Genomic DNA, 227,973 nt, shown 5'->3' on the forward strand with positions numbered 1-227,973 from the left:
ATTAGTTCTCCCTGGACTTCGGTCCCTGAAGATCCCTTGTAGACTACGAGGTTGATAGGCCGGATGTGTAAGCGCAGCGATGTGTTCAGCAGACCGGTACTAATAGATCGTGCGGCTTATCTAACTTACTTAATATCCTCTCTCCCCCTATTGAACTATATATTTTCCTGGTGGCCAGGGAGGAGGGGTTATACCCGATCCCATTCCGAACTCGGAAGTCAAGCCCTCCATCGCCGATGATACTGCGGTTCTAGTCGTGGGAAAGTAGGTCGCTGCCAGGATATTCTTCCTGAAAGGCCCGGTCAAAATGACCGGGCCTTTTTGCGTGGTACCGACAAACGCCCCACAGGAAAACCAAACAGAATCGAGCCGACCCGAGACTATGGCCCCCCGCAATACTGTATTGTTCCAGTACGTTCAGCAAAAGAAGGGGCACAGATGGCGAAGGCTAAACTTATGCTGCCACCGAACAGACAATGTCTACGGCCGACGCGGAAAGCATGATGCCTGAACATAGAGGACGACTGTGAAAATTTCGAATGTAAGAAAAGCCTATGTGGCTCCAGTCCACTACTTGGATATGCTTTTGGCCGAACTGGGCGATGAGCAGGATTTGCTGTGCATGGAACGGTTGGTTCTTGACTGCCACTCAGATAGATTACCAGTTTGGGCCGAGAATGTTTGGCTTGAGCCGCAGGTCGTCAGTATTGATTCCATCAAGGATGGGGCCAGAAAGTTGCGCAGTATACAGCGCAACTGGGTTTTATATTCAGTCGGTAACCATCGTCGAGCCAACCTGATCCAGGAACAGCTGCCGTATGTCTCGGCAAAACCACTCGTGTTCGGGGAGCCTCTTCCCAAAAGTCCGTTAGGATCATGGACGCTGATTGATAAGAATACGATTCTTGCCTCGGCCAAATGTTCAAGCCCGGTACCCAACGGGGCGTTTCGTTTTGTTGAAAACAAGATTGATCCTCCAAATCGTGCGTATCTTAAACTATGGGAAGCGTTCACTCGGCTGGAAATGTTTCCGCGGTCTGGTCAATTATGTCTCGATCTTGGCAGCTCTCCCGGAGGTTGGAGCTGGGTGGCGGCTCAATGCGGAGCACATGTTTACAGCATAGATAAAGCCCCTCTTGATGAACGTATCAGTCGTCACCCTAACATTGAGCACTGCCTTGGGAGCGGTTTCGCTCTCGATCCGCGACACTGCGGTCAGGTAGATTGGCTTTTTTCCGACATGGCATGCTATCCGGAAAGGCTTTTCAAGTTGTTGACCAGGTGGTTGGAGCAGGGGGAGTGCAGGAACTATATTTGTACTGTCAAACTGCAGGGTGAGGATGATTGGAAGTCGATACGGGATCTTCAGTCCATTCCTGGTTCGCAAATAGTACATCTTTCACACAACAAGCACGAGCTTACTTGGATTCTAACGGGTAACGAATAAAGTATGCATGGTGCGAAAGGTCGTGCTTGCGATCGCGACCGATTATAGCTATCCAACGTCAGGCAGTTCACGATCTGTTTTTTAAAGACCATTGAGGTGCAACGTGCTGGATAGTGAATTCAATGTTTCCGCAACAGCTTATCTTCCGGCTGAGGTTGCCTCATCGGATGAATTGCAGGACCAGATTCGTGCAATCCGCGATTCGGGAGCCTTTCACGTCGCCCAGCTCGTCCCCTATGGTCTGATGGTGCTCAACCCGCAGCGTCAGGCTGTCTTCGTAAACGATAGCGTGCTGGAGATGGCCAAGGCCGAAATTGATTCCGATATTCTGGGAAAGCGGCCGGGAGAGATTTTCAACTGCATTCATCTCAAAGACGGGAAAAGCCTTTGCGGGACCACTGAATTTTGCCGTGAGTGTGGGGCGGCAAAGGCTGTTGTGGATGGGTTGAGCGGCCTTGAAGCAGATGCTGTTTGCAGGATGCTTTGTGACCTTGGAAACGGCCCCGAGGCGATGGATCTTCGAGTGACTGCTGCCCCTTATAATGACGCAGAGGGGAGAAAATACACCGTCTTCACCCTCCTTGATGTTTCCAGTGAAAAGAGGCGCCGCTCCCTTGAGCGGATTTTTTTCCACGACATCCTCAATCTTGCAGGCGGGCTTCGCGGCTTTATGCAACACGTTTGCTCTAATCCCACCAGCCTTGATACTGATTCAGCTCATGTGCTTTCTCTCTCATTCGAAAGGTTACTTGAGGAAATCTGTGCCCAACGGGATTTGGCCGCTGCAGAAAGTGGTGAACTCAAGGTCAAGTCCAGCCAGCTCAATTCGTTAACACAGCTGGAAAGCGTCATTAAGGTCTACCGAAGGCACGGAATCGCCGAGAATAAGCAGGTGCTCATGTCGGAAGATTCTGAGGATTTCGAGTTTGAATCTGATGCAGTTCTTCTCGGGCGTGTTCTCGGCAATATGGTCAAGAACTCGCTGGAGGCCAGCAAGTCCGGCGAGTCGGTCACGATAGGCTGCTCAAGAACAAGCGGCGCTTTTCGCTTTAGTGTTCACAACAATGGTTGTATGCCTCGCAAAGTGAGAAACCAGATATTCAAGCGCTCCTTCTCCACGAAAGGAGAGGACCGCGGTCTTGGTACCTACAGCATCCTTTTGCTTACTGAGCGCTACCTCGGCGGTACTGTCGCTTTTACCTCCACGGTTGAGGACGGTACCCGATTCTGGATAGATATCCCCGCCTGACTCTTTCCTCCACCTGTCTTCGGATGACCATGTGCATCCCCTCTACAGAGTTATGATAGGCTGATTGTTGATCAGTCTTAGCTCTGACCCCCGTCCGTTCTCTAATATCTCTTAAGTTGCAGCAGGATAGGTTCTTACATTTATGGCCGTGGTTGAATGTTGTGATGATCATCGTTGATCATTATCTGGGTTCCATTGGTTGTCGGCTGGTTTGTTTGGCTGTCTCTGGAGTTTTTTGTGGCAAGGATTTTCTTGAATTGCATAGTTGACCTGCTCTCTGTTTTGTGTCTAATTGATGAGTAAATGATTAGTGAGTTTGTGCAATGAGTGTTGCCGAGGAATATATAAGTCTCAGGGAAGTCGGCCGTCGGTTGGGGATACCTCCTTCCACGGTAGTGTATTATAAGGATAAATTTGAACGGTTTATTCCCGCGTCAGGCCCCGAAGGGCGGCGCAGGAAGTATCCTGTGGAAGTGGTGGAAATTTTCGGGAGGATCAGGGAAATGTTTAGCAAGAACTACTCGGTTGAGCAGATCGAGCGTGAGTTGGCGCTGAAGTTCGGATCAATGATCAATGTTGAACAGCAGGGCGAAAGTGTGACCGCGGAGTTTGGCAGGGTGTTGGACAAGATGTCGGAAGCTTTGCAGGACCAGTCGCTTTTCCGAAGCGAAATCCGTTCGCTGCGTGACGAGGTGGCAGAGCTCAGGCGTGAGCACCGTGACCTTGTGCGAGGATATCAGGAGCGCGTCGAGTTGCTTGAAGAAGGTTTCAAGGTGCTCAAGGACAAAAATATCGAGTTGGAGAGGAAGGTTGCCGCCGGCCCTGGTGGGGGAATTGATTTTCCGCCGGACGTCTACCTCGGCAGGCCGCTGGTCATTCGGTCTGAAGGAGAATTCCTTGGCGTGCAGGGGCGTGACAAGAAGCACTTCTCCCTCAAGGATTTCGTTGTCCTTATTGAGCGCCGTATGTCCGAGTCCATGAAGGTGGAGACATCCTGGAGCAAAAAGGATGGCGCATGGGTGCTGCTGGTTCGCACCGAGTCCAACGGTGGGATGTCGGATCAGAATATCGTCCTCGTGACGCACGAAACCGTTACTCCCAGCGGCAACACCGTCGTCGAGATTATTCGTCTCAACATTAATGGCGAAGATGCTCCGGACGCTCTTCTGCTGAGCCTGTTCCGTCAGGTCCGGTCTGTTTTCGGAGGGTAGCTTTTTTTTAATGAAATCAAGTCTAGAAAATCTCTTGATCTGTCCACGCTTTTTGACTATAGAGATGTAGTCGTGATTTGATGGACATCTATCGGAGCCGCAGGAGGGAGTCTCATGCCCCAGGTCGCAGCCAGGATTACCCATGATCAGGAGAAATGGCTCAAGGAGTTTTTCAAAACGAAAAGCGCCGGAGCCGAGTTTATTCTCCCGTGGGCGGTCGACGTCTTTTTCAAGTCCATCCGCAGCGTGTCCTGCGAGTTTTCCGTTGCCGAACTCAAGACCATTCTCGAAGCGCACAAGGACGTGAAGCTCCTGCCCAACCAGTCAAAGCAGGCGTACCTCATGCTTCGTGTGCAGGAGGCGTGCGACGAGAAGAACGTTCATATCCAGCACGGCGCGAGCAAGAGCAATCTTGAAGTGAAGCTTCGCCGCCTCACCGACCTTCAGGCCACCTCCCTCATGATATGGGCCTGCGCGTTCTGGGTCAGCAAGACTTGGAACGGTGTCGCCATCGACGATTACGTCAAGCTTTCCTGCGGCTAGACCTTCTTGCCAGCATAGAATATTTCCAGTATTGATCCCTGAGCCGAATGAAGTGAATGCGGAGGGTGCTCCCAGCATCCTCCGTTCTCGTATATCCTGTAAAGGAGCAACCCATGCAACCGATCCCCTGCATCCTCACCATTGCCGGGTCAGATTCCGGCGGCGGCGCAGGGATTCAGGCCGACCTGAAGACCATCTCAATGCTCGGAGGGTACGGCGCCAGTGTCATCACTGCGCTTACGGCACAGAATACCACTGCCGTGACGGGTATTCACGCCCCTGATCCCGCTTTTGTGGCCGAGCAGCTTAAAACGGTTACCTCGGATATCCCGGTTCGGGCCGCCAAGACCGGCATGTTGTTCTCGGCTCCGATCATCAAGGCACTGGGGCCGCATCTGGCTGCCAAGGATTTTCCGCTCGTGGTTGATCCCGTTTGCGTGGCGCAAAGCGGTGCCAAGCTTCTTGAGGACGACGCTGTTGACGCCATGGTGGAGCATGTGTTTCCCCACGCGGATCTGCTTACCCCGAATATTCCCGAAGCGGAACTGTTTACAGGAATCTCGATTCACACTTCCGAAGATATGGTGGCCGCTGCCGAAAAGCTCCTGACCATGGGGCCAAAGGCCGTGCTGATCAAGGGCGGTCACATGGATTCGGTTACCGCCACTGACTGGCTGGCCCAGCCCGGTGTGAAGCCCATGCCGCTGATCATGCGCCGCGTGAAAACCGAGAACAACCATGGCACCGGGTGTACGCTTTCGGCTGCAATCGCCACCGGGCTCGGCTTCGGACTGGATCTGTGCACGGCGGTTCGCAATGCCCAGCAGTACCTGAATCTGGCGCTGCGGGCCTCGTTCTCCCTCGGAGCCGGCAATGGGCCGCCCAACCACCTTGCCCCGTGGCTTCGTGAGCTTTCGCGTCCTGCACTCATCTCCGAACTGGATGGAATAGGGCGGCGTGTGACCACCATGTCCGGGTTTGAGGATATCATTCCCGAGTGTCGCATGAACGTGACCTGCGCGGTGCCGCATGCGGATTGTTCCGAGGACATGGCGGCCTTTACCGGCGGCGTGGTCGCATCAAGGCAGGGAGCCGTGATGGTTGCGGGGTACCCTTCTTTCGGTGCATCTGTCCGGGTGTCCTCCGCGCTTTGCGAGGCGCGTCGTCGTAATGGGGATTTGCATTGGGCAATGAATCTGCGTGGCGGTGCGGATATTCTTTCCGCTTTGAAAAAAGCGGGCATCCGCTGCCTTGGCGCCCGTGCGGATGTTGCATGGTTCGATGGTCGTCCCGGCGATCTGGAGTCCCGTGTTGTAGAGGCGGCCTGGCCGGAAGAAGGCCTGGCCGAGGGTGAGGAAGTGGGGGCCGTGGCCTGCGAAAGCGGTGCCGGCCACCCGCCGATGGTTTGGCTCTTTGCCCCGGATTCTTCGACCTTTTTGAGTCGAATTTGCGGGGTTATTGACTGTTTGAAAAGCGCTGAAAGCCTTTGATAGAGGGGCGGTTGCGGTCCGGAAAGGTTGACAGCGCTTCAAATGCTTGCTTAATAAGCACGTCTTTTGCGGGCGTGGCGGAATTGGTAAACGCGCCAGATTTAGGTTCTGGTGCCTCGCGGCTTGGGGGTTCGAGTCCCTCCGCCCGCACCAGCTTTTGCAAATTATTGCGCTTAATTGCGCTCTCAGGAGGATACGATGGAGTATAAGGTTGAAGAAATTTCCCCGGTGGAACGGAAAGTAAGCGTCACCGTTCCCGCCGAAGAGGCAAACGCGGCCATCTCCGCTGCCACCGCCCTCTACAAGATGCGCACCGACATCCCGGGCTTCCGCAAGGGCAAGGCTCCGGCCACCGTGATCGAAGGCCGCTTTGGCAAGCAGATCTACGGCGAAGCCACCACCGACCTGATCAACTACCACATCAACCAGATCATGGGCGAGCTCGGCCTGCAGCCGCTTTCCCGCATCGACGTTGACCACGAGCTGATCAAGCGCGACCAGGACTACGAATACACCCTGACGTTCGAAGTCGCTCCCAAGGTCGATCTGCCCGAATACAAGGGCCTCAAGGTTGAAGAGGAAAAGGCCGAGGTCAAGCCCGAGGAACTGGAGCAGGTCGAGAAGCGCATTCTCGACAACGCCGCCGAAGTCAAGGTCCTTGAAGACGTCCGCAATCCGAAGGACGGCGAGATCGCCAGCGTCAGCTTTGCCGCCTACCGCGACGGCCAGCCCGTTGACGGCATCAAGGCCGAGAACTTCGACCTTCCGCTGGGCGAAGGCCAGGCTCTTCCCGAATTCGAGGAGCTGGTCAAGACCCTGACAGTGGGCGAAGACGGCGAGAAGGACGTGACCTTCCCCGAAGATTTCATCAATGAAGAGCTGGCCGGCAAGACCGTCACCATGAAGGTCAAGCTGCACGCCCTCAAGGAGCGCGTGTTGCCGGAAATGAGCGACGAAGTCGCCAAGAAGGCCGGTTTCGAATCCGTGGAAAAGATGCGTGAAGTCATCGAGAAATCCTATCTCGACAGCCGCAAGCAGCTTTCCCGTTCCAACGCGCAGCAGGATCTGCTGGCGCAGATCATGGAAAAGGTCGATTTCCCGCTGCCTCCTTCCATGGTCGAAGACCGCATCGACCGTCTGGTCAAGGACACCGAGTACAAGCTCGACCGTCAGGGCCGCAGCCTGTCCTCCCTCGGCAAGACCATGGAGCAGATCCGCGCGGACCTGCGCCCCGATGCGGAAAAGACCGTGCGCAGCGAGATTCTGCTGCTGGCCGTGGCAGCCGAGGAAGGTCTCGAAGCCACCCGCGAGGAAGTGGAATCCACTCTCGGCCAGCTCGCCATGCAGAACCAGATGCCGCTGCACGAGCTCAAGAAGTACTATGAGGACAACAACCTCATCCACCCGCTCAAGGATCGTATCCTTTGCGATAAGGCCATGGAAGTGATCTACGACAATTCCGAGGTCACCGAAGTCGAGCCCAAGGTCGAAGGCGAGGAAGAAAAGCCCGCAAAGAAGGCCCCGGCGAAGAAGACTGCCGCCAAGAAGACGACCACCAAAAAGACTGCCGCCAAGAAGTCCGAAGAGGGCGAAGAAGGCGAAAAGAAGGCTCCTGCCAAGAAGCCCGCAGCCAAGAAGACGACTACCAAGAAGACCGCCGCCAAGAAGTCCGAAGAGGGCGAGGAAGGCGAAAAGAAGGCTCCTGCCAAGAAGCCCGCAGCCAAGAAGACGACCACCAAGAAGGCCGCTTCCAAAAAGGCTGACGAGAAGAAGGAAGGCGAAGAGTAGTCTTCTCCCAGTCCATTCAAGCGGCGGTCCGTGCATCGGATCGCCGCTTTTTCTTTATCCGCTGTTGACTTGCCACGGATCATGAATAGTTTGTGAAATCAAGCCTCTCCTCCCGGCTCTTGTTTTGCGGGAGGAAATGCTCCATAATGAACGGAAAGCGAAGGCTGACGGATGCCTTTGCACGTACTCCGGCCCGGCGGGCCGGACAACCGGGACAATAAGGAGAGTGGAATGACCGCCATACCGATGGTCATCGAAACCACGGGCCGCAGCGAACGGGCCTACGACATTTATTCCCGCCTGCTCAAAGACCGTATCGTGCTTCTGAGCAGCACCATAGACGACCATGTGGCCAGCCTGATCTGCGCCCAGTTGCTTTTTCTGGAGTCCGAGGACCCGGAAAAGGATATCTACATGTATATCAATTCTCCCGGCGGCCTGGTCACCGCCGGACTGGCCATCTACGACACCATGCAGTTCATCTCGGCCCCCGTGGCCACTCTCTGCATGGGACAGGCGGCCAGCATGGGAGCGGTTCTTCTGGCCGCGGGAGCAGAAGGCAAGCGTTACGCCCTGCCGCACAGCCGCATCATGATGCATCAGCCGCTCGGCGGAGCACAGGGACAGGCCACTGACATCAACATTCACGCCCGCGAGATTCTGCGTTTGCGCGAGGGCCTCAACAATATACTGGTCCGTCATACCGGTCAGAATGTAGAGACCATAGAAAAGGACACCGAACGGGACTTCTTCATGTCCGCGGACGAAGCCGCCGAATACGGCGTCATCGACAAGGTCATGTCCTCCCGCGAAGACATCGTGGAGTCCGAGGAAGGATAGCGAATCAATATGTCCGATACCATGAATGAAACCGAACTCACGTGTTCGTTCTGCGGCAAGCGCCAGAGCGAAGTACAGCGTCTCATCGCAGGCCCCGACGTCTACATCTGCGACGAGTGCGTGCAGCTGTGCAACGACATCATGGCGCAGGAGACGGTGCACGAGGAGTTCGAGCAGGGGAGACTGCTTCCCCCGCAGGAAATCAAGGAACTGCTCGACGAGTATGTCATCGGTCAGGAGCACCCCAAGAAAATCCTGTCCGTTGCGGTGCACAATCATTATAAGCGCGTGCACTACTCGCAGGGCCGAGGCAACGAGGACATCGAACTGGACAAGAGCAACATCCTGCTGATCGGGCCCACCGGCTCCGGCAAGACGCTGCTCGCCCAGACTCTGGCCCGCATCCTGCGCGTGCCGTTCGCCATTGCCGACGCCACCACGCTGACCGAGGCCGGTTACGTAGGCGAGGATGTGGAAAACATCCTTGTACAACTGCTGCAGAACGCCGACTACGACATCGACGCTGCCAGCCGCGGCATCATCTACATCGACGAGATCGACAAGGTGGCGCGCAAGGGTGACAGTCCGTCCATTACCCGCGACGTCTCGGGCGAGGGTGTGCAGCAGGCGCTTCTCAAGATCATCGAGGGCACCGAGGCCAATATCCCGCCCAAGGGTGGCCGCAAGCACCCGCAGCAGGAATACATCCGCATGGACACGTCCAATGTGCTGTTCATCCTCGGCGGTGCCTTCATCGGACTTGAATCCATCGTGCAGCAGCGTATGCAGGGATCCGGCATGGGCTTCGCCGCCAAGGTGGAGGCCAAGCGGGAACGTCCCATCGGGGAAGTGTTCTCCGAAGCCGAGCCCAACGACCTCATCAAGTTCGGTCTGATTCCGGAGTTCATCGGCCGTATCCCGGTCATGACCGCGCTTCAGGAACTTTCCGAGGATGATCTGGTCAAGATTCTCACCGAGCCCAAGAACGCTTTGGTCAAGCAGTACCACACCCTGTTCGACCTCGACGGCGTCAAGCTCACTTTTACCCCCAACGCGCTCAAGGCCATCGCCAAGAAGGCCGTCGAACGCAAGACCGGCGCACGCGGTCTCCGCAACGTGCTGGAATCCGTGATGCTCGACATCATGTACAAACTCCCCGGCCTGACCGGCGTCAAGGAATGCGTGGTCAACAAGGCCGTGGTGGAAAAGGGCATAGAGCCGCTTCTTTTCTACAGACAGGAAAAGAAGAGCGCATAAGCTTGCACCGGCCCGTTCCGCACGGTGGAGCGGGCCGTTTTTCCATCCAGTGGGTTTGACATTCCCCTCAGCGGTATTAGGTTGAGAGCATCCCCGCGCTTCGCGCCCGCGAAGCGTAACATTGTCAACCGGAGGAGCACATGCCGACTTTTTCCTTTGACGGCAGGAAATCCCCTGAAGATACCCGTCTTCCCATGATGTCCCTTAGGGAAGTGGTGATGTTTCCGAGATCCATCGCGCCCCTGTTCGTGGGACGCGAGGCTTCCATAAAGGCCATCGAGACGGCCATCGCCGATTATGAAAAGAAGATTTTTCTTGTAACCCAGAAAAACCCCGAGAAAGAGCACCCCGAGCAGGATGATCTCTATGAGATCGGCACGGTCAGCAAGATATTGCAAATGCTCAGGCTGCCCGACGGCACCATCAAGGTGCTTTTCGAGGGACTCTATCGCGCACGCTGGAATCGCGAGACCGGCAATTTCAGTCACGATCTCGGTGAAGACGAGTACCCGTGGACCACGGTGGATCGCATCGACGAACTGACCGTCGAGGATCCCGAGGCCACCGCCCTCGTGCGCTCCGTTCAGGAAACGCTGGACGAGTACGCCAAGGTCAACAAAAAGCTCGCGCCCGAGGCCGTGTCCGCCATGACCTCCCTGCGCGATCCGGGGCAGCTCGCCGACTCCGTCATGCCCCATCTGAAGCTGGATTTCGCCCGCAAGCAGGAAGTGCTTGAGGAGTTCGATCCGCTCAAGCGACTGGAAACCGTTTACGAGATGCTCCTTGGCGAAGTCGAAATCGCCAGCATCGAGAAGCGAGTGAAAGGACGCGTTAAGGACCAGATGGAGAAGAACCAGCGCGAGTACTATCTCAACGAGCAGATCAAGGCCATCAACAAGGAGATGGGACGCGAAGACGATCCCGCCTCCGAGGCCGCCGAGCTGGAAAAGCAGCTCGAAGCCAAGGAAATGCCCGAAGAGAACAAGGAGCGCGTCCGCAAGGAACTCAAGAAGATGCGCCAGACTCCGCCCAGCAGCGCGGAGTACACCGTCGTTCGCAACTACATCGACTGGATTCTGGACCTGCCCTGGGGCGCCCAGAAGGCTACCGACACCAGCATCGACAAGGCGCGCACCATTCTTGACGAGGACCACTACGGGCTGGAAAAGCCCAAGGAGCGCATCCTCGAATACATGGCCGTCCAGAATCTCGTGGACAAGCTGCGTGGCCCCATTCTCTGCCTCGTGGGCCCTCCGGGTGTGGGCAAGACGTCCATCGCCAAGTCCATCGCCAGAGCCATGGACCGCGAATTCGTCCGCCTGAGCCTCGGCGGCGTTCGTGACGAAGCGGAAATCCGCGGTCATCGCCGTACCTACGTCGGTGCCATGCCGGGCAAGATTATCCAGTCGCTCAAGCGCTGCGATTACAACAATCCGGTCATGTGCCTTGATGAAGTGGACAAGATGAGCGCCGACTTCCGCGGCGATCCGTCCTCCGCGCTGCTCGAAGTGCTGGACCCGGAGCAGAACTACGCGTTCGCCGACCACTATCTGGATCTGGATTACGACCTGTCCAAAATATTCTTCATCACCACGGCCAACACGCTGGACTCCATTCCCCTGCCGTTGCAGGACCGCATGGAAATCATCCGGCTGCCCGGTTATCTCGAAAACGAGAAGGTGGAGATCGCCAGCAACTTCCTGCTGCCCAAGCAGCTCGACATGCACGGCCTTGACGAAAAGAATCTCAACCTCTCGGACAACGCCACGCTTGAAGTGGTGCGGCGCTACACCCGCGAGGCCGGTGTGCGAAATCTCGAGAGGGAGCTCGCCAATATCTGCCGCAAGGCAGCCATGCAGATCGTGGAAGCCGGAGACCGCGAAAAGACCGTGAACGTCACGGTACAGAACATCTCCAAATTCCTCGGCGTGCCCAAGCATCGTTACGGCGAGCGCGAGGACGAAGCCAGAGTCGGTCTCAGCACCGGACTGGCCTACACCCAGATGGGCGGTGAACTGCTCATGGTGGAAGTGGCACTCATGCCGGGCAAGGGCAAGGTGGAGATCACCGGCAAGCTCGGAGACGTGATGCAGGAGTCCGCCAGAGCCGCTGTTTCCTACCTGCGCTCCCGTTCCGACCTGTTCGGCCTCAAGTCCGACTTCTACAAGGAAGTTGACATGCACGTTCACGTCCCCGACGGCGCAACCCCCAAGGACGGCCCCAGCGCGGGTATCACGCTGGCGACCGCCATCATTTCCGCGCTGATCAACGTCCCCGTGCGCCACGATCTGGCCATGACCGGCGAGATAACCCTGCGCGGACGCGTGCTGCCCATCGGCGGCCTGCGCGAGAAGCTCCTTGCCGCCCACCGCGGACTGGTCAAGACCGTGCTCATTCCCGAGGACAACGAAAAGGACCTCAAGGAAGTCCCGGCCGCCATCCTCAAGGAACTGGAGATCATCCCGGTCAAGAACATGGATCAGGTGTTGGAGCAGGCGCTTATCTGCCCCGATGAAGCTCCGCTTTTCCGCAAGGCCGACGAAGTCGTGCCGCTGACCAGCAGGCTCATGAAGGATGAATCCCGCGAGCCCGCCCACTAGCTAGACGCAATGAAAGTCAAAAGGCCCGGAACCTCGGTTCCGGGCCTTTTTTATTTGGATCCTGAAATCGCTGGATGATCAGTCTTTAGGCAGTTCTTCGTAGTCCTTGGTTTCGGGATTGTAGCAGTAGTAGCAGCGGTCCTTTCGCTGGAAAAAACGAATGAGCACCATCCCGGCGAAGAAACCGCCGATGTGCGCCCACCATGCCACGCTCTGCGTTTTGCCCGCGGCCTCTACCACGCCGGAAACGAGCTGCACCAGCAGCCACGCGGCCAAAAAAAGAATGGCCGGGAATCGGAAGAAGAGGGGGATGATGAAAACCGGGACCAGCGTCAGCACCTGTCCGTGGGGGTAGAGCACCATATAGGCTCCCATGATGCCCGCCACCGCGCCCGATGCGCCGATGATGGACGTGGTGGAGCCCGGCTCCGTAAGAATCTGCACGGACACGGCGGTGAGTCCGCAGATAACGTAGAAGGCCAGCAGCCCCACGTGTCCGGTCACGTCCTCGATGTTGTCCCCGAAAATCCAGAGCATCCACATGTTCATGATGACGTGCAGCCAGCCGCTGTGCAGGAACATGTAGGAGAGCATGGGCAGGGTGCTGTCCGGGTAGCCCGCCCAGGTGGCCCATTCCGGCGAAAGGAACCGTGCGGGAACCACCCCGAACAGGTGCATGAAGTTGAAAAACTCATTCCCCTGCAGGCTGCGCGTGTAGAGAAAGGCGATGGCGTTCAGCGCAATGATCACCAGCACGCTGATGGGCGGATGCACCCTTGGCACGTTGTCCCGGATGGGGATCATCGGTCCTCCTCACCGAACCGGTGGGCCAGCTCGGGCCAGAGGGAAGCCAGTCGCTCACCGACAGCAGCGAGTGTTTCGCGTCGTCGTCGGGTCAGGTCGTTCAGGAACGATTCCACGCTCTGCTGCATTCCTTCCGGCGTACCGGGGTTGTTTACCACCATGTCGCATGCTTCAAGCTTGTCCTGTTCCGGCCACTGCCACGAGTCGAACGTGGCGAGCATCTCGGATGAGAGCCCGCGTTCCTTGCGAAATCGGCCCGTTCGCACGGATTGGTCGCAGTGAACGCACACGCTGAGGTCAACGAGCCCGTTGCGGTGCCAGCCGGACTCCAGCAGAAGCGGAATTTCCGCAAAAGCAAAGGCCGCGTCGGCGTGCCTGCGGAAAAACTCGCGGCAGTCGTGACGAACCATGGGGTGTACCATTTCCATTACTTCCCGGCGTAGGGCATCGGATTCCAGCATGGCTCGAAACAGCGTCTGCTTGTCAACGGAACCATCGGGGGCGGTGTAGCGTCCGCCGAAGCGGCCCCTGATCATTTCCGCGCCGTCGCCGCCGGATGCATAGAGCTTCGCCACGCTTTCGTCGGCGGAGAAGACTGGATGTCCCGCTTCGTGGAGCAGACGGGAGAAATATGATTTGCCGCTGCCGGGCATGCCTGTGATTCCCACTTTGGTGGCGCGGTCGTTGAGGGTTGTGAGCAGAGTGATGAAATCTTTGTGCGGCGGAATGGAAAAGCGCATCCGCTCGCCCGTGTCCGGGTGGTCGATGCAGAGGTGAAAGGCGTGGAGCATCTGCCGTCCGGCTTCCGGATAACCTCGCGCGTCCCAGTCGGCCTGATGCCGTGAACCGTAAGTGCGGTCACCCACCAGCGGATGCCCGATGTGTGCCATGTGAACGCGGATCTGGTGGGTGCGTCCGGTGTGGATGCGCACCAGAACCAGTGAGGCGGAACCGTCCGGGCTCGTTTCCAGAACCTCGTAGTCGCTTCTGGCGTCGCGACCGCCCTTGTCCACCACGGCCATCTTCGTCTTCTGTGACGGATGTCGACCCATGGGCGCGTCGATTTCACCGGTAGAAGGGGAGGGTACTCCGTGCACGATTGCCAGATAGTGCTTGGCAGTGCGGCGTTCGGCAAAATCCTCGGCAAGTTTCAGGCGAGCGGCCTCGTTTCTGGCCACGGCCATGACGCCGGAGGTGTCCTTGTCCAGCCGGTGCACGATGCCCGGGCGCAGGCCATCCATGCCCGAGATGTCCGGTTTCATGTCGGGAAAGCGGGCGAGCAGCCGGTTGACGAGGGTGTCGTCCGGCTCGCCGGGGGCAGGGTGCACTGTGAGTCCGGCAGGTTTGTCCACCACCACGAGGTGAGGGTCTTCATGTATAATATCGAGCGGTCCTGCCTGCGGTTCGGCGCGTTCGGCGTCCTCGGCGGTTTCCGGCGGGGTGAGGCAAAGAAGCTCATCGCCTTCGAGTTTGAGTTTGCCCTTGGTGACGGTACGGCCATCCACGGTGGCACAGCCGGATTCGATCCAGCCGCGTACCCGGCCGCGGGAAACGCCCTGTTTTTCAAGCTCTCTTGCCCAGAACCGGTCCAACCGGGTGCCTTTATCGGCAATGGTGGCGCGGCGTTGGTGGCTGTTTTCGTTCTTTTCCATTATTCCGGGTATATACGTTTGTGTCCGCGAAGTAAACGGACTTTGTTCTTGACATGTCCGGGGGGAATCACTAACCCCTTGACCCGGCCGTTTTCTTCCGCTTACAACAAGAAAATTTGGTTGATGACGAGCCCTTCTTTTTTATCAACCCAAAGCCTCAAGGAGGAGGACCTTGGCGGTACATGTCGTCGAGCATCCGCTCATCAAGCACAAGATCGGCCTGCTTCGCAAGGACGAGATCAGCACCAGCCGCTTTCGCGCGCTGGCTACCGAGATTTCCCGTCTGTTGACCTACGAAGCCACCAAGGACCTTGAGACGGAGAAAGTCACCGTCAAGGGTTGGGCCGGAGACGTCGAGGTTGATTCCATCAAAGGCAAGAAGGTCACCGTTGTCCCCATCCTGCGTGCGGGATTGGGCATGATGGACGGCGTTCTGGACATGGTTCCCGGAGCCAAGGTTTCCGTCGTCGGTTTTTACCGTAACGAGGAAACCCTGCAGCCGGTCGAATACTACGTCAAGCTCGCCAACAAGATGGAAGAGCGTATCGCGCTGATTCTCGATCCGATGCTCGCCACCGGCGGCACGCTCGAGGCTACCATCCAGACCCTCAAGGACAAGGGGTGTACCCGTATCCGCGGCCTGTTCCTTGTCTGCGCTCCCGAAGGGATCAAGCGCATTGAGGAGAAGCATCCCGACGTGGACATATACACGGCGGCCATCGATGACCGACTCAACGACGTCGGTTACATCCTTCCCGGCCTCGGTGATGCCGGGGACAAGATATTCGGCACCAAATAGCCAATTCAAGGGTTCGCAACCGCGGGCCCTTTTTTTTGGGGGAGTGTTTAACCGTTTTCCATTCTGAGGAGGAAATCCTACAATGAGTGTTCATTCCACGCAGTACACATTCAGGCTCAAAGACGCGTTCCTCGGGGCGCAGATGCTCTTTGTGGCCTTCGGCGCGCTGGTTCTCGTGCCGCTGCTCACCGGCCTGAATCCCAACGTGGCCCTGTTCACGGCCGGGCTGGGAACCCTGGCCTTCCAGATCATCACCAGAGGTCGCATCCCGGTGTTTCTGGCTTCGTCCTTCGCCTTCATCGCGCCTATCATCTATGGCGTGGAGACCTGGGGCATCCCCGCGACCCTGTCCGGCCTCGCCGCAGCGGGCGTGTTCTACATCATCCTGAGTTTTCTCATTCGCATCTTCGGCGTCGAGGCGTTGCGTCGGGTGCTGCCGCCCGTGGTCACCGGCCCGGTGATCATGGTTATCGGACTCGTGCTGGCTCCTGTTGCCGTGTCCATGGCGCTCGGCAAGACCGGCGACGGTTCCGCGGTGCTCGTGGTCGAATGGAAGGCGCTCATCATCTCCCTCAGCGCCCTGTGCACGACCATCCTCGTCTCCCTTCTCGGACGCGGCTGGTTCAAGCTCATACCCATTCTCTGCGGCATCACCGTCGGATATCTGTCCTCCCTCTTTCTCGGAGTGGTTGACTTCTCCCCCATTTCCGAAGCCGCATGGTTCGCGGTTCCCAGCTTCGTGATGCCCGAGTTCAGCTGGAAGGCCATCATGTTCATCGTGCCCGTGGCCATCGCGCCCGCCATCGAACACTTTGGCGACGTGCTTGCCATCGGCTGCGTCACCGGCCGCGATTACGTGAAGGATCCGGGCGTGCACCGTACCATGCTGGGCGACGGCGTGGCCACCTCCATCGCTTCCGTACTCGGCGGACCGCCGAACACTACGTACTCCGAAGTCTCCGGCGCCGTGGCGCTGACCAAGGTCTTCAACCCGGCCATCATGACCTGGGCCGCCATCGCGGCCATCCTGCTGGCCTTCGTGTCCAAGCTCGGCGCATTCCTGTCCACCATTCCGGTCCCGGTCATGGGCGGCATCATGGTGCTGCTGTTCGGCGCCATCATGGTCGTGGGCATGAACACGCTGGTCAAGGCGGGGCACGACCTGCTCGAACCGCGCAACCTTGCCATCGTGGCGGTCATTGTCATCTTCGGCGTGGGCGGCATGTCCCTGCCGTTCGGCGGTGAGTTCCGTCTCGGCGGCATCGGCCTTGCCGGTGTGGTCGGCGTGATCCTGAACCTTGTCCTGCCGTGCAAGGACTGCAGCGAGCCTCTTCCCGCAGAAAAGGAAGAATGCAAGACCGAATAATTCGGCCTGCCATTGACGACATTCATACCGCCGGAGCGTAGGTTCCGGCGGTATTTTTATTGGTTTGTCCTGCTGCCTCTGGTATGGATGCCTTTGGAAACGGACCACGGCCACAGTGTAGGTCGTGATCCATAATTGCTCGTAATACTGACTGAAACGACTCTGCTCAAATATATCGACATGGAGGACTTCATGCCCCAAGCTTCTGCGAACGCCACTGGAGAGAACCTGGAAGTGGTCGGCGATTTCACTCGTTGGATCATAGATGTCTGGCACAACGGGTTCGAGGGACTTTCGGCGCAGGATTCGCTGATGGCGCTCGGCATATTTCTGTTCTCGGTTCTGTTTCGCGGCCCGCTCTCCAGACTGCTGCTCGGCAGAATCCAGAACATTCTGGCACGTCTTTTCAAAGCCAATCCGGAGACCATCAACCGCGGATTGAGCGGCCCCATGTCACTGCTGCCGGTTATTCTCGGCTTTTTCATCGCGGTGCAGATCGTGGACTTCAGCGACCGGGCCACGTTTTTTCTGGACAAGCTGACGCGCACGCTGCTGGTCATTTTTGTTTTTTCTTCGCTTTCGGGCATGTCCTCGCAGATTCCGAGGCTGCTGACTCGCCGCAGAGGAACACAGGTGTCGGAATTGGTCTCCGAGTGGGGGACCAAGGGGCTGCGCGTTTCCGTCTGGATCGTGGCCGGAGCGGCCGTCATGCAGATGTGGGGCATCGCCGTTGGTCCGGTCATTGCCGGTCTCGGACTGTTCTCCGTGGCGGTCGGTCTCGGTGCGCAGGACCTGTTCAAGAATCTCATAGCCGGCATGACCGTCGTCACCGAGCGTCGCTACAACATCGGCGACTGGGTCAAGGTCGAGGGCGTGGTCGAAGGCACCGTGGAGCAGATGGGTTTTCGTTCCACCATGGTCCGTCGGTTCGACCTCTGTCCGGTGCATGTGCCCAATACGTACTTCTCGGAAAAACCCATGATCAACTTTTCCAAGATGAAGTACCGTCGCATTTACTGGGTCATCGGCGTTACCTACGATACAACCGTGGACCAGCTCCGCCAGGTGCGCAAGGGCATCGAAGATTACATCCTTGGCAGCGATGACTTCGCCAGCCCATCCGATGCTTCCACGTTCGTACGCATCAACGAATTCTCCGATTCCTCCATAGACATTCTTGTTTACTGTTTCACCCGCACCACGAACTGGGGCGAATGGCTTCGGATCAAGGAAGAACTGGCCTGTCACGTCAAGAAGATGGTTGAGGAAGCGGGGACTTCGTTCGCCTTCCCGAGCACCTCGGTCTATCTCGAAAGCGTCCCGGACGGGCAGCCCGAACGCTTCGTGCAGCCTGCGGACGAGGAATCCGTCTGACCTGTTCAAGGCTTTCCGCTGGCATGATTCATGTCCGGTGCGGCATGGGGGATTTTTGCAGCTGGAAAAACTGAATGCTTTCTGCCGGGTAACCGTTGACAAGTTTTCAGCGGTGCTTAGTTGTCCTTCTGATGCCGCCCGAAGCGGCTGGTATTGAAATCACACCGAGGAACTGACTGATATGGCTAAAAAGGATAACGGACACGACATTCCCGTGAACGGTCACGAAGCCGAAGAGGCCGAAGAAGCCGTGAAAAATGCGGAAACGACCGAGGAACAGGGCGAGGCTCAGGAGCTTTCCCTTTCCGAGGAAGAGCTCAAGCAGCTTTGCAGAGAGCACGTTTGTTCGTGCTGCGACGTGATGAAGGAGGCCGAGAACGAGCGGCTTCGCGCTCTGGCTGATACGGAAAACGTCAAGAAGCGTCTGCAGCGCGAAGCCGAAGACATGAAGCGCTACGCCGCGGACTCCGTGCTGAACGACATGCTCCCCGTGCTGGACAATCTTGATCTGGCGCTGGCCCACACCGACGGGCTGGATGACGCCTGCAAGAATTTCGTCATGGGCGTGGACATGACGCGAAAAAGTTTTCTGGACGCCCTGAAGAATCATGGTGTCGAGCGTCTTGATGCCGCGCAGGGGCAGGAGTTCGATCCCGAATTCATGGAGGCCGTCGGCATGGCCGAAAACCCCGAACTGCCCGATGGCGGCGTGGTTCAGGTGGTGCAGGCCGGATACCGTCTCAAGGGTCGCCTGCTGCGTCCGACCAAGGTAATGGTCAACAAGCTGTAGGAAAAAATCACCGCCGGGGACTTTACAAGCTCTTCGGCGTGCTTAGATGTACAGCAACGTCTCGTTCAAGACACTTAGCGAAATTAAAATAGATTTTTGAGGAGGACACGCGATGGGTAAGATCATCGGAATCGACCTGGGTACCACCAACTCCTGCGTCTACGTCATGGAAGGCAAGGACCCGAAATGCATCAGCAACCCCGAAGGCGGACGGACCACCCCGTCCATTGTAGCCTTTACCGACAAGGAACGTCTGGTGGGCGAAATCGCCAAGCGCCAGGCGGTTACCAACCCCGAGAAAACCGTCTACGCCATCAAGCGCCTCATGGGCCGCGACATGGAAGCCGGCGAGGTTGCCAAGTGGAAGGATCATTGCCCCTACGCCATCGTTCCGGGCAACAACAATGACGCCTGGGTGGAAGTCGGCGGCAAGAAGTACTCTCCGCCGGAAGTCTCCGCCATGATCCTTCAGAAGCTCAAGAAGGACGCCGAGTCCTACCTCGGTGAAGAAGTGACCGAAGCGGTCATCACCGTCCCGGCATATTTCAACGACTCGCAGCGTCAGGCCACCAAGGACGCGGGCAAGATCGCCGGGCTTGAAGTCAAGCGTATCATCAACGAGCCCACCGCAGCGTCTCTGGCCTACGGCTTCGACAAGAAGGCCAACGAAAAGATCGCGGTCTTCGACCTCGGCGGCGGTACCTTCGACGTTTCCATCCTCGAAGTCGGCGACAACGTCGTGGAAGTTCGCTCCACCAACGGCGACACCTTCCTCGGCGGCGAAGACTTTGACCAGCGCGTCATTGAGTACCTTGTCGAAGAATTCAAGAAGGAAAACGGCATCGACCTTTCTCAGGACCGCATGGCCCTGCAGCGTCTCAAGGAAGCTGGCGAGAAGGCCAAGAAGGAACTGAGTTCCTCCATGGAAACCGAGGTCAACCTGCCGTTCATCACCGCCGACCAGAACGGTCCGAAGCACATGATGATCAAGATCGGCCGCGGCAAGCTCGAAGCGCTGGTTTCCGACCTTGTGGACCGCACCGTGGCACCGTGCAAGAAGGCTCTTGAAGACGCCGAACTCAAGGCTTCCGATATCGACGAAGTCATTCTTGTCGGCGGCATGACCCGTATGCCTCTGGTGCAGGAAAAGGTTAAGGAATTCTTCGGCAAGGAGCCCAACCGTTCCGTGAACCCGGACGAAGTGGTTGCCATGGGCGCAGCCATTCAGGGCGGCATCTTCGCGGGCGACGTCAAGGACGTGCTTCTGCTCGACGTCACCCCGCTGTCCCTCGGCATCGAAACCATGGGCGGCGTGATGACCAAGCTCATTGAGCGCAACACCACGATTCCGGCCAAGAAATCTCAGGTGTTCACCACCGCGGCCGATAACCAGCCGTCCGTGTCCATCCGCGTCTTCCAGGGCGAACGCCCCATGACGCAGGACAACATGCTGCTGGGTAACTTCGAACTGACCGGACTGCCCCCGGCACCGCGCGGCGTGCCCCAGATCGAGGTCGCATTCGACATCGACGCCAACGGCATCGTGAACGTGTCCGCCAAGGACATGGGCACCGGCAAGGAACAGTCCATCCAGATCACCGCTTCCTCCGGACTGAGCGAAGACGAGATCGACCGCATGGTCAAGGATGCCGAGTCCCACGCCGAAGACGATAAGAAGAAGCAGGAACTGATCGAGACCCGCAACCAGGCGGACACGCTGATCTACACCACCGAGAAGTCCCTGCGCGACCTTGGAGACAAGGTTGACGCCGAACTCAAGGCCGACATTGAATCCAAGGTCGAGGCCCTGAAGAAGGCCGTGGAGGGCGACGACGTGGAAGCCATCAAGTCTGCCACCGAAGACCTGTCTGCCTCTTCTCACAAGCTCGCCGAGCAGCTGTACGCTCACCAGAACGAACAGCAGGCCGGTGACGCCGGAGCCGCAGGAGCCGCAGGTGCGGCCGGTGCCGACGCCGAAGCGTCTTCCTCCAACGATGACGACGACGTGGTTGACGCCGACTACACTGAAGTCAAGTAGGGCACCTCTTGCCTTACGGCTTCAAGCACAGTATGACATTACCCGGCCCGCATCAGCGGGCCGGGTTTTTTCTTTGCAAGAATCAAACGGGAAGTCCGTCATGATACGTCTACGTGCTACATCCTTTTCGAGACTCGCTGTCTTCGGAATCCTCGCCCTGATGCTCACCGCAATGGGTTGCTCCACCGCAATGTCCCCGAGACCGGACGCCAGGAGCGTGGGCATGATGTCCACGCCGTCACTGCTGGCCGAGGCAGACAAGGTCTGGAATCAGGATGACTACCCCGCCGCGGAGCTGTATTATTCCAAGGCGCTTGAGCGATCCGATCTTTCACAGGCCGTTCGGGCCGAAGCCCTCAGCCGTCTCGGCCAGGCCGCCTATCATAACGGGCATTACCGGCAGGCACGGGAAGCTTTGGAAAAGGCCGCCAACCTCGACCTCGGCGCGCTCTCCGACAGCGGCTGGGAGTTGGCCTACCTCGGCACCCTCAAGGAAACCGGCAACACCGAGCGGCTCAAGAATCACCTCAAGTGGACCCTAGAACAGAAGGCCCTTCCATGGCCGGTGCGGCAGGATGTGGCCGTCTGGTATTCCGGATACTTTGCGGACAAGGGCGACGACCAGCGCGCTCTGGAAGTACTGGCTGGTTTCTACAAGCAGGCCCAGTCCGACGCCGACAGGGCGGCCTTTGAGCGCACTCTGCGCAACGCCACCAAGAATTGGGAAGAGGGCCGGCTCGACGATCTCGCCAAGGTCGCCACGCCCGCCGATCAGCTGCGTTTCCCTTACGCCCTCGTGGCGTTCGAACGAGCCCGCCGCATGGCGGACGACCAGAACCTCTGGCCGCATGCGTGGCGCACCATGCGCGCCGTGGCCAACTCCCCGGAGCTGGTGGACCGCACGTCCCTCGGCGAACTGCTCGCCTCCTATGAAAAGGATTTCGGCATTCCGCGCGTCGGGCTGGTCATCGCGGTTCCACTTACCGGTCCCTACGGACAGGTGGGAGCCTCCATCGTCCGTGGCGTGGGTGTCGCTCAGTGGCAGCTTGCCAACACCGGCGACGATGTGGACGTGCGCGTGCTGAACACCGCCAATCCCGGCTGGGTCAAACGTCTTGAACAGCTTCCGGAAAGCTACTCCGTTGTAGGTGGCCCCCTCCGGGGATCCGAGTTCAAACGTCTTGAAGAAGGCCTGCCCGGACGCCGAATCATCGATACCCGCGCCGTCTTCGGCTTCATGCCCGGCCTCGGCGAAGCGGAAGAGGGCGATGACGCGTGGCGCTTCTTCGCCAGCCGTGAGGACGAGGTGAAAAGCCTTGTCCAGATGGCGGCGGGTGAGCTCGGCATCAAAGACTTTGCCGTCCTTTATCCGCGCGAAGACTTCGGGCGGGCTATGGCCAAGATTTTCTACAAGGAAGCCACGCCGCTTGGCGTACATATCCGCGGCATGGAGTCTTACGACCCGAAGGATCTGCCGAGCTGGAACAACAGCATAGCCGAGCTGCTCGACGTCCCTGACGACTTCAGCGAAAACAAGGAAGCGCCGCTTCCGCTGCCGGATTTCGGGGCCGTCTTCGTTCCCGACGGCTGGCGACAGGCCCAGAACCTGCTCCCGAACTTCTTCTTCTATGAAGGCGAGCAGCTGATCTACCTCGGCCCCAGCCTCTGGAGCCGCGCACTCGATCGCGCCAAGAACATCGACGAGCATTACTACCGACTCGCCGTCTGTCCCGGCGCGTGGTGGAAGGGCAGTTCCGGAGCCAGGAATCTTCAGGACGCCCTGCGTCACGAAGGGCTTGGGCGCGCCGATTACTGGGTGGCCCTCGGATACGACTTCACCCGTTTTGCCGCCCGCATGGGCGTGCTTCCGGCGGGTTTCGATGCCGAAGACGTGAACGAACGCCTCGCTTCGGCGGCCGCCATGGATTTCAGCATGGCTCCCATCAGCTGGAACGAGGAAGGCGTGGCCTCGCAGGAACTGTATCTCTTCAGTCCGCGCTCCCATGGCAAGAATCTTGCCGATCCGCAGAAGCTCAAGGCAGGCGTCAAGCGCGCCACCGAACGCCGCCTGCACCGCGCGGAAGTCTACAAGGAACGCATGAAAGAAAAGGCAGAGGGCGAACAGTAGCCCCGTTGCAATCGCAAGGAGACCTCAAGATATGAAGATTAGCCCGGAAGAAGTCGCAAAGGTCGCCTCTCTGGCGCGGCTGGAACTCGGCCCGGAAAAGATAGAGGAATTTACCAGCCAGCTCGGCGATATCCTCGAACATATGGACAAGCTCGGCGAACTGGATACCGAAGGCGTGGAGCCCATGTTTTCCCCGGTGGAGCAGGTGAGCGTCACCCGCGAAGACAAGGTCCGTAAGGAACACACCCGCGAAGAGGTGCTCTCCAACGCCCCCGAGACCGACGGCAAGTTCTTCATCGTCCCCCGCATCGTCTAGCACAGGAATCAGCACAACCATGTCCGAACTTCATTACAAGACGCTGAGCGAAACCGCCGCCATGCTTCAGGCGGGAGAAATCACTGCCGAACAGGCTGTTCAGGCCTGCCTCGACCGCATCGAAGCCACCGAGCCCTCGGTCAAGGCGCTCATCTCCGTGCAGGGCGAGCAGGCCCTTGCCAAAGCCCGCGAACTCGACGGTCAGGGGCCGGATCCGGCAAAGCCGCTCTGGGGCGTGCCCATGGTCCTCAAGGATCTGCTCACCACCAAGGGCGTCACCACCACCTGCGCCTCGAAGTTCCTCGAAAACTTCGTGCCCTTCTACGACGCAACCGTGGTCGAAAAGCTCGACGCGGCGGGAGCCATCTGCATTGCCAAGGCGAACATGGACGAATTCGCTATGGGCTCCTCCACCGAGAACTCCGCATATTTCAAGACCGCCAACCCATGGGACCTCGAACGCGTCCCCGGTGGTTCCTCCGGCGGATCCGGCGCTACCGTGGCAGCGGGGCAGTGCGCCGCCGCCCTCGGCACCGACACAGGCGGCTCCATCCGCCTGCCCGCCAGCTTCTGCGGCGTGACCGGCCTCAAGCCTACCTACGGCCGAGTCTCGCGCTATGGCATGGTAGCCTTTGGTTCATCCCTCGATCAGATCGGCCCCATGGCTCGCAGTGTCGAAGACTGTGCCCGCGTCCTGCAGGTCATCGCCGGACATGATCCCAAGGACTCCACCAGCGTGGACTGCGAAGTGCCCGACTATCTCGCAGGACTTGACCGCAAAGACCTCTCCGGTCTGACCATCGGCCTGCCCGAACAGTATTGGCCCGACCCGGACAAGGAAGGCGGCCTGTCCCCCGAAGTTGAACAGGCCTGCCGCAACGCCGTCGCCAAGATGGAAGAACTCGGCGCCAAGACAGTCCCCGTACAACTCGGCCTGACCGATTACGCCATCGCGACCTACTACATCATCGCCATGGCAGAAGCGTCCTCCAACCTCTCGCGCTTTGACGGCATCCGCTACGGCAAGCGCGCCGAAAACGCCGAAGAGCTCATTGATCTTTATACCAAAAGCCGCACCCAAGGCTTCGGCGACGAAGTGCAGCGCCGCATCATCATAGGATCCTACGTCCTCTCCGCAGGCTACTACGACGCCTACTACGGAAAGGCCGCCAAGGTCCGCCGCCTCATCCGCCGCAACTTCGACAAGGCCTTCGAATCCTGCGATCTCATCGCCGGCCCCGTCTGCCCGACCACGGCTTTCAAATCCGGCGAAAAAGCCGATCCGCTGCAGATGTATCTCATCGACATCTTCACCATCTCCTGCAACCTCGCAGGACTGCCCGGCATGAGCATGCCCGTCGGACTCGGTGCCGACACCAACATGCCCATCGGACTTCAGCTGCTCGGCCCGTCCTTCAGCGAAGACCTTATGCTTTCGGCGGCGAACACCCTTGAAAAGAACCTCCCGCCGATGCCCATCCCGGGGCTGTAGGCGAGAGAGCTATGCATGTTCAAAGGGCGTCCCTGATGGGGCGCTCTTTTTTTGTGGGAAGGGCCTCCGGCGGCTCTCCGAGGGTGCCTTCGGCAGGACCAAAGGGGCGGGCCCCCTTTGGAAACCCTGGCTTGTTTTTGCTCTTGCCGGGAGTACGGTCGCGCTTCGCGACGCCCGCACTCCCGGCAAGAGCAAAAACGGAGTGGGAAACGGCAGGGTAGTGCTGTGGGAATGATGTTTGTTCAGGGTATGTTTTCCGTCCTCCATATTCAGGCCCCCGGCCGGATGTCGCGTTAGCGCATCCGGCCGGGGGCCTGAATATGGAGGACCGCCAAGGGTCCAGGGGGATTATCCCCCTGGCGGGTGCAGGGCAGCGCCCTGCCCGCCGGAGGCAATGCGCGTCAGCGCATCACATTACAATTTGAGGTTCCAGTCCGCCCAGACCTGTTTGCGCCAGTTCTGGAAGGCCTCGGCGAAATTCTCAAGGGGCAGTTCGCCTTTTTCGCCGGTCTTGCGGTTCTTGCATTCGACCACGCCGTTCTTGAGTCCTTTTCCGCCGAGCGTCAGCTGGATGGGGTAGCCGATGAGGTCGGCGTCGGCGAACTTGACTCCGGGGCGGTCCTTGCGGTCGTCGAGGGCGGCGTCCACGCCGAGGGACTTGAGTTCGGCATAGAGTTCCTCGGCCTTGGCGTTGACGGCTTCGTCCTTGCCGCCGAGGGAGATGATCGCGGCTTCGAAGGGCGCGATGGTCGGGGGAAAGACGCAGCCGCTTTCGTCGTGGTTCTGCTCGATGGCGGAGGCGACGATTCGGGAAACGCCGATTCCGTAGCAGCCCATGACGAGGTGCTTTTCCTTGCCGTTCTCGTCGAGGAACTTGGCGTCCATTTTTTCGGAATATTTGAGTCCGAGCTTGAAGACGTGTCCGACTTCGATGCCCTTGGTGAACTCGATGGCCTGTCCGCATTCGGGGCAGGGGTCGGTTTCTTCGATCATGCGCAGATCAACGAATTCGGTGACGTTGCAGTCGCGGCCGAGGGACAGGTGCTTGACGTGGGTGTCGGCGTCATTGCCGCCGGCGATCCAGTCGGTGTCCTGACAGAGTTCGAGGTCTGCGTAGACGGGCACGTCTTCGGGGAGTGAGTGCGGGCCTGCGAAGCCGACGGGTGCGCCGGTGAGTTTGCGCACGAGCTTTTCGTCGGCGAAATCCACGTCGTTGCCGCCGGTGGCGTTGCGCAGTTTGACGTCGTTGAGTTCGCGGTCGCCGCGTACGAGGGCGGCCACAGGTTTTTCGTCCACCACGAGCAGCAGCGTCTTGACCACCTTGGAAGCGTCGGTGCCGAGGAATTCACAGACTTCGACCACGGTGTGCTTGCCGGGGGTGGCGACCTTTTCGAGCGCGGGAATGTCCTCGTCGCAGCGGCAGGTGCCGTTGGGGGCGTTGACCTTGGCTTTTTCAAGGTTGGCGGCAAAGTCGCAGGACTTGCAGGATGCGATGGTGTCCTCGCCGGTCTCTGCCAGCACCATGAATTCGTGGGAGAAGTCGCCGCCGATGGCGCCGGAGTCTGCCTGTACCGGCTTGAAGCGCAGGCCGATGCGGGCAAATGCCTTCTTGTATGCCTCGAACATGTTCCAGTAGGAGGCTTCGGCGCCGGCTTCGTCCTTGTCGAATGAGTAGGCGTCCTTCATCATGAACTCGCGCCCGCGCATGAGGCCGAAGCGCGGACGAATTTCATCACGGAATTTGGTCTGTATCTGATACAGGTTGATCGGCAGCTGCTTGTAGGAGCGGATTTCGCCGCGCACGAGGTCGGTGATGACTTCCTCGTGGGTCGGGCCGAGGCAGTAATCGCGGCCGTGGCGGTCGTTGAAGCGCAGCAGTTCCTTGCCGTAGTAGTCCCAGCGGCCGGTCTCCTGCCAGAGGTCGGCGGGCTGGACCATGGGCAGGAGCACTTCCATGGCTCCGGCGTTGTCCATTTCCTCGCGAACGATGGCGGCGACCTTGTTCAGGGCGCGAAGGCCCAGCGGCAGATAGTTGTAGATGCCGCTGGTGAGCTTGCGGATCATTCCGGCGCGGATGAGCAGCTTGTGGGAGACCACCTCGGCTTCCGAGGGGGCTTCCTTGAGGGTCGGGATATAATAGTTGGAAAGCTTCATTTAGCCTTTTCTCCTTTCTTCCAGGAATGATTCGATTTCTTTCATGAATTCGGGCAGCAGGTTCTCGTCGCCCCTGACCTTGCGCACCACCTCGCCCTTGCGGAAGATGATGCCGAGGCCACGTCCGCCGGCGATACCGATGTCGGCTTCGCGCGCTTCGCCCGGCCCGTTGACCACGCAGCCCATGACGGCGACGGTGAAATCTTCCTCGACGGTCTTCAGGGCGTCTTCCACTTTTTCGGCCAGTCCGATGAGGTCGATGTTGGTCCGTCCGCAGGTGGGGCAGGAGATGATCTCGGGACCGCGTCTGCGGAGTTCGAGGGAGCGCAGTATCTCCCATGCCACGCCTACTTCGGCCACGGGGTCGTGGGTCAGGCTGACGCGCAGGGTGTCGCCGAGCCCCTGCCAGAGCAGGATGCCCAGTCCCACCGAGGACTTGACCGCGCCCCGCACGAGGGTTCCGGCTTCGGTGATGCCGATGTGCAGGGGGTAGTCGGTCTTTTCTGCCAGCAGGGAGTATGCAGCGATGGTGTTGAGTACGGACGAGGATTTCAGGGAAATCTTGGTGTCGTGAAAGCCGCGTTTTTCAAGCAGGGCCACGTGTTCCAGTGCGCTTTCGACCATGGCCTCGGGCGTGGGGCCGCCGTACTTGGCGAGTAGTTTCTTGTCCACGGAGCCACTGTTGACGCCGATGCGAATCGGCGCGCTGCGGTCCTTGGCGGCGTCCACCACCGCATCCACCTTGTCGGCGCTGCCGATGTTTCCGGGGTTGATGCGAAGCGCGTCTATCCCGGCATCCAGCGCCGCAAGGGCCAGACGATGGTCGAAATGGATGTCCGCAACCAGCGGCACGGGCGACTGCGACTTGATCTGCGCAAGCACCGCCGCGGCCTTGTCATCCGGCACGGCGAGCCGGACGATTTCACACCCGGCGTCCGCCAGTGCGAGAATCTGGCTCACCGTGGCGATCGCGTCGCGCGTGTCGGTGTTGGTCATGCTCTGCACGCGTACGGGATTGTCCCCGCCGATGCCCACGCCGCCGATATCTATGGCTCTCGTCCTGTTACGCTTCATAAGGACGGGGACAATACCCCAAAACGCCCCGCAAGCCAAGAGCGGGAAGCGGTTCCGGGATTTTCAGGGTGCGGCGGAAAGGGGCGTTGCAGCGAGCTGGCAAAGGGGTTGTCGATAATCACGAAAAGCGGACTCCCTTTCGCTTGCCTCACCGTGGCGGGAACCTGTATTCAGGGGATTGAATCAATCGGGAGAAACACGCTTTGTCAGCCATATTATCCGTTTCCGAACTCACCCGCGCGGTCAAGGACCTGCTTGAGGCCGAATTCCCCTTCGTCTGGGTGCGCGGCCAGATCACCAATCTCGGGCGGCCCGCCAGCGGGCATCTCTACTTTTCCCTCACCGATGGCGACTCATTGGTTAACGTGGTCTGGTTCAAGGGCGCCCAGCGCAGCGCGGAACCGGTCAGCAGAGGAGGCGAGGCCGTGAATCCCCTCACCGGCGAGGTGGAGGAGGAAAAGCCGCAAAGCCTGGCCGATGCGTTGGAGGACGGCATGGAGGTGCTCTGTGCCGGACGGCTCAACGTGTACGAGCCGCGCGGCCAGTATCAGCTGGTGGCCGAACTGGTGCAGGAGCAGGGCGTTGGCGATTTGCGCATGGCCTTTGAAGCCATGAAGCGCAAGCTGGCGGCCAAGGGATATTTCGAGGAAGACCGCAAAATGCAGATTCCGCGGGAGCCTGCTCGGGTTGCCGTGGTCACCTCGCCCACTGGTGCGGCAATTCGCGATTTTCTGCGCATTGCATCCACACGCGGAGTGGGCAGTGAAATTCGAATTCAGCCCACTGCTGTGCAGGGCGAGGCCGCGCCGGAGCAGATAGCGGCGGCGCTGGACGCCGTGGGCGACGAGGGTTGGGCGGACGTGGTGGTGCTCATCCGTGGCGGCGGTTCGCTGGAAGACCTGTGGGCCTTCAACACCGAGGTGGTGGGCGAGGCCATCTACCGTTCGCGCATTCCGGTTGTATGCGGGGTGGGGCACGAGCCGGACGTGAGCATCGCGGATTACGTTGCCGATCTGCGGGTGGCGACGCCGTCCCATGCCGCTCAGGTCATCTGGAAGGATCGTGACACCATGCTTCAGGAGGTGGACCGGCTTGAAATGGACCTGACGCGCGCCTACCTCAAGACACTGGACGGGCACGAGCACGAATTGAAGCAGCTCCGGCGTGCGTTGGCGTGGCTGTCTCCCGTGCGACGCCTGGATCGCAGCACCGAGCAGGTCCGTTCGCTGGCTCTGCGGCTTGAGCGACTGGGCCGGGCGCACTATGAGTCCCGCCGGGAGCAGGCCGCACGCTGGACCGGACGGTTGACAAGGGCGTTCGGCACCGCCGACGTGGAGCGCGCCGTCGGGACGCTTCAGGACTATGCCGAGCGTATGCGCGACGCATCCCTGAGGCGCGTGGAGGACCGGGGTCGCGAGCTGGAGCTTGCCAAGGCCAATCTGGCGGGGCTGGATCCGGAGGCGCCCTTGCAGCGTGGCTACAGCCTGATCCGCATCGGTGACGACGGGCCGTTTTTGCGCAGCCCGGACGAAGTTGCCGACGGCGACCGTCTGAGCATCCGCGTGCGTGACGGAAACCTTGCCGCAAGGGTTGAGAAGGAAGGCCCGGAAGGGTAAGGTCTGCGCATGCAAGGATATAAACGATTTTTCATAATTGCGGCTATGTTGCTCCTGCCCGTGCTCGCGCATGCGCAGAGCGTGGGGCTTCAGGACGGAGACGAGGCCGGTTTCGAAAACGCCACGGCCTCTGAGCCCGAAGCGGAACTCGTGCTGGCTCATCCGGAAACCGTGGCACTGGGCGATCCGTTCGCGGTGCGCCTGACCTCGACCGTCCCGCTGGAGGATGTGTCGATTCACTGGGACGGCCGCAACATCGCGCCATCCATTTCCGTATGGAACGACAAGCACGTTGCGCTGGTCATGCTCGGAACCGACGTGCTCAACGCCAAACCGGGCGAGAAGAGTCTCGTGGTCACGGCTTCGGCTGGCGACGCGTCTCGGGAATTCAAGGAAACGGTCACTATCAAGGACCGCAAGTTTCCTAGACAGGACCTGAAACTGCCGCCCAAGATGGTCACCCCGCCCAAGGAAGTGCTGGATCGCATCGCCCGGGAACGCAAGGTCATCGCCAAGGCCCGCGACCATTACAGCGCCGAGCGTCACTGGACACTGCCGTTCTACCGCCCGGTGCGCGGCGAGGTCTCCAGCGATTACGGTCTCCAGCGGTTCCTCAACGGCAAACCGCGCAATCCACATCGCGGAATGGATTTCCGTTCGCCCATGAAGAATCCCATCAAGAGCGTGGCCGACGGCGTGGTCACCCTTGTGGATGATCATTACTATGCGGGAAAATCCGTCTATGTGGATCACGGCAACGGGGTGGTGAGCATGTATTTCCACCTTTCCGAGCCCACCGTGAAGGAAGGTGACAGCGTCGAACGCGGGCAGACCGTGGGCCTTACCGGCGCCACCGGACGCGTTACGGGGCCGCATCTGCACATGTCCATCGCCGTGCAGGGACGGCTGGTGAATCCGGCTCCGCTGTTCAAGACGAGCGCGGACGATCTGCTCAAACAATAGGTTTTGCCACGGGCCGTTTCCTCATGTGGAGGCGGCCCGCATCATGTCAAATATACCGGCCCGGACCGGCGACAAGGCGACGCGCGTCGCTGGAGGCGCACAGTATGTCTGAACCGACTTTTGAAAAGAAACTGGAACGGCTTCGCGAGATCGTGGAGCGCCTTGAGCGCGGCGAACTGCCCCTTGAAGAGGGCGTCTCCCTTTACAAGGAAGGCCTTGAACTCGCCAAGGGATGCGGCGGCCACCTGGAAAAGGCGCGTCATGAGGTCAAGATCGTCAGCGAGGGGCTGGTCAAGGAATTCGAGGCGCTGGATGCGCCACTGGAGGAGGAAGACTAGTGTCCGTCAAAGACGAACTCATGCGGCGTGCCGCCGAAGTGGAAACCTTTCTTGAAGGCTGCCTGAAGGACCGGGATATCCCGGATTCGCTGCGCGAAGCCATGGAATACAGTCTGCTTGCGGGCGGCAAGCGTCTGCGGCCGGTGCTGGTCCTTTCGTGGTGCGGGATGCTCGGCGGCGAGCCGGACAGGGCCATGCCGTTTGCCGCGAGTCTCGAATGCATCCATACCTACTCGCTGGTGCACGACGATCTGCCCGCCATGGATGATGACGATCTCCGGCGCGGCAAGCCCTCGAATCACAAGAAATTCGGCGAGGCCGAGGCCATCCTCGCGGGTGACGGATTGCTTACCGAAGCCTTCACGCTCATGACCGAAAGCGCGCTGGAGAAAGGGCTTCCCGCCTGTGACGTGCTGCGGGCCGTGAACGTGCTGGCGCGTTCCGCCGGAGCCGGTGGCATGGTCGGCGGCCAGTCGGTGGACATGGCCCAGACCGGCCGGGCGGGGCAGGTCCCGCTGGAAGAGCTTCAGGCCATGCATGCCATGAAGACCGGCGCGCTCATCACGGCCGCGTGCGAATGCGGCGCGATTCTCTCCGGCAGGGGCGAAACGCACGAGCTGGCCGCGCGGGCCTTCGGCAAGGCCGTGGGCGTGGCTTTTCAGATCGTGGATGACGTGTTGGACGTGGTGGGCGACGAGAAGACCCTCGGCAAGCCCGTGGGCAGCGATGAAGGGGCCGGAAAGAGTACCTATCCGTCGCTTGTGGGGCTGGAGCGGAGCATGGAGCTGGCCCGGGCCCACGTGGACGGCGCGCTGAAGCATCTTGAGCCGTATGAGGGCGCTGATGCGGAATTCCTCGGGGAACTGGCTCGTTACATTGTGGACAGAGTTCAATGATTGGACTATGGTCTCTGCGCTCATGACCAAGGAAGAAAAGACCAAACCCGCACTATTGCCCAGCATCGAAGGGCCCCGCGATGTCCAGAGGCTGGAGCCGGACGAACTCAAGATTCTGGCAGAAGAGCTTCGGCAGACCATCATTGGACAGGTCTCCGGTGGCGGCGGTCATCTGGCCCCGTCGCTCGGCGTGATCGAGCTGACGCTTGCCCTGTTCCGCGCCTTCGACTTCGAGCGTGACCGCATCGTCTGGGACGTGGGGCATCAGGCCTACGCCCACAAACTGCTTACCGGACGCTATTCGCGCTTCGATACCCTTCGCCGCAAGGATGGACTCAGCGGCTTCCCCCGCATGGAGGAAAGCCCTTACGACCATTTCGGTGTCGGGCATTCGTCCACGTCCATATCCGCCGCGCTCGGCATGGCCATGGCCCGTGACCTGAAGGGCGAGAACCACGAGGTGGTCTCGGTCATCGGCGACGGCTCCATGACAGCAGGGCTGGCCTATGAGGGACTCAATCAGGCTGGCGGAATGGGCCGCAAGATGGTCGTGGTGCTCAACGACAACGAGATGTCCATCTCCAGAAACGTGGGCGCCCTGTCCTCCTTCCTGAGCAGGAAACTGAGCACGCCGCTGCTGCAGCGCTTCAAGGACGAAGTGGAGCAGTGGGTGAGCGGTGTTCCCAAGTTCGGCGACGAGCTGGCCATGTACGTCAAACGCTCCGGCGACTCCCTCAAGACGTTCTTCACTCCGGGGATGCTCTTCGAGGCGTTTCGTTTCACTTATGTCGGCCCCATCAACGGGCACGACATGGGCGAGATGGTCAAGGTCTTCGAACAGGTCAAACGCATCGACAAGCCGGTGTTGGTCCACGTCCTCACCAAGAAGGGCAAGGGCTACGAACCAGCCGAGAACAATCCGACATATTTCCATGGCGTGGGGCGCTTCGAGCCGGAAACCGGCTTGGCGCGCAAGTTCTCCGGCCCCGGTCTGCCGTCCTACACGGAAATTTTCGGCGACATGCTGTGCCGTCTGGCAGACAAGGACGAGCGCATCATGGCCATCACCGCCGCCATGCCCGAGGGCACCGGCACGGACTGCTTCCGCAAGAAGCATCCCGAGCGGTTCGTGGATGTGGGCATCTGCGAACAGCACGCCGTTACCTTTGCCGCGGGACTCGCCACGCAGGGCTATCGCCCGGCAGTGGCCATCTATTCGACCTTCATGCAACGCTCTTATGATCAGATCGTGCACGACGTCTGCCTGCAGAATCTGGATGTGAAATTCTTCCTTGATCGCGGTGGACTCGTGGGCGAGGACGGGGCCACGCATCATGGCACCTTCGACATGAGCTTTCTGCGGCACATCCCGAACCTCACGCTCATGGCTCCCAAGGACGAAGCGGAACTGGCGCGCATGATGGTCACCGCATTCTCCACCCAGGGTCCGGTTGCGGTCCGTTATCCGCGTGGAACCGGCGTGGGGGCGGAAGTGGAAGACGATCCCAAACCGTTCGAACTCGGCGAAGGCGAAGTGGTTCACGAGGGCGAAGACGCGCTTGTGGTGGCCGTCGGTTCGCGGGTGTATCCAGCCATGGAAGCCGCGATGGAGCTGGAAACCGAGGGACGCGGCGTCACGGTTTTCAACGCACGCTTCATCAAGCCCCTGCCGGAAAAGCAGATCCTTGAGCTGGTCAATCGCTTTGACCGCGTGCTCGTTGTCGAGGAAAACGCCAAGGCCGGCGGGTTCGGTTCCGCCGTGTTGGAACTGATTGCCGACAACGGTCTGCTCGCGGGCAAGAACGTACAGCGTCTGGGCATTCCCGATGAGTTCGTGGAGCACGGCACCCAGAAGGAACTGCGCGCCATGCTCGGCATCGACAAGGTGGGCATCCGAAACGCCGTCAGCGCGCTGTTCGACTAGTCCCCCGGGCCTTTTTCAAACGCCTCCCGTATCTTTTCGACGCGTCTGCGGTTCGCGCCGAGGTCCCAGTATCCCACACGGGACGCTGAACGGACATGTATCGCCTTGTCCTCTTCCTGCAGCAGAAACGACACGTCGTCTACGAAACCGAAAAGTTTCGTTGTAAATTCGGCCTGAAAACCTTCGGGGTTCGATGAGACGATTGTAGCCCCTTCCAATTTTTCCACGATGCGTTTGAGTCGGTTAAGCGCCTCTTCGCCCGACCCTTCGAAGGTCAAGGGGGCGATATGATGGTCCGGATCGCTTTCCAGACTGTTCACGCAGTTGGGTGTATTCGGACACGGATCCAGCGGCGTCTGCTTCACGGGCGATTCTCCGGGGGCGGCCTCGCAACCTGCAAGGGTCAGGACCAAAATGAGGGGAATGATTTTTCGAATGTTCATTTCTCCCCTGTACCATGCCTAGACGGCGAGTTCCATGTTGACACCGCCGATGATTCGTCTACCTTCCGGTTCCACAGGAGGATGTAAAAATGAATCAGTGCCCTTGCGGTTCCGAAAGGAAATACGACGAATGTTGCGGACCCATCATCAGCGGCGAAGCGGCGGCTCCCACTGCCGAAGCCCTGATGCGTTCGCGTTACAGCGCTTATGTTGTCGGCGCCATTGACTATCTCAAGGACAGCCTGGCTCCGGAAAGCCACGGCGATCATGATGAGGAATCGGTCCGCGAGTGGTCCGAATCCGCCGAATGGCTCGGCCTGAGCATCGATGCCACCAGCCTCGGGCTGGAGAGCGATGAGACCGGCGTTGTGGACTTCACTGCCCGTTATCGCCAGAAGGGGCAGAACGTGGAATACCGCGAGCGCAGCACCTTCGAAAAGCGTGACGGAAAATGGCTCTACGTGGACGGCCATGCGCTGCCGCCCGAGACCTATGTGCGCGAGACCCCCAAGGTGGGACGCAACGAGCCGTGCCCCTGCGGGTCCGGCAAGAAGTTCAAGAAGTGCTGCGCCTGATTGGCTTTTGAAACAATGAAAGGCCCGGAATGCTTGTGCGTTCCGGGCCTTTTCCTTTTCAGCTTTGACCGGGATCAGATGATGCTGCCGAAAGGGTTCTCCCCTTTTATGCGGACCTCGGAGGCCTTGGGGGCCGGGCCAGAGTCGTTCAGGGTGAACTCCACTTCCTCACCCGGATGCAGGGTCTGAAAGCCGTTGCGGAATATCTCGGTGTAATGGACGAAAATATCCTCGCCGTCCTCGGCGGTGATGAACCCGAACCCTTCCCGCTCGTTGAACCAGCTGACCTTTCCGGTGCTCCGCATCGCATGACTCCCGTGTGAATTCTTTTTATCCGTTCATAGCACCGTGGCCTGTTCCCGGCAACGTGGTCCCTAACCGGGAGCTTCGGTTATTTCGATGCAGCCGTTCGCCATGTGAAGACGGCGGTTCACGCTCTGCGGAAAGTCTCCTTCATGATGCGAAATAAGGATAACGGGCATCCCGCAACGGATGAGTTGGTCAAGGGTATGCCGCATGGACTGTCGTGATTCCGCGTCCAGCCCGGAGAGCGGTTCGTCCAGAAGCAGCAGCCACGGTTCGCCGGCTATGGCCCGAGTCAGCAGCACGCGCCTGCGCTGGCCGTGGGAGAGTGTCTCCATGCGCCGCTCGGCAAGCTCCGGCAGTCCGGTAAAGGCAAGCAGTTCCCGCGCACGCTCCTGTTGGACCGCGCTTGGGGTTTCGTAAAGCCCGACGGTCCCGAACATACCGGAAAGCACGGTCTCCAGCACCGTGTCGCGGCAGTGCGGCAGGCGGGCGAACAGTCCGTGCATCTCGGGTGAGACAACGGCCATGCGTCTGCGATGCGTCTCCCCTGTGCCGGTGCCGCCGAACCGTTCCACAGTGCCTTCGTCCGCAAAGGGGGCCACGTCGCCGAGTATCAGTTTGAGAAAAGTACTTTTGCCCGCGCCGTTGTCGCCCGATACGGCCCACGCCTCGCCGGGGAGCATGGTGAAGTCGATGGCGTGAAGAATCTTTTGTCCGTGCATGACCACGTCGGCATCCCGGATGCGTACGATGAAGTCCATGAGGGCGGGTTTCGGCAGCAAAGGACAGTGAAGTGTCTCGCCGGAGGCACCCGGTTCAGCGTGCTTGCCGAGATGAACGGTCTGTCGGATGCAGCCGGGGAGGTCCTTCCTGCGGTGTGCCGTGACTACGAGGGTGGCTCTTTCCGCCAGTGTTTCCAGTAGCTCCATCGCAGTTTTCCGGGATGGCGCGTCCAGTCCGTCCATGCACTCATCCAGAAGGATGACGTCTGGTTCCGGCGCACAGGCGCGGGCCATCAGCACACGACGCAACTGACCGGTGGACATGGCGCGGGCAGGGATGTCCGCAAGCTCGGCCGCCCGCATTCTCCTCAAGGCCGTGTCCGCCTTTGCCAGCATTTTCGCGTCGGGCTGCTCGTAAAGCAGCGGCGTATCGAAAAAGCCCGCGAGCACGATTTCCCGGCCAGTGGCCTTGCCCCCGGAGTCTTCGTAAAAGTCCTGCATGTCGCCTGAAACCATGCCGATGCGGTGGCGCAATCCGAGCGGATCATTCTGTACGCCGTTTTCCGTCTCGAAGGTGCGACTGAATTCGTTGTCGGGCGGCATGTCGCCGCGAATGACACGGAGCAGGGTCGTCTTTCCGGCCCCGTTGGGGCCGAGCACAGCGGTATGACTTCCCGGTGTGATGGCGACCGAGGCGTCTTCAAGCAACTTTCTACCTTCGCGGGTGACACTGGCGTTGGATATCGTGATGCGCAACATGCCCGGATGGTTGCGCGAAACGTCCGAGGATGCAAGCAGAATGCGCTTTGCAAAAACCGATCGCGCCCTGTACCTTCGGCTCATGACCGAAACAGTGGCCCTTGCCCGCATCATGGAATACGAATCGCAACTGCTGGACGCGGCGGTTGAACTGCTCATGGACGAAGCCGGATTCCGGCCATCGCGCGGCGAGCGCGTGCTGGTCAAGCCGAATCTGGTCAACTCCACCAACGCGGCCGTGTCCTGCACGCATCCGCTGGTGGTGCGCGCAGCCTGCCGTTTCCTGCTGGATAGGGGCGTGCGCGTCACCGTTGCCGACTCCCCGGCCTTCGGCTCCGCGGCGCAGGTGGCGAAGGCGTCAGGGCTTGTCGAAGCGCTGAAAGCGCTTGGCCTTGAGGTTCGGGGGCTTGCCGCTGCGCAGAAGACCACGCTGCCGTGCGGTGTGGAAATAGGTGTCTCCAGACATGCCTTGGAGGCCGAGGCCATTCTGAACGTGCCGAGACTCAAGGCACACTGCCAGATGCGGGTGACCGGGGCGGTCAAGAACCTGTTCGGCTGCGTGAGCGGCGCGCGAAAGGCGTTGGCGCACAACCGGCTGGGCAATCGTCCGGATCTGTTCGCCGCCATGGTGGTGGACATCTGCGAGCTGGTGCCGCACAGCGTCTCCCTCATGGATGCAGTGCGCCCCATGCATCGAAACGGCCCCGTAAAAGGGGAGGCCTACGAGCTGGGAATGCTCGGAGCTTCCGCATCACCGCACGCCGTGGACGCCATGGTCTATGAAATGCTGAATCTTTCCCCTTCGCAGGTGCCGCTGTGGGCCGAGGCCCTGCGCCGCGATTTGCCCGGTGCGCAGCCCGGCGAGCTGCGGTATCCCCTTGAGCGGCCGCAGAGCTTCGATGTGTCGGGCATGGTCATCCCCGGGAAACTGGAGCCCGTTCGCTTTGATCCGTTCAGGGTTTTCAAGGGCCGTATCAAGAGCCTGAAAAAACGTCTTTGCGGGGATTGAGTTCCCTTGCTTCGGATGCCTGTCGGCGGTAGTGTCTGCTCATGAATTCGGGCGAAACGGACATGATACGGCGCAGGTACGCCGTGAGTGGGCAGGTACAGGGCGTCGGCTTTCGGCCTTTCGTCTATCGTATCGCCTCGGAGAACGGGGTGACGGGGACCGTGCTCAACGGTTCGCAGGGTGTGCTCGCGGAGGTGCAGGGCAGCCGTGCGCAGGTGGACGGCTTCGGCCGTGATCTGGCAGAAAAGGTGCCGCCGCTGGCCCGCATCGTCTCGCTTGCGTCCGAGGATCTGACCCCGGTGACAGGTGAGGATTCCTTCGAGATCATCGCCAGCGAGGGAGGAGAAGGGCACGATGTGCTCATCAGCCCGGACACCGCCACCTGCCCGGATTGTCTTGCGGATATGCGTGATCCGGAGAATCCACGCTACCGCTATCCGTTCACCAACTGCACCAATTGCGGCCCGCGCTACACCATCACACGCTCCATTCCCTACGACAGGCCGTTCACCTCCATGAGCTGTTTCCCGCTCTGCGAACGGTGCGATTCGGAATACACCAACCCGTTGGACCGTCGCTTTCATGCACAGCCCAATGCTTGCCCGGACTGCGGGCCACAGGTCTGGCTAGCTGACGCCGAGGGCGGCGAAATCGCCAGAGGCGACGAAGCCATGCGCCTGCTGGCCGAGAAGCTGAAGGGCGGGAAAGTTGCCGCGGTGAAGGGGCTGGGCGGCTATCATCTGGCCTGCGACGCCACCAACGCCGAGGCCGTGGACCGATTGCGCGAGCGCAAGAACCGCCCTGACAAGCCTCTGGCGGTGATGGTCCCGGATATGGACTGTGTGCGGCGGCTGGCCGAGGTTATGCCCGAGGACGAAGCATGGCTGACGGGCATTGCGCGGCCCATCGTGCTCATGGCCAAGCACGCTGAGCATCCACTGCCGGAAACCGTTGCCCCGGATACGAATTTCATAGGTCTCATGCTACCGTACACGCCGCTGCATCACGTGCTTTTCGAGCATCTTTCGGAAGGCGGTGGCGGGCTTTCGGCCCTTATCATGACCTCGGGCAACATGAGCAGCGAACCCATCAGCCTCGGTAATCGCGAGGCTCTTTCAAGGCTCTCCGGCATCGCGGACGTCTTTCTTTTTCATGACCGGGACATCCTCATCCGCTGTGATGATTCGGTTCTGCGCATGAACCCGTATTCCGGCAAGCCGATCATCCTGCGCCGGGCGCGCGGCTTCACGCCTTCCCCTGTCACGCTGGACGGCGACGGGCCATGCGTTCTGGGCACAGGCCCGGAACTCAAGTGCGCGCTGACCCTGACCAAGGGGGGCATGGCTTTTCCGAGCCAGCACATCGGCAACATGGAGAACCTCGAAACCTACGGGTTCTACAAGGAAATACTGGCCCACATGCAGGATATCCTTCAGGTGCGGCCCGAGCTTGTAGTGCGTGACCTGCATCCGGACTACATGACCAGCATCCTCGCTGACGAGGTGGGAGCCCAGCTGCATGTTCCGGTGCTGGCCCTGCAGCATCACTACGCCCACATTCATGCCGTCATGGCCGAGAACGCGCTGCAAGGGCCGGTGCTCGGACTGGCGCTCGACGGCACCGGATACGGCGAGGACGGCACCATCTGGGGCGGAGAATGTTTGTTCGTCAATGGCGAGACGCTGGAGCACGAGCGGCTGGCCCGTTTCGCGCATCTGCGGCTGCCCGGCGGGGAGGCTGCGGTTCGCGAGCCGTGGCGCATCGCGCGGGGAGCGCTGTGGGAGCTGGGATATCGCGAACCTGAGTTCTGGTGGCCGTGGCTGGCGGAACATGAAGCCGCCGACAAATTTCTTTCGCAGGTTCTGGAGAAGGACATCAACTCGCCCCGCACCAGCAGTTGCGGACGGCTGTTCGATGCGGCCTCGGCCATGATCGGACTTTGCTCGTCCATCAGCTACGAGGGGCAGGCCGCGATTCTGCTGGAAAAGGCGCAGGACATGGAGGAGCGTTCGGCCTATCCGTGCCCGCTGCTCACGGACGATCAGCCCGCCGTGCTCGACACGCTGACCCTGCTGGATGCCGTGCGCGAGGACGCGGCCAACGGCGTGGCTCCCGGCGTCATTGCGCGTCGGTTCCATTTAGGGTTGATCAATGGCCTTGCCGAACTGGCGGCGACCGTTGCGGAAAACCTCGGTGTGAACAGGATCTCGCTCTCCGGCGGGGTGATGCAGAATCTCACCATTGCCGTGGAGTTGCCCATGGCGCTTGAGATGATAGGGCTGGAAGTGTTCATGCACACGCAGGTACCGCCCAACGATGGCTGCATTTCTTTGGGGCAGGCCGTGTGGGGGCGCAGAAAGCTGCTTCTGGACGAGTGAATTTTGATCAAGACAAGACCATGAAAAAGGCCCGCCGTTTCCGGCGGGCCTTTTGTCATTATGGGACAGCGCCTACTTGAAGGCTGCTGCGACAACCTCGGTGGCGTCGCGTCCGTCCGGCGTCTTCACGCCTTCGAGCCACTTGGCAACGATGTCCTGATTGTCGGTGATCCAGCGACGCGCGACGTCGGCCGGATCTTCTTCCTTGTAGCCGTAATCGTGAATCCACATGCTCTGGGTTTCAGCGGTGACGTAGAGCTGGGAAAGAAACTTGGCCAGCTGCGGATAACGGGTGTCGAAATCGGCGTTGGCGATGGTGTGCACCTTGCTCTGGCTGACGAGCTTGGTGGTGTTTTCGGTGCCTTCAAGGAACTTGATGTCCATGAGGACGTCCATCCAGTGGGGCTTCCAGCAACCGAAGACCACGGCTTCATTCTGGCGCATCTTGTCGCGGGCCTGACCGAGCATGATGGGCGTGGTGCTTGCGACCTGTTCCCAGTCGCCAAGGCCGTCGGCGTTGGCCTTGATCATTTCGTCCACGGCGGTGTGCATGCCGGATCCGGCTTCGATGTTGTAGATGGTGTGGTCGAATTTATCGGCGTACTTGTCGAGGTCCGCGACGCTGCGCACGCCTTCTTCCCATGTCTTGGTCGGCACGCACAGGCTGATGATGGCTTCATCGAGGTTGGTGCCGAGTATTTCCACGTTGCCCTCTTCGAGCACCGGGTTGAGCATATCGTTCTGGGCCGGGACCCAAGCGGCGAGGTACACGTCCACGTCGCCTTGGGGCATGCCCTTGTAGATGATGGGCGGTCCCACCTGAAGTTGCTCGGTTTCATAACCGAGGCTTTCCGAAATCTGGCAGACGACTTCCGTCTTGACGGTGACGCCGGGCCACGGCGGAGTGGCGAAGCGGATTGCGTCTTTGGCGAATGCTGTGGAACTGATGGCGAGTACGAGGCAAAAGGTCAGAAAGAAAACAATGTTTTTTTTCTGCAAGAGATCCTCCTGATCTAAATGTAGATGAAAAAGAAAAATAAAAATGAAGTTCGTCCCAACATCCCCTGTGGATGTTGCCGACACGTTCTTCAATATATGGGTTTGCTGTTTAGCACGGAAATCCAATATTGACAAATCCGTGTTTTCGAGTCTTGGAAAAGTCGCAAATCTTTTCCATTTCCTTTCTCGGTGAGGTTCAGGTTCAACGACGCAGAAAGGCTGTTTCCTTCCCGCATCGGCGTTGCAAAAAAATCCCCGTATTCCAAAGGAACACGGGGATTTTCCAGGGTCATGTGCGATGGCATCACGACATGTCGTGGGCCAGCCTGCCAAGGGTGCGAATGCCGCCTGCTATTTCGTCTGTCCAGACACCGCCGCAGCTCAGGCGGATGTTGCTGGTGAACCGGTCGCGCGTGGTGAAGATGCCGCCGGGTGCAAGGCCGATGCCCCGTTCGCGGGCCTCGAAAAAGAATTCCACGCCGTCCACGCCGCCGGGGAGCGTCACCCAGAGCACGCTGCCGCCCTGAGGATGCGTGACGCGGGTGCCTTCGGGGAAGTGGCGTTTGAGTTCGAGCTGCATGGTGTCCATGCTGCGGCGGATGGCGTGGCGTATCCTAGTGAGCTGCTTTTCCATGCGTCCCTCGCGGAGAAAGTCGGCCATGGCCGCCTGTGTCGGGGTGGCGGAACAGACGTTGGTGGTCGCTTTGATCTCCCGCGCTTTGTCAAGAAAGCGGCCCGGCAGCATCCAGCCGATGCGCCAGCCCGGGGCCACGGTCTTGGACAGGGAGGAGCACATCATCACCAGTCCTTTCTCGTCGAACTGCTTGTAGGTGCCGGGGCGTTTGGGGCCGAAGTGGATGTCAGATGAAACGTCGTCTTCGATAAGCGGAATATCCATGTATTCCAGCAGGCGGACGATTTCACGCTTGGTGTCGTCCGGCGTGAGGGATCCGTCCGGATTGGCGAAGTTTGGCACGAGGATGCAGGCCTTCACATCGTATGTGGCCGCCGCATCCGCCACCAGAGCCGGATCCAGTCCTCCGTCGGGGCTGGTTTCCACCTCGATGGCGCGCAGTCCGAGCGTTTCCAGCAACTGTAGGAAACAGAAATAGGCGGGCGACTGCACGACGACATTGTCACCGGGCCGCGTGATGCAGCGCAGGGCGATGTACAATGCTTCCATTGCCCCGTTGGTCACCAGAACCTGATCATGACGGACCGGGATATCCGCCTCCAGTGAGCGATGTGCGATCTGTCTTCGCAGCTCCGGATTGCCGGGGACCAGTTCATACGACAGGCCGAGATCGCCGTTTTCGCGGCTGTGGCGCGACAGGAGTCGTCCCAGTTCGCGGGTGGGCAGCAGGCTCGGGTGCGGCGCGATGATGCCCAGCGGCACGGCCTCTTTTGTTCCAACGTAGTCCAGCACCGTGCGAATAAGCCCGGCGCGGGTCACGGGGCGTGGCGGCTGTGCGGGCAGCGGATCGGCATCCGGCGCGGGCAGACGCTGCCCGGTCTGAATGACGAAATATCCCGAGCGCGGGCGGGCTTCCACCACGCCTTTGCGTTCCAGTTCACTGTATGCCTGCGTGGCCGTGGAAATGCTGACCCCCATGTCTCGGCCGAGCTTGCGCAGCGAGGGCAGCCTGTCGCCAAGCCCCAGCGTTCCATTGCCGATCATGTCCATGATGCGTTGCTCAACGCTTTGATATCTGTAATCCGCCATCGGTTCTCCCGCTTAAAACTGTCATGGTCGCCGCTTTGTTTTCTGCATCTGTACCGATAGCAGCGCCGAATCGATTTCGCAACAGCCCCGCAGCCGTGGCGGTTCGGTGAGTGGCAGTCTGTACTGATTAAATTTTATGAATCTGTATCTGTACTGCTGGCAGATGATCGGGTTTACTGTGCGGGAAAACAGGGTATGGTCGGCGAGACGTCGCCGCCGTGCCGCGACGGAGGAGTCATGCAGGAACGCGTCATCGACAATGGAAAGGACAGGGGAGCCGTGTTTCAGGCCGCACGAAAGATAGCGCCGCTGGCCATGGGATACATTCCGGTCGGCATGGCCTTCGGGGTTCTTGCCCAGAAGGCAGGCCTGAGTGTGCTCAATGCCGTGCTCATGTCCGTGTTCGTCTACGCGGGCAGCGCGCAGCTCATCGCCGTGGGCATGTTCGCCGCGGGTGCTCCGCCGGTGAGCATCATCCTGACCACCTTTGTGGTCAACCTGCGGCACCTGCTGATGTCTGCCGCGCTGGCTCCGCATCTTTCCAAGTGGGGGCTCGGCCGCATGGCCGCCTTCTGTTACCAACTCACTGACGAAACCTTTGCGCTTCATTCCATGCGCTTTGCGGAAGGCGACCGGGACCGGCGGCAGACCTTCATGATCAACGCCATGGCCCAGACCGTGTGGATTCTTTCCTCGTGGGCGGGCGCACTGGCAGGAAGCGGAGTTCCCGACGTGAAGCCGCTGGCGCTTGATTACGCGCTCCCGGCCATGTTCATCGGGCTGCTTGCCATGCAGGCCGAAAACGGTCTCAAGTGGCTCACCGCCGGGTTTACGGGCCTCACCGCCGTGGTTCTGGTGCAGGCGGGGCTCGACCAGTGGAGCGTGATCGTGGCCACGGTCATTGGCGCAACCTTTGGCGCGGGAGTGGAAACATGGACCAAAAAATAGTATTTCTGACCATCCTCGGCATGGCTGCGGTGACCTACATTCCCCGTGCCGCCCCCATGCTGGCGCTGGCCGCGCGAGGCATCCCCGAGCCGGTGATGCGCTGGCTTTCCTACATTCCGGTGGCGGTGCTCTCGGCCATGCTGGCTCCGTCGCTGCTGCTGCATGACGGCTCGTTCGACTTCGGCATGGACAATCTCTTTCTCTGGGCGGCGCTGCCGGCGTTCGCCCTCGCCATCAAGACGCGCAGTTTTTTCGGCACCGTGGCTTTGGGCATGGGGCTGGTAGCTGCGGGACGCTTCTTTCTCGGAGGGTAGTGATGAAAACCATCGGGCTTATCGGCGGCATGAGCTGGGAATCCACCCGGCATTATTACGAGTTCATCAACGAGGCGGTGCGTGATCGCCTCGGCGGACTGCATTCCGCAAAGATAGCTCTGTACAGCGTGGATTTCGGCGAGATCGAACCCATGCTCGCCGCCGGTGACTGGGACGGCCTTGCCGCCGAGCTTTCCGCCGCGGGGCGCAACGTTCAGGCCTGCGGTGCCGACATGCTCCTGATCTGCACCAATACCATGCATCGCCTCGCGCCGCAGATCGCCGAAGTCGTGAACATCCCGCTACTGCATATTGCGGATGCCACCGCCGAGGCGGTCAAGGCTGCCGGGCTTTCACGAATCGGTCTTCTGGGTACCCGTCCCACCATGGTGGAGGATTTTTACCGGGGACGGCTGGAACAGCATGGTCTGGATGTCATTCTGCCTGAGGATGCTGACATGGACCTTGTGCACGGCGTTATATTTGACGAGCTGTGCCTCGGGCGCGTGGAAGCCGCATCGAAAAAGGAATACTGTCGTATCATCGACTCCATGCGGGAGCGCGGGGCGCAGGGTGTGATACTCGGCTGCACGGAGATCGCCATGCTTCTGGACAGGCAGGACTGCCCGCTGCCTCTGTTCGATACCACGCACATCCACGCCATGGCCGCCGTGGAAGCCGCGCTGGACTGAAAAAAAGGGCCTCATTCAGCCTTTACTTGACCCGTTTTCAAGGCGCGATTAAGGTTCCGGCGCGGTTTGAGCCGCACTACACCTTAGGAGGCAGCCTTTGAAAAGTCTTGAAGTACCCACCCTGAAGAACGCGTTGGAACGCAGCGTGGAGCAGTATGCCGACCGCCCCGCCCTGACATTCGTGGAAGGGGAGCCGCTTACCTACGCGAGATTCCACCAGATGGTGCGCGATGTCTCTCTGCTTCTGCAAAGCAGGGGCGTGGTGCCGGGAGACAAGGTCGCCCTCATCGGCGAGAACATGCCGCATTGGGGCGTGGCCTACTTCGCGGTGACCTGCATGGGTTGCGTAATCGTGCCGATCCTTCAGGAGTTCCACGTGAGCGCAGTGCATCACATCCTGCGCCACTCCGAAGCCAAGGCGGTCTTCGCCTCCAAACGTTATTTCGACAAGGTGGAGGAGTGCGAGGCCGAAGACCTGCACACCCGCATCATTCTCGACGACCTCTCCCTCGTTTCCGAAGAGGACAACTTCAAGACCAATTTCCGCGAAGCAATGGCTCAGGCCCGCGCCTGGTACGACCGCATGCGCGAGAAGGTCATGAACTATTTCGACAAGGGCACTTCGGACATCACTCCGGAGAGCCTCGCGGCCATCCTGTACACTTCCGGTACCACCGGTCATTCCAAGGGCGTGATGCTCACGCACGAGAACATCGTGTTCAACGCCGAGTCCACGGCCAATATCGTGAACGTGAATCACGAGGACAGGCTTTTGTCCGTGCTGCCGCTTTCGCATACCTACGAGTGTACGCTGGGGCTTATCCTGCCCCTGACGCGTGGCGCATCCGTGCACTATCTCCAGAAGCCGCCCACCCCGCGTACCCTGATTCCAGCCATGCAGAAGGTGAAGCCTACCTACCTGCTGCTGGTGCCGCTGGTGATCGAAAAGATTTACCGCAACCGCATCCTGCCCAAGCTCAGCGGCAACGCTTTTGGTCGCAATCTCATGAAGCTCGGCGCGGGCAAGAAGAAGCTGCAGCAGGTGGCGGGCAGGAAGCTGATGGAGTCCTTCGGCGGCAACATCAAGTGCATCCCCATCGGCGGGGCTTTCCTTGCTCCCGAAGTGGAACTCTTCATGCGAAATGCAGACATCCCGTACGCCATCGGCTACGGCATGACCGAAACGTCGCCCCTCATCTCCGGCAGCAAGCCGGCGGACACCCGTTTCCGCGGCGCGGGAAAGACCATCCCGCGGGTGGAAATCACGATCGACAACGCGGATCCTCAGACCGGCGAGGGTGAAATCCTCGTGAAAGGCCCCAACGTCATGCAGGGGTATTACAAGGCTCCGGCCGTGACCGAGGAAGTCTTCACCGAGGACGGCTGGCTGCGCACCGGCGATCTGGGCTACGTGGACGACGACGGCTATCTGTTCATCAAGGGCCGTCTCAAGAACGTGATCATTGGTCCCAGCGGCGAGAACATCTATCCCGAAGAAATCGAGGCGGCGGTCAACGACTGCGAGTACGTACTCGAATCGCTCGTCTTCCGTCAGGACAACCGCCTGTGCGCGAGAGTGCACCTCGATTACGACGCTCTGGACGCGAAGTACGGAACCCGTGACATGACGGAGACCAAGGCGCACGCAAAGGTGCAGGAAGTTCTCGACGGTATCCAGAAGAAGGTCAACGCTTCCGTTTCCAGCTTCAGCCGTCTTGCAAGGATCATTGAGCAGGTGGAACCGTTCGACAAGACTCCCACGCACAAGATCAAACGCTACCTCTATGTTGACCCGGAGGAAAGTCGGAAGTAGCAGTAGAGGATGCACCATCTTCGATATCTACTGGTCGCCATGCTGATTCTGGCGGCCACTCCGGCTTACGGCTCGAGCGAGTCCGGCATGACGCACTTTGCCCAGGGCAATGAATATGTCCGCACCGGACGGCTCGAAGCCGCGGTCAATGAATTCTCCAAAGCAGTCGGCGCGGATCCGTCCAAGGCCGAGTATCGCTTCAACCGTGGGTTGGCACTGCAACGGCTCGGCAGGACGCGTGAGGCCTTGCGGGATTTTCAGGCAGCCGCCGATCTGGCGCCAGCCCGTTTTTCCTTTTCCCTGACCCTTGCCGCGTCCCTGCATGCCGACGGGCAGAACGAGAAGGCGCTCAAGGCGTTTGATCATGCGCTGACGCTGCGGCCCGACTCGGCCCGTGCTCACGGCGGCAGGGCCGCAGCTCTTGCCGCGCTGGGAAGGAAAAACGAGGCGCTTGAAGCCTATGACGCGGCCGTGCGTCTGGCTCCCTCCACCGCAGCTCTGTACAGGGAACGCGGCAATCTCCTGTTCAAAGGCGGCGACCCCGAAGCCGCCCTGTCCGATTTCCGTCGCGCCGCGAAGATTTCCCCCGACAACATGAAGGTTCAGGCCCGGATCGGTGCCGCGCTCATGTCCCTTGGTCGTTATGCCGAGGCCGAGCGGGTATTCGATGCCGTGCTCGACGCGGACCCGGGTGACGCGACCACGCTTGCCAACCGGGGGTATGTCCGGGCCATGCAGGGCAGGATGTCCGAGGCTGCCGCCGACTTCGAGGCGGCGGTGGAGCAGGCCCCCGAGTGGGCTCAGGGTCGGCTGCTTCATGCGGACTTTCTGCGTATGAATGGCCGGCACGAGGAGGCGCTCGAAGAGTACAGGCGCGGCCTTGAGGCCGGTGGTGATCCGTTGGCCGTGGCAATGGGGCGCGGGGTGACCCTTCAGGGCATGGGGCGTTATGAAGATGCGCTGAAGGTCTACGCCGATGCCACTGAGAAGCATCCGGTGACCATGGCTCCCCGGCAGGCCAGAGCGGGGTTGCTGCTTTCGCTCGGGCGCGCCGAGGCAGCCGAGGAAGAGGCTGAGGCCATGATCGCCCTGCATCGGGGCAGTCCTGCGGGATACGTGGTCAAGGGTCGGGCTCTCATGAAAATGCGGCAACCTGCCAAAGCTCTTGAAACCTATTCCAAGGCGGTTGAAATCGCTCCGGAGAATGCCGCGCTGTATGTGGAAAAAGCGGGAGTGCTGCGCGCTCTCGGACATCGGGATGAAGCGGTCGCCAGTCTGGATCAGGCTCTGGCACTGAATTCGGAGCTGGCTCGTGCCAGAGCGCTCCGGGGGCGTATGCTCGCCGAGGCCGGAGATATGCAGGGCGCTCTGAATGATTTTGATGCCTACCTGAAACAGCAGCCTTCCGACGCCTCGGTCCTTGCCATGCGCGGAACCGTCCTGGCGTCTCTCGGTCGCAGGGTCGAGGCGATCAGGGATCTCGACAAGGCGTTGCGCATCGGCGGGCGCAATGACTCCCTGCACGCGCGTCTCGGCAAATTGCTCGCCGAGGAAGGGCGATATCGTGAGGCGGAGTCACATCTGGCGTTCGCCGCACCGACAAATGCCTCAGCCGCGCAGGAACTGGCCCGGGCCTACATGCAGTTGGGGCGCATGAACCGGGCGCTGGACGTGTTTGATCTCGCAGCCGAGCTGGCGCCTTCGGAAGTTCCGGTGCTACTGGACCGCGCCGAGGTCCTGCGGCAGCTCAGGCGCTATGACCAGTGGGTTGCCGCGCTCGACGAGGCCCTGATCCGGACTCCCGGGAGCTGGCGCGTGCTCAATCAGGCTGCATGGGCGCGGGCCACCTGTCCTGAAGCGAAATTTCGCGATGCGGAGAAGGCCCTGCTGTATGCCCGAAGCGCAAGCAATCTTTCGCCGGGTAATCCTTTCGTGCTCGATACGCTGGCCGCGGCTCATGCACGGGCCGGGAATTTCGGCAAGGCCGTGGAGTTTCAGCAGCAAGCGGTGAAAGCTTTTCGCAAGCACGTGGGCGATGAACAGGCGAAAGTCGCTGAAGAGCGTCTTGAACTGTACAGGGACGGTAAGGCGTACGTCATGCGTCCGGAAGCGGTTCATCCCGAGTAGAAGAACTTTCCAAGCCCCGTGGTGAAGACGATGACGCCGTATCCTGCGTGCTCGACCCAGGCGGCGGCAAGAGACTGTCTGCGTTCGTAAGTGCTGGCCAGTAACATGCCGCCTGCGAAGGACAGCGCTATGGATGGCAGGTTGACGTAGACGATGTGCAAATAGGCGAAAGCCGTCGCACTCACGATCGTTAGGTTTCGTTCGCCGCCGAATAGCGGTCCGAAGCGTTTGTGCAGGTAGGTCCGATAGATGATTTCCTGCGGCAGAGCTGAAAGGAACGGATAGAGCAACACCACGAGTCCCCATGTCAGCGGACGCTCAATCGGGAAGGCAAAGAGTTGATCCGGAACGAGCAGGAGCGTCAGCAGCACGGCTCCCACGGCAACAAAGAGAAGTCTTCGGGTTATCTCGCGGCCCGCCTGTCCGAGCGCGGAAAACCGGAATTCGTGTTTCCAGAAAAAGCCGCGCATCGAGAGCATGACCACGCAGAAGATGGTCACGCCAAACAGGACAGAGAGCTTGGGGAGAGGGATGACCCCCAATGCGAAGACCGACGGCAGGACGGCATAGAGGAGCAGGAATTCGACGTAGGCACGCCCTGTTCTTGCGTCAGGCTTCGGCACCGAGGCCACCAGCCTGGAGACAGCGGCGGATGTATTCCTGAATCTCCTTTCTATCAAGCGGTTTGGCAAGGAAAAGGGTCGCTCCGAGCTTGAGAAGGTTGGATATCTCGCTCACCCCCACGACGGCGGACATGATGATGATCGGAAAATCGGCGAACTGCTGGTCGCCTCGCAACGTCTGGATAAGCTGTCGCCCGTCCATCTCCGGCATCATGATGTCCGTGAGCAGCATGTCGAATTTGTTGCTGGCCATCAGCGCTTCGTAGGCATGTTTCCCGTGCGGGCTGACAAACGCGACGTGGCCCATTTCTTCCACGATCTTGGACGCGAGCTTTTGCGAAATCCTGTCGTCCTCGGCTATGAGTATCTTGGCCATTGATCCCCCCTGTTTTACGATTCTCCCGTACATTCTTTTGAATGGGAATTACCCTATCATGACGTGCGCGTAAAAGGGGTGATAATTTTCACGGTCCTGTCCCGGTTGCGGAGCCGGTGGGTTACCGGCTCCGTTCGCTGCGGCCTACATCTTCTCGACGCGCATGCAATCCTCGAAGGTGCATGTCAGCCTGTACTCCCCGTCGGACGCCCGCACGACGTATTCGTTGCCCGGAAAGAGCGTGACCGCGGGCGCAAAGGAATCGTTGACCATGACGTCCTTTGCCTCGCCGTTGGACTCGAAGCGAATGGTTGTCTGGTCGGCCAGCGACAGGACCTCGCCGTGGTGCAGGTCCAGCGGCAGGTCGTTTTGCGTGTACTGACTCATCTCTGTCCTCCTTGGGGTAGCGGTTTGCCTTACTGCAATATCTACTCCCCGGCATTCTCGCGGGGTATGAGAATCCGATACACTTGATGACGGTTCAGGAACGTGTCAAAGATGGTAGCCATGCCGCATACCTCCTTTGCATCCGACGTACGTATCAAGGTGCTTGTCGTGGGTCCTGATCCACGGGAGCGCGAGAGGGTATGCAGTATGCTTGGAGAGCAGAACTGTCTTGCGGCCGAGGCAGAGGATTTTCTGCTTGCGCGCGAATTGTGCGGCGATTTCGAGCCGGACCTCGTGATGGCGGACCTCGCTTCCGATCCGGAACAGGGAAGCGCCTTTCTGCGGCAGCTCAAGTCTCGTGGCGACAGTGCCCCTCCGGTGGTCTCCATCGGACGGCACTATGACTATCCGGAACTTTATCCCCGCTTTGCCGACTATGTCCCCGCCTCGCTCAAACGCCCTGTGAGCGCCCTGAGCCTGACCAACGTGCTGGGCTTTGCCGCCTTCAGCAGGAAGCACCGCGCATCCGTGGAGCGGCTTCAGTCCAGAAGCATCGAACAGGGCGAACTGCTGTACTCGCTCGTTTCCAATATGCCCGATTCCGCAGTCCTGCTCGACGGAAGCGGCAACATCGTGGCCATGAACGGTCCTGCGCAGAGCGAGATGACGGTCCCGGCCATGCAGCTTTTCGGCGCCGCGTATCTTTCCGTGTTACCGGACGCGGTGGGCAGAGCCTACTCCGATGCCCTGCAAAGGGTTTTTGACGGCACGCCTTCCATCACCTTCAGAGTGCGTCGCGGCGGGGCTACCCTGGAGGTCTTCATGCGGCGCGTGGCCCGAGGGGAATGTCTGGAGGGCATCCTCGTGGTCAGCAAGGACGTGACGGCGCTCATGCAGTCCGAGCGGGAGCTTTCGGAAAACGAATTGCGGTATAGAAGCGTCTTCGAAGCCGGGCCGGACGCCATTTTGCTCGTCAACCGCGTCACCGGTGATGTGCTTGACTCCAACCGCGCCGCACGCCGTCTTTACGGATACTCCACCGACGAGCTGGAGCAGTTGAATTTCATCAGCGATCTGAGCGCGGAAAGCGACAGGGGAGTTGAGGTCCTTGCGGCGGAAGGCGGCAGGATGCCCATTCGCAAGCATCGTTGCCGTGACGGACGGGTGTTTCCGGCCGAGACGACCATGAGCCCGTTTTCCGTGGGCGGGCAGCAGGTTGCAACCGTGTTCGTTCGCGACATCACCAGCCGCAAGGTCGTGGAAGAGGCGCTGCGCGAGGGCGCTCGACTGTATCGTGCCGTGGTCGAGGATCAGACCGAATTCATTTGCCGGTACAAGCCCAGCGGTTCGCTCACCTTCGTGAACCGGGCCTATGCGAAATTTTTCGGTCGCGACGAAGATTCGCTGATCGGTTCCGCCTTCGGGCCGGACATCCCGGACAGAGAAACGCGCAGGCGGTTGGACCGCTGGATGGAACGAGTCAGCCCCGCGGATCCGGTATATGAGCTGGAACAGCAGAACGTGCGGCATGACGGTGAGATTCGCTGGATTCGCTGGGTCAACAGAGCCATTTTCGACCACCGTGGCAATCTCAGCGAATTTCAGGCCGTGGGCCGCGACATCACTCACAGCCGCCGGGCCGAAGAGGCGCTCAAGTTCGCCAACGAAGAGAAGGAACGCTTCCGCCTCAATCTGGAGGCCACGTTCCGAAGCATCCCGGACGCTATCATTACCGTTGATGCCCACATGCGCATAATCGCGAACAATAATGCTGCATATGGAATATGCGGCCTGTCCGATGCCGCATCGCTCGGCTGCGCCCTGTGCGACGTGGTGCAGAGCGAGCCCAATCCCTGCACTGAGGTGCTGGAGCAGGTGTTGCGCACCCGCCGACCCGTGAGAGGGTTTCAGGCCGAAATGCCGCTGGAGACCGGTGAACGGATGGTTGAGCTGAACTGCTCCCCGCTCTTGGACGAGGCCGGGACTTTCATTGGCGCGGTGCTTGTGGTCAGGGACATTTCACGCATTGCCGACCTTGAGAAGCGGCTTCAGGAACGGCACGGTTTCCGGGGCATAGTGGGCAAGAGCGAGAAGATGCAGGATATCTATCGCCTGCTTGAACAGCTCGCGTCGCTTGAAGCCACGGTCATGATTTGCGGGGAGTCCGGCACCGGAAAGGAGTTGGCCGCCGATGCCTTGCATTACGGCGGCTCGCGCGCCACGGGCAATATGGTCAAGGTGAACTGCTCGGCGCTTTCCGAAAGCCTGCTGGAGAGCGAGCTTTTCGGTCACGTCAAGGGGGCCTTCACCGGCGCCGTGCGCGACAAGGTGGGCCGCATTGAGGCAGCCGAAGGGGGAACCCTGTTCCTTGACGAAATTGCGGACATTTCCCCTCTGATTCAGCTCAAGCTGCTGCGTTTTCTGGAACAGAAGGAATATGAGCGAGTCGGCGAGTCCAGCACTCGCAAGGCTGACGTGCGCATCATTGCGGCCACGAACGTGGACCTTCGCGAGCGGGTGGAGGAAGGGACCTTTCGCGAGGACCTATTCTATCGCCTCAACGTCATGCCCGTGACTCTTCCGCCGCTTCGTGAAAGGGAAGGTGACGTGCCATTGCTGGTCACTCATTTCATCAAGATTTTTTCCAAGAGTTTCGACAAGAAGTTGCTGGGCGTCTCCGAAGAGGTCATGGACCTGTTCCTGCGGTATACATGGCCGGGCAACATCCGGGAACTCAAGCATCTGCTGGAGCATGCCTGTATTCTGTGCCCCGGCGGCACCATCGGTACAAAGTATCTGAGGCCGGACGTGCTGGAGGCCATGGAATCCCGCCCTGCATCGGGAGCGCGTTTTATCCCCACCCGGCCTGCTGCGGGGGTTCGCGAGATCGAAGAGGCCATCATCAGCGCGGGGGGCAATAAATCCCGAGCCGCCGAGATTCTGGGCATTCACAGGGCCACTCTCTACCGCAAGATGAAGCAATTCGGCCTTGAAGCATAATAATAACACGTCGCATCGAGTTTTCTCGATCCTTCCAGTGACCTGAAATCCTACAGTAAAAAGGGTTGTTCCCTAAGTTCTAATCATACTAACGCAGTGCACGCGGGCGGCGCATCCCTTTAGTGGGTTCACATGGGTTTGTGAAAACCCAAAGCTGGGGGATGGGATGCTCAGGACCGTGGAACTCGAGGATGTTTTGGCTATTTCGGAACGAAAGCCCGTACTGGTGGCGTTCATCAGGCGCGGGCGAAGTGCTTCCGGGCAGATCGAAACGATGGAGATGATCTCACGCAGGCACGGGCCTGAGCTTTACTGCTGTCTGTATTCTTTCAAAAACATCGAGCTGGGGATGCGGCACTTTGGTGTGCGGGGCATCCCCAGCTTTCTTGTTGTGCTGAACGGGAGGGAAGTGGACCGTTTTATCGGCCTCGCCGAACCTCAGGATATGGAGCGTCTGGCCCGGAATGGAATGCAAGCCAGCTATCACGCCTCATTCCATGGCGGCGAGGAGTTGTTCGACTTCGATTGAAGTCGCTTTGCTGAATACCTTTCCATCAAGAAAAACCACGGGCAGTGCTGAGTGTCCTTCGTTTCGCAATATGGCGCTCATTTCCGCATTCTCGCGAAAAGCGGAAAGATTGTTCAGGCCATGAACCTTGTACACCATCGCGTCTCCGAGTCGCTCCTTGACGTGCTGAAGAGCACTCATGAGCTTCTCCATCTCCGGGTCCGGGGCATCTCCGCAACATGGACATGGGACCTTGCTGACGAAAACTTCCAATTCATGACGCTTCAAGATTCTCTCCCTCCGTCGTTGGGGGTGGTTCAAACGGGGCGCCGAGTCGTTCAAGCGTTCGCCGCACGCCGGGCTTGAGCGTGGCTTTGAGACCGTGACGCGATGGCGGTCCGCAGAGGACGACATCGGGATAAAGGTTTTCATGGAGCCGACGGGTGGCCTGCGTCGGGTCGGCGTTGTCCAGTACAAGCAGTCCCCAGTTGATCGAAGTCTCCCGCATGGCACGAAGTCCATCCGCCAAGGCGCGGAAAAGGCCGATCTTGAACCCTTCCAACTCCCCTGTGGCAAGATCGATGGGGATCAGCGAAACAACGAGAACGGCATGCCCTTCGCGTCCAAGCTCATTGGCTTGGTCAAGAATGGCCTGCGCGTGGGAGTCGTTGGTCGCAAAGGCCAACACGCGCAGGGCGTCGGGTGGGCGCCGTTTTGTCAAACGCGGGAGGGGGCTGGGTGCGCTGCCGAGGAGCCTGGCGACTTCCGTCATGGTCGGCCGGTTCATCGGAGCGTGTTCCAGACAGGCTTCGGCTATTTCCTTTGCCTCCGGCGGCATGGTGCCGATTTCCAACAGGCGTTGCAACCGTCGGAAAACCTCGCGCCCCAGTTGTCCGACACGAAGAAGGCTGCGCATGTGCATCGGCGTGCCGAAAAGGTGATGCAGAATCATGCCGAAAGCATACACATCCGAAAAATTGTTCCCTCTGACCCCGCGAAGCTGTTCGGGGGCGGCATAGTCCGGCATCCTGCAACCGGCGAAGCGGGTCCAGAAGTCGTGCATTCCCTGAATGGAAGATCTTCCCAAATGGCGAAGAAAAACCTTATCGCGGCCGTGCAAAACCGCACCGGGGTGCAGGTCGTGATGCACCATCCCGCCCTCGTGCATTCCTGCCAGCAGGGAAGCGGTTCGTGATGCCACCCGAATCTTGTCCGTGATTCTTTCCGGAATCCGGTCATTCAGCGTGTTCAGCCGCGGGTCGGGGATGATGATACCGCCGCGCCACTCCGCCTCTGCATGAATGAGTCCCGCAACCGGCGGAAGGCTCGCAAGCCTTGCCTGATGCTGCCAGCGCAGGAAAGCGTCCGTGTTCACGTCGTAGAATTGCCTGAACTCACCAAGGCGCCAGTCCTTTGCAGCCAGATAGCGTCGATTCCCCGTAATGGGAGGCAAAATCCTGCGAATGCGCCACCCGTCAACGACGTCACCTTCGTGAAGCGGTCCCGGGGTCTGCAACCGTATGGCCATTTCCTGCATGCGTGCCCACATGGGATACCTCCGGCTTCATGATATCCTTTTTCAAGCGGAAATGCATGCCTTGAGAGGAAGAAACTGTTGTTTTGCAGAATGAGTTACGGATGACGGCATGGTTGGGCATCGCGAAATCAGGGGGCGGATCATGATGCGAAGCGTTGTCGGTAGTTTTCGGCCAAAAACGGTTGTGGGCGACGCTTTCGTTGGAGCGGTCTGCCGCAGGGTTCGCCTTGAGAAAGGATCGCCGGCACCGGATTGACAGGAAGCATGGTTTTCCATGCGGGAAATGAGGGTTGAGTGCCGTTGGAACCGTTGGCGGGCAGCGTTTTCAGGCTTTTCGACCGTGCAGAGGCGCCTTTCGGCTAGCCTCGGTGCGGCGCCGGATGCTTTTGTCGTGTGAGAAAAGCAGTATGCGGAAGAGGGGTTAGATGAAGCAATTACATTTATGAAAACGGTGCCTGAGGCACCTCTCTATGAGACCCTGCACCTTGACTTTTTTGCTATTTTATTGCAAATCAATCGAGCTATCATGGAGACACCCAGACCCCGAGCGGGTCACGAGCGGCGAACGACCGCATTTCCCACGCGGCGCATCGTCGAAATTTTTTTTCGGAGTAGAAACTTNTGGCAATGATCGAAGTCAACAATCTGCAGAAATGGTTTGGCGACTTTCATGTTCTGCAGGGCATCACCGAGAACGTGAACCGTGGCGAGGTGCTCGTCATCTGCGGTCCCAGCGGCTCGGGAAAAAGTACCTTCATTCGCTGCATCAACCGTCTTGAAGAATACCAGAAGGGAACCATTCTTTTCGACGACAAGGATATTCAGGATAAGGATGTGGACATCAACGAACTGCGCGCCGAAATCGGCATCGTTTTCCAGCAGTTCAACCTGTATCCGCACCTGACCGTTCTCAAGAACGTCACGCTCGCTCCCCTCAAGGTCCGCAAGATGAACAAGGACGAGGCAGAGCAGAATGCGCTGGCCCTGCTTGAGCGGGTGGGCATTCACGATCAGGCCCACAAGTATCCCGCCGAGCTTTCCGGCGGACAGCAGCAGCGTGTGGCCATCGCCCGCGCATTGGCCATGAAGCCCAAGGTCATGCTCTTCGACGAACCCACCTCCGCACTCGACNCGGAAATGATCAACGAGGTGCTCAACGTCATGAAGGACCTCGCGCGCGAGGGAATGACCATGCTCTGCGTGACGCATGAAATGGGGTTTGCACGCGAAGTCGCGGATCGCGTGATCTTCATGGACGGAGGCGTCGTGGTGGAGCAGGCTCCGCCGGATGAATTCTTCCGCAACCCCCGCCACGAGCGTACCAAGGCTTTCCTGAAGGAAATCCTTTAACAGTTACGGTTTACGGAGAGTAACCCCAACCCTTTTCGAGGAGGCACAATGAAACGGCTGACTACCATTCTGGCCATGATCCTGACCTTCGTGTTCTGCGCCGGCGTAGCCAATGCGGACAAGCTGGAAGAGATCAAGGAACGCGGCAAGCTGATCTGTGGCGTCAAGGACTCGGTGAACCTGTTCGGATTCATCGATCCCGAGACCAAGGAACTGACCGGCTTCGACGTGGACATCTGCAAGGAAATCGGCAAGAAGCTCGGCGTGCCCGTCGAATTCAAGGTTGTGTCCTCCGCCACCCGCATCCCCATGCTGGTGCAGGGCTCCGTGGACATGCTCGCCGCGACCATGACGCACAAGCACTCCCGCGACGAAAAGATCGACTTTTCCATCACCTACTTCATGGACGGCCAGAAGCTGCTCGTGAAGAAGGGCTCCGGCATCGAGTCCACCGACGACCTGACCAACAAGAAGGTCGGCACCGTCAAGGGCTCCACCTCCGAAAAGAACATGATCAAGGCCAACCCCAAGGCCCGCGTTGTGGCGTATGACGAATACCCGCAGGCCTTCATGGCTCTCAAGCAGGGCAAGGTCAAGGCCGTGACCACCGACTCCGGCATCCTCGCCGGACTCAAGGCCGGTGACGACAACCCCGAAAACTGGGCCATCGTCGGCGACTTCTTCTNCAGCGAACCTTACGGACNGGGCGTGCCGCAGAACGAATCCCCGTTCCGCGACTTCGTGAACAAGTCCCTGCAGGAAATGTGGCTCGACGGCACCTACAAGACCCTCTTTGAAAAGTGGATGGGCTACGAGCTGCCCGACACCTGGGAAATGGTCGTCTGGCCCATGTAGGTTTCGAATCCGACTGTTCGGGAGCGCCGTTCTTGCGGCGCTCCCTTTCTATGCAACCCCAAAACAGACGGACAGCGCCTTGAATTACAATTTCGAATGGGATGTCGTCCTCAGCGGCGAATACGCACAGTGGCTCTACGAGGGATTTGTCACCACCATGCAAATCTCCGTTGTCTCGCTCGTCTGCGCAATGCTCCTCGGGATCATCATCTGCGTAATGCGCATGACGCCTTTCAAACCCTTCAGGTGGTTTGCCCTCGCATTTACAGAATTTTTCCGGAACACGCCGCTTATGGTGCAGATCCTGTTCTGGTATTTCGGAGCGTACCTCGTGATCCCGGAAGGGATAATGACCTGGCTCAACGAGCTGTACGTCTTCGTCCCCGGCGCCTTCACCCTGTTCGGGCGTGAATTCGTGGGTGAATGGATGCTGCTCAACGTCGAATTCTTCTCCGGCGTTATCGCTTTGACGGTCTACACCTCCGCGTTCATCGCCGAGGAAATCCGCGCGGGCATTTTCTCCATTCCCAAGAACCAGCTTGAGGCTTCCCGGGCCGTGGGCCTGTCTTTTACGCAGGCGTATCGCTATGTCGTGTTGCCGCAGGCACTGCGCATCGTGGTGCCGCCGCTCATTTCCCAGTCCCTGAACCTCATCAAGAACTCCTCCCTGTGCATGGTCATCGGCGTCAGCGAGCTGACCTACATGGCCCGTCAGGTGGAGTCCTATTCGTTCCGCGGGTTCGAGGCCTTTACCGTCGCGACGCTCATCTACCTGTGCATCTCGCTCGTCGTCTCGCTTTGCATCAATCTGTACAACAAGCACTTCATGCTGCAGGTGAAATACTAGGGGGCCGCAATGCACTGGGAAGTCGTCTGGAACAACTTCGATTATTTCCTCTGGGGGGCCACCAAATTCGACGGGGTCTTTCCCTACATCCATAACGTGGGCGGACTGCTGGCGAGCATCATTCTCGCGGTCCTCGGCATCTTTTTCGCCTTCTGGATAGGCATGGCCTTCGGTCTCATGCGCCTGTCCAAAAAGCCCTGGCTCAGGTATCCGAGCGTTTTCTACATCGAGGTCATCAGGGGCGTTCCCCTTCTGATGCTCATCTTCTGGTTCTATTTTCTGGCCCCTGTGGCCATGGGCAAGAACCTGCCCGGGTTTCAGAGTTCGCTCATCGCCTTTGTGATCTTCACCGGCGCCTATATCGCGGAGATTGTTCGCGCGGGTGTTCTTGCGCTGCCAAGCGGACAGCTGGAAGCCGCGCGCGGCACCGGCCTTTCGCAGACGCAGGCCATGGTGTTCGTCATTCTGCCGCAGGCGCTGCGCAACATGATTCCGTCCTTCGTGAACCAGTTCGTGTCCCTGACCAAGGACACCTCGCTGGCCTACGTCATTGGCGTGAACGAGCTCACCCGGACTGCGGTTCAGGTGGACAACCGCGAGATGAATGCCTCTGCAGAGATTTACATCACCATCGCGGTACTGTATTTCATCGTGTGTTGGGTGCTTACATCCACGAGCCGCAGGATGGAAAAACAGTTGTCACGCTATCAGGCCAGAGGAAGCTGATGCAGATTAACAGACCGCTTGAGGTCGCGCCGTACATAGATCATACACTTCTCAAGCCCGACGCCACCGCCGCCGACGTGGACAAACTCTGCGCCGAGGCGGTGCGTTTCGGCTTTCGCACCGTGTGCGTCAATCCCTTGCACGTGAAACTCGCCGCATGGCTGCTCAAGAAGGAAGAGCCCGACGTGTGCAGCGTGGTGGGATTTCCCCTCGGAGCAAGTCTCACTGAAACCAAGGCCGCCGAGACCGCGGCCGTTGTCCGTCTCGGTGCCACCGAGGTGGATATGGTCATGAGCGTCGGCTGCTTCAAGGCCGATGATTATAAGACCGTTCTTAAGGACATCAAGAGCGTTGTGAAGGCTGCCGCTGGTGTTCCGGTCAAGGTCATCATCGAGTCCGGCCTGCTCAAGGATTCCGAGATAGTGCGCGCCTGCGAGATCAGCGCCGAGGCCGGAGCTGCATTCGTCAAGACCTGTACCGGATTTGGAACCGGCAGCGCCTCGCCGTCGGCCGTTCGGCTCATGCGCGAAACCGTGGGAGACGCGCTCGGAGTCAAGGCCAGCGGCGGCATCAAGAATTTCAATGACGCCCGGCTCATGCTGGAGGCCGGAGCCGACAGGCTCGGCACCTCATCGTCCGTGGCGGTCTGCGGCGGACGTGCTCCGCGAAAAACCAAGCAATGAGCCGCGACAGCATCCGCAACATTCCTCTGCCTGCCGACATCGAAGCCGAGTCTTTCCGGATCATCGACTCCGAGGTCCCACAGCCGCGCCCATTCGAAGGCCCACACTGGGAAATCGCACGCCGCATGGTGCATACCACGGCGGATTTCGAGCTGCTTGACCTCGTGCACTTCCACCCCGATGCCATTGACCGGGGCAAGGCCGCCTTGGCGTCCGGCTGCACCATCGTCACCGACACCGAAATGGCCCGCATGGGCATCCCGAAGCGACGCATGGAGCCGCTTGGCTGCACCGTCCGCTGCCTGATGAACGATCCGCGGGTGGCCGAGGCTGCAAAGCAACGCGGCACCACCCGCGCGTTCGCCGCCGTTGACGTGGCCCTTGCGGAAATGAAGCCCGCGGTCTGGGTTGTTGGCAATGCGCCCACCGCACTCATCCGACTGGTTGATCGCATTCGCGAAGGGGCCGAGGCTCCTGCGCTGGTGGTTGGCATGCCCGTGGGGTTCGTCAACGCCGCCGAGTCCAAGGATTACCTGATGGACTCCGGCATCCCCTGCATCTCCGTCCGGGGACGCAAGGGCGGTTCCGCACTTGCCGCCTGCGTGGTCAACGCGCTGGCGGAGATCGTTCTGCGCTAAGTCGTTATTTCCGTATCATATTCGTCCCTGTCACGCTTGCCTTGCTCATAAGACAGTGCTACGCCGAAACTATTACTGTTCGGTCGAGGCATTGGGGTTACCACTCTTTATCGGATTGAGGTTATGGCAAAAAAGAAGAAGGGACAGAGCAAGGTCACGGTCTATCCGGACTGGTGCAAGGGTTGCGGCGTTTGTGTGTCCTTCTGTCCGGCCAAGGTGCTTGAGCTGGACGAAACGGGAAAATGTCACGTTGCCAGGGAAGACGACTGTATTCACTGCGGGTTCTGCGAGCTGCATTGCCCGGATTTCGCCATCGTCGTCACTGCAAAGACGAAATCGGAAGAATAGCAGTCCACCGCTGCGGGAGAGGATTTTCCAACATGGCAAGAAAGAAGAAGAAAAAAGAGATTTTCGCGCTTGGCAACGAGGCGGTGGTCGAGGGAGCACTCATAGCGGGCTGCTCGTTCTTCGGTGGATACCCCATCACTCCGTCTTCGGAAATCATGGAGATCATGGCCAGCCGTCTTCCGGGCACGGAGGACGGTGCTTTTATCCAGCTGGAGGATGAAATTGCCAGCATGGGAGCCGTGATTGGTGCTTCGCTGGCAGGCAGAAAAGCCATGACCGCCACTTCCGGGCCCGGCTTTTCCCTGATGCAGGAGCATCTGGGCTACGCCTGCATGGCAGAAACTCCGTGCGTGCTGGTCAACGTGATGCGCGGCGGGCCTTCCACCGGACTGCCCACGAGTCCGGCGCAGGGTGACGTAATGCAGGCTCGCTGGGGTACCCATGGCGATCATCCCATCATCGTGCTTTCCGCCTCGGACGTGCAGGAATGTTTGGAGATGACCATCCGAGCGTTCAACATGGCCGAAAAATATCGCACTCCGGTGGTACTGCTCATCGACGAAATCACGGCCCACACCCGCGAGAAGATCGAGGTGCCCGAAAACGGTGACTACGAGATTCTCAACCGCGTGGTGCCGTCCATGCCGCCCGAGTGGTACAAGCCTTACGAGGAAACGGTTCGCGGCGTGCCACCCATGCCGCCGATTGGATCCGGGTACCGCTTCCACGTCACCGGTCTGACCCATGACCGAAACGGTTTTCCCACCTCCCGGCCGGACGAGGTGAATGAACTGGTGCAGCGTATGCACCGCAAGATCGATCAGTTCTTCTACGACATCCAGATCACCGAAGAGACCACCACGGAAGATGCCGAGGTGGTCGTGGTGGCCTACGGTTCGGTTGCCAGATCCGCGGAATACGCCGTGCAGCAGGCGCGCGAATCCGGGGTGAAGGCCGGACTGCTCAAACTCAAGACGCTCTTCCCGTACCCCAGACGCGCCACCGAGAAGCTGCTGGCCCGAGCCCGCACGCTGGTGGTGCCGGAGATGAACATGGGGCAGATATCCCGCGAGGTGAAACGGGTGAATATGGGGCGCGCCTCGGTGCGAACCGTGAACCGCGTCGACGGCCAGATCATCACGCCTTCCGAAATCCTCAAGGTCATCATGCAGGGGTAGGGCCATGAACGAAGTGACAGGAAATCAGATCATCCATCAATACCTGAGGCACAATAAGAAGTTCCCGCACGTGCTCTGCGCCGGATGCGGCCACGGCATCGTGCTCGGGTCCCTCATCCGCAGCGTGCACGCGCTCGATATCCCCAAGGACGACATGGTGATCGTCGCGGGAATCGGCTGTTCCGGCAGGCTCGCCGTGTACGTGGACTTCAACACCATCCATACCACCCACGGCCGCGCGCTGACATTCGCCACCGGCATCAAGATGGCAAACCCCAAGCTCAAGGTCATCTGCATCATGGGCGACGGGGATGCGCTGTCCATCGGCGGCAACCATCTGATCCATGCGGCGCGGCGGAATATAGGCATCACCGCGCTGGTACTCAACAACAACATCTACGGCATGACCGGCGGACAGAGTTCACCGGCCACGCCTGCGGGCAGCGTTTCCATGACCGCCCCCTTCGGCCAGCTGGAGGAAAACTTCGACACCGTGGACCTCGCCAAGGGCGCCGGAGCCAACTATGTGGCCCGCGGCACCGTGTTCCATGTGCAGAAGCTGGAAAAGCTCATGCAGCAGGCCATCACCCAGCCGGGCTTCAACATGCTTGAAGTGTTGACTCCTTGCCATACGCAGTACGGCCGAAAGAATAAGTTCAAAGGCCCTGTGGACATGTACAAATGGCTCAAGAAGACAGCTGTTCCCGTGGAGCGCTACGAAGAAATGACCGAACAGCAGCGCGAATCCCGCATCCCCATCGGCGTCTTTGCAGACAAGGGACAGCCCGGGCTCGAAGAGCGCTATTACGCCCTCAAGCAGGAAATGCTGGCCAAGCAGAAAGAGGAGGGCAAGTAGATGAAACAGCCAATGGATCTTGAACGTTTTGAAATCCGCTTCTCCGGACTCGGAGGGCAGGGCATCATTACCCTCGGCAGGGTCATGGGCGCGGGGCTCGCGCTGGGACACGGCTACAACGTGACCCAGACCCAGAGTTACGGGCCGGAAGCTCGTGGCGGTTCCAGCCGCTGCGACCTCGTGGTCAGCTCCGGGCGCATCAGCTTCCCCAAGGCGGAGAACCTTGACCTGCTCGTGGCACTGTCTCAGGAGGCTTGCAACGCCTATTATCCGTACCTGAAGCCCGGCGGAGCGCTGGTAATTGAAACGGATATCGTGAAGCAGCCGCCATCCAATCATTACCTTGGTCTTCCTTTCACCAAAATGGCCAAGGAAAAGATCGGCATCGTGCAGGCCATGAATACCGTGGTTCTCGGCGCGTTGACGCATCTGCTGCCGTTCACGGTTCAGCGCGTCATGCGCAAGAACATGGAGGAGGCGCTGCCGGAGAAAATCCGCGCCGTGAACGTCAAGGCCTTCAATCTCGGTCACCGGGAGGCCAAGAAGGCTTTTGGCGAGTCCCCGGAGATATGGGGACACCCGTCCGAAGACGATTAGCCGGTAATAAAGCCCCCTTCCTCGGAAGGGGGCTTTATTGGGTTAGTGTAGCAAATGGCGGTTACTGAATCAGTCCGAGCACGCCGAAAACGATCAGATAGGTAGCAACTATGTAGTTGAGCATCTTGGGTGCCACGAGAATCAGTATTCCCGCCATGAGGGACAACAGGGGTTGCAAATCCACGTGCAGGCTCATGTCAGTTCTCCTTGTCGTTTCAGGCCGGAATCATTCCATCCCGCCGGGGTTCACTCTTGCTCTTCCTCGCTCAACCTGTTTTTGAGTCCACCGACCATTTTCAGAGTCACGTAGTTGATGGCGCTGAGAACGATGGCGATCTCATAGCGGTTGAACGCGGTGGCCACACCAATGGCGCCCATATTCCAAATGCTTGCCGCGGTAGCGGTACCGATGACGGATTCCCTGTGCTTGAGGATCGCCCCGCCACCAAGGAAACCGATGCCTGTAACGAGTCCCTGAAAGACCCGTGCCTCGGACCCGGTCGAATCGAGCACCGAGATCCCGACCAGCATGAAGCCGCAGGTGACGACTGCCACAAGTGGAAAGGTCCTCATCCCGAACTGGATTTCGCTCGTTTCGCGGTTGAGCCCGATGGGCAGGGCCAACAGATAGGCAAAGGCGATGTGCCAGAGATGATACCACACCTGCGCCCAGTCGATATCCATGAATGGCGGCACGATGCTGTTCCTCGCGACGACCGCTAATTGTCCACCGATTCTTCCAGCTTGTCACCGGCTTCCTCGATGCTGTCGCCAGCTTCTTCAATGGCCTGATCCACCTGTTTGCCGGCCTTCTCCGCCGGACCTTCCTGCTCACAACCGAAGGCCACGGCAAAGAATGCCAGCAGGCAGAGCACGTAAACGAATTTCTTGAGTATCTTCATTGTTTTCTCCCTTAGGGGGTAGATGGTTAAATGCGCGGCCTGCGCCTTCCCATGACAAGTGAAATCACGAAGGCGATGAGGAAAACGAAGAAAAGAATCTTCGCTATGCCTGCAGCGGCCGCGGAAATGCCGCCGAAGCCGAGAATGCCTGCGAGTATTGCCACGATGAAAAACACCACTGACCAGGATAGCATGTTTCCTCCTTTAGACTGGAATTCAAAATGACCGGGGGCGGCTTTGGCGCCCCCAGTCGTGATGGTTACTTAAAGCGTGCGCTTGCAGACTTGATAGCTTCGTCAAGGATGTCCCATGCTCCCTGAAGACCAATCTTCAGATCCTGCCATGCGCTGTCTCCAGCCTGTTGGAACTCCGCGAGTTTCACCTTGGCCTCTTCGCGCCGTTCCTTCAGCTGCTTGATCTCGTCGTCGTATTTGACTCGCAGGTCAGCTTCAGCCCCTTTGGCCTTGGCTTCAAGGCGGCTCACTTCGGCGTTGAGTTCGTCAAGCTTTGCTTTCATTTTCTGAACGTATTCTTCACGGTTCGACATGATTGGGTACTCCTTCATGTTTGGTTTCTATAGCATTACAATGCCGTAAACTTTGCAGAAACTTATTCCAACCATACACCAAACGAAGCGATGGTCAAAGAGAGAATCAACTTTTAATGGAAGGAGCAGGGTGTGTTGACGTGAAGGGCGTTGAAAAGAAAGGGGAAAGAAAGAGTGTCTCAGCGCTTGAGAGCGCGAGTGAGACGCTTGATGAGCGATTCCGTGCCGGAGTGCCCGTTGAGGATCGGCTGTGCTGCGGAAACGTTCACTGGCGTGCAGGAGTCCGGCAGTTCCGGAATGGGCAGAGTCAGCCCGTGGCGCGATGCAAGTTCTGCCAGACCGGCCTTGATGGAATGAAAGGTGGCGGAGCCATGCCCGGAGTCTTCATCATGATCGCAGCGGTACTGCACGTGGGCACGGTGAAGTTGTTCCATGCAGGAATGAAAAAACGCAGGCAACCCGTCGCCGACTACGGGGGCCAGCGCATCGAGAGCCATGTTGGCGGCCGTGATGATCTCCTCGCCGGTGTTGCCCCAGTGCATGGAGTCGTTCTTGCTCTGTCCGTCGCGGATCTCTTGTTCGATGATCCGGTCGAGTTCGCGCCGTACCGGGCGGATGAGGGATTGCTCTTGGTGTGATTTAGACATGGGTTTGCTGATTTTGCTGCTGACTAGCGCAATCCGGGCAGCATAGCAAGCCCTTCGTCATTTTGAAGCGCCTTCTCGGTTCAGTCCGTTGCGGATAATGCGCAGCAGCCCGTAATCGTAACGTCCCTGAAGTTCCTCGTGTACCGGGGAGAGTTCCATGATGCCTCTGGTCCGGAAAGCGGTCATGACATCGCGGATCTCGCGCACGGCGTCTTCTTCGAGGGCACACAGGTCCCGCCAGTCGTATTCGCCAGATGACACGGCGCTGGCAAGATGGTTCCAGACAGTGCTCGCCCTGAGATTCCGTTCCTGCGCCACTTCCTCGACGTTGCCGAGCCGCGTGAACGCCCGCGCGCTCTCAAGCGCGGATTCGCTTGCGCCCTTTCGCGCGGGCTTGGCGGTGGAGCGTTGTTGCGGCAGGGGAGGAAGGTCATCCGGTCTGCCGTTGATGGCTTCATGTCCCTCCAGAACGGCAAGGAAGGTTTCCCCGAAGCTTTGCAGCTTCATTTCCCCGATGCCGCTGAGAAGGCCGAAATCCGCCAGTGCGCTAGGCCGGTAGCGAACCATTTCCAGAAGGGTGCGGTCGGGAAAGACCGCGTAGGGCGGGATGCCGCGTTCGGACGCCAGTTCCGCCCGTTTTGCGCGCAGGGCGTCGAAGAGGATGCGCGCTTCGCTTGTGGCCAGCGTGCCTTCCTCGTCAATGCGCTCGCCTCTGGTGCGGCGCCGGGAAATTTTGGGAACGACCGGATCGGTTCGCAACACCACTTCGCGCTCTCCCCGGAGCACCTGCCACGAGTTTTCATTGAGATGCAGTGCGCCATGGCCCTCAATGTCTACTTCAAGCAGCCCGGAGGCGCCGAGCTGACGATAGACGGAACGCCATTCTCCGCCGGAGAGCTCGTCGCCGATGCCATAGGTCGATAGCTGATCATGGCCGAGCTGGCTGATGCGTTTGCTAGTCTCGCCCTTGAGCACATCCGCCAGATGCTTGGCTCCAAAGCGTTGGCCGGTACGAAAAATGTTGGAAAGCGCCTTCTGTGCGGCCACGGTGCCGTTCCACCTCTTGGGCGGCTGTGCGCAGGTGTCGCAGTTCCGGCAAGGTTCGATGCTCTCGCCGAAATAGGAAAGCAGCGCCTGCCTGCGGCAACCCGGAGCTTCCAGAAAGGCCATGATGGAATCCAGTTTGCGGTGTTCCACGAACTTGCGGCGGTCATCGGCATCCCCGCCCACGATCATGGAGCGCATGATCGCGAAGTCCTGAAGACCATATGTCATCCACGCATCCGCCGGGAGCCCGTCGCGTCCGGCGCGGCCCGTTTCCTGATGATAGGCCTCAAGGCTGCGCGGCGGTTCCAGATGGGCCACGAACCGCACGTCCGGCTTGTCCACGCCCATGCCGAAGGCTACGGTGGCGACCATGACCAGCCCTTCCTCGCGCATGAACCGTTCCTGATGCGCGTTGCGTTCATCCGCGCTGAGTCCTGCGTGATAAGGCAGAGCCGTGATGCCGTTTTTGTTCAGGAATGCCGCGGTCTGGTCGGTTTTCTTGCGGCTGATGCGGTAGACGATGCCGGAGTCGCCCTGGTGGGTGTTTCGGATGAACTGGAGCAGTTGATGCTGCGGTTTATCCTTGGGCTGTACCGTATAGCGAATGTTCGGCCTGTCGAAACCGGTGGCGAAGATGCGCGCTCCGTCAAGGCCGAGGTGCGTCAGGATGTCGTTGCGGGTCGGCAGATCCGCCGTGGCGGTAAGGGCCACCCTCGGTACGCCGGGAAAGCGTTCCGGGATGATGGAAAGCTGGAGGTATTCGGGCCTGAAGTCGTGCCCCCACTGGGAGACGCAGTGCGCTTCGTCGATGGCGAAGAGGTTGGGCCGGAGCCGCGCCAGACGCTCCAGAAACTCCGGGCGGCACAGGCGTTCCGGTGCCACGTAGAGCAGGTCGAGCCGTCCGTACTCCAGATCGGCCTGCACCTCGTTCATTTCCTGCATGGAAAGGGATGAGTTCAGGCACGCCGCACGTACGCCCGCCTGCCGCAGCGCCGCCACCTGATCTCGCATGAGCGCAATGAGCGGCGAAACCACTACCCCGAAGCCGTCCCTGAGCATGGCCGGAATCTGGTAACAGAGGGACTTGCCGCCGCCGGTGGGCATGAGCACGACCGCATCGCCTCCGTCGGCCACGTGAGGGATCACGTCGCCCTGAAGGCCGATGAAGTCATCGAATCCGAAAACCGTGCGTAGGATGTCGTGGGGAGTCGGCATGCGATGGAGCTATCAGTTGAGGCCGGTTCGGTCAAAGCCGGATGCAGGGGCTATTCGGCTTTTCCCTGAGGGACCATTGCACGGTTGGAGCGGCGAAAGCCAACTTTTCGGTGCTGGCGACCTTGGCCACGTACTGTACGTACTGCGCATCCCCGTATGCGTAGAACAGCATCCAGTGCCGGTCGAGATTCATCACGAACATGTGGTAGCTCTGTAATGTATATTTTTACAGAGCAAAGAAAAACGGGCGGAATGGAACCGCCCGTTTCATATATGCATATGTTCGCCCGTAAGGGCTTGGATGGACCGGATGTTCGCATCCGGTGGGTGCGCCGGTTACCAGATTGTCCGGATGACCACTCCGGCGTCCGCCATGTGCTTTTTGATGTCCGGCAGGGTCCATTCGCCGTAGTGGACGATGGAAGCGATAAGGGCGGCATTGGCGCGACCCTTGGTTACGGCGTCCACCATGTGGTCGGGGTGGCCTGCGCCGCCGGAGGCGATGACCGGGATGTGCACGGACTCGGCAACGAGCCGGGTCAGTTCAAGGTCGTACCCGTCCTTGGTGCCGTCGGCGTCGATGGAGTTCAGGCAGATTTCGCCTGCGCCGAGCGCCTCGCCGGTCTTGGCCCATTCGAGGGCGTCCATGCCCATGTGCTTTCGTCCGCCGTGGATGACCACTTCGAACCCGGACGGGATGTCATCGCTCTTTTCCACACGTTTGACGTCCATGCCAAGCACGATGCACTGAGAGCCGAAGCGTGCGGCCCCTTCGCTGATGATGTCCGGATTCTTGACCGCGCCGGAGTTCACCGAGACTTTCTCGGCACCGGCCAGCAGCACGTCGCGCATGTCGCTGACCGTGTTGATGCCGCCGCCGACGGAGAAGGGGATGAAAATCTCGGAGGCGACCTTGTCCACCACGTCGAGAAAGATGCCGCGTCCTTCGGAGGATGCGGTGATGTCGTAGAAGACGATCTCGTCGGCGCCCTGCTCGTAATACTTGCGGGCGGTTTCCACGGGGTCGCCGATGTCTACGTTGTCCTTGAACTTGATGCCCTTGGTCAGACGGCCGTCGCGAACGTCGAGGCAGGGGATGACTCGTTTACTCAGCATTGGCTGCCTCCAGACAGAAGTTGTGGAAGTTCTTGAGCATCTGCAGTCCGGGCTTGCCGCTCTTTTCGGGATGGAACTGCACGGCCCAGAGGCCACGGCGTCCATGCACGGAGCAGAAGTCACGACCGTAGCGTGTTTCGCCGATGATGAATTCTTCCTTGGGGGCCGGGAAGTAGCTGTGGACGAAGTAGAAATTCGCTTCGGGGTCGATGCCCCTGAAAAGTTCGCATTCCTGCTTCAGTTCAATGGTGTTCCAACCCATGTGCGGAACGCGGATGGGGTCGCCCTCGTAGTCGGTCCATGAGGGATTGAACAGGCGGCATTCGCCGGGGATGATAGCCAGCGCCTTGGTGTTGTTTTCCTCAGAGTAGTCCAGCAGGATCTGACAGCCCACACAGATGCCCAGCATGGGTTTTTCCTGCCAGATGAGCGCCTTGAGCGTCTCGTCCTTGCCATCGATGTGTAGTTCGTCCATGGCCTGTCCGGCCGCGCCGACACCCGGAAAGATGATGCCGTCGGCGGCTTCGAGCCGTTCCGGGTCGTTGGTGATTTCGTTTTCGATGCCGAGGTGATCCAAAGCGCGTTTCACGCTGGTCTGGTTCCCGGCGTTATATTCAAAGATTGCCAGCATGTCGGCCCTCCTCAGGGGTTTCATTCATTCCAGCGAGTAGTGAAAAAAACAGCGGAATGCAAGTCGTTTTCCTCAAGCGTCCATTATTTACGTTTTTAGAAGCCAATAAGAGCAGGTTTTCAAAAATGTAATTTTTCACTGAGTGTATGCCTTTTACAACGTGCCGGAATGATTTGCAGTTATAAATGGCACGCTCCTTGAGTAGGAAAGGGTAAAAACGGCGTACGCAAACGCCGCAAAAACAAGGAGGCCGCATGATATCGATAGTAATGGGAACCGTGTTGTTCGTTCTGGCAAGTCTTTCCGTGTCGGTCTTCTTCGTGAAGCTCGAACTGGTCGCCAAAGATGTGGTCGAGGCTGCGGTGGAGTCCCCGGCGCCGGCAGTGCGGGAGTTCCGCAACGGCAGGAAGGGGCTGGTTATTTGGTAGGCCGGGCTTCTTCAGGATAGACCTTCAACAGCAGGTCACCCTTCCACGGGCCGACCTGCTTTCCCAGACTCCGAAGGCGGATGGGCCGCCCCGGATGGAAGTCCGAGGGCAGCGTCACTTCGATGGTGCGAGGTTCGTTGCTGAAGCGGCGGTGGACCGTGATGCGGATCTTGCGTCCCGGCATGAGCACGCTGGCCGGGAAGTAGGCCGTCAGTTCGTCGTCGAGGTGAGAGCGGACCCAGTTTTTTGCACTGCCCAGAATGCCGTCGGAAAGGTCGAGCTCCAGCTTCTTGCCGCGCAGTTCAAGGCTGAGTTTTCGCCGCTTGAGTTTCAAGGGGCCGCCGTGAGGCCGGTTCTTGTCCACCCTGTTGTATATGTCCTCGAAGACCTGTCTGGCGAACGGGTCGTTCATGAGGTCGCGAAAAACCTCTTCTTCCTTGTAATAGAACCGCTGGCTGCGCGAACGCGTGGATTCCGGCCCCGGCTCCCACTTTTTGCGTTGCTTCTGCCGGGTTCCCGGTCCCGGTTCGGATTTCGTGCTTCGCTGCTGCCGCTGGTAGGCCCGCGCGCCTTCGTCAGGGCGTTTGTAGGCCTTGCCGTGGCTGCGGTCGCGTCGTTCCTCGCCCGGTTTCGCCCGTGCTCCGGAGGTGGAGGTCTCCCCAAGGGTCTTGCGCAGGGTTACGTAGGCTTCGTTGACCTTGCGGAAGCGGTCCGCCGCGTCTTCGGAGTCGTTCAGATCGGGGTGGAGCTTGAAGGCCAGCTGCCGGAAAGCGGTCTTGACCGCGTCCATGTCCGATCCGGCGCGGACGCCGAGAACCCGGTAGCATTCATTGACGGACATGGACATGGCGGGCGGTTACTCCTCGCTGATGAGCGCGTTGGCGTCGCAGTCGGGGTCGTGACGGGAGAGTCCTTCCTGACGGATGTACTCCTTGCCCTGACGCACGAACTCGTCGTGTCCCGCCTCGGGATTCACGCCGGGACAATATTCCTGAATCATTTCCCAGCTTCCCTCATCAATGAGGTTGCCGCGGAAAAAGGGCCACGCACGGCAGATGTCGGGCCTGCCGGGGTGTACGCTGCATCCAGCGCCTTCACGGAAGAAGACGCAGTAGCCGTCGTCACCCGTGACGACCTGCCACTTTCCGCCGCGCTGGTATGCGTACTGCTCAAGCATGGAATCCACTTCCTGCTCAAGGTGTTCCGCAAGGCGCACGCGGTCCTTCTCGGACATGACGATTCCGCCTTCGCCGTGGCAGCAATGGCCGCACATCTTGCAATCGAAAGCCGCGACGCTCATCGGGCCTCCGGCAGCAGACGTTCTGCCTCGACCTTGAGGCAGAGGTCCTCCACGACCATGACGCCTTTCGGCTCAAGCATGGCGCGAGCTTCGGGATTGAAAATGCCAGACTGCATCCAGAAGCAGCGGGGCAGTGAATCCAGTTCCAGAACTTCCCGTGCGTGGTCGGCGCAGAATTCGGAGGCGCGGAACAGATCGACAATGTCCACGGGATGCGGAATGTCCTTGAGGGAGGTGTATGTCTCCAGTCCCCATACGCCGGTGCGTTTCGGGTGGACTGGGATGACGGTGAAACCCATATCGATAAGGGCGCGACCCACTCTGTCCACGGGGCGACCCGGCTTGTCCACGGCTCCGACGATGGCGATGGTCTTGACCTCGCGGAGCAGGGCGGCTAGCTCTTTTTCATTGTACAGCATTGGTAACTCCTTCGTCCGCATTTTGATACCGGAAACATCCGGTCTTGCATAGTCCCCCGTAACTGTCCAAGGAGATTGAGACATGTTTGAATCTTTGGCGAATATACCGCATGAAGAACTGGAAAGCCGTTTCGAGGCCGTGCGGAGCCATCTTCGCGACGTGGCACCCGAAGCTGGAGGCATTCTGATCTTTTCACGCCTGAATATCTATTATTTCACCGGCACGCTCGGTCAGGGCGCACTCTGGATTCCATTGGAGGGCAACCCGGTCCTGATGATCCGCAAGGGAGTGGAACGCGCCAGGCTCGAAGCGGGCCTTGAGCCGCATCCGTTCAAGTCGTACGGGCAGATTCCCGAAGTCTGCGCCGAGGCTGGGAGCCCCCTGACCGCAACCGTCGGCGCGGAGACCGCCGGCCTGACATGGCAGCTCTCCAACTTGCTGACAGCGAAGCTCTCGGAAACGACGTTCCAGCCCGCCGACCATGCCGTGGCGCTGGCCAAGGCCGTCAAGTCCACGTGGGAGCTGAACATCATGCGCAAGGTCGGACAGCGGCATCATCGTTGCCTGCATGAGCTCATCCCGGAAGTCATCAAGCCGGGCATGAGCGAGCGCGAAATCTCTCACAAGGCGTGGGAAGTGTTTTTCGCCAACGGTCATCAGGGACTCATGCGTATGCAGGCCCACGGCGAGGAAGCCTTCCTCGGTCATGTCGCCGCCGGAAATTCCGGCAACTATCCGAGCATTTTCAACGGTCCGCTCGGATTACGAGGTGAGCACCCGGCGTCGCCCTACATGGGGTACGCGGGCAAGCTCTGGAATGAGGGCGAGCCGCTTGGCATGGACATCGGGTTCATCGTGGAAGGGTACCATACCGACAAGACGCAGACCTACTGGGCCGGACCGGCTTCATCCATCCCGGACGAGGTTCGACGCGCTCATGATTTCTGCATGGAAATGCAGCAGTGGGTCGCGGACAACGCGCGGCCCGGAGCAACGCCCGAGGAGCTGTACCTGTACTGCGCGTCTCAGGCGGAAGAGCGCGGCTTCGGCGACGGGTTCATGGGCCTTGGAGAAAACAAGGTGCCCTTCATCGGCCACGGCATCGGCCTGACCATCGACGAGTGGCCGCCGCTGGCAAAGAAATTCCGCGATCCGCTCAAGCCGGGCATGGTCATCGCGGTGGAGCCGAAGCAGGGTATCCCCGGCGTCGGCATGGTCGGTGTGGAGAACACTTTTGAGATAACCGAGGACGGTGCCCGCTGCATCACCGGTGACGAGTTCGACATCATCTGCGTGGAGTAGCGTCAGATACGAGGCAAATGGCATGAAAAAGGCCCGCATCGAACATCTCGATGCGGGCCATGTCTCTTTTTTGGGGCTTCAGGGCTACTTCAGGGCGCGGCGGTAGATTTCCATCACGTCGTCGCGGTTCATCTCGATGGGTGTAACGGCGAAGAGATTTCCCATGGTGGACAGAGCGTTGTCGGCCAGTGCCGGGATTTCGTCTTCGGTGACGCCGTAGTCGGAGAGCTTCATCCCGTCCAGCCCGATGTCACTGATGAGGTCGTCGAGCATCTCGATGAAGCACATGGAGCCTTCGGCCTCCGGTTCGATCTCGCGGGAGTCGGCCATGGTCAGGCCAACGTCTTCAAGGCGCTCTTCGCCCTTTTCGGCGAGATAACCGAAGTAGGCCTTGGAGAGCATGATCAGCCCGGCGCCGTGCGGCATTTCCGGATGGAATCCGGAGAGCGCGTGCTCCATGCTGTGGTGCGAGATGCAGCAGGAGAGTGCCTCGCACATGCCCGCAGCGGTGCTGGCCCAGGCGAGCGCGGTGCGTGCCTCGATGTTGTCGCCGTCCTCCACCGCGATGGGCAGGTAGTGGGTGATGAGGTGCACCGCCTCCAGCGCCAGCAGGTCGCTGGTGGGCTGGCGGCAGGTGGCCAGATAACACTCCACGGCGTGGAAAAACGCGTCCATGCCGGTGAAAGCGGTCTGGTTCTGCGGCACGGAGAGCATCAGCTCCGGGTCCACCACAGAGAGCGCGGGGAAGGTGGAGTCGTTGCCCCAGCCGATTTTTTCCTCGGAGCCGGATTTGGTGATCACGGTCCACGGGTCGGCCTCGGTGCCGGTCCCGGCGGTGGTGGGGATGGCCACGATGGGCAGCGCGGGTTTTTCAGGCGCACTGCCCTTGCCGGAGCCGCCGGTCATGTAGTCCCAGTATTCCCCGCCGTTGGCGGCCAGCAGGGCGATGGACTTGGCGGAATCGATGGTCGAGCCGCCGCCGAGGCCCACCACGTAGTCCACGTTCTGCTCGCGGCAGATGTTCGCGGCCTCTTCCACGTGTTCGGAGAGCGGGTTGGGCGTGATGCGGTCGTAAACGATGGTGGAAACCTCGCGCTGGCCGAGCAGGCCCTGAACGCGGGAAAGGTATCCCTGCTTGAGCATGACACCGGATTCGCCGATGACGATCATGGCTTTCGACCCCTGCGGGAGGCGGGGCGTGGTGGCCAGCACGTCGAGCTTGCCCGCGCCGAACTCGATGCAGGTGGGAATGTTGAAGGTAAATTGCATTCTATGATTCTCCAATGTGTTTATCTTCTTAGTTATTATATGATTCCAGAATTGTTTCAACCTGCTCCTCGGTGAAGAGATCGCGCAGGACCACCGGTTTGTTCCAGTCGTCCCCCGCCGGGAAGAAGGCCGCCACCGGGAGACTGCGACTGCCAAGGGAGAAAAGCAGTTCCTCGCCTTCGGGATTCTGCTCCGAAAGATCCACCTGCACGAAACGTACGCCGTATTCTTCGCGCCATTGCGTCAGATTCTCCGGCGTCAGGACCGTGGCTTCGATGACCTTGCAGGTGGGGCACCAGTCCGCAGTGAAGTCCACGAACATCGCTTCGCGGCCGAGGCGTTCCTCGAAAGTGACCGGGTTGTAGGCGGTCCACATGAAGGATTCGCGCTCCGGCGCATAGAACCAGAGCAGCGTGAGTCCGAGCAGGCCCAGCCCCGCAAGGCGCAGGCCCCAGCGGGCACCGGTGGAAACGCCCGGTCCGGCGAGTCCCCAGAGCCATCCGGCAGGGACGGCAAGCCACATGACGAACAGGGCGGGCATGACCTCGGCGGGCGGCAGAATGTTGATGAGGTACAGCACGGTGCCGAGCAGGAAGAATCCCACGACGCGTTCCACGTGCTGAACCCATGCGCCCGGACGCGGCAGCCACGTGGCGACGCCCGGAAAAACGGACATGGCAAGATAGGGCGAGCTCATGCCGAGGCCCACGGCCAAGAAAACAGCTGCGATGTGTCCCGGAGGCTGCTGGAGTGCCCACGCGAGCACGCCGCCGAGGAAGGGGCCGCTGCATGGTGTGGCGAGCAGCGTCGCCAGCAGGCCTGTGAAGTAGGCCTGTGCCTTGTGCGAACGGACCTTGCTGTCGAATTTAAGGTCGATTACCGGCAGGTCGAACAGGCCGAGTAAACTCAGGCCCATGACAAAGACGAAGATGGCGAGCCCGGCAACCACTTCAGGCTGTTGGAAAATGCCGCCCCATGCGATGCCGGTCTTCCAGAGGATGACCGCCAGCGCTCCGAACCACGAGAGCACTCCTGCCGCAAAGAAGATTCCATGCGTGCGGATTTCCCTTCGCCGCTGCTCCGGTTCGCCGCCACTGCCGAGCAGGGCGGAGACCTTCAGGCTGATGACGGGCAGCACGCAGGGCATGAGGTTGAGCAGCAGCCCCGCAATCAGGCCGAAGAAAAGCGCGGCCCCAAGGCTGGTGACTTCAAGGGACTCGGTGTACGGCTTGGGCGAGAAGCCCCATTGTCCGCCGGGTTCAACGGGCTCTTCCCCGAACGCCTCAAGAAATTCGGGCCACCACGGCTGAAGCTCGGCCTTGGCGAGATCGTCCGGGCTGAAGGTCTTTGGCCGGAACGGAATCTCCATTCTGGCGGGCAGGCATTTGGTGTCGGAACAGAAGAGCAGCTCCACCTGTGCGTTGATGCTGCCGCTCTCCGGTGCATCGGGTGGTATTGGAAGAAAGACGCGCATGACGCCGTCATAGATGTTGGCGGTCTTGCTGGGGTCGAAGGTGTCAGGCTTGGAGACGCCGGGCGGAAAAACCGCTGCCAGCTCCATGCCGCCTGGTTCGATTGTGGCCTGAACGGTAGTGGGTTTTCCCACTCCGGTTGGTTCGGCGGAGTACGTGTGCCAGCCGTCCTCGAAGGTCATGGTGAGAACGGCCATGGAGGAATCGCCTCCGGGAAGGGCATACATGCCCCAACTCGTCTTGGCAGGGTAGTCCTGTTGCTGGAATCCGAGTTGTGCTGCGGCTGGCGCGGCAGCGAGAAGCATCAGGAGCAGGCTTGCGAGGATCGTTTTCAGAAGTCGATTCACAAAAAATCCTTGAAAAACGTTTTTTATTGTTGACATCGAACCGTCACATGGATAGTTATCTCTCCGCGCTGAGGGCAAACGCCCCCAACGCCGAGTGGGTCACTAGCTCAATTGGCAGAGCAGCGGACTCTTAATCCGGAGGTTCAAGGTTCGATTCCTTGGTGACCCACCACTCGAAAAGTCAACCCGGCAGCTCAGGCTGTCGGGTTTTTTCGTTGTGTGCGTTTTAATGTGTGCGGCGTCGTGATTCACCAGTGGATTCCTCATTCTCATTGTGATGAAGCGGTCTCTTGGCCGCTCGTAAAAAAATATCCGCCCGAATGGACGGAGTCAATGGGAATCGCGTTATTACCCGACAAGTGCGCGCTTTTGCACCGCTTAGATGGCTGTGCTGAATGCGCTGCCCGGAGTCGGGGTCTCGATGGGGGAGGATGCTGCCTGATAGGCCTGCGTCGCACGACGGGTGCGCGCAGAGGGTGCCACCTCGTCTTCGGCGGCGGATGTGGCTTGGCGCTCTGCCTTGATAGCCTGCTGTTCTTCTTCGGCTTCCTCGCGTTCGGCCTGCTTTTCCTTCTGCATCTCCAGCCGGGCTTCCTGTGCCAGCTGGGTGGCCTTGGCCGCAACCTTGAGATCCTGCGCCGAAGGGTTGGCCGGGGCCATGGCGGCCTTGCGGACCGTACGCGCCTTTTCTTCGGTGGCTTCGGGATTGCCCGGTACCTTGGATACGTCGATGCTGACGTTGCCGCCAACAGCATATTGGCGTCCGTCCGGTCCGGTTTCGAAAGAGTAGGAAGGCCCGCCCTGAACGTGTGCCCCGCCGGCCGACATGTGCGCCTGCTCATGGGTTCGGACTTCGCGGTCGCGCTGCTTGAGATCGTCGAGGTTGCGCTTTTCAGAGCCATTCAGCTCGGAGCGGCTCTTCACCGCCTTCTCGACGTTTTGCTGCTCCGAACTTCTCTGTCCGGCCTCGGCCTGACGTTGGTCTCGCCCCTGTTGCTTCTTTTCGTCCTGCGGATGCTCCTGCACAGGCTCCGGCGGGGCCATGCGCGGCGTGCTGTGCATCTTCTGCAAGCTGCCGTACAGGGTCCCGAAGAGGGATGCGGTGAAGTCGTTGGACGAAGTGACGAAGCTCATTTGTTCTCTCGCGTATGGAAGTCCTTTTCAGTCTACTTATCGGCGGACGGGCTGGCATTCTTTAGGGTGAAATGCAAAAAAAAGGGGCGACCCGAAGGTCGCCCCGTAACAGCTTGCTATGACTGCTGAAGTTAGACCTTTGCGCCCTGCATTTCCTGAGCGGAGAAGTCCCATTCCACGTCGTGCGGCGGGAGCTTTTCGGTGCTGAAGAAGCGCGGGAGCTGGTCGTCTTCATCGGTGAAGCCGGCGCGCTTGTTGAATTCCAGTTCGTCCTTCAGGCAGTTCACGCCAAGGGCGATGAATTCGTCTGCGGTGAACTTCAGGCCGGTGTGAGCCGCGACCACGTCGCACATGGCCTGCACGCCGTTTTCGTCATCGAGGACCGCGAAGGCCACGAACAGGCAGAGGCCGAGGGAGTCGATGGCGGCGGTGGCGATCTGGAGGTTCTTGGAGACCTCCACGTTGCCTTCCTTCTTGTGGCCGTCGATCTCGCCGCCGACCTTCAGGACGTTCTGGCAGACCGCGTAACCGGCGGTGTGGTCGCCGCCCATGGGGGTGGTGGCGTAGGTGACGCCGACGCCCTTGACGGCGCGCGGGTCGTATGCGGGCAGGGACTGGCCCTTGACGGTGGGCAGACGGTCCACGCCGAACGCGCCGCCTGCGAAGTCCACGCCGTTGGCGATGATGCGGCCGAGGTGGTCGCCGGTTCCGATCTTGCTCAGCAGGTCGATGGCTGCTTCGCCATCACCCCACGGGATGATGCCGCCTTCCATGGCCACGGCGATGGTGTTGCCCATCTCGATGGTGTCCACGCCCTTGTCGTCACAGATGCGGTCCATCTGGGCGATCTGGTCGATGTCGTCGATGAGGCAGGCAGCGCCCATGGCCCAGACAGTCTCGTATTCGAAACCGGAGGTCAGGTAGTTGCCGTCCTTGTCGTTGTACTGCTGGGAGCACTGGATGACGCAGCCGACGTGACAGCCTTCCTTGGTCTTGCCGCCGCGGGCTTCGATGGTCTCGGCGATCTTTTCACCGGAGATGTCGGCAGCCTTGTCGTACTGGCCGAAGCGGAAGTTCTTGGTGGGCAGTGCGCCGGCTTCGTTGATGATGTTCACGAGCACGGCGGTGCCGAATCCCGGCAGGCCCTGGCTGGTGACCGGATGGCCGGTGAGCACGTTGACCCAGTCCTTGCGGGCGGTCTTGAATGCTTCGGGGTCGGCTGCGGTGACCTTTTCGTTCACTTCGGGGTCGAGCACGAGGGCCTTGATGCGCTTGGAACCCATCACTGCGCCCATTCCGCCGCGACCCGCGGAGCGTGCCGGACGTTTGTAGGGGTCGGTGAACTGGATGGTGGAGGCCTTGCCGCAGTATTCGCCACTGGGGCCGATCATTGCGGCCACGAGCTTGTCACCGTATTCTTCCAGCAGTTTGTCGTGGGCCGGGTAGGTGTTCATGCCGGCGATGTCGCCTGCGTCCCGGAACTCGACCTTGTCCTTGGAGATGAAAAGGGTCTGGAGCGGGGCGTCCGCTTCGGGCTTGTCTTCCAGCACGATGGCGTGGATGTCCAGCTTGGGCAGCTTGTGGGCGAACAGGCCGCCGGAGTTGGACTCCTTGATGCCGCCGGTGAGCGGGGATTTTGCACCCACGGAGGCGCGGCCGGAGTTGGCTGCGGAGGAGCCGGCCAGCACACCGCCCGCGAAGACGAGCTTGTTCTCGCCGGAGAGCGGATGACAGTTTGCCGGGACTTCCTTGTTGACCAGTCGGGAGGTCAGGGCGCGGCCGCCGAGACCGGCGTATTCGCCTTGTTCCTCAAACCGGTATTCCTTGGTACGAGTGTTGATTCGCAGAATGCGGGGCATGGAGCACCTCGTCGTTTGAAGTTATCTGTCACCGCAGGAGCGGTGGCTAACATTTATTTGACAAATCCTCTTCAGTATACTCATTGTGGAGAAAATATGTCAAAGAAAACAATGGACTATGCCTGCTTGGACATAGTCATCCCACTTGTGCGGGAATGCCGTACGTTTTGGAGGATATAGGAATGAAGTGCACCATGCGCACAGTCGAAATCGGCAAGGGAACCCTTGGAACCACGACACTGCTGCAAAAGGGAGTCTGCGTCCCCGGGGCTTCCGGAGCAAGCGTCGGTGAGTTCCTTGAACAGTCGCTGGGCCTGTCGCCGGAGTATATAGATACGGATGTGAGAACGATTTTTTTGAACTGTTCTCCGGTGGACGACATTGACGGTGTTCACGTGAAGGACGGCGACGTGCTTTCGCTCTCAGCCGCAATGCCCGGGCTCGTGGGTATCGCCATGGGGCGCAACACNGCCGTCAGCGGCTTTCGCAGCGACATCAGCGCAAAGGACTCCGGGGAAGTGCCGGAAGGCGATGCCCTCGTCACGGTCAAGCTGTTCAATCTCGTGGCTCAGGATGCAGGTCCGGCAATCCTCGCACGCGGGGTGGTGGTTTCCGCGGACGCGCTGAAGTCCGCACTGGGTGATGCCGCTCCCGATGTGCAACCCGATGAAGAATCCGTCATTCTGCGTGTTGTCTGAACACCCCGGCATTGACTCCCTTTTCTCCTGACAGTACCACTGTGCGTGTTTTTTCCCGGATTCCGCGACCTAGTACATAATAAGGAGTCATCATGACCGAGCATATTCAGTATTCTCCCGAAAAGGACGCTCTTGTCCTGCTTGACCAGCGTTTTCTGCCCAACCGTGAAGACTGGTTCGACTGCAAGACCACCGACGACATCTGCTTTGCCCTCGTGGTCATGGTGGTTCGCGGCGCTCCGGCCATCGGGGTCACTGCCGCTTACGGCTGCTATCTCGCCGGACGCGAAGTACAGAGCATGGAAGGTGACTGGAAGAAAAATCTGCATGACAAGCTCGACCAGATCGAAAATGCTCGTCCTACGGCAGTGAATCTGCGCTGGGCGGTGCGCGAAATGCGCCGCGTCTGGAACGAGACGGGCGATGTCTCCCTTGATGAGCTGTGCACCATCTGGCTCGAACGTGCCAAGCAGATCCACGCGGGCGATATTGAAATGTGCGAAAGCATCGGACGCTTCGGCGGCGAAGTGATCGACGACGGCGACACCGTCATGACTCACTGCAACGCCGGGGCGCTGGCCACCGCAGGCTACGGAACCGCCCTTGGCGTCATTCGAGGCGCCATTGATCAGGGCAAGAAGGTCAAGGTCATTGCCAACGAGACCCGTCCCTTCCTTCAGGGAGCACGCCTCACCGCCTACGAACTCCATAAGGATGGCATTGAAGTCAAAGTCGCCTGCGACAATGCCTGCGCACTGCTCATGAAGGAAGGTCTCGTGGACAAGGTTGTCGTGGGCGCCGACCGCATCACGGCCAACGGCGACGCCGTGAACAAGATAGGAACCTACGGCGTGGCACTGCTCGCCAAACACTTCGGCGTTCCGTTTTACGTCGCCGCCCCCGTCTACACCATCGACCCCGAAACGCCTTCCGGCGACGATGTCCCCATTGAAGACCGCGATCCCAAGGAAGTCACCCACGTCGGCGATCATCAGATCACACCCGATGACGTGGAAGTCTACAACCTCGCCTTCGACCCGACCCCCAACGAACTCATAGCAGGCATCATCACCGAAAAAGGCGTTCTCAGGCCCCCCTACAAGGAAGCCATCGCCAAGCTTTTCGAATAACGATTCGGGCCAACGGCGCATACGCGCTATCCAAGCCCGCCGTTTGCTCATACGATTTCAGCCGCGCCGGACGTACCATCTCCACGTCCGGCGCGACTTTCATAGGATGACATTCTGGTTACGCACACAGTTCGCTGTTGACATATCCGCATAGGCAGATATGTTTTGCATCATGCAGCAACTTGCCGAACGCCTCAAAGGGTTGTCCGACCCGACCCGCCTTCGAATGCTGGCCCTGCTTGAGGCAGGAGAGCTTTGCATTTGCGATTTGATGGAAGCCCTGGATCTGCCGCAGTCGAAAGTGTCCCGTCACATGTCGTTTCTGAAAAACGGCGGATGGGTGACCAGCCAGCGCAAGGGCAAGTGGGTCTATTACGCGCTGGCGGAGCCAGTCGATCCAGTGCAGATCGATCTTCTTGCCACCCTGCGCGAGCATCTTCCCGAACTCGACACAGGCGTTGAAGATCGCGAACGGCTGAAGCAGTATCTGAAAACCAAGAAAGCCGACGCGTGCGGCTGAGCCGTCGAGGAGAAGTCATGTCCGAATCCGTCGTGAGAAGACTGTCCTTTCTGGATCGCTACCTGACCCTGTGGATTTTTATGGCAATGTTCATCGGCGTCGGTGGCGGGTATCTGTATCCCGACATCAAGAACGTCATTGATTCCTTTCAGGTCGGCACCACGAACATTCCCATCGCCATCGGGCTTATCCTGATGATGTATCCGCCACTTGCCAAAGTAAAATACGAACAGCTGGGGCAGGTGTTCAGGAACTACAAGGTGCTGGCCCTCTCCCTTGTTCAAAACTGGATCATCGGCCCGATCCTCATGTTCGGCCTCGCGATCACTTTCTTGTCGGGATATCACGAATACATGGTGGGCCTGATTCTCATCGGCCTTGCACGCTGCATTGCCATGGTCATCGTCTGGAACGACCTCGCCAAGGGGGACAGCGAATACTGCGCAGGGCTGGTGGCGTTCAATTCAATCTTTCAGGTACTGTTCTTTTCGGTCTATGCCTATGTCTTCATCACCGTGCTGCCCGGCTGGTTCGGTCTGGAAGGAGTCGTGGTTGACATTTCCATGGCGCAGATCGCAGAAAGCGTGCTCATCTATCTGGGCATCCCCTTTCTGGGCGGCATGATCTCTCGTTTTGTCGGGATCAAGCTCAAGGGAAAAGAATGGTACGAAACTGTCTTCATACCCAAGATCAGCCCCCTGACGCTCGTCTTCCTGCTCTTCACCATATTCGTGATGTTCTCGCTCAAAGGAGACAAGGTCGTCGAGCTTCCGTTCGATGTGGTCCGAATCGCCATCCCGCTCACCATCTACTTCCTGCTCATGTTCCTGGTATCCTTTTATCTTTCCTATAAAGCAGATGCCACATACGAACAGGCCACGACCCTGAGTTTCACAGCCGCTTCCAATAACTTCGAACTGGCCATCGCCGTCGCCATTGCGGTCTTCGGCATCAACTCCGGTGAAGCGTTTGCCGCCGTTATCGGCCCGCTCGTCGAAGTCCCGGTTCTGATAGCCCTCGTGAACGTAGCCGTCTATTTTAAAAGGAAGTTTTTTCCGCATGCCGTGGAAACCATCACCGGTGTCTGTCACGTGAAGTGTGAAACTTCCGAGGTGAGGTAGTCGTTGTGCCTCCGGCGGGCCTTTCAGGCGGACCAAAGGGGCGGGCCCCCTTTGGAAACCCTGAATTGTCCGCGGGGTTGCAGCGGCTGAATTCATGCGGCCACACAACTCGCGACCTCGCTGCAACCCCGCGGACGGGGTGATGGACTTGTTGAGATTGTTAGCAAACTCACCCCATTCCCTTTCCCGCCCGTAAAGAAGGATGCCCCGCTGTGCTTCGCGACAGCGGGGCATCCTTCTTTACGGGCAAATCGGGGAGTCCAGAGGGCCCTCGGCCCTTTGGCGGGTGCAGGGCAGCGCCCTGCCTCTCGGAGTGCCGCCGGAGGCATGTTCTTTTATATATCCGACTCCACGCGTTTCTTGTCTGCTTCGACGAGCAGGAAGGCGATGATGCCGCAGCCGATGATCTTGAGCCAGTCGAGGAAGTCGAGGGGCGCGCTTTGGAAGATGTTCTGCATGAAGGGGGCGTAGGTGTAGAGCAACTGCAGAACGGCCATGATGCCGAAGCCTGCGGGCACCCACGGGTTGCTCATGAAGCCGAGGGTGAAGGGGGAGCTTCTGAAGGAGCGCGAGTTGAAGAGGTAGAAGGCTTCGACGGCGACAAAGACGTTGACGGCCATGGTTCTGGCTTTTTCCACGCTGGCACCGCCGAGCAGTTCCCATTTGAAGAGGCCGAAGGCGGCTATGAGCAGCAGAACGCTGACGAGTGCGATGCGGCTGAGGATGACCTTGTCGAGTATGGGGCGGTCCGGGCGTCTGGGGGTTCTTTCCATGATGCCGGGTTCTTTTGGTTCGAAGGCGAGCATCATGCCGAGGCAGCCTGCGGTGGTCATGTTGATCCAGAGGATTTGCAGGGGCAGGATGGGCAGGGTTGCGCCGAAGAGGATGGCGGTGAGGATGACGAGCCCTTCGCCTGCGTTGGTGGGCAGGGTCCAGGCTATGAACTTGACGAGGTTGGCGAATACGCCGCGTCCTTCTTCGACGGCGGCTTCGATGGTGCTGAAGTTGTCGTCCGTGAGCACCATGTCGGCTGCTTCCTTGGCGGCTTCGGTTCCGCTGATGCCCATGGCGATGCCGATGTCGGCCTGCTTGAGTGCGGGAGCGTCATTCACGCCGTCGCCGGTCATTGCACAGACTTCGCCGTGGGACTGCAAGGCCATGACGAGGCGGAGTTTCTGTTCGGGGGAGACGCGGGCGAAAACGGGGACGCCCTGCACGCGTTCACGCAGCTGCCTGTCGGTCATTTCGCCGATTTCCTTGCCGGTGAGTACGGGGCAGTCTCTGCCGAGGGTGCAGCCGTCGCCGCCGAGGCCCAGCATCATGCCGATGGCTTCTGCGGTGACGGCGTGGTCGCCGGTGATCATCTTGACCCGGATTCCGGCGCGCAGGCAGGTGCCGACGGCACGCTTGGCTTCTTCCCGGGGCGGGTCGATCATGCCCTGGACGCCGAGCAGGATCATTCCCTCTGCCACGTCTTCGTGTCCGAGTTCCTTGCCGTCGGGCAGTTCCTTTCGGGCAAGGGCGAGCACGCGCAATCCTTTGGAGGCAAGCTCGTGCTGGATGGCTACCATATGCTTGCGGTCGATGTCGGAGAGCGTTCCGTCGGCATTCATGACCTTGGAACAGTAGTCGAAGATTTTTTCGGCGGCGCCTTTCATGTACGCGACGTTGCGGTCATCCTCGCGGTGCAGGGTGACCATGTACTGCATCTCGGATTCGAAGGGGAGTTCGTCCTTTCTGGGGGCGTTGGCGTTTTCGTCCTTGCGCGACAGGCCGTATTTGAGCGCGGAGACGAGCAGGGCTGCCTCCGTGGGGTCGCCCTCAACGGTGTACTGGTCGTCGCTGTGGCGGATGACGGCGTCGTTGCAGAGCATTCCGGCGCGCAGACATTCGCGCAGGGCGGTGTTTTCGGTCACGGGCATGGAGCCGGCTTCGCGCGAGGCCAGTTCTCCCTGACTGGAATACCCGGTGCCAGTGACGTCGTAGAAGGAATCTCCGCTGTGGATTTCCTGCACGGTCATCTGGTTTTCGGTGAGTGTTCCGGTCTTGTCGGAGCAGATGACAGTGGTTCCGCCGAGGGTTTCCACGGCCGGGAGTTTGCGGATGATGGCCTTTTTCTCGGCCATTCGGGATACGCCGAGAGCGAGGATGATGGTCACGGCCGCGGGGAGCCCTTCGGGGATGGCGCCGACGGCGAGCGCCACGGCAGCCATGAAGGTTTCCGTGACGGGCTGGGCGCGCATCATGCCGAGCGCGAAGGAGGCACCTGCGAGTGCGAGGATAGCCACGAGAAGAATGTGGCTGAACCGGGTGATCTTGCGGGTCAGTGGGGTATCCAGTTCTTCTGCGGCGTCTATCATGCCGGAGATGCGGCCTATTTCAGTCTTGTTTCCGGTGGCGACCACGATGCCGTAGCCTTGCCCGTAGCTGACAAGGGTTCCTGCGAAGGCCATGCTGGTCCTGTCGGCCAGAACCGCGTCGTGATCTGCCGGAGTGCCGTTCTTTTCCACGGGGACCGATTCGCCGGTGAGTGTGGATTCGTCGACCCGAAGCTCCTTGCCGCGCACGATGCGGACGTCGGCGGGCACCTTGTCGCCGGAGCGAAGGATGATGATGTCACCGGGCACGATATCCGCGGCGTCGAGGCGCAGAGTTTCTCCTGCACGTATCACGGTGGCTTCCACGTGCATGGACGCGGCAAGCGAGTTGAGCGCCTTGACGGCCTTGGATTCCTGAAAGAAACCCACGAGCGCGTTGACGAGGACAACGGCGAGGATGACCGACGAGTCAACCCATTCACCGAGCGCGGCGGTGATGATGCCGGCCACGATGAGGATGTAGACCAGCGGCTGGTGGAACTGCAGCAGCAACCGTTGCAGGGCCGTCGCCTGCTTCTTGCCGCTGATGACGTTGGGGCCGAAGTTCTTCAGCCTGCGTTCAGACTCGAACTGGTCCAGCCCTTTTTCCGGGTCGGTGTCCAAAAGGTCGGCCACTTCTTCCGCCGGCATGTGATACCAGTGTTTTTCAAGCAGGGATTCCATGATTTCTCCGGTTCGATGCTTCGCTGTTATGTCGGTTCTTGAAAGTGCGGAATGGTGCGCGAATGATATTTCTAATTATGTACGATGTCCAAAGACCGGAGGAAGGTCAAGTGCATCTTTGCCGGTTGGTGAGTTGCGAAGGGGAGCTGGTTCAAAGAAAAAGGGGAACGCCGCTGGACGTTCCCCTTTTTTGAATGATCAATGTTGTGTCTGGTTAGCTGAAAACAAGCTCTCCATCGACCAGTTCCACGGTGACACTCTGGCCGTCCTGCAGGTCGCCGCTGATGATGCGCTTGGCAAGGGGCGTTTCGAGGTGCACCTGAAGGTAGCGGTGCAGCGGACGCGCCCCGAAGCTCGGATCGTAGGCGGACTGTGCGATGAATGCCTTGGCCTCATCGCTGATTGTCAGCTCGATCTTGCGGTCGGCCAGTCTTTCCCGGATGCCCTCGGCCAGCAGGTCCACGATCTTCACCAGCTGGTCCATGTGCAGCGGGCGGAAGAGCACGGTCTCGTCCACGCGGTTCAGGAACTCGGGCCTGAAATGCTGGCGGAGCGTGCCCATGACCTGATCCTCCACGCCTTCACGGAACTCGCCGGTCTCGTCGATGCCGTCGAGCATGTACTGTGCGCCGAGGTTGGAGGTCATGATGATCACCGTGTTCTTGAAATCAACGGTGCGACCGTGCGAATCGGTGAGGCGTCCGTCGTCGAGAATCTGGAGCAGCACGTTGAACACGTCGCCGTGTGCCTTTTCGATTTCGTCGAAGAGCACCACGGAGTAGGGCTTGCGGCGAACGACCTCGGTGAGCTGGCCGCCTTCATCGTAGCCGATGTACCCCGGAGGCGCGCCGATGAGCCGGGCCACGGTGTGCTTTTCCATATACTCGGACATGTCGATGCGCACCATGTTGTCCTGCGAGTCGAACAGAGCCTGCGCCAGCGTCTTGCACAGCTCGGTCTTGCCCACGCCGGTGGGGCCGAGGAAGATGAACGAGCCGATGGGGCGAGCCGGATTTTTCAGGCCCGCGCGGGCGCGAAGCACGGCGTCGGCCACGGCCTGTACCGCCTGTTCCTGTCCGATGACCCGTTCGTGGAGCTGCTCGCCGAGGCGCAGCAGCTTCTCGCGTTCGCCTTCCAGCAGCTTGGAAACCGGGATGCCGGTCCAGCGGGCGATGACCTGCGCCACGTCGTCCGGTCCCACTTCCTCCTTGACCATGCGCTGCCCTTCGCCGTCTTCGAGCGCCTTGTTGCGCTCGGCGAGTTCCCTTTGCAGGGCGTTGAGCTTGCCGTATTCAAGCTCCGCGGCGCGGTTGTAATCGTGAATACGCTTGGCTTCGTCGATTTCCAGCCGCACGGATTCGATTTCTTCCTTGATGGAGCGCAGCTTTTCGATGCCGCCCTTTTCATTTTCCCACTGGGCGGTAAGACGGGCCTGTTTTTCCTTGAGGTCGGCCAACTCTTTTTCCAGTTTCTCAAGGCGTTCTCTGGAGGCCTCGTCGGATTCGCGCTTGAGGGCTTCGCGCTCAATCTCAAGCTGCATCACCTGACGGCTGGCCTTGTCCAGTTCATAGGGCTGGGAGTCTATCTCGGTACGGATAAGGGCCGCGGCCTCATCAATGAGGTCGATGGCCTTGTCCGGGAGTTGGCGGTCGGAGATGTAGCGGTTGGAAAGCACCGCTGCCTCGACCACCGCACCGTCCGAGATGCGCACGCCGTGATGCACTTCAAAGCGCTCGCGCAGGCCACGCAGGATGGAAATGGTGTCCTCCACGCTCGGTTCGTCCACCATCACGGTCTGGAAGCGGCGTTCCAGCGCCGGGTCCTTTTCGATGTGCTTGCGATATTCCTCGGTGGTGGTTGCGCCGATGCAGTGCAGTTCGCCGCGTGCCAGCATGGGCTTGAGCAGGTTGCCCGCGTCCATGGCGCCGTCGGTCTTGCCCGCACCCACTATGGTGTGGATCTCGTCGATGAACATGATGATCCGGCCCGCGCTTTCCTGCACTTCCTTGAGCACGGCCTTGAGGCGCTCCTCGAACTCGCCGCGGTACTTCGCGCCGGCGATGAGTGAACCCATGTCGAGAGCGAAGATCAACTTGTCCTTGAGCCCCTCGGGCACGTCGCCCTTGACGATGCGCTGGGCCAAACCTTCCGCGATGGCGGTCTTGCCGACGCCCGCGTCGCCGATGAGCACCGGGTTGTTCTTGGTACGTCGGGAGAGAATGCGGATCACGCGCCGAATCTCCGCATCGCGGCCAATCACCGGGTCGAGTTTGCCGCTCTTGGCTGCCTCCACCAGATCGCGTCCGTATTTCTTGAGCGAATCGTAGGTGGCCTCGGGGTTGTCCGAAGTCACGCGTTGGTTGCCGCGCACTTCGGTCAGGGCTTCAAGCACCCTGTCCTTGTTGAGGTTGAACTGCTTGTTGACGCGGCCCACGCCGGAGGAAGGCGGTTCGTCCATGAGCGCGAGGAATATGTGCTCGACGCTGATGTACTCGTCCTGCATCCGTTTGGCGTGCTCGTCCGCCGTGACCAACGCACGCTGCAAACGCTGCGTGACGACGATCTGGTCCGGTCTGGCGCCGGGGCCGGAGACGCTGGGCAACTTCTTGATTTCGGCTTCGAGCGCGCCGGAGTAGCGGCCGGGCTCGGTGCCGAGCTTGGACAGGATCTGCGGAACGAGTCCGCCGTCCTGCATGGCGAGGGCGTAGAGCAGGTGCTCCGCGTCTATCTGTTGATGCCCGTGCCGAATGGCGAGGTTCTGCGCCTCGGAAACGGCTTCCTGGGTCTTTTTGGTGAACTTGTTCGGGTCCATGTATGTACCTCCTTGGAGAAAAACTAGCGCTGCTTGAGCTCGGTAATCTCGCTTTCCAGCTCCTCGATGCGTTCGAGAAGATCAACGATGATGCTGCCGCCGGTGAAGGTGATTTCGAGGTCGTGGCAGATGCGCATGAGTTTCTGTATCCGGTACACATCCCGGTGGCTGAAGATGTACTCGTCGGAAGCGGTTCTGGCAGGTTCTATCCAGCCCAGCTCGGTCAACTCGGCCATGGCCCCGGGGGTGACGCCGGTCAGCTCCACGAGCTGGGTCCAGGCCACGTTGGTGGAGCGTTCCGGCAGATTGAGGCCGGGGATCGAAAGCAGGGTCTGCTTGAGTTTCCGCGTGGGCATGAATGCTACCTCCTAAAAGTCTCTCGGCGTGAAGGACGACTTCTCGGCCAGTTCTTCCATGAGTTCCCGTTCTTCCTTGGAAAGTTTCTGCGGCACCTGAATCATGATGCGCACGTACTGGTCGCCTCGTTTGGCGCCGGTGCCGAGCCCCTTGTCCCTGATGCGCAGCTTCTTGCCGGAACCGATTCCCGCGGGGATGTTCATGTCCACGGAACCGTCCAGCGTGGGCACGCGGACCTTGGTGCCGAGGGCGGCCTCCCATGGTGCCAGCGGCAGATCAAGGGTGACGTTCGCTCCATCCACCGAGAAGCGGGGGTGCTTGCGAAGCCTGATCTTCAGGAACAGGTCGCCTGACGGACCACCGGCGGGGCCGGGATGTCCCTGGCCGGAGAGCCGGATGCGCTGGCCGTCCTTGATGCCTGCGGGTACGTTTACGTCCAGCGTCTTGGTTGACGGCGCTCCGGTGGGGCCGGTCTCGGTCAGGGTGATGGTCTTCTGACCGCCCTGAAAGGCCTCTTCAAGCGACAGCTCGTAAATGGCCTCGGAGTCCTGTCCCTTGCGCGGGCGCTGTTGGAAATGCTGGCCTCCGAAACCGCCTGTCTGGCGGAAGCCGCTGCGGAAATCCCCGCCCGCGCCGCCGAAGATGGTCTCGAAGAAGTCGCTGAAGCCGCCTGCATCGCCGAAGCCTCCACCGCCTCCGCCGAAGTCGAAGTGCATGTTTTCATAGCCCGGCGGGGGCTGGAAATTCTGTCCGTGCTCCCAGTTGGAACCGAACTGGTCGTACAGCTTTCGCTTTTCGGGATCCTTGAGGACTTCGTAGGCCTCGCCGATCTCCTTGAACTTGTCCTCGGCGCTCTTGTCGTTGGGGTTCAGGTCCGGATGGTACTTTCGGGCAAGCTTTTTGTAAGCCTTGCCGATTTCCTCCTTGCTGGCGGACCGGGATACCCCGAGAACCTTATAGTAGTCTTTGTATTCGACGCTCATGTACGTCGCACTCCTTGAACGAAAAGATTTCTCGATTTCAATGTCCTAGGATAATGCACGACACTGTCAAGTCAAGACCCGCCGATGGAAAAATACCATGACTTTTCCACAGGCGTTTTTAGTTTATTAACAGGGTGGCAGGGTTCAGCCTGCGGAGCGAAGGTCGGGCAGCGGCGGGTCGATGGACTCGCCGTGGGGGTGGAAGCATTTGTTGCGCAAGGCGCTCACGAGGTCCGTGCGGGAGCGGACGGGGACGGTGAAGCATGTGGGGCGGGTGGCGATTTCATCCGGAGTGTGGGCGTCGGAACCGGCGGTCATGGCAAGCCCCCGGCGGCGGGCCATATGCATGGCGCGGATGTTTTCCTCAGGGCGATTGCGGCCGTTGGCCACTTCCACGATGTCGCACAGGCCGGGACCGAATATCGATGCGTCGGCGGGGCGGGCCTGCCTGAACGGATGAGCCCCTATGATCGCGCCGTCGTTGTCGTGGACATGTTCCACGAGTTTCGGGGCGCTCATGCCGGGGGTGATTTTCTCAAAGGGGCCGAATATGAGATAGTCGCCTTCATCGGTGGCGTATTCCATGCCGATGATGACCTGCAAGCCGTTTTCCTGTTTGCCTTCACGGACAAGCTGCCGCGCCCGCATGGTGTCGTGGTCGGTGATGCACACGGCGTCCATGCCCAGAAGCCGGGCTCTGGTGAGGATGGTGTCCATTTCGAGAATGGAGCACGGTGAAATGGAACTGTGGACGTGCAGGTCGATGAGCATGTCTATTTATGAACACTCCCCGGGTGGATTGCAAATATCAATGCTCTATCCGGTTGCGTAGAGGGCATAGATAAAATATATCCTCGGCAGATTCGGACGCATGTCCGAAATACAAGGGAGCCGCAATGCCTAAGAAATGCATAGTGATATTGTTGGATGGAATAGGGGACCGCAGTTACGCCCGATACGGAAACCGCACGCCGCTTCAGGCCGCCGAGACCCCGAATTTGGACAGGTTGTCCACGCTGGGCTGCAATGGTCTGTACCATGCCGGGAAGCTCGGCCAGCCGCTGCCCAGTGAACTGGCGCACTTCACCATGTTCGGCTACGAGCAGGACGCGTTTCCCGGAAGGGGCGCGCTGGAGGCGCTCGGGGCCGACATCCCGCTGGAGCCGGATGACGTGGCCGTGCTGGCTCACTTCGTTCATCTCAAGAACGAAGAGGGCAGGCTCAAGCTCGGGTACGACCGCATGTGCGGCGACAACAACGAGATTGAGACCTACTGCAAGACCGTGGCGGAGTACGAGGTGGACGACGTCACTATCCGCTTCCATCCCACCAAGCGCATGTTCGGAGTGGTCACCCTGCATGGCGAAGTGGCGCCGTGCTTTACGGACTCCAACCCCATGGTCGATGGACGCTGGCTATCGGACGTGGTGCCGCTGGACTCCCACCGTGGCGACGCCCGTTGCGTGCGCGCGGCCGGGGCGCTCAAAAAATATCTGGCATGGGCCTACCGCCAGCTGGAAGCGACGGAAGTCAACAAGATCCGCGAACGGCAGGGGCTTCCCTCCATCAACGGCATCGTAACCCAGCGCGCGGGGCAGCTCGGCAGCGTGCAGTCGTTCCGTGAACGGCACGGCCTTACGGGCCTGAGCATCGCCAGCGGGGTCATGTATCGCGGTTTGGCGCACTACCTCGGCATGGACTTCGAGCGCGCCGTGGATTCGGGCGACCACGCCTTCGACATTTCATCGCGTATCCGCCGCGCCATTGATAAATTCGACGACTACGACTTCATCCACGTGCACACCAAGGCGCCGGATCAGGCCGCGCATACCAAGAGTCCGGATGCCAAGCGCAAGGTCATCGAAGCGATCGACACCGGCCTCGGCATGGTCATCGATGAGCTGCTGGCCGACCCGGAACTGCTGGTGGTGGTAACCGCCGATCACTCCACGCCGAGCTGCGGCGACATGATCCACTCCGGCGAACCGGTGCCCATGACCTTCGTGGGACAGGGAGTGCGCAAGGACAAGGTGCACTATTACGATGAAATCGCTGTGGCCACCGGCTGCCTCGGGTACCCTCGGGGCGACGAGTTCATGCATCTGGTCCTGAACTACCTCGACAGGGGCCGCCTGAAGGGGATCCGGGACTCGGCTTCGAGCCAACTGTTCTGGCCGGGCGATTATCGGCCGTTCATCCTGCCGGGAGAGGAATGATGCATCCGCTCGGAGTCATTCACGGCCGGTTTCAGGTGCTCCACGTTGATCACCTGAAATACCTGCTGGCCGGGAAGCGGCTTTGCGAGCATCTGGTGGTCGGCATCACCAATCCGGACCCGGAACTGACGGCGGGCGAAGCGGCTGATCCTGAACGCGACGACCCGCGCAACAATCCGCTGACCTACTGGGAGCGGCAGGTCATGGTGCGCGAGGTACTGACTGGAGCGGGGGTTGATCCGGGCGATTTTTCCGTAGTGCCGCTTCCCATCAACAAGCCGGAGCGAATCAGATACTACGTCCCCATGGACGCTCTGTTCTTTCTGACCATCTATGATGAATGGGGCCGCGCCAAGCTGCGGCGGTTCCGGGCGCTGGAGCTTGATACTCACGTGCTCTGGGAGCGTCCCCCCGAAGAGAAGGGCATCAGCGCAGGCACCGTCAGGGAAGCGCTAGCCCGAGGCGAGGATGTTTCGTCTATGGTGCCGCCGGAAACCCTTCGGCTCGTGAAGCGGTGGGGATTGGCGCAGCGACTGCGTGAAATCGGGGAATGAAGAAAGGCCGGGGTGTTCCCCGGCCTTTTTTGCATCTAGTAACGGACGCGGTTGACTGCCGTATTGTCGCGTTTGACCGTGCGGTGATACTTGAGGGCCGGGTTGCCGAAGAGCATCACATAAACGGACTTGTGGTCCTCGGGCACGCCCAGCTTGCGGCCGAGTTCCGGCACGATGTCGAACAGGGCGTACTTGCCCAGCCCGCACCAGACAGTACCGACGCCCTTTGAAGCGGCGCAGAGCTCAAAGTAACTCAGGGCGATGAACGGGTCTGCCTCCGGGCATGGGGAATCTTCGGGAGAGGATGCGATGATCATGTGCGGAGCACCCCGGAAAGGTACGTCGATGCCCTGCTCCCAAGCCCCGATGAACTGTTCGAAAGGCGCATACCGCTCAGGAAGGTTTCCTTGCTGCACTGCCGTGCGGATGCCTTCAAAGGCTTCTTCACGGATCTTGTCCATGGTCTCGGTGTCATCCACGAGAGTGAAGAGCAGGCGGCGGTTGTTCACGCCTGTTGGGGCGTGCGCCAGCATGTCCATGAGCCATTCCACGGTTTCGGGGGCCACGTTTTCCTTTTTGTAACGGCGGGTGGAGCGGCGGCCGCGCACCAGCGCCTCCATCTGTTCGGGCGTGGGCAGCGCGCCATCGAGGGGCAGGCAGTCTTCCGGCGAAGTCCCCAAAATGGACAGCGCGCCGGGCTTGCAGATCGCCAGACAGTGCTGACAGCGTATACATTCTTCCTCGCCCCCATCCTTGATGCGCGGAAATTCCGGCTCAAGCTCAATGATGGAGCGCGGACAGTCTGCGACGCATTCGCCGCATTTGGTGCATTTTTCCTGATCAATGGTGAATTCAAGCATATTTTCTCCCTTCGGTCTTTTTCAGGTTAGCCTTTTGCTGCGAATTTACCACGGCGGATGAAAAAGTGAAGAAGGCACCCCCAGGTGCCCTCGTGTGTTTTCGGTAATCGCGGAGCGGATCAATCGCCACTGCGCGTTGGGTTCGCCAGCACTCGCTTGACGGCCTCGCGCATCTGCTGACGGATTTCATCGTCGGGCAGCTTGTTGGAAATGACGATGCTCCCGCGCTGGCTGTAGCGGGGCGGCAACAGATTCAGGGTGAGGGCGAAGATGTCCTGAAGGTCCAGCGGATCGAATTGGTGGCCCGGCGCCTCTTCTTCCAGAAGGCCGGGCATGAGCGTTGCCACGCGCTTCTCGTTTCTGTTGCGGATGCCGGAAAGATCCACGCCGTTCACCGGAGGTATCTCGTGGGGTGTTGTCATGCGGACTCCTCGTTTTGTTCTCACAGTAACGCATCACGGCGCCGATGTACAAGTCTTTAGGGTTTTGGCATGGCCGATGCATCTTCTGCTGCGGATCGTCATCAAAACGACACGCAGGAGGACAGGGTAATGACGCCTTATGTGAGCAACGCGCTCGGAAGTTACAGCAGCAACGCCTATACGGTTTCCTCGCAGAAGCAGGAGGAGGCGGAATCCGCGTCCAAGACCACGGACACCGCCAATAAGTCCGATGAGAGCCAAAAGGGTTCCGACGGTTCGTCCGTGGCCAACCGTGTCGCCGAGCTGCTCAAGGAGATGCCCAAGGATGCCTTTGGACGCATGTCTTTCGAGGAAATAAGCAAATATCGCAAGCAGGTCGAAGAGCAGTTCGACAGCGAGATTCGCGCTGAACTCAAGGAGCTCGGCGTGGACGTGGATTCCAAGTTTCAACTTATTTACGACGAATCGACCCAGCGTGTGGTGGTGGGCAACGATCATCCCGACAAGGACAAGATCGAGGCCTATTTCGCGGACAACCCGAACCGCGTGAAGCAGTTCAACACCATCATGGACCTGTACGAGGTGGAGCAGCTCAGCCAGAACCGCATGAATCCGCAGCAGCTGCGTCAGAAACTCAACACCCAGAGCATGGCCTTCTGGATGCAGCAAAATGGTGGAAACGACATGTTCACGGGAATTCAGGGCATCATGTTCGACGCTCAGAACAGCTATATGCGCGCTCTGAACATGAAGGTCTAGCCGACCGAATCGGATTTTCGTCAAAAAAGCGCGGTCCCGGATACCCGGAGCCGCGCTTTCTCGTTCTGGATGAGGTGGCGCCTTATTCGGCTTCGGCCATTTTTTCCTTAAGCGCCGTCCTGATGCGGCAGACACCGCACAGGTCCAGCGAGGTGGGTGAGCCGCACTCGCCGCAGGGAGAGACTTTGTCGCCTTCTTCCTTGTTCAGCATGGCGAACGCCGGGCGTCCTTTCTTGAGGAATCCCTCGTAAAAGGAGAATTTGCTTCCGGGGCTCTTGTATTCCAGCTCACCGAGCAGGTGCTTGTGGTTGGTGAAGCTGGCGCCGCCGGAGTAGGGGCAGGGATCGGAGTGAATCTCGATGCCCTTGAGAAACGCGTAGTTTGCGGTTTCGAATTCGCTCAGGCGATAGAGCGGTTTGACCTTGCGCACGAAGCCTTCCTCGGCGGGCAGGGTCGGTCCCTGGTCGGAAAGGTAGCCCGCATCCCAGCGCAGGGTGTTGGCGAACAGACGGGCCGCCTCGTCGTCGAGGTTGTGCCCCGTGGCCAGCGCGTCGTAGCCGCCCTCGCGCGCGATTCTGTTGAAATAATGTCGTTTGATTTTGCCGCAGACCGAGCAGACCGGCCTATTGATGTGCTTCTTGATGGCCGGGATGGGCAATCCTTCATTGGCGACTTCGAGCACCTGAAGCTTGAGGCCGTGCAGTTCGCAGAACGCCTCGACCTTGGCGCGTGCTTTTTCAGAGCTGCGGGGGATGCCCAGATCGATGTGCAGGCCCGTGACGTCGTAACCCTGAAGGGAAAGTTCCAGCATCAGCGCCAGCGAGTCCTTGCCGCCGGAAAGGGCCACCAGGATTCGCTCTTCATGGGTGAACATTTTCTGTCTGCGGATGGCTGTTTCCACCTGTCTGGTGAAGAACAGCGGGTAACAGTCCTTGCAGAAGGCCGTGTTGTGACTCGGAAGGGATACGACGGCTTTTGCCTTGCAGCGCTTGCATTTCATGGCAAACCTCCTATCCTGCGCTGGTTACTTTGCGCACGAGCAGGTGGTCGCCGTGCAGCAGTCTTTCATCTGGCGTGAGCAGCTCGCCGTCACGAATGATCAGGGCCATGGTGTGCCTGAGTTCGAGGCGGTTGAGCATGGCGATCACGGTGCGTACCTTGTGCATTTCGACGGTTTTTCCGTCGGGTTCGACTTGAACGGTGATCATGTTGTCTCCTTTCCCGCAGGATTTTCCTCTCCCGGCGGGGCAGGGTCTTTTAGCCCTAGACGGCACGGTTCGCAAGGATATGTCTCGTGCGGGAATGCTCTGGAACGCGGTGAGGGGTTAGAATTGTCCACCATTTGTTGAACAGGTGTTGACCGAAAAATGAATTTTCCCTTACATTGAGCCATGACTGAAAACCCTCTGGAGGACTAATGGATCAACACAAGATACTCGTCGTCGACAATGAAAAGCATATTCGCATGCTTTATCGGGAGGAGCTTGAAGCCGAAGGCTTCCAGGTGGCGACTTCCGACGGCGAGGAGGACATCCTCGACGTCATACACAGGGAAGAGCCGGATATCGTCATTCTGGATATCAAGCTCGGAGTGAACCGTTCCGGGTTGGATCTTCTGCAGGAAATCCGAACCGAAAGCCAGACGCTGCCGGTTATCCTGTCCACCGCCTACGACTCCTACCAGCACGACATCAAGTCTATCGCCGCGGATTATTATGTGGTTAAATCCGTGGACCTCACCGAGTTGAAGGACAAGGTGCGCATGGCCGTGAGCAAGGCCAGCGTTGCCGGGTGACGACGCCCAGCGCGCGTTTTTTCATCGCGGCGGCAACCTGTTTCGGGGTTGCCGCCGCGCCTTTGGGTGCCCTGTCGGAGATGAATCTCCTTGCCTGCCGGGGGTGGCTGTGGTAGCCGCTCTTCATGTTCGACATATCCAGCACCATCCGGGAGATAGCCGTGCTCGCCGTGCCTCTTCTGGCGGCACTCACCCTGCACGAGCTCGCTCACGGATTCGTCGCCTACAAGCTGGGCGACCCCACGGCCAAGAGGGCGGGACGCCTCACCCTCAACCCGCTCAAGCACCTGGACCCCATCGGGACCGTCGTGTTTTTTCTCATCAAGATAGGCTGGGCCAAGCCCGTGCCGGTGGACCCGCGGTACTTCAAGAACCCTCGGGCAGGCATGGCGCTTGTCTCCATTGCCGGTCCCGGAGCGAATTTCATTCTGGCAGCGATTTTTGCGGCTGGGTTTCATCTCATCAACAGCACCACCGTGTCCGACCCGGAAGGGATGGCTTTGAAGGTGCTGGTGCCGCTTTTGCTCATCTGTCAGGCCGGCGTGCTGGTGAACCTGATTCTGGGCGTGTTCAACCTGCTGCCTGTTCCGCCGCTGGACGGCTCGGGCATCGTGCAGTATTTTCTTCCGCAGCGGCTTGCGTACCAGTACGAGCGTTTCGGACGCTACGGCATTTTCGTGATACTCGGACTGTTCATTCTGGGCGACATACTCGGCTTCAGCGTGCTTGGCACGTTCCTGTTCCCACCCGTTCGTTTCGGAGCGGCGTTGCTTGGTGTTCCCCTCTAACCGATACAACCACAAGATTATCCCCATGAGCGAAAAGAAACGCATCCTCTCCGGCATGAGACCCACCGGCCCCCTGCATCTTGGTCACTACTTCGGCGTCATCGCCAACTGGATCAACCTGCAGGACGAATACGACTGTTATTTCTTCGTGGCCGACTGGCACGCCCTCACCAGCGAATACGCGGACTCCTCCAGAATCAAGGGTTTCGTGCCCGGTCTGGTGCAGGACTGGCTGGCCGCAGGCATCGACCCCGAGAAGTGCGTGGTCTTTCAGCAGTCCATGATCAAGGAACATGCCGAACTGTTCCTTATCCTTTCCATGGTCACGCCGCTTGGCTGGCTGGAGCGCAACCCCACCTGGAAGGAGCAGCGCGAACAGCTCACCAACAAGGACATCCATACCCACGGCTTCCTCGGTTACCCCGTATTGCAGGCAGCGGATATCCTGATGTACCTTCCGGACGCCGTGCCCGTGGGCAAGGACCAGCTGCCGCACCTCGAACTCAACCGCGAGATAGCGCGTCGGTTCAATCATATTTTCGGCAGGGACTTCTTCCCCGAGCCCAAGGACCTGCTCACCGAGGAGGCCAAACTGCCGGGGCTGGACGGACGCAAGATGTCCAAAAGCTACGGCAACGCCATCGGCCTGTCCGAGGACATGGACACCATCGTGCCCAAGGTCCGCGGAATGCTTACGGACGAAAATCGCAAGCGCAAGGCCGACCCTGGCGACCCGTCCATCTGCAACCTGTTCCCGTACCACAAGCTCATGACCGATCCCGCGCGCCTGCCGGAAATCGAAGCGGGCTGCCGGGACGCGAGCTGGGGTTGCGTGGACTGTAAGAAGCTGCTGTTGGAGTCGCTCGAAAAATTCCTCGCCCCCATTCAGGAGCGGCGCAAGAGCCTCGACGAGGACACGCTCGCCGACATTCTGAACGAGGGCAACAAGAAGGCCCGCGCCTATGCACAGGATACCATGCAGCAGGTGCGTGAAATAATCGGTTTCGACTTTTAGCGAATCCGCAACCCGAACCGAAGGAAGGGCTTTATGTCCGTCGCTAACGAAGGCAGCAAGGTTAAGGTCAATTACACAGGCAAATACAAGGACACCGGCGAGGTGTTCGACAGCAGCGAAGGACGGGAGCCCCTGGAGTTTGTTCTCGGTGAGGGCATGGTCATCGCCGGTTTCGAGAAAGCGGTTGTCGGCATGAAGGCCGGCGAAACCGCCAGCATCGAGATTCCGCCGGAAGAAGGCTACGGCTCCACCCGCCCTGAACTCATCTTCGAGGTGCGCCGCGAGCAGCTGCCCCCGAACATCGCTCCCGAAGAAGGCATGATGCTGGAAGTGGCCACCGAATCCGGTCAGGCCGCCTACGTCCGCGTCAGCGATGTGGCGGAAGAGACCGTCACCCTCGACGGCAACCACCCGCTGGCCGACCAGACGCTTCAGTTCGACATCGAACTGGTCGAAGTGTCCTAGCTTCAGGCTCGTCAGAAAGTACTCGGCCCCGCTTCGGCGGGGCCGTTTTCTTGAATGCATCAGGGGAGGAGAGTGATGCCCGTATCCGAGAGAATCGCGCAGATGAAGCCGTTCATGGTCATGGAAGTGCTCGAAAAGGCCCAGCGCATGGAGCGCGAAGGCGCCAGCGTCGTCCACCTTGAGATCGGCGAGCCGGACTTCGACACACCGGCGAGCATCAAACGGGCCGCCTGCGCCGCCCTCGACGACGGTCACACGCACTACACCCACAGCCTCGGCATCCGCGAACTGCGCGAAGCCATCTCCGACGATTACCGCCAGCGGTACGGCGTGGAGGTGGATCCGGGCCGCATCATCATCACGCAGGGCACATCGCCCGCCATGTTCGTACTCTTTTCCGCCATCCTCAGGCAGGGTCAGGAGGTCATCGCCTCGAATCCATGCTACGCCTGCTATCACAATTTCATCCGCTTCGCGGGCGGCGAGGTCAATCCGGTTCCTGTCACGGAGCAGGACGGTTGGCAGTATCGCGTGTCGGCAGTGCGGGAAGCGGTCAGCGACAGAACGCGGGCCCTGCTGATAAACTCTCCGGCAAATCCCACGGGGACGCTGCTTTCCTCTGAGCGTATGAAGGCTCTTGCCGAACTGGCCGATGAAAAGGGGCTGCATCTCGTCTCGGACGAAATTTACCATGGGCTGGTCTATGAGGGCCGCGAGCACTCGGTGCTGGAGTTCTCGGACGACGCCTTCGTATTCAACGGGTTCTCCAAGCTTTACGCCATGACCGGCTGGCGGCTGGGTTATCTCATCGCCCCGGAATCCTTCGTACGTCCGTTGCAGATCGCCTGTCAGAACTTCTTCATTTCCGCAAACTCCATGGCCCAGTGGGCGGGAGTGGCGGCTCTTCGCGAAGCGGGCGAAGACGTGGAACACATGAAGGCCGTTTACGATGACCGCCGCCGCTACATGCTTTCGCGGCTGGAAGGCATGGGCCTGTCCATCCCGAATCCGCCTACCGGCGCGTTCTATATCCTCGTTGATTTTCGCAAATACGCCGAACGGTTCGACGGCAGTTCCCTCAAGCTGGCCTACGACATACTCGAAAAGGCGGCCATTGGTGTGACCCCCGGCGTCGATTTCGGCCCCGGTGCGGAAGGATACATCCGTTTTTCCTACGCCAATTCGCTGGAGAACATCCGCGAAGGCATGGATCGTCTGGAACGCTACCTCAAGGAATTCTAGCCTCCCATGCCCAGAGTTTCGGTCACGCTGCCGTGCTATAACTGCGAGCCTACGCTGGCCCGCACGCTCGATTCCCTGCTGTCCCAGACGCTTGAGGATTTCGAGATTCTCGCCGTGGACGACGGTTCCACGGACGCAACCCGAACGATCCTCGACGAATACGCCCGACGTGATGAGCGCCTGCGGCCGATGTCCATTGAGCACGGCGGGGTTATCAAGGCAGCGAACACGGCCATTGCCAAAGCCCGCGCCCCATACATCGCACGCATGGACGCCGACGACGAGGCGCTTCCTGAGCGACTGGCGGCACAGGCCGCGCTGCTTGATTCGCGTCCGGATATCGGATTGGTCGGATGCCGCATCCGCTTCGGCGGTTGCCGGGAATCCTGCGCCGGGTATGCTCACTATGTGGACTGGACCAATACGCTGCTTGACCACGAGGCCATCAGTCTCAACCGTTTTGTGGAATTTCCGGTGCCGAACCCGTCCATCATGTACCGACGCGAATGTGTGGAACATCATGGGTCATACCGGGAAGGGGACTTCCCGGAGGATTACGACCTGCTGCTGCGTTGGTTGGAATCCGGCGTACGCGCCGCAAAGGTGGATGAGGAGCTGCTCGTCTGGAACGATCCGCCGGACCGCATCTCGCGAAATCATGAACGGTACGCGGTGGAGGCGTTTTACCGGGTGAAGAGCGGTTATCTCGCCCGCTGGCTGGAGCGACATAACCCGCGCCACCCGGAAGTGCACATCCTCGGTTCCGGGCGTACCACGCGCAAGCGTGCCGACATGCTTCTGGAACATGGCATCACCTTTGCCGCCTACTACGACGTGGATCCCAATAAGATCGGGCACGTGGTGCACGGCGTACCGGTGCGAAACCGCGACGACGTCCCCGCGGCGGGTGAAGGTTTTCTGCTTTCCTACGTGGGCAGCCGCGGCGCGCGTGAGGAGATCACCGCATTCCTCGGAGCGCGCGGACTCGTCATGGGACGCGACTGGCTGCCCGCTGCCTAGCCTTTGACAGCCCGTTGATCCCCCTGTAAGGACTTACGATATCCAATCAGTAATTATCTGGAGGAGCGCATGCTTCTGAGCAACGTGGAGACCATCCCCGGCAAGCGCATCGTGCGGCACCACGGCATGGTGACCGGCAGCACGGTGCGCGCCCGTTTTTTTCTTATAGACCTTTGGCAGTGGATCAAAGGCTTCTTTGGCGGTGAGCTGAAGGGCTACAGCAAGCTCATCGGCGACACCCGCCAACAGGCGCTCAAACGCATGGAGGAACAGGCCGAACGGCTCGGCGCCAACGCCGTGGTGAACGTGCGGTTTGCCACTTCCACCGTGTCATTGGGATCCTCGGAGCTGTATGTCTACGGCACTGCCGTGGAGGTTGTGGATGCTTGAGCATCTGCTTGATGAATATCTGCCGCTTCTGGTCATGCTGTTGGGCACGTTCCTGACCGGCATGATCATTGAGCGTCGCCATTACACTTCCATCCTGCGGCGTGAGCTGGCAACCGCCGGGATTCATCATCTCAATTCAGGGAAAAAGCTCGACCCCAAGGCTCGCATCAGCCAGTCCCGGCTTGTTTGCGGTGAAGCCGTCATTTCCGTGGAGTTCTTCCGCTGGTTCGTCGGGCTGCTGCACAGCCTGCTCGGCGGCACCATGCGCGAATACGAGACCGCGTTGGACCGCGCCCGCCGCGAGGCGGTGCTGCGCATGAAGGAGTCTGCCAAGGGGGCTTCGGCCATCGTGAACGTTCGGGTGGAACATACGCCCATCAGCTATGGCCTGAGCCGCTTCAGCGGGGTCGAGGCCATCGCGTGTGGCACCGCCATTTATCTGGAGGAAGACCGTGCGGGGTGAATACGGATTTTCCGACAATCCGAACGTCAGCAAAGGCTCGCCCCTGTTGGGCGCGCTCAAGGTCTTCGCTGCCGCAGCCGTGCTTGTGGGCACGCTGTATTTCTGCATCGGCATTGCTGTGGATGCTGTGGTTCCCTTGCTGCCTGATTCCACGGTGCAATCTATAAGCAAGCGTATGGATTGGATAAGGATTCCAAACGGTGGAAAAATGACTCCGGCTGAGCAGTCCATTCAAAGGCTCGCGGACAGGCTTGCCGAGGCCGATCCCGACGCGCCACGAATCCGGGTTCGGGTGGTGCCTTCCGACATGGTCAATGCTTTTGCCCTGCCAGACGGGACCGTGTTGTTGAACACCGGCCTGCTCGCGCGGCTGGAGTCGGAGAACGGGTTGGCTTTCATCCTCGGGCACGAGATGGCCCATATCCGCAACCGGGACGCCCTGCGCGGGCTGGGGCGGGCCATGGCCTATCAGATGGTGGCCGAGGCCGTGGGATTCGGCTCGGAGCAGGTCTTCAGCGACCCGGCTCAGCTTTCCGAGCTGGCCTTTTCGCGAGGTCAGGAGGAACGTGCCGATCGCGAGGGGATGGATACCGTCCAAAAGCTGTACGGCCATGTGGGCGGCTACGACGAGTTTTTCCGCATCATGCGGCGTGAGCGCACGCAAGAGGCGTGGGCAGAATATTTTTCCACGCATCCCCACGATGACCGGCGGATTCAGTTGATGCAGGAGCATTCGGATGACATGGGCTATGTCATGGGCTCCGAAACGCCGCTCATCCTCCCTCGCGATGGAGATGAATATCTGTGAGCCGCTCTGGAACAAAGCCCTGCCGCTGGTGGAAAGCGTTGATTCTGGGAATGATCCTGCCGGGACTGGGGCAGGTCTATACCGGCAGGAGCGCCTTCGGCTTCGGGGTCTGCGCAGCACAGATTCTGCCCGGCATGATCGGCTACAGCCTCATGGGAACGTTTGCGGGGCTCATCGCCGCCGTGAGCATGATGCTCGTCTACCACGCGGTCTTCGCGGCCGAGGCGGCTTTCAGGATCGTCCGTAACGGACCGCTCATTCCGCATCCCCGACGTGGCTGGGTTTATCCCGCTTTCATCGTCCTTTCCATCGGGCTGACCTATGCCATGTCGGCCCTGCCGCAGCAGTATGAGGCCTTTGTGGTGCCCACCCCTTCCATGGCGCCCGCCCTGCGACCGGGAGACCGGTTCATGGCGGAGCGGATTGCCCCCGAAGATCCGTTGCACCGCGGCGAAGTGGCAGTCTTCCTGCGGCCAGACGGCGTCTATTTCGTCAAACGCGTGGCGGCGGTTGCCGGGGATAGGGTGCGGGTCGAGCAAGGGATGGTCTACGTGAACGACGTTCCCGTGAATTCCGGACGCGAACCCAAGGGGGCAAAGATGCTTCACGGACCTTCGCAGCAGGGATTCGTGCTCGAAAAGGGACAGGTCTTCATGCTCGGCGACAATGCCGCGCGTTCATGGGATTCGCGGTATTTCGGGCCGGTGGACAGAGAGGATGTCCGCTATCGCGCCCTGTATCTCTACTGGGCGCAGGACGGACGCACGGGCAGGAAGCTCGGTCAGTTCCAGTAGGCCGGGGAAAGCAGCAGCCCTTCTGCCAGCGATACCTCAAGCACCTTCACTTCCTGGATGTCCAGCTCCTGCATGTACCCGAGCACAAGGATCAGATTGGACAGATCGGTGGGTGCGAATCCGCCGCCAAGCTCCCAGTCGGTCAGACCGAGCCGCAGGCCGATTGCCTTGCGCAGGTCTATTTGAGTGTAGGGATTCTTCGCCGCAATCTGTCCGAGCACGCTCAGTGAGTGAACCGGTCCGATTCCGACGACCAAGCATTCTTCATTACGAATGATTGCACGCATTTCCTTCGGCAGTTTGGCGGCCTTTTCGCGAGCCAGCCTGAGCGCCTGACGAAAATCCTTTTTGCTCATGGGGTTTGGCGTGTGCGATATTCTGTGCTGAATGTCGTAAATGATGTCGTTTTTGAAAGAAACCGAGGCCGTGCGATCCGTATGATAGTAGGTTCGCGCCTTGTGCCTGAGCGTGATCTGCGAAGTGCCGCCGCCGATATCCCAGACTACCAGCGGCCCTTGTGGGTTTCCGAGTTCGTTCAGTGCGGAGCGGACGCCGATGACCGCCTCTTCGCGCTCGTCGATCACCTGAGCAGGGATATCCGTCTGCTGTGAGAGTCGCTTGATGTACTCATGCCCGTTTTCTGCGTTGCGAAAGGCTTCTGTGGCAACCGCCGAGATCGATTCTGCGCCGAGGCTGCTGGCCTGTGTCTTGAGGAAACGGATGTGGTTTATTCCTTCAGCCATCATGGCAGGGGGGATGCGATTACCGGTCTGGGGGACGATGTTCTCCGCGAAGTCTGCCTTGATGTGCAGTCGCTTCACGATGCGTTTGATCACATGAGAGCCTTCGTCCACGTCCGCGATGACGCACTTGATGGATCCCGAACCGATATCGATGGCGGCCCGGCGCTCGAAGTCGGACCCGCCATGAAACCATAGCGTGGCCGCCGTGATGAGCACTGCTGCGATGATCAGAGTATAACGCATGCCGCAAACATAGCCCGAAGGCTCACGGAGGTGCAATTATTCTGCGCTTTTCGTTGAGCGGTACGTGTCTCTGTTTCGTCTGATCTGGTATTTGATGACGGCGTTGTTGTGTTCGCGCAGGGACTTGCTGAAGTAGTGCGACCCATCTCCCTTGGCCACGAAATACAGGAACCGGTGGTCCTCGGGGTGTACGGCGGCCTTGAGCGAATCCAGCCCCGGCGAGCAGATGGGGCCGGGCGGCAGGCCGGGATGCACGTATGTGTTGTACGGATTGTTCCGGTCCTTCAGGTGCTTTTTGCGGATGTTGCCGTCAAAGGCGGGGCCAAGGCCATAGATGATGGTGGGATCGGCCTGTATCAGCATGCGCCGCTTCAGTCGGTTGGCGAAGACTCCGGCGATGCGCTCTCGTTCGGTCACGTCGCCGGTTTCCTTTTCCACCAGCGAGGCCAAGACCACGAACTTTTTCAGATTCTTCCATTCCGGAAGTCCGTCAGGCCAGACCTTTTCCGCCTCGGCGAAGAACTGTCTGAGCATGGTGCGAACCATGTACCGCCCCTTGTTCTCTTCGGGCGGGGTCAACAGGTAGGTCTCCGGAAAGAGAAAGCCCTCGGCGGTTTCGGCCTTGATGCCGAATTCTTTGAGCAACTCTGAATCCTGCGCGGCAGCGGCGAATTCCTCTTGGGTACAGACACCGGATTCGGCGACGACCTCGGCAGTCTGCCACCAGGTGAGTCCCTCGCGCACCGAGACCTTGACCATGATGCCCGGGGTGGTGGTCAGCACTTCCAGCACCCGGTCGGGGCGCCAGCCGGTATTCAGACGGAACTTTCCTGCCCGCACCTCGTTGACTGTGCCCTTTTCGCGGGCAAGGGCCCAGAAGCGGTTCACGTCGGTGATGATGTTGTCCGAACGCAGGTCGCGGGCGACCACGAGGAAGGGGGAGCCTTTTTCCACCGTGAAGACCACTTCGTGCCCCGGTGTTTCGGGCGGCACGGTGCGGAACTGGTGGTCCAGCCAGGCCATGATCCAGAAATAGCCGGACGCGCCAAGTGCGGCGATTCCGGCCAGAAGGAAGAGTAATGCTAGATTGCGCTTTCGAGCCATGTGCGAAGGATGACGGTTGCGGCCTGCTGGTCGAGTGCCATTTTTTTCTTCTTGCGTTTCAGACCCGCGCTGCGCAGTTCCTGTTCGGCTTCCGCCGAGGAGAGCCGTTCATCCACGAGGTGGATCGGCTGTTCGATGCGCCGCGAGAGGCTGTCGGCAAAGTTCCGGGCCTGCCGGGTGGTCAGGGTGTCCTCTCCGTCGAGGGAAAGGGGAAGGCCGACCACCACGGTTTCAACAGACTCCTTTTGTATGATTTCCAGCAGTTCGTCAAAGAGTGCGTCGCGGGTGGTGCGCTCGATGGTTTTGTACGGCGAGGCCAGCAAGCCGGTGGGGTCGCTCAGTGCGAGCCCCACCCGCTTGAGGCCGAAGTCTATGGCAAGAACGCGCAAGAATTTATGCTCCCCTGCGTTCCACGCGGTTCATGATCTGTTTGAGTTCGCGCTTCCACTTGGGGCCGCCCACGCAGCGCGCAAGATATTCCACGGTGTGCAGCACCGGGTTGCCCTGACGGTTTTCGGCAAGGCAGCGGCTGATGCCCACTTTGCAGGAGGGACAGCCGACCACGATGGGCAGGCTCTTGTTGCTGCCCGCGTCCTCGCGCAACTGACCCTTCTTGCGTTCGCGAATCCGATTGTAGATGGCGGGGCTGGAGAGCGCGCCAAGACCGGATTCACCGCAGCAGCCGGGGGACAACACGGTCCGCGCGCCGGTCAGTTCTTCCAACGCGGAGCGGTACATCTCGGGAGCGTTGGCCTTGGGCACGTCCACCCATTCGGCATGGCAGGCCGCGTGGTAGATGGCATCCCCTTCACAGTTGACGCCTTCCAGCCGTTCGGAGAGGAACTGTACCGCGTCCATGTGACGCATGGGCTCCACCAGATCGCCGGAGAAATCGTGGCTTTCAAGCGATTCGCGGCAGGTGCCGCAGGCCGTGAGCAGGGTGGTGGCCTTGAGACCGGCCTTGCCCGTGGCCACGAGCAGGTCCAGCATGGCCTTGCCGTTGCGGTGGCGGTTGGTTTTGTAGGCTTCCTCGCAGCCGCTGGCGAGCAGCGGATACCCGCAGCACATGTGCTTGTCGGGCAGCACCACGTTCACGCCCGCCTTGAGCAGCAGGTAGACGGTGGCCATGCCGATGTCGTGTGAGAACAGCGCCGCGCCGCAGCCCGGGAAGTAGAGCACGGTGTCGTCGCGCTTTGCACCCGGCGCCTTGAGCACGAACCCCTTGTCCAACTCCAGCGTCTCGAAGATGTTGCGGAAGTCCATGTGCGGCGTGGGAGACGCGAAGGCCGGGTTCTTGAACCGTCTGCGCCAGTGTGCCGGAAGCAGCCCCACGGCCTTGCTCTGCATGGTTTGTCCCAGCGAAAGCGCCTTGGCAACTTTGGGCAGCCTGCGGGCCGGTTCGTCCGCGATGCGCTCCAGCACGATCTTTTTGACCGGGTGTCCGCTGCGTCCCTTGTAGTCGAGGAACGCGCGCATGCGCAGGGCGGCTCCGGCCGAGTCGATCTTGACCGGACAGACGGCCTGACATTTGCCGCAGGCCGTGCAGTGCTCCATGAGTTCGCGCAGCTTGTCGAGCAGGTGCGGTGCGGGCTGGCCCGTCTGAATCTGGTCGTAGTAGATGGCCTCGATGAGCGCGCCGAGTCCGATGTTCTTGTTGCGCGGATGGTGCATGAGTCCGCTCTGGGGATGGAACATGGGGCAGACCTGCTTGCACTTTCCGCAGCGGGTGCAGGTCTGGATGTCCTTGAGCAGGTTCATGAGGTCTTCCTTGTCCTTCAGCGCGGTCATGTCCAGGTCCTGGATGAGGCGGTTGAAGGAGAAGGTGAACGGTTCACTGGGCAGCTCGCGGCGCGTCAGCTTGCCGGGGTTGAAGATGTTCCGCGGGTCCACCTGATGTTTGTAGGCCGCCAGCGCTCGAATCTTCTCATCGTCGAGATAGTCGATCTTGGTGATGCCGATGCCGTGTTCGCCCGAAACCACGCCGTCCAGTTCGAGGACTTTCTCGAATACCTGTCCTGCGGCTCGGTGCGCTTCCCGGAGCATCTCCGGGTCGTTGGAGTTCACGGGCAGGTTGACGTGGCAGTTGCCGTCGCCGGCGTGCATGTGGTTGGCGATGATCACCCGCTTGGCCTGCAGCTCGTCCCACAGGGCCTTGATGTCGTTGTCCAGCTTGGGATAGCGGTCGCGCAGCTTGGCGAACAGGTACCGGCACTGGGATTCCTGCTCCTGATCGGAAATGTCCGCGAAGGTGATGTCGCCGCGCATGATGGCCTTGCCGCGCTCCAGACCTTCGTCGAGGTCGGGGTCGTTCTGGTCCACGCCGGGCAGGTCGCGCACCCTGTAGAGCGTGCGACGGTAAATGCGGCCAAGATATTCGAGGTTCAGGTTCTCGAGGAAGTCCGAGAAGTCGGGAATGACTTCCAGCGGAATGACGATGTCCTCGTTGATCTTAAAGCCCGAAGTGCGGCGCGAGATTGCCGAGAGCTTGTGGCGGTCTTCCCAGAAGAGCTCGCCTTCCTTGGCGTCGCGTGCGGCGAAGATGTCCACGCCGTCGTAATTGTCGGCAAGCGAGACCACGGTCTCCACGGCCTGATCCAGCGCGTCCTCGTGGTCCGAGTCGAGCTGCATGATGATGACCGAGATGGGTTCGCCCTCATATTTGGAGGTCTTGGGCTTGTACTCGATGGCCTGCACGTACTTGGTGCCGAACTCCTCCAATGCCGAGATCTTCACCAGATCGCCCTCGTCGCGAATGGTGTCGCGAAGGCCAACCACGTCCTTGATGACGTACATGGCGTTTCGCATGGAGCGTCCGTAGAATTCGAGGCAGAGTACCCGAGAATGCTTCGGCCTCGGGTGGCAGATGAGGGTGGCTTCGGTGAAGATGCCGTCCACGCCTTCTTTCTGCACGCCCGGCAGCCCGCCAAGATATTTGTTGGAGACGTCCTTGCCGAGACCGGGGGAGCGGATGTCGCGGCCGCTCAGGGTCACGGTGTCCACGTGCTTGCCGGATTCGTCGTATACGTCGAAGGTGGCGCTGCCATCCTCGAAAACCTTGTGGCGCGGGTGATCCCGGCGGACCACCGTGATGATCTCGCCCTTGGGCGTCACCATGCGGTAGCTCAGGATGTTGTCGATGGTGGTGCCGTATTCGAATGCGAAGGGGCCGCCCGCGTTTTCCGAGAGGTTGCCGCCGATGCTCGAACCGGCCTTGGAGGCGGGGTCCACGGTGAGCAGCAGATCCTGTTCCGCAGCCGCCTTGATGGCGGTGAGGGTGATCACGCCGGTTTCGACGGAGATGGTCCGTTCTTCGGGGTTCACGTCCAGAACCTTTTTGAAGCGGGCCAGCGAGAGCACCACGCTCCTGTTGGCGGTGGGGATGGCCCCGCCGGTCAACCCGGTGCCGCCGCCGCGCGGAATGACGGAGAAGCCCATTTCGTCGGCGAGCTTCACGATGCGCCTGATCTGCTCTTCGGTTTCCGGGTAGAGCACGAGCATGGGCAGTTCCATGCGCAGGTCGGTGGCGTCGGTACAGGACTGCACGAGATGCAGCGGATCGTCGCCGATGCCGTTGCGGTCCATGAATCCGCGCAGCCGCTGGACGAGTTCGCCCCTGAAGGCGGTGTCCGCGTCGAAGGAGCGCCAGAATTCACGGATGCCCGCGGACAGTATCTTGGGGTATTCTCCGGACATGAGGGGGCGCGACATGTTCAGCCGGCGCTCTACGCTCTTGCGGACCAGCTCCGGGTCCACGAAGGGATTATAGCGAACCATGAAGAGCTCGGCAGCCAGTTCCGAAGCCAGCTTGCGGACGGACTCGGGCCATTCGGCAACCTGTTCCATGTCCACCATGCCGAAAACGCGGCTGAAGAGCTGTTCATCCGATATGGAAATATGAGGGCCTGTGTGTGCCATGTATGATTCAACCTTTTCCTTGCGCGAAACGGCGCGGTTGAGTGACGGTCGAAGAAGAGAGGAACTATAGGCACCGGAACGCTTGTTGGCAACCCCCGGACATCCGCAAAACCCCGGTGGGCCGCGCTTTTCGATGGGAAAAAGCCCCTTGTGCGCTCCCGGTTTCGCATGTCGCTTTGCAGTTGGGCGGCAGTGCGCGAAACGCGGTTTTGTCTTGTTCGTGTTGCGCAAAACGCAGCAAGGCTAGTGAAGATGGGTCAAAACGGCTTTTGCATCATGTTGGAGTTGGTCGTGCGCTTTTCTTTGACAACCTTCCAGAAATTATCCAAAAGTCGGAAGCGTCAGCATTTGGCGAACAATCCGGTAATCCCGATGAAGCGAAAGGAAAAATGACCGCATTCACGAAAGACATCATCTTCTTTCACGTCCCGAAGGCGGCGGGGACATCCTTTTACAGTCGTCTTGCCGCGAGCGTCGGCGGCAGGCCGGTGCTCTTTCGCCACATCGAAGAGGGTGCATTCAAAAAGGAGCTGGCAGATGCCCGGCCCAAAGTCTGGAGCGCACACCCCAGCGGTGATTTTGGACGCTGGCAGCGTCTTTTGAAAGAGCGGCCCGAGGCCTCGAAGGTGACGTTTCTCCGCGAGCCGGTTGACCGTTACGTCTCGGAGTACTGCTTTCGCGAAGGGGAATACCGTTCGATGGAGATTGATCTGGCGGATACGCTTGCGCTTGACCCGCTTCACCATCTGATGGTGGACAATCTACAAACCAAGATTCTCGCCTCCATGGGTGGGCCGAGGGACTATTCCAAACCTGCCACGCAGGCGGATCTCGACACCGCCAAGGGCAATTTGATCAGACACGTTCTCTTTGGGCTGCTGGAACACTATGAGGAATCCTGCCATCGCATTGCGGAACGCCTCCAACTGAACCTGACTGAGGACGCCAGAGTGATGAATGTCAACGCAAAACGGCAAAGGCTCGATGCGTTGCCTGCCGAACTCGTGGAGCGCATCGAACTGCACAATCTCTACGACCTCGACCTCTACGACTTCGCCCTCACGCTCTTTCTGGGGCGTCGCGGACGCTGATCCCTCACCTTCTCGGCTGCTTTGGTGAAATCCCCAAGGTTGTTCGCTTTACAATTATCGTATTTTATAATTGGTTTGGATGGTTTAATGGGTAACCTCTGAGCGAAGTCCCGTAGCGTTTTGGCGCGATTCGGGCAGGTGTGAGGCGGACGCTCGTCCCGGCTTGAATCATCAAAAAAGTCTGGAAGGAAAGGACGGCTGGTCGAGCAATAGCGGAGGGTGGCCCGTTTCTGGGATGCTAACAAGGGAGTCATGGCTGATGTTGATATACGTCCTTTCCGGGGCAGTCGTTCTGAGCCTGATTGCCCTTATGGTCTGCAGGATTTTGCGCAGCAGAAGCATTGCCGAGGCAAAGCGCAACGAAAAGCGTTATCGCGAGCTCTTCGACAACCTCATTTCAGCATTCGCCCTGCATGAAATCATATTCAATGAAGATGGCGTGCCGGTTGACTACCGTTTTCTGGATGCAAATCCGTTCTTCGAGAAACTAACGGGCCTTTCCCGCAATGAGATCGTGGGAAAAACCGTGCTTGAGGTGCTTCCTGCGACGGAACCGGAGTGGATTCAGCGGTACGCGCATGTGGCGCAAACCGGAGAAGTCGAAAACTTCGTCGCGTATTCTCAGCAGTTCGACCGCTATTTCGAAGTGCACGCCTATTCTCCCGAGAGCGGGAAGTTTGCGACGGTCTTTCTGGATATTACCGAACGCATCAGAACCCAGCAGGCATTGGCGGAAAGCGAGAAAATGTATCGGGAACTGGTGGAGTCGGTGCAGGACGGCATTACTCTCGCCGACGATAAAGGCTGCATCGTTTACGTGAATCCCGCCCTTGCCAACATGCTGGAAGGTACGCCGCAGGAGATTCAGGGATGTCAGTACACTGATTTCATCGAGGAGCGAAGCAAGGAAGTCTTCGAGCAGAATCAACGCTACCACAGGCAGAATCGCCGGACGCATTATGAGGTCTCTGCCCGGTCGCTCAAGGGCAATCCGCGCAATCTGGTCACGTCGGGCTGCGGAAGATTTGATGAAAACGGTCGATTCATAGGCAGCATGGGCGTGGTTCGTGACCTGACCCAGTATCGGGAGATGAGGCGACAGACCCGTGAAATGGAAGCTCGTTACATGGCGATGTTCCAGCATATGAGTAGCGGTGTGGCGGTATATGAATCCGATGGGCAGGGTGATTTCATTATCAATGACTTCAATCCCGCAGCTGAAAGAATAACGCATGTGAAAGCAAAGGACGTGGAGGGACGCAGACTGACCGAAGTCTTTCCGAATATGCGGCAAACGCCGTTCTTTGAGGCGTTGGTCGAAGTTGATCGCACTGGGGAAGCGCGATATCTGCCTCCGTTTTACTATAGTGACGACATTCGCAAGGGATGGCGCGAAAATTATATTTACAAGCTCGACAATGGCGAGACCGTGGCCATTTTCGATGACGTGACCGAGCGCATTGAGGCCATGCGCAGCCTCGCCCAGAGCGAGGAGCGACTCTCGCTGGCATTGGATGCGGTTTCGGACGGCCTTTGGGACTGGGGAATCGCCAGCGGCGAGTTGTATTTCAGCAACCGGTACTACACCATGCTCGGATACGAGCCCGGCGAGTTTCCTGCGAGTTTTGATTCCTGGAAGAGCCTTCTGCATCCTGACGACGCAGGCAAGGCCATAGCCGAGGTGGACCGGCACCTGAGCGAAGGGATGCCTTTCAGCATTGAGTTCAGGGCGCGAACCAAGGACGGCGGCTGGAAGTGGATTCTGGGTCGCGGGCGCGTTGTGGAGACCGATGAAGAGGGGCGACCAACGCGTATGATCGGCACGCACATCGACATCGACTCCCGCAAGAAGGTGGAAGCGGAGCTGGTGCAGGCCAAGGAGATGGCCGAGGCCGCCAATCAGAGCAAATCCGAGTTCCTCGCCAACATGAGCCATGAGATTCGCACGCCGATCAACGGCATCATGGGTATGCTTCAACTGCTGGGAACGACGGATATCGACGAAGAGCAGCAGGAGTACGTGCGAATCGCCCTCGATTCCAGCCGAAGCCTGACGGATCTGCTCAGCGATATTCTGGACCTCTCCATGGCCGAGGCCGGGCGCATGACTCTGCGCGAGGAAAACTTTGACATCAACCACATCCTCGACAGCGTTGGAAAGGTCTTCAGCCATGCCGCGGAAGACAAGGGGCTCGCATTTGACGTGAAAGTTGACCGGGATGTTCCCGCTTTTCTGCTTGGTGACCCGGTTCGCCTGCGCCAGGTGGTCTTCAATCTTGTGGGCAATGCCATCAAGTTTACCACGGCCGGAAGTGTGGAAGTGTCCGTTTCCCTGTTGCGGCGGGAAGGAGACCAGGTCCGGCTGGAGCTGTGTGTCGAGGATACCGGAATAGGTATCCCGAAAGACAAGCAGCGGTACATTTTCGAAAGTTTCACGCAGGTGGAATCGTCGTTCTCCCGTCCATATCAGGGGGCCGGGCTGGGCCTTCAGATCGTCAAGCGCATCGTTGACCTCATGGATGGAAGAATCGAATTGGAAAGCTCGCCCGGCAATGGCGCATCGTTTTGCGTGGAGGTCAATATGCGGGTGTCGGCGGCGCCCGTGTCGTCATCCCTTGAAAGCGACCGTTCATTCCCCCGCATCGGGCGTGACGCCAGTGTGCTCGTGGTCGAGGATGAGCGGGTGAACCGGTTGAGCATCTGCAGGCTGCTCGAAAAGGAAGGGTTCAGAGTGACCACGGCCGCCAACGGGCGTGAAGCACTGGATGCATTGGAGAAATCCCGGTTCGACCTGATCCTTATGGATGTGCAGATGCCCGTGATGGACGGCGTGGAGACAACTCGCATCATCCGTAACGAAGAACGTTTCGCGTGGGCCGCGAAGACGCCCATCGTCGCGCTCACTGCGCACGCCATGAAAGGGGACAAGGCCCGGTTTTTGGAAGCGGGCATGGACGGCTATCTGTCAAAACCCGTCGAAATGTCGGCGCTTATGGATGAGATTTCCCGCTTTGCCGGGGGCGAAGAATAGCGCGAACTCTGGACTTCCATGGCTGGCGGATGTAGATTGCCGCCTTTCGTAAACCAACGGTGGGAGTTGCCATGATTGCCGACGATTTTGCCGCCCTGAAGCTTTTCATCACGGGACCGACGTATATCCGCCCCGAAATTCGCGAAGCCGCGTCCCTGCCCGAGTTCGGGCATCGCGACAAGGAAAACGACAAGCGCTCCGGCCCCATCTTCGACGGCCTGGCCCGTCTGGCCCAACTCCCGGAAGGATACCGGACATTTCTGATAAACGGCTCCGGCTCCACCTGCATGGAAGCCTCCATCCGTTCCCTCGTGGCGGACGACGAGACCGTCCTCAACGTCACCGTGGGCGCCTTTGGCGACCTGTATTACAACATCGCGCTGGCCAACGGCAAAAATGCCGTGAAGCTGGCTTTCGAGCCCGGACGCGCCGTGAACGCCGAAAAGCTCGCCGCTGCCATCGAAGAGCACGGGGCCTCCGTGGTCACGCTCACCCACAACGAGACCAGCACCGGGGTCGAGAACGATATCGTGACCCTGTGCAACGTGGTTCGCGACAAGGGCGCCATGCCGCTGGTGGACGGTGTCTCCATCTTCGGCGGGGCCGACCTGAGGCTTGCCGAGGCCCGTCCGGCAATTTACTGCACCGCTACGCAAAAATCCCTCGCGCTTCCGGCCGGTTTCGGCATCGGCTTCGTAAGCCCCGAGGCAGCCGAGAAGGCCGCCACCATCACCAACAAGGGGCACTCCACGGACATCCTCAAGCAGCTCGACAAGGCCGCCGTCGGACAGGCCCTGACTACTCCCAATACCGCACTGCTCAATCAAATGGCTGTGCAGCTCGACTACATCGTCAACACCGAAGGCGTGCAGGAACGATTCGCCCGTCACGCAAAAATGCGTGAGATGACCCATTCCTTCGTGGAAGGGCTGGACGGATTCGACCTGTTCGCGCAGGAAGGGTTTCGTTCGCCCACGCTGACCACGGTGCGCTGTCCGCGTCACGTCACGGCTGACAAGCTCAAGTCTGTTCTCAAGGAGCACATGCGTGAACGCGGCTATCTCTTCGACCCCGGCTACGGCAAGCTCAATGCCCGGCTGGAGGAAGAAGGGCGGGCCGTCATGTTCCGCATCGGTCACATGGGCGACATCACTCCCGAAATGCTCTCGGAATATCTTGAGGTGTTGGGTCGGCAGTTGGTCGCGCTCTAAGGCTTGGCCTTCTCGGTGCCGTAGAGTTCGCCGAATTTGCGGAACTCTGCCTGCCTGCCGATGATGGCGATCATGTCGCCGGTGAGCAGTTTCTCGTCTGGGTCGGGGTTGGTCACCAGCCCCTCGATGCGCATGATGGCCACCACGCTTGCTCCGGTGCGCTTGCGGATTTCCGCTTCTTCGATGGTTTTGCCCACGAGGGGCGAGTCTATGGGGATATCCACCCAGAACAATTCCAGAATGCTGCCGCCGTGCCTCACGATGCGGCCGAAGTCCTCGCTGGTGCAGTCTTCACGCAGCGGTTCGTAGAGGTCGCGGTGGACACGTTCCGTGAAGTTGTTGATCTCCGAAGTGGGCACGTCGAGTCGTGACAGGGTCTGCCTGACGAACTCAAGCCCGGCCTCGAAGCTGGGCTGCACCACCACGTTGACTCCCATGCTGGAAAGATCGCGCAGGTTCGAGGCGTCCTCGGCGCGGGCTATGAGCGCCACGTCCGGGGCCATGCGGCGAACCATCTGTGCCTGCGTCCGCGAGACCATGTGCGCCGGGGTGGTGATGAGCACCACGCTGGCCCGGTCGAGATGCATGGCTTCCAGCACCACGTCGATGGTGGCATCTCCGTAAATGACCGGATGGCCGTCCTTCTTCAGCCGCTCCACGCGCCGGAAGTTGTTCTCCGCCACAAGGTACGGCTTGCCGAACCGCCTGAGAATCTCCGCGGCCGCACGCCCGATGGTGCCGCCGCCTATGATGGCGACGTGTCCGTTGAGCCGCGCCTTCTGGATGTTGATGCTTTCATAGGGCGGGGCGGACGTGAAGCGCTTGCGCAGGCTGTAGAGCGGGGCCGCCAGACGCGATGCAAGCGGCGTCAGGATCATGCTGACCACGGCGGAGGCCATGAACAGGGCGAAATCCGCCTGACTGAGCGCGCCGCCGGAGAGCCCGGCACGGGCCAGCAGGAAGGACAGCTCGCCCACCTGCCACATGGTCAGCGCCGTGGCCAGCGGCACGATGTTCCGGTAGCCAAATGCCCGCGTCACGCCAAAGAATATCAGTCCCTTGCCGAGGAAAAGCAGCAGGGTGATCAGGGCGATCTTGCCGGGATTGGACAGGATGACGGCCGGGTCCAGCAACATGCCCGCGGAGGCGAAAAAGAGCAGCCCGAAGATGTCCCGCAGGGGCAGGATGTTGCTCATTACCTGATGCGCGTAGTCGGATTCGCTCAGGAGCAGGCCCGCCATGAATGCGCCGAGGGCGAAGGACAGCCCCGCCAGATGCGTGGCGTAACCGATGCCGAGTCCGATGGCGCAGGTGGAGAGCAGGAACATTTCTCGGGAATTCCAGCGCGCGATGCGGTGCATGAGCCACGGGATGGCGGTACGACCGAGGAAGATCATGACCGTCAGGAAGGCTGCAGATTTGATGACCGCCCAGCCGAGCCGGGAGAGGCCCGCGCCGAGGTCCCCTATTTCCGGCAGAATGATGATCAGCGGCACCAGTGCGAAATCCTGCACGATGAGCATGCCGATCATCACCTTGCTGGAGAGTGTTCCCAGAACACGCTGATTTTCCATGGTCTTGAGCGCCACCATGGTGCTGGAAAGCGAGAAGAACGCCCCGAGCCACATGCAGGCGTTGGTGGACAGGCCGAAAAGCTTGCCCACGCCGAAGCCGAAAATCGCCGTGAGGATGATCTGTATCGGTCCGCCAACCAGGGATACGAGCCGCACGGGTTTGAGTTCGCTCAGCGAAAATTCGATGCCGAGCACGAACAGCAGCAGGGCCACGCCGATTTCCGCCAGCAGCTCGATCTCGTGCGCGTTGCCCACGGTAATGCCGCCGGTGTTCGGTCCCACGATGAGACCGGCGATGATGTATCCGATGATCAGGGGCTGCCGCAGTTTCTTGGCGGCGAAGGCGCATATCAGTGAGGCGAGGATGATTATGATGAGATCTGCTGCGATGCCCATGGGGCTTCTCCGTGGTCGGTTCGGTTTTCGGGTCCGGGTCTTCGGGTGACGATAGCGGGCTTTTTGCTTCGAGTGAAGGAAAACACGGGAAAGACCTTTTGCGCACTCTTCTTGAGATTGCGGCCCTTTTGCTCTACCATGCGCGTTCACTGCGACAATTGGAATTTCATACAAGCGTTCAAGGGGATAAAATGCCTGTAGTGATGGGTACCGCCGGTCATATCGACCACGGCAAGACCACGCTGGTGAAGGCCCTGACCGGTATCGACTGCGATCGCCTCTCCGAAGAGAAGAAGCGGGGCATCACCATCGAGCTGGGATTTGCCTTTCTCGACTTCGAAGATGACTCGCGTCTGTCTGTTGTAGACGTTCCCGGGCACGAGCGGTTCGTCAAGAACATGGTCGCCGGTGCCGCCGGCATCGACTTCGTGCTGCTGGTCATCGCCGCGGACGAGGGGATCATGCCGCAGACGCGGGAGCATCTGGAAATCTGCTCCCTGCTCGGTATCGACACCGGCATGGTGGCCCTGACCAAGACCGACATGGTGGACGAGGAATGGCTTGAGATGGTTCAGGAGGAAGTGGCCTCCTATCTTGAACCCACCTTCCTCGGCGGCACGCCGATCATCCCTGTTTCCGCCCACACCGGACAGGGCGTCCCTGAACTCAGGGCCGAGCTGAAGAAGCTCATGGACCGCTTCGCGCCCAGACGCCGTTCCGACCTGGCGCGGCTGCCCGTGGACCGCACCTTTACCATGAAGGGCTACGGGACCGTGGTCACCGGAACGCTCATCTCCGGCAATTTCAAGGTCGGCGATGACGTGGTCCTGTATCCGGACGAGACCCCGGCGCGCATCAGAACGCTCCAGTCTCACGGACAGGGCGTGGAGGTGGCCCCGGCCGGACGCCGCACCGCAGTGAACCTTCAGGGCCTCGAAGTGCAGGATGTCTCGCGCGGCGAGATTCTCGCTCGCCCCGGCACCATGTTTCCTTCGGAGGTCTGGGATATCGAGTTGACCATGCTGGAGTCCTCCCCGCGGGCGCTCAAGCATCGCAAGGAAGTGCATTTCCACCACGGCTCGCGCGAGATCATGGCCCGGATCTATCTCAATGACCGGGACAAACTGGCTCCGGGCGAAACCGCGGTCTGTCAGGTCCGCTTCACCCAGCCGCTGGCCTCGGTCTACGGCGACCGTATTGTGCTGCGGTCCTTCTCGCCGCTGCGGACCATCGCGGGCGGACGCGTTCTCAGCCCGGTCGGACACAAGGTGAAGCGGTTTTCCGACGCACAGAAGAAGCTGGAAGGACTCACCGCCGAATCACCCGAGGAAGTCATCGCGGCGCAGCTGGACCTTGCCGGACCGCAGGGACGCAGCTTTGCGGAGCTATTGACCATGACCGACCTTGAGAGCAAGGCCCTGGAAAAGACCCTCAACGGCATGGCCGGAAAGCAGCTGGCGCTCATGTTCGACAAGGACGAGCGTCGCTACGCATACGGGCCGCTGGTTTCGGAGCTGATGGAAGGGCTTGTGGCGTGGCTGGGCGAGTTCCATAGGAAGCAGTCCATGAAGCCCGGTGTTCAGCGGGGGGAGCTGGCCTCCACGTGGGGCCGCAAGCTGCCCGCCAAGCTGCTGCATCTGGTGCTGGAGCGGCTCATGAAAAAGGGCGACGTGGTCGGTGATCAGGAAATTTTGCGGCTGAAGGATCATAAGGTGTCCCTTGCTTCGGACACCGCCAAGGTACGCGAGCTCATCCTTGGCGCTTACGAGAAGGGCGGCATCCGGCCTCCCAATCTCAAGGACGTGCTGGAACCGACCAAGATGGACTTCAAGCAGGCCGCTCCGGTCTTCCGGCATCTGCAGGACGAGGGCAAGCTGGTCAAGATCAAAGAGGAGATGTACTACCACGCCCCGGCGCTGGAGGACATCCGCAACCGCATCATCAGATTTTTCGACGACAATGATGAAATGGATGCACAGGACTTCAAGGGCATTACCGACCTTTCGCGCAAGTACGCCATCCCCGTGCTCGAACATTTCGACAAGCAACGCCTCACCGTGCGTGTCGGGGACGTGCGCAAGCTGCGCAAGTCAGGCGTCTAAAGCCGCTTGACAGGCCGAACCGTGCCAATTAGGGCAAGATCATGAGACGTGTCATTATCCGTGCTTCGCTTGTCCTGACCTGTATGGTTCTTGTTGCATCCCTCGGCCTGAGCGGATGCGCGGCCCACAAGCCGCCAAAGGATCATACCGAATCCGTTGCGTCACTGGACGCCAAGGCTGCTCGCACGCTTGAGCGGTTTCTCGATAAAGATCCGCAGCACCGCTTGCGCGATTATCTGCGTACGGCGCACGCTGTTTTCGTCATCCCTACATACGGCAAGGCTGCCTTCATCTTCTCGATCCGTGGCGGGTCCGGGGCGCTCGCGGTGCGTGATGAGCATGGCAAATGGCAGGGACCGGTTTTTTACAGCATAGGCGCACCGGGAGTGGGAATGCAGGCGGGCGTCAGGTTGCAGTCCGTTGTGTTTGCCTTCCGCACGCCAGAATCTCTGGAAAATTTCATGGAACACGGCACCATCGGCGGCGCGTCTTTTGCCGTCGAGTTTCTGGATGCAGGGTTTCAGGACAATGCGAAGTGGGACGACCCTGATCCCGAGATGCTTGTCGTTACTGAACTTTCGGGTCTTTACGCCGGTGCAGGCGTGGAGGCCGGTGTGCTGAACGCTCGGCCCGAGCTCAACGCCGCCCTCTGGGGCGACGGGGTTGATGCGAGGCAGATTCTTGAAGGAAAGGCCGGAAAGCGGGAGACCGCATTCATGCGCCTGCTGGAAGGGCTTTCGAAGCCGGAGATGAAAAAAGGCGAAACCGAAGTTTCGCCTAAATATTCCAGTGGGGTGAGTGAAGGGACTTGAACCCTCGGCCACCTGGGCCACAACCAGGTGCTCTACCAACTGAGCTACACCCACCGCATGAGGGCCGTAGAACTATACGACTCCCTCGTCGTGGTCAAGCGTAGAATTTAAAAAAAGGAAAATTTTCATGGATAAACTCATCGTACAGGGGGGCGGCGGTCCCCTGAAGGGCAACATCCGCGTCAGCGGCGCCAAGAATGCCGCGCTCCCCATCCTCATGGCCTGCCTGCTGGCCGAGGGCAAGGTGGAACTGGAGAACGTGCCCCGGCTGCGCGACATCCATACCTCCCTCAAGCTGCTGGATATCCTCGGCTGTGAAACCACCTTCGACGGCAACAGCGTCACCTCCGAGGCCACGAACCTCGTCCCCGAAGCGCCTTATGAGCTGGTCAAAACCATGCGCGCCTCGGTGCTGTGCCTCGGGCCGCTGCTGGCGAGACTCTGCGAGGCCCGGGTCGCCCTGCCGGGCGGCTGTGCCATCGGTGCGCGTCCGGTGGACCTGCACCTCAAGGGCATGGAGCGCATGGGGGCTGAGTTCGAACTTACCGAAGGCTATATCAAAGGATATTGCAAGGGTCGCCTGAAGGGCGCGCACATCACCTTCGATTTTCCAACAGTCGGCGGCACCGAGAATCTGCTCATGGCCGCCAGCCTCGCGGAAGGGGAGACCATCCTCGAAAACGCGGCGCGTGAACCGGAAGTGTCTGACCTGGCCAATTTTCTGAACGCCATGGGCGCAAAGATCAGCGGCCATGGCACCAGCGTCATCCGTGTGGAAGGCGTCGAGAAGCTCACCGGGTGCAGCTACAAAGTCATGCCGGACCGCATCGAAGCCGGGACCTACATGTGCGCTGCCGTCATGACGGACGGGGAATTGCTCATTGAGGATTGCCCCTACCATGAACTGGACGCGGTGGCCTACAAGCTGCGCGAAATGGGCGCATGGCTGGAGGAACGCGACGGCGGCGTGCTCGTACGCCGTGACGGACCGCTCGTGGGAACCGACATCACCACGCAGCCGTACCCGGGCTTCCCCACCGACATGCAGGCCCAGCTCATGTCTGTTATGTGTGTGGCAGAAGGTGCTGGTTCCATTGAAGAAAAGATTTTCGAAAACCGTTTTATGCACGTGCAGGAACTCGCCCGGCTCGGCGCGGACATCCGGCTCAATGGCCGTACCGCCATGATTCGCGGCGGAAAGCCTCTGCGCGGAGCACCGGTTATGGCTTCCGACCTTCGCGCCAGCGCGTCCCTTGTGCTTGCCGGGCTTGTCGCAGAAGGCAAGACCGAAATATCTCGCATTTATCACCTTGATCGCGGCTACGAGAACATCGAAGCCAAGCTTTCCGGAGTGGGCGCCAACATCTGGCGCGAAAAGGAATAGCGTGGAGCGGGGAGGTGGTTCCCGGCATTGAAAGTTCCCGCGTGCCGGGCCTTCTCCCGTGGCAGATATGCCTGCTGGCCTACGCCCTCGGCGCTCTTGCGGTTGAGTCGTGGGTCGCGCCGGTGGTCGCGCTCTGCCTGCTTCTGACCGTGGACGCCATCCTGAGACGGCGACGTATTCATCCGGCGGTTCCGGCGCTTTGCGCCGCCGCCGGATTTCTTTATGCCGGTGCCGTCCTTCCTCAGTCGCCGCCGGTTCCATCATGGGTGCAGCCGGGCGAGAAGGTTGTGGTGCACGGCACGGTGGAGTCGGTAAGGACCAAGCCGGACATGCGTTTGCAGATGGTGCTCTCCGATCTTTCCGTAGAGGATGACGATTTTCATCGATCGCTTCAGGGGAAGATGGTCTGGACGTGGAAGTACCCTCGTCGCATCCCCGAACCGGAGCAGGCGGTGTCGGTTCCGGTCAACCTCAGGCCGCTGGCCGGGTTCGCCAATCCGGGACTCTGGAATTACGAGGCATACTGGCAGCGAGAGGGCGTTTTCTGGCGCGGCTGGAGCATCGGCAAAGCCGATATCCGCTGGGGGCCGCCGCCGGATGGGACGCTCTGGAGTCTGCGGACGGCATTGCATGATTCGGTTGTCAGCGCCTTGCCGAAAGGGCAGGGCGGTGCCGTTGTCCTGAACCTGCTCACGGGCGACCGAACGCACATCATGCCCGAAACGCTCGATGCGGTGCGGTCCGCCGGGCTTGCGCATATCCTTGCGCTTTCCGGACTGCATGTGGGCTATGTCGCCCTCTTCGGCCTGTTGTTGGCCCATTTTACCGGGTTCGTCAGGCCCGGGTTCTATCTTTCCATGCCGCGTCCGAAGATGGCGGTGCTGCTGGCCATGCCGTTTGTCGCGCTCTACTGGTGGCTGGGCCAGCCTTCGGCCTCGCTCACGCGTGCTTCACTGATGTTCTTCTGCTGGGGTTTTCTGCTGCTCGCAGGTCGTGGCCGCGCGCTTGTTGACGGTCTGTTCGCGGCGCTGGCCATAATCATTCTGTTGGACCCCCTTGCGGTCTTCGACACCGGCCTGCGCATGTCGGCATGCGCCGTGGCCGGGATCGCCTTTCTTTTCCCCGTGCTTCGTCGCTGGATAGCCGTTCGCGGGCGTGGTTTTCTTCGACGGTCGCTGGATGCCGCGGCTGCGCTGTTGTGCATCGGAATAGCCGCCAACATTGCGCTGTTGCCGGTTGTGGCGCACGGGTTCGGCACGGTGGCGCCTGATCTTCTGTTGAACCTTGTCTGGGTGCCGGTGGTCGGTTTCGTGGTCATGCCGCTGGGTATGGCGGGAATGCTCGCGGGAGCCTTGAGCAACCTTTATGCTCCGTTTGCGGAGTTCGGCAATGCGCTTGTGCTGGCCGCCTCGCATGTGATGGATGTGCTGCTTGACGTGTTGCACTGGTATCGTGACGCCGGTCTTGCTCCCATGGGGGCGGTGTTGCGTCCCCTGTGGCCGGAAATGCTGGGCTTCGCGGTGCTGCTGGCCGCTGCGTTGGCTCAGAGGAGGCAGCTTGCTGTGGCCGCGCTCGGAACGCTGCTGCTCTTCATCCCGCACATTCAGGTGATGGTGCAGGATATGCACAGCGTACGGCTGGACATGATCGACGTCGGGCAGGGGCAGGCCGTGCTGATTTCCACGCCCGGCGGACACCGGGTACTGGTGGACGGAGGCGGCGTCGGCGGTCGGACCTTCGACATCGGTCGCGCCATTGTCGGGCCGTATGTGGCGCACGGCAGGCCGCCGCGACTGGATGCCGTCGTTATGTCCCACGCGGATCATGATCACATGGGCGGGCTGGCGTGGATCGTCGAACGCTTCGAGGTCGGGCGGTTCATCGGCAATGGGGAAACTCCTGACGGCATTTCCGGGGGACGCATCGTGGCCGCGCTCAAGGAAAGAGGCATCCCCGAGCAGAGGCTGACATACGGTGACGTGTTCAATGCAGGAGAAGTCGCCTTCAGGATGCTGGGACCCGCAGCTGATACCGAAGGGTGGAACAGCAACGAGCGGTCCCTTGTCCTGCGTGTCGAATGGCTAAACCAGCCGCTGGCCCTGTTGCCGGGGGATGCCGAGCGGCGATCCCTTCAGTCCTTGGCGGAGAGTCCCGTGCCGTGCGACGCGGAGGTGCTTGTCGTGCCGCATCATGGGAGCGCGGGCAGCGTGCATCCCGAGGCCCTGGATGCGGTGGATCCCGAACTGGCGCTCGTCTCCTGCGGAAAGTACAACCGCTATGGGTTTCCAAAGCCTGAAGTGCTGGAGGAGTTCGAACGGATTAAAGCACGCGTGGTCCGCACAGACGTCCACGGAGCAGTGCGGGTGCGATGGTTGGAACCGTATAGTCCGCAGGAAACGGATACGGCTCGGCGTGGAACCTTTCCCAAGTCCGGGTCGGTTGTCACAGAGCCCTGAATGGGGTAAGCAGATGCTCTTGACTCAACAGGGTGCATCGCAGATGGAAGGATACGAACAGATCATAAAAGCCGTGGAAGGGATGCCGGATCTTCCCGGCACGGTTCATGCCATCCTTGCCAAAGACAGCGCCGGGGAGTGCGGAGCGGTCGAGTTCATGGAAACGCTTGGACGCGATCCTGTTTTCAGCCTCAAGCTGCTGCGTCTGGTCAACTCTTCGTTTTGCGAAAAAAACGAGGACGCAGCCTCGCTTCAGCGCGCCGCCGTTTTTCTTGGCACCCGAACCCTTCACAACCTTGCTGTCGGCCTTGCCTGCGTCGGCAGGTTTCCCGCTGTGGGCATACGTGGCGTGGAAGCCGGGGAATTCTGGCTTCACAGCCTCGCTTCGGGCGTGTGCGCCCGCCTGCTTGCCGAAAGAATGGGAGCGTCCATCGAGGAATCCACGGAATACTTTCTCGCAGGCGTTCTTCATGATATAGGCAAACTTGTTATGGTCGGGGCCGCCGAGGCCGAGTATACCAAAGTGCTGAGCATGGCTTCCGAGCCGGGCTGCGCTCTGGTCGATGCGGAAATGGAGGTGCTTGGCGTGAGCCACCCCGAGGTTGGGGCCATGCTCACTGCCCGGTGGAACCTGTCGGCGGATGTCACGGAGGCGGTGAAACTGCACCACGTCCCTGCGGCCTCGTCGGGGAATCTCATGACCTTTTGCGTGCACGCGGGGAATGAAATAGCCAAGATGCTTTCGTTCGGTTCTGCGGGAGATTTCGAGGTTCATGATTTACCGCCGGTAGTGGAAAAGCGTTTCGGCATGAGCTTGAGAGAACTGGCGGACGATCTTGGGGACCTGGACGCGGAAGTGGACCGGGCGAGAATTTTCATCAAGCTGGCTGAGGCCGGAGCCTGACAGCCGCAAGTCAGTGGAACGCCAAACCGGAGGCCCTATGATAGTCAGATGCTGGGGAGCGAGGGGAGGCATTGCCGTATCCGGATCGAGATACACGCGCTTCGGCGGCGACACGTGCTGCATCGAGGTTCGCGACAGTGAAAACCGGATCGTGATCATTGACGCTGGTACCGGGTTGCGCCCTCTCGGAGACCGGATGCTCGAAGAGGGTATCCTCGAATGCGATCAGGTCTTCACCCATCTTCACTGGGATCACCTTATGGGGCTGCCGTTTTTCCGGGTCCCCATCCGCGGCAGGGTGCGGGTCCACGGCGATCCCATCGAGATTCCGCTGCGTGAGTGCTTCAAGACTGTCATGGCCCACCCGTTTTTCCCTGTTCCGTTCGAGGATCTTTTCTCCGGTATGGAATTCATTCCACGGGGCGACTCCTTCCGGCTGGGCAATCTTGATGTGAAAACGGTGCCGCTGAGCCACCCCGGAGGGGGACTCGGCTACCGCTTTGAAGAGAGCGGCAAATCTTTTGTTTTTCTGACGGATAACGAGCTTTCCCATGTGCACGGGCAGGGGCTCACGCCGCAAGGGTACGCCGATTTCGCCAAAGAGGCGGATCTGCTGGTCCATGACGCGGAATATCTTCCGTCGGAATATCCTTCTCATGTGGGGTGGGGGCACTCCCACTGGATGGACGCGGTGGACCTTGCCGAAGCGGCCGAAGTCAAGGCGCTTGGTCTGTTTCACCATGGTGCGGGCAGAAAAGACGTGGAAGTGGCGGCAATAGTGGATTCGTGTCGGGAGGAACTGAAGCGCCGGGGGGCGGATATCGAGTGTTTCGCCATGGCGAGCGAGCACGTGGTGCGCCTTTAGGCCGCTTGCTTTTGACCCGGAAACGTGCAAATGTTCCCGGGTTGTTGGTAACCATTGCTTTGTTTTTCGGAGGGATTGCATGAAAGCCCTGATCGTGGACGACGATTTCTACAGCAGGAACATGATTCACGAAATACTGAGGCCCTACGCCTCTTGCGAAATCGCCGTGAATGGCGAGGAGGCCATCGAGGCCTTCCGGGCAGCGCTCGAAAGAGGCGATCCTTACGGAATCGTCTGTCTCGACCTTCTCATGCCCGAACTCGACGGGCAGGAAGCCCTCAAGGAAATACGCTCCATCGAAAAGGAGCACAAAGTCCATCCGCAGGCCGAGGCCAAGGTCATCGTCACTACAATGCTGGACGACAACAAGGAAACCCATGACGCCTTTTTTCTCGGAGGCGCGACGTCCTATCTGGTCAAGCCCATCGACGAGGAAAAGCTTCTGGGCGAATTGCGGAGTCTCGGCGTTCTCGACTGATCGCGGACGGTTTCGAGCGTCCCTTTTTTCGGACGGCCACGGCAACGAACGTGGCCGCCTTGCGTTGTGTGACGCTGCCCGGAAACCTCCGGGCCATGACCGCCTCTGCCTCACTTGATCCCACCCCGCAGGGTAGAGTGCGGGATAATTCATATGAGTCAAATACTTGGAATAAAATTTAGCGATTACGGACAGGTTTACAACTTTTCGTCCGGTCCGTACGTCGTTCGCGAGGGCCAGCGGGTCATCGTGAAGACCGACCAGGGCATGGGGCTGGGCGACGTGGTTCAGGTCCGTCAGGCTCCGCCGGACGGCGAAATGGATGAAGACATCAAGCCTATATATCGCCTCGCCAACGAAGAGGACGAAAAGACGCAGGAAGAAAACGACCAGCTTTCCAAGGATGCCTACAGGTTCTGCCGCAAGTGCATCAGCAGCAGAAAGCTGGACATGAAGCTTGTCGAGGTCGAGGTGTTCTTCGACCGCTCCAAGATGATCTTCTATTTCACTGCTCCGGGCCGTATTGATTTTCGTGAACTCATCAAGGATCTGGTGCGCGAATACCGCACCCGCATCGAACTGCGACAGATCGGCGTGCGACACGAAACGCAGATGCTCGGCGCCGTGGGCAACTGCGGGCAGCTCTGCTGCTGCAGGCGCTTTCTGCGCAAGTTCGCTCCGGTGACCATCAAGATGGCCAAGGAGCAGAACCTTTTCCTCAACCCCACCAAGATCTCAGGCATTTGCGGCCGCCTCATGTGCTGCCTGAGCTACGAGCAGGAAGGGTATGAGGAGTTCAACCGCGAATCTCCCAAGGTGGGCAAACGGTATCCTACTGCCTACGGGCAGGCCAAGGTTCTGCGCTCCAACTTCTTCAAGAAGAGCCTGACGCTGCTGCTTGAAGGAAACGAGGAACGGGAGATCCCTCTTGACGAGTGGAAGGAAATCGTCAACAAGGCCGAAGGCACTGTAGAAGCCCCGCGGCAGCAGGAAAAATCCGGTCCTGGACAGGAGCAGCAGCCGCGAAAGAGCCCGCCCCAGCGTACCGAACCCGGTGCGTCCGACGAGGACAAGGAAGGGCAGGACAGCCGTCGCAGGCCGCCTCGCCGCAAGCCTCGCGGTGGCAAGCCCGGCGGACGCCCGCCCAAGGGCGGTTCCGAAGACCGTGAAGGCGGAGCCAAGAAATCCCGTCCGCCCAGACGCCGCCCCAAGCGCAAAAAAGGCAAGCGGCCTCCTCGTCAGAAGAAAGAGGAATAACCCCGATCATGCATCACTTCGCTACAGGAGCGACTGGTTTGGAACGTTTTTATATTACGACCCCCATTTATTACGTCAATGCGCGCCCGCATCTGGGGCACGCGTATACGACGATCGTGGCCGACGCACTCGCCCGCTTCAACAAGCTGATGGCGAAAGAGACCTTCTTTCTGACCGGCACGGACGAGCACGGCGACAAGATCGTGCAGGCCGCGGAAAAGAACGGCATGTCCCCTCAGGAATACGTGGACGGCATCTCCGCCGAGTTTCAGGCCCTGTGGCCCGACCTCATGTGCGAGAACGACGACTACATCCGCACCACGCAGGATCGCCACGTTCGCACCGTACAGGACATTCTGCAGAAGGTGTATGACTCCGGGGACATCTACTTCGGTGAATACGGCGGCCACTACTGCTACGGCTGTGAGCGTTTTTACACGGAGAAGGAACTGGAGGACGGCAAATGCCCCGACCACCAGACCGTTCCCGAATACATTTCCGAGAAAAACTACTTCTTCAAGATGTCCAAGTATCAGGACTGGCTGAAGGAGCACATCCAGAAAAATCCCGATTTCATCCGTCCCGAGCGGTACCGCAACGAGGTCCTCAGCCTGTTGGATTCCGGCGCGCTCGAAGACCTGTGCATCTCTCGCCCCAAGTCGCGTCTGACGTGGGGAATCGAGCTGCCGTTCGACAAGGACTACGTGACCTACGTCTGGTTTGACGCGCTCATCAACTACCTGACCGCGCTCAACTATCCCGACGGCGAGCTTTACAAGGACTTCTGGCCCGCAGCCAACCACCTCGTGGCCAAGGACATTCTCAAGCCGCACGCCATCTTCTGGCCCACCATGCTCAAGGCGGCCGGCATCGAGCCGTATCAGCACCTCAATGTGCACGGCTACTGGCTGGTCAAGGACACCAAGATGTCCAAATCGCTTGGCAACGTCATTGAGCCGCTCAAGCTCAAGGATACATACGGTCTCAATGCCTTCCGCTATTTCCTGCTTCGGGAGATGTCCTTCGGGCAGGATGCGTCCTTCTCCGAGGAGGCGCTGGTGGGCAGGCTCAACGCCGACCTTGCCAACGACCTCGGCAACCTGTTCAACCGCACGCTCTCCATGACCCACAAGTATTTCGAGGGCAAAGTGCCTTCCCCGGTGGACGAGGAGATCGAGGACGCGGAGATCAAGCAGATCGGTCGCGAGGCCATGAAGACGTATCAGGCCATGTTCTCCGAATTCAAGTTCTCCCGCGCATTGGAAGGACTCTGGGAGCTGGTCCGCGGTCTGAACAAGTACATCGACATCACTGCACCGTGGACGCTCAAGAAAAACGGCGAGATGGAACGTCTTGCCACGGTCATTTACGTGCTGCTTGAGAACATGCGCAAGATTGCCGTTCATCTGTGGCCGGTCATGCCCGAGGCTTCCGAGAACATGCTCCAGCAGCTGGGCATCTGCTTCGACCCGCGCAAGGTCGACCTTGCCAAGGAAGTGGACGTCTGGGGACTGTTGGAATCCGACGTTGAGATTGCCAAGACCTCCAATTTGTTCCCCAGGGTCGAGCTGCCGGAACCCGAGCCTTCCAACTCCATGGAATCCGCCAAGGAGAAGAAGTCCGCCAAAGCCAAGAAAAACGCGCCCAAACAGCAGGAAGGCAACGGCTTCATCGAGTTCGAGGATTTCCAGAAGCTGGACCTGCGCGTGGGCACCGTGACCGGTGTGGAAGTCCATCCCGACGCCGACCGGCTGCTGCTGGTTCAGGTGGATATGGGCGAAGACGAGCCGAGGCAGGTCGTGGCCGGACTGGCTGATTTTTTTGCCCCTGATGACCTCAATGGCAAACAGGTGGTCGTGGTCGCCAACTTGAAGCCCCGGAAACTGCGCAAACAACTCTCTCAGGGCATGATACTGGCCGTAAAGACTGAGGAAGGAATGCAGCTTCTCACGCCCATGGATGAAGTGGTGCCAGGAAGCAAGGTCAGCTAAAAGCAATTTGAAAGCCCCGGTCTGCCGGGGCTTTTTTATTCCTGCCTGACGCTTTGTCTGGTTTCGCTGCTGCCTGTCCGGCTGGCTGGAGCACGGTGCATGAGCTGAATGATGGGGGTGACGAATTCGTCCGGGAATGCGCCGGAGAGTGAGCCGAAAAAGCTGCCTGCTACGGCTCCGACCAACAGGTTTGCCCCGTCAGGGCTTCCCGCTACCTGAATGACGGTTCCGGCGATGGTACCCGCAAGCCCGCCCAGTATCATGGCATCGTTGTTGACGCCCCGGTATGGCTTCATGCCCCTGATAACCCTGAAGAAGTCTTTGATGAGAAATCCACACAGCCCGCCCACAAAAGCCGAGCTGATGGTCAGTATGGCACCCGGAAAGAGGTAGTGCAGGGCAAACCCCTTGGACATGGTCCCCTCCATGAGGCCGGCCAATGCGCCGATGCCCATTATGGAGTAGAAACCCTTTTCCTTGAGATCCATGTATAATCGCATTCGAGCCTCCGGAACGTTTTTCCTTCCCCAAATGAGCTTGCCAGAATCATGCCGCTGGAGGCATGTAAACGATCAATTAAAACAGCTGTTTAGCTGAAACTTTTGTTTACAAAAAAAGACAAACTGGTTACAAGCTGCTTGACTTTGTCCGGAAAATGGAACTCGCGCCGCGCGCTGGTGTCTCCAATAGGCTTTGGGCGCGGCTTTTTCATGCAATACTTATACGTCAAGCAGAAGAGGGGAGGAAGTATGAAGTGCAGTAATGCTTGCCGGGCGGTGCTGCTGGCGGCGGTTCTCGTCGTCGGGTTTGCGGCGCAGGGCTTTGCGGCCGGTTTCGCGCTCTATGAATGGAGTAACCGCGGTAACGGTATGGCGGGCGCCATGACGGCCCTGGCGGACGATCCTTCGGCCATCGCCTACAACCCGGCCGGTATCACCCAACTCGAAGGCACCCACGCAATGGTCGGCTCCAGCTTCGTTGCCCCCAGCGCGGAAGTGAACATGGGCGGTGAGACCTACAAGACCAAGAACAAGGTCTACACCATCCCGCACGCTTACTTCACCCAGCAGATCAACGATCAGCTCTGGGTCGGCATCGGCGAGTACTCCCGCTTCGGCGTCGGAACCAACTACGATCACGACTGGGCAGGCGCCAACAACGTCTACAAGGCAGTGATGAAGAGCTTTTCCATCGCGCCCGTCATGGCCGTGAAGGTTACCGACAACTGGTCCGTCGCAGGCGGTATGGACTTCATGCGCGCCGCCTTCGAGCAGAAGAAGATGAACGCCGTTCTGGGCGACGTCCACATCAAGGCCGAAGGCTGGACCGTGGGCTGGAACCTTTCCACCCGTTATGAGTTCAACGACCAGTGGAGCGTCGGTCTGGTGTATCGCGGCGAGCAGAAAATGGTCGGACGCGGGACCCAGTCCAACTCCAACGGAGTTCCCTATGGTTCTCTGACCACCATGGTCGCTAACCTTCCCTCCAGCATCACCGCCGGAATCGCCTACAAGCCCACCGAAGACCTGCGGTTCGATTTCGACGTTATCCGCACTCACTGGTCCTCTTACGACAGCATCGAATATAATTACGACGGCGGTACCGACTCCGTCACCTCGGTCAAAAACTACAACGATGCCATGCGTTACGCTCTCGGCGTCGAGTATGACCTGACCGATGCCCATGTCCTGCGCGCCGGTTTCGTTTACGACGAAAGCCCCATCGAGGAAGGCCGCGAGGACTTCATGCTCCCCACCAGCGACCGCTACATCTATTCGCTGGGCTACGGATACAAGCACGGTGACTGGACGGTTGACTTCTCCGGCATGTACGTCCGCAACGAAGGCCGCGTCATCGAAGCGCGCCCTGCGGAAGGCATTCCCGATACCGCCCACATCCACAACAGCAAGGCCCTCGTGGGCGGCATGTCCATCGGCTACTCTTTCTAGTCGGTCGTTCAAAAAAAGATCGCTTTCAGGCGGGAATCCTCCTTGGAGGGTTCCCGCCTTCTTTGTTGTTGACATCCGGCTGCGCCTCGGCTTTCACTGCCCGGGTCATGATAAAATTGGATACACTCAGCCATACCTACCCGGGCGGCGTTCATGCGCTTCGCGGGCTTTCTTTCGATGTCCCGGCAGGAGCTCTCGCCTGTATCGCCGGAGTCAACGGATGCGGCAAATCTACGGCCCTGACCGCGATTGCCGGAATCGTTCCGACTGACGAAGGGGACATCTTCGTGAACGGAACCGTGACGGAACCCGAGGAACGTCGCCGCGCCTGCCGCCTTCTTATGCAGAATCCGGACATGCAACTCATAGGCGCAACGGTGGAAGAAGATCTCATGCTGGTGCGAGGCGAGTCCGAGCGGGGGGCCGCCTGGAAACTCTTGCATTCCCTAGGGTTTGACGCAGCCCCCGACCGCCCTGTGCATACGCTCTCATGGGGCATGAAGCGCAAACTCTGTCTGGCATCCGCGCTGATGGACGCCCCTGATGCGCTGCTTCTGGACGAACCTTTCAGCGGTCTTGATTACCCGGGCATTGTGGAAATGCGCAGGCTGCTCTCCAAGAATCGGGATAATGGACTCACCCAGATCGTCGCGGCTCATGACCTTGAGTGCGTGGCGGATATCGCGGACATCTTTGTGCTCGTTTCCGAGGGGCGGACCGTCGTCTCAGGGAGTGCGGAAGAGGTGTTCGACCGTTTGATCGAGCATGGCGTTCGCCCTCCGTGTTCGTGGCGCAGCGACCGTGTGTTGGAGCCGTGGGAGTCCCGATGACCGACCGTTTTGCCGCAGCCGTGCGCGGGCTCGACCCGCGTCTTTGTGTGGGTTTGTCACTGTTTCTGGGGGTGAGCCTCTGGAAAATGCCGGTGGCGGCTGTTGGTGCCGCCGGGGCTTTTCTTCTGCTGCTGACGCTGCTGCTCGGGCGCGGGGTGGAAGGCGGTACTGGCGCAAGACCGCTGTTGTTCTTCGTGCTCATCTGGAGTGGGGTTCGGTTCGGGCTGGCGCTGTGGGACGGCATCCCGATGCAGGAGGCGCTCACGCTTTCGGGAGAGATAGCCCTGAGGCTCGCGGCGCTCTTGTTGTTGGGGCTGACCTTGTCTCTGGCAGTTTCGGCCAGACGCATCGGTCTGGCACTAAGTTGGGCGCTGAGGCCGTTCATGGGACGCGACGCGTGGCAGGGGGCGCTGGCCTTTGCCCTCATGGTGCATATGATTCCGGAAACCAGACGCAATCTGCGAGAACTCAGGAGAGGGCTGTCGTTGCGACAAGGGAGGTTTTCTTTGCAGCAGCGACTGACACTGGTCCCTCTGGCGCTTATCCGGGTGATGGCACGTTCTGCCTGGACCCGTGCCGTGGCCGTGGCTTCGCGCAGATTGGACGGCCCCGAAGCGTGGACTGGCGGCCTGCACTGGCGGCTTGTCGATTCGGCGGTGGGTTTGGCCGCAGCCATGATTCTTCTGCCCGCAATTCTGTGATTCCGTTGTCACGAACGCCTATCCGTGGCATATAATGGAAAACTTCTCCGGAGGATTTCCATGACCGCCTATTCCAATATGACCCCCGATCAGTTGCGCACCTACATGGATGCGCGGCGCCCCGATGAATATTTCCTTCTCGATGTCAGGCAACCCTGGGAATACAAGGAACTGCACCTGCCTGGAGCACATCTCATTCCTTTATCGGAGGTTTCCGACAGACTGGAAGAGATTCCTTCCGACAGGCCTGTGGTGACTTATTGCCGCTCGGGCGGACGCAGTTCGGCCGCCGCGGGCCTGCTTCAAGGAAAGGGATACGAGGTGATCAACCTTCAGGGCGGCGCATCCGCATGGCAGGGACATGCGGCGTTCGGCCCCGTGAAGCTGGGGCTTGCGGCCATCCCCGAAAACGCAACGGTGAAAGACGTGCTTCTTGCGGCCTGCGCCATGGAAAAACGGCTTGAAGACTTTTATGAATCCCGCATGGGACTGGCTGCCAATGAGAGTGAAAAGGATCTCTACCGCACCTTGGCCGGTTTCGAGGACCGCCACCGCCGGACCCTGTTCAATCTCTACCGGAAAATGGTGGACGATCAGGCCGAGAGAGATGTCTTTGAAGAACAGGCCGCATCCGCCGGAGCAGGGCAGTCTGAAGGCGGCGTCGAGCCGCAGCGCTTTCTTGAGGAATACGGTGAGATATTCGAGGGTGAAAATGGAGTCATCGAGCTGGCAATGCTCTTCGAGGCGCAGGCGCTGGACTTCTATTCAAGGTGTGCTGCCCGCGCCGCAGAATCCGAGGCAGCAGAAGCGCTGACGCATCTTGAGCGTGAAGAGGCAGCGCATCTCAAGCTTCTGGGACGATACATGGATGATCTCGGGAGTAGCCGATGAAGATTGAACTCGCTTCCGAAATGCTCATGGAGTTCGATGACGGCGTTCGCTTCAAGTGTCGCTTCGTCGGACTCATAAAAGGCGAGTGCGTCATCATTCGTGTTCCTGTGACACCGGGCATCAGGGGGAGGATTGAGCCGGGGAACGAATTGACCTTCCGCTACCTCAACGAGGGCAGTATCGTCTCGTTTACGGCTGTCTCCCAGTTGTACAGGGCAACTCCCTATTCCCTTCTGTTCGTTGATTATCCTGATGGATTCGAGCATTACGGATTGCGAAAATCGGGACGAATCGCTTGCCGGATGCGTGCCTCTCTCACGAAAAGCCAGACGGTTTTCGAGGGCCTGATTACCGACGTCAGCGAAGGCGGCTGCCGTTTCCAGCTGCCGAAATCTCAGGATCCCGACGAGTTCGTGAGAAAGGATGACCATGTCACGGGTGAGTTTGCCACCCTTGAGAGCGGTGTAGTCCACAAGTTCCGGGCAAAGGTCGCGCGCAGGCGAGTCGGCGAGCGTGATATTTCACTCGGATTGGTTTTTGATGAAGGAAAGACAGGGCTTTCAAGATCCATGTCGCAGTATCTTGACAAGATCATTGAATTCCAGAAGCTGCTCGATGAGAGCTAGCTGTCAGCAATTTGCTTTCTGACCAGCAGCACCTTGATGTTCGGCAGGACGATGCCGCCGATGATCAGCAGCGCTCCGGCGTATTGGAGCGCCACCACCCGTTCCCCGAGCAGCCAGCCCGCCGCGACCAGCGTGGCCACCGGCTCGATGCTTGAGAAAATGGCCGCATACGCGCTCCCCACCTTTTCCACCGCAAGGTACAGAAATCCTACCGCGATGACCGAACAGATCAGTCCCAGCCCAACGCCGATGAGCAGGGTTTCACGCGTCATGCTGAAATAAAAGGTCGGGTCCCCGGCAATGTTGTAAGCGACCGCGGCAAAGGCCAGAACGTAGACCGTTGCCTTGAACGGCGCAGTGTTGCGCAACAGCACCTGTACCACCATGAGATAGACGGAAAATGTCGCCATGGCACCGAATGCCAGTGTGAGACCGTACGGGTCCATTTGTTGAAGGAACGCGTCGTAGAAGACCAGCGCGAAACCCACGGTCACCAGGAAAAGCGACAGGGCGACGGTGCGGTCGATCTTCATTTTGAAGATCAGCGCCGAGAGCAGGGTCACGGTCACAGGATAGAAATAGAGGATGAGCGCGTCAGTTGCCGCCGGGATGTATTGGGCGGCAGTGACGAAACAGAACGACTGGATCGGATAAATGAACAGGCCGATAAGGCCGCAGCGTATTACTGTCTTTTTGTCGGGCAGGATGTCTTTGCGCCTGAAGAGCGCCAGCCAGCCGCCGAGCAGGATGGCCCCGAAGGTGAAGCGGCATTGCAATATTTCCACCGCGTCCATTCCTGCGGCGTAGCCAAGCTTGGCGAAGATTACCAACATGCCGAAAGCCACGGCGGATATGAACGAATAAATGAGTCCGGCCAGCACGAATCTCTCCTCTTTTCCGGATGATAACCACCCAAAATCGGAGAGCGTAGTCGGCTAAATGATATCAGGCAACCTTTTTCAGGTAGGCCAGATACTCCTGATTGCCCTTGGGGCCGAGAATCTGTGATGGAACCACGCCAATGCACTCCATGCCGAGTTCGTCGCGCATGAAGGCCAGCACGGAATCCACGGTTTCCTGCCGGAGCGTTTCGTCGCGCACCACGCCCCGGTCGGTCTGGCCGGGTCCCACTTCGAACTGCGGCTTGATGAGGGTCACGACTTCCCCTTCGGGCTTCAGGAATCGCACGCAGGCGGGCATGATCTTGGTCAGCGAGATGAAAGAAACGTCCGCAACCACCATGTCCAGCGGTTCGGGAATCAGGTCCGGCTCCGCGTGCCGGATGTTGGTGCGTTCGATGTTCACAACCCGTTCGTCGGTGCGAAGGCGCTCGTGAAGCTGGCCGTATCCCACGTCAACGGCGTACACGCGTGACGCGCCGTGCTGGAGCAGGCAGTCGGTAAAGCCGCCGGTGGAGGCTCCTGCGTCGAGCGCTACCTTGTTTGAGCAGTCGATGTCGAATGTCTCTATGGCTGTCAGCAGCTTGAAGGCGCCGCGGCTCACGAAGCGGTCGTCTTCGGGGACGGTGAACTCCGTGCCTTCCGGGAATTGCTGTCCGGGCTTGGTTACCGGGGTCTTCTGGCCCCTGTCCATGAAATGGACCTTGCCGGCCATGATCAGGCGTTTGGCCTTTTCGCGGCTTTCGGCGAGCCCCTGCTGATGGATGAGCTGATCTGCGCGCTGCTTCTTTGCCATGGCGCCAGTTGCTATCACCAGACGTCCGTCCCGGCAAGCGCAATGAAGAGGCCGCCCGGAGGCGGCCTCTTGCGGTTACTTCATGTCGTAGCTGGTAGGGCCGTCCGAATAGTCGGTCCGCTTCAGCCAGTGGGAAGGATACCCGACGGCCTTGACCGGGCTGCCGGGAACGTTGATGTAGCCGTCCGAATATTTGGCAACGAGCTTATCGCCAAGCGTGCGCCATGTCGTGAGTACATGCTCGGCGTTCTTGTTGCCGAATTCGGTCAGCTCCTGCACGGCCTTTTCTTCACTCAATCCTTCTATGGCCTCGTCCATGAAAGCGATGTGTTCCATTTCCATGTCTTCAAGGTCCTGTTGCAGCGGGATGATGTCGGCGCGCGTCATCTGCTGGAAGTTGAGGCGCGACCAGTTGCCCACGAAGTCGAAGGCCCACCATGCGGATTTCCGGTCGAAGTGCTGCGGGCTGCCGGTCTGATAGGCAGCCGGGATCGACTCGGCCTTGGCGAAGAACGGCGTGAAGACCGTGGTGTAGGAGACGTCCGGGCCGAACCACAGGATGCCCTTGGCCGCTTCGGGGGCGTCCGGACGGGTCTGGCAGACGAAGGTGTAGCCCTGATAGAATACGGAAATGGCGCGTTCCCATGCGCCGTAGGCTTTCTTGCCCTTGCTCACGTCGTTCTGGTTGCCGTCGTACGGGCCGACGAAGCGGTGCGGATCGCCGTAGGGGCCGGCGGCGGTGCCGCGCGTCAGGTCGAACTGTGTGCCTTCGTAGTGATCGCGGTAGAGAGAAAACACGTCCTGCGGCGTGAGCTTGTGCTGAGGCTTGATGGAGAAGGGGTAGTCGCGGGTGTAGCCGTCATCCACCCACGGAGAAAGGCCGAGGCTCGGATTGACGCGGTCGAAGACGCGCCATACCCGCCTCAGGGAGTAGTAGGGGTGGTTGTACTCGCCGGGGCTGACTGCGCGCAGCCAGTCGAGGGTCGATTCGCCGTCCCACCAGTCGAGAGCCTTGAGGCCCGGCTTAAGGTGTTCCGAGTAAAGGAAATTGTCCGGGTCATCCCACTGGACGTCACGAATGCGGAATTCGTTGGCCGCCACAAAGAACTCGCCGTCGGGAACGCGTTTGGCGACCCATGCGGAGTGGTGGCGCTTGTTCGGCAGGGCGCACATTTCCATGACCCATGCCTCGTTTTCATCTGCCACGAGAAGCGTCTCGCCGGTGGAGTAGTAGCCGTACTCGTCGATGAGCCAGCCCATCAGCTTGACGGCCGTGCGCGCGTCGCGGCAGTTTTCAAGCGCGATCCTGGAGAGCTCGGAGCTGTAGAAGAGGCGCATGGGCTTGCCGTGCTTGCGGGCCTGCTCGCGGCTGACCGGGCCGGGCTCGAAGTTGGCTGCGTTGGTGCACTCGCCCATCATGAGATTGTGTTCGTTCATGATGCCATAGTTGCCGTCGAAATAGGCGTAGGACCGGGCGTCCTTCTTGCCCGCCTTTTCGCGAATTTTCTCATACGGCACTGTGCCGATCGGCTTGGAAGGCTCGTGCCCTTTGGTGTTGTAGAATGGTCCGCGGTCATCGGTCACCAGTCTGGGGTAGGGGTAGTTCTCCCGAAATATCGCCCGCTGCCCCTCTTGCTGCGTGGACGGAACGCGGATGAGTCGCTGGTCGCCGAGTTCGTCATCATCCGAATGAGCGACCATGGCGGAACCGTCGGCGCTGGCCCCCTTGGTGATGATCATGGTGGTGCAGGCCTGAGCCCCCGGGATGTGGGATGCGAGGAGCATCAGTGCCGTGAAGAGAATCGTCAGTCGCATTGTCAAAGTCCCCCCTTGAAAGTTGAATGAACCATGAAATCCATAGCATGGATGCCTGCCGCTGTAACCTTCCTGATTGTGGGGATCATCTGTTGCCGAATACGCCTTGAAGTGACATGGTGCGCCCCGCCCTGAGACGCGGTGTTTCGAGCCGATGCTTTCGTAAAATGGCGTTTCATGGCAGTATCAAAAATAATGACCATCAAGCGAGGAGAAGGTCGATGCGAATAGCCGCCGCAGTAAGCGGAGGCATGGACAGCCTGCAGGCGCTGGTGTCCCTGCTCGATTCGGGACACGACGTGGTAGCCGTGCATGGCCTGTTTCTGCCCCGCAGCGAGGAACAGGATCGGACCGTGGAAGGTCTGGAACGGGAATGCGAACGGCTCGGCGTGGAGTTCCATGCCGTTGATCTGCGCGAAGCGTTTCGCAAATCGGTCATCGAGCCGTTCCGGGAAGCCTACATTCAGGGGTTGACACCCAACCCGTGCGCCGTGTGCAATCCGGTAGTGAAGTTCGGTGTTTTCCTCGACCGCTGCCGGGAGCTGGGAGCTGAACGAATTGCCACGGGCCACTACTTCAGCACTCGCGAGGTGCCGGGAATGGGCCTCATGCCCAGACGCGCGGCCGACCCCACCAAGGACCAGAGCTATTTCCTTTCGCTGGTTCCCAGAGAGCGCCTGCTTGCTTCGTATTTCCCGCTGGCGGAGCAGTTCAAGAAGGATATTCCCGATTCGCTTGAGCGACGCGGCGTGGAGCCGCCCATCCCGACGGAAAGTCAGGACGTATGTTTCGTGCCGGGCGACGATTACCAGCAGTTTCTGGAAACCTTGGGGCCCATGCCGGATGGCGGTGCGATCGTGCTCAAGGACGGCACGAAGGTCGGCGAGCATCGCGGCCTGTGGCGTCACACGCAGGGCCAGCGGCGCGGACTCGGCGTGGCGTGGTCGGAGCCACTGTATGTCCTGGACAAGGACGTGGAGCGCAACGAACTTATAGTCGGCCCGCAATCCGAACTGGCCAGCAACGGATGCGTTATCCGAAACGTGAACGTGTTCTCGGATCCCGCAAGCTGGCCCGATGTGGTGGATATCCGCACCCGCTACCGGCAGGCCAACAAGGCCGGGCGCTGGGAGATCGAGGGCGACAGGATGCGCCTGAGTTTCATCGAGCCCCAGTCGCGGCCCACGCCGGGGCAGATCGCCGCCCTGTACAAGCCGGACGGCACCTTGCTTGGCGGCGGGATCATCGAAAGCGAGTTCTAGAACCTGTCATCATAAAGGGTATCGATGGGCTCCCACACGTTCCGGCGATCCTGTTGATACCCTTCGTTACGCACGCGGCGCATGGTGTTGTAGATGTCCGAGGGCATCCGGTCCTTGTGGCGCATGAAGTACTCCGCCCACCAGCGTACCTCCTCCTGCTGCCGAAAACTGTTGGGCGCGCGGAAGGATTTCAGCCGCTGCAGGCCCTTTTCCCGTTCACCAAGCCCTATCTCCGTCAGTCCCAGATAAAACTGCGCGTCGGGATTGTTCGGATACTTTTTCAGCACGGCCCGAAAGTAAGGGACAGCCTCTTCATAATTGCGTGCCTTGAAGGCTTCGTAGCCCTTCTTGTTGAGTTTGTATGCCTGATTGGGGGCGGGGTAGAGAAAGTCGTTGTACGCGCTGACGCCGATGGCGCCGCGGCCGTAATTCACCCCGGCGGTCAGGCCTATGGTCTGACAGCCGGCGAGAAACAGAAGCATAATGATCGGCAGTGCCGTCTTGATCATCTTGACCCTCGCAGGGTTTGAATGTAGCACCCCGTTCATGCCGGATCTCCGAACGGAGCGTATGAACGAGGTTACATGAGAAAATTTTACACCGCCACCCTCGGTTGCAAAATCAACCAGTACGAAACCCGCTCGGTGAGCGAAGCGTGGAGTGCGTCTGGCGCGCTCGAAGTGCAGGACGAAGCCGAAGCCGACGTCATCCTCGTGAATTCCTGCGCGGTTACCGCCAATGCCGTGGCTGACCTGCGCCGACTGGTGCGCCGTCTGCATCGCGACAACCCGCAGGCCGAGATCATCGTCACCGGCTGCGCTGCGCAGGTGGCTGCGGATGAAGTGGCGGAGCTGCCCGGAGTGCAGCGGCTGGTGCCCCACAAGGATAAGGCCGTGCTGCTGGAAGGTCTGGATTCCGTCGGCCATGTCTCCTCTGAAAAAGTCTTTCCCGCATTTTCCGTTTCCGGATATGGCCGTTCCCGCGCCGTGGTCAAAGTGCAGGACGGCTGCTCGCACCGCTGCACTTACTGCATTGTTCCCCTCGCGCGAGGGGCCAGCGTGAGCAGGCCCACAGGGGACGTGCTGGACGAGATTCGCCGTCTGCTGGACGCCGGGTTCCGCGAGATGGTTCTTTCCGGGGTCAATCTGCGCCAGTTCGGGCGTGATTTACCGGAAAAGCCAGATTTCTGGGACCTGTTGGGCGAAATCGAAGCGCGCTTCGGCCATGAGTGGAAGGGTAGGGCAAGGCTTCGCATTTCTTCCCTTGAGCCGGGGCAGCTGGGCGAAAAGGCTCTGGCCGTTCTGGCCGATTCTTCTCTGGTGGCACCCCAGCTGCACCTGTCGCTGCAAAGCGGTGACTCGGAGGTGCTGCGACGCATGGGCCGCGGGCATTACCGTCCGGAACAGGCTCTTGAATTTCTTGAACGCCTCAGGGACGTGTGGCCTGTCTTCGGCCTCGGGGCGGATCTGCTTACAGGGTTCCCCGGTGAGACCGGAGCGGAGTTTGAAAATGGGCTGGAGTTCTGCCGCAAGCTGCCTCTGAGCTATGCGCACGTATTTCCTTTTTCGCCAAGGCCGGATACTCCGGCAGCGGAAATGGACGGGCAACTGCCCGGCAACGTGAAAAAAGACCGCGCGAAACGGCTTCGTGAGGTCGCCGCCAAAGGCAAGGCCGACTTTCTGGAGAAACTGTTGCGGCTCCCCGAGCTTTCCGTGCTGGTGCAGGATGGCGAGGGACGAGGCGTAAGCGAGTATTACGCATCCTGCCGGATCGAGAACCCCTCGTCTTCGGCTTCCCCCAAGCGTCTGGTGCGCTGCGCTCCGGTGCGTGTCGAGGACGGCGTAATCATTTGCAAAGAAAGTTGACAGGGTTGCTGACAGCACTCCACTGTTTGTATATTATGCGCGAAATTCAGTGAGGTTCAAATCATATGCCAGTTAGCATGACCGGATTCGGAAGATGCGAAACCGGAGGCGAAGGGTTTTCCCACGTATGGGAAATCCGCAGCGTAAATGGCCGTTTTCTCGATGTAAAATGGAGGCTCCCCGGCTCCCTGCGGTGCATGGAAAATGCATGGGAGAAGGTGGTGCGCCGTTTTGCCTCGCGGGGACGGGTCGATATTTCCCTCAATCTTGAGGTCAAGAGTCCCGAGTTGCTGGGGGTTACTCTCAACGAGACCATGGCCGACGCCATGTTCGTCCAGCTTTCCGAATTGGCCCAGCGTCACGGGCAGACGTTTGAGCCTGACTTCAACCGTGTGATGGGCATGTCCAATCTGTGGCGCGAGGCCGGCGGCGAGCCGGATCCCGGTCTGCTGGACAGCCTTGGTCGCGGTCTGGAGAATGCCCTTGCCGAATGGAAGGCGTCCCGCGAGGCCGAAGGCGAGGACATGGCCCGCGACCTCGACAGTCGAGTTTCGGTGCTGAGGGAGTACACCGCTCAGATAGCAGAGCGGATTCCCGAGGTTCTTGCCGAAAAGCGCGAAGCTCTGCGGACCAGAATCCGCGAAGCCCTCGACGCGGCGGGTGCGGAGTTCTCCGAGGACAGGATTCTTCAGGAAATTGCCATTCTTACTGATAAGTTGGATGTGTCGGAAGAGCTTACCCGGCTTGATTCTCACCTCGTGCGGCTTGCCGAGGTGCTGGATTCGGACGGCGATGCCGGGAAAAAGCTCGATTTCATCCTTCAGGAAACCTTCCGTGAAATCAATACCTGCGGCAACAAGGCTCAGGACACCGCCGTCAGCAGACTGGTTGTGGACTTCAAGGCCGAGTTGGAAAAATGCCGCGAACAGGTTCAAAACATCGAGTAGGTGGACATGCAGAAACAGGGACAAAGACATGGCCTGCTGAATATCGGCTTCGGCAACTTTGTTGTGATCGGACGCGTTGTGAGCATTGTCAATCCGACCTCGGCACCCATGCGGCGTCTTCGTGAGGACGCGCGACAGGACGGGCGACTCATTGACGCCACGCAGGGCCGCAAAACACGAGCCATCATCATCACCGACTCCAACCACGTTATTCTCTCCGCAATTCAGGCGGAAACCATCGGCCAGCGCTTCAGCGCGGAGGAGGGCGAGTAGATGCCGGAGCCCAAATCCCCTGAGCGCAAAGGTCTGGTACTGGTCGTCTGCGCTCCGAGCGGCACCGGCAAAAGCACACTCACCGCACGACTGAGAGAGGAATTTCCGGACATCGGTTTTTCCGTCTCCTATACGACCCGCCCTCCGCGTGAAGGAGAGCGGGATGGGGAACACTACCATTTCGTCAGCCGTGACAGGTTTATCGCCATGCGTTCGCGCGGGGAATTCTGCGAGTGGGCCGAGGTCCACGACAACTTTTACGGTACCGCCACCCAGCCGGTCCGCGACATGCTCGAAGCCGGGAGCGACGTGCTCTTCGACATCGACGTGCAGGGTGCCATGCAGCTCAGACGTACCTTCCCCGAAGGCGTCTATGCATTCCTGTTGCCGCCGTCCCGCGAGGAGCTTCTGCGCAGGCTCAAGGGGCGCGGTACTGATTCTCCCGAGGCGGTGGAGCGCCGGATGGAGAACGCGCGCGGCGAACTTGAACGCGCCGGAAGTTTCGACTTCTGGGTGGTGAACGACGAGGTGGAGCGCGCTTATCAGGAATTCCGCTCGGTGTATCTGGCCGGAAAAGCCCGGCCCATGCAGTACGAAGGTATGCTGGACGAACTGCTGGAGGAGTGGAACGATGGCTGAGCTTGTTGTTGCCTTGGACTATCCCGATGCCGAAAGCGCCTTGGGTATGGCGGAAAAGCTCTCCGGCAGCGTCCCTTGGGTGAAAGTCGGCCTTGAACTCTTCGTGGCCGAAGGCCCCGAGTTGGTACGGCAACTCAAGGGGATGGGCTTCAAGGTCTTCGTGGACCTCAAGTTCATGGACATTCCCAATACCGTGCGAGGCGCGGTCCGTTCCGCGGTGAAAAGCGGTGCGGACATGGTCAACATTCACATGCTCGGCGGCAGGCGCATGGCGCAGGCCGCTCTTGCCGGACGCGATGAGGCCACCGAAGCCGGAGCCCAAAAACCGCTTCTTCTCGGTGTCACGGTGCTGACCAGCATGGAGAGCGATGACCTTCCTTTTGATTTTCACGGTGATATCGGGGATCTGGTTCTTGACCTTGCTTCGAAAGGGAAGCAGTATGGACTTGATGGGGTTGTATGCTCCGCCATGGAGGCGGAGGCCATCAAGAATGCCTGTGGTGAAGAATATCAGTGTCTTACCCCGGGAATTCGCCCCGTCGGCAGCGAGGTCGGCGACCAGCGCCGGGTCATGACGCCCGCAAGGGCCGTGGCGGCAGGGTCGGATTTTCTGGTTGTGGGAAGGCCCATAACCGGTTCTTCGGACCCTCAGGCGACCGCTGACGCCATAGTCAGAGAAATTCGCGACTCCCTCTAGTGGAGTCCCCAAGGGGTGTGCATGACATCCGGTCGGACTGACAAGCCCGAAACCGCTCAGGTTGCCGGACTTGGTGAGAACAAGATCAGCGGCGTCTTCTCCACGCAGAACGTGGTGAAGGTCGGCACCGGCACGACGCAGCGCAAGACCATTCAGAAGACCTACTGGTACTGTATGGAGCGCGACGACGAGGGTGTGGACGTGCAGCCGCTGAACAAGAGCTTCATTCCTTCCGGGCCCAAGCGCAACGTACCCAAAGACGAGTTTCTGGAAAAGTTCAGCCCCGAGCCGGAGTTCTATATCCAGACGGTTTACCCGGCCATGCAGGAGCTGGATGATACCATTGTTCGCGGCGAGCAGCATCGTGCTCGCGGCGCCCAATATAGCGCGGAATTCGAGTTCAAGCAGGCCACGAACCTCGACGAGGACAACGTGCGCGCCAACTTCGGCCTCGGTCTGACCTATCTGGACCGTGGCGATCAGGTGAAGGCCAACGACATATTCAAGCGTCTGGTCAAACTGGACGCGGCTTTCGAAACCGAGCACAAACACCTTTTCAACGACTTCGGTATCAACCTGCGCAAGAACCGCATGTACGATCAGGCGCTTGACTACTACCTCAGGGCGGAGAACCTTGCGGAGAATACCGACGAGCATCTGTACCACAACATCGCCCGCGTCTTTTACGAGCAGGGCGAGTTGAAGCAGTGCATTGAATATCTCAAGAAGAGCCTTGAGCTGAACCCGAAGCTTGAAGAAAGCAAGAAGTTCTGGGAATTTCTCGACAAGAACGGCATGCTTGACGGGAAGCCCAAGCCCGGCGGGGGCAGCAAGAAGAAGGTTCAGATAGACCTTTAGAACAGGAGAATCAGTGCAGGCCAGCGTACAGGACTTTCTGGCGGAACTTCCGGAACTCAAGGAAGATCTCCCTTTTTCCCCGGAGCTGTTTCAGAAGCTTTTCAAGCAGACCGGTGAAAGTTCCTACGCGTCCATGGATGAGATCGCCGACACCATCTCCGTGGATCAGGGGCTTACCGCACGCATCCTCAGTCAGGCCAATTCCGCTTACTACGGTCTTCAGGCCGAGGTGTCCTCGGTTCAACGCGCCGCAGCGGTGCTGGGGCTCTGCGAGATTCGCAACATCGTCATAACCATTGGCGTGACAGCCCTTTCGGAAAAGTATTCTGTTCCAGAGGATTTTTCCCTCAGCACCTACTGGATCCACCAGTTTCTTACCGCAGATCAGGCCCAGCATATGGCCAAGTCGCTCGGAAAGGGTGAGCCGGACACCATGTTCACGGCAGGGCTTCTGCACGATGTGGGCAAGCTCATCACAGCGCTCAAGCGCCCGGCCGACTGGGAAGCCATGCACGCGGCCGCCAAGCGTGACGGCGTCGCATCCTACAAGGCCGAAGACGCGTACTGGGGAATGGACCACGCCGTGATAGGTTCTCTCGTGCTGAAATACTGGGACCTTCCTGTTGAACTCGTGGAACCGGTCAACTGGCACCACGCGCCCAAGCTGGCGGGGGATTACCGTTACGAGGCCGCCATCCTCTGTCTTGCCGATGCGGTGGCCCACCTTGCCATGGATAGCGATCATCCTCTGAGCACTGTCACCACAAAGATAGCGCCGCAGCTCGGGCTGGAGCTGGACCCGCTCGTAGACCGCGCCTCCGAGCGGCTGGAGTCCGGCGAAGCGTCTCATTTCGCAGGCATGGTCGCCTGATCTTTTTTCCTAAAGGAGTGAAAATTGCCCTGTAAATGGATACCTCGTTTCGACGAGGCGGTACCTGCCGACGTTGAAAAAATGGCTGAACAGCTCAACATTACTCCGCTGCTTGCCGAGATATTATGGAGCCGAGGGCTTCATTCCACCGAAGCCATGGATCGTTTTCTCAGCCCGAGGCTGGAGCATCTGGCGCATCCCTCGACAATTCCGGGACTGGAAGACGCGGCTAACGCACTCGCTCAGGGCATTGCCGAAGGACGCTCGGTAGCGGTCTGGGGGGACTATGACGTTGATGGAATCACTTCCTCCACTGTGGTGAAAGAGTTTTTTGCTGCTCGCGGAATAAAGATTCAGCACCACCTGCCGAACCGCCTTGAGGAAGGGTACGGCATGAACGTTCCCGGGGTTGAAGAACTGGCTCGCAGCGGCGTTAGCATGCTTCTGACGGTGGACTGCGGCATCACCGATTTTGAACCAATCCGACGGGCAAAGGAACTCGGCATGGTCGTGGTGGTCAGTGACCATCACCTTCCGGCTGAGGAGTATCCCGTTGCGGACGCCATCTGCAACCCCAGACTCCCCGGCGGAGAAGGGGGGCCGTATGAAGCGCTGGCCGGTGTCGGTGTGGCGTGGATGATCATGGCCAGACTCAATTCTCTCCTTCCGGGCGAGCGTATGGACATGCGTTCGCTACTCGATCTTGTGGCGCTGGGGACCATTGCGGACGTGGTTCCGCTTTCAGGACAGAACCGCATTCTGGTCAAGAACGGCCTTTTGAAAATCAAGGAAGCCAACCGTCCGGGGCTTGCCGCTCTCAAGACGGTGAGCAATTTTGATCGCTACGCAGAACTTGGGGCTGGTCAGATCGGTTTTCACCTTGCGCCGAGAATCAACGCAGCCGGTCGCCTCGGCAGTCCCGAAAAGGGACTGGAACTGCTCACGGCGGATACCTATGAGGCCGCTTTGCCCATTGCCACCGAGCTTGATGCGGTCAACGCCGAGCGCAGAAAAACCGAGCAGGAGATCACGGAAGAGGCCATGCGGCAGGCTCACTCCATGCTTGATCATCGTGGTTTTGTCCTTTTTGCAGAGCATTGGCACTCCGGAATTGTGGGGATTGTGGCCTCGCGTATTGTGGAAAGATTTTACCGGCCCTGCCTGCTCGTGACGCAGGATCCGGAGACAGGACTGCTCAAAGGTTCGGGGCGCAGCATTGATGAGTTCGATTTGCATGGCGGATTATGCGAACTGGAAGACCTGTTGGAAGGTTTCGGAGGGCATCGTCAGGCGGCGGGAATGTCACTGAAGCGCGAGAATCTTGATGAACTGCGCAAGCGTTTTGATGCGATCGTGGCCCGTGAAGTGGGCGAAAAACCGTTGGCTCCGAGACTGAAAGTGGACCGCGAGTTGGCCTTTCCAGAAATCACTCACACACTGCTTCGTGAGCTTGACCTGTTGCAGCCGTTCGGGATCGGCAACCCGGAACCGGTGTTTACTTCGGAGCCGGTAGTGGTTCAGGATTACAGGCGATTCGGGCGCGAGAGGGAGCATGTCAAGCTGGTGCTTCGTGACGATAAAACCGGTGCCTGCCTCCCGGCCAAAGCGTGGCGAAAGGCGGAATCGCTTCATCATTCGTCCCAGAATTCTGTGATGAGCTTTGCGTTCACCCCGAAAATTGACCGCTTTGACGGCATTCCCCGTATCGAAATGAATGTCAAAGACTGGAATGAATGATCGGAATTTGGGTCTATGAGTCAAAAAAATTGGGGCTTTCTGTTTACAGAAAGCCCCAATTTTTGTTTGAAAGCGAGTCTATTTCTTGCTCAGCCCGAGCTTGCTGACGACCATTTCAGCCGTAGTTTTAGCAAATTCCTCGGCGGGAAGCCGGTCCTTTTCCTCGGCGGAAAGCACCAGTTCGGGGCGGTTCGCAAGGCTGGTGTCGGGGGTGACTTCGTAGTCGGCCGGGAAGGAATTGTCGAAATACATTTGCTGAAAATCGACAAACTTCAGGTGATGGGCAGTGGAGTCGAGCACGCAGGTTTCCTCGTCGGAAACAAGCCCCAGTTCCTTTGCGCGGGCTGCTCCAGCAAGGCATTCTCCGCCCTGTGTACAGGCGATGTGTCCGTTCCGGTTGGCAAGGATCATGGAATCCATGATCTGCTGCTCGGTTACCTGAACCACCTGGAAGGCGTCGCGGCCGCCGATGGCTTCGAACTTTTCAGCAAAATGCCTCACGCGCGGGAAAGACACCGGGTTGCCGATCATGGCGGCCTGCGCCACGCTTGGCGTCACTTTCACGGGAGAGAATTCGCGCTCTGCGGGATCTTCCACCGAATAATAACGGTACACCGGGTCCGCGTGATGCGACTGAACACCGAAGATGCGCGGCAGTTTCTCGATGACTCCAAGCGCGTGGAGTTTGAGGAAACCGGCCATGATCGCGGTAACGTTTCCAGCATTTCCGATGGGGACGAAAACGCATTTTCCATCCAGATCCCAATCATACCACTGCGCGATTTCGAATGCGTATGACTCCTGACCGAGGATGCGCCATGCGTTCTTGGAGTTCAGAAGCGCAACGCGATAGTTGTCTGCCAAGTGCTCGACAACCTTCATGCAGTCGTCGAAAACTCCGGGAACTTCCAGCACGGTGGCGCCGGAGCCAAGCGGCTGAGAAAGCTGCGCGGGGGTGACTTTGCCCTGCGGAAGAATAACCACGGACTTGATGGGACCGCCGACGTACGAGGCGTAGAGCGCAGCCGCCGCAGAGGTGTCGCCTGTGGAGGCGCATACAGTCAGGATTTCATCCCATCCCTTGGCACGTGTCAGGGATTTGAGATAGCTGAATGCGCAGGCCATTCCACGATCTTTGAAGGACGCGCTGGGGTTCTGTCCGTCGTTCTTGTAAGCGGTTCGCAGGCCCGTGCGCTCATTCAGTGAGTCGGACGAAGCCACTACCGGGGTGTTCCCTTCGCCGAGGTAGACGATGTCATCTTCGTTCAGCACCGGGGCCATCAGCTCGTAAAAGCGGAAGATGCCGCGCAGGGCGGTATTCTTGGATGCCGCGCGTTTATCGAAAATTCTGCGCCATTCCAGTCCGGACGTCTTCTTCAACTCGTCGAAGTTCAGGTCTTCCAGCAGGAACACGCCACCGCAGTCGGGGCAGGTGTAATGCAGTTCGTCCGTGGGGAAACGCTTGCCGCAGCCCAGACAGAAATATTCCATGTTGCCGCGGTAATCGGGAAAAATGTCCTTGCTCATGGTCGGGTCATCCATTGGTTGAATTGCTTGGAACGATCGGGTCGTCGAGGTTCCGGTTACAACAGACGCTCGGGAAGATCATCCCTTTTCTGAGGGGAATTGCGGATTACGGCCAGACGCGGGGAATGCTCAGCACCACCATGGCCGCACCGAGGCTGAACTTGATGGTGAAGCCGAACGCCTTGCCCCAGAAAGAACCAAGGGCTGCGTATTTGGCGGCTTCCATGCCCTTTCCGGGCAGCTCCACCACGAGGCATCCAAGATAGGCCCCCCCGAGCGCTCCAAGTATCGCGCCGATGCCGAAGAAGAAGGGTGCACCAAATATGGCGCCGATGATGGCTCCGACGATGCCGCCGACGTTACCTCGTCCAGTGGCTCCATAGCGCTTGGCGCCCCAACACTGCATGACGAACTCAAGAACTTCGCCCACCACTGCCATGACTGCGAGAACTGCGACGAAGCCCCAGCCCATGGACTCGGGATAGATCCACTTCCACAGGGCCACGAGTGCGAGGGCTATCCAGTTGGCCGGGCCTCCGAAGACGTTGATGATTTGGGAGGCCAACAGAAGAAGGATGATCAGACTCGACCAGAGGTACTCCATGGATGACTACTCCTTGTCGCGAAGGTCCATCACGCGCACGGCCTTGCCCGGCGCCTTGGGGATGGAATCGTGCATGACCAGTTCCACGCGCGGGGTGACGAGAATCTCGTCGCACAGCCTCGCGGCGATGCGCTTCTGAAGTCCTTGCAGGGCGCGCATGTCTTCCACGAAGTACTCGTCCTTGATCTCCACCTTGACGCGCAACTGATCCATATATCCTTCGCGGAAGAGTTCGATAAGGTAATTCTGTCCCACCTCGGGCATGGACATGAGCGCCTGCTCTATCTGCATGGGGTAAATGTTCACGCCCTTGAGGATCAGCATGTCGTCCGCGCGGCCTGCGATGCGGTCAATGCGCCGTCCGGTGCGGCCGCAAGGACATTCGCCGGGCAGGAAACGCGTGAGATCACGCGTGCGGTAGCGGATAATGGGCATGCCTTCACGTGTCAGGGTGGTCATGACCAGTTCGCCGATCTCGCCCTCGGGAACATGTTCACCAGTTGCGGGATCGATGATTTCTGCGATGTAGGAGTCTTCCCATACGTGCATTCCGTTCTGTTCGGTGCATTCAAAGGCCACGCCGGGACCGTTCATTTCCGAAAGACCGTAGGAGTTGTACGCCTTGAGGTGCAGCATTTCTTCGATGCGCCGGCGGGTCTCCTCGGTGTGCGGTTCCGCGCCGATCAGGGCGATTTTCCACGGCATGTCTTCCGGCTCATAGCCTTCTTCCCGCACCTTGGCGGCAAAGTAGAGCGCAAAGGACGGGATGATGTGCATCGCGGTAACGTTGAAATCGCGAATGAGCTTGATCTGACGTTTGGTGTTGCCTGCCCCGGCCGGAATGGTGAGGCAGCCAAGGCGCTCGGAGCCGTAGTGGATGCCCAGTCCGCCGGTAAACAGGCCATAGCCGCTCAGGTTCTGGAGCACGTCGGAGCGACGGATACCCACCGCATACATGGAACGGGCCATGAGCTCGGCCCAGGTGTCCAGATCCTTCTGAGTGTAGAGAATGGCCGTGGGTGTACCGGTGGTGCCGGACGAGGCGTGCAGGCGCACGAACTCATCAAGGGGACGTGTCAGCAGACCGTATGGATACTGCCCGCGAAGGTCATCCTTGGTAGTGAAAGGCAGGTTGGTGATGTCCGCGGCGGTCCGAATGTCCTCGGGGTCGAAATCCTTGAGCCTTTCCGCATAAAAAGGAGAAGTCATGGCATTTTTGACCACGGCGCGAAGCCGTTCGGCCTGCAATTTCTCCAGTTCAGGGCGGGCGAGGGTTTCAGCGGGATCGAAATACATGATGGCCCCTTGTTCTTGGTTGGTTATTCGGACTGCTGCGGATTTTCGCCGTATTCGGAACCGTACGGCAGTGTCTCCATGTTTTCGAAGAGGGTGCATTCCTTCTTGAAATACAGGGTGAGGGAACCCGTCGGACCGTTACGCTGTTTGCCGATGATGACTTCCGCCTCGAATTTGCGAGGGTTGTCATCGCTTTTGTTGTAAGCGGCATCGCGATACAGAAAGATGATGATATCGGCGTCCTGCTCGATAGCTCCGGATTCACGCAGGTCGGACATCATGGGACGCTTGTCCGTGCGTTCTTCGACCTTGCGGTTGAGCTGCGAGAGGGCGATGACCGGAACGTCCAGCTCCTTGGCAAGCGCCTTGAGGCTTCGGGAAATGTCGGAGATTTCCTGCTCACGCGAGTCGGGACGGGCACTGGAGCGCATCAGCTGCAGGTAGTCCACCACGATCAGACCGATGTCGTGCTCGGCCTTCAGTCGGCGGCACTTGGCCTGAAGGTCCAACGTGGACAGAGCGGGCGTATCGTCAATGAAGATAGGGGCCTGCTGAAGAACATCGGCAGCCTCGTAAAGACGCTGCCAGTCGTCGTCCTCAAGGTAGCCAGTACGCAGATTGCTCAGATGCACCTGACTCTGAACCGCGAGCAGGCGTGTCATGAGCTGTTCCATGGACATTTCGAGCGAAAAAACAGCCGTGGGAACCTCGGAACGGGCTCCGGCGCGAAGTGCGAGGTTCAGCGCGAATGCGGTCTTGCCCATGGAAGGTCGGCCCGCGACGATGAGCAGGTCGGATTTCTGCAGTCCGGCCGTCATCTTGTCAAACTCTGTGTAATGGGTCTGGATCCCCGTGACCGCGCTCTTGTTTTCGAATTTGTGCGTCAGTTCCTCAAAGACCTTGCCCACCAGCCGTTTGCTGTCGAGCATGTTGGTCTCGGCCTTGGACTGCGCGATCTTGAAAATGTCTTTTTCCGCAACGCTGAGCATCTCATCCACATTGCCTGTCTCGAAACAACTGCCGATGATGTTTGCGGAAATGTCGATAAGTTGACGCAGGATGGCTTTGTCGCGAACAATCTTGGCATGGTAGTTCGCATTGGAGGCGCTGACCACGGAGTCGGCCAGCTCAGCCAGATAAACCGGACCGCCGATGGAATCGAGCGTGCCCTTGGTGCTCAGGTGGTTGCCCACCGTGATCAGGTCAATTGGGCTGTTGCTGCGCGAAAGTTCCGTAAAGGCCTCGAAAATGGCCTTGTGAGAAGGAGAATAGAAATGATCGCCCTGAACGATCTCGACGAGCGAGTTGAACAGGGACGGACTCTGGAATACGCCGCCCAGAACGGCCTGTTCGGCCTCAAGGTTGTGCGGAGGGACTTTACGCAAAATGTCGGAGGAAGCCCCTTGCAGGGCCTCCTCCGACGTCTTTGCGTTGCGATAGTTGCCGGACTTATTCGGTCTCGGCATCGGCGGATTCGGCAGCCGCTTCGGGCTCGGCCTCGGCAGCCGGAGCTTCCTCGACGGGCTCCTCGATCACGCCGCCTTTCTTGGCGACAGTGAGCTTCAGCTCGCCGCGAACATCCGGATGCAGCTTGATTTCGATTTCGAACTCGCCCAGAGAACGGATGGGGTCTTCCAGCACGATCTTGCGGCGGTCGATGTCCACACCCTGTTCGGCCATGGCGTCGGCAATGTGGGTCGGGGTGACGGAGCCGTACAGCTTGTCGCCTTCACCCACACGCACGGTGATTTCCACCGGGGTGGCGGCAATCTTGGCAGCCAGTTCTTCAGCGTCGGCGCGCAGGCGGTCGGCCTGGGCCTGGAGCTTCTTGCGCTCAAGCTCGAACTGCTTCAGGTATGCAGCGGTAGCCGGAGCGGCAAATCCCTGAGGAATCAGGTAGTTGCGGCCATAGCCCGGCTTGACGGTAACCACGTCGCCGAGGCGACCGAGGGAGTCGATGTCAGCACGAAGAATAAGTTTCATGATGCGTCCTCCCTACAGGTTGGTCTTCTTTTTCACGTCCGTGGAGTGGACAGTGGTGTAGTACAGAAGAGCCATCTGGCGAGCGCGCTTGACCTCGGTGGTCAGCCTGCGCTGATGCTTGGCGCAGGTACCGGTGATGCGACGGGCAATGATTTTGCCGCGCTCGGTCACGAAGTCCTTGAGGACGTCCGGGCGCTTGTAATCCAGGGGGAGTTCAGCGTCGGCACAGAACCGGCAGAACTTCCTACGCGGAGTGAATTTTTTGCGAAATGCCATTTTCGATCCTCCTTACGCGGCCTGCTTGACGGTGATGAACTTGAAGATGCCGTCGGTGATGCGGATGTGACGTTCCAGCTCGGCGATCAGCTTGCCGGGAGCGTCAAACACCAGGCGCACGTAGTAGCCCCGGGACTGCTTCTGAACGGGATAGGCGAGGGTGCGCATGCCCCACTCGTCGGTCTCAGACATTTCGCCGCCCTGATCGGCGATGATCCCGGTGAATTTGTCCAGGATTTCCTTGCGGTTCTCCTCACCCAGTTCGGGGGAGAGCAGCAGAAGGGTTTCGTAAGATGCCATGTTTCCTCCTTTTGGTCATGGGCCCCGCTCCGTGGCGCGGAGCAGAGCAAGGCAAGAGAGGGTATTTAGTCCCTTTCCTTGTTGCTGTCAAGCTTGTCGCCATCGTCTTGCGGCTTCCAGCCGCACGCCTTGTCCGGGCCTCAGCCCAGCTTTATGCCCAGCTTCGGGAAGACGAAGCGGGCGATGACGTAACCGGCGACGAAGACAATTCCCAGTATGGCGAGATCGCCCATGGCGTCCTCCTAACTCGAAAGATCGCTGCCCGTAAGCAGCTTGTAGGCTTCGAGGTATTTCTTTCTTGTGCCCTCGGCGATTTCTTCCGGTATGGAAGGTCCGGGGGGCTGTTTGTTGAATCCGATGTCCACAAGCCAGTCGCGCATGTACTGCTTGTCAAAGCTGGGCTGGGACTTTCCGGCTTCGTAGCCTTCGACCGGCCAGAAGCGGGAGGAATCAGGGGTCAGCACTTCGTCGATGAGGGTGAGTTCACCGTCCACGATGCCGAATTCGAATTTGGTGTCCGCGATGATGATGCCGCGTTCCCGGGCGTAGTCACGGGCACGGCTGTAAATGGAGAGCGAAAGCTCCTCGACCTGACGCATCATGCTTTCGCCGACGAGTTCGGCGGCGCGCTCCAGCGTGATGTTTTCGTCGTGATCCCCGAGATCGGCCTTGGTGGAAGGCGTGAAAAGGGGCTGAGGGAGCATTTCCGATTCCTGAAGGTTGTCCGGCAGTTTATGCCCGCAGACTTCGCCGGTCTTCTGGTAATCCTTCCAACCGGAGCCGGTGATGAAGCCGCGTACAATACATTCAATAGGCAGCGGCTTGGCCTTTTTGACCAGCACGGAACGGCCTTCGAGCATTTCACGGTGGGCCTTGAGCGGCTCGGGGTAGTCATCCACGCGAGAAGCGATGACGTGGTTGGGCACCAGGTCTTTCATGCGCTCCATCCAGAACAGGGTGATGCTGTTGAGCACCGCGCCTTTCTGCGGGATGGGGTCCGGCATGACCACGTCGAATGCGGAAATGCGGTCGGTAGTCACGATGAGCAGGGTCTGCTCGTCTATCTCGTAGATGTCGCGGACCTTGCCCCGGGAAACAAGGGGGTATTCCTTGATGTCGGTGTTGACGACGGTTTTCATGGCGGCTCCCTTTTATGATTTCTTGTTGCGGCATTCCACGCTTCTGGCGTGTGCCTCAAGGCCTTCCAGTCTGGCAAGTCGGGCTATCTTGTCGCCGTGCTCGGCTACATAGCTCGGGCTTGCTGCGATGACACTGGATTTTTTGCAGAAATTTTGAACAGACAGGGCGGAGGAGAACCGTACGGTTCGCAATGTCGGCAGAACGTGGTTCGGCCCTGCGAAGTAGTCGCCAACCGGTTCCGGGGAATGGTGACCCATGAAGATGGCCCCCGCGTGGCGGATGGCGCCGAGGTGTGACCACGGATCGGCAAGCGACAGTTCAAGGTGTTCTGGCGCGATCCGATTGATCAAATCGGCTCCGGTAACGAGATCCTCTACAATGATGGTCGCTCCCCAGTCGGCAAGAGCCTTGGCCGCGATTTCGCCCCGCGGGAGTTCCGCGGTCTGGAGCTTGAGCTGTTCGCAGGTCTTTTCGGCCAGTTCCGGGCTGTCGGTAACAAGAATCGATGCGGCAAGCGGGTCGTGCTCGGCCTGAGAGAGCATGTCGGCGGCGAGCCATTCCGGATTGGCGGAGTCATCCGCAAGGATGGCAATTTCGCTGGGGCCAGCCACCATGTCGATGCCGATCTGCCCGATGAGTTGTGATTTGGCCGTGGCAACGAAGATGTTCCCAGGGCCCGCGATGACATCGCATGGAGCGATGCTTTCGGTGCCATAGGCAAGGGCTCCAATGGCCCATGCACTGCCGGAAAGATGGATTTCCTTCAGTCCCAGAAGTGCGGCGGTGGCGAGGATGTAGGGGTTGAGCGTACCGTCCTCGCGCGGCGGCGAGGTCACGGCAATGCTCTCAACCCCGGCGACCTGCGCCGGAATGGCATTCATGATGAGGCTGGAAATGAGCGGAGTCTCGCCGCCTTTGCCGCCGGGAACATACAGACCGACACGATCCACCGGGCGCACCATCTGGCCGAGAATGGTGCCGTCCTCAGCAGTTGTCCACCACGAGTTTTCACGCTGCTTTTCGTGAAAGATCCGGACATTGTCGATGGCTTCCGCAAGAATGTCTTTGTCTTCGGCCGGGATGGAGTCAAGCGCACCCAGAATGATTTCCTCGGGGACCGTCAATTGTTCGCGCGTGATTTTCGGGCAATCGAATTTGGCGGTGTATTCCACAAGCGCAGTGTCGCCACGGCTACGGATGGTGTCGAGTATTTCCCTGACAATGCCGTCAACCTTGGTGTCCGGGTCCTTGCGCCTGTCCAGCCACTGCTGGATTTCGTCCCAGTCCTGATGTCCCGTGTACGTAAGTTGTTTGCAGGGCATGCTGCTCCTCTGCGGCTGAGTGGTCGGAAAAATATGCTGCTTGCCGGGACGCCATCTATACCCAAGGGGTGGTGAAAAGTCGAGAGTGGGGAAGGCAACAAAAAAGGGCCGGGGCAAAAGCCCCGGCCCGGTAATGTCGCTTGGCAAGCAGGTATTCGCTTACAGCTTAGAAGCTGTAGTTCATACCCATGGACAGCTTGTAGGCGTCTCCGCCTGCGTCGTCGCCCCAGATGTCTTCATCCAGGTCGGCGTTCACCCAACCGAGTTCGACGTAACCGGTCAGTTCGTCGTAGATCTTGTACTGAGAGTCGAAGTTGACTTCCCAAACGTGATCTTCTTCGGTGAGGGTGTTGCCGTAAGCAACGTTCTTGTAGTCGGCGAAGTTGACGTCGTCAGCCCAGTCTTCGTCGTTGGTACCGGTGTAGTAGATGATGCGGGCGGTGTGGGTCAGGTCTTCCATGAAGGAGAAGTCGTTCATGGCGAGGCCGAGAGCCCAGAAGCCGAGCAGGTTCGGGTCGTTACCGGCGATGGCGCTGGAGAGGCCCCAGTTACCATCGGTGTAGAAGGAGCTGATAGCCCAGTCAGCAGCGAGGGTGGGCATACGCTCGGATTCGCCACCGCTGTCGGAGGAGTTTCCGTCTTCACCGGAGGTGTAAACGAAGAACAGTTCCGGGGTCACGTACTCTTCCCAGCCGGTGTAGGCCACGGAAGCGTCGAAGAGCCAACCGGACATCTTCTGAGCGTCGTCTTCAGCGTCAACGGTACCGTAGTTGAAGTCGGCCTTGGTCACGAAGTCAGCAAAGGTGCCTTCGAAAGCAACACCGGCCCACCAGGCGCCGTCCAGCTCATCGTTAGCCAGGCCGGAAGCGAAAGCGCGACCGCCGGAGAAAACGGTGCCGTTGTCAACGGATTCGCCGAGGTTGGCGTAAGCGAAGAACGGGGAGACCTTGATGTTGTCGAAGCTCATGGGAGCAACGGCAAAGTAGACGTCCTGCTGACCGAGGTGAGCGTCGGACTGACCACCGCGGGCGTAACCAACGAGGTAGGAGATGTTCTCGGTGATCGGACCGCCTATGGTAGCAGCAGCCACTTCATCATTCAGGATCATGCCGCCGTTCAGGTCAACAGCGGAGGGCAGGGACAGGGCCTGATAACCAACGCGAGCGTTGACTTCAGTGCCGGGCCAGTTGAAATCAATGTAACCCTGCTTCAGTTCGAAAACGTTAGCGGAGCTAGCGGTGATGGCCAGTTCGTCCTGACCCCAGGTGCTGGTGCCAGCTTCAGTGTACAGCACGCCCTTGAGGTTTTCATTGGCGATGAACTGGAACTTGGTGCGAAGACGCTGCAGAACGTTGTAGGACTGCGGCCTTTCGTCGTCGCGGTCTTCGTCAAGACCCATGTTGCTCTGCCAGTAAGCTTCGAAGGTGTAGTCACCGGAAGCTTTGATGTCAGCCGCTGCAGCGGTGGTGGCCAGGCCCAGCACGAAAGTGCAGAGCAGAGCCATCATGACAAAACGTTTCATTGTTTACCTTCCTTCTTTTGCAATTTGCGCCAAGCAATTGGCATTACCGAGTCTCCTTTTACGCGAGCCTGTGGTGGGATGCAAGGGGTAGAGGCGTGATTTTTTGAAAAAGGTACAATTTTTTTTACGGTCCAAAAAATTGGCCCTTGCTGTTGGCGGGTTCAGGTTTATATACTCGAAATAATTGTACTTATTGTTGTCCTTGATAGCCTTTCTGTCACGCGGTATTAGTCAGGTTCTTCAAAAAAAGTCTCATTTTTCAAAAACGGAGCGCGACACGTTGAGTCCGGAGTACAAATTTTCAGCCACCGATTTCCCTCGCACGCCCGGGGTGTACCTGATGAAGGATTCATCGGGGAAAATCATTTATGTGGGCAAGGCGTCCAGCCTCCGGGCGCGGCTTGCTTCCTATTTCAGAGCACCCGAAGGGCTGACGCCCAAAACCCGGGCTCTGGTGGAGCGCATCGCTTCGATCGACATTCTCCTTGCTTCTTCCGAGAAGGAGGCCCTGCTTTTGGAGGCCAGTCTTATCAAGAAGCACCGTCCGCGCTACAACGTGGTGCTTCGGGACGACAAGCAGTATGTTCTTTTCCGGCTGGACAAATCGCATCGGTATCCTCGCCTTGTGATGACGCGAAAGGCTGTTCGCGATGGCGCCGTGCATTTCGGTCCGTTTACCTCTGCCGCCGCGGCCAAGCAGACATGGAAGCTCGTGGGCAAGGTTTTTCAGCTTCGTAAATGCTCCGACCACGCCTTCAACAACCGCGTTCGTCCATGTCTCTATTATGATATGGGCCAGTGCCTCGGGCCGTGCGTGCTTGATGTGGATCCTGATGAGTATCGAGAGGTCGTCAAGCGCGTGGAGTTGTTTCTTGCCGGAAGAACGTCCGAACTGCTTGATCAACTTCGCCGTGAAATGCAAGCCGCGTCTGAAGTGTTGGAATTCGAACGGGCGGCCCGCATTCGTGACCAGATTCGTGCCGTGGAGCAGACGGTGGAACGGCAGGTTGCGGTGCTTCCTGACGGCAAAGACCTTGATGTGGCGGCCATGGCGGAAACAGTTGGCGGTCTCGGCCTCGGCCTGTTGTTCATTCGCCAGGGCAAGCTGCTCGATGAGAAACATTTCTTCTGGCCGGGCCTGACGCTGGAAGAAGGGCCCGAAGCGCTTCGCAGTTTTCTGATCCAGTTCTATACCAAGGGAAAATTCCTGCCACCACGCATCATCGCGCCGGGTATTGAGGACCCTGAGGTTGTGTCGGAGGCCCTTTCCGAGCACTCCGGCAAGCCGGTGCGTGTGGCGGTGCCTTACGGTTCACGCGACAAACATCTTGTGGATCTCGCATCTCGCGTTGCGCTCAGGGCTGAGTCGGATCGCGAGGTGGGTGTTTCCGTCATGCTGAAAAACGCCTTGCGGTTAGACAGGGAGCCGGAGCGCATTGAAGGCGTTGACGCATCACATCTTGGCGGGCAGGGCATGCGCGTGGGGCAGGTTGTCTTTGTGGATGGGCTGCGTTCCAAGGATGATACGCGGGTGTACTCGGTACCCGAGTCCGAGGGGAGTTCCGATGACTACGCGGCCTTGGCCGAATGGGCAGCGCGTCGTGTGGAGTCCGGTCCGCCATGGCCCGACCTTGTGCTTATAGACGGTGGCAAGGGTCAGCTCGCCTCGGTGGAGCGGGCGTTGTCCGAGCACGGGGTGGACTGGCCATTGGCTTCTATTGCCAAGGGGCCGTCGCGCCGTGCGGGAGAGTTGGAGGACAGAATATTCCGGCCGGGACGAAGCAACCCGATGAAGCTCAAACCCGGATCGCCCGAGCTACTCTTTCTGCAACGGGTGCGCGATGAGGTGCACCGTCTGGTTATCGGTGCACAGCGAAAGACCAGAAAACAGCGTGTTCTGGACAGTCAGGTGGGCTCCATAGAGGGGGTCGGTCCCAAAACGGCAAGGTTGCTGTGGGATCGCTTTGGCGGAATTGATGCCATGCTGGAGGCCACGCTGGAGGATATAATGTCCTTGCCGGGCATCGGAAAGAAACGCGCCACCGTCATTCACGAGGCGTTGGAGCGGATGCGAAAGGCCAAATCCCGCTAGATTTCGAAGGGCTTGCCGATCTCCATGGGCACCATCTTGGTGGATGGTGAGCTGCGATCCAGCGCGGTCTCGAAATCCTGTAGGTTCTGAAGCAGTATCGGCCACGTTCCCCAGTGCATGGGCACCACCTGATCGCAGCCGATCATGGTGCAGGCGTGGGCCGCGTCCTCGGCGTCCATGGTGAAGCGTCCGCCGATGGGCAGAAAGGCCGTATCAATGTCGTGCCGCTCCCCGAACAGAGCCATATCGCCGAACAGGCCGGTGTCGCCCGCGTAGTAGAGGCAACGGCCGTCTTCGAACGTCAGGATGAATCCGGCGGGAGAGCCGGTGGCGGAGGAGTGCGCGGCCTGAACCATCTTGATCTTAATGCCATACCGTACGACGGTGCCGCCGATGTTCATGCCCACGCCGAGGGATTCCGGCAGGCCCTGCACGATCAGGCTCTGGATGACGTCGAAGATGGCAACCACTTCGGTGTCCAGCCGCGTGGCCAACTCAAGAGTCTGTCCCACGTGGTCCGCATGGTCGTGGGTGACAAGGATCAGGTCGGCTTCCTTGATGTCCTTGTAGGTCACCGGCGCCGCCGGATTGCCCACGAAGAACGGGTCGATGAGGATCGTGGTCTCGCGGTTTTTGATGCGAAAATTCGAATGACCGAACCAGGTGACTTCCATCGGTTCCTCCTAGTCGCCCCAGCGCCTGAACAGGTCGTGGGGGATATCCAGTTGATCCAGTGTCTTGCCGGCGATGAATCCGGCCAGGGCATCGACTCCGCCGGGTTCGTGGTAAAAGCCCGGGCAGGCCGGGAGTATCACGGCTCCTGCCTTGGCGGCGCGGAGCATGTTTTCCAGATGGATGACCCCAAGCGGCGTCTCGCGCGGGACGAGCACGAGCTTGCGGCCTTCCTTGAGGGTGGCGTCCGCAGCCCTGTGCAGCAGTCCTTCGCCGTATCCGTTGGCGATGGATGCCAGTGTCTTCATGGTGCAGGGGCAGATGATCATGCCGTCGTGCTTCCATGAGCCGCTGGCCGGTGGCGCGGTAATATCGTGGCAGTCGTGAAGGATGCAACCCTGGGCGAGGTCGTCCACGGTCATTCCGGTTTCGATGGCCAGCACCTTTTCAGCGGCCTCGGAGGCAATGAGGTGTGTTTCCACTCCGGGAGCTGCGGCAAGGGCTCTGGCCGTTGCCATGGCATAAGGCATCCCGCTCGCACCGGTTACGGCAAGCACGATCCTTCTGTCGGTACTGGGCAAATCAATATCTCCCGGCTTTGTCCGGCATGGTGCCGAATGAAATCTTTGGGGTACATCTAAACTTTTTTTAGAATGATAATCAAGCCGAAACACCGTTATTCTTTTGCTATCGTGGATATTTCCTTCATTTCCAAAGCCAGACGAGCTATGCTTGACAGTGATACCGGGGTAATATAGTAACCCCGTTTCGTGCGGGCAATTAGCTCAGATGGATAGAGCGCCAGCCTCCGGAGCTGGAGGTCGCAGGTTCGACTCCTGCATTGCCCGCCACGCACTGAACCAACATAGTCCGATGTCGTCCACAAAGCCCCTGAGAAATCAGGGGTTTTTCTTTTTTGTGCGCCAGTGTGGTCCAATGTAATCCATTGACGACCGGGGGTTTCTGTGGGTAATGCTGAGGGTAAGGGGTAGGAGGGTGTGGGTAACAGCCCCGCTTAGGCATGAACTAGAACGGGAGAAAATCGGTGTCTCTCACGGTAAAGAAAGTCGATGCTGCAAAGCCAAGGCAGAGGAAGTATCTTTTGCCTGATGGTGGAGGCTTGAATCTTCAGGTCCTTCCCTCTGGTACGAAATCCTTTGTCTATCGTTACCGCCGCCCGGTGAGTCGAAAAGAAAACATTCTCACCTACGGAACCTATCCTGAAATATCGCTTCGTGAGGCGCGAGAGCTTCACCAAGAGGCGCGCAAACTTTTGTCCAAAGGGGTTGACCCCGGAGAAGAGAAGAAGAGAGCCCGAGAGAAAGCGGATGAGTCTGCCGGGAACTTTGAGGTAGTGGCCCGCGAGTGGCTGGAACGCTTTTCACCTGAGTGGAGTGATAAGAATACTCGCACCGTGAAAGGTCGCTTGGAGAAGAATGTTTTTCCTTTCGTCGGGCAAAGAAAAGTGTGGGAACTCACGGCCTCCGATATGCTGGCGGTAGTGCGTAGGGTGGAGGCGCGCGGTGCGCTGGAGACTGCAAGGCGCGTTCGTGGTTCATGCTCTCAGGTGTTTCGGTATGCCATTTCGACAGGCCGCGCGGACCGTGACCCGGCTGCGGACATTAAGGGTGTTCTTCCTCCAGTGAATAAAACCTTGAAACACCACGCCGCCCTGACTGAGCCCAAAGAGGTAGGTGGCTTGATGAGGGCCATTGAAGAGTATTCTGGGCATTATATTGTAAAGTGTCTGCTGAAGGTGGGGGCCTACACCTTTCTGCGTTCCAGTGAATTGCGCTTTGCCGTTTGGTCCGAAATCGACCTACAGCGCGCCGAATGGCGAATCCCGGCTGAGCGGATGAAAATGAAGACTCCCCATATTGTCCCACTCTCCCGGCAGGTGGTTGAAGTGTTGCGAGGGCTCCACTCTGTTTCCCATGATGCGCCGTACGTCTTTCATGGGATTTGGAAAACCTCGAAGCCTATATCCGAGAACACGGGGAATACGGCCCTTCGGCGTATGGGGTATACCAAGGAAGAACAGACCTTCCACGGGTTGCGGGCTACGGCCTCGACATTGCTCTATGAGAACGGGTGGACTTCGGAGGTCGTGGAGCGTCAGTTAGCCCATATTGAACGCAACCAAGTGAGGGCCGCGTATGACCATGCTCAGTATTTGGAGAAGCGGAGGGTTATGATGCAGTGGTATGCGGATTACCTCGACTCCCTGAGAGAGGGCGGCAAAGTCGTTCCCTTCCCCGTGAAAGCAAGTTGACAGGCTGTTACCTGTGAGGTTACACAATGATTAAGAGCTTTGCCCACAAGGGGCTTGAGGTCTTTTACCGGACCGGAAGCACCAAGGGCATACAGGCGAAACACGCGGACAGACTCGGGCGGATGCTTGACCGTCTGGACGCTGCCACCGAAGCCCGAGACATGGCCGCGCCCGGCTATGATCTTCATGCCCTGAAAGGCAAGCTCTGCGGCCATTGGTCCGTGAAGGTTTCCGGCAACTGGCGGTTGACCTTCCGCATTGAGGCCGGACACGCGTATGTCGTGAACTATCAGGATTACCACTAGGAGGGCCTCAGCATGGCAACCACAAGAAAGCCGACACACCCCGGATGCATTATCCGGCATGACTACATAGAGCCTCTGGGCCTGACTGTCACCGGACTGGCGGAACACCTTGGAATCAGTCGCAAGCACCTTTCTCAGGTTTTGCACGAGAGGTCCAAGGTTACTTCCGGTCTGGCCTTGCGTCTTGCTCGTGCGTTCAACACAACCCCGGAGCTTTGGTTGAACCTCCAGCGCAAGGTTGACCTCTGGGAGGCGGAGCGGGACACGCCGGACCTCGACAAGGTGTCTCCCCTGCCGGGTGTGGCCGAAGACGGCACAGAAGCACGATAGACGATCTTCCGCGCCCTAGCCGAGGCCCGTACAGCCAAGGCGAAAGCCCCGGACTCCCTCCGGGGTGGGGCGCGGTCATTCAAAAGGGAGTGAGCCAAGGGAGGGCTTGAAGATGGCTTATGATGATCGTTTGTCAGAATACCTTTTCTGGCGGTCCCAATACGTTGCTAGGAACTCCATATTTTTAGAAATGGAGCGAAGAGCACAAGAGGTTGTTGATTCCTTTTTTTCAAATACTCCAGAAAACCAAGACGGGTATTGGATAGCTGCACTGCCCGGAGCTCTTGAGGCCGATGAAGGCAGAGAGGATTACTACTACTCTTTATCAGAAAAACAGTGGGCGATTATTTTAGAAGGGAGAGAATTAGAAAAGGAAAAGAAGAGAGTTTTCCCCTTTTCAATTGAGCCTCTCGTGGATCATGATTTGATTCTTCATGAGTGCATAAAAGGTTCTTTTGCTAGTTTTCTGGGCAAACAAATCATCACTACACAAAAAGGGTGCATCCAGCGTATTGGCATCGAGAGGCTGGATACCTGTAGAGATTTTGTAATACCACTTGGTGAGCTTGGTGCAGACCCCGACACCTTCGACCTCCGTATCAATGTTCACGGCAACATTGAACAGATTCTTGAAGGGGTGCGCTTTTGGTACTGGTCGAAAAAACTTCCCACTTCGGAATTGTTTTGTGAAGAAACGAATTGTATCCCTGAAGAGTTAAAAGTCTCTTCGGCAAAGTATTCGCGAGGGGCAGCCTTGAAGCAATTTCAAAAAAACAGCCCCAATATCCCAATAAAGAACTTTCATACCGATGCGCGCGCTGTAGGCCTTTGGCTGTTTGAAGAAGTCTCACTGTCTGGAGTGAAGAACGTCGCAAAGCAGATTAGAAGGCTTAAGAAAGTTGAAGGCTTTGATAGGCTTGGGTTTGGGGAGTCTGAATTTGATGTTCTACGGCGTCTGTACAACAAGACGTGTTCATGTATATCTGCCGGGGAAGTTCTTCCCCTTTCTTGATGCACCGACAGTTATCTAGAAGGTAGGTATCGGGTATCTACCTTTAAGTATCCCCACTCTACAGAAAGTATCTCGAGCTCTCTATGCTTCTCCTAGTTCCAACGCCGTCCAATACGGGCGGCACAACACTAGGAGGAAGCAAGATGAGCACTACCCAGATTGAAGCCCCGACCCTTCCCGCAACTGGATTCGTCCGGGTCAAGGACGTTCTCAAGTTTATCCCCGTGTCCCGCTCCGGCTGGTTTGAAGGCGTGAAGACAGGCCGATACCCCAAGCCCGTGAAGCTATCCGAGCGTGTGACCGCTTGGAAGGCTGAAGACATTCACGACCTCATCCGCCGTCTGGGGGAAGGGGAGGCCGCGTAGTGATGAGGAAAACGAAAAGCCCCCATGCCGGACAGAGCAACAGGGGCCTTCAAGAAAAGAAACGTAGCGTTTCGATCTTGATACCCTTGCCGCTGGAAATCGTCAATGGCGCGGACCTCGGCAGGGCCGCCCAGCGCATGGACGATCTTATTGACCAAGTGGCCGCCACAGGGTGGCAGTGGAACCTTGAGGTTTCTCTTTGCGTTGATGCCGTACAGGTGCGCCTTGACCGGGCCACGGAGGGCATCGAGCGGGGGAGGTTTGTCCAATGAAGCTCGACTTTGGCGCAATCAACAGCGCGGCCCTTGCCCAGCTTCCTACCTTGCTGGAATCGTGGTTGCCCGGCGGCAGGGTTGAGGGCGCGGAATACACCGCGCTGAATCCCACCAGAGGCGATAGCCGACCCGGTTCCTTCAAGGTGAATGTGGATTCCGGTGTGTGGTCGGACTTCGCCACAGAAGACGGCGGAAGCGACCCTGTGAGCCTGTACGCCTACTTGAACGGCTTGAAGCAGGGTGAGGCCGCACAGAGGCTTGCCGAGGCCCTGCGTGTGGATTCTCGGGACTCTGCTTGCCCACAGCCAAAGAGCCGGAAGAAGCGAGAGGAATGGGCCCCGGTTGTCCCGGTTCCGGATGATGCTCCGCCGCCTGAATACAGGCACTACAAGCATGGGTCCCCGGTTCAAGTGTGGGAGTACCACAGCGAGGCCGGGGAACTACTTGGAGCCGTATGCCGCTTTGAGCCTGAAGGCCAGAGCAAGCAGATATTGCCGTACACCTTTTGCCGAGGCCCGAAAAAGGCCGAATGGAGATGGAAGGGGTGGAACGTTCCCCGTCCTCTTTACGGGCTTGATCGGCTGGCGGCTTCACCCGGCGGCAAGGTCCTACTGGTGGAAGGCGAGAAGGCGGCAGACGCGGCCCAGATCATGGCAGGGTCCAAGCTGGTGGTTATCACTTGGCCCGGCGGGAGCAAGGCCGTGGACAAAGCGGACTGGACCGCGCTCAAGGGCCGGACAGTGTGCGTATGGCCGGACAATGATGCCCCCGGATTTAAGGCCGCGCTTGCCATTGCCGACAAGGGCAGAGAAGCAGGCTTTGAGGTCTCGGGCATCGTCCAGCCTTCCCCGGAGTGGGAGGCCGGGGCGGACCTTGCCGACTTCCCACACTGGACACAGCCCGATTTGTTCCGGGAGATTCGTGAGCGCAAGGCAGACATTGCCAGCTTCAAGGATATTGCCAAGGCGCGGTTTGATATTGAGACCGGGCCTCGGCAAGGCCAGAACCGACAACACGAGTCCTTCCCGTTTTCTATTCGCCCTGATGGTGTCTACTTCCTTGCCGAGGACAAAGACGGCGGCATACGCGCAGAGTGGGTATGCTCCCCGCTTAACGTGATTGCCCAGACAAGGAACGAGGCCGGGGATAATTGGGGACGGCTGCTTGAGCTCGTGGACCTCGACGGCAGGCGAAAGCGTTGGGCCATGCCGATGAGCATGGCGGCAGGCAACGGCGATACCTACCGCTCTCACCTGCTGGGCTTGGGGGTTCGTATTGCAAGCGGACAGAGAGGCCGCAACCGCTTCCATGACTACATCACACAAGCCCCCACAGAAGGCCGCGCCCTGTGCGTAGAGCGTACAGGCTGGCACTCGGGGCGGTTCGTACTGCCAAGCCTGACCATAGGGCCGGACAACGGCGAAGAGGTAGTCTATCAGGGAATCCCCGAGGAAGACCTTTTCAAGACTTCCGGCACGCTGGACGAGTGGCGAGACGAGATCGGGCGGCTGTGTGTCGGCAACTCGCGCTTTGCCTTCGCCGTATCCATTGCCTTTGCCGGCCCTCTTTTGAATCTGGTCCATGCCGAGTCGGGGGGCTTCCACTTTGTGGGCGGTTCCTCCGCTGGCAAGACTACTCTCGCGGAAGTCGCTGGGAGCGTCTGCGGTGGGGGCGGATTACACGGTTTTTTAAGGCAGTGGCGCACGACTGACAACGCGCTTGAAGGCCAAGTCATGGCACACAACGATGCATTGCTTGTGCTGGACGAGATAAACCAAGCCGCGCCCAAAGCTATCCATGCATCCGCCTATATGCTTGCCAACGGGCAGGGCAAGGGGCGCGCCAACAAGAGCGGACAAAACCGGAAGCTCTACCAGTGGCGGATAGTCTTCATAAGTACCGGAGAGGAAGGCCTTGCCGATTACCTTCTGCGGGACAAGATCAAGATGAACGCCGGGCAGGGCGTGAGGATGCCGGATATTCCCGCCGATGCAGGGCAGGGCATGAAGTCCCTTGAGCACCTTCACCACTTCCGGGACGGGGCCGCGCTTTCCGAGCACTTCAAGACAGCCTCAAAGAAGCTCTACGGCACACCCTTCCGCGCATACTTGGAAGCAGTCACCCACAGGAAAGAAGAGGCCGCCAGCTTTGCGAGGGCGCGCATGGACGCTTTCAAGGCTGAGGCCCTATCCGCTGATGCCGATTCACAAGTCACGCGGGTGTGCGGTCGGTTCGCTCTTGTGGCCGCCGCCGGGGAACTGGCTACCTATTACGGGATACTCCCGTGGGAGTCGGGAGAAGCCTCCAGAGCCGCGCGCAAGTGCTTTGACGCATGGGTGGCCCAACGGGGTGGCGTAACCTCTCAGGAGCTAAAAGACGGCCTCTCGCAGATACGCAGTTTCATCCAAGCTCATGGAGCCTCACGTTTTGAAGATGCGGACGCAGACCATGACCAGCGGATTATCAACCGCGTGGGCTTCAAGAGGAAGGTCTACGGGCAGACCCGCTACCATATCTATCCTGACCAATTCCGCCGCGAGGTATGCGAAGGGCGCGACCTGACCCAAGCCCTCACCTACTTGCGGGAGCGCGGCGTGTTGCTTCCAGAAAACGGGGGAAGGTTCACCCGCTCCGTTCGGACGAGTGGCGGAAAGTCAAAAATGTACGTCTTCACAGACGCAATTATGACTATTCCAGCCGGGGACAGCGGGGACGCCGGGGACAATGCTGATATGATTGAGAAAAATCCTGTCCCCACCGCCGGGGACATGCCGGGGACACCGGGGACAAACGGCACTCAGGAGGCGGAGTGTCCCCACTGTCCCCACCTGCCTTTTGATGCCGGGGACACAAAAAACACCTGTTATTCCAGCGTTGTCCCCACTGTCCCCACCGTCCCCACCGAAAAAAGGCAAGCACAGGGCGAAACCGCTTTGCAGTTTTCCGAGGGTGCGGCCCCGGAAGGCGAAGAACAGAACACTTTCCCTCACGAGGTTGAGATATGAGCGCAGTCCGTTTGATTGAAAGCCGGGGGGCGGAGGTCCGCCTTTCTCCCTCTGGCGGTCTGGTTTTGTCGGGCCTCGACTCCATCCCGGCGGATGATGCCAGAGAGTTGCTTGAGTATGCCAAGGGCAACAAGGCGGCTCTTGTGGACGAGCTTGCCGAGGCCCAAGTCAAAGAGTCTCGGGCGGCCCTCGGTGAGTTGCTGGCTATCCTCGACCGAGAGTCGGGGCTTGCGCTGCACTTCTATCAACTCAAGCCCGTCCCGGCCTTTGCACTCATAGAGATGAGCCAAGAGGCAACGGCGGCCTTCTCGGAGGCCTTCCCGGTCTTTCTGAAGGCGGTGGACGCTATCGCCGCAGATGCTCCCGAATTGGCCCGACAGGGCGGACAGGGCTACCTTTTGGGGGGCGTATGAAGATCGTCATAGACAGCCGGGAACAGGCCCCGTTTGAGTTTGCCGGGTATGAGTGCTCGACGGAGGCCGGGACGCTCTACACTGGCGACTACAGCTTGCCGGGGCTCGACAGGCTTGTGGCCGTGGAGCGTAAGAGCGTGGACGATCTTCTGGGGTGTCTGGTGAACGCCGGGCGGGACAGGTTCGAAAGAGAGTTGACCCGAGCCTCTGGCCTTGAGCGGTTCGCCGTGGTGGTAGAGGCCAGCTATCAGGACATCGCCCGAGGCCGATACCGAAGCCGCATGAAGCCCCACGCCGCCCTACAAAGCCTTGTGGCCTTTCAGGTAAGGTACAACGCCGCTTTCGTCTTTGCTGGCGACAGGGCCGGGGCTGAGTATTTCACACACTCTTTCTTTCACAAGTACCTAGCCGAGGCCCGAAAGCGATACGGCGCGATCTTGAAGCACAATGAAGCCGCCTGAGTTCCTTGCTCCAGAGATCAAGCCGCCGCTTGCCCCGTCCTTTCTCGGGGGTGACTGGAAGTCTATCGGGCAGGCCTTCGGGGTAGGGTCCCGCACAGCGCGGGAGTGGTACGACAGAGGCGCGCCAATCATCCTTGTGGGGAAGAAGCCTGTAGCCGAAGCATGGGAACTCTGGGAGTGGCTCAAGGATGAGTATGGGTAGGGGGGGGGCGGTCAAAACTCTGGGGCGGTCTCTATGTAGACCGACGTGGGAAGTTAGATTTTTACGAGACCAATCTAAAAATCCGGAGGGGGTAAAATGCCAGCCAAGAAACCCACCAAACTGAAAGAGCTGAAAGGCACAGTCAGAAAGAGCCGCCAGCACCGTAACGAGCCGAGGCCAGCCCCGGAAGTACCGGAGCCTCCGGCGTGGATGCGAGGCGAGGCCTTGGAAGAATGGGAGCGCGTCACGGCAGAGCTTGAGCCCTTGGGCTATCTCTCGCAACTGGACCGGGGAGTGTTGACGGCCTACTGCCTTCTTTGGGCGCGGCTGTGCTCCGCAGCGAATGGAGAGGGGGAGCCAATCAAGGCCGCAGAGGTTGCACAGTTCCGGGCTTGTGCGTCTTCGTTGGGCCTCGACCCTGTGAGCCGGAGCCGCATAGAGGCCCCACAGCCAAAGAAGAAACATAGCCCTTGGGCTGCAATCTGAGAAAAGGGGAATACCGTGGAAGACAAAACCGCATACACCTTGAAGGACATTGCCGACCGTCAAGCCGGGCTTGAACGCCAGCACAGTGCGATCTATCAGAAGCTCGATGAGATATGCGACGAACTCCGCCGCGTGCGCTTTGCCGCAGAGGGAGCAGAGAGCAAAGCCGCCGAAGCAGTAAGCTTGATTCATGAGATGGACTAGCCCGTTGACAGCGGCGGCCCATTCGGGCAATTCTGGCTCCGTAAAACTACTCGGGGGTCCTTCGCCCTCGCTGGTCCGTTTGGTCGGGCCGCAATCGAAGGCTTTTTTATGTCTGCATTTCGCCATGGTCATGCTATGGCGTTCATATTGCGGCGCAGTGTCCCGGAACCCGCGAGGGCCGGGGGGCTTCCGAGTAGGCCTTACAGCACTGTGCCGCTCTTTTGTGGGCGGCAAACCGTAAAACAACTCGGAGGTCCTATGTCCCAACCCACACCCCAGATTACTGGAACACGTCCCACCTACAGGCCCTTGAACAGCCTTTGCTATGAGGCTTCAGAGACAGCGGCAGACATTGCCCTGAGCATGAGAGCTCTTGCTGAGAATCTGGAGCACAACGGCTTTCTTGGAGTGGCCCACCTTCTTGATCTGCTGGCAGACGAGGCCGGAGGCCTTGCCGACAGCATTGAAGCCATTCCGGAAGCATGGTCCGAAGATGAGCAACAGGTAAAGAGTGAGGGGGAAAGTAATGCTTAGAGTGTTCCGCAGAAAGTCTAATGCCGTCGAGATCCCGGAGCGCAGAACCGCCTTTAGCATCCCAGCCCAGCTACTCGCACACGTCTTCTTTGAAAAGGGCGGTCCGCTTGAACACCTTGAAGGGCCTGAAAAGCGCGAGGCCTTCAACGATATTCGCGACAGGCTACACAGTTGCGGCTTTGAGGTCTCCCTAGGCAGTCGTCCCCTCACAACCCCGGACCGTGTGGCCCTGGGAAAGCTGCACGAGATCATGCAAAGAGGCGGCGTGTGGGTTGATGAGATCAAGGACAAGATAAACCGCACCCATGACTATTATAGCGCGAGGGAGAAGATGGGCCGCGCTGTCCCGCTCCCGTGGCCGCGCTAGTCAGCACCAGCAACGAAAAACAGCCCCCGCATGGTAATCGTGCGGGGGCTTTCTCATGCTCAAAAAAGTACCCCCTTTTTTTCGGATTACTCCGCAGAAAACTTTCCTCGTCGGTCTACAGAAGGACGGGCCTAGACTTTTACACCCCCCCCTGCCAATACCCGGAAAACCTCACAGAAGAATCCCCCCTACGGTCCTCACTCGACAGTCCTGAGAGATGTGTCGTATATGTAGAGCAGAGAGACGCAAGGGGGGAGGTCGGGCGTGATTGAAGGCTTTCTAGCAAGGGCCTCTTGTGGGTAATACAGCGGGTAATGGGTTCGGTTGTTTTGTTTTAATTCTTTTATTACAGGTGTTTGATTGTTTGCTGTGAGTCCTGCATTGCCCGCCACGATTATTATGTTTCTTCAACGCCCTCGAAATTCGGGGGCTTTTTTTATTGCCTGTCCTTTGAGTTCTTTTTTCGGGCTGGTCCGGGACGATTCTCGCTGGACCTTCATTTCTTGCGGGATTACTGAAAAAGGCATGGCACAAGTCCACATCAGCAGTCCCCCATATATTCTTCTTGTCGAGCAGGACTATTTCATCATTCCCGAATTGCGCCGGGCCATGGAACGCTTGGGGGTACCGCATCGGCGCGTTGTTTTTCGGCAGTCTCCGGTTTTTTTGAAGGAGCTGTTCGAAGCGGTTGATTCACGCCGTCCCGACTTCATCCTGACCGTGAACCATGCCGGCCTTGATGGTGAAGGGCAGGTTCTGGAACTGCTGAGGAGGCGCGGCGTGCTGCTGGCGAGCTGGTTTGTGGACCGTCACGAGATGTATATGCGGGGACCGGTCTCGCCGGATGCGCTGCTGGCAGTTTTTTCGTGGGACCCGCAGGCGCCCAAGAGTATCGCAAGAACTGGCGTGGCGTACTCGGGGTATCTTCCTTTGGCAGCGGACCCTGAATGCTTCCGTCAGCCAGTTGAAGAGCTTCGTTGTTCCGGTGTCGGATTCGTGGGGTCTTCATGGACCGGGAAGGTCGTGGATGTGTTGAAAGCCGGGCGCTATGGCGCAGAGCTGCTGCGCGGCTTCAAACCTCTGGCGGAGAAATGGCTTGAGTCGCCGCAAACTCCGGTATTCAGCCTTTTGCGAGGCGAAAAGGCGCTTTATGAAATCTGGAAGACACTCTCGGATGAAGCGCGGACCCTCTACATTCGGTTGGTGCAGATGGAGGCTACCCGAAAGCACAGGGTTCACTTCGTTCGTCAACTCCTTCCGTTCAGGCCTGTGGTGGTCGGAGATGCTTACTGGCGAAAAACGTTGGCTGGCCTTGGCGAGTACGAGTGGATGCCGAGGTTGTCCTATCGTGAAGAATTGCCCGGGTTCTATGGTCGCAATGCGGTCAACTTCAATGTGACCAGCCTGCAGTCATATGCCTCGGTCAATCAGCGAGTGTTCGATGTCCCTGCCTGCGGCGGCTTTCTCCTGACTGATGCAGGAGGAGCGCTGGAGCGTTTGTTTGACCCGGACAAGGAAGTGGTTTGTTACGATCGGTCCGAGGATGTCGATCCTCAGGTGTCGCGCTGGCTTGAGGACTCGGCAGGCAGGCGCAAGGTGGTCGAGGCGGCCCGTCACAGGATTCTTGCCGAGCACACCTACGAGCATCGCTTGGCGGAGATCGCTTCCGTGATGCGAAAAGTTTTTTGAGGTCCAGCAGTCGGGCTATTCAGGGGTGTCATCGGAGGACTGCTCATCCTCAAGAGGACCCTGTTCTTTTTCCCGCTTTTTTTCCTGCTTTTTGAGCAGCTTTTCTTCTTTCTTCTTTTTCTTGGCCAGATCTTTCTGTCGTTTTTCGAACTTGTAATTGCGTTGGGCCAACGAGGCCTCCTGTGTAAAAGGTGAAAAAAAGCGCCCGCCTCCCGGATGAGAGACGGGCGCCGGATGCCTTACTGAAGCGAGAAGCTACCAGCGCGGGCGCTCGACGCGGGGACGAGCTTCGTTCACTTTGATATTGCGGCCGCCGAAATCCTTGCCGTCAAGGTTGTCGATGGCTTCCTGCGCGTCGGCGTCGCCCATTTCGACGAAACCGAAGCCACGGGGGCGGCCGGTTTCACGGTCCTCGATGAGATTGACGGAGTTGACTTCGCCGTAGGTCTGGAACGCGGCGCGAACTTCGTCTTCGGTCATGGACCAGGGCAGATTGCCGACATAGAGCTTCTTGGACATGTACTGTTCTCCTAGAACAAGAGTGATGATGCAATGGCGCCCGTGCGCCAATAATAATAAAGGAGCAGCAAGCAAGATGCTTTCGCTGCTCCTGAATGTACCTGTTTTCTTCAAACCAGCGCTGGCCAACATTCGGACCGCGCCTCCACGGGTGCCGCTGGTGTGTGTCAGAGGGGACAGTCGGTTAAATGTGAAGCTGTGTCAAGAACTATTTTTGAAAAGAATTATAATGCGGATATTGAGCCTCTTGTTTGAAGCTTCCAAAATCAGAAATAATTACGATAATTCTTTTTTAAAAAATTCAAATTAAAATGCAATTACTCGACAAGTGTGTTTTTTGGTTGTGTATTGTGTATGAAATCTCCTGTTCGTTGTTTTTGTGGGTGAGTAATTCGTTTCATTTTTTATGAAGAGTTGCATTCGAGTGTTGTGGTTATATCAGCCAAGTGTGTCACAATAAAAGCATGAGCGATTGCTCATCTGTTGAGGTCGATAAGTTCATGCTTGAAATCCGTCGAGATTCTGTGCCAAAAGGTAGCCCCGCTCATGTGGATGAGTGGTGTAACAGTGAAATGCACATCCCGATGGAGGCTTGCATCCCTACCTGGAACGATAAGAACAATGCCACGGATTTCGTTGCTGAAAAGCTCGGCAATGATCTGTCTGAACCATCACTGGTGGCCGTGACCGAGGCTTTGCACAGTGAGGTTTTGCTTGGAACTCCCCGGGATGCGGCCTGTGGCGCGGGGTGTCATTACTGTTGCCACATCATTGTGCATGCGAGCATTCCGGAAACGATCAAGGTTGCTTGCGGTGTGGACCGCTCCATCTTCAACCGAGTGCATGACCAGCTGGACGCCTTGAGCCGGGACGAATGGATTTCCTACAAGAATCACTGGGTGGAGAATCAGATTCCATGCCCGTTCCTGCTGGACGGAAACTGCTCGGTGTATGAATGTCGCCCCAGTGTCTGCCGAGGGCAGTATTCACTGAACGCGAATGAATGCATCGATGCCTACCACTCCTGCGATCCCGAGTCATCGGTGACGAATTTCTTCAACCACAAGCGGGTCAGCGCCATTCCTCGCGATGCGTTGGTGGACGGGTGCGCCGCTGTAGGGCTTCATTCTTATCTGGTGATAATGCCGCTGGCGGTGCGCATCCTGCTCAAGGAGAAGGATGCGGTGCCGCGTTGGCTTGCCGGTGAGGATGTTTTTCGCGAAGCCTGCGCCCACTGAGTATATAATGAACAAGATCCGCTCCGAGCGGGTTTTTCATTGGATCCTGAACGAAAGAAGCCTCCAGTCGAAACTGGAGGCTTTTGCTTTCGTGGTGGTGGGCGATACTAGATTTGAACTAGTGACTTCCACCGTGTGAAGATGGCACTCTGACCAACTGAGTTAATCGCCCACGGCGGAGAAGACTTATACGTTCAGCGATGCTGCTTTGCAAGCCCTTTTTTGATTTTTTTCATGTTTCCGCCCTTGGCGGATCGCATGATTCACAGTCGTCGCCGGACCTGTGGTAGCAGGTGAGTCCGCAGCGCATGCAGCGGCACATTTCATACTTTGCCTGCTCCGTATCCAGCGCACCCTCCACTTCGGAAAAGGTGCATACGCGCTCTTCGCCATGGCAAAGGTGAGGCATCTTGGAACGGTGTCTGACGTTGACGTTGTGCACGTCCTTGAAGATCGTATAGGGAATCATTCCGCGCTGTTTTCTCTTGGGCACGAGAAGCGCGTCTTCGGTCAGCAACTGGTGGATGCTCCGTGCGGCCTTGCGGCCCTCCCCGAGCGCGGAGATGACGAGATCCGGCCCGAGGTGCGCGTCCCCGCCGACAAAAACGTTGGGCACGGCGGTTTGCAACGTGTCCGGATCTGCTGCAAGGGTGCGCCATTTGGTGGATTCTATGGAGCATTGTCCTTCGTCATCATACAGACATTCCAGTTCTGGGCGTTGGCCGATGGCCAGAAGAACCATATCGCACTCGATGCGGCTTTCGGAACCTTCTACCGGAACAGGCTTTCTACGGCCGGAAGCATCCGGCTCGCCGAGTTCGTTTCGGGTGAATTCCAGGTGAGTGACCCGGCCTTCGTCATTGGCGATGAACCGTTTTGGGGTCGCGAGCATCTGGAATTTGATGCCCTCGTCCTCGCAGGCCTGAACCTCTTCGACATTGGCGGGCATCTCCTCACGCGTGCGGCGATAGACCATGGTGACCTCCGCGCCGAGCCGCAAACTGGTCCGGGCGCTGTCCACTGCGGTGTTGCCGCCGCCGATGACAACGACCTTTTTGCCAACTTTGCCCGGCACGCCAAGGCCGACCTTGGTCAGGAATTCCGTGCCGCCCTCGACCCCTTTCGCGTCCGCTCCCTCAATGGGCAGCTGACCGCTGATCCATGCTCCGATGCCGAGGAACACAGCTTCATAGCCCTGTTCTTCCAGTGAAGGCAGCGAAATGTCCCGGCCGAACTTGGTCTCCGTCATCACGTCGATGCCGAGATCAAGGATGCCTTCAATCTCCCAGTCGAGCACGGACTTTGGAAGGCGATACTCGGGAATCCCGTATCGCAACTGGCCGCCGATCTTGGGCATCGAGTCGAAAATCGTGGGGGAGTGGCCCAATCTGCGCAGGAAGTATGCGCAGGATATCCCTGCCGGGCCGCCGCCGATGACGGCCACCTTGCGCCCCGTTTCAGGCAGGCACTCGATGGGCTGGCGCTCACCGGAGTTCATCTCCCAGTCCGCAATGTAGCGTTTGATCATGTTGATGCCGATGGGCTCCTCGACATGCTGTCTGCGGCATTCCTTTTCGCAGGGGCGTGGGCAGACGCGGCCGATGGAGAGCGGCATGGGGATGCGTTCGCGGATGGTGGCCAGAGCACCGGCCATGTCGCCCCGACTGGCCTGCTCGATGTAGCGGGGAATATTGATTTCACCGGGGCACCGCTGGCGGCACGGGGCGAGACAGTCGGTCTCCAGATTGAGGTGGATCATTTTTGAGGACAGGCTCACCAAAGAAATGACGCCACGGGGGCAGGCCACCACGCATCCGTTGCAGGCCACGCAGCGTTCTGGGTTGACCACGGGGTAGCCGTTCGGTCCCATGCGGATGGCGTCGAAAGCGCAGGCGTCCACGCAGGAGCCGTAGCCGAGGCAGCCCTCGGGGCACATTTTGGAGCCGGTGTAGAGCATGGCCTGTGCGCGGCAGTCGCTGACGCCCTCGTATCCGTAAACATCCTCTGCGCGGTCGCCGCCAGTGCAGTCCACGAAGGCGAGCTTCGGCTCCGCGACTTTCAGTTCGATGCCCATGACCCGCGCGACGTTTTTTGCCACCTCCGGTCCGCCGATGACGCAGACGTCGGATCCGGCTTCGCCCTTGACCACCCCGTTTGCCGCGCCGTTGCAGCCCGGATAGCCGCATGCGCCGCAGTTGGCGCCTGCAAGGACGCGTTCCACCTTGGCGATGCGAGGGTCTTCGTAAACATAGAGAACCTTGGAGGCCACCGCGAGGATGACAGCCGCCGTGAATCCGATGCCGAGAAGGACGAGAACCGAGGATGCAATCATGCCGTTACCGTATCATTGGGGTTTGGCCGAGGCGAGGTCGCCTGTCGGCTCCGTTCCAGAAGCGGTGAAGCAGATGCTCACCGTACGCAGATTGGAACGGGTGCGGTGAAGGGTGCCGCACGGGACGACCAGCAGATCGCCCGGGCCGAGTGTTTCCGTGCGGTCTTCGAAATCCACTTCAAGACACCCCTGAATAACGTAGAAAGCCTCGTCGGAATCGTTGTGGGTGTGCCAGTGGAATTCGCGTTGCAGAATGCTCACACGAATGTCCTGATCATTGATGGTCGCGACCCGCAGGCTTTTCCAGTCTTCCTCGACCTTGTTCGTCAGCTCCAGAAGGCTGACCTTTGAAAGCCTTCCCTTTGGCTTCATGCCTACCTCCTAGCCCATTCCCTTGAACGCGAAGAAACCGAGCGACATGAGCCCGGCCATGATCAGCGCCATGGGGGTGCCTTTCAACGCTATGGGGACCCTTGCCATTTCGATGCGTTCGCGGATGCTTGCCAGCACCACGAGCGCAAGCAGAAAGCCGACGCCCGCAGCCGTGGAATACACCACCGTCTGCAACAGCGAGAACTCTTCCCGCTGGCAGATGATGGCGATGCCGAGCACGGCGCAGTTAGTGGTGATAAGCGGCAGGAAGATGCCGAGGGATTTGTAGAGCGGCGGGACCATCTTCTTGAGGAACATCTCCACGAACTGCACCAGCGAGGCGATGACCAGAATGAAGGCGATGGTCTGGAGATACCCGAGATTGTACGGCACGAGCAGATGCTTTTGCACCAGCCACGTAATGGCCGCGGCGAGCACCGCCACGAAGACCACGGCGAAGCCCATGCCCAAGGCCACCCCGGTCTCCTTGGAGGTGCCGATGAACGGACAGTTTCCGAGATATTGGGCCAGGACGATGTTGTTGACGAATATCGCCCCGATCACCAGCACGAAGTAATCCATGCCGCTCCTTTTAGGTTAATATTCTATTCCGAGCTCCTCGCAACGCTGACGGATGCGTTCCATTGTCGCCGTCATGAGCGGCGCGCTCACCCGCTGCATTTCCTCGGCCATCTGACGGTACATCTTTCCCTGAAGGGTCACCTGCTTGCGCCAGACCGGAGATTCGTAAATCTCGATGAGCTTTTCTATCTCCTGCGTGGTGAAGTTGCGGTCGTACATGTCGGTGAGCATATCCATGGTCACGTCCATGAGCTGGTTGAACAGTGACTGCACTTCCTTGTTGATGGCTTCTCTGGCCTCCTCGCTCAGGTCGGGATGCGTCCGGCGGATTTTGGCCATGACGCCGTCGATGTTCGGCCCGACAAGCGAAGGAAGGGAATTGGTCACGCCGTTGAGTTCAAGCATGTGGACGATCTTTTCGCGTTTGTCCTTGTCGGTGCCGGAGTCGGTGGTCGCATGAGAGGGAGTCGCGAATACCAGTGCGAGCAGGACCGCCATGGCGGCGGCGAAGTGGGTGCGGGGGTTACGGAGCAAGGCCTTCCTCCTGAAGTCTGTTTTGGATTCGTTGGTCCGCCTGCTGGGCAAAGGCGTTTGCCCAGCCGCGGGCGAGTATCATTCCTTCCTGTGAAATCTCCTGTCGTTTGCCGCGGAGCTTTGTCCAGGTGGGGGACGAGTAGAACTGTAGCAGGACATTCACGTCCCGTTGTGTCAGGTGCGGCAGCCACGCTTCGGCCATCATGTCGGCCAGTTTCGGCAGGGCGCTGTTCAGTTCGGCCTGCATCTCCTGCTGGACGATCTCGGCCACGCGCTCCGCCCTGTCGGGATTGGCCTCGGAGTATCGCTCCTTGGCCATGGCGTGCATTTTGCGCACGATGAGCCGCACGTTGTCCAGTTCGCCCGAGAGTTGCAGGATGCGGATCACGTCCTGCCGGTCAGGCGTGTTGGCGCCGTCGGCATCCACCTCCGCCGCCTGGAGCGGCAGCGGGGCAAGGCAGAGCGCCAGAAAGAGAGCCGTAAAGACGAAAATCGGTTGTTTCATGCGTGTCCTATCTGACCTGCTTGTTGCACATGCCGCAGGTCTTGCAGTCGTGTTTGGGGCCTTCCACGGCATCCAGCCCGCGAATGCCGCGCTGCCAGTTGGTCAGCGTATTCATGGCCCCCAGTACCAGCCCGAGGCACACGAATGCGCCCGGAGCCTCGATCATGAAGGAAAACGGTTCGAAGCCGCTCCACATGACGTCATTGCCGAAAAGGGTTCCGTAGCCGAAAGTTTCCCGGAGCGCACCAAGAAAGGTCAGGGACGCCGCGAATCCGAGGCCCATGCCGAAGCCGTCGGCTGCGGAATAGAGTACGGTGTTGCGCGATGCGAACGCCTCGGCCCGGCCAAGGATGATGCAGTTGACCACGATCAGCGGCACGAAGATGCCGAGCTGTTGGTAGAGCGGGTAGGCAAAGGCCTGCATGAGCAACTCCACGCAGACCACCAGTGATGCCGCCACCACGATGAAACAGGCGATGCGCACTTTGTCCGGGATGAAATTCCTGAGCATGGAAACGAAGACGTTGGACATGGTCAGCACGAAGATGACGGCCAGCCCCATGCCGAGGCCGTTGTCCGCCGTCTTGGTCACCGCCAGCGTGGGGCAGAGGCCCAGAACCACCCGGAACGGCGGAAGTTCGTCCCAGAGTCCTTTCGAGAATTCCTGCCAGAGTGTACCCATGCGATTCTCCTAGGAGCCGAAGGCCGCCGGTATCCGGTCCTTGATCTTGTGATAGACCTTGATGGCCTGATTCACCGCACCAACCGTGCCCGTGGAGGACACCGTCGCGCCGGAGACCGCGTCTATGTTGCCGCCCGTGGCCTTGAGCGCGAGTCCTTCCAGCGGGTGATGTCTGAACTGTTCGCGGAAGTCGGGTTCGGTGATGCGTGACCCCACGCCCGGCGTCTCCTTCATGGTGGTTACGCCGATCCCGGCCAGCTCTGCGCCGTTGTCGCCGCCGACCTTGAAGCCTACCATGATGCCCAGATCCCCGCCGAAGCCTTTTCCGATGGACTGGAAGGCAACCCCGGTGAGCTGTCCGTTCTTTTTTGCCGGAAACACAAGCACGTCGTCGCCGTCGCCGGTCTCTATCCGCTTCCTGTCCCGGACCGGATTATTATCGATGTCCCGGAATATCTGGCTCAGGGCCGGGCCCTGCACGTAGGTCAGCTCCTGTTCCACCACGTAAGGTTCGGTCACATCACGCAGGCTGGCCAGCGTCAGGCCCGAGGCGCCGCAGATGAGCGAAAGGACGAAGACCATGCGGATCATTTCCTTCATGCGGCCGGCCTCCTTGCGCCGAAAGGTTTCGGAGCGATGCGGTCCAGCAGCGGCGTGGCGAGCTGGGCCAGTATCAGCGCGAATGGAACGGCGTCCGGATAAACGCCGTAGACCCGTATCAGCATGGTCAGGATGCCCCCGAGAAGACCGAAAAGCAGCATGGGGACCGGTGTGACCGGTGAGGGGGCCGGATCGGTGGCAAGAAAGAATGCGCCGAACATAGTGCCGCCGCCGAGGATGTGGAACAGCGGCGAGGCCTGTTCGCCCGGATACGCCCACTGGAAGATGAGGGCTGCGCCTGCCACGCCGAGCAGGTAGCCGAAAGGAATCTCGGGTCGGGCGATGCGCCGGAAGATGAGGTACAGGCCACCGATCAGCACCGCGCCGGTTTGCGCCGCACCAAGTCCCCCCAACTGGTCGCCCAGCATCATGGACTTGAGGGGGATGTCCGAAACGGCTTCGAGGCCGAAGAATTTGAGTTCATGCAGGGGCGCGCGCAGGGGGGTGTCCAGCATGGTCGTGTAAGCGTCCATATACCCGCCCCAGGAGATGCGGCAGGAGGCCCAGCCCACCAGCGCGGCTCCCAGTGGGTTGCCGCCGTTGCCGCCGAAGATCATCTTGCCGATGGTGATGGTCACCACCGCCCCCATTGCTACCAGCCACCACGGGGCAGAGGCCGGGAGCAGGAAGGCGAAGAACAGTCCCGAGAGGGCGGCCGTGTAGTCATCCACCTGGCTTTCCCGTTTGACGACCCGCCAGCAGATCGCCTCCGTGATGACGGACACCGCACAGGCCAGCGCCATGACGCGCACTGCGGGCATGCCGAAATGCCATGTCGCCATGACCGCCGCAGGCAGCAGGGCGACAAAGGTTTCAAGGGTCATGCCTTTGAATGTTCTTCCGTTGTGCACATGCGGCGGTTCGGCCACAGTGAGCAGAGTGTCCGGCTGGTTGATCATCATGCCGGGGCCTCCAGTATTTCGCATTGTCCCTTCTGAAGGTTGATCTCGTGTTTGGCGTGGCGGATGTACTGAAGCAGCGGGCGTCTGACAGGGCAGAAGTAGCCGCAGATGCCGCACTCGATGCAGGAGAACACTCCGTACGCTTCGCAACGCTCGTAGAGTTTGAACTCGGAAGCACGGCTCACGAGGTCCGGTCGGATGCGTGAGGGGCACCGTCTTGAGCACTCGCCGCAGCCGACGCATGAAGCGTCGCGCGTCGGCGGAAAAAGACCTTCCGGAATGACATGCACCGCACTGGTATTCTTGTCGGTTCCCTGTTCCAGCCGTGATACGGCCGTGCCGGTGAGCAGGCCGCCGAACACGACTCTGTCGCCTTCGGACGCCTTCGTCTGCCCCTCGGCAAGCAGGTGTTCCGCCGGAGTGCCTACGGGAACCATCACGGTACGGTTGCCCATTTGACAGACGGTGTGCGTGAACGGACGTCCGGATTCTGCCATGCGGCCCACGATATACAGGTCTTCGAGCGAAACAATGCACGCTGAGCTTGGGCGTCCTCCCGGAACGGTTTCTTCTCCCGTCACGGAAAGCAGCACCATGGGCGCCATACCGTATGGATGTCTTGCCGGGACAAAGTGCACGGTGCTGTCGGCAAAGGCGAGTACGCGGGTTCCCTTGGCCGCCGCGAGGACCGTCTTGGCGGGGCGGACCACTTTCTTGATGATGTCCAGGCCGTTTTCCAGCGCTTTGCGCTGGTCGTTCATGAGCGGAAAAACCGTATCATGCCCCGGTTCCCGGGGGACGTTGTTGATTATGAGCAGCCGTGACGGATAGATATGGGCCGTATTCATGCCCATCGTCGCCAGCCAGTCGCGCAAGGCGGAGTCATCGTCAGGGGGGTGAATCCGCTCGGAAACTTCTTTGCCTCCGGTCTCCAGCGTAATTGACTCGTCGTGCACTGATATGATTTTCCCCGCATATGCGGAATGCATGTCCCCAACACCCGAACGCGTGGAACGGGCGATGCGCTGGTCGGCGGCCACCTCATCACCCTGATTCACGAGCGGTTCATGGCACTCCAACACTATGCGAAGCTGGTGCGGTACTCCGATGGTGCCGAGCGGGCCGGCCTCAAGTGTGCCGAGACGAAAATCGTGTCTGTACATATCCCCTGTCCGTCACTGGTTGATATGGCACTGGTAGCAGGCGTCCTCGCCGTACGGGCCTGCTCCGAAGCGTTCATGGCAACCCATGCATCGTTCATGAAAGGCCGCGACGCGGGCCGGAATCGAGTTGGAAACCGGGTCCCTGTGGCAGTCCGAGCATGGAGTGAAGGTGATCATCTCCGGAGAAACGACCTTTCGTGTATGGCAGTAACCGCATTTGCGGTAGCCGTTTCTCAGCTTGTCCTCATGGCACTGGGCGCAACGCTCGTGCGCAGCGTTCATGAGCGAAGGCTTTTCCGAACCCTCTGGCCCGTGGCAGTTGGCGCAACGTTGCGGTTCGTCTTCTATTTCCGGGCCGTGATGGCAGTCGGTACAGTCGTAAGCGTAGTCATCTATGTGACCCTGATGGTCGAAGGGGGAGATGTCCGCCCGGGCATGGTGGCAGCTGGCGCACTGGCGGCGCGGCATCTGCATTTCGCTGTGCTGTTCAAGGTATTCGGGGCTGAATTTGGAAGGGTGGCAGTCCGTGCAGCGCGGGGGATTCGGATCGCTGCCGCTGGTGTGGTGGCAGTCGCCGCAAGCGATATCGTAATCGTCCAGATGCTTCTGATGGGCGAAAAGGACATTGCCGCCCTTCGTCTCAAGAAGGATCTTCACGGGCGGCGATTCGGTCTCCGCCGGAGTGACGTAGCCGACCACCGAGACCGCGAGCAGGATCAGGGCGATAACGGTTATCGGTATATAGCGTTTCCGCAAGTATGTACCCCCGAGTAGAAATTCTTAATACTACTGTGTAGCGAAAATCATGGAGTTCCGTCCACCTCTTTCCCGGATTCATTCGCTTCTTCGCATTATTTCCTGCTTAGAGGAGTCTTTCGGTTACACGAAGAATCTCTGCCATGGGGCACGAAAACCGTCGTAGCGAATGCCTTAATCGGGTGCTTGGTGACATCGCTTTGTCAAAAAAAGGGGGCAGCCCTTGTGTTGCAACTCGGGTTGCGAAAGGGTGTGAGGGGGGATGTCTCAGCGACGGGAAGAGAAGGCGCCGGTAACGGCCCATGCAGCACAGGATCCCGCGCCCAGCCACCAGAGCGCCTCGGCCAGCTTCACGGATTGGAGCAGGTAGAGCAGTTTTACGAACCATGTCAGGGACAGCTGTGTGGCCAGTGCAATCAGGTCCACTTCGGCGAACCGGGCGAAGTCCATCAGCGTAATCCACTCCCAGCCGTCGCTGCCGAGGCTCATGACTGCCTGCAGCCCAAGAACCAGAAGGCAGGCCGTCCAACTCAATATGCAAAGGAATCGAAACATCACGTGAATACTGAACCTTTTTGCCATCATGTGCAATTTGTCTTTTCCATAATTGCCCAGCCCGGCTTGAATTGCTAGTGTGAACGCAAAGAGTGAGGGGTAGGTATGCAGTTGGCCGTCGGAGACAGGGCCCTGTTCGAATTTCCGCCCTTGGGCGACAGGTTCGTGGGTGTGGTAACCGAAAGCGACCCGGAAAGCGGGATCGTGGCCTATGTTTCGACGCCTGTCTATGCTGCCGGAAGAATTCTCGCCAATGCCCCCGTCATTGTCCTTTTTGCACGTGAGGGACGCCTGTTGGGCTTTCGGGCCCGTGTAGAAGAGTCGCACTACGGTTCCGGAACAACGGTGCGCCTTCTACCCAAAGGATATCCTGAAGACATGGACGTCCGCAGTGAACCGAGGGCCATGTGCTCTTTCCCGGCCACGCTGACGAACGGAAAGGACGCGCACGCCGGGTTTCTCGTGGATATGAGCACCTCGGCGGCACGTATGCGCCTGAATCCTGATGAAGAGATTCCCGAAGTGGGCGCTCATGCCGTGCTTCGCTTCCGGGTCTTCGGTGCCGGGGACGAGTACGAAGTGTCGTGCAGTGTCTACCGGCGCTTTGTAAAGGAGGACGTGCCCCATGCCGTCCTGACGTTCGACGACCCGGCAGAGGACTTCCGCCGGGCCGTCGCCGAGTATATCGAGTATCAGCGCCAGGCAGGCGCCCTCAATCCTATTTGAACTGCTTTGCGTGGGCTGCGGCAGAGACACCCGCCACACAGCCTTCACCAACGGCCTTGGCCATCTGCAGCGGGGGACCGGTGATGTCCCCGGCAGCGAAGATGCCCTTGACGTTCGTGCGCTGCTTGCGGTCCACGTCCACGTAACGCATGGATTCGTCCATGGTCAGGCCGAGGCTTGCCGCCAGTTCGAGTACGCCCTTGGCGCCAAGCTCGATGAACACCCCGGCGCAATCGAGCTTTTCGCCATCGTCGAGGGTCACGCCCGTAACGGCATGTTCGCCTTCGATCTTTTCGATGGAACGGCCCTCGTGCATGATGACGCCGGCATCCACGAGCCGCAGCCGCAGTTTGTCGCTCACGTCAAGCTCGTTGCAGATCAGATGGGTCTCCGATGCGTGATGGCTGAGGGTCACGGCCCCGCCGGCCGCGGCGCTGCGGCAGCCGGCCACCACTACGACTTCGTTCTTGAAAAAGCCTGCGTCGCAGTCCGCGCAGTAGCTCACGCCCTTTCCGAGCAGTTCCTTTTCGCCCGGAACCCCAAGCTTGTTGCGCGTGGTGCCGGTGGCGATGATCAGCGATTTGGCCTCGATGATCTCGCCGCTTTCGGTTTCCATGACGATCAGGTCGCCGTTCTTTTCGACTTTCAGGACGTCTTCGTCGAAGAACTCAGCGCCGAAGGCCTGAGCCTGTTCGCGTCCGGTGCGCAGAATTTCCTCGCCCGAGACCTTGAACATGCAGCAGTAGTTTTCCACGTGTGCCCAGAAAAGGCTGCTGTCGGCGATGCGGCCCAGCAGCAGGGTGGATGCTTTCTTGCGGGATGCGTGGATTGCGGCCTGGATCCCTCCGGGACCGGAACCGAGAATGACCACGTCGTATTGTCTGGCGAGTTCGCTCATGTGCTACTCCTTTTGTGTTGTCGGGAACGCTCAGCAGTCTACCACTTCGCCCATTTTTGGCAACAGGTGACAGGTCAGCCCTTTGTGACGAAAGGAACGGAAAGCATACCCGGAAGACGGGAGTAGCGGACGTTGCGCAGAATGTTCAGTCCGATGGTCATGCCGTCGTGGCCATCGTCGGGCTGGGCCTTGTAGGTGGCGAAGAGATAGTCCCACCACGGCACGCAGAAACCGTAGTTGCGGTTTGCTTCGCGCATGTCCGTGGAGTGGTGCACACGGTGCATGTCGGGCGTCACCAGAAGCGTGCGCAAGACAGCGTCCAGCCGCAGCGGCAGCCTGAGGTTGGCGTGATTGAAGAGCGAACAGGCGTTGAGAATGACCTCAAAGGCCACCACAGCGGCGAAAGGGGCTCCGAGCATCGCCACCAGCGCGCATTTCAGAAGCATTGAAGCGGCAATCTCGATGGGATGGAACCGCACGCCGGTGCTCGTATCAATGTCGAGGTCCGCGTGGTGCATTCGGTGTATGCGCCAGAGCGGCCGGATGCGGTGAAAGGCCACGTGCTGCCAGTAGATGGCGAGATCCAGCACAATCAACGAAACTGCGAAGGATATCCAGTATGGTGGCTGAAGCTGATTCAGCAGCCCCCAGCCGCGATCGGCGGCAACGATGGCGGTGGTGGCCGGAAGGACCGGGAACAGCAGGCGCACCAGCCCGGCGGACAGGACCGATATGCCGATGTTGTTGGCGAAGGTGGCAAATTTCGGCTTGCGGGGCGCGCGCCGGGGCCAGATGGTTTCCGCCGCCAGCATAACGAGCAGGACGGCGAGGAATGATCCGGACCGGAGCAGTGCCTCGGTGCCCATGTGGCCCCCTAGACGTCCTTTGCGGAGTTGGAGATGCCGCGGGGATCCCCGAGCTGGCCGATGACCGGCGTCCACGGCTTGCCGTAAACCCTTTGGAAAAGCTTGGCCGCTTCCGGGAAGTCGTTGCACATCTTGAGGGCGATGGCGACATTCTTGCCCGCGTCCTCCTTGTGCCCCATGAAGTAATAGGCCTTGGCCATGTTGAAGTAGATGTTTTCGTCGTTCGGCGTCAGCTCCAGTGCCTGCTTGTAGGCATGCAGGGCACCGGGATAATCGCCCTGCCGGCGCAGGCGTACGCCGAGGCTGTTATACGGGTTCGGGGTTTCCGAGTCGTATTTGAGAATCTCGATGAAGATGGCCTTTGTCTCTTCCAGCTTGTCGAACTGGGCGTAAACGTCGGCGGCCTTTTGCAGATAGTGCTTGGTGGCCTCGTCGTCGCCCTTGCCCTTGTAGGCATCGGCCAGCCCCTTGTAGGCCTCGCCGAAGAGGTCGTTGATCTTGACCGCCTTCTTGAAGGAGACGATGGCCTTGCCGTACTTGTGCTGCACAAGGAAGTTGCAGCCCATGTCGTAGTACCGCTGGGCCTCGTCCTGATAGGATATGAGCTCCTCGAAGGCTTCGATGGCTTCGTCGAATTCGCCCCGGCTGACCATCTCCTTGGCTTCCTGCAGCTCCAGTTCCTCGATTTCCGGGTAGTCGTCGAGCTGTCTGGCAAGCACGAGATAGCGTTCCATGGTGGCGATGGAGTAGGGGCGCAAGACGTACCCTGTGCAGCCCGCGGCAATGGCGTCGAGCACGTGGTCCTTGCGGTTTTCCAGCGTTACCATGATCACCGGGGGCGGGTTGTGCGTATTCTTACGGACGATCTGACAGAACTTCACGCCCTGCATGTCGGTCAGGGTGGAGTCGCACAGGATGAGGTCCACGCCGTTCTGGGCGATGTAGTCCACGGCCTCTGTGCCAGAGGAAAACGTCTTGACGTATTCGGGAGCGAAATTCTTGATGGTTTCCGTGTCGCGCCGTGCGTGTACCTCCACGTCCGTCACCACGACGACGTGCCGGAAAGCCTTGTATGCCTTGCTGCCGAGTTTGTTCATTCGTGCGCCTTTGGAATTGGTTGAGGCTAACCAAATACCAGAATAGACGGAAGCGTCGCTAATCGCAAGGAGGTTAGGCCCTTCTTTTCCTCATGGCGTGGCTCGTTACGGAGTCGCGAAGCGTTTTGAATTCGGTCGTTTCCGGCAGATGGGCAAAGATGCGGTCCAGCAGTCCGTCGTCCAGAACCCGGCCGCAGGAGTAGGGGTGGTTCAGGTCGTAAATCCAGCCAGCGAGAAGGATGAGAAAGTCGTTGGTCCAACGGATGAGTTCGTAGTCGCCCAGCCTGCCGGAGAGAATCTGCTCGAACAGTTCCGGGGTGAACCTGTACGGATCGGGGGTGGCTCCGTGCATCACGACTGGATTGTCGCCGCCCTGATCGCAGTGGTCGAGGATCACTGGCAGGATATCCAGCTTGTCTGCGTCGCGAACCACCGAAAGTGCCGTGCGGATGGCGGGAGTGGTCTTTTCGGGAATGGCCCGGACGTTGTGCAGGGCCACTGCGCCGACCGTCAGCCGCCGGATAGGCTCGGGAACGCCGTCGAGTAGCCCGTGGTTCTTGATGGCCCTGATGCTCAGCCGGGCGTGGTTTGCGGATTCCGCATCGCGGAACGTGCCGTAGTCGCGGTATTGGATGAATCGTCCGGCGTCGTGATAGACCGCCGCGAGGAGCGCGGCTTCACGCATGGGGGAGGGAATGTCCTCGGCATCCGTGATTTTTCGGGCATTTTCGACCACACGCATGGTGTGATCGTGCTTGAGGATCACGTTTTCATCCCCTTCCCTTAAGAAAGGGGCGGTGAAGGCATTGAAGCGGGACAGGTGCTCCCGCAACCGGATTGTTGTCATTTGAGCGAGCGCATTTTGATTTTGTATTCGGCCTCGTTGATTTCTCCGGCTTCGTACTGGCGGTCCAGTTCCTCGATTTCCCTGCGTGTCTCCTCTTCGGCCTCGCGGTCCAGCTCGTGGTCGCGAAAGATTCCCTTGGGACCGAACAGGACGCGCACGAAGAGCAGGATCAGGCCCATGAGCGCGATGACGAAGGCCAGCCTGGCCAGATTGGGAAGCAGCGTCTGTCCGTAGCCGGGGCCAAAGGGCCACAGGCGCCATTCGGGGTTGCTGAAGAACTCCTGAAGGCCGGTCAGAAAAAGCAGGTGGTCGGGCATGATTCGGTTCTCCCTGAAAAGTGCTGGTCGGTTGGGAGAATGCTTACTTCTTCCGCGATGATCGTGCAAGGGGATGGATTACGGAATCCACAGGGGGTTGAAGATTGCCGCGCTTGATCTTATCGTGTATGAGAGCGCAATCCATTTTGGAGAGGTTTATGCGCATACTCATTGTGGAAGACGAATACACGAGCCGCAAGCTTCTGACCTCGCTTCTCTCGGATTACGGGAAGTGCGACACTGCTTCCGACGGCAAGAGTGGAGTGGAAGCCTTCGAGAAGGCCCTTGCCGAAGGGAACCCTTATGGGCTTGTGTGTCTGGATATCATGATGCCCGTCATGGACGGACACGAAGCGCTGAAGGCCATACGCGACGTCGAGGCAAGGCACGGCGTTCGGGCCCAGAGCGAAGTGAAGGTCATCATGGTAACGGCCATCAACGACCCTGTTACGGTGGTCAAGGCCTACTATCAGGGCGGCGCGGCCGCCTACATCCCCAAGCCGGTGGAGATAGATTCGCTCCTCTCCGTGCTGAGGGATCTGGAAATAATAAAGTAAGGATTACTCATGTCCCTGAAAAGAATACTTGCAGCCGCAGCCGCGGTGCTGGCTCTTCCCACACCCGCCGCGGCGGCTGTTCCCGGTTTTGCCGGTATGCACGTGGTGGACCTGATCCTTCTCGGCTTTCTCGTTTTTCTCCTGATTCGCGTCTTCAAGCGTCGTTTCGGCGGCGGTCAGGATCAGCGCCGCGGACCTCAGGACGGAAATCCTCCTGAGAGCAATTCGGAGCAGGAGAAGGATGCCTCCGCACCGCGCGACCGCTATGACGTGGCCAGAGCCACGTGGGACATGCTCTCTTCGGACTCCGAACAGCCGCAGCAACCGGCACGGCCGAAGGCAAACACTTCGGGAACGGACTTCGAACCCGCCGAGTTCATCGAAGGGGCTAAGCTCTTCTTTACTCGCCTTCAGCAGGCGCGAGACGCCGGAACGCTGGACGAGCTTCGCGATTTTCTGGCCCCTTCCTTATATGAAGAACTCAAGCAGGAAGCCGCTGGCGGCGACACCGCCCGCACCGAGGTGATGCTGGTCGAAGCGCGACTCGCCGACCGCAGGACCGAGGACGGCAAAACCGTGGTCTCCGTGCTTTTCGACGCCACCCTGCGACGCGGGGCATCAGGCGAGACGCCATACAATTATCGTGGCGTCTGGGAATTCTCCCGTACCGAGGGCGATACTGACGCCCTGTGGACGCTGGAGAAGATGGACAGGGTCGATCACTAGGCCCTTTTTTACCGCTTAAAAAGCATACCCGGAGGGTATATAATTGTCCGCCAAGGATTTTGAGCTGAACCAGCCCCTTGAGGCGTTGGTTGCCGAGGCCGAACGACGTTTCGGCGGCATCGTATATGAAGAGGTGAGCATTGCGGGCGTGACATTGCAGATCCCGCAGATAAAGGACATGCCCCGGTATCTTGATCGTCTGGTGGGCAAGACCCGCCCCGGCGATTCGGTAGAGCTGCCGCTTTGGGCCAAGATGTGGCCGTCCTGCCTGATGCTTGGCATGTTCATGGCCCGCTGTCCTCTCCCGGAAGGGGCTCGCGTGCTTGAGGTCGGCGCAGGCGTTGGCGTTTCCGGACTGGTGGCCGCCAGCCGAGGCCTGAAGGTCACGGTTTCCGACGTCGAACCGGACGCCTTGCTGTTCAGCCGCATCGGCGTGCTCAAGAACGGGTTGGAAGCGAATGTTGAGGTCGTGGACTGCGACTTTACCAAGGCCGAACTGCCTAACCGCTTTGACATGATTATCGGCTGTGAAATCCTGTATCAGGACCATGTTTACGAGCCGTTGCACGCATTTTTTGAACGTCATCTGGCGGAAACTCCGGAAGCGGAGATCGTCATTGCGCTCGACAGCGTCCGCAAGGGACAGGGCTTTTTCAAGCGCGCCGAGGGCCGCTACCGCATGATGAAGCAGGAGTTCCCTTATAAGGATGAAGAAACCGGGCAGGAGAGGGCTTCTGTGCTCTACCGGTTGAGGAGGACTTCCTGATGATTCGGCTCAAGGATTGTTTCAAGACATATACCAAGGATCAGGACAAGGCCGCTTCCCCTCAGGAAACCGTCAGCCGCGTCAGAGCCTGTCTGGCCGAGACCTGTGAAGGCGTTCTGGCAGAGACGGATCGTGTGGACACTGGTCGCCTCGGCATTCCGGTTTTCGTCAGCAAATGCGGCCCCAAGGCTGCCGAAGTCATGCCCACCCGCAAGCAAATGGGAAAGGGTGCCTCGCCAGAGCAGGCCGAAGCTTCCGCGCTCATGGAGCTGGTGGAGCGGTTCAGCTATTTTACCTTTTGGAGCAACGAAGAGAATTTCGAAAAGCTGACATGGTCCGAAGCCGCCGCAAAGTGGCCGGAAAGCATCATGCCGGTTTCCGAAGTGCTTCAGTCCGTCGGCGAAGAGGGCATGAGCGAAGAGGACGCTGTGCGGATTCTCGACCTCATCAGCTGGCGTTTTCATCCAGCACATGACGTGGCCTCAGGCAAGGACGTGCATGTCCCCCTCGACTGGTTTAAAAAGCTCAATGAATTCAACGGCTCTTCCGCCGGAAATACGTTCGAGGAATCCATCCTTCAGGGAGCGTGCGAGCTGGTGGAGCGCCATGTCTGCGCCGTGGTGGACCGAACCTCTCCGGAGCTGCCAACCATCGATCCGGCAACGTCCGACGATCCGGTTCTGGAGCGGCTTTGCAGGTGCTTCGCCGACAACGGCGTGAAGCTGATCCTCAAGGATTTCACGCTGGGATTCCCGGTGCCCACGGTGGGTGCCCTTGCATGGGACCCTTCCACTTTCCCCGGCTTGAGCGAGATCGTCTATACTGCCGGAACTTCGGCCACGCCGGAAAAGGCAGCAGTGCGCGCCGTGACCGAGATCGCCCAGCTCGCTGGCGACTTTGAGACCAGCCGCGTTTACGAGGCCTCCGGGCTGCCGAAGTATACCGACCCAGAACAGACCGAGTGGCTTCAGGCCGGACCGGTCTGCAGGCTGGATGCGCTGCCTGAGGTCGAGGACGAGAACATCCGCACCGAGCTGGCTTCCCTTGCCGACGGGCTGCGCGACATGGGGTACACCCTGTATTCTGTGGACACCACGCACCCGGAACTCGGCGTGACCGCCAACTACAACTTCGTTCCAGGATTCCTGTTCCGCGAGCGCACGCCCCATGCCAGCCTCGGCATGTTCGTGGGCCGGGCACTGGCCGAAGATGCACCGTTCGACGAGGCGCTCGAAGGGCTTGACGTTCTGGCTCAGGTGTATCCCGACGCCCACTTTGTTCCGTTCTTCCAGGGTATGCTGGCCCTGCGCATGGATGACATCATGTACGCCGCCGACCGCTTTGCCGATGCCGAACCGCTACAGCCCGCAAGGGAAGAGGCCGCGCTTTGCGCCTTCTACCAGGCGTACGCCCTGACGCTGGCCGAGGACTGGGCCGATGCCGTGCCGCATCTGGACAGGGCCATCGGCTACGATGCGGACGTGAAGGAGTTCTTCAACCTGCGCGGCGTGTGCCGGTTCCGCATGGGAGAATATAATTCCGCATCCGAGGATTTTCAGGCCTCGTTGGATATCGACTCCGGCAATCCCGAAGATCTCGCGAACCTTGGCCTTTGTCATAAGTTCATGGGCAACGCATCGGAAGCGCTGGACTATCTCGACGTGGCGCTTTCCATGAACCCGGGGCTTGAATGGGCGCGTCCCCATCACGAGGAACTCCTTGCCTCGCAAGGATAAATTTCTTCGCTGAGAGACAGGGGAAAACACGGCGACATGGTTGACAAAAGACGAGTTCTGACATTATAGACTTTGTCAGACTTCGCGACACACGCAACGAGTCACCGAACAGCGGATCGCTGTTTATTGATAATGATAGGCTCCGGAACAAAATCCGGAAACATGTAAGCAAATCATCCTTACTAGGAGGAAACCATGGCTGTTGTCGAATTCCAGGGTAAGACTTTCGAAGTTGATGAAGACGGCTTCCTGCAGCGTTTTGAAGACTGGACCCCTGAATGGGTGGACTACGTCAAAGACACTGAAGGCATCAAGGAACTCACCGAAGACCACCAGAAGGTCATCGACTTCCTGCAGGACTACTACAAGAAGAACGGCATCGCTCCGATGGTCCGCATCCTTTCCAAGGTCACCGGCTTCAAGCTGAAGCAGATCTACGAACTGTTCCCCTCCGGACCGGGCAAGGGAGCCTGTAAGATGGCTGGTCTGCCCAAGCCCACCGGCTGCGTCTAGTTCTTCGACGCATTCAAGTGGATATCAAGGCGGGAACCGAAAGGTTCCCGCCTTTTTTATGTGCTCCAGCCAGTGCACTCTCGGCGCCCCCATGCCCGCCAGTCTTGCATAACACCTACCCGCCCCAGCACGAATCCATGTAGCCTCGACTCCGCGTGCTCGCCTGCACTTTGCAGTGCGGTTTCCTCTAAAGCCATTGCCCGCTCGATATTGTGGAAACCGGACTCGGCAGAAGGTGTATGTGAAAAATCGGACTTTTCCCCCTGATTCATATGCAAACCGGAAAGAATCGTTCCACTTCCCGATATGACTTACTGTCTTACTGTTGCTGAAGAATGCGCTGTAAATACAGTGCTTTGCGATTTGATTGAGATTGTTGATCCCTTCTCCAATATCCGCTCAGGCATTGCTCTGTGTTGTTGCAGTTCACGAGGCCAAGCGGGTTTGAGGCGTCACATGTTCACTATTTTGGACTGATTGAGAGCGTGTCCGGAAAAACGGACATGGCGGTCCGGGATGCCGTATGGAGTGATTTCCTGTCATTAAGGGTCTTTGTTTGAAAACGGGGCCCTTGTTGGGTGTCTTGTTTTTCGGACTCTTCTGCAAATCGTCGCGGGGATGACTTTTGCTTGCGCGATATTTCACATGCCGCCTTCCTTGTATCAGAGGATGAATGAATCCACGCATATCCCCGGCATCGTGGAACTCTGAATTATCAGTGAAATTTTTGCATTAGAGAACGCTTCCTATGGCACGTTCCGTGCTAAACGAGGATTGGTTTGATTGATCAATCAAGGTGCGGCCGAAAGGGTCGCCATATTTCTGCCGGTGCGCTGCGGCGCACTGGAAATCGAAACCGAACAGGCCGGGGGGCCACCGTCGCGGGGCCATAGGCGACGGGGCTCTCATTTGTAAACCATGAAGTATGCACCAAGGAGGGCGAGGGCAGCAGGAGAACTCAGGACACAGTTCCAACACCGGTTTTTTCTGAGTCGATAACGACTCGCAGTATGAGGAAATTACTTCAGAAGAGGTTTTGATCCGTTGAAGAACAGATATATCCCGATAACAATAATCGTCGCCGTTCTTTGTGCCACCGCGCTGGTCGGCTACCTGACGCCTTCAGGCGAGCAGGAAGTGCCGCCTCGTGTGATTCTGGACAATGCGGGCGGCAGGGTGATCTTCACCCATGCGGCTCATACCGAGGACTACGGCTTCGCCTGTGTCGACTGTCACCACGACGGCATCGGTCAGGAGAAGTTCATTTCCTGTGGCAGCTGTCACCCCGCTGCATTCGATGAAACCTTCCGCGCCGAGCACCAGAATAATTTCGAAAGCGAAGATGCCTGCCTGCGCTGTCACTACGATACGCCGCAGGAAGAGCTCGCGGAAGACAATCGTCCCGATACCGAATTCATCCCCACCCGTGCTGACGCTTTCCACGCCCAGTGCATGAACTGTCATGAAGACATGGGTGCGGGGCCCTACGGCGACGACACCTGTTACGACTGTCATGCGAGGTAGCCCCGATGCTTAAGATTCACTACTCACTCGAATCGGAACTTCAGCACGGCATTTCCGACATCGAAGCGCCCTCGGAGCTCAACATCCAGGTGCGCAACCTCGTGCTGAAGACCAAGAAAGGCAAGCAGGTGGCCCGCGGCGAAATGATCGCCGAGCACCCGTCCAAGTTCGGCGGCGCCTATCACGCGGCCGCATCCGGCAAGGTCATGAAGGTCAACTACTACCATATGACCATCAAGTGTGACGGCGGAGAAGACGCGGTCGAGCCCGTTGACGTGAGCTCCATGGAGCCCGGCAAGGATCTGCTTCGTGCTTTGCAGGATCTGGGAATTGGCGTGTCCGCGCTGGCACCGGTCAAAACGCTGGTGATCAACGGACTCAACCCGGAGCCCGGCATCTCCGTGACCGAACAGCTTCTCAAGGATGAAAAGGAAACCGTCGAAGCCGGACTCGAAATGGTTCGCCGTTTCATGACTCCGGAAAAGACGGTGCTGGCCGTTGCCGCCGGTGCCTCCTACGAGCTGTCCGGATCGTCGGTCCATACCGTCAAGCCGAAGTACCCCAACTGTCTTGACGCCCTCGTGGTCAAGTCCGTCACCGGCAAGGAACTGCCTTCCGACACCAAGGTGCTCAGCGTGATGGACCTGTACGAGATCGGCACCGTGGTGCGCACCGGGATGCCGCTGACTCACACCGTCATGACCGTGGCCGGACGCAACTACCGCGTGCCCCTTGGGACGCCCATCCGTCATCTGATGGATTCGCTGAACATGAACGTGACCACCGGCGACACTGTCGTGCTGGGCGGTCCGTTCCGCGGCGACGCGGTGTACAGCCTCGACGAAGGCGTGAAAAAGGGCGACCACGGCTTGTTCTCCATCGCATCGTCCACGTTCCCGGCCATTCAGGACGCAGCCTGCATCAACTGCGGTGAGTGCGTCCTCAAATGTCCGGCACGGATTCAGGCCCACCTGATCAGTCGCTATGCGGAGTACGAGATGTTCGAAATGGCCGAAAAGCACGGCTTGAACAACTGCTTCGAGTGCGGACTGTGCGGCTTCAACTGCATCTCCCGCAGACCGCTGCTGCAGTACATCCGCTTCGCCAAGGCGCAGCTCAAGGCGAGCCGCCAGAGCGAGCAGGGCTAGAGTCCCGGGTCTTCCGGCAATTTAGACAAATATCGAGAGCGAAGGACTACTGAATATGACTCCTCCCGTTATAAAGGCAATGTCCGACATCGCCGTGCGGCTTACGGTCTCCCCGCCGCCGCACTGGCGCAGCGGGCGCACCATCCAGGGCATGATGCAGGCGCATCTGCTGGCGCTCGTTCCGGCAATGGTCATGTCCGTGTACATGTTCGGCCTGCAGGCCGCCGCCGCAATAGGGCTGGCCGGTTCCGTGGCCGTGGGCACCGAGGCCCTGTGCCTCAAGCTCCAGAACCGCGACATCGACGTGGACAACTTCTCCGCACTGTACGCAGGCGTACTGTTCGCGTTTCTGTTGCCCGCCACCGCGCCCTGGTGGCTGGTGGTACTCGGTTCCGCCATCACCATCGTGCTTGGCCGCACCGTTTTCGGCGGCTTCGGCTCCAACCCGATCTGTGCGCCACTGGTGGCCTGGGCGTTCTGTAGACTGTCCTGGCCCGCAGCCATGGACATCGACCTGAACCTGTCCCACTTCCTGATCAACTATGCGCCCGACCAGCTCATGCACTTCGGTGTGGAGAGCCTCTGGCAGTTCGATTACATGAATCTGTTCCTCGGCAAGCAGCTCGGCGGACTGGGAGCCTCGCAGGTCGTGGCGCTTCTGGCCGGCGGCATCTACCTTATCGCCGCCGGATGGATTCGACTGTTCATTCCCGTTGCATTCCTCGTGGGCGTGGCCGCCACCGCCGGCGTCTTCTGGATGATCAACCCCGAAGTCTACGCCGACCCGCTGTTCCATCTGCTGACCGGAAGTACCATGCTCGGCGCATTCTTCCTCGCACCGGACGTCTCTTCCAGCCCGGTGGGCAGGATGCCGCAGATTCTCTTCGGCCTCATCGCCGGAGCCATGGTCATCGTCATCCGCGTTTACGGCATCTACCCGGACGGTGTCCCGTTCGCGGTCATGATCGCCAACTTGCTCAGCCCGCTGCTGGACAGGGTTCGCCCCAAACCTTTCGGAGGCAGATAAGACATGCGTGAAATACTTCATATGCTCGTCGTCCTGTCCCTGATCTGCGCCACGTCCGGCGCGGTTCTGGTGAACCTGAAGAAGGCGACCAAGCCCCAGATCGAACAGCAGGTGCTGACCTACGTGCAGGGCCCCGCGCTCCTGTCCGTGCTCGACGACCGCGACAACGACCCCATCGCCGACCGCAAGAACGTGGGCGACGTGACCGTGTTCCCGGCCAAGAAGGACGGCAAGCTCGTGGGTGTGGCCCTTGAAGCCTTCGCTCCCGGCTACTCCGGAGATATCGGCGTCATGGTCGGCTTCAGCGTGGAACAGGACGAACTGCTCGGCATCGGCATCACCACCCAGACCGAAACGCCCGGCCTCGGAACCCGCATCATGAAGCCTTCCTTCACCAAGCAGTTCCAGGGCCACGGCCTTGAGAGCATGGAGCTTGCCTCCAAGGACGGCGACATCGACGGCATCTCCGGTGCCACCTATTCCGCTGCCGGTACGGTGGATGCGGTGCGCAAGGCCATCGAGGTCTATGAAGGCATCAAGCCCGAAATCCTCAAGATCTGGCAGACTTCCTAGGAGGGAGCACCATGAGCAATATAACCAAGGAATTCGTCAAGGGCCTGTGGGCCGAGCTGCCGCCGTTCCGGGTGCTCCTCGGACTGTGCCCCGTGCTGGCTGTCACCGCCACCGCGGAGAACGGCTTCGGCATGGGCATGGCGGTCATCTTCGTGCTGGTCATGTCCAACCTGATCATCTCCAGCATCAGGAAGATCATTCCGGGCAAGGTCCGCATCGCCTGCTTCATCGTCGTCACCGCCTCGCTGGTTGTCACGGTAGAGCTGCTCATGCAGGCGTATGCCTACCCGCTGTATCAGAAGCTCGGCATCTTCGTGCCGCTGATCGTCGTGAACTGTCTGATTCTTGGACGGGCGGAAGCGTTCGCCTCCAAGAATCCCGTGCTGCCGTCCATCGCGGACGCGCTCGGCATGGGCATCGGGTTCATGGCCTCGCTGACCTTCCTCGGCGCACTGCGCGAGGTGCTCGGCAACGGCACGGTGTTCGGCGTTCCCGTCATGTGGGAGAGCTTCGAGCCCGCGTCCTTCATGGTCAAGGCGCCCGGCGCGTTTGTCGGGCTGGGCATGATTCTGGCGGGCATGAACGTCTTGAACCGCTACCTCAGCCGCAAGAAGGGCGAGAGCGAGCCGGTTTCCCAGAACTCCACCTGCGCCTCCTGCGGGGCGTGCAACTCCTGCAAGTAGGGGAGGGCCAGTAAACCATGGAATACTTCCTGCTTTTCATATCCGCGATATTCATCAACAACATCGTCCTGGTCCAGTACCTCGGCGCGTGCCCCTTCATGGGCACCTCCAAGTCCACGGACGTGGCACTGGGCATGGGTGGCGCGGTCATCTTCGTCACCCTGATGGCCACCGCCATCACCTGGCCCATTCACCAGTACATACTCATTCCCTTCGGCATCGAGTATCTGCAGACCATCGCATTCATTCTGGTCATCGCGTCGCTGGTGCAGTTCGTGGAAATGTTCCTGAAAAAGGTCATTCCGCCGCTTTACAAATCGCTGGGCCTGTTCCTGCCGCTGATCACCACCAACTGCGCCGTCATGGGCGTGGCCATCATGGTGCAGCGCAACGGATACTCCTTCTTCAAGTCCATGATGTACGGACTTGCGTCCGGAATCGGCTTCCTGATCGCACTGGTCATCATTTCCGCCATCCGCGAACGGCTGGACATCTCTCCGGTGCCCGCCGTGTTCCGTGGCGTTCCCATCGCCCTGATCATGGCAGGCGTCATGTCCATGATCTTCTTCGCGTTCCAGGGAATGGCGGCCTAACCGCGCAAGTCAAGGAGACACTTACGATATGGTAACATCATCCATTCTGGTTCTGTTTCTACTGGGCCTGACAGCCGCAGCCGTCCTCGCCGTGGCATCCCGCGTGCTCCACGTAAAAGAGGACCCGCGCATCGCCCAGGTTGACAACTGCTTCCCCGGCGCCAACTGCGGCGGTTGCGGATACCCCGGTTGTTCGGCTGCTGCCGCGGCCATCGTCAAGGGCGAGGCCGGGCCTGAAATCTGCGTGGCGGGCGGCCCCGAGATTGCTGAAAACATTGCAGCCATCATGGGCACCGAGGTCGGCTTCAAGGAGCCCAAGGTCGCCCAGAACATCTGCACAGGCGGTTCCCGCGCCGAGCTCCTTTTCGATTACGAGGGAGTCGAGGACTGCCGGGCCGAGGCACTGCTTTACGGCGGCGAGAAGTCCTGCGGCCTTGGCTGCATCGGCATGGCCTCCTGCGTGAAGGTTTGCGGCTTCGACGCCATCCGCCTGAACGACGACGGTCTGCCCGTGGTGGACATGAACGCCTGCCGCTCCTGCGGCAAATGCGCCGAAGTCTGTCCCACCGGAGCCATCCGCGTTTCCGGCCTGACCATGGACCTGCTGCACCTCAACAAGACCGACGACTGCCTCGCACCCTGCATGCAGAAGTGCCCGGCGCAGATCGACGTCCGCACCTACGTGCAGCAGATGAAGATGGGCGACATGCGCGGCGCGCTGACTACCATGAAGGAGCGCAACCCGCTTCCGCTGGCCGTCGGCCGCCTGTGCCCCGCACCGTGCGAGACCATCTGCCGCCGCAACATCGCGGACGAGGGCGTGGCCATTCACACCCTGCACCGCTTCGTGGCGGATTGGGAGATGAACGCCGGTTCCCGCGTGCAACTGGACTGCAACCCCCGCAGCGGGCATCGCGTCGCCATCATCGGCGGCGGCCCCGCCGGTCTGTCCTGCGCGTACTTCCTGCGCCGCATCGGCCACGAGCCGGTGATCTTCGAAAAGCGCGAAGAGCTTGGCGGCATGATGAAGGGCGTCATTCCCGAATACCGTCTTCCCTCCAAGGTCGTTGACTGGGAAATCCAGTCCATCCTCGACCTCGGCGTGGACCTGCGCACCGGCCTTGAATTCGGCAAGGACGTGACCCTTGAGAGCCTTGAGCAGGAAGGATTCGAAGCCGTGTTCATGGCAACCGGTGCCTGGAAGGTGCCGGGACTGGGTGTGGAAAACGACGATGCCGAAGGCGTGGTGGACGCAGTGTCCTTCCTCGACGGCATCGGAGGCACTTACGGCGACATGCAGGGCCGTCGGATCGTGGTGGTTGGCGACACCAACACCGCCATGGACGTTGCCCGCAGCGCGGCGCGCCTTGGCGCCGATGTCACCGGCCTCGTGTCCTGCATTCAGCGCAAGATGTCCGCCAACAAGAACGAAGTAAAGCGTGCCGCCGAGCTGGGTACCGACCTCAAGTTCCTCACCGCCCCTGTGCGCGTGCTGGCAGAGGACGGCAAGGTAACCGGCGTGGAATATCAGGAACTGCAGTACGACGATCCCAAGAAGGCCACCGGCAAGCCCAAGCCCGTCGAGGGCACCGAGGCAACGGTGCAGGCCGACATGGTCGTGGTCGCCACCGACCGCGTGGTGGACGCCGGTCCGCTCAAGACCGAAAGCGGCGAGCCGCTCTTCGATATGGACAAGAAGACCGGCGGCATCAAGGCCGACAAGACCACTCTGCAAACCAGTCTTCCGCACGTGTTCGCGGGCGGCGAGGCCCACACCGGCCGCAACATCCTGATTCAGGCGGTTGCCGACGGACGTCGTGCCGCTCGCGGCATCCACTACTATATTACGGAAGGGGAAATCCCCGAGCCGAAGAACCCGCAGCTTCGCGTCATCCCGGAAACCATCCTCAAGAACATGGATGTGACTTACACCATCCCGCGCATCGAAGTGCCCGAAATCGGAATCGAGGAGCGGAAGTCCACATTCAAGGAAGAGGTCAAGGGTTCCATCGGATTCGACGCGGCCCGCAAGGAAAGCAGCCGCTGCCTGCGCTGCGGCCTGACCTGCTACGACTCGGAGGCCGGTGCCGAATACGCCGGTGACCCCGACGTCAAGAAATTCAGCGAATCGGGCAAGGAGTAAGATCATGCAGAACAAGCGATTCACAAGAAGAGCCTTCATGCGTTCGCTCGGCATCGTCGGGCTTGGTGCGGCCCTCACTCCCGCACCCGTCGCGGCAGCCGTTCGCATGACAGACTCCCGCAAGCTGTCCGACAACCGCTTCGAGGTCTGCGAAACTCGCTTCCTCATGGGTACCTTCGTGGCGATCACGGCTCTTCACGAGTCCCGCGACGCCGCCAAGGAAGCCACGGCCCGCGCCTTTGGCGAGATCGAACGGCTTTCCGCCATCTTCGACCGCCACAAGGGCGACACCCCGGTCTCTGTGCTGAACGCCACCGGCCGCCTGTCCGACGTCGCTCCCGAGCTGCGGTCAGTCATGGAAAAGGCCGTGATCTTCAACCGTCGTTCCGGCGGTGCCTTTGACTCCACTGTTCTTCCGCTGGTGGAGATGCTCAAGGGCCACGCTGATGCCGACGGCAGGATCAACCTGTCCGAAAAGGACATGAAGGACGCGCTGGGCCTCGTCGATACAGAAGCCGTGCGTATCTCCGACAACGGAATCCGTTTCGACAAGCAGGGCATGGGCGTGACGCTCGACGGCATCGGCAAGGGCTACATCGTGGACCGCGCCTCCGACGTGCTGGCCGCCAACGGCGTTGTCGATCACCTCGTGAACGCGGGCGGCGACATCCGCGCCCGGGGCGAACGCGCTCCCGGAAAGGCGTGGAAGATCGCCATCGAAGATCCCGCGGGCAAGGGCGGATACCCCTCCGTCATCCATCTGCGCGACGCAGCCGTCGCCACCTCCGGCGGCTACGAAGTGTACTACGATGCGAACCGCACGCATCATCACGTCATCAACCCCAGGACCGCTCACTCTCCCACCCAGAGCGTCAGCGTGTCCGTTACCGCTCCAACCGTCATGCAGGCCGACGCTCTCTCCACCTCGGCTTTCGTCATGCCCCCAAAAGACGGCGTCCACTTTGTGGATGCGCAGCCGGGAAGCGACTGCCTCATCGTCGGTAAAAGCGGCGCGAACGTTACCACGCGCCGTTGGAGCAGGTTGAGCAGGACCTAGAACCTGCAGCCATACCCTCGCCTCCGAGAAGGAACACAGCCCCCCGTTCCTTCTCAACCGAAAGGGAACACACTCCCTCAAAACGCCCCCCGGCCACTCCTACCGGGGGGCGTTCGTTTTGGAAGAAGATACGAGCTAAGAATCCGCGTTACTGCGGGCCTTTGTCGAACTCCACGATGCGCGCAAAGTCGGAGTCGGGTCCTTTGGTGACGCGGTGATAGAGCGGACTGCCGTCCTCGACGCGCCCGCCCATGTCGTAGGTGAAATCGGCAACCGCCTCATGACGGACCCAGTAGCCGTCCATGCGGGCACCACGCCCGTCGTGCATGGAGTGAAAGTGCAGAAACTCGTCCTGCGGCTCGGGCCTTGTTTCAAGCCATTCCTTTGGGGCCTCGTCAAAGAAGACCGGGAGAATTCGCTCCTGCCCCTGCGGCTGGTCGTTTCGATTGCCGGGAAGCCGGGTCAGGACTGCCGTTCCCTCGAAAAGCTTGGCGTTCACAGGCGCATCCGAGGAATAGAAGCCGTCCTCGTTGAAGCACACGAAACGCAGCCTGCTCAGGTCGGAAGGATCTTCCGGGCGGAAGTAGTAGCCCATGAACGGACCAAAGGTGGCCGCCGTGCCGTTTTGCATGACGCGCAGGGTGGACTGGTAGCCGTGCGGTACGTCCGGAGCGGAAGCGCCGTTTGAGGGGGCTTCGCCGCAACCGCCTAAAACGAAGAGTGTCAGCAGCGCGGCGGCAAGGGGCAGTTTGTGCAGAGCGCGCATGGTCACATGGCTCCGCTTTCGCCGTGCCGCCAGAGTTTGCCAATGAGCCAGACTGCTGCGAGCAGGAAAATGGCTTCGACGATCAGTCCCACCAGCGGCGTTCCGAACAGGTCGGCCAGCGTAAGCTGTCCCACGTTGGTAGGGGCGTGTATGGCGGGGATAAGCCAGGCATGAAGGTGCGCGAAGGCGGCGGTCCCGGCCAGTCCGCCGATGAGGGCGAACACCGCGTCCATGCGGCCTTCGCCGACCGCGGCCCAGCAGGTTCCCGGACAGTAGCCCGCCATGCCCCAGCCAATGCCGAATAGCACGCCGCCCACCAGAATTGCGCCAAAGGTAAGTGGTAGTATCAGGGTGTTCCCGCCGCCGGCGGCCTGAAGGCTGAACAGGCCGATGGCCGAGAACAGCACCGCCAGAAGCATGAATTGCGGAATCCGGGGGTCTTGCATGAGATGGCCAAGCGCCATCTCTTCAGGATCAGTCGCGCCGACGCGCTGGATCACGAATCCGAAGGCCGCGCCGGACAGGATGCCGAGAAGAACGTCGGTCATTGTTTCCTCCCGTTGGTCTTTCCGTAGACGATTCGTGCCGAGAGCATGGCTGTTGCGAAAATCACCGCGCCGAAGAGCAGGCCGCTCAGGGCCATCTGGATGCTGCCGGACATGAACAGTCCCAGCGTACAGCCGCCTGCCAGACGTGCTCCGAACAGAATCAGGAACCCGCCTGCGAAGGTGGTTGCGTAACGCTTGATGCGGCTTTTGCCGAAGCGGCGCACCCAGATTTCGGGCACATCGCGGACCTTTCTGCCGCCGGTGATGCCCGCGGCGAATCCACCGGCCGCCATGCCGATGACGAAGCCCATGAGCCATGAGCCCGGTCCGGGAAGGGCGGAGTAGTGCGGATTGGTTTCGGCGTACTTCGGTGCCACTTCAAGAAAGAAGCCCTTGAGCGTGGTCACGAAACCGCTCGACGATGCGGGCGGGCCGTATGTGGCGAAGATGAAGACGATGATTCCTGCAAGCGCCACAGCCGCCGGGACGACCGGCCAGCGTTTGGGATCGGTGTTGGTCGGTTTCATGGTCAGCCTCCGCAGGAAACGTATCCGTCACCGGAGCCGCTGGAGCCGCCGGAACTACCGGAGCCTCCCCGCGATCCCGTCTTGCCGGATGACGAGGTTTTCTTCATGGGAGTCATTGAAATCGGCGCACCGGACGGCGGCAGGTTTTCCTTGGTCTCCACCGGGAAGAAGTTCTCATGCGAGCCCCATTCAAACCACGAGTTCTCGTAGAGTCTCACGTCCTGAAACCCCATGAGGCGAAGGATGAAGTATCCGAACGAACCGCGCCGGCCCGAATGACAATAGACCACCGTTCCCTTGGAGCGGTCCATGCCCGCGTACATCTGGGCCAGCTCGGCTGCGGGCTTGATGTCCTTTGTCTCCTCGGAGGTCCAGTTGTGGGTGTAGTTCACGTTGTAGGCGGTGGGGATGTGCCCCAGCTTGAGAACGGTTCCGTCCAGCCCGGTGTTGGGCCGTTCGCCCAGATATTCGGAGCGCGAGCGCACGTCGATGATCTGGTAGTGGGGATCGTTCAGTCGCTGGTAGATCTTTTCGCCGCTGATGCGCCGCTGAACCTGCACTTCATCCACCGGGGCCTGATAGAGCACCGGCTCTTGCTTGGCAGGATTGTCGGATAGCTCGTATCCGGCTTCCCGCCAACCGTCGATGCCTCGTTCGAGAATCTTCACGTCATCATGCCCGAGCAGGTCCAGTACCCAGAAAACGTATGATGCCGTGGCACCGCCGTCGCGCTCCACGGAGTCGTAAAGTACCACGGTATCCGAACGGGCAATGCCGTGCTCGCCCAGAATGGACTGGGCCTCGTCGAGTCCCACGAATACGCCGCCAAGGCCATAGAGCAGGTCGTTCTTGCGGAACGAGCGCCATGGCATCCGCACTGCGCCGGGGATGACCTTGCCGTCGAAATACTTGTCCTCGCGCACGTCGACCACGGCGACGCCGGGATCATCCTTGTGCTGCTGCAGCCACTTTGGGCCGGCCAGCAGGCCCGGGTCGGCGTACGCGTCCACCCTCGGTGCCGAGGCGAGGCTCCACATCCCCGCGAGAATCAGAAATCCCGCGATGACGATGCGTTTGATCATGACCGAAGACATATGCAGTTCCTCCTTTGGCAAAACGCAGTCATGGTAAGGGGGCTTTTTTCATTATATACAATGTATCCGGAAGAAGGCCAGATGGCAGGGGACTTTTTCGGCATGATTTGGGTATAATTATGGCTACCCGAATGGCGTGATGCAAAAAGGGCCGCCCGGATGCATCCGGGCGGCCCTGATTATCTGCGCAATAGGTAGTCGCTAGTTGCCGTAAACGGCGTCAATGGCCGGAGTGCCGTCGATGGCCTTGATGCCGTCGAGCCACTTGGCGACCTGATCATGGTTGGCGGCGAGCCATTCTTCGGCGGTCTTCTCCGGAGAGAGGCCGTCACGCTTGTTGCTGAAAATCCAGTCGGACTGGATCTGCGAGGGGACCACGAACTGCTTCAGGAAGGCGTAAGCCTGCGGGTAGTCGGTGTTGAACTCGTCGGTGGTCACGGTGTAGACGATGGAAGTCTTGCCCGCTATTTCCGAAGTGCCCTCGGTTTCGGAATCGAGGTATTCAAGATCGTGGGCGATGTTCATCCAGTGCGGCTGCCAGCCCACGAACACGACCCAGTCGCCTTTTTCCATCATGTTTCCGGCCTGTGCGAGCATGGCGGAGGTGGAGGACGCCACCAGTTCCCAGTCGCCGAGTCCTGCCGCGTCGGTCTTGATGGCCTTTTCGATCTCATCGTTGATGCCGGAACCGGCGCCGATGCCGTAAATCTTGCCGCCGAAGCGCTCCTTGTTGGCATCAAGGTCCTCGGCGGTGCGGATTCCCTTTTCGTAGAGATCCTGCGGGACCACGAGGCCCACCGCGGCTTCCTCGATGTTCGCCACGACCTTTTCAATCACACCCTTTTCGATCAGCGGGTCGAGCATGGGGTCTTCCACCGGGGTCCAGCCGCCGAGGTAGGCGTCCAGCTCGGCGATTTCCATGGACTTGAGGATGATGGAAGGGGAGGCCACGATCTGTTCGGTTTCGTAACCCATGGCCTGCAGGATGCGGCAGGCCACCTCGCTCTTGACCGTCACGCCGGGCCAGGAAGGCACGCCGAACTTGACGGTGGGGGCGGCGGAGGCCCCGGCAGCGAAAAATGTTACCATCAGCAGGGAAATGAAAAGGTTCCTGACGACTTTCATGCAAACTCCTTTGTTTCTGTTCGGTCGGATCGGTCCGGTTGCCCGATTCCCGACCATGAAGGGTGATGTCCGGCCCTCAAAGCGCTTGCCTCAAGGCCATTGAAGGGACAGAATCGCCCGATGCCTTTGAATCAATTCGACTCCGCTGGCGGCGGGGCCTCGCATACCGGCGAGCCCGTCTGGTTCCTGCCCGGAAAAGGGTTCTCCATGCTCGGCCTGCTGGCCGCCGTGGAGCCGCTGCGCGTTGCCAACCAGATCCGGCCCGGCCTGTTCCGCTGGGAATTCATTTCCGAAAGCGGTGGTCCGGTGGAGGCCAGCAACGGCATGGCCATCATGACCGTGCCCTTCCCCGAGCCGCCTTTCAGACGTTACGGAGTGAAAAGCGTTTTCGTGTGCGCGGGCTTCGAGCCGGAGCGGGTGCTCTCTTCCACCCTGTGCTCATGGCTCTCGGCCGCCGCGGCCACCGGCGCCACCCTCGGGGGCATAGACACCGGCAGCGTCGTTTTGGCCCGCTGCGGACTGTTGCGCGGATACCGGGCCACGGTGCACTGGGAGAATCTCTCGGCGTTCCGCGAGGACTTTCTCGGAGTGCGCGCCACGGAGAATATCTACGAGATTGACCGCGACCGCGTGACCTGTTCAGGAGCCACCGCCTCGCTCGACATGATGCTCGGCCTCATGGGGCGCACCCACGGTCATGAGCTCTCGCGGGCCATATCCGAGCAGTTTGTCATGGACCGCATCCGCGATCCCATGGAGAGCCAGAGGACCGCTCCGGCCCATCGTCTGGCGGCCCCCACTCCGGCCCTGAGCAGGGCGGTTGAACGTATGGAACGCGCCGCCTCCATGGAGGTGGCTCCACCGCTGGACATGGACGGTCTTGCCGCCGAATGCGGACTCTCCGTCCGTCAGGTGCAGCGGCTTTTCAGTGAAAAGGTCGGGGAAACGCCTTCCCGCTATTATCTCGACCTTCGTCTGGACCGCGCCCGCCGCCTGCTTCGGCAGACCGACATGCGGATCACCGACATCGCCGTGGCCTGTGGCTTCTCCGGTCAGGCGCACTTTTCTCGGGCCTATCGGAGCCGCTTCGGCACTCCGCCGCGCAACGAGCGGGCCGCGTCCTGATCATCCGCCCAACGCAATGCGGCGGCTTATCTCCGTTTCATCCCATTTGCCGACATGCGCCTGTCTGAGCCGGTCAAGCTCCTGCGCCACCTCCGGAGCAAATGGCGCGGTGCGCGGCGATTCAGAAGTATCCACGTGCAGCAGAAGTACCTCCGATGAGGCCAGATGTACTTCGCGTCCGTCCCGGACTCGGTACATCCGGTGCAGCAGGTGCATGCGCTTGGCGTCTGTGCCGACCACGAAGGTGCGAACCCTCAGGGCGTCACCTTCTCGGGATTCCCTGTAATAGTTGATGTGCCCCTCCACCGTGTAGGCGGAGACCTTGCGGCTGGTGCGGAACGCGTCATCCATGCCGATGCGGTCCAGAACACCGTCGGTGGCGTGACCGAAGACCAGCACGTACCCGGCCTCGGTCAGATGCCCGTTGTAGTCGATCCAGTCCCCGGGAACTGTGGTCTCGTGTATGATTTCGCTCATCGGCAGTCCTCCCCGACTGCGCTGCGGTATTCGTCCAGCGCGTTCATGATGCGGATGAGGCATTCGTCGCGTTCGCGCACCAGATCGTCGCAGCTGCGTCCCTTGGCGGCCTTTTCGCAGCCATCCACCATGCGGTCGCGCAGGGTGGAGGTGAGTTCGGGCGCCTTGAGGCGGGTCCATGGCTCTTCAAGGGCCGGGCCGAAGTGGTCCAGCATGTGGGCCATGCCGCCTTCGCCGCCTGCCATGTGGAACGTGAGGCACGGCCCCATGATCGCCCAGCGCAGACCGGGGCCATAAGCGATGGACGCGTCGATCTCGTCCACGGTGGCCTCGCCTTCTGCCACCATGTGCAGGGCCTCGCGCCACAGGGCTTCCTGCAACCGGTTGGCGATGAATCCGGGAAGTTCCCGGTTCATGCGAATGACCTTTTTGCCGGTGCTCTCGAAGAACTCCGCGGTCTTGTCCACGAGCCGCGGATCGCTGTCGTCGCCGCCCACGACTTCCATGAACGGCACGAGGTACGGCGGGTTGAAGGGATGGCCGACCACGGTGCGTTCCGGCGTGTCGCATTTCTTCTGGATGTCGCTCATAGCGAACCCGGAGGTGCTGGAGCAAAGAATGGTGTCCGGAGAAGCAAGCTCGCCAAGGGTCTTGTAGAGCTCCTGCTTGGATTCAAGATTCTCGGGAGCGGACTCCTGAATGAATTGAACCTGCTCCACCATCTCCTTAAGGGAGTCGGCAAATCTGAGGCGATCCTTGGAAGCGCCATCGGACAGGCCGAGCTTCTCCAGAGTGGGCCAGTTTTCATCCACCATGCGGAGCAGTTTCTCCTTTGCGCCGGGACCGGGATCGAAAGCGACCACGTCGAAGCCGTTGCGCAGAAAATGCAGTGCCCAGCCGCCGCCGATAACGCCTGCGCCGAGGATGCCTACCGTCTTTATGTCCTTGATGTCTATCATGATTCTTCTTGGCTATTGGTTGAGTCCGAGAATCTCGCGAGCATGATCCGGAGTGGCGGGAGTCGCCCCAAGCGTGTCCGCGAGCTGTACGGCTTTTTGCACGAGCATGACGTTGTCCGCCGCGACGCCTTTTTTGAGATAGAGGTTGTCTTCCAGTCCCACGCGCATGTGACCGCCCATGAGCAGAGCCTGAGCCGCAAAAGGGAACTGGTTGCGACCAATGCCGAACCCGGCCCAGACTGCGTCTTCTGGCAGCTGGTTGCGCAGGGTCAGCATGGCTTCCGGCGTGGCCGGGGCGCAGAACGGGATGCCCATGCACAGCTGAAACAGCGGCGGGGCGGCGATGAGCTTTTCCTGAATGAGCTGTTTGGCCATCCAGACATGCCCCATCTCGAAGACTTCGATCTCGGGCTTCACACCGGATTCGGCAATGCCTGCCGCCATGGTGCGAAGCTGGTCGGGCGTGGTGATATATGCTGCGTCAGCATAATTCATGGAGCCACAGTCGAGGGTGCATATTTCCGGCTTGAGTTCCCGGATGTGGGCGATGCGTTCCTCGGCCCCGGCCATATCGGAGCCTGCCCCGCCGGTGTTCGGCTCATTTTCGTCCGGGACGAAATCGCCGCCCATGCCCGCGGTAAGGTTGATGATGACGTCGGAACCGCTCTCGCGGATGTGTTCAACCACTTCCCTATAAAGCTCGGGAGCCCGCGAGGGCTTGCCGGTTTCCGGGTCCCTCACATGGATATGTGCCACGGCAGCCCCGGCTTTTCGGGCGGCAATGGCCGACTCGGCGATCTCTTTGGGCGTGACGGGCACCGCCGGATTCTTGTCCGCGGTATCCCCGGCACCGGTGATCGCGCAGGTTATGATCGGTGTTGTATTCATGGAAAGATCCTTTCTTTATCCTAGTTTCAGAATGACTTGCGCCCGAAGGCCGTCCGACACTAAGCGGGGAAAAGAATCTTGTTATGACTAATTGCGACGGAAAATTGATTTATGGTGACGGGTTTGAGGGCAGTGCTGACCTTTTGTTTAAGGAAGCGTTTGCGAAGTGCTGCTAGGATAAGGCAGGCGTTGTTCGGATAATCAATGTTTCAATATCGCCGGTGTGTTGACTTCGTTTGCATGCTTGAATATGCTATAAAGGCACATTTTTATAGTGCTTCCTTTGAAAGAGGTTTCAGTTGCGATATTCGTCGCCGAAACCTTTTTTTATGGATTTGTTGTTGAACTTCATTTTGTTCACTTTTCTATTCGACTACATTTCGGGGAGAGAATCGTGTTTGGCGCTCATCAAAAATCAATTAGTGCACGTTCGATCGTTATCCTGCTTGTGTGCAGCATTCTTGTAGGCGGTTGTCAGGCCAGCAAACAGAATACCGGCATGGCCGTGGGAGCTCTTGTCGGCGCGGTGGCTGGCAGCTTCATCGGAAAAGGCGCAGGGAAGGCACTTGCAGTGGGGATAGGCGTACTCGCAGGTGGTTTTATCGGCAATCAGATTGGCGGGTATCTCGACGAACAGGACCGTCTGGCCGTTGAGCGAGAATCCACCAAGGCTCTTTCACGCGCCAAAGACGGGGAAACCACCACCTGGGAAAACCCTGACACCAAAGCCAAGGCCGAAATCACGGTTGAAAAGACTGAAACGGTTGAACGGGAAATACCCATCGTCCGGCACAAAAAGGTGCAAAAGCCCGGTAAGCTGGAGTTGATCGGAGAACCGTATGAAATACTGACCGCATCAAACGTGCGCTTCGGCCCTTCCATGGATAGTGATGTGGCCGAAGTGTTGCCCGAAGGCGACAAGGTCCTCGCCGTTGGCAAGGTCAATGGCAAGAACTGGATTCTCATCAACAAGAACCGTCACGCCATCGGATACATTCACGCATCCCTCGTAGGCAAGGAAGGCACCCTGGCCAAGCGCAAGGCTGCCGCCAAGTCTACGGCGGAAAATGATGACGCCAAAGCCGAGACGCAGACTGCGGATGCGCAGAAGGTCATGCAGCCTGCGTACGATCTCGACGCGATGCCTGAAGATATGCAGTCTTCCCGGACCTTGCGCAAGGCCGTGAACCTCGACACCATGGTCGCCAGTTACCCCGACACGCCGGAAACCGACGACTATGTGGCGGAACAGGTCGAAGTGGAAGCGCCCGCCCGCACTCTCAAGATGAAGGTTTCCTCTCCCAAGGGGCAGGAAGAGACCACGGTCGTGGCGAGTAAGGGAACAGACGGCGCATGGGAGATCATCTAGCCATGCGCCCTGTCCGGACAATACTCCCCATCCTGCTGTGCCTGCTGATGTCTTCGGTGGACACGGCAGAGGCGGCATCGTGGCATCGTTTGGCATATTCCAAGAAAATGGGGGCCGACGTCTTTGTGGGCCCGGATGGAAGCGATTGGTGCGCCAAANCCGTCAAGAGCAAGGTTAAGCTGGATTCCGGCAGTCCGCTACGTAGCGGAGGTGTCAAAACTTTTTTGGGAAAAGTGCTCACCGTTATTCGAAACGATTGTCCCGAAGCGGCAAAAGCCGACTTCTCCGTTGTGGACGCGGACGGCGAAGCTTCCCTCGGGAATTACGTAGCTGAATCTTCATCCAACTGGAAAGTGGTGAAGGGAGGTGCGCCCGTTATCGCATCCGCGTCGAGCGAGAAATTTTCCAAAACTGTTCGGAAGGACTCCGCCTTACCCAAAGGGCCGGTGAAGGCCACGTACCTGGGGCTGGTTTCCGGCGTTTTGCAAGGTTCTGCCTCTACTGTGGATAGTGATGACTTCGTGAAAGATTATATCGTAATGGAGCATTACCAAGAGTTTCGCAGGATACGCAAAAATGAAATCGGAATCGCCAAAATGATGGATAAGTATCGGGAGGAAGCCCGGGAATTCTATCATGCTGCGGCGCCAGAATATATTGAACTCAGGATTGACGGAAAACTTGGCAAGTACGACGTCAAAAAAGAGGCATTCGAATTCTCTCCCATCAACAAGGATGCAGGATACGTGCTGGATCGGCCCAGCAAGTGGTGGAATCATCGCATGGGGGAAGCTTTCCCCAAGAAAATCGGAATAAATGTTTTTGGTGGAGAAGCCATAAGCCGTATGGGCATGGCCGAAAGCAGGGCTGAGAAGCTTCTGAAGCGACTTAGATACCGAAGAGTGGATATCGTTGCCGTGGTCAAAGTCGTTAGCCATGACACCTACCCCGGGACTTCCCTGCCGAAATATCGAACCCAGTTGCATTCTCTCAAAGTTCTGGAAAACGGCGGCAAAAAGGTGGTTTACGAGTACCCGGCCTCTTGGGTCGGGGCCAAGGTCGCCAAACTCCGTGAAGAGAAGCGCCGTGCACAGCGGGAGCGTCAGAAGCGACTTGAGACGGAACGGCGTCGTAAAGAAGCTGAAGAGGCCGCGAGACAGGAACGTATTGAACGTGGCGTTGAGCCGATTGCGGCCAGTTGGGATGTGGTGAAGGCTCATTACGATAAACTTCGCTCCGGAAAGAATGATTCTTACATGGTTAACGGAGTGGATACCCGGCGACCTCTGCTAATTGCTTCCGAGTCGGAATACATGGGTGAAACCGTCATTTTCGGTGACGGGCTTATCCCGGAACTGCTCAGGGATAAAGAAATCGCCTATGTGGTCACATCGGATGAAGGGGATGAAAGGATCAAGCTCAAGATTCAGAACTGGCGTGAATTCAGGGAAAAGAGTGTTCCTGAAGCCATTCAGTCCGATTTGAGGGCGTTGCTGAAAGAATACCCAAATGCCTTCACAAAGATGGGGGCAAATGCGTTGTATAAAGCCAAGGCAAGACTTCTTCTGAGTTCCGTCGGGTACGGAGATGATCCGTGGAAAGGTGGAAAGACCCTTGTTCTGCATGTCGATTCGGCCAAGTACGAAGCCAAATTAAGACGGTCCAGCGCTAAAGAGTATTGTCAATGGGAAGTAAAGGCCGAAGAGCCAAAAAAACCGTACATCCAGAAAAGGGATCGGCGAACTGCGAGGCAGCTTGACCTCGCCGGGCTACATGGCGGCATGGAACTCGAAGAAGTGGAGGATGTTCTGGAAGAGCGCTTCGGCATCAAGGCGGAATTCGACGAACAGACCAAGCTGTTGGAGTCCACCTCGCCAATCTCCCTTTCTGAATATAACTCCTTTGGAGACGCCCTCCCGCCGGGAAGGCGTTACTTCAAAGGTCGTTTCGTGAAGACCGGCGAGTCCTTGATGGGCCTTGGTGGGCCGGTCTATTCCCTCAAACAAGCCATGCTGCGCCAGACTGCGACCAAAGAGGAAAAGGAAGCCATAGTCGATGGGCTCATCAAAAAGTTCGGCGAGCCTGACCTGCGAATGGTCAAGGGCGGCGTTCTAGTCTTCAATTGGGGCGAACGGATTACGGATGACCGCTCGAAAATGCCTTCCGGCAAGAATATCAGCCGTCCTGTTTCTGCCTTGGAAGCGCAGATACATCAGTCGATGCGGGGTGTTGTCACCACGCTTATTCTGACCGACGAGCTGTATCTGAAAAAAACCAAGGTCGAAACGCAGACCATATATTGATGACATGGGGCGCTTCTCTTTCGGGAGGAGCGCCCCTTTCATTGTGGGGGAAACATGCGGTGGTCATTGATGGTACTGGGGGCGGCGGCGTTTTTTCTTGTCTCGTTTGCGTATGGGACACCGCCGGAGAAAATCGCCTACTCCAAAACGTATGGAGCCGACGTTTATGTCATGGACCACGGCAAGAACTGGTGTGACTCGAACATTTCTACAATCGCCAGAATGAGGCCTGGAAGCGTCTTGGGCGATCACGCTCTGGATGCCTTTTACAAGATGATAGGCATTATTCTTCAGGATGAATGCCCCAAGGCGCAAAAGACTGGCTTCTTGGTTCTTGGCGCGGACGGGGAGTACTTTTTTGCCGGAGAATGCACACGGGATGACGGCTGGACTCCTGCTCGAACCGGCTTTGGCGTGTCCGAAGGCATTACCTTGATGCGATATCACACGACGATATTTGTGGATGCTATGACCGCTCGACTTTTTCCCGGTTCGTATGCCAACCGTTTAGAATGGTTAGGTATTGGTGGTTTTGTTGTCGTGTTTTTCGCAGCCGTTTTATTTCTTTGCAGGAAAAAGGAACAGCTTTCGACCTTGCAGGACCATGAAAGTGAACCTGAATCGAATCAGGTTGAAGAGGTCGCGCCTTATGAATCTGTCACCGTTGAAGACGGCGGCATGGAATCACCGAAACCGAAACTTGTGGCCTCTACTGTTTTTGCCGAAAGCTATGAAGCGGCTCTGGAAGGAAAACTCAGCGAGGCCCCGAAGGAACGCGCAGGAGATTACGGGGAAGCATTGGTCTTATCCAAAGTAATGCAAGCGGGCGGGGGCATCGTTTACTGGGGGCTTGGCCTGAGCAATCGCGGTAGGAAATGCGAGGTTGATATTCTTATAGTCGCCCCTCATGGGCTGCTTCATGTGGAGGTGAAGAACCTTCGCGGCGTCTGGAAAGTGCTGAGTGAGTATGACGAGCAGGGACGGGTGTGCAGTTCCTGCTGGACGCGTGATGGGGATGGCGATCTAACGATGAGAAGCCCGGTGGAGCAGGCCAATCGAGCACGCACCATTCTGGCCGAAACTGTCAGAAATCTCACCGACTTCTATATTCCGATTCATAGCGTGGTGGTCGCGGCTCACGGCGAGTTCAGCCTGAGCTGTGCGCAGGATGACGGAGTGAAAGTTATGAGCCTTTCCGAATTTGCCGAATTCTACAAGGAGTATGCGCACGGTTCCATCGCTCAACTCAGTGCGGCGCGACGGGGACTTTTCGCTTCACTGGTAGAGCATGTGGCCGGATATGGGCAGCGGCCCGCATTTTTTGATCTGGAACTATTCGAGGAAGGGGCGAGGCAAGTGCCGGATCAGCCCATGTCCATGGAGACGTATGAGAACTACCTTTTCACGAAATTGTCCGAATATTGGAGCCTGAAGACCAGAATCCCGAAGCAGGACGGAATCTGGTTCGGCAACAAGCAGGATATGGCTCCCGCCTCTGTCAAGAACGGTACTCAAGATTAATAGCGTCTGCCTATTCGTACGCCTCCTGCGCGCGTTGCCTGAGCATTTCCCCGAGATCGACATCCTTGTTGGCATAGGTTTGGGCCGAGATGACCTCGCGGACGCTGCCGTTTCGATAGAGGGCAATGGATTCTGCGAAAGATTCCACGTCCTCGCAGTCGTGGGTGACCATGACCATGGGGGTGTCGAATGCATCGAGAACTCGGCAGAGTTCCTTGCGCATACGCAGGCGAAGCGGCTGGTCAAGAGCGGAGAAGGGTTCGTCAAGGAGCAGCAGCCCCGGCGAGGTGGCCAGTGCGCGGGCCAGGGCGGCGCGTTGCTGTTGACCGCCCGAAAGCGCGGAAGGCTTCTGTCCAGCCACGTTTTCCAGGCCGAAGGCCTCCACCAGTTCCGAAATGCGGTTTTGCTGCTGGCGGGTTGGGCGTCTGAACAGAGGTGCCAGTCCGAAGCCGATGTTCTCACGTACGGTCAGGTGCGGGAACAGGGCGTAATCCTGAAAAACATAGCCCAGATGTCGTTTCCTTGCGGGAATGTTGGTCCCGCGCTTGGAATTGAAAAGCGTCCTGCCGTTGCAGCGGATATGACCTTCATCGGGGCTGAGAATTCCGGCGATGGCCTTGAGGGTAAGGGTCTTTCCCGAACCGGAAGGACCGAAGAGCACCAGTGAGCGCGCTTCGGTGGAAAACCGCGAGCGGAGGGTGAACTCGTCACCCCCGCAACGCAGGCGTTTGGTTATATCAATGTCGAACTGCATGGCTACCTGCCTTACGGAGCCTTGAAACCCCGGGCTTCCAGCAATGCGCGGCCTTCACCGCCAAGCACGAAGGCAACGAATTTTCGTGCCGCTTCATCGGATGCCGAATCAAGGACCACGGCTACGGGGTAGGTCACGGGATTCTCCAGCGGCACTTCGGCAACGATGCTGACGTCCTTGCCCGCCTTGACCGCGTCCGTGCGGTAGACGAAACCGCAGTCGATCTCCCCGCGCACGAGATAGTCCAGCACCTGTCTCACGGACTCGCCGAAGATCATCTTGGGCGAGAGGTGATCATAGAGGTCTGCTCCGACAAGAGCGCCCTTGGCGTACTGCCCGGCGGGGACGGTTTCCGGTGTGCCGATGCCGATGCTTTTGACGCTCCGTTTCGTGAGGTCATCGAGCGATGAGACTGACGCGGGGTTGTCCGAGGGCACGGCAAGAACGAGGGCGTTTCGTGCGAACACCGCTACATCGTCTTCCGCGACAAAGCGGTTCTGCACGGCCTTGTTCATCCATTTCGGGTTGGCCGAGGCATAAACATCAGCCGGAGCACCTTGCTCGATCTGTCTGTAGAGCGCGCCGGACGAGGCAAAGTTCATGATGACATCCACCTCGGGGTGCGCTTTCTCGAAGGCCGGTTCCATGTCGCTGAAGGCATCGGTGAGGCTGGCTGCGGCGGAAACGATCAGTTCACGGGCCTGAGCGGTGCCGGGGGCCGAGGTCCACAGGACAAGCGCGACAAGCAATGTGGCGAGGGCGGTGCGTTTCATGGTTTGATCTCCTTTTTATTGTCTGAACTTCGGTTGCAGCAGCTTGCCGGTGATCACCAGAATGACCACGCACACGATGCTGATGATGAGCACGAGCGTATTGGCGAGCGCGTCATTGCCCGCCTGAACCGCGGAGTAGACCGCGAGTGAGAGGGTTTGCGTTCGACCGGGGAGGTTGCCGGCGATCATGAGCGTGGCACCGAACTCGCCCATGGCGCGTGCAAAGGCGAGCATCCCGCCGGAGATGATTCCCCGGAAGGCCAGCGGCAGGGAAACCCGGAGAAAGACCGAAAGTTCGTTCTGGCCGAGAGTTCGGGCCGCGTCTTCGTATCGGGAGCCGACACCTTCCAGTGCGGCGCGGGCTGATTTGAAGACCAGCGGGAAAGCCACGACGGTGGCAGCAATGGTTGCTCCCTGCCATGTGAACATCAGGCTGATACCGAAGCTGTCCTGAAGCCACTGGCCGATGAAACCTCGACGGCCCACCAGCACCAGAATGTAATAGCCGAGCACCGTGGGCGGCATGACGAGTGGCAGCGTGCACAGGGCGTCAAGCAGGTCGCGGCCCGGGAAAGGCCTGCGCGTCAGCAGGAAAGCGGCCGCCACGCCGAGGACCAGCGAAAAGACCACAGCCAGTCCCGACACTTTGAGGGTAAGCAGAAAAGGTGTGATAAATGCCGGGGAGGTCAGGTCTATCCAGATGAAATCCATGTGTCAGCCAGTCAGTTTTCTTGGTTTCGTCCCTGCCATGCGAGGACGCTTTTTGAAGTCTCGGTCTTAATCCCTATGGCTCGGAGGATTAATTCGCAAGCCGGTCACGCGAACGGGTATATCCGTGACCGAACCGTGGAAGGTCTCACGAATTGACATGAGCGCCCGATGGACCTATCCCTTTGGGCTTCTCCGGAAGCGAAACCCGTCCGAAGATTCCACCTGCACCGATTCGGAGCCGTTCATGCGTATCGAACAGAACCTGCATTCCACCTATCCGTCCCTCGGGGAAATCCCCGCCGAGTATCTGTCGGGCCTTCCCAAGGACTGCCCGTTCTATCTCGTGGACGGTGAACTGCTGCGCTGGCAGGGCAAAACCGAACCTGTCCATTCCGCGATGATGGCCAGCGAGAACGGCCTGTTGGCGCCCTTGCATCTCGGTAGCTGTCCCGTTCTGGACGAGAACGCCGCCATGCGCGCGGCAAAGGCGGCTGTGGATGCCTATGGGCGCGGGCTGGGCGAATGGCCCGCCATGACGCAGGGCGAACGCATCCGGCATCTGGAGTGTTTTCTCGAGCGCATGGTCGCCGAGGGGGACGAGATCGTCCGGCTCATGACGCTGGAAATCTGCAAGCCTGTCCGGCAGGCGCGTGGCGAATTCGACCGCACGGTGCAGTATGTACGCGACACCATCGACGCCCTCAGGGAGATGGACGGTGAGGATTCCCGCCGGTTCGAAGGCGACGACATCCTTGCGCGGGTCCGGCGTGCGCCGCTTGGCCCCGTACTCTGCATGGGACCGTACAATTTTCCGTTCAATGAAACCTTCGCCACGCTGATTCCGGCGTTGCTCATGGGCAACACCGCAGTGGTCAAGCTGCCGAAGATCGGGCGCCTTCTTTTTTCGCCGATCCTCGAAGCGTTGCGCGACTGCTTCCCTCGCGGTGTCGTCAATGTCATCACGGGAAATACTGAGTTGGTGCATCCCATCCTGAAATCCGGCTGCGTGGACGTGTTCGCGTTCATCGGATCAAGCGGTGCCGCCAGCGCCCTGCGGGAGCTGCATCCGAGACCGGGCCGCCTGCGCTGCGTGTTCGGGTTGGATGCCAAGAATCAGGCCGTGGTGCTTCAGGATGCGGACATGGATGTTGCCGCTCCCGAGATCCTTTCGGGCAGCCTGTCCTTCAGCGGTCAGCGCTGCACTGCCATCAAGACCGTTTTCGTGCACCAAAGCAGAGCGGATGAACTGCTGGAGCGATTGAAAGCGGGTGTCGGAAAGCTCAAGATCGGTATGCCGTTTGATCCGGACGTGGATATCACGCCGATGCCGGAACCGGGGAGAGCCGAGTATCTTCGCGATCTGGTGGACGATGCGGTTTCGAAAGGGGCACGGGTCATCAACGCGGATGGTGGTTCCGTGCTCGGAAGCCTTGTTCATCCTGCCATCCTGTATCCCGTGGATTCATCCATGCGCGTATATCATGAAGAGCAGTTCGGCCCTGTGGTGCCTGTGGTTCCGTTCGATGACGACCGTACTCCCGTGGAGTATCAGGCGCAGTCCGATTTCGGCCAGCAGGTAAGCCTCTTCGGGCAGAATCCTGACAGGCTCGGACGGCTTGTGGACGCCATGTCCGCACAGGTCTGTCGGGTGAACCTGAACAGCCAGTGCCAGCGCGGGCCGGACACGCTTCCGTTCGGCGGTCGCAAGGACTCGGCCGTAGGCACACTCTCGGTCAAGGACGGAATCCGTGCCTTTTCCATGCGTACGGTGGTCGCCTCCAAAAACACGGATAATAACCGTGTGCTGCTCTGCGCCCTTCAGGAGGGGCAAACCTCTTCATTCCTGAATGCCGAGCATTTGAAGTAACGACACCTTCCACGCCTCTTTCGCGTGAGTAACTGGCTGAAATTTTATAAATTTCAGAGTTTCTTCCTGCTCGCTCCGGTTTCTGGATACTGAGATCTTTCGTAAGGTCTTGCACTTCGAAAGCTCACAGGGTGTGATTATTCACTTCTTTTCCAACCAACCAGTTTTTAGAGATAAATTGAATTTGAAGCGAGAGTGAGCAAATGCTGACTGCTTGTCCGCATTATTTGCAGGTAGCTGTATTGATGAACTTTATTGCACGAATTGGTGTCAAATCTTGAGTAAGTCGAAGATTGTTGTTCGGAAGAGGGTGAGTCAATAGTGATCATTATGTCGATTCTGACATAATGGCGTGGTGAAGGTGCTTCAACCATGGTTGAAGAGATGCCGAAGCCCGATATTTCATTCCGGAGGACTCAATGCGCAGCCTTCAAATTACGGCTTCCGGCAGCGGTGCCGGGACTGGCCCTACCATGCGCCTGCATCTCTGGCTCGAAACGGGCGGGGGGGTGCTCTTCGGCCTTGGCCGGTTGCAGTTGCTTCGTGAGGTGGAACGGCGCGGGTCGCTCAAGGCAGCGGCTGAAGCGCTGGGTATGTCCTACCGTGGAGCATGGGGCAAAATAAAGACCACGGAAGAACTCTTTGGTGAAAAGCTTATCGAACGGGCCGCGAGCCGACGGTCCGGCTACCATCTTACATCTTTCGGAACGGCTCTGGCCAAACGTTTCGACGACTGGTTCCGCGAAGTGGAAGACTTCGCTCTGTCCACCGGGCGGGAATACCTGCCATTTTCTTTGGAAAAGTACACCTGAGGCCTTTTTTTGACTTCCAATGTGCTAAATATAACATATTGAAATAGTTGAATTTAGTGTTAAGGTGGCAGTGCTCGGACATTCGGGTCCGGGTTCAATCACTGCCGCGCAATAGCAGCGAGGCACATACCAAGGAGGCCAAGGGTTATGAAACTCGACCGCCGAAGCTTCATGAAGCTCGCAGGCTCGTCAGCGGCGTGTCTCAGCCTCGGGCAGCTCGGAGTCAGCCTGACTCCGGTCAGGGCCTACGCGGCGGAAATCAAGATTTCCGGTGCCAGAGAGGTCGTGACGGTCTGTCCGTTCTGTTCCGTCAGCTGTCACGTCATCGGCCATGTCAAGGAAGGCAAGCTCGTCAACACCGAGGGCGACCCGGACTATCCCATCAACGAAGGCTCCCTGTGCGCCAAGGGTGCGGCCATGTTCAGCATGACCACAAGCCACCACCGGCTGCAGAAGCCGCTTTATCGCGCACCTTACAGTGACAAATGGGAAGAGAAGAGCTGGGACTGGATGCTCGACCGCATCGCGCGGCGCATCAAGGATACCCGCGACAAGGACATCATTCTCAAGAATGACAGGGGCGAGACCGTCAACCGCCTCGAATCCATGTTCCTGCTGGGCACTTCCCACGCGGGCAACGAGGAATGTGCCATCGCGCATCAGGCGATGCGCGGCCTGGGTGTCGTCCACATGGACCACCAGGCGCGTATCTGACACAGCGCCACAGTTGCGGCTCTGGGAGAGTCGTTCGGACGCGGTGCGATGACCAACCACTGGATCGACATCAAGAATGCCGATTCCATCCTCATAATGGGCAGCAATGCTGCCGAACACCACCCGATCTCTTTCAAATGGGTGCTGCAAGCCAAGGACAAGGGCGCCACCGTGATGCACGTTGACCCCAAGTTCTCCCGCACCTCCGCCAGATCGGACTTTCACGTCCCCCTGCGGTCCGGAACGGACATCGCCTTCCTCGGGGGCATGATCAAGTACATTCTCGACAACGAACTCTTTTTCAAGGAGTACGTCACCGAGTACACCAACGCCTCACTCATTGTGGGCGAAGGTTACGGTTTCAAGGACGGCCTGTTTACCGGGTACGACCCCAAGACGCGTTCCTACGACAAGAGCCGCTGGGGATTCGAGCTGGATGGAAACGGCGTGCCGAAGCGCGACAAGTCACTTCAGCATCCGCGCTGCGTGCATCAGCTCATGAAGAAGCACTACTCCCGCTATGGCATCGACGCGGTTTCCGCCACCACGGGGGTTTCCGCCGAGAACCTGCTCAAGGTCTACAAGACCTTCACGGCCACCGGAAAGCGGGACAAGGCCGGGACCATCATGTACGCCCTCGGCTGGACCCAGCATACCGTCGGCGTCCAGAACATCCGCTCAGCGGGCATCATCCAGCTTCTTCTCGGCAACATCGGCGTTGCGGGCGGCGGCATCAATGCCCTGCGCGGCGAACCCAACGTACAGGGCTCCACCGACCACACGCTGCTGTATCACATCATACCCGGTTACATGGCCATGCCGAACAACGAATGGCAGACTTACGACGACTACGTGAAGGCCAACACGCCGGTGAGCAACGACCCCATGTCCGCCAACTGGTGGAAGAACAAGCCCAAATATTTCGCCAGCCTGCTTAAGGCATGGTTCGGCGAAAACGCCACGCCGGAGAACGGCTTCTGCTACGAATACCTGCCCAAGATCGAAAAGGGAGAGGATTACTCCTACATGTACCTTTTCGACCGCATGTACGAGAAAAAGATCCGCGGCGGCATAATCATCGGCCTCAACCCCATGAACAGCGTGCCCAACTCCAACAAGGTGCGTAAGGCGCTGGACAATCTGGACTGGCTGGTGACCTCCGAGCTCCATCATTCCGAGACCACGGACAACTGGCAGCGTCCCGGCGTGGACCCCAAGAGCGTGAAGACCGAGGTCTTCCTGCTTCCCTCCGCACACCGGCTGGAAAAGGAAGGCTCCGTCACCAACTCCGGACGCTGGCTGCTCTGGCACTACAAGGCTATCGAACCCGCGTTTGAAGCCCGCTCGTTCGGCGATATGTTCACCGGTTTCATGACGCGGGTGCGCGAACTCTATCGCGAGGAAGGCGGCACGCTGCCCGAGCCCGTGCTCAAACTGGATTACCCCGAGACCTATGATCCCGAGTCGCTCTGNGCGCTGATCAACGGCCGGTTCACCAGAGATACCGTGGTCAAGGGCAAGACATACCGCAAAGGTCAGCTGGTTCCGTCCTTTACCGCGTTGACGGACGACGGTTCCACCAGCAGCCTGAACTGGCTCTATGCAGGTAGTTATACCGAAGAGGGCGGCAATAAGGCCAAGCGGCGCAGCACCAAGCAGACCCCGATGCAGAAGAACATCGGTCTGTTCCCCAATTGGGCATGGTGCTGGCCCGTGAACCGTCGCATCCTCTACAATCGCGCCTCCGTGGACCTGAACGGCAAGCCCTACAATCCGGAGAAGGCGGTCATCGAATGGAAGAACGGCAAGTGGGTCGGCGACGTCCCCGACGGCGGCTGGCCGCCCATGGCCACCGGCAAGGGGCGGTATCCGTTCATCATGTCCAAGCACGGATTCGGCCAGATCTACGGGCCGGGCCGTCAGGATGGTCCGTTCTCGGAGCACTACGAGCCGGTTGAGACCCCTGTTGCGCGCAACATGTTCTCGCAGCAGCTCAACAGCCCCGTGTACAAGTTCGTTTCCAGCGAGATGGACAAGCTCTCCGCGCCCGCGGATCCGAACTTCCCCATCGTGCTGACGACCTACAGCCTCACGGAACACTGGTGCGGCGGCGGAGAAACCCGCAACATCCCGAACCTGCTCGAAGCGGAACCGCAGCTCTATGTCGAGATGAGTCCCGAACTGGCAGGGGAGAAGGGCATCGCCAACGGCGACGGCGTGATCGTGGAGAGCGCGCGAGGGCGCGTTGAGGCCATCGCCATGGTCACGGTCCGCATGCGCCCGTTGCGGGTGCACGGCCGAATCATCCACGAGATAGGCATGCCGTTCTGCTTCGGCTGGACGACCCCGGGAACCGGCGACGCCACCAACAGGCTCACGCCTTCGGTCGGCGACCCGAACACCACCATTCCCGAATACAAGGCCTGCTGCGTGAATGTCCGCAAGGCCGACAGGCTCACCGAGCTTGCAACCTAAAAGGAGGTCGTCATGCCCAAGTCGTTTCTCATCGACACATCCCGCTGCACGGCGTGCCGCGGCTGTCAGATAGCCTGCAAGGAATGGCACGAGCTGCCGGCCAACAAGACTACCCAGTACGGGTGGGGGAGCCATCAGAATCCGCAGGACCTGAATGCGAACAACTATAAACTCGTGCGTTTCAGCGAGCACCTCGACGGTGACGTGATCCGCTGGAACTTCTTCCCGGACCAGTGCCGGCACTGTGTGGAGCCGCCCTGCAAGGACATGGCGGACATGATCGTCGAAGGCGCCGTTGTCCGCGACGACAAGACCGGTGCGGTGCTCTTCACCGAAGCGTCCGTGAAACTCAGCGAGGCGGACTTCGAGGAGGTGCGTATGGCGTGCCCCTATGACATTCCCCGGCGCAATGAGAACTCGGGACTCATGAGCAAATGCACCATGTGCAACGAGCGTATCCATAGCGGACTGCAGCCCGCGTGCGTCAAGGTGTGTCCCACCGGCACCATGCAGTTCGGCGAACGCGAGGACATGCTCAAGCTGGCCGAGGCCCGGCTCGAATCGCTGAAAAAGGACTGGCCCGAAGCCATGCTGGCGGATCCCTATGACGTGAACGTGATCTACCTGCTCATCGACACCCCCGAGAACTATCACGAGCGCTCAGTTGCCGCGAACACCGCGGGTCCCATGTCGAAGAAGCAGTTCTTTGCCACGCTGACGCGTCCCTTCAGGGCCATGAAGGCCTGAGTGTAACAAAACGAATCCCGGAAACGGACCGGACGGCTGCTGGGCTGTCCGGTCCGGGCCCGGAACTGGAGTACTGCATGACATCTTCATTCGACCGCGAAAAAGTGGAAAGGACCCTTGAGACCATCCGCAGGCGGACTCCGGCATACGACGAGCTCACGACACGGTTCGGGCCGCTCTTCATCGCCAGCGAAGAGTTGAGCGCGGAGCTTGTTGAGAAAGGCATCGCGGCACCGGCAATCGACACCGTGAGGTTTGCGTCCGGCGTGCCCGTGCTTGTTGGCAACGATCTTGAGCAATGGCGTGACGAGTTTGCGCTCGCGGCAAAAAGACTGGTTGCCCCGGTCTGTGAAGTGCTTCGTCTTGAACAGGATATTGTCGAAGCGATGCAAAAGGCATTTTCGGATACCGATATGATTTTGGGACTCGCCCGGGCGCGCATGGAGGGCGACGAAGAGCGTTTCAAAGACACCTCCGCCCAGCATGACCTCCCCTCGGACATGCTGATGTTTGTTGCAGAAACCATTTGTTCGTCGGTGCTTCGCGCTGTGGCCGACTCCGTGGGCGAGTCCCTTTCATCGTTTGGCTGGGAGCAGGGTCACTGTCCCGTGTGCGGGGCTACGCCTTCCATTTCTCAGCTTTCCCCCAAAGAGGTCACGGATCTTGATCAGCTCGTGGGCGGTGGCGGCAGAAAGTATCTTCACTGTTCCCTGTGCGGGCATGACTGGCGATTCAAGCGCAACGCATGTCCGTCCTGCGGCAACGACGAAACCGAGTCACGCGAATTCTTTCACGTGGACAACGTGCGCTACGAGCGCGTTGAAGCGTGTCGGAAATGCGGCAGGTATTGTCTGAATATCGACATGCGGGAGTACGAGCCGCATCCGCACCTCGATGCGGTCCAGATGGGACTCATCCACCTTGATCTGCACGCTCGCAGCAACAGCCTGAGCCCGCTGACGCCGACGCTGTGGAATAATGCGGAGTAACGGGGAATGGCGATACCGCAACTGAGACCCATTGAGGCCGAAGGCCGGGCACGAGTCGAATCCTCGCACGGGCTGGCCCCGGCACAGGTCACGTGTCCGGCGACTTTGCAGCGTTACGAGAACGGACGTTTCGCCTTGCGCGATGCTTCCATTGCCGTGGAAGAGGATATGCGGGTTGTGGTGGACGGCCGGGAGGAAGCCCTGCTGTCGCGCACGCCCGGAGATGACATGAATCTTGTGGCGGGTCATCTCTTTGCACGTTCCAGGGTCCGTGAACCCGGCGATATCCTCGACGTACGTTTCAGCTATCGCGGCGTGGCGCGCGCCGAGGTTGCCCTTGGCGGCGGCACCGGCATACGACGCATCTTCCCGTCACCCCGTCCGGTCAGAATCAACCCGCAGGCTCTTTTCAGCTTCAAGGAGCGGTTCGAGCATCGACAGAATCTTTATCGCAATACAGGTTCGACCCATGCGGCCGCGCTCTTTGCCGCAGATGGCGAAATGGTGTCCTTCGGTGAGGACGTTGGGCGGCACAACGCCTTTGACAAAGCCGTAGGTCGCGCACTTTTGGAAGGAACGCTGGAACGCGTGACCATCGCCATGTTGTCTTCGCGACTGGCCTTTGAGCTTGCGGTCAAGGCAACCACGGCCAATATCCCCATCCTGTGCGGATTCTCCGCGGCCACAAGCTCTGGCATCAGTTATGCCGACCGAAACAACCTCACGCTAGTAGGGAGGTTGAGAAGGGATTCCTTCAACGTATATTCCAACGGTTGGCGTATTCACGCGGATGACTGAACGCCAAGTGCGTATTAAAGCGGCCTTCTGTTCGCGTCTTGATCGAAGTCGGGCATTGCAATTGCAACATTCATCATGCGTGTTGTGTGAACTGCACTATTGGCCTATGGTTAATGCGGGAAATGTGTGATGATTTCAGCTTAGATATCGGTCTGATACGGACAGGAGCAAGCATGAAGAATCCCGAGCGGGCGGGGAGAATGTGTCCACGCCAGTTTTTCAGTGTTTCCGAAAATGTGAAGTACCTTGAGTCCGCGCAGCTTGAAGCGCTGGAGCAGGCGTTCATTCAATGGCGGGATGCGGCGAAGCGGGCGGACAGCGTGCGCGCAAGGCTGCGCTTGTGGCTCATCTTCATGCTCCTGAGGCATTCCGGGGCGAGACTGGGCGAAGTGCTTGCGTTGGATGACCGTGCAGCTTTTTCGTCGGTTGCGAATACCGTTCGGCTGGGCGACGGGGAGCGCAGTCGTGAAGTCCCCCTGTCCGACGCGGTTTACGCAGAGGTCGTCCGGACCCTTGAAAGTCCTGCGGGGTGCGGTTTGCGAGGCGATTTCTTTCATGTCGATCCCGGTTACTTTCGTCGCATCTGTTATGCCAGAGGCCGTGAATGCGGCCTGAGCCGCGATATGGTCGGACCGACCGTTCTGCGCAATACCCGTGCGGTGGAGATGCTTCGCAGCGGCGTGCCCATTACCGTGGTCAAGGAGATGCTCGGCCAGTCCTCGCTTGACCTGACGGCGCCGTTCCAACGGTTCACGCCGCAGGACGCGGCGTCCATCATGCAAAAAAGCCTTCGCGGAAGAACCAGCGCGCGCAACGCTTTTACCGGGCATGTGGTGGATATCCGAACCGACGCGGTCATGGCACAGGTCGTACTGGAGACCCGGTCCGGTCTGCGCCTGTGTGCCGTCATCACCGTGGACAGTCTGGAGAATCTGGATTTGCGGGTCGGCTCTCCGTTGGAAGCGACGGTCAAGGCGCCGTTGGTGAACGTGCTGTCCTGCGATGAACATCCTGGCGGGAGCGCGTGCAACCGCCTGTGCGCCAAGGTCGTACGCGTGACGGATTCCCCGGTGCTCACCGAAGTGCTGGCGCGGCTACCGGACGGAACCGACGTGTGCGCGCTCATTTCTGCGGAAAGCGCAGGGGCTATGGATCTTGCTACCGGAACCGAAGCGCAGTTCTGGTTCAAGGCTCTTTCAGTAGTATTGAATACCGGCTGAACTCGGGGCGATTCCTTTATCCACCTGTCCTGACACAATTATTCTTGGGCCCTACAGGGACTGCTGAATGCCCACCGGCGTGAATCACGTGCAGAGGCCGGATGTATGGTTTTCACTGACGGGAAGTGACAGACCATGCGTAAGGCTTTGTGTGTGGATTTTTGTCGAGGTATGGTTTGTATTCCTTTACGGTATTGTTCTGTTGATTCAAGTACATTACGGGCTGATCAGCGCCATGGTATTTCAATTTTGTGAAATGTTGGTCCGGGAGCGACGTTGACAGGGTGGTGCAAGAGTGGAACTCTCCCGGGCATGATAGGTAAATTCTATTGATCTGCCTGGATGCGGGTAGCCGTGTGTGGCGGGTATTGACTCGTTAACCATTCGGGCGTTGACTTTCCGTTTTCACCTTATGCAAAAGAGGTTTATTCAATGCCGTGTTTTCAATCGTGATGGTTCATGAAGTGTTTTTTCGGATGTCCACCAGCTCATGAACTGTTGCTTCGGGTGAATGAAAACATGAGGTTGATGACTTTTCTGCTGATATAGGGCAATGCTATTCATGCTCCGTGCGGGATCACTGATTGGGCGGAAAACACTTTGAGGGGGTGATTTATGCTCAGCACCAAATTTGCCATTCCTGACGTTATCTTTGGCCGTGGGGCCATTACTCATCTGGCGCAATGTGCCAAGCGGGTCGGGGCTGAGAGAGTCTTTTTCGTCAGCGATCAGGGAGTGGAGGATTCCGGCTGGGTCGGTTTGGTCAAGGGAATGCTTCGGGCCAACGACCTTGAGTGCGTGTATTTCAATGACGTGAACTCCAACCCGCGGGACAAGCAGGTTCAGGAAGGCGTTGAAATCTACCGCGAGGGGAAGTGTGATGTGGTCATTGCGCTTGGTGGCGGAAGCCCGATGGATGCGGCCAAAGGCATTGCCACCATCGTGGGCAACGGCGGGGAGATCAAGGACTACGAAGGCGCCAACAGGATCATGCGTCCGCTGCCGCCCATGATCTTCATCCCGAGCACGGCAGGAAGCAGCTCCGATATTTCCCAGTTCTGCATCATTACCGATATGGAACGGCGGGTGAAGATGTCCATAATCAGCCGGTCGCTCGTTCCCAGTATCTCCATAGTTGATCCCCAGCTGCTCGTGACCCAGGACAGAAGCCTCATTCTGGCGGCGGGTGTCGATGCCCTTGCGCACGCCATTGAGTCCTACGTATCCAAGCTCGCTTCCCCGTTTACGGACCTCCATGCCCGGAATGCGATCCAGCTGATCATAGCGAATCTGGAGCGTGCTGCCGAAGAGAAGGACATCGAGGCGCTTGAACAGCTCTCCATCGCCAGCACTTCTGCCGGAATGTCTTTCAGCAACGCGGGACTCGGCGATCTTCATGCTCTTGCTCACGCGCTGGGCGGCCTGTGCGATGTCCTGCACGGCTGGGTGCATCCCACGTTGCTGCCTTCCGTTATGCGTTACAACCTGCCTTCATGCATGGCGAAGATGGGAGAGATAGGGCGACTGGTCACGGGCTCGAATACCGGATCGGACCGGGATGCCGCCATGATGGGGATTGAAAAGCTTGAGCAGTGGTTCGAGAAACTGCAACTCAATACCAAACTGCAAAAGCTGGTGCCGAACAGGGAAGATCTGATGCATGTCTGCAATATGGCGACGCATGATGCGTGTCATCTGACGAATCCGCGGCCCGCTTCGGCCGAGGATCTCATGTCCGTGTGCGAGGAGGCGTGGTGATGACTCCGACGACGACCCTGAGTGACCTGATAGGCATAGAGCACTCGAAACTCGGTTTTTTTCAGGAACTCCAGCAGACAGTCGTGGAGCTTCAGCAGTCCAACAGCGAACTGGAAAGCCAGCGTCGTGAGATTGCGGCCATCATTGACGGCATTACGGACGTGATGATGGTCCTGTCCGAGGATCTGGAGATTATCTCGGTCAACAATGAGTTCCATAACCTGTTCCCAGAAGGCAATCCCATCGGAAAGCACTGCCATGAGCTGTTCCGCGATACCATGGACGCCTGTCCGGAATGCCCAGCCTTTCAGTCCCTTTCGACCAACTCCGTTTGCAAGGAAACGGCAGTCTTCAAGATCGACGGGTGCAACCGGCAGTTCGAGATGATCGCCTCACCCTTGAAGACGCCGGGCGGCGGCGCGAACCGGGTGCTGATCTTCAAGCGGGACGTGACCACGGAAAAAGAGTTTCAGGCCAAGTATTATCAGGCTGAAAAGATGGCGACGGTGGGCACGCTGTCAACAGGCATCGCCCATGAGGTCAACAATCCGCTCATGGCGATTTCCGGTTATGCCGAAGGAATCCAGCGAAGGCTCAGAAAACATGCCGAAGCCATGCCCGAGGAGGTTGCCCGGGAGTTCGCCGAGTATACCGAGACCATCCTCAAGGAGTGTTCAAGGTGCCAGAAGATTGTCCGAAGCCTGTTGAATTTCGGGCATCCCGAAACGTCGGTCTTCGGCTTTGTCAATCTGAACAGTGTCATCAAGGAAACCCTGACGATTCTGGGCTATCATCTGAAGAAGTCCCGAAAGCTCGCCATCGAACTGGAGTTGAGCGAGGATCTGCCTCTCATCTATGCGGATGAACCCCGGCTCAATCAGGTGGTGCTCAATCTCCTGACCAATGCGGCTGACGCCATGGATGGGAAAAAGGGAGCCATCACCATCAGATCATTTATCAAGGAAAACGACTTCATCGTGATAGAGGTGGAGGATCAAGGGATAGGCATCCCGCCGGACATCCGGAACAGGCTTTTCGATCCGTTCTTCACGACCAAGTCCGTGGGCAAGGGAATAGGCATCGGCCTGTCCACCTGTTATGGAATAGTCAAGGACCACAACGGGGAGATAAATGTCAGGAGCGCCGAGGGTGAAGGCTCCTGCTTTACGGTGACCCTCCCCATCCAACAGGAAAAATAGGGAACCGAATGCAGGCTCCATATTATGTGCTCGTCGTGGACGATGAGCAAAGCATACGAAAGCTTCTGGAAAACGAACTCGGTACCCCCGAGCGGGTGGTTCATACGGCAGAAGATGCCCGGACCGCCCGGCAGCTTATAAAAAAACAGCAATATGATGTCATCATTCTTGATATCCGACTGCCAGACGCCAACGGACTCGACCTCTTTTCGGAATTCAAGGTAGCCATTCAGGATGTCGAGATCATCCTCATCACCGGGCACGGCGATATTGATAACGCGGTAGAAGCCATGCGGATGGGGGTCGGCGATTACATCACCAAGCCCTTCAAGCTGGACCGGCTGGAGGTCGTCATCGAACGCGCTTACCAGCGTGTGTGTCTGCAACGGGAGAACAGGGGCCTGCGGCATACGCAGGATGCGAAGGTGGGTTGGTACAACCTCATCGGCCGGTCGGCGCCCATTCAGGAAATCAAGTTTCTTATAGACAAGCTCACCAACTCCGAGGTTCCGGTCCTCATCACGGGGGAAAGCGGGGCAGGAAAGGACGTGGTCGCGCGGGCGATTCACAGTCGGTGTCGCCGCTCGGCGCAACCGCTCATCGTGAAGAACTGCGCCATGCTTCATCGGGAAATG

General features: G+C 59.3%; 220 protein-coding genes, 5 tRNA genes and 2 rRNA genes (1 of these 227 only partly in view). 134 read left to right on the forward strand and 93 right to left on the reverse strand.

Features of this window, described 5'->3' with window-relative positions:
- The 12 genes from B149_RS0100005 to lon all read left to right on the forward strand — a co-directional run.
- Positions 1 to 124: ribosomal RNA gene (locus B149_RS0100005) — 23S ribosomal RNA — on the forward strand; the annotation flags it as partial.
- A 42-nt stretch (positions 125 to 166) separates the two neighbouring features.
- Positions 167 to 281 (forward strand): 5S ribosomal RNA (gene rrf / locus B149_RS0100010).
- A gap of 245 nt (positions 282 to 526) precedes the next feature.
- Entirely contained in the window at positions 527 to 1,447 is a 921-nt protein-coding gene (locus tag B149_RS0100015) for an SAM-dependent methyltransferase (RefSeq protein WP_018123104.1), read from the forward strand.
- A 103-nt stretch (positions 1,448 to 1,550) separates the two neighbouring features.
- Complete coding sequence (locus B149_RS0100020; RefSeq protein ID WP_018123105.1) at positions 1,551 to 2,696, forward strand: sensor histidine kinase; 1,146 nt, start codon at positions 1,551 to 1,553, stop codon at positions 2,694 to 2,696.
- A 323-nt stretch (positions 2,697 to 3,019) separates the two neighbouring features.
- Entirely contained in the window at positions 3,020 to 3,907 is an 888-nt protein-coding gene (locus B149_RS0100025) for a MerR family transcriptional regulator (protein WP_040372075.1), read from the forward strand.
- Between the two features lie 114 nt (positions 3,908 to 4,021).
- Positions 4,022 to 4,450 (forward strand): hypothetical protein, encoded by a 429-nt coding sequence (locus tag B149_RS0100030; RefSeq protein ID WP_018123107.1) that lies wholly within the window; start codon positions 4,022 to 4,024, stop codon positions 4,448 to 4,450.
- Positions 4,451 to 4,563: 113 nt separating this feature from the next.
- Positions 4,564 to 5,940: a bifunctional hydroxymethylpyrimidine kinase/phosphomethylpyrimidine kinase gene (gene thiD, locus B149_RS0100035; RefSeq protein WP_018123108.1), complete on the forward strand. Its 1,377-nt coding sequence runs from the start codon at positions 4,564 to 4,566 to the stop codon at positions 5,938 to 5,940.
- Between the two features lie 68 nt (positions 5,941 to 6,008).
- A tRNA-Leu gene (locus tag B149_RS0100040) sits at positions 6,009 to 6,093 on the forward strand.
- Positions 6,094 to 6,138: 45 nt separating this feature from the next.
- A complete protein-coding gene (tig, locus tag B149_RS0100045) occupies positions 6,139 to 7,728 on the forward strand; it encodes a trigger factor (protein WP_018123109.1) in 1,590 nt (529 codons plus the stop codon).
- Between the two features lie 171 nt (positions 7,729 to 7,899).
- Complete coding sequence (gene clpP / locus B149_RS0100050; RefSeq protein WP_083909108.1) at positions 7,900 to 8,568, forward strand: ATP-dependent Clp endopeptidase proteolytic subunit ClpP; 669 nt, start codon at positions 7,900 to 7,902, stop codon at positions 8,566 to 8,568.
- 9 nt (positions 8,569 to 8,577) lie between these two features.
- Complete coding sequence (gene clpX / locus B149_RS0100055; protein ID WP_018123111.1) at positions 8,578 to 9,825, forward strand: ATP-dependent Clp protease ATP-binding subunit ClpX; 1,248 nt, start codon at positions 8,578 to 8,580, stop codon at positions 9,823 to 9,825.
- A 140-nt stretch (positions 9,826 to 9,965) separates the two neighbouring features.
- Positions 9,966 to 12,425, forward strand: coding sequence for an endopeptidase La (gene lon / locus B149_RS0100060; RefSeq protein WP_018123112.1), 2,460 nt, complete (start codon positions 9,966 to 9,968; stop codon positions 12,423 to 12,425).
- A gap of 78 nt (positions 12,426 to 12,503) precedes the next feature.
- On the opposite strand, the gene B149_RS0100065 is transcribed toward lon, so the two are convergent.
- Positions 12,504 to 13,229: a rhomboid family intramembrane serine protease gene (locus B149_RS0100065; RefSeq protein WP_018123113.1), complete on the reverse strand. Its 726-nt coding sequence runs from the start codon at positions 13,227 to 13,229 to the stop codon at positions 12,504 to 12,506.
- Positions 13,226 to 14,881, reverse strand: coding sequence for a dephospho-CoA kinase (locus tag B149_RS0100070; RefSeq protein WP_018123114.1), 1,656 nt, complete (start codon positions 14,879 to 14,881; stop codon positions 13,226 to 13,228). Before B149_RS0100070 ends, B149_RS0100065 begins: the two co-directional genes overlap by 4 nt.
- Before the next feature lie 172 nt (positions 14,882 to 15,053).
- Here B149_RS0100070 and upp point away from each other — a divergent pair, with 172 nt between their 5' ends.
- The 8 genes from upp to gatA all read left to right on the forward strand — a co-directional run bounded on the left by upp (position 15,054) and on the right by gatA (position 25,184).
- On the forward strand, positions 15,054 to 15,680 hold the full coding sequence (gene upp, locus B149_RS0100075) for a uracil phosphoribosyltransferase (protein WP_018123115.1): 627 nt from the start codon (positions 15,054 to 15,056) through the stop codon (positions 15,678 to 15,680).
- Positions 15,681 to 15,762: 82 nt separating this feature from the next.
- On the forward strand, positions 15,763 to 17,046 hold the full coding sequence (locus B149_RS16005) for a uracil-xanthine permease family protein (RefSeq protein WP_018123116.1): 1,284 nt from the start codon (positions 15,763 to 15,765) through the stop codon (positions 17,044 to 17,046).
- 192 nt (positions 17,047 to 17,238) lie between these two features.
- Positions 17,239 to 18,420 carry a mechanosensitive ion channel family protein gene (locus tag B149_RS16010; protein WP_018123117.1) on the forward strand — a complete coding sequence of 394 codons (1,182 nt, stop codon included), beginning with the start codon at positions 17,239 to 17,241 and terminating at the stop codon, positions 18,418 to 18,420.
- A 181-nt stretch (positions 18,421 to 18,601) separates the two neighbouring features.
- A complete protein-coding gene (gene grpE, locus B149_RS0100090; protein WP_018123118.1) occupies positions 18,602 to 19,210 on the forward strand; it encodes a nucleotide exchange factor GrpE in 609 nt (202 codons plus the stop codon).
- A gap of 112 nt (positions 19,211 to 19,322) precedes the next feature.
- Positions 19,323 to 21,248: a molecular chaperone DnaK gene (dnaK, locus tag B149_RS0100095; RefSeq protein ID WP_018123119.1), complete on the forward strand. Its 1,926-nt coding sequence runs from the start codon at positions 19,323 to 19,325 to the stop codon at positions 21,246 to 21,248.
- A 100-nt stretch (positions 21,249 to 21,348) separates the two neighbouring features.
- Entirely contained in the window at positions 21,349 to 23,376 is a 2,028-nt protein-coding gene (locus B149_RS0100105) for a tetratricopeptide repeat protein (RefSeq protein WP_040372077.1), read from the forward strand.
- Positions 23,377 to 23,407: 31 nt separating this feature from the next.
- Positions 23,408 to 23,692, forward strand: coding sequence for an Asp-tRNA(Asn)/Glu-tRNA(Gln) amidotransferase subunit GatC (gatC, locus tag B149_RS0100110; RefSeq protein WP_018123122.1), 285 nt, complete (start codon positions 23,408 to 23,410; stop codon positions 23,690 to 23,692).
- Between the two features lie 19 nt (positions 23,693 to 23,711).
- Positions 23,712 to 25,184, forward strand: coding sequence for an Asp-tRNA(Asn)/Glu-tRNA(Gln) amidotransferase subunit GatA (gene gatA, locus B149_RS0100115; RefSeq protein ID WP_018123123.1), 1,473 nt, complete (start codon positions 23,712 to 23,714; stop codon positions 25,182 to 25,184).
- 414 nt (positions 25,185 to 25,598) lie between these two features.
- Here gatA and B149_RS0100120 read toward each other — a convergent pair whose 3' ends face one another.
- Complete coding sequence (locus B149_RS0100120) at positions 25,599 to 27,338, reverse strand: proline--tRNA ligase (RefSeq protein ID WP_018123124.1); 1,740 nt, start codon at positions 27,336 to 27,338, stop codon at positions 25,599 to 25,601.
- On the reverse strand, positions 27,339 to 28,412 hold the full coding sequence (gene ispG / locus B149_RS0100125) for a flavodoxin-dependent (E)-4-hydroxy-3-methylbut-2-enyl-diphosphate synthase (protein WP_018123125.1): 1,074 nt from the start codon (positions 28,410 to 28,412) through the stop codon (positions 27,339 to 27,341).
- A gap of 203 nt (positions 28,413 to 28,615) precedes the next feature.
- On the opposite strand from ispG, the gene xseA reads away from it, so the two are divergent.
- The 5 genes from xseA (at position 28,616) to dxs (ending at position 34,149) form a co-directional block, all read left to right on the forward strand.
- Positions 28,616 to 30,028, forward strand: coding sequence for an exodeoxyribonuclease VII large subunit (gene xseA, locus B149_RS0100130; RefSeq protein WP_018123126.1), 1,413 nt, complete (start codon positions 28,616 to 28,618; stop codon positions 30,026 to 30,028).
- Positions 30,029 to 30,037: 9 nt separating this feature from the next.
- Positions 30,038 to 30,991: a M23 family metallopeptidase gene (locus B149_RS0100135; protein WP_026167355.1), complete on the forward strand. Its 954-nt coding sequence runs from the start codon at positions 30,038 to 30,040 to the stop codon at positions 30,989 to 30,991.
- Positions 30,992 to 31,095: 104 nt separating this feature from the next.
- Entirely contained in the window at positions 31,096 to 31,329 is a 234-nt protein-coding gene (gene xseB / locus B149_RS0100140) for an exodeoxyribonuclease VII small subunit (RefSeq protein WP_018123128.1), read from the forward strand.
- A complete protein-coding gene (locus B149_RS0100145; RefSeq protein WP_018123129.1) occupies positions 31,329 to 32,225 on the forward strand; it encodes a polyprenyl synthetase family protein in 897 nt (298 codons plus the stop codon). The genes xseB and B149_RS0100145 overlap by 1 nt, the downstream gene beginning before the upstream one ends.
- 22 nt (positions 32,226 to 32,247) lie before the next feature.
- The gene (dxs, locus tag B149_RS0100150; RefSeq protein ID WP_026167356.1) at positions 32,248 to 34,149 is read left to right on the forward strand and encodes a 1-deoxy-D-xylulose-5-phosphate synthase; all 1,902 of its coding nucleotides are present in this window, start codon (positions 32,248 to 32,250) and stop codon (positions 34,147 to 34,149) included.
- Here dxs and B149_RS16015 read toward each other — a convergent pair.
- Complete coding sequence (locus B149_RS16015) at positions 34,146 to 34,592, reverse strand: DUF1499 domain-containing protein (protein ID WP_018123131.1); 447 nt, start codon at positions 34,590 to 34,592, stop codon at positions 34,146 to 34,148. The two genes, dxs and B149_RS16015, sit on opposite strands and share 4 nt — an antisense overlap.
- 89 nt (positions 34,593 to 34,681) lie before the next feature.
- On the opposite strand from B149_RS16015, the gene B149_RS0100160 reads away from it, so the two are divergent.
- On the forward strand, positions 34,682 to 35,167 hold the full coding sequence (locus B149_RS0100160) for a YchJ family protein (RefSeq protein ID WP_018123132.1): 486 nt from the start codon (positions 34,682 to 34,684) through the stop codon (positions 35,165 to 35,167).
- 74 nt (positions 35,168 to 35,241) lie between these two features.
- On the opposite strand, the gene B149_RS0100165 is transcribed toward B149_RS0100160, so the two are convergent.
- Together B149_RS0100165 and B149_RS16020 are read right to left on the reverse strand one after the other, a co-directional pair.
- Positions 35,242 to 35,472, reverse strand: a complete 231-nt coding sequence (locus B149_RS0100165) for a cold shock domain-containing protein (RefSeq protein ID WP_018123133.1) — start codon at positions 35,470 to 35,472, stop codon at positions 35,242 to 35,244.
- 69 nt (positions 35,473 to 35,541) lie between these two features.
- Entirely contained in the window at positions 35,542 to 37,038 is a 1,497-nt protein-coding gene (locus B149_RS16020) for an ATP-binding cassette domain-containing protein (RefSeq protein WP_169332888.1), read from the reverse strand.
- Between B149_RS16020 and B149_RS0100175 the strand changes: the two genes are divergently transcribed.
- On the forward strand, positions 36,995 to 37,963 hold the full coding sequence (locus tag B149_RS0100175) for a DUF362 domain-containing protein (protein WP_245533177.1): 969 nt from the start codon (positions 36,995 to 36,997) through the stop codon (positions 37,961 to 37,963). The two genes, B149_RS16020 and B149_RS0100175, sit on opposite strands and share 44 nt — an antisense overlap.
- Before the next feature lie 62 nt (positions 37,964 to 38,025).
- Positions 38,026 to 40,341: a carbamoyltransferase HypF gene (hypF, locus tag B149_RS0100180; RefSeq protein WP_245533178.1), complete on the forward strand. Its 2,316-nt coding sequence runs from the start codon at positions 38,026 to 38,028 to the stop codon at positions 40,339 to 40,341.
- Between the two features lie 72 nt (positions 40,342 to 40,413).
- Here the strand turns inward: hypF and B149_RS0100185 are convergent, their stop codons facing one another.
- Both B149_RS0100185 and B149_RS0100190 read right to left on the reverse strand, forming a co-directional pair.
- On the reverse strand, positions 40,414 to 41,340 hold the full coding sequence (locus B149_RS0100185; RefSeq protein WP_018123137.1) for an ABC transporter substrate-binding protein: 927 nt from the start codon (positions 41,338 to 41,340) through the stop codon (positions 40,414 to 40,416).
- 304 nt (positions 41,341 to 41,644) lie between these two features.
- The gene (locus tag B149_RS0100190) at positions 41,645 to 43,063 is read right to left on the reverse strand and encodes an aminotransferase-like domain-containing protein (RefSeq protein WP_018123138.1); all 1,419 of its coding nucleotides are present in this window, start codon (positions 43,061 to 43,063) and stop codon (positions 41,645 to 41,647) included.
- Between the two features lie 237 nt (positions 43,064 to 43,300).
- Between B149_RS0100190 and B149_RS0100195 the strand changes: the two genes are divergently transcribed.
- The 5 genes from B149_RS0100195 (at position 43,301) to B149_RS0100215 (ending at position 48,957) form a co-directional block, all read left to right on the forward strand.
- Positions 43,301 to 44,011, forward strand: coding sequence for an AzlC family ABC transporter permease (locus B149_RS0100195; RefSeq protein WP_018123139.1), 711 nt, complete (start codon positions 43,301 to 43,303; stop codon positions 44,009 to 44,011).
- Positions 43,996 to 44,325, forward strand: a complete 330-nt coding sequence (locus B149_RS0100200) for an AzlD domain-containing protein (RefSeq protein ID WP_018123140.1) — start codon at positions 43,996 to 43,998, stop codon at positions 44,323 to 44,325. Before B149_RS0100195 ends, B149_RS0100200 begins: the two co-directional genes overlap by 16 nt.
- Before the next feature lie 2 nt (positions 44,326 to 44,327).
- Positions 44,328 to 45,017: an aspartate/glutamate racemase family protein gene (locus tag B149_RS0100205; RefSeq protein WP_018123141.1), complete on the forward strand. Its 690-nt coding sequence runs from the start codon at positions 44,328 to 44,330 to the stop codon at positions 45,015 to 45,017.
- A 97-nt stretch (positions 45,018 to 45,114) separates the two neighbouring features.
- Entirely contained in the window at positions 45,115 to 46,830 is a 1,716-nt protein-coding gene (locus B149_RS0100210; protein WP_018123142.1) for an AMP-binding protein, read from the forward strand.
- Between the two features lie 9 nt (positions 46,831 to 46,839).
- Positions 46,840 to 48,957, forward strand: a complete 2,118-nt coding sequence (locus B149_RS0100215) for a tetratricopeptide repeat protein (RefSeq protein WP_040372084.1) — start codon at positions 46,840 to 46,842, stop codon at positions 48,955 to 48,957.
- On the opposite strand, the gene B149_RS0100220 is transcribed toward B149_RS0100215, so the two are convergent.
- From B149_RS0100220 to B149_RS0100230, 3 genes are all read right to left on the reverse strand, one after another.
- On the reverse strand, positions 48,945 to 49,580 hold the full coding sequence (locus B149_RS0100220) for a CPBP family intramembrane glutamic endopeptidase (RefSeq protein ID WP_026167357.1): 636 nt from the start codon (positions 49,578 to 49,580) through the stop codon (positions 48,945 to 48,947). The two genes, B149_RS0100215 and B149_RS0100220, sit on opposite strands and share 13 nt — an antisense overlap.
- A complete protein-coding gene (locus tag B149_RS0100225; protein ID WP_018123145.1) occupies positions 49,567 to 49,956 on the reverse strand; it encodes a response regulator in 390 nt (129 codons plus the stop codon). The genes B149_RS0100220 and B149_RS0100225 overlap by 14 nt, the downstream gene beginning before the upstream one ends.
- A gap of 144 nt (positions 49,957 to 50,100) precedes the next feature.
- On the reverse strand, positions 50,101 to 50,343 hold the full coding sequence (locus B149_RS0100230; protein ID WP_018123146.1) for a hypothetical protein: 243 nt from the start codon (positions 50,341 to 50,343) through the stop codon (positions 50,101 to 50,103).
- 111 nt (positions 50,344 to 50,454) lie between these two features.
- Between B149_RS0100230 and B149_RS18160 the strand changes: the two genes are divergently transcribed.
- Entirely contained in the window at positions 50,455 to 53,343 is a 2,889-nt protein-coding gene (locus tag B149_RS18160; protein ID WP_083909111.1) for a sigma 54-interacting transcriptional regulator, read from the forward strand.
- Positions 53,344 to 53,509: 166 nt separating this feature from the next.
- Positions 53,510 to 53,872 (forward strand): thioredoxin family protein, encoded by a 363-nt coding sequence (locus B149_RS0100245; protein ID WP_018123148.1) that lies wholly within the window; start codon positions 53,510 to 53,512, stop codon positions 53,870 to 53,872.
- On the opposite strand, the gene B149_RS18630 is transcribed toward B149_RS0100245, so the two are convergent.
- Together B149_RS18630 and B149_RS0100255 are read right to left on the reverse strand one after the other, a co-directional pair.
- Complete coding sequence (locus B149_RS18630; RefSeq protein WP_245533179.1) at positions 53,834 to 54,193, reverse strand: arsenic metallochaperone ArsD family protein; 360 nt, start codon at positions 54,191 to 54,193, stop codon at positions 53,834 to 53,836. The genes B149_RS0100245 and B149_RS18630 overlap by 39 nt on opposite strands.
- Complete coding sequence (locus B149_RS0100255; RefSeq protein ID WP_026167358.1) at positions 54,126 to 55,400, reverse strand: protein kinase domain-containing protein; 1,275 nt, start codon at positions 55,398 to 55,400, stop codon at positions 54,126 to 54,128. Before B149_RS0100255 ends, B149_RS18630 begins: the two co-directional genes overlap by 68 nt.
- 609 nt (positions 55,401 to 56,009) lie before the next feature.
- Between B149_RS0100255 and B149_RS0100260 the strand changes: the two genes are divergently transcribed.
- The 10 genes from B149_RS0100260 (at position 56,010) to B149_RS0100305 (ending at position 63,466) form a co-directional block, all read left to right on the forward strand.
- Positions 56,010 to 56,738: an amino acid ABC transporter ATP-binding protein gene (locus tag B149_RS0100260; protein ID WP_425386869.1), complete on the forward strand. Its 729-nt coding sequence runs from the start codon at positions 56,010 to 56,012 to the stop codon at positions 56,736 to 56,738.
- A gap of 48 nt (positions 56,739 to 56,786) precedes the next feature.
- Positions 56,787 to 57,593: an ABC transporter substrate-binding protein gene (locus B149_RS0100265; RefSeq protein WP_018123151.1), complete on the forward strand. Its 807-nt coding sequence runs from the start codon at positions 56,787 to 56,789 to the stop codon at positions 57,591 to 57,593.
- A 79-nt stretch (positions 57,594 to 57,672) separates the two neighbouring features.
- Positions 57,673 to 58,440: an amino acid ABC transporter permease gene (locus B149_RS0100270; RefSeq protein WP_018123152.1), complete on the forward strand. Its 768-nt coding sequence runs from the start codon at positions 57,673 to 57,675 to the stop codon at positions 58,438 to 58,440.
- Positions 58,441 to 58,449: 9 nt separating this feature from the next.
- Positions 58,450 to 59,166, forward strand: coding sequence for an amino acid ABC transporter permease (locus tag B149_RS0100275; RefSeq protein WP_018123153.1), 717 nt, complete (start codon positions 58,450 to 58,452; stop codon positions 59,164 to 59,166).
- On the forward strand, positions 59,166 to 59,849 hold the full coding sequence (gene deoC / locus B149_RS0100280) for a deoxyribose-phosphate aldolase (RefSeq protein ID WP_018123154.1): 684 nt from the start codon (positions 59,166 to 59,168) through the stop codon (positions 59,847 to 59,849). The genes B149_RS0100275 and deoC overlap by 1 nt, the downstream gene beginning before the upstream one ends.
- Positions 59,846 to 60,487, forward strand: a complete 642-nt coding sequence (locus B149_RS0100285) for a precorrin-8X methylmutase (protein ID WP_018123155.1) — start codon at positions 59,846 to 59,848, stop codon at positions 60,485 to 60,487. Before deoC ends, B149_RS0100285 begins: the two co-directional genes overlap by 4 nt.
- Positions 60,488 to 60,610: 123 nt before the next feature.
- Positions 60,611 to 60,835 carry a 4Fe-4S dicluster domain-containing protein gene (locus B149_RS16030; RefSeq protein WP_018123156.1) on the forward strand — a complete coding sequence of 75 codons (225 nt, stop codon included), beginning with the start codon at positions 60,611 to 60,613 and terminating at the stop codon, positions 60,833 to 60,835.
- A 32-nt stretch (positions 60,836 to 60,867) separates the two neighbouring features.
- A complete protein-coding gene (locus tag B149_RS0100295) occupies positions 60,868 to 62,013 on the forward strand; it encodes a 2-oxoacid:acceptor oxidoreductase subunit alpha (RefSeq protein ID WP_018123157.1) in 1,146 nt (381 codons plus the stop codon).
- A gap of 4 nt (positions 62,014 to 62,017) precedes the next feature.
- On the forward strand, positions 62,018 to 62,869 hold the full coding sequence (locus B149_RS0100300) for a 2-oxoacid:ferredoxin oxidoreductase subunit beta (protein WP_018123158.1): 852 nt from the start codon (positions 62,018 to 62,020) through the stop codon (positions 62,867 to 62,869).
- Positions 62,870 to 63,466, forward strand: a complete 597-nt coding sequence (locus B149_RS0100305) for a 2-oxoacid:acceptor oxidoreductase family protein (protein WP_018123159.1) — start codon at positions 62,870 to 62,872, stop codon at positions 63,464 to 63,466.
- A gap of 61 nt (positions 63,467 to 63,527) precedes the next feature.
- On the opposite strand, the gene B149_RS18170 is transcribed toward B149_RS0100305, so the two are convergent.
- The 10 genes from B149_RS18170 to hisH form a co-directional block, all read right to left on the reverse strand.
- Complete coding sequence (locus B149_RS18170; protein WP_018123160.1) at positions 63,528 to 63,662, reverse strand: DUF3096 domain-containing protein; 135 nt, start codon at positions 63,660 to 63,662, stop codon at positions 63,528 to 63,530.
- Between the two features lie 50 nt (positions 63,663 to 63,712).
- A complete protein-coding gene (locus B149_RS0100315) occupies positions 63,713 to 64,162 on the reverse strand; it encodes an MgtC/SapB family protein (protein ID WP_018123161.1) in 450 nt (149 codons plus the stop codon).
- Positions 64,163 to 64,185: 23 nt separating this feature from the next.
- Entirely contained in the window at positions 64,186 to 64,368 is a 183-nt protein-coding gene (locus B149_RS0100320) for a hypothetical protein (protein WP_018123162.1), read from the reverse strand.
- 26 nt (positions 64,369 to 64,394) lie between these two features.
- Positions 64,395 to 64,562 (reverse strand): DUF1328 domain-containing protein, encoded by a 168-nt coding sequence (locus B149_RS18175; protein WP_018123163.1) that lies wholly within the window; start codon positions 64,560 to 64,562, stop codon positions 64,395 to 64,397.
- A gap of 65 nt (positions 64,563 to 64,627) precedes the next feature.
- Positions 64,628 to 64,915: a sll1863 family stress response protein gene (locus B149_RS0100330; RefSeq protein ID WP_018123164.1), complete on the reverse strand. Its 288-nt coding sequence runs from the start codon at positions 64,913 to 64,915 to the stop codon at positions 64,628 to 64,630.
- Positions 64,916 to 65,094: 179 nt separating this feature from the next.
- Complete coding sequence (locus tag B149_RS0100335) at positions 65,095 to 65,562, reverse strand: hypothetical protein (RefSeq protein WP_018123165.1); 468 nt, start codon at positions 65,560 to 65,562, stop codon at positions 65,095 to 65,097.
- 57 nt (positions 65,563 to 65,619) lie between these two features.
- Entirely contained in the window at positions 65,620 to 67,824 is a 2,205-nt protein-coding gene (recQ, locus tag B149_RS0100340; RefSeq protein WP_018123166.1) for a DNA helicase RecQ, read from the reverse strand.
- Between the two features lie 31 nt (positions 67,825 to 67,855).
- Positions 67,856 to 68,026, reverse strand: coding sequence for a hypothetical protein (locus B149_RS18465; RefSeq protein ID WP_018123167.1), 171 nt, complete (start codon positions 68,024 to 68,026; stop codon positions 67,856 to 67,858).
- A 134-nt stretch (positions 68,027 to 68,160) separates the two neighbouring features.
- Positions 68,161 to 68,940, reverse strand: a complete 780-nt coding sequence (gene hisF / locus B149_RS0100350; RefSeq protein ID WP_018123168.1) for an imidazole glycerol phosphate synthase subunit HisF — start codon at positions 68,938 to 68,940, stop codon at positions 68,161 to 68,163.
- Entirely contained in the window at positions 68,930 to 69,571 is a 642-nt protein-coding gene (hisH, locus tag B149_RS0100355) for an imidazole glycerol phosphate synthase subunit HisH (RefSeq protein ID WP_018123169.1), read from the reverse strand. The genes hisF and hisH overlap by 11 nt, the downstream gene beginning before the upstream one ends.
- A 254-nt stretch (positions 69,572 to 69,825) precedes the next feature.
- Here hisH and B149_RS18470 point away from each other — a divergent pair, with 254 nt between their 5' ends.
- A complete protein-coding gene (locus tag B149_RS18470; protein WP_156816699.1) occupies positions 69,826 to 69,999 on the forward strand; it encodes a hypothetical protein in 174 nt (57 codons plus the stop codon).
- Here B149_RS18470 and B149_RS0100365 read toward each other — a convergent pair.
- Genes B149_RS0100365 through B149_RS0100375 form a run of 3 tightly spaced genes read right to left on the reverse strand, consistent with a single transcriptional unit; the run spans position 69,989 to position 71,718 of the window.
- The gene (locus B149_RS0100365) at positions 69,989 to 70,846 is read right to left on the reverse strand and encodes a J domain-containing protein (protein WP_018123171.1); all 858 of its coding nucleotides are present in this window, start codon (positions 70,844 to 70,846) and stop codon (positions 69,989 to 69,991) included. The two genes, B149_RS18470 and B149_RS0100365, sit on opposite strands and share 11 nt — an antisense overlap.
- A 9-nt stretch (positions 70,847 to 70,855) precedes the next feature.
- On the reverse strand, positions 70,856 to 71,299 hold the full coding sequence (locus B149_RS0100370; RefSeq protein ID WP_018123172.1) for a YkgJ family cysteine cluster protein: 444 nt from the start codon (positions 71,297 to 71,299) through the stop codon (positions 70,856 to 70,858).
- A complete protein-coding gene (locus B149_RS0100375; protein ID WP_018123173.1) occupies positions 71,296 to 71,718 on the reverse strand; it encodes a CoA-binding protein in 423 nt (140 codons plus the stop codon). The genes B149_RS0100370 and B149_RS0100375 overlap by 4 nt, the downstream gene beginning before the upstream one ends.
- Positions 71,719 to 71,800: 82 nt before the next feature.
- Between B149_RS0100375 and B149_RS0100380 the strand changes: the two genes are divergently transcribed.
- A complete protein-coding gene (locus tag B149_RS0100380) occupies positions 71,801 to 73,021 on the forward strand; it encodes a M24 family metallopeptidase (RefSeq protein ID WP_018123174.1) in 1,221 nt (406 codons plus the stop codon).
- An 84-nt stretch (positions 73,022 to 73,105) separates the two neighbouring features.
- On the opposite strand, the gene B149_RS0100385 is transcribed toward B149_RS0100380, so the two are convergent.
- Positions 73,106 to 74,290 (reverse strand): iron-containing alcohol dehydrogenase, encoded by a 1,185-nt coding sequence (locus tag B149_RS0100385; RefSeq protein WP_018123175.1) that lies wholly within the window; start codon positions 74,288 to 74,290, stop codon positions 73,106 to 73,108.
- Between the two features lie 28 nt (positions 74,291 to 74,318).
- Positions 74,319 to 76,109, reverse strand: coding sequence for a protein-disulfide reductase DsbD family protein (locus tag B149_RS0100390; RefSeq protein ID WP_026167361.1), 1,791 nt, complete (start codon positions 76,107 to 76,109; stop codon positions 74,319 to 74,321).
- Positions 76,110 to 76,205: 96 nt separating this feature from the next.
- On the opposite strand from B149_RS0100390, the gene B149_RS0100395 reads away from it, so the two are divergent.
- Positions 76,206 to 76,281 (forward strand) — tRNA-Lys (locus B149_RS0100395).
- Positions 76,282 to 76,487: 206 nt separating this feature from the next.
- Here the strand turns inward: B149_RS0100395 and B149_RS16035 are convergent.
- Both B149_RS16035 and B149_RS0100405 read right to left on the reverse strand, forming a co-directional pair.
- A complete protein-coding gene (locus B149_RS16035) occupies positions 76,488 to 77,243 on the reverse strand; it encodes a putative metalloprotease CJM1_0395 family protein (RefSeq protein ID WP_018123177.1) in 756 nt (251 codons plus the stop codon).
- A 131-nt stretch (positions 77,244 to 77,374) separates the two neighbouring features.
- The gene (locus B149_RS0100405) at positions 77,375 to 79,102 is read right to left on the reverse strand and encodes an aldehyde ferredoxin oxidoreductase family protein (RefSeq protein WP_018123178.1); all 1,728 of its coding nucleotides are present in this window, start codon (positions 79,100 to 79,102) and stop codon (positions 77,375 to 77,377) included.
- Between the two features lie 790 nt (positions 79,103 to 79,892).
- Here B149_RS0100405 and mtnA point away from each other — a divergent pair.
- From mtnA to arsB, 3 genes are all read left to right on the forward strand, one after another.
- Positions 79,893 to 80,930: an S-methyl-5-thioribose-1-phosphate isomerase gene (mtnA, locus tag B149_RS0100415; protein WP_018123180.1), complete on the forward strand. Its 1,038-nt coding sequence runs from the start codon at positions 79,893 to 79,895 to the stop codon at positions 80,928 to 80,930.
- A gap of 172 nt (positions 80,931 to 81,102) precedes the next feature.
- The gene (locus B149_RS0100420; protein WP_026167362.1) at positions 81,103 to 81,450 is read left to right on the forward strand and encodes an ArsR/SmtB family transcription factor; all 348 of its coding nucleotides are present in this window, start codon (positions 81,103 to 81,105) and stop codon (positions 81,448 to 81,450) included.
- A gap of 17 nt (positions 81,451 to 81,467) precedes the next feature.
- Positions 81,468 to 82,571, forward strand: a complete 1,104-nt coding sequence (arsB, locus tag B149_RS0100425) for an ACR3 family arsenite efflux transporter (protein WP_018123182.1) — start codon at positions 81,468 to 81,470, stop codon at positions 82,569 to 82,571.
- A 335-nt stretch (positions 82,572 to 82,906) separates the two neighbouring features.
- Here the strand turns inward: arsB and B149_RS0100430 are convergent, their stop codons facing one another.
- The 5 genes from B149_RS0100430 to B149_RS16040 all read right to left on the reverse strand — a co-directional run bounded on the left by B149_RS0100430 (position 82,907) and on the right by B149_RS16040 (position 90,535).
- Positions 82,907 to 85,612, reverse strand: a complete 2,706-nt coding sequence (locus B149_RS0100430; protein ID WP_018123183.1) for a cation-transporting P-type ATPase — start codon at positions 85,610 to 85,612, stop codon at positions 82,907 to 82,909.
- Between the two features lie 214 nt (positions 85,613 to 85,826).
- Entirely contained in the window at positions 85,827 to 88,424 is a 2,598-nt protein-coding gene (gene clpB / locus B149_RS0100435; protein WP_018123184.1) for an ATP-dependent chaperone ClpB, read from the reverse strand.
- Between the two features lie 23 nt (positions 88,425 to 88,447).
- Positions 88,448 to 88,780 (reverse strand): chaperone modulator CbpM, encoded by a 333-nt coding sequence (locus B149_RS0100440; protein ID WP_018123185.1) that lies wholly within the window; start codon positions 88,778 to 88,780, stop codon positions 88,448 to 88,450.
- Between the two features lie 12 nt (positions 88,781 to 88,792).
- Positions 88,793 to 89,764, reverse strand: coding sequence for a DnaJ C-terminal domain-containing protein (locus B149_RS0100445; RefSeq protein ID WP_018123186.1), 972 nt, complete (start codon positions 89,762 to 89,764; stop codon positions 88,793 to 88,795).
- 144 nt (positions 89,765 to 89,908) lie between these two features.
- On the reverse strand, positions 89,909 to 90,535 hold the full coding sequence (locus B149_RS16040; protein WP_018123187.1) for a PHP domain-containing protein: 627 nt from the start codon (positions 90,533 to 90,535) through the stop codon (positions 89,909 to 89,911).
- A 125-nt stretch (positions 90,536 to 90,660) separates the two neighbouring features.
- Between B149_RS16040 and B149_RS0100455 the strand changes: the two genes are divergently transcribed.
- Together B149_RS0100455 and B149_RS0100460 are read left to right on the forward strand one after the other, a co-directional pair.
- Entirely contained in the window at positions 90,661 to 91,980 is a 1,320-nt protein-coding gene (locus B149_RS0100455) for a BPG-independent phosphoglycerate mutase family protein (protein WP_018123188.1), read from the forward strand.
- Positions 91,980 to 92,534, forward strand: coding sequence for a nucleotidyl transferase family protein (locus tag B149_RS0100460; RefSeq protein WP_018123189.1), 555 nt, complete (start codon positions 91,980 to 91,982; stop codon positions 92,532 to 92,534). Before B149_RS0100455 ends, B149_RS0100460 begins: the two co-directional genes overlap by 1 nt.
- A gap of 35 nt (positions 92,535 to 92,569) precedes the next feature.
- Here the strand turns inward: B149_RS0100460 and B149_RS0100465 are convergent, their stop codons facing one another.
- Together B149_RS0100465 and B149_RS0100470 are read right to left on the reverse strand one after the other, a co-directional pair.
- Entirely contained in the window at positions 92,570 to 93,394 is an 825-nt protein-coding gene (locus B149_RS0100465; protein ID WP_018123190.1) for a nitroreductase family protein, read from the reverse strand.
- Between the two features lie 119 nt (positions 93,395 to 93,513).
- Positions 93,514 to 93,816: a late competence development ComFB family protein gene (locus B149_RS0100470; RefSeq protein ID WP_018123191.1), complete on the reverse strand. Its 303-nt coding sequence runs from the start codon at positions 93,814 to 93,816 to the stop codon at positions 93,514 to 93,516.
- A gap of 129 nt (positions 93,817 to 93,945) precedes the next feature.
- Between B149_RS0100470 and B149_RS0100475 the strand changes: the two genes are divergently transcribed.
- Positions 93,946 to 94,575, forward strand: coding sequence for a hypothetical protein (locus B149_RS0100475; RefSeq protein WP_018123192.1), 630 nt, complete (start codon positions 93,946 to 93,948; stop codon positions 94,573 to 94,575).
- 82 nt (positions 94,576 to 94,657) lie between these two features.
- Here the strand turns inward: B149_RS0100475 and B149_RS0100480 are convergent, their stop codons facing one another.
- Together B149_RS0100480 and B149_RS0100485 are read right to left on the reverse strand one after the other, a co-directional pair.
- Positions 94,658 to 95,575 carry a TIGR00269 family protein gene (locus tag B149_RS0100480; RefSeq protein ID WP_018123193.1) on the reverse strand — a complete coding sequence of 306 codons (918 nt, stop codon included), beginning with the start codon at positions 95,573 to 95,575 and terminating at the stop codon, positions 94,658 to 94,660.
- A gap of 10 nt (positions 95,576 to 95,585) precedes the next feature.
- The gene (locus B149_RS0100485) at positions 95,586 to 95,783 is read right to left on the reverse strand and encodes a ubiquitin family protein (protein ID WP_018123194.1); all 198 of its coding nucleotides are present in this window, start codon (positions 95,781 to 95,783) and stop codon (positions 95,586 to 95,588) included.
- Between the two features lie 209 nt (positions 95,784 to 95,992).
- Between B149_RS0100485 and B149_RS0100490 the strand changes: the two genes are divergently transcribed.
- The 10 genes from B149_RS0100490 to lepB all read left to right on the forward strand — a co-directional run bounded on the left by B149_RS0100490 (position 95,993) and on the right by lepB (position 103,355).
- Positions 95,993 to 96,370: a response regulator gene (locus tag B149_RS0100490; RefSeq protein WP_018123195.1), complete on the forward strand. Its 378-nt coding sequence runs from the start codon at positions 95,993 to 95,995 to the stop codon at positions 96,368 to 96,370.
- Positions 96,371 to 96,495: 125 nt separating this feature from the next.
- A complete protein-coding gene (locus tag B149_RS0100495) occupies positions 96,496 to 97,158 on the forward strand; it encodes a site-2 protease family protein (protein WP_018123196.1) in 663 nt (220 codons plus the stop codon).
- A 25-nt stretch (positions 97,159 to 97,183) separates the two neighbouring features.
- Positions 97,184 to 98,173, forward strand: a complete 990-nt coding sequence (gene trpS / locus B149_RS0100500; RefSeq protein WP_018123197.1) for a tryptophan--tRNA ligase — start codon at positions 97,184 to 97,186, stop codon at positions 98,171 to 98,173.
- 33 nt (positions 98,174 to 98,206) lie between these two features.
- Positions 98,207 to 98,638: an FKBP-type peptidyl-prolyl cis-trans isomerase gene (locus tag B149_RS0100505; protein ID WP_018123198.1), complete on the forward strand. Its 432-nt coding sequence runs from the start codon at positions 98,207 to 98,209 to the stop codon at positions 98,636 to 98,638.
- Positions 98,639 to 98,713: 75 nt separating this feature from the next.
- Positions 98,714 to 99,880 (forward strand): pyridoxal phosphate-dependent aminotransferase, encoded by a 1,167-nt coding sequence (locus B149_RS0100510; RefSeq protein ID WP_018123199.1) that lies wholly within the window; start codon positions 98,714 to 98,716, stop codon positions 99,878 to 99,880.
- A 6-nt stretch (positions 99,881 to 99,886) separates the two neighbouring features.
- Positions 99,887 to 100,900 (forward strand): glycosyltransferase family 2 protein, encoded by a 1,014-nt coding sequence (locus B149_RS0100515; protein WP_018123200.1) that lies wholly within the window; start codon positions 99,887 to 99,889, stop codon positions 100,898 to 100,900.
- Between the two features lie 69 nt (positions 100,901 to 100,969).
- Complete coding sequence (locus B149_RS0100520) at positions 100,970 to 101,290, forward strand: YbjQ family protein (RefSeq protein ID WP_018123201.1); 321 nt, start codon at positions 100,970 to 100,972, stop codon at positions 101,288 to 101,290.
- A complete protein-coding gene (locus tag B149_RS16045) occupies positions 101,283 to 101,753 on the forward strand; it encodes a YbjQ family protein (protein WP_018123202.1) in 471 nt (156 codons plus the stop codon). The genes B149_RS0100520 and B149_RS16045 overlap by 8 nt, the downstream gene beginning before the upstream one ends.
- Positions 101,743 to 102,561: a M48 family metallopeptidase gene (locus tag B149_RS0100530; protein ID WP_018123203.1), complete on the forward strand. Its 819-nt coding sequence runs from the start codon at positions 101,743 to 101,745 to the stop codon at positions 102,559 to 102,561. Before B149_RS16045 ends, B149_RS0100530 begins: the two co-directional genes overlap by 11 nt.
- Positions 102,558 to 103,355 (forward strand): signal peptidase I, encoded by a 798-nt coding sequence (gene lepB, locus B149_RS17635; RefSeq protein ID WP_156816700.1) that lies wholly within the window; start codon positions 102,558 to 102,560, stop codon positions 103,353 to 103,355. The genes B149_RS0100530 and lepB overlap by 4 nt, the downstream gene beginning before the upstream one ends.
- On the opposite strand, the gene B149_RS0100540 is transcribed toward lepB, so the two are convergent.
- Genes B149_RS0100540 through B149_RS0100555 form a run of 4 tightly spaced genes read right to left on the reverse strand, consistent with a single transcriptional unit; the run spans position 103,343 to position 109,360 of the window.
- The gene (locus B149_RS0100540; RefSeq protein ID WP_156816701.1) at positions 103,343 to 104,341 is read right to left on the reverse strand and encodes a Ppx/GppA phosphatase family protein; all 999 of its coding nucleotides are present in this window, start codon (positions 104,339 to 104,341) and stop codon (positions 103,343 to 103,345) included. The genes lepB and B149_RS0100540 overlap by 13 nt on opposite strands.
- Before the next feature lie 36 nt (positions 104,342 to 104,377).
- Complete coding sequence (gene mltG / locus B149_RS0100545) at positions 104,378 to 105,445, reverse strand: endolytic transglycosylase MltG (protein WP_040372086.1); 1,068 nt, start codon at positions 105,443 to 105,445, stop codon at positions 104,378 to 104,380.
- Complete coding sequence (gene ruvX / locus B149_RS0100550; protein ID WP_018123207.1) at positions 105,424 to 105,834, reverse strand: Holliday junction resolvase RuvX; 411 nt, start codon at positions 105,832 to 105,834, stop codon at positions 105,424 to 105,426. The genes mltG and ruvX overlap by 22 nt, the downstream gene beginning before the upstream one ends.
- A 4-nt stretch (positions 105,835 to 105,838) precedes the next feature.
- A complete protein-coding gene (locus tag B149_RS0100555) occupies positions 105,839 to 109,360 on the reverse strand; it encodes an FAD-binding and (Fe-S)-binding domain-containing protein (protein ID WP_018123208.1) in 3,522 nt (1,173 codons plus the stop codon).
- Between the two features lie 389 nt (positions 109,361 to 109,749).
- Here B149_RS0100555 and B149_RS0100560 point away from each other — a divergent pair, with 389 nt between their 5' ends.
- The 3 genes from B149_RS0100560 (at position 109,750) to B149_RS0100570 (ending at position 114,693) form a co-directional block, all read left to right on the forward strand.
- Complete coding sequence (locus B149_RS0100560) at positions 109,750 to 110,451, forward strand: sulfotransferase family 2 domain-containing protein (RefSeq protein ID WP_018123209.1); 702 nt, start codon at positions 109,750 to 109,752, stop codon at positions 110,449 to 110,451.
- Positions 110,452 to 110,710: 259 nt separating this feature from the next.
- The gene (locus B149_RS17640; RefSeq protein WP_018123210.1) at positions 110,711 to 113,482 is read left to right on the forward strand and encodes a PAS domain-containing hybrid sensor histidine kinase/response regulator; all 2,772 of its coding nucleotides are present in this window, start codon (positions 110,711 to 110,713) and stop codon (positions 113,480 to 113,482) included.
- A 71-nt stretch (positions 113,483 to 113,553) separates the two neighbouring features.
- Positions 113,554 to 114,693: a pyridoxal-phosphate-dependent aminotransferase family protein gene (locus B149_RS0100570; protein ID WP_018123211.1), complete on the forward strand. Its 1,140-nt coding sequence runs from the start codon at positions 113,554 to 113,556 to the stop codon at positions 114,691 to 114,693.
- Here B149_RS0100570 and B149_RS0100575 read toward each other — a convergent pair.
- Positions 114,690 to 116,663, reverse strand: a complete 1,974-nt coding sequence (locus B149_RS0100575; protein WP_018123212.1) for a monovalent cation:proton antiporter family protein — start codon at positions 116,661 to 116,663, stop codon at positions 114,690 to 114,692. The genes B149_RS0100570 and B149_RS0100575 overlap by 4 nt on opposite strands.
- Before the next feature lie 191 nt (positions 116,664 to 116,854).
- Here B149_RS0100575 and selB point away from each other — a divergent pair, with 191 nt between their 5' ends.
- Both selB and B149_RS18180 read left to right on the forward strand, forming a co-directional pair.
- On the forward strand, positions 116,855 to 118,765 hold the full coding sequence (selB, locus tag B149_RS0100580) for a selenocysteine-specific translation elongation factor (RefSeq protein ID WP_026167365.1): 1,911 nt from the start codon (positions 116,855 to 116,857) through the stop codon (positions 118,763 to 118,765).
- Positions 118,766 to 118,806: 41 nt separating this feature from the next.
- Positions 118,807 to 119,577: a lipid-binding SYLF domain-containing protein gene (locus tag B149_RS18180; protein ID WP_026167366.1), complete on the forward strand. Its 771-nt coding sequence runs from the start codon at positions 118,807 to 118,809 to the stop codon at positions 119,575 to 119,577.
- Here the strand turns inward: B149_RS18180 and B149_RS0100590 are convergent.
- Positions 119,556 to 119,631, reverse strand: a tRNA-His gene (locus B149_RS0100590). The two genes, B149_RS18180 and B149_RS0100590, sit on opposite strands and share 22 nt — an antisense overlap.
- A gap of 73 nt (positions 119,632 to 119,704) precedes the next feature.
- Here B149_RS0100590 and murA point away from each other — a divergent pair.
- The 7 genes from murA to metG all read left to right on the forward strand — a co-directional run bounded on the left by murA (position 119,705) and on the right by metG (position 128,912).
- Positions 119,705 to 120,961 (forward strand): UDP-N-acetylglucosamine 1-carboxyvinyltransferase, encoded by a 1,257-nt coding sequence (murA, locus tag B149_RS0100595; protein ID WP_018123214.1) that lies wholly within the window; start codon positions 119,705 to 119,707, stop codon positions 120,959 to 120,961.
- Between the two features lie 14 nt (positions 120,962 to 120,975).
- Complete coding sequence (locus B149_RS16065; RefSeq protein ID WP_018123215.1) at positions 120,976 to 123,417, forward strand: DNA internalization-related competence protein ComEC/Rec2; 2,442 nt, start codon at positions 120,976 to 120,978, stop codon at positions 123,415 to 123,417.
- Between the two features lie 13 nt (positions 123,418 to 123,430).
- Positions 123,431 to 124,321: an HDOD domain-containing protein gene (locus B149_RS0100605; RefSeq protein WP_051069467.1), complete on the forward strand. Its 891-nt coding sequence runs from the start codon at positions 123,431 to 123,433 to the stop codon at positions 124,319 to 124,321.
- A 37-nt stretch (positions 124,322 to 124,358) separates the two neighbouring features.
- The gene (locus B149_RS0100610) at positions 124,359 to 125,186 is read left to right on the forward strand and encodes an MBL fold metallo-hydrolase (protein WP_026167367.1); all 828 of its coding nucleotides are present in this window, start codon (positions 124,359 to 124,361) and stop codon (positions 125,184 to 125,186) included.
- 79 nt (positions 125,187 to 125,265) lie between these two features.
- Positions 125,266 to 125,664, forward strand: a complete 399-nt coding sequence (locus B149_RS0100615) for a response regulator (protein WP_018123218.1) — start codon at positions 125,266 to 125,268, stop codon at positions 125,662 to 125,664.
- A gap of 153 nt (positions 125,665 to 125,817) precedes the next feature.
- Positions 125,818 to 126,921: a PSP1 domain-containing protein gene (locus tag B149_RS16070; protein WP_018123219.1), complete on the forward strand. Its 1,104-nt coding sequence runs from the start codon at positions 125,818 to 125,820 to the stop codon at positions 126,919 to 126,921.
- A gap of 38 nt (positions 126,922 to 126,959) precedes the next feature.
- Positions 126,960 to 128,912 carry a methionine--tRNA ligase gene (gene metG / locus B149_RS0100625; protein ID WP_018123220.1) on the forward strand — a complete coding sequence of 651 codons (1,953 nt, stop codon included), beginning with the start codon at positions 126,960 to 126,962 and terminating at the stop codon, positions 128,910 to 128,912.
- A gap of 35 nt (positions 128,913 to 128,947) precedes the next feature.
- Here metG and B149_RS0100630 read toward each other — a convergent pair whose 3' ends face one another.
- Positions 128,948 to 129,412 (reverse strand): glycine zipper family protein, encoded by a 465-nt coding sequence (locus B149_RS0100630; protein WP_040372088.1) that lies wholly within the window; start codon positions 129,410 to 129,412, stop codon positions 128,948 to 128,950.
- 249 nt (positions 129,413 to 129,661) lie between these two features.
- Between B149_RS0100630 and B149_RS0100635 the strand changes: the two genes are divergently transcribed.
- From B149_RS0100635 to B149_RS0100655, 5 genes are all read left to right on the forward strand, one after another.
- Entirely contained in the window at positions 129,662 to 130,861 is a 1,200-nt protein-coding gene (locus tag B149_RS0100635; protein ID WP_169332890.1) for an OmpP1/FadL family transporter, read from the forward strand.
- 107 nt (positions 130,862 to 130,968) lie between these two features.
- The gene (locus B149_RS0100640) at positions 130,969 to 131,691 is read left to right on the forward strand and encodes an energy-coupling factor ABC transporter ATP-binding protein (protein ID WP_026167368.1); all 723 of its coding nucleotides are present in this window, start codon (positions 130,969 to 130,971) and stop codon (positions 131,689 to 131,691) included.
- The gene (locus B149_RS16075) at positions 131,688 to 132,392 is read left to right on the forward strand and encodes a hypothetical protein (RefSeq protein WP_018123224.1); all 705 of its coding nucleotides are present in this window, start codon (positions 131,688 to 131,690) and stop codon (positions 132,390 to 132,392) included. The genes B149_RS0100640 and B149_RS16075 overlap by 4 nt, the downstream gene beginning before the upstream one ends.
- Positions 132,393 to 132,452: 60 nt before the next feature.
- A complete protein-coding gene (locus B149_RS0100650) occupies positions 132,453 to 133,283 on the forward strand; it encodes a rhodanese-like domain-containing protein (RefSeq protein WP_018123225.1) in 831 nt (276 codons plus the stop codon).
- Positions 133,280 to 133,909 carry a flagellar brake domain-containing protein gene (locus tag B149_RS0100655; RefSeq protein WP_018123226.1) on the forward strand — a complete coding sequence of 210 codons (630 nt, stop codon included), beginning with the start codon at positions 133,280 to 133,282 and terminating at the stop codon, positions 133,907 to 133,909. The genes B149_RS0100650 and B149_RS0100655 overlap by 4 nt, the downstream gene beginning before the upstream one ends.
- On the opposite strand, the gene B149_RS0100660 is transcribed toward B149_RS0100655, so the two are convergent.
- The 3 genes from B149_RS0100660 to B149_RS0100670 all read right to left on the reverse strand — a co-directional run bounded on the left by B149_RS0100660 (position 133,906) and on the right by B149_RS0100670 (position 137,419).
- Positions 133,906 to 134,790, reverse strand: a complete 885-nt coding sequence (locus B149_RS0100660) for a DMT family transporter (protein ID WP_018123227.1) — start codon at positions 134,788 to 134,790, stop codon at positions 133,906 to 133,908. The genes B149_RS0100655 and B149_RS0100660 overlap by 4 nt on opposite strands.
- Before the next feature lie 64 nt (positions 134,791 to 134,854).
- Complete coding sequence (locus tag B149_RS0100665; protein WP_018123228.1) at positions 134,855 to 135,604, reverse strand: TlyA family RNA methyltransferase; 750 nt, start codon at positions 135,602 to 135,604, stop codon at positions 134,855 to 134,857.
- Between the two features lie 75 nt (positions 135,605 to 135,679).
- The gene (locus B149_RS0100670; protein WP_018123229.1) at positions 135,680 to 137,419 is read right to left on the reverse strand and encodes a dipeptidase; all 1,740 of its coding nucleotides are present in this window, start codon (positions 137,417 to 137,419) and stop codon (positions 135,680 to 135,682) included.
- Between the two features lie 221 nt (positions 137,420 to 137,640).
- On the opposite strand from B149_RS0100670, the gene mnmA reads away from it, so the two are divergent.
- Complete coding sequence (gene mnmA, locus B149_RS0100675; RefSeq protein ID WP_018123230.1) at positions 137,641 to 138,681, forward strand: tRNA 2-thiouridine(34) synthase MnmA; 1,041 nt, start codon at positions 137,641 to 137,643, stop codon at positions 138,679 to 138,681.
- On the opposite strand, the gene B149_RS0100680 is transcribed toward mnmA, so the two are convergent.
- Positions 138,678 to 139,190: a tetratricopeptide repeat protein gene (locus B149_RS0100680; protein WP_040372089.1), complete on the reverse strand. Its 513-nt coding sequence runs from the start codon at positions 139,188 to 139,190 to the stop codon at positions 138,678 to 138,680. The genes mnmA and B149_RS0100680 overlap by 4 nt on opposite strands.
- 75 nt (positions 139,191 to 139,265) lie before the next feature.
- Between B149_RS0100680 and mtaB the strand changes: the two genes are divergently transcribed.
- The 8 genes from mtaB to recJ all read left to right on the forward strand — a co-directional run bounded on the left by mtaB (position 139,266) and on the right by recJ (position 146,568).
- Positions 139,266 to 140,546, forward strand: a complete 1,281-nt coding sequence (gene mtaB, locus B149_RS0100685; RefSeq protein ID WP_018123232.1) for a tRNA (N(6)-L-threonylcarbamoyladenosine(37)-C(2))-methylthiotransferase MtaB — start codon at positions 139,266 to 139,268, stop codon at positions 140,544 to 140,546.
- A gap of 65 nt (positions 140,547 to 140,611) precedes the next feature.
- On the forward strand, positions 140,612 to 141,493 hold the full coding sequence (locus tag B149_RS0100690; protein ID WP_026167370.1) for a YicC/YloC family endoribonuclease: 882 nt from the start codon (positions 140,612 to 140,614) through the stop codon (positions 141,491 to 141,493).
- Positions 141,494 to 141,499: 6 nt separating this feature from the next.
- Complete coding sequence (locus B149_RS0100695; RefSeq protein ID WP_026167371.1) at positions 141,500 to 141,766, forward strand: DUF370 domain-containing protein; 267 nt, start codon at positions 141,500 to 141,502, stop codon at positions 141,764 to 141,766.
- The gene (gene gmk, locus B149_RS0100700) at positions 141,767 to 142,405 is read left to right on the forward strand and encodes a guanylate kinase (protein ID WP_018123235.1); all 639 of its coding nucleotides are present in this window, start codon (positions 141,767 to 141,769) and stop codon (positions 142,403 to 142,405) included.
- Positions 142,398 to 143,102: an orotidine-5'-phosphate decarboxylase gene (gene pyrF, locus B149_RS0100705; protein WP_018123236.1), complete on the forward strand. Its 705-nt coding sequence runs from the start codon at positions 142,398 to 142,400 to the stop codon at positions 143,100 to 143,102. Before gmk ends, pyrF begins: the two co-directional genes overlap by 8 nt.
- A gap of 21 nt (positions 143,103 to 143,123) precedes the next feature.
- Positions 143,124 to 143,960: a tetratricopeptide repeat protein gene (locus B149_RS0100710; protein WP_018123237.1), complete on the forward strand. Its 837-nt coding sequence runs from the start codon at positions 143,124 to 143,126 to the stop codon at positions 143,958 to 143,960.
- 13 nt (positions 143,961 to 143,973) lie between these two features.
- A complete protein-coding gene (locus B149_RS0100715) occupies positions 143,974 to 144,831 on the forward strand; it encodes an HDOD domain-containing protein (RefSeq protein WP_018123238.1) in 858 nt (285 codons plus the stop codon).
- A gap of 81 nt (positions 144,832 to 144,912) precedes the next feature.
- Complete coding sequence (recJ, locus tag B149_RS0100720) at positions 144,913 to 146,568, forward strand: single-stranded-DNA-specific exonuclease RecJ (RefSeq protein ID WP_018123239.1); 1,656 nt, start codon at positions 144,913 to 144,915, stop codon at positions 146,566 to 146,568.
- A 78-nt stretch (positions 146,569 to 146,646) separates the two neighbouring features.
- Here the strand turns inward: recJ and thrC are convergent, their stop codons facing one another.
- From thrC to B149_RS0100775, 10 genes are all read right to left on the reverse strand, one after another.
- Positions 146,647 to 148,095, reverse strand: a complete 1,449-nt coding sequence (gene thrC / locus B149_RS0100725) for a threonine synthase (RefSeq protein WP_026167374.1) — start codon at positions 148,093 to 148,095, stop codon at positions 146,647 to 146,649.
- A gap of 106 nt (positions 148,096 to 148,201) precedes the next feature.
- A complete protein-coding gene (locus tag B149_RS0100730) occupies positions 148,202 to 148,699 on the reverse strand; it encodes a DUF456 domain-containing protein (protein ID WP_018123241.1) in 498 nt (165 codons plus the stop codon).
- 6 nt (positions 148,700 to 148,705) lie between these two features.
- Positions 148,706 to 149,995, reverse strand: a complete 1,290-nt coding sequence (locus tag B149_RS0100735; protein WP_018123242.1) for a phenylacetate--CoA ligase family protein — start codon at positions 149,993 to 149,995, stop codon at positions 148,706 to 148,708.
- A gap of 23 nt (positions 149,996 to 150,018) precedes the next feature.
- Positions 150,019 to 151,461 carry a replicative DNA helicase gene (gene dnaB, locus B149_RS0100740; protein WP_018123243.1) on the reverse strand — a complete coding sequence of 481 codons (1,443 nt, stop codon included), beginning with the start codon at positions 151,459 to 151,461 and terminating at the stop codon, positions 150,019 to 150,021.
- Positions 151,445 to 151,978 (reverse strand): 50S ribosomal protein L9, encoded by a 534-nt coding sequence (gene rplI, locus B149_RS0100745; RefSeq protein ID WP_018123244.1) that lies wholly within the window; start codon positions 151,976 to 151,978, stop codon positions 151,445 to 151,447. Before rplI ends, dnaB begins: the two co-directional genes overlap by 17 nt.
- A 12-nt stretch (positions 151,979 to 151,990) precedes the next feature.
- A complete protein-coding gene (rpsR, locus tag B149_RS0100750; protein WP_018123245.1) occupies positions 151,991 to 152,254 on the reverse strand; it encodes a 30S ribosomal protein S18 in 264 nt (87 codons plus the stop codon).
- A 12-nt stretch (positions 152,255 to 152,266) separates the two neighbouring features.
- The gene (gene rpsF, locus B149_RS0100755; RefSeq protein ID WP_018123246.1) at positions 152,267 to 152,554 is read right to left on the reverse strand and encodes a 30S ribosomal protein S6; all 288 of its coding nucleotides are present in this window, start codon (positions 152,552 to 152,554) and stop codon (positions 152,267 to 152,269) included.
- A gap of 242 nt (positions 152,555 to 152,796) precedes the next feature.
- A complete protein-coding gene (locus tag B149_RS0100765) occupies positions 152,797 to 153,693 on the reverse strand; it encodes a phosphoribosylaminoimidazolesuccinocarboxamide synthase (RefSeq protein WP_018123248.1) in 897 nt (298 codons plus the stop codon).
- 12 nt (positions 153,694 to 153,705) lie between these two features.
- Positions 153,706 to 155,016: a histidinol dehydrogenase gene (gene hisD, locus B149_RS0100770; protein WP_018123249.1), complete on the reverse strand. Its 1,311-nt coding sequence runs from the start codon at positions 155,014 to 155,016 to the stop codon at positions 153,706 to 153,708.
- Between the two features lie 166 nt (positions 155,017 to 155,182).
- On the reverse strand, positions 155,183 to 156,538 hold the full coding sequence (locus B149_RS0100775) for an outer membrane homotrimeric porin (RefSeq protein ID WP_018123250.1): 1,356 nt from the start codon (positions 156,536 to 156,538) through the stop codon (positions 155,183 to 155,185).
- 280 nt (positions 156,539 to 156,818) lie between these two features.
- On the opposite strand from B149_RS0100775, the gene uvrC reads away from it, so the two are divergent.
- Positions 156,819 to 158,630 carry an excinuclease ABC subunit UvrC gene (gene uvrC / locus B149_RS0100780; protein ID WP_026167375.1) on the forward strand — a complete coding sequence of 604 codons (1,812 nt, stop codon included), beginning with the start codon at positions 156,819 to 156,821 and terminating at the stop codon, positions 158,628 to 158,630.
- Here the strand turns inward: uvrC and B149_RS0100785 are convergent.
- Positions 158,627 to 159,304, reverse strand: a complete 678-nt coding sequence (locus tag B149_RS0100785; protein ID WP_018123252.1) for a metal-dependent hydrolase — start codon at positions 159,302 to 159,304, stop codon at positions 158,627 to 158,629. The two genes, uvrC and B149_RS0100785, sit on opposite strands and share 4 nt — an antisense overlap.
- Positions 159,305 to 159,313: 9 nt before the next feature.
- Positions 159,314 to 159,883, reverse strand: a complete 570-nt coding sequence (locus B149_RS0100790) for a UbiX family flavin prenyltransferase (RefSeq protein ID WP_040372090.1) — start codon at positions 159,881 to 159,883, stop codon at positions 159,314 to 159,316.
- A 193-nt stretch (positions 159,884 to 160,076) separates the two neighbouring features.
- Between B149_RS0100790 and B149_RS0100795 the strand changes: the two genes are divergently transcribed.
- From B149_RS0100795 to B149_RS16090, 15 genes are all read left to right on the forward strand, one after another.
- A tRNA-Arg gene (locus B149_RS0100795) sits at positions 160,077 to 160,153 on the forward strand.
- A 194-nt stretch (positions 160,154 to 160,347) separates the two neighbouring features.
- Positions 160,348 to 161,574 (forward strand): tyrosine-type recombinase/integrase, encoded by a 1,227-nt coding sequence (locus B149_RS0100800; RefSeq protein ID WP_018123254.1) that lies wholly within the window; start codon positions 160,348 to 160,350, stop codon positions 161,572 to 161,574.
- A 26-nt stretch (positions 161,575 to 161,600) separates the two neighbouring features.
- Complete coding sequence (locus tag B149_RS0100805; protein ID WP_018123255.1) at positions 161,601 to 161,879, forward strand: type II toxin-antitoxin system RelE/ParE family toxin; 279 nt, start codon at positions 161,601 to 161,603, stop codon at positions 161,877 to 161,879.
- Positions 161,880 to 161,891: 12 nt separating this feature from the next.
- On the forward strand, positions 161,892 to 162,209 hold the full coding sequence (locus B149_RS0100810; RefSeq protein ID WP_018123256.1) for a HigA family addiction module antitoxin: 318 nt from the start codon (positions 161,892 to 161,894) through the stop codon (positions 162,207 to 162,209).
- A gap of 112 nt (positions 162,210 to 162,321) precedes the next feature.
- The gene (locus B149_RS0100815) at positions 162,322 to 163,221 is read left to right on the forward strand and encodes a hypothetical protein (RefSeq protein ID WP_018123257.1); all 900 of its coding nucleotides are present in this window, start codon (positions 162,322 to 162,324) and stop codon (positions 163,219 to 163,221) included.
- Between the two features lie 143 nt (positions 163,222 to 163,364).
- Positions 163,365 to 163,586, forward strand: a complete 222-nt coding sequence (locus B149_RS0100820; RefSeq protein ID WP_018123258.1) for a helix-turn-helix transcriptional regulator — start codon at positions 163,365 to 163,367, stop codon at positions 163,584 to 163,586.
- Positions 163,587 to 163,588: 2 nt separating this feature from the next.
- Positions 163,589 to 163,858 carry a hypothetical protein gene (locus B149_RS0100825; RefSeq protein WP_040372091.1) on the forward strand — a complete coding sequence of 90 codons (270 nt, stop codon included), beginning with the start codon at positions 163,589 to 163,591 and terminating at the stop codon, positions 163,856 to 163,858.
- On the forward strand, positions 163,855 to 166,866 hold the full coding sequence (locus tag B149_RS0100830; protein ID WP_018123260.1) for a DUF927 domain-containing protein: 3,012 nt from the start codon (positions 163,855 to 163,857) through the stop codon (positions 166,864 to 166,866). The genes B149_RS0100825 and B149_RS0100830 overlap by 4 nt, the downstream gene beginning before the upstream one ends.
- Entirely contained in the window at positions 166,863 to 167,279 is a 417-nt protein-coding gene (locus B149_RS0100835) for a hypothetical protein (RefSeq protein WP_018123261.1), read from the forward strand. Before B149_RS0100830 ends, B149_RS0100835 begins: the two co-directional genes overlap by 4 nt.
- Positions 167,276 to 167,740 (forward strand): ERCC4 domain-containing protein, encoded by a 465-nt coding sequence (locus tag B149_RS16080; RefSeq protein WP_018123262.1) that lies wholly within the window; start codon positions 167,276 to 167,278, stop codon positions 167,738 to 167,740. Before B149_RS0100835 ends, B149_RS16080 begins: the two co-directional genes overlap by 4 nt.
- 412 nt (positions 167,741 to 168,152) lie before the next feature.
- Positions 168,153 to 168,428 (forward strand): P27 family phage terminase small subunit, encoded by a 276-nt coding sequence (locus B149_RS18960; protein ID WP_425386870.1) that lies wholly within the window; start codon positions 168,153 to 168,155, stop codon positions 168,426 to 168,428.
- Positions 168,429 to 168,443: 15 nt separating this feature from the next.
- On the forward strand, positions 168,444 to 168,632 hold the full coding sequence (locus B149_RS0100855) for a hypothetical protein (protein WP_018123265.1): 189 nt from the start codon (positions 168,444 to 168,446) through the stop codon (positions 168,630 to 168,632).
- 363 nt (positions 168,633 to 168,995) lie between these two features.
- A complete protein-coding gene (locus B149_RS18475) occupies positions 168,996 to 169,166 on the forward strand; it encodes a hypothetical protein (RefSeq protein WP_156816702.1) in 171 nt (56 codons plus the stop codon).
- On the forward strand, positions 169,159 to 169,533 hold the full coding sequence (locus B149_RS0100865; RefSeq protein ID WP_018123267.1) for a hypothetical protein: 375 nt from the start codon (positions 169,159 to 169,161) through the stop codon (positions 169,531 to 169,533). Before B149_RS18475 ends, B149_RS0100865 begins: the two co-directional genes overlap by 8 nt.
- 381 nt (positions 169,534 to 169,914) lie before the next feature.
- A complete protein-coding gene (locus B149_RS16090) occupies positions 169,915 to 171,222 on the forward strand; it encodes a CgeB family protein (RefSeq protein ID WP_156816703.1) in 1,308 nt (435 codons plus the stop codon).
- A 15-nt stretch (positions 171,223 to 171,237) separates the two neighbouring features.
- Here B149_RS16090 and B149_RS18635 read toward each other — a convergent pair whose 3' ends face one another.
- Positions 171,238 to 171,393 (reverse strand): hypothetical protein, encoded by a 156-nt coding sequence (locus tag B149_RS18635; protein WP_018123269.1) that lies wholly within the window; start codon positions 171,391 to 171,393, stop codon positions 171,238 to 171,240.
- Between the two features lie 84 nt (positions 171,394 to 171,477).
- Positions 171,478 to 171,741 carry an RNA recognition motif domain-containing protein gene (locus B149_RS0100880; protein WP_018123270.1) on the reverse strand — a complete coding sequence of 88 codons (264 nt, stop codon included), beginning with the start codon at positions 171,739 to 171,741 and terminating at the stop codon, positions 171,478 to 171,480.
- 464 nt (positions 171,742 to 172,205) lie between these two features.
- Between B149_RS0100880 and B149_RS0100885 the strand changes: the two genes are divergently transcribed.
- A complete protein-coding gene (locus B149_RS0100885) occupies positions 172,206 to 172,979 on the forward strand; it encodes a hypothetical protein (protein ID WP_156816704.1) in 774 nt (257 codons plus the stop codon).
- Positions 172,980 to 173,074: 95 nt separating this feature from the next.
- On the opposite strand, the gene B149_RS0100890 is transcribed toward B149_RS0100885, so the two are convergent.
- The 12 genes from B149_RS0100890 to B149_RS18480 all read right to left on the reverse strand — a co-directional run bounded on the left by B149_RS0100890 (position 173,075) and on the right by B149_RS18480 (position 181,956).
- Positions 173,075 to 173,151, reverse strand: a tRNA-Val gene (locus B149_RS0100890).
- 60 nt (positions 173,152 to 173,211) lie between these two features.
- The gene (locus B149_RS0100895) at positions 173,212 to 175,311 is read right to left on the reverse strand and encodes an FAD-dependent oxidoreductase (protein ID WP_018123272.1); all 2,100 of its coding nucleotides are present in this window, start codon (positions 175,309 to 175,311) and stop codon (positions 173,212 to 173,214) included.
- 12 nt (positions 175,312 to 175,323) lie between these two features.
- Complete coding sequence (locus tag B149_RS0100900; RefSeq protein ID WP_018123273.1) at positions 175,324 to 175,683, reverse strand: cupin domain-containing protein; 360 nt, start codon at positions 175,681 to 175,683, stop codon at positions 175,324 to 175,326.
- A 9-nt stretch (positions 175,684 to 175,692) separates the two neighbouring features.
- The gene (locus tag B149_RS0100905) at positions 175,693 to 176,265 is read right to left on the reverse strand and encodes an electron transport complex protein RnfA (RefSeq protein WP_018123274.1); all 573 of its coding nucleotides are present in this window, start codon (positions 176,263 to 176,265) and stop codon (positions 175,693 to 175,695) included.
- A 15-nt stretch (positions 176,266 to 176,280) separates the two neighbouring features.
- A complete protein-coding gene (locus B149_RS0100910; RefSeq protein WP_018123275.1) occupies positions 176,281 to 176,799 on the reverse strand; it encodes a DUF2059 domain-containing protein in 519 nt (172 codons plus the stop codon).
- Positions 176,789 to 177,304, reverse strand: a complete 516-nt coding sequence (locus tag B149_RS0100915; RefSeq protein WP_018123276.1) for a DUF2059 domain-containing protein — start codon at positions 177,302 to 177,304, stop codon at positions 176,789 to 176,791. Before B149_RS0100915 ends, B149_RS0100910 begins: the two co-directional genes overlap by 11 nt.
- Before the next feature lie 7 nt (positions 177,305 to 177,311).
- Positions 177,312 to 177,986, reverse strand: a complete 675-nt coding sequence (rsxE, locus tag B149_RS0100920) for an electron transport complex subunit RsxE (protein ID WP_018123277.1) — start codon at positions 177,984 to 177,986, stop codon at positions 177,312 to 177,314.
- A 9-nt stretch (positions 177,987 to 177,995) separates the two neighbouring features.
- A complete protein-coding gene (gene rnfG, locus B149_RS0100925; protein WP_018123278.1) occupies positions 177,996 to 178,586 on the reverse strand; it encodes an RnfABCDGE type electron transport complex subunit G in 591 nt (196 codons plus the stop codon).
- The gene (locus B149_RS0100930; RefSeq protein ID WP_018123279.1) at positions 178,583 to 179,548 is read right to left on the reverse strand and encodes an RnfABCDGE type electron transport complex subunit D; all 966 of its coding nucleotides are present in this window, start codon (positions 179,546 to 179,548) and stop codon (positions 178,583 to 178,585) included. The genes rnfG (B149_RS0100925) and B149_RS0100930 overlap by 4 nt, the downstream gene beginning before the upstream one ends.
- A complete protein-coding gene (locus tag B149_RS16095; protein ID WP_018123280.1) occupies positions 179,545 to 180,711 on the reverse strand; it encodes a 4Fe-4S dicluster domain-containing protein in 1,167 nt (388 codons plus the stop codon). The genes B149_RS0100930 and B149_RS16095 overlap by 4 nt, the downstream gene beginning before the upstream one ends.
- Positions 180,712 to 180,723: 12 nt before the next feature.
- A complete protein-coding gene (locus B149_RS0100940) occupies positions 180,724 to 181,467 on the reverse strand; it encodes a cytochrome c3 family protein (RefSeq protein ID WP_018123281.1) in 744 nt (247 codons plus the stop codon).
- A gap of 267 nt (positions 181,468 to 181,734) precedes the next feature.
- On the reverse strand, positions 181,735 to 181,956 hold the full coding sequence (locus tag B149_RS18480) for a hypothetical protein (protein WP_156816705.1): 222 nt from the start codon (positions 181,954 to 181,956) through the stop codon (positions 181,735 to 181,737).
- Positions 181,957 to 182,127: 171 nt separating this feature from the next.
- Between B149_RS18480 and B149_RS18485 the strand changes: the two genes are divergently transcribed.
- The gene (locus B149_RS18485; RefSeq protein WP_018123283.1) at positions 182,128 to 182,748 is read left to right on the forward strand and encodes a PilZ domain-containing protein; all 621 of its coding nucleotides are present in this window, start codon (positions 182,128 to 182,130) and stop codon (positions 182,746 to 182,748) included.
- Here B149_RS18485 and B149_RS0100955 read toward each other — a convergent pair.
- The 5 genes from B149_RS0100955 to B149_RS0100975 form a co-directional block, all read right to left on the reverse strand.
- Positions 182,741 to 183,646: an NAD(P)/FAD-dependent oxidoreductase gene (locus B149_RS0100955; protein ID WP_018123284.1), complete on the reverse strand. Its 906-nt coding sequence runs from the start codon at positions 183,644 to 183,646 to the stop codon at positions 182,741 to 182,743. The two genes, B149_RS18485 and B149_RS0100955, sit on opposite strands and share 8 nt — an antisense overlap.
- Positions 183,647 to 183,720: 74 nt before the next feature.
- Entirely contained in the window at positions 183,721 to 184,512 is a 792-nt protein-coding gene (locus B149_RS0100960) for a sterol desaturase family protein (RefSeq protein ID WP_018123285.1), read from the reverse strand.
- A gap of 8 nt (positions 184,513 to 184,520) precedes the next feature.
- A complete protein-coding gene (locus B149_RS0100965; protein ID WP_018123286.1) occupies positions 184,521 to 185,609 on the reverse strand; it encodes a response regulator in 1,089 nt (362 codons plus the stop codon).
- A 73-nt stretch (positions 185,610 to 185,682) separates the two neighbouring features.
- The gene (locus tag B149_RS16105) at positions 185,683 to 186,375 is read right to left on the reverse strand and encodes an HD domain-containing protein (protein WP_018123287.1); all 693 of its coding nucleotides are present in this window, start codon (positions 186,373 to 186,375) and stop codon (positions 185,683 to 185,685) included.
- A 77-nt stretch (positions 186,376 to 186,452) separates the two neighbouring features.
- Positions 186,453 to 186,773 carry a hypothetical protein gene (locus B149_RS0100975; protein WP_018123288.1) on the reverse strand — a complete coding sequence of 107 codons (321 nt, stop codon included), beginning with the start codon at positions 186,771 to 186,773 and terminating at the stop codon, positions 186,453 to 186,455.
- A 158-nt stretch (positions 186,774 to 186,931) separates the two neighbouring features.
- Here B149_RS0100975 and B149_RS0100980 point away from each other — a divergent pair, with 158 nt between their 5' ends.
- The 13 genes from B149_RS0100980 (at position 186,932) to B149_RS0101040 (ending at position 199,819) form a co-directional block, all read left to right on the forward strand.
- Positions 186,932 to 187,330: a response regulator gene (locus B149_RS0100980; protein ID WP_018123289.1), complete on the forward strand. Its 399-nt coding sequence runs from the start codon at positions 186,932 to 186,934 to the stop codon at positions 187,328 to 187,330.
- A 9-nt stretch (positions 187,331 to 187,339) separates the two neighbouring features.
- Positions 187,340 to 188,056 (forward strand): Tim44 domain-containing protein, encoded by a 717-nt coding sequence (locus tag B149_RS0100985; protein WP_018123290.1) that lies wholly within the window; start codon positions 187,340 to 187,342, stop codon positions 188,054 to 188,056.
- 43 nt (positions 188,057 to 188,099) lie between these two features.
- Entirely contained in the window at positions 188,100 to 188,822 is a 723-nt protein-coding gene (locus B149_RS0100990; protein ID WP_018123291.1) for a class I SAM-dependent methyltransferase, read from the forward strand.
- Positions 188,822 to 190,558 (forward strand): YcaO-like family protein, encoded by a 1,737-nt coding sequence (locus tag B149_RS0100995; protein ID WP_018123292.1) that lies wholly within the window; start codon positions 188,822 to 188,824, stop codon positions 190,556 to 190,558. The genes B149_RS0100990 and B149_RS0100995 overlap by 1 nt, the downstream gene beginning before the upstream one ends.
- A gap of 195 nt (positions 190,559 to 190,753) precedes the next feature.
- Complete coding sequence (locus B149_RS0101000; RefSeq protein WP_018123293.1) at positions 190,754 to 191,071, forward strand: TusE/DsrC/DsvC family sulfur relay protein; 318 nt, start codon at positions 190,754 to 190,756, stop codon at positions 191,069 to 191,071.
- 1,044 nt (positions 191,072 to 192,115) lie between these two features.
- Positions 192,116 to 192,595 carry a cytochrome c3 family protein gene (locus B149_RS0101005; RefSeq protein ID WP_018123294.1) on the forward strand — a complete coding sequence of 160 codons (480 nt, stop codon included), beginning with the start codon at positions 192,116 to 192,118 and terminating at the stop codon, positions 192,593 to 192,595.
- Between the two features lie 5 nt (positions 192,596 to 192,600).
- Positions 192,601 to 193,743, forward strand: a complete 1,143-nt coding sequence (locus tag B149_RS0101010) for a 4Fe-4S dicluster domain-containing protein (protein ID WP_018123295.1) — start codon at positions 192,601 to 192,603, stop codon at positions 193,741 to 193,743.
- 55 nt (positions 193,744 to 193,798) lie between these two features.
- Entirely contained in the window at positions 193,799 to 194,770 is a 972-nt protein-coding gene (locus tag B149_RS0101015; RefSeq protein ID WP_026167379.1) for an RnfABCDGE type electron transport complex subunit D, read from the forward strand.
- 3 nt (positions 194,771 to 194,773) lie between these two features.
- The gene (rnfG, locus tag B149_RS0101020) at positions 194,774 to 195,343 is read left to right on the forward strand and encodes an RnfABCDGE type electron transport complex subunit G (protein ID WP_018123297.1); all 570 of its coding nucleotides are present in this window, start codon (positions 194,774 to 194,776) and stop codon (positions 195,341 to 195,343) included.
- Positions 195,344 to 195,354: 11 nt separating this feature from the next.
- Complete coding sequence (gene rsxE / locus B149_RS0101025; RefSeq protein WP_018123298.1) at positions 195,355 to 196,026, forward strand: electron transport complex subunit RsxE; 672 nt, start codon at positions 195,355 to 195,357, stop codon at positions 196,024 to 196,026.
- Between the two features lie 17 nt (positions 196,027 to 196,043).
- A complete protein-coding gene (locus tag B149_RS0101030) occupies positions 196,044 to 196,619 on the forward strand; it encodes an electron transport complex protein RnfA (protein ID WP_018123299.1) in 576 nt (191 codons plus the stop codon).
- A gap of 28 nt (positions 196,620 to 196,647) precedes the next feature.
- On the forward strand, positions 196,648 to 198,762 hold the full coding sequence (locus tag B149_RS0101035; protein WP_018123300.1) for an FAD-dependent oxidoreductase: 2,115 nt from the start codon (positions 196,648 to 196,650) through the stop codon (positions 198,760 to 198,762).
- A gap of 4 nt (positions 198,763 to 198,766) precedes the next feature.
- The gene (locus B149_RS0101040; RefSeq protein WP_018123301.1) at positions 198,767 to 199,819 is read left to right on the forward strand and encodes an FAD:protein FMN transferase; all 1,053 of its coding nucleotides are present in this window, start codon (positions 198,767 to 198,769) and stop codon (positions 199,817 to 199,819) included.
- A 148-nt stretch (positions 199,820 to 199,967) separates the two neighbouring features.
- Here the strand turns inward: B149_RS0101040 and B149_RS0101045 are convergent, their stop codons facing one another.
- From B149_RS0101045 to B149_RS0101070, 5 genes are all read right to left on the reverse strand, one after another.
- A complete protein-coding gene (locus tag B149_RS0101045) occupies positions 199,968 to 200,585 on the reverse strand; it encodes a hypothetical protein (protein WP_156816706.1) in 618 nt (205 codons plus the stop codon).
- A 2-nt stretch (positions 200,586 to 200,587) separates the two neighbouring features.
- Positions 200,588 to 201,133, reverse strand: coding sequence for a YeeE/YedE thiosulfate transporter family protein (locus B149_RS0101050; RefSeq protein WP_018123303.1), 546 nt, complete (start codon positions 201,131 to 201,133; stop codon positions 200,588 to 200,590).
- Positions 201,130 to 201,660, reverse strand: coding sequence for a YeeE/YedE thiosulfate transporter family protein (locus B149_RS0101055; RefSeq protein ID WP_018123304.1), 531 nt, complete (start codon positions 201,658 to 201,660; stop codon positions 201,130 to 201,132). Before B149_RS0101055 ends, B149_RS0101050 begins: the two co-directional genes overlap by 4 nt.
- A gap of 2 nt (positions 201,661 to 201,662) precedes the next feature.
- Positions 201,663 to 202,754 (reverse strand): sulfurtransferase, encoded by a 1,092-nt coding sequence (locus B149_RS0101060; protein WP_018123305.1) that lies wholly within the window; start codon positions 202,752 to 202,754, stop codon positions 201,663 to 201,665.
- A gap of 201 nt (positions 202,755 to 202,955) precedes the next feature.
- Positions 202,956 to 203,879: a glycine betaine ABC transporter substrate-binding protein gene (locus tag B149_RS0101070; RefSeq protein ID WP_018123307.1), complete on the reverse strand. Its 924-nt coding sequence runs from the start codon at positions 203,877 to 203,879 to the stop codon at positions 202,956 to 202,958.
- 120 nt (positions 203,880 to 203,999) lie between these two features.
- Here B149_RS0101070 and B149_RS0101075 point away from each other — a divergent pair, with 120 nt between their 5' ends.
- Positions 204,000 to 205,004 (forward strand): GlxA family transcriptional regulator, encoded by a 1,005-nt coding sequence (locus B149_RS0101075; protein ID WP_018123308.1) that lies wholly within the window; start codon positions 204,000 to 204,002, stop codon positions 205,002 to 205,004.
- Here B149_RS0101075 and B149_RS16110 read toward each other — a convergent pair whose 3' ends face one another.
- Genes B149_RS16110 through B149_RS0101090 form a run of 3 tightly spaced genes read right to left on the reverse strand, consistent with a single transcriptional unit; the run spans position 205,005 to position 207,328 of the window.
- Positions 205,005 to 205,481, reverse strand: a complete 477-nt coding sequence (locus tag B149_RS16110; RefSeq protein ID WP_018123309.1) for a thioesterase family protein — start codon at positions 205,479 to 205,481, stop codon at positions 205,005 to 205,007. It lies immediately after the preceding gene.
- The gene (locus tag B149_RS0101085; RefSeq protein WP_018123310.1) at positions 205,478 to 206,440 is read right to left on the reverse strand and encodes a 3-hydroxyacyl-CoA dehydrogenase NAD-binding domain-containing protein; all 963 of its coding nucleotides are present in this window, start codon (positions 206,438 to 206,440) and stop codon (positions 205,478 to 205,480) included. The genes B149_RS16110 and B149_RS0101085 overlap by 4 nt, the downstream gene beginning before the upstream one ends.
- 12 nt (positions 206,441 to 206,452) lie before the next feature.
- A complete protein-coding gene (locus B149_RS0101090) occupies positions 206,453 to 207,328 on the reverse strand; it encodes a beta-keto acid cleavage family enzyme (RefSeq protein ID WP_018123311.1) in 876 nt (291 codons plus the stop codon).
- Positions 207,329 to 207,827: 499 nt separating this feature from the next.
- Here B149_RS0101090 and B149_RS0101095 point away from each other — a divergent pair, with 499 nt between their 5' ends.
- Both B149_RS0101095 and B149_RS0101105 read left to right on the forward strand, forming a co-directional pair.
- Positions 207,828 to 208,697: an SH3 domain-containing protein gene (locus tag B149_RS0101095; RefSeq protein ID WP_018123312.1), complete on the forward strand. Its 870-nt coding sequence runs from the start codon at positions 207,828 to 207,830 to the stop codon at positions 208,695 to 208,697.
- Positions 208,698 to 211,054: 2,357 nt separating this feature from the next.
- On the forward strand, positions 211,055 to 212,521 hold the full coding sequence (locus tag B149_RS0101105) for a nuclease-related domain-containing protein (protein WP_026167382.1): 1,467 nt from the start codon (positions 211,055 to 211,057) through the stop codon (positions 212,519 to 212,521).
- A gap of 10 nt (positions 212,522 to 212,531) precedes the next feature.
- Here the strand turns inward: B149_RS0101105 and B149_RS0101110 are convergent, their stop codons facing one another.
- The 3 genes from B149_RS0101110 to modB are packed head-to-tail and all read right to left on the reverse strand — an operon-like array spanning position 212,532 to position 214,759.
- Positions 212,532 to 213,275 carry an ATP-binding cassette domain-containing protein gene (locus tag B149_RS0101110; RefSeq protein ID WP_018123315.1) on the reverse strand — a complete coding sequence of 248 codons (744 nt, stop codon included), beginning with the start codon at positions 213,273 to 213,275 and terminating at the stop codon, positions 212,532 to 212,534.
- A gap of 11 nt (positions 213,276 to 213,286) precedes the next feature.
- A complete protein-coding gene (gene modA, locus B149_RS0101115) occupies positions 213,287 to 214,048 on the reverse strand; it encodes a molybdate ABC transporter substrate-binding protein (RefSeq protein WP_018123316.1) in 762 nt (253 codons plus the stop codon).
- A gap of 15 nt (positions 214,049 to 214,063) precedes the next feature.
- Positions 214,064 to 214,759, reverse strand: coding sequence for a molybdate ABC transporter permease subunit (modB, locus tag B149_RS0101120; RefSeq protein WP_018123317.1), 696 nt, complete (start codon positions 214,757 to 214,759; stop codon positions 214,064 to 214,066).
- A gap of 244 nt (positions 214,760 to 215,003) precedes the next feature.
- Between modB and B149_RS0101125 the strand changes: the two genes are divergently transcribed.
- The 10 genes from B149_RS0101125 to B149_RS0101175 form a co-directional block, all read left to right on the forward strand.
- Positions 215,004 to 216,626 (forward strand): aldehyde dehydrogenase family protein, encoded by a 1,623-nt coding sequence (locus B149_RS0101125; protein WP_026167383.1) that lies wholly within the window; start codon positions 215,004 to 215,006, stop codon positions 216,624 to 216,626.
- A 419-nt stretch (positions 216,627 to 217,045) separates the two neighbouring features.
- The gene (locus B149_RS16115) at positions 217,046 to 217,438 is read left to right on the forward strand and encodes a winged helix-turn-helix domain-containing protein (RefSeq protein ID WP_018123319.1); all 393 of its coding nucleotides are present in this window, start codon (positions 217,046 to 217,048) and stop codon (positions 217,436 to 217,438) included.
- Positions 217,439 to 217,585: 147 nt separating this feature from the next.
- Positions 217,586 to 220,627 carry a formate dehydrogenase-N subunit alpha gene (fdnG, locus tag B149_RS0101140; RefSeq protein ID WP_156816707.1) on the forward strand — a complete coding sequence of 1,014 codons (3,042 nt, stop codon included), beginning with the start codon at positions 217,586 to 217,588 and terminating at the stop codon, positions 220,625 to 220,627.
- Between the two features lie 12 nt (positions 220,628 to 220,639).
- Positions 220,640 to 221,374 carry a 4Fe-4S dicluster domain-containing protein gene (locus tag B149_RS0101145; protein WP_018123322.1) on the forward strand — a complete coding sequence of 245 codons (735 nt, stop codon included), beginning with the start codon at positions 220,640 to 220,642 and terminating at the stop codon, positions 221,372 to 221,374.
- Between the two features lie 77 nt (positions 221,375 to 221,451).
- Entirely contained in the window at positions 221,452 to 222,363 is a 912-nt protein-coding gene (locus tag B149_RS0101150; RefSeq protein WP_018123323.1) for a formate dehydrogenase accessory protein FdhE, read from the forward strand.
- 6 nt (positions 222,364 to 222,369) lie between these two features.
- On the forward strand, positions 222,370 to 223,161 hold the full coding sequence (locus B149_RS0101155) for a formate dehydrogenase accessory sulfurtransferase FdhD (RefSeq protein ID WP_018123324.1): 792 nt from the start codon (positions 222,370 to 222,372) through the stop codon (positions 223,159 to 223,161).
- A gap of 173 nt (positions 223,162 to 223,334) precedes the next feature.
- Positions 223,335 to 224,381: a TOBE domain-containing protein gene (locus B149_RS0101160; RefSeq protein WP_018123325.1), complete on the forward strand. Its 1,047-nt coding sequence runs from the start codon at positions 223,335 to 223,337 to the stop codon at positions 224,379 to 224,381.
- 615 nt (positions 224,382 to 224,996) lie between these two features.
- On the forward strand, positions 224,997 to 226,139 hold the full coding sequence (locus tag B149_RS0101165) for an iron-containing alcohol dehydrogenase (protein WP_018123326.1): 1,143 nt from the start codon (positions 224,997 to 224,999) through the stop codon (positions 226,137 to 226,139).
- Positions 226,139 to 227,338, forward strand: a complete 1,200-nt coding sequence (locus tag B149_RS0101170; protein ID WP_018123327.1) for a two-component system sensor histidine kinase NtrB — start codon at positions 226,139 to 226,141, stop codon at positions 227,336 to 227,338. Before B149_RS0101165 ends, B149_RS0101170 begins: the two co-directional genes overlap by 1 nt.
- A gap of 8 nt (positions 227,339 to 227,346) precedes the next feature.
- Positions 227,347 to 227,973, forward strand: the start of a protein-coding gene (locus tag B149_RS0101175; protein WP_018123328.1) for a sigma-54-dependent transcriptional regulator. 717 nt of this gene lie beyond the right edge of the window; the window shows 627 of its 1,344 coding nt (coding positions 1-627); the start codon lies at positions 227,347 to 227,349; the stop codon falls past the right edge of the window.

Origin of the sequence: Desulfovibrio oxyclinae DSM 11498, from assembly GCF_000375485.1 — a bacterium.
Classification (GTDB): domain Bacteria; phylum Desulfobacterota; class Desulfovibrionia; order Desulfovibrionales; family Desulfovibrionaceae; genus Pseudodesulfovibrio; species Pseudodesulfovibrio oxyclinae.

Coding starts and splice junctions, on each gene's coding strand:
- B149_RS0100025 (WP_040372075.1), top strand. CDS start 3,020: ATGAGTGTTGCCGAGGAATATATAAGTCTCAGGGAAGTCGGCCGTCGG.
- B149_RS0100030 (WP_018123107.1), top strand. CDS start 4,022: ATGCCCCAGGTCGCAGCCAGGATTACCCATGATCAGGAGAAATGGCTC.
- thiD (WP_018123108.1), top strand. CDS start 4,564: ATGCAACCGATCCCCTGCATCCTCACCATTGCCGGGTCAGATTCCGGC.
- tig (WP_018123109.1), top strand. CDS start 6,139: ATGGAGTATAAGGTTGAAGAAATTTCCCCGGTGGAACGGAAAGTAAGC.
- clpP (WP_083909108.1), top strand. CDS start 7,900: ATGCCTTTGCACGTACTCCGGCCCGGCGGGCCGGACAACCGGGACAAT.
- clpX (WP_018123111.1), top strand. CDS start 8,578: ATGTCCGATACCATGAATGAAACCGAACTCACGTGTTCGTTCTGCGGC.
- lon (WP_018123112.1), top strand. CDS start 9,966: ATGCCGACTTTTTCCTTTGACGGCAGGAAATCCCCTGAAGATACCCGT.
- B149_RS0100065 (WP_018123113.1), bottom strand. CDS start 13,229: ATGATCCCCATCCGGGACAACGTGCCAAGGGTGCATCCGCCCATCAGC.
- B149_RS0100070 (WP_018123114.1), bottom strand. CDS start 14,881: ATGGAAAAGAACGAAAACAGCCACCAACGCCGCGCCACCATTGCCGAT.
- B149_RS16005 (WP_018123116.1), top strand. CDS start 15,763: ATGAGTGTTCATTCCACGCAGTACACATTCAGGCTCAAAGACGCGTTC.
- B149_RS16010 (WP_018123117.1), top strand. CDS start 17,239: ATGCCCCAAGCTTCTGCGAACGCCACTGGAGAGAACCTGGAAGTGGTC.
- grpE (WP_018123118.1), top strand. CDS start 18,602: ATGGCTAAAAAGGATAACGGACACGACATTCCCGTGAACGGTCACGAA.
- dnaK (WP_018123119.1), top strand. CDS start 19,323: ATGGGTAAGATCATCGGAATCGACCTGGGTACCACCAACTCCTGCGTC.
- B149_RS0100105 (WP_040372077.1), top strand. CDS start 21,349: ATGATACGTCTACGTGCTACATCCTTTTCGAGACTCGCTGTCTTCGGA.
- gatC (WP_018123122.1), top strand. CDS start 23,408: ATGAAGATTAGCCCGGAAGAAGTCGCAAAGGTCGCCTCTCTGGCGCGG.
- gatA (WP_018123123.1), top strand. CDS start 23,712: ATGTCCGAACTTCATTACAAGACGCTGAGCGAAACCGCCGCCATGCTT.
- B149_RS0100120 (WP_018123124.1), bottom strand. CDS start 27,338: ATGAAGCTTTCCAACTATTATATCCCGACCCTCAAGGAAGCCCCCTCG.
- ispG (WP_018123125.1), bottom strand. CDS start 28,412: ATGAAGCGTAACAGGACGAGAGCCATAGATATCGGCGGCGTGGGCATC.
- B149_RS0100135 (WP_026167355.1), top strand. CDS start 30,038: ATGCAAGGATATAAACGATTTTTCATAATTGCGGCTATGTTGCTCCTG.
- xseB (WP_018123128.1), top strand. CDS start 31,096: ATGTCTGAACCGACTTTTGAAAAGAAACTGGAACGGCTTCGCGAGATC.
- dxs (WP_026167356.1), top strand. CDS start 32,248: ATGACCAAGGAAGAAAAGACCAAACCCGCACTATTGCCCAGCATCGAA.
- B149_RS16015 (WP_018123131.1), bottom strand. CDS start 34,592: ATGAACATTCGAAAAATCATTCCCCTCATTTTGGTCCTGACCCTTGCA.
- B149_RS0100160 (WP_018123132.1), top strand. CDS start 34,682: ATGAATCAGTGCCCTTGCGGTTCCGAAAGGAAATACGACGAATGTTGC.
- B149_RS0100165 (WP_018123133.1), bottom strand. CDS start 35,472: ATGCGGAGCACCGGAAAGGTCAGCTGGTTCAACGAGCGGGAAGGGTTC.
- B149_RS0100175 (WP_245533177.1), top strand. CDS start 36,995: ATGCGCTTTGCAAAAACCGATCGCGCCCTGTACCTTCGGCTCATGACC.
- B149_RS16020 (WP_169332888.1), bottom strand. CDS start 37,038: ATGAGCCGAAGGTACAGGGCGCGATCGGTTTTTGCAAAGCGCATTCTG.
- hypF (WP_245533178.1), top strand. CDS start 38,026: ATGATACGGCGCAGGTACGCCGTGAGTGGGCAGGTACAGGGCGTCGGC.
- B149_RS0100190 (WP_018123138.1), bottom strand. CDS start 43,063: ATGGCGGATTACAGATATCAAAGCGTTGAGCAACGCATCATGGACATG.
- B149_RS0100195 (WP_018123139.1), top strand. CDS start 43,301: ATGCAGGAACGCGTCATCGACAATGGAAAGGACAGGGGAGCCGTGTTT.
- B149_RS0100200 (WP_018123140.1), top strand. CDS start 43,996: ATGGACCAAAAAATAGTATTTCTGACCATCCTCGGCATGGCTGCGGTG.
- B149_RS0100205 (WP_018123141.1), top strand. CDS start 44,328: ATGAAAACCATCGGGCTTATCGGCGGCATGAGCTGGGAATCCACCCGG.
- B149_RS0100215 (WP_040372084.1), top strand. CDS start 46,840: ATGCACCATCTTCGATATCTACTGGTCGCCATGCTGATTCTGGCGGCC.
- B149_RS0100225 (WP_018123145.1), bottom strand. CDS start 49,956: ATGGCCAAGATACTCATAGCCGAGGACGACAGGATTTCGCAAAAGCTC.
- B149_RS0100230 (WP_018123146.1), bottom strand. CDS start 50,343: ATGAGTCAGTACACGCAAAACGACCTGCCGCTGGACCTGCACCACGGC.
- B149_RS18160 (WP_083909111.1), top strand. CDS start 50,455: ATGGTAGCCATGCCGCATACCTCCTTTGCATCCGACGTACGTATCAAG.
- B149_RS0100245 (WP_018123148.1), top strand. CDS start 53,510: ATGCTCAGGACCGTGGAACTCGAGGATGTTTTGGCTATTTCGGAACGA.
- B149_RS0100255 (WP_026167358.1), bottom strand. CDS start 55,400: ATGTGGGCACGCATGCAGGAAATGGCCATACGGTTGCAGACCCCGGGA.
- B149_RS0100275 (WP_018123153.1), top strand. CDS start 58,450: ATGCACTGGGAAGTCGTCTGGAACAACTTCGATTATTTCCTCTGGGGG.
- deoC (WP_018123154.1), top strand. CDS start 59,166: ATGCAGATTAACAGACCGCTTGAGGTCGCGCCGTACATAGATCATACA.
- B149_RS0100285 (WP_018123155.1), top strand. CDS start 59,846: ATGAGCCGCGACAGCATCCGCAACATTCCTCTGCCTGCCGACATCGAA.
- B149_RS16030 (WP_018123156.1), top strand. CDS start 60,611: ATGGCAAAAAAGAAGAAGGGACAGAGCAAGGTCACGGTCTATCCGGAC.
- B149_RS0100295 (WP_018123157.1), top strand. CDS start 60,868: ATGGCAAGAAAGAAGAAGAAAAAAGAGATTTTCGCGCTTGGCAACGAG.
- B149_RS0100300 (WP_018123158.1), top strand. CDS start 62,018: ATGAACGAAGTGACAGGAAATCAGATCATCCATCAATACCTGAGGCAC.
- B149_RS0100305 (WP_018123159.1), top strand. CDS start 62,870: ATGAAACAGCCAATGGATCTTGAACGTTTTGAAATCCGCTTCTCCGGA.
- B149_RS18170 (WP_018123160.1), bottom strand. CDS start 63,662: ATGAGCCTGCACGTGGATTTGCAACCCCTGTTGTCCCTCATGGCGGGA.
- B149_RS0100320 (WP_018123162.1), bottom strand. CDS start 64,368: ATGAAGATACTCAAGAAATTCGTTTACGTGCTCTGCCTGCTGGCATTC.
- B149_RS18175 (WP_018123163.1), bottom strand. CDS start 64,562: ATGCTATCCTGGTCAGTGGTGTTTTTCATCGTGGCAATACTCGCAGGC.
- B149_RS0100330 (WP_018123164.1), bottom strand. CDS start 64,915: ATGTCGAACCGTGAAGAATACGTTCAGAAAATGAAAGCAAAGCTTGAC.
- B149_RS0100335 (WP_018123165.1), bottom strand. CDS start 65,562: ATGTCTAAATCACACCAAGAGCAATCCCTCATCCGCCCGGTACGGCGC.
- recQ (WP_018123166.1), bottom strand. CDS start 67,824: ATGCCGACTCCCCACGACATCCTACGCACGGTTTTCGGATTCGATGAC.
- B149_RS18465 (WP_018123167.1), bottom strand. CDS start 68,026: ATGTTCGTGATGAATCTCGACCGGCACTGGATGCTGTTCTACGCATAC.
- hisF (WP_018123168.1), bottom strand. CDS start 68,940: ATGCTGAGTAAACGAGTCATCCCCTGCCTCGACGTTCGCGACGGCCGT.
- hisH (WP_018123169.1), bottom strand. CDS start 69,571: ATGCTGGCAATCTTTGAATATAACGCCGGGAACCAGACCAGCGTGAAA.
- B149_RS18470 (WP_156816699.1), top strand. CDS start 69,826: ATGATATCGATAGTAATGGGAACCGTGTTGTTCGTTCTGGCAAGTCTT.
- B149_RS0100365 (WP_018123171.1), bottom strand. CDS start 70,846: ATGTCCATGTCCGTCAATGAATGCTACCGGGTTCTCGGCGTCCGCGCC.
- B149_RS0100370 (WP_018123172.1), bottom strand. CDS start 71,299: ATGAGCGTCGCGGCTTTCGATTGCAAGATGTGCGGCCATTGCTGCCAC.
- B149_RS0100375 (WP_018123173.1), bottom strand. CDS start 71,718: ATGCTGTACAATGAAAAAGAGCTAGCCGCCCTGCTCCGCGAGGTCAAG.
- B149_RS0100380 (WP_018123174.1), top strand. CDS start 71,801: ATGTTTGAATCTTTGGCGAATATACCGCATGAAGAACTGGAAAGCCGT.
- B149_RS0100385 (WP_018123175.1), bottom strand. CDS start 74,290: ATGCAATTTACCTTCAACATTCCCACCTGCATCGAGTTCGGCGCGGGC.
- B149_RS16035 (WP_018123177.1), bottom strand. CDS start 77,243: ATGAGCTTCGTCACTTCGTCCAACGACTTCACCGCATCCCTCTTCGGG.
- B149_RS0100405 (WP_018123178.1), bottom strand. CDS start 79,102: ATGCCCCGCATTCTGCGAATCAACACTCGTACCAAGGAATACCGGTTT.
- mtnA (WP_018123180.1), top strand. CDS start 79,893: ATGACCGAGCATATTCAGTATTCTCCCGAAAAGGACGCTCTTGTCCTG.
- B149_RS0100420 (WP_026167362.1), top strand. CDS start 81,103: ATGCAGCAACTTGCCGAACGCCTCAAAGGGTTGTCCGACCCGACCCGC.
- arsB (WP_018123182.1), top strand. CDS start 81,468: ATGTCCGAATCCGTCGTGAGAAGACTGTCCTTTCTGGATCGCTACCTG.
- B149_RS0100430 (WP_018123183.1), bottom strand. CDS start 85,612: ATGGAATCCCTGCTTGAAAAACACTGGTATCACATGCCGGCGGAAGAA.
- clpB (WP_018123184.1), bottom strand. CDS start 88,424: ATGGACCCGAACAAGTTCACCAAAAAGACCCAGGAAGCCGTTTCCGAG.
- B149_RS0100440 (WP_018123185.1), bottom strand. CDS start 88,780: ATGCCCACGCGGAAACTCAAGCAGACCCTGCTTTCGATCCCCGGCCTC.
- B149_RS0100445 (WP_018123186.1), bottom strand. CDS start 89,764: ATGAGCGTCGAATACAAAGACTACTATAAGGTTCTCGGGGTATCCCGG.
- B149_RS16040 (WP_018123187.1), bottom strand. CDS start 90,535: ATGCTCATCGACCTGCACGTCCACAGTTCCATTTCACCGTGCTCCATT.
- B149_RS0100455 (WP_018123188.1), top strand. CDS start 90,661: ATGCCTAAGAAATGCATAGTGATATTGTTGGATGGAATAGGGGACCGC.
- B149_RS0100460 (WP_018123189.1), top strand. CDS start 91,980: ATGCATCCGCTCGGAGTCATTCACGGCCGGTTTCAGGTGCTCCACGTT.
- B149_RS0100465 (WP_018123190.1), bottom strand. CDS start 93,394: ATGCTTGAATTCACCATTGATCAGGAAAAATGCACCAAATGCGGCGAA.
- B149_RS0100470 (WP_018123191.1), bottom strand. CDS start 93,816: ATGACAACACCCCACGAGATACCTCCGGTGAACGGCGTGGATCTTTCC.
- B149_RS0100475 (WP_018123192.1), top strand. CDS start 93,946: ATGACGCCTTATGTGAGCAACGCGCTCGGAAGTTACAGCAGCAACGCC.
- B149_RS0100480 (WP_018123193.1), bottom strand. CDS start 95,575: ATGAAATGCAAGCGCTGCAAGGCAAAAGCCGTCGTATCCCTTCCGAGT.
- B149_RS0100485 (WP_018123194.1), bottom strand. CDS start 95,783: ATGATCACCGTTCAAGTCGAACCCGACGGAAAAACCGTCGAAATGCAC.
- B149_RS0100490 (WP_018123195.1), top strand. CDS start 95,993: ATGGATCAACACAAGATACTCGTCGTCGACAATGAAAAGCATATTCGC.
- B149_RS0100495 (WP_018123196.1), top strand. CDS start 96,496: ATGTTCGACATATCCAGCACCATCCGGGAGATAGCCGTGCTCGCCGTG.
- trpS (WP_018123197.1), top strand. CDS start 97,184: ATGAGCGAAAAGAAACGCATCCTCTCCGGCATGAGACCCACCGGCCCC.
- B149_RS0100505 (WP_018123198.1), top strand. CDS start 98,207: ATGTCCGTCGCTAACGAAGGCAGCAAGGTTAAGGTCAATTACACAGGC.
- B149_RS0100510 (WP_018123199.1), top strand. CDS start 98,714: ATGCCCGTATCCGAGAGAATCGCGCAGATGAAGCCGTTCATGGTCATG.
- B149_RS0100515 (WP_018123200.1), top strand. CDS start 99,887: ATGCCCAGAGTTTCGGTCACGCTGCCGTGCTATAACTGCGAGCCTACG.
- B149_RS0100520 (WP_018123201.1), top strand. CDS start 100,970: ATGCTTCTGAGCAACGTGGAGACCATCCCCGGCAAGCGCATCGTGCGG.
- B149_RS16045 (WP_018123202.1), top strand. CDS start 101,283: ATGCTTGAGCATCTGCTTGATGAATATCTGCCGCTTCTGGTCATGCTG.
- B149_RS0100540 (WP_156816701.1), bottom strand. CDS start 104,341: ATGCGTTATACTCTGATCATCGCAGCAGTGCTCATCACGGCGGCCACG.
- mltG (WP_040372086.1), bottom strand. CDS start 105,445: ATGGCTCGAAAGCGCAATCTAGCATTACTCTTCCTTCTGGCCGGAATC.
- B149_RS0100555 (WP_018123208.1), bottom strand. CDS start 109,360: ATGGCACACACAGGCCCTCATATTTCCATATCGGATGAACAGCTCTTC.
- B149_RS0100560 (WP_018123209.1), top strand. CDS start 109,750: ATGACCGCATTCACGAAAGACATCATCTTCTTTCACGTCCCGAAGGCG.
- B149_RS17640 (WP_018123210.1), top strand. CDS start 110,711: ATGTTGATATACGTCCTTTCCGGGGCAGTCGTTCTGAGCCTGATTGCC.
- B149_RS0100570 (WP_018123211.1), top strand. CDS start 113,554: ATGATTGCCGACGATTTTGCCGCCCTGAAGCTTTTCATCACGGGACCG.
- B149_RS0100575 (WP_018123212.1), bottom strand. CDS start 116,663: ATGGGCATCGCAGCAGATCTCATCATAATCATCCTCGCCTCACTGATA.
- selB (WP_026167365.1), top strand. CDS start 116,855: ATGCCTGTAGTGATGGGTACCGCCGGTCATATCGACCACGGCAAGACC.
- B149_RS18180 (WP_026167366.1), top strand. CDS start 118,807: ATGAGACGTGTCATTATCCGTGCTTCGCTTGTCCTGACCTGTATGGTT.
- murA (WP_018123214.1), top strand. CDS start 119,705: ATGGATAAACTCATCGTACAGGGGGGCGGCGGTCCCCTGAAGGGCAAC.
- B149_RS0100605 (WP_051069467.1), top strand. CDS start 123,431: ATGCTCTTGACTCAACAGGGTGCATCGCAGATGGAAGGATACGAACAG.
- B149_RS0100610 (WP_026167367.1), top strand. CDS start 124,359: ATGATAGTCAGATGCTGGGGAGCGAGGGGAGGCATTGCCGTATCCGGA.
- B149_RS0100615 (WP_018123218.1), top strand. CDS start 125,266: ATGAAAGCCCTGATCGTGGACGACGATTTCTACAGCAGGAACATGATT.
- B149_RS16070 (WP_018123219.1), top strand. CDS start 125,818: ATGAGTCAAATACTTGGAATAAAATTTAGCGATTACGGACAGGTTTAC.
- B149_RS0100630 (WP_040372088.1), bottom strand. CDS start 129,412: ATGCGATTATACATGGATCTCAAGGAAAAGGGTTTCTACTCCATAATG.
- B149_RS0100635 (WP_169332890.1), top strand. CDS start 129,662: ATGAAGTGCAGTAATGCTTGCCGGGCGGTGCTGCTGGCGGCGGTTCTC.
- B149_RS0100640 (WP_026167368.1), top strand. CDS start 130,969: ATGATAAAATTGGATACACTCAGCCATACCTACCCGGGCGGCGTTCAT.
- B149_RS16075 (WP_018123224.1), top strand. CDS start 131,688: ATGACCGACCGTTTTGCCGCAGCCGTGCGCGGGCTCGACCCGCGTCTT.
- B149_RS0100650 (WP_018123225.1), top strand. CDS start 132,453: ATGACCGCCTATTCCAATATGACCCCCGATCAGTTGCGCACCTACATG.
- B149_RS0100655 (WP_018123226.1), top strand. CDS start 133,280: ATGAAGATTGAACTCGCTTCCGAAATGCTCATGGAGTTCGATGACGGC.
- B149_RS0100665 (WP_018123228.1), bottom strand. CDS start 135,604: ATGGCAAAGAAGCAGCGCGCAGATCAGCTCATCCATCAGCAGGGGCTC.
- B149_RS0100670 (WP_018123229.1), bottom strand. CDS start 137,419: ATGCGACTGACGATTCTCTTCACGGCACTGATGCTCCTCGCATCCCAC.
- mnmA (WP_018123230.1), top strand. CDS start 137,641: ATGCGAATAGCCGCCGCAGTAAGCGGAGGCATGGACAGCCTGCAGGCG.
- B149_RS0100680 (WP_040372089.1), bottom strand. CDS start 139,190: ATGATCAAGACGGCACTGCCGATCATTATGCTTCTGTTTCTCGCCGGC.
- mtaB (WP_018123232.1), top strand. CDS start 139,266: ATGAGAAAATTTTACACCGCCACCCTCGGTTGCAAAATCAACCAGTAC.
- B149_RS0100690 (WP_026167370.1), top strand. CDS start 140,612: ATGCCAGTTAGCATGACCGGATTCGGAAGATGCGAAACCGGAGGCGAA.
- B149_RS0100695 (WP_026167371.1), top strand. CDS start 141,500: ATGCAGAAACAGGGACAAAGACATGGCCTGCTGAATATCGGCTTCGGC.
- gmk (WP_018123235.1), top strand. CDS start 141,767: ATGCCGGAGCCCAAATCCCCTGAGCGCAAAGGTCTGGTACTGGTCGTC.
- pyrF (WP_018123236.1), top strand. CDS start 142,398: ATGGCTGAGCTTGTTGTTGCCTTGGACTATCCCGATGCCGAAAGCGCC.
- B149_RS0100710 (WP_018123237.1), top strand. CDS start 143,124: ATGACATCCGGTCGGACTGACAAGCCCGAAACCGCTCAGGTTGCCGGA.
- recJ (WP_018123239.1), top strand. CDS start 144,913: ATGGCTGAACAGCTCAACATTACTCCGCTGCTTGCCGAGATATTATGG.
- thrC (WP_026167374.1), bottom strand. CDS start 148,095: ATGAGCAAGGACATTTTTCCCGATTACCGCGGCAACATGGAATATTTC.
- B149_RS0100730 (WP_018123241.1), bottom strand. CDS start 148,699: ATGGAGTACCTCTGGTCGAGTCTGATCATCCTTCTTCTGTTGGCCTCC.
- B149_RS0100735 (WP_018123242.1), bottom strand. CDS start 149,995: ATGTATTTCGATCCCGCTGAAACCCTCGCCCGCCCTGAACTGGAGAAA.
- dnaB (WP_018123243.1), bottom strand. CDS start 151,461: ATGCCGAGACCGAATAAGTCCGGCAACTATCGCAACGCAAAGACGTCG.
- rplI (WP_018123244.1), bottom strand. CDS start 151,978: ATGAAACTTATTCTTCGTGCTGACATCGACTCCCTCGGTCGCCTCGGC.
- rpsR (WP_018123245.1), bottom strand. CDS start 152,254: ATGGCATTTCGCAAAAAATTCACTCCGCGTAGGAAGTTCTGCCGGTTC.
- rpsF (WP_018123246.1), bottom strand. CDS start 152,554: ATGGCATCTTACGAAACCCTTCTGCTGCTCTCCCCCGAACTGGGTGAG.
- B149_RS0100765 (WP_018123248.1), bottom strand. CDS start 153,693: ATGAAAACCGTCGTCAACACCGACATCAAGGAATACCCCCTTGTTTCC.
- hisD (WP_018123249.1), bottom strand. CDS start 155,016: ATGCCCTGCAAACAACTTACGTACACGGGACATCAGGACTGGGACGAA.
- B149_RS0100775 (WP_018123250.1), bottom strand. CDS start 156,538: ATGAAACGTTTTGTCATGATGGCTCTGCTCTGCACTTTCGTGCTGGGC.
- B149_RS0100785 (WP_018123252.1), bottom strand. CDS start 159,304: ATGGAAGTCACCTGGTTCGGTCATTCGAATTTTCGCATCAAAAACCGC.
- B149_RS0100805 (WP_018123255.1), top strand. CDS start 161,601: ATGATTAAGAGCTTTGCCCACAAGGGGCTTGAGGTCTTTTACCGGACC.
- B149_RS0100810 (WP_018123256.1), top strand. CDS start 161,892: ATGGCAACCACAAGAAAGCCGACACACCCCGGATGCATTATCCGGCAT.
- B149_RS0100815 (WP_018123257.1), top strand. CDS start 162,322: ATGGCTTATGATGATCGTTTGTCAGAATACCTTTTCTGGCGGTCCCAA.
- B149_RS0100820 (WP_018123258.1), top strand. CDS start 163,365: ATGAGCACTACCCAGATTGAAGCCCCGACCCTTCCCGCAACTGGATTC.
- B149_RS0100825 (WP_040372091.1), top strand. CDS start 163,589: ATGAGGAAAACGAAAAGCCCCCATGCCGGACAGAGCAACAGGGGCCTT.
- B149_RS0100830 (WP_018123260.1), top strand. CDS start 163,855: ATGAAGCTCGACTTTGGCGCAATCAACAGCGCGGCCCTTGCCCAGCTT.
- B149_RS0100835 (WP_018123261.1), top strand. CDS start 166,863: ATGAGCGCAGTCCGTTTGATTGAAAGCCGGGGGGCGGAGGTCCGCCTT.
- B149_RS16080 (WP_018123262.1), top strand. CDS start 167,276: ATGAAGATCGTCATAGACAGCCGGGAACAGGCCCCGTTTGAGTTTGCC.
- B149_RS18960 (WP_425386870.1), top strand. CDS start 168,153: ATGCGAGGCGAGGCCTTGGAAGAATGGGAGCGCGTCACGGCAGAGCTT.
- B149_RS18475 (WP_156816702.1), top strand. CDS start 168,996: ATGAGAGCTCTTGCTGAGAATCTGGAGCACAACGGCTTTCTTGGAGTG.
- B149_RS0100865 (WP_018123267.1), top strand. CDS start 169,159: ATGCTTAGAGTGTTCCGCAGAAAGTCTAATGCCGTCGAGATCCCGGAG.
- B149_RS0100880 (WP_018123270.1), bottom strand. CDS start 171,741: ATGTCCAAGAAGCTCTATGTCGGCAATCTGCCCTGGTCCATGACCGAA.
- B149_RS0100885 (WP_156816704.1), top strand. CDS start 172,206: ATGAGCGATTGCTCATCTGTTGAGGTCGATAAGTTCATGCTTGAAATC.
- B149_RS0100895 (WP_018123272.1), bottom strand. CDS start 175,311: ATGATTGCATCCTCGGTTCTCGTCCTTCTCGGCATCGGATTCACGGCG.
- B149_RS0100900 (WP_018123273.1), bottom strand. CDS start 175,683: ATGAAGCCAAAGGGAAGGCTTTCAAAGGTCAGCCTTCTGGAGCTGACG.
- B149_RS0100905 (WP_018123274.1), bottom strand. CDS start 176,265: ATGGATTACTTCGTGCTGGTGATCGGGGCGATATTCGTCAACAACATC.
- B149_RS0100915 (WP_018123276.1), bottom strand. CDS start 177,304: ATGAAACAACCGATTTTCGTCTTTACGGCTCTCTTTCTGGCGCTCTGC.
- rsxE (WP_018123277.1), bottom strand. CDS start 177,986: ATGGGTACACTCTGGCAGGAATTCTCGAAAGGACTCTGGGACGAACTT.
- rnfG (WP_018123278.1), bottom strand. CDS start 178,586: ATGAAGGAAATGATCCGCATGGTCTTCGTCCTTTCGCTCATCTGCGGC.
- B149_RS0100930 (WP_018123279.1), bottom strand. CDS start 179,548: ATGATGATCAACCAGCCGGACACTCTGCTCACTGTGGCCGAACCGCCG.
- B149_RS16095 (WP_018123280.1), bottom strand. CDS start 180,711: ATGTACAGACACGATTTTCGTCTCGGCACACTTGAGGCCGGCCCGCTC.
- B149_RS18480 (WP_156816705.1), bottom strand. CDS start 181,956: ATGAGCCTCGGCAGCGACGGCTGGGAGTGGATTACGCTGATGGACTTC.
- B149_RS18485 (WP_018123283.1), top strand. CDS start 182,128: ATGCAGTTGGCCGTCGGAGACAGGGCCCTGTTCGAATTTCCGCCCTTG.
- B149_RS0100955 (WP_018123284.1), bottom strand. CDS start 183,646: ATGAGCGAACTCGCCAGACAATACGACGTGGTCATTCTCGGTTCCGGT.
- B149_RS0100960 (WP_018123285.1), bottom strand. CDS start 184,512: ATGGGCACCGAGGCACTGCTCCGGTCCGGATCATTCCTCGCCGTCCTG.
- B149_RS0100965 (WP_018123286.1), bottom strand. CDS start 185,609: ATGAACAAACTCGGCAGCAAGGCATACAAGGCTTTCCGGCACGTCGTC.
- B149_RS0100975 (WP_018123288.1), bottom strand. CDS start 186,773: ATGCCCGACCACCTGCTTTTTCTGACCGGCCTTCAGGAGTTCTTCAGC.
- B149_RS0100980 (WP_018123289.1), top strand. CDS start 186,932: ATGCGCATACTCATTGTGGAAGACGAATACACGAGCCGCAAGCTTCTG.
- B149_RS0100985 (WP_018123290.1), top strand. CDS start 187,340: ATGTCCCTGAAAAGAATACTTGCAGCCGCAGCCGCGGTGCTGGCTCTT.
- B149_RS0100995 (WP_018123292.1), top strand. CDS start 188,822: ATGATTCGGCTCAAGGATTGTTTCAAGACATATACCAAGGATCAGGAC.
- B149_RS0101000 (WP_018123293.1), top strand. CDS start 190,754: ATGGCTGTTGTCGAATTCCAGGGTAAGACTTTCGAAGTTGATGAAGAC.
- B149_RS0101010 (WP_018123295.1), top strand. CDS start 192,601: ATGCTTAAGATTCACTACTCACTCGAATCGGAACTTCAGCACGGCATT.
- B149_RS0101015 (WP_026167379.1), top strand. CDS start 193,799: ATGACTCCTCCCGTTATAAAGGCAATGTCCGACATCGCCGTGCGGCTT.
- rnfG (WP_018123297.1), top strand. CDS start 194,774: ATGCGTGAAATACTTCATATGCTCGTCGTCCTGTCCCTGATCTGCGCC.
- rsxE (WP_018123298.1), top strand. CDS start 195,355: ATGAGCAATATAACCAAGGAATTCGTCAAGGGCCTGTGGGCCGAGCTG.
- B149_RS0101030 (WP_018123299.1), top strand. CDS start 196,044: ATGGAATACTTCCTGCTTTTCATATCCGCGATATTCATCAACAACATC.
- B149_RS0101035 (WP_018123300.1), top strand. CDS start 196,648: ATGGTAACATCATCCATTCTGGTTCTGTTTCTACTGGGCCTGACAGCC.
- B149_RS0101040 (WP_018123301.1), top strand. CDS start 198,767: ATGCAGAACAAGCGATTCACAAGAAGAGCCTTCATGCGTTCGCTCGGC.
- B149_RS0101045 (WP_156816706.1), bottom strand. CDS start 200,585: ATGCGCGCTCTGCACAAACTGCCCCTTGCCGCCGCGCTGCTGACACTC.
- B149_RS0101050 (WP_018123303.1), bottom strand. CDS start 201,133: ATGACCGACGTTCTTCTCGGCATCCTGTCCGGCGCGGCCTTCGGATTC.
- B149_RS0101055 (WP_018123304.1), bottom strand. CDS start 201,660: ATGAAACCGACCAACACCGATCCCAAACGCTGGCCGGTCGTCCCGGCG.
- B149_RS0101060 (WP_018123305.1), bottom strand. CDS start 202,754: ATGTCTTCGGTCATGATCAAACGCATCGTCATCGCGGGATTTCTGATT.
- B149_RS0101070 (WP_018123307.1), bottom strand. CDS start 203,879: ATGAAAGTCGTCAGGAACCTTTTCATTTCCCTGCTGATGGTAACATTT.
- B149_RS0101075 (WP_018123308.1), top strand. CDS start 204,000: ATGCCTTTGAATCAATTCGACTCCGCTGGCGGCGGGGCCTCGCATACC.
- B149_RS16110 (WP_018123309.1), bottom strand. CDS start 205,481: ATGAGCGAAATCATACACGAGACCACAGTTCCCGGGGACTGGATCGAC.
- B149_RS0101085 (WP_018123310.1), bottom strand. CDS start 206,440: ATGATAGACATCAAGGACATAAAGACGGTAGGCATCCTCGGCGCAGGC.
- B149_RS0101090 (WP_018123311.1), bottom strand. CDS start 207,328: ATGAATACAACACCGATCATAACCTGCGCGATCACCGGTGCCGGGGAT.
- B149_RS0101095 (WP_018123312.1), top strand. CDS start 207,828: ATGGCCGTGGGAGCTCTTGTCGGCGCGGTGGCTGGCAGCTTCATCGGA.
- B149_RS0101105 (WP_026167382.1), top strand. CDS start 211,055: ATGCGGTGGTCATTGATGGTACTGGGGGCGGCGGCGTTTTTTCTTGTC.
- B149_RS0101110 (WP_018123315.1), bottom strand. CDS start 213,275: ATGCAGTTCGACATTGATATAACCAAACGCCTGCGTTGCGGGGGTGAC.
- modA (WP_018123316.1), bottom strand. CDS start 214,048: ATGAAACGCACCGCCCTCGCCACATTGCTTGTCGCGCTTGTCCTGTGG.
- modB (WP_018123317.1), bottom strand. CDS start 214,759: ATGGATTTCATCTGGATAGACCTGACCTCCCCGGCATTTATCACACCT.
- B149_RS0101125 (WP_026167383.1), top strand. CDS start 215,004: ATGCGTATCGAACAGAACCTGCATTCCACCTATCCGTCCCTCGGGGAA.
- B149_RS16115 (WP_018123319.1), top strand. CDS start 217,046: ATGCGCAGCCTTCAAATTACGGCTTCCGGCAGCGGTGCCGGGACTGGC.
- B149_RS0101145 (WP_018123322.1), top strand. CDS start 220,640: ATGCCCAAGTCGTTTCTCATCGACACATCCCGCTGCACGGCGTGCCGC.
- B149_RS0101150 (WP_018123323.1), top strand. CDS start 221,452: ATGACATCTTCATTCGACCGCGAAAAAGTGGAAAGGACCCTTGAGACC.
- B149_RS0101155 (WP_018123324.1), top strand. CDS start 222,370: ATGGCGATACCGCAACTGAGACCCATTGAGGCCGAAGGCCGGGCACGA.
- B149_RS0101160 (WP_018123325.1), top strand. CDS start 223,335: ATGAAGAATCCCGAGCGGGCGGGGAGAATGTGTCCACGCCAGTTTTTC.
- B149_RS0101165 (WP_018123326.1), top strand. CDS start 224,997: ATGCTCAGCACCAAATTTGCCATTCCTGACGTTATCTTTGGCCGTGGG.
- B149_RS0101170 (WP_018123327.1), top strand. CDS start 226,139: ATGACTCCGACGACGACCCTGAGTGACCTGATAGGCATAGAGCACTCG.